Source organism: uncultured Aquimarina sp. (assembly GCF_947500065.1).
Lineage (GTDB): Bacteria > Bacteroidota > Bacteroidia > Flavobacteriales > Flavobacteriaceae > Aquimarina.
On sequence record NZ_CANMQT010000001.1, the window covers coordinates 1 to 230,686 of the forward strand.

Genomic DNA, 230,686 nt, shown 5'->3' on the forward strand with positions numbered 1-230,686 from the left:
AAATCAAAATCATGAGAACTTTAGACAACAATCAAATTACTAAAAAATTAAAAACAACAAACGGAAATATCTGGAACTCCAAAAGACGTTTTAGATAGTCTAACATAAAAAAACATCAATCAACCTGTCCGCCTCTGGTGGATTAAAAATCAAAATCATGAGAACTTTAGACAACAATCAAATTACTAAAAAATTAAAAACAACAAACGGAAATATCTGGAACGCCAAAAGACGTTTTAGGTAGTCCAATAAAAAAAACATCAACCTCTCCGTCATAAGCGGATCAAAAAAACTAATCATCATGAGAACATTACAAAACATACGGAATATATCACGAAACAGTGCTACTCCACAATATAATAGGTTCGTAAATTACATCACTCAATTCTACGATTATGAAGGAAACATTATTACCGGAAATAAAAGATACACCTACCAAGTTGAACGTTAAAACAAAAAGCTGAATTTTAGGGCAAACCAAAAAATTCAGCTTTTATCTTTATATTACTTTGATCATAAAAATTCTTACATATTACTTGACTTCCATTACTTTTTTCTTTGATCCAAACTGTAATTTCCCTGTCTCTATTTGAATCGCTGTTTTTGCCAAAATAGTAAAAACAAAAGCTCCCAATGCCCATATACCAAGTGTTACTCCAATCTCAATTCCTGTAGGAGTATATTCTGCTATTTTACCATAAGGTCCGGGAATAAAACCTGGAACAATCAAACCAAATCCTTTTTCTATCCAGATAGCCACAAATAGTATAAAACAACAAAAATACAATACCCTCAAATTGTTCCGTAACTTACCAAATGTAAGTAAAATTGTTGCGAGCACATTCAACGGAATTGCCGTCCAGATCCAAGGTAATAAAGCTGTTTTGCCGTGTAACCCAAAGAATAAATAATACGCGCTCTCACTATGATGTGTAGGTGCATAAAACTCCTTAAATAATTCAGATACCAGCATGATCAAGTTGATCTGTGCCGCCACAGTCACAATCATTCCTATCTTTTTGATAGTTTTATCTTCTATCTTAAACTCTGTAAAACTTCGGATAATCGCTAACACCAAAATAATTAATGCAGGTCCTGCAGCAAAAGCTGACGCCAAAAAACGAGGGCCTAATAACGCATTATTCCAAAAAGGTCTTGCCTGTAATCCCTGATATAAGAAAGCGGTTACTAAGTGGATCGCAACAGCCCAGAAAACGGATAAAATGGCTCCGGGAACATATATTTTGGGGTTCGGAACTTTTCCTTGATACCGTTGGAATAAAATATAAAACGGAATCGAAATATTTAAAAACAAATATCCATTAAGCACCAGTACATCCCAAGTAAGCATAGAATTTGGAAAATTAAATACCCCAATACCCGGAATCATATGCCATAATACTGAAGGACCACCCATATCGGCTACCACAAAAGCTAGACACATAATTAATGCTGCTACAGCGAGTCCTTCTCCAATAAGTACCGCTTGTTTAAAATCAATATCTTTTAAAACATAGGTTGGCATCACCAACATCACTGCCGCCGCCGCTACGCCTACTAAAAAAGTAAAATTAGATATATATAATCCCCAACTTACTCTGTCCGTCATTCCTGTTACACTCAGGCCATACTCTAGTTGTATCGAATAGCAATACATCCCTGTTATCATCACAAAAGTCAAAAATCCCATCCATAACAAGTATTTCATGGAACCTTTTGTAATCGTATCGAAGCTATCTTTAACTAAACTTCCAAAAACTTTGAGTGTTTTCATGTATATTATTTTTTGGGCGTGTCCCGCCTAAGACGGGTCGGGCTATCCGCTATATCTTTTTTAAAGTCTTATCCTTCGACAAGCTCAGGATGACATTAAAAAAGGATGCCGCTCCTATCCCTCACGTAAAACCATCTTTTTATTATACTATCAATCCATAAAATACCAGAACTTAGGTTCGGTACCCAGATCTTCTTTTAATCTAAAAACTTTTTTATTTTCTAGTACCCATCGGATTGTACTATTAGGATCTAATAAATTCCCAAAAATCCGAGCTCCAGTTGGACATGCTTCTACACAAGCGGGGTCTTTTCCTGATCTGGAACGTTGTACACAAAAAGTACATTTTTCCATCACACCTTTCTTACGCATGCGATTCCCTAGATAATGTTGGTTTTTATTTACCTCTTCTTCTGGAACTTCTGGTTTACTCCAATTAAATCGTCGACCATCATAAGGACATGCTGCCATACAATAGCGACAACCTACGCACCAGTCATAATCAATTACCACTAATCCATCATCTTCACGCCATGTAGCTTCTACAGGACACACTTCTACACAAGGAGGGTTGTCACAATGAAAACATTGGGTTCCCATATAAAAATGACCTTCTGCAGGTACTTCGTGATAATAGTTATCATCAGCTTCGTTAAACTTAAATCCTTCTCCATCCTTCATCTCATGAATCCTGATATACTGCATTTCAGAATTTCTATCTTGATTATTTTCCTTGACACAAGCATTTACACAATCCATATAACCTTGACATTTAGATATATTAAATGCATATCCAAACAACACATCTTTTGCTGCGTCTGTGGATTTCATGGTTATGTTTTGTTTTTTACGTAATTCATAAGATCGTACCAATCTATTTACTGTAGCATTTCGCTCCTCATCTGTCATCAATTTATAGTTTCCTTTAAACTGCTCTTCCCAATCAATCTGTGCTTTTTCTTTACCTTCATCTCCTGTAATTACACTACAAGAAGTACTTACTGCACCTGCTCCAATCATAAGGCTAGCAGTTAATTTCCTGAAAGCTGTACGCCGGTCCATTTTCACTTCAAACACTTGATCAAAACCATCTTTTTTGCGCTCGTCTCCAATAGCAGCATCTACCGCAGCATCAAAGAATTCCTGTTCACTAACCTCAGGGACACTATGAGAACCACAACTTCCCGAAGTATTTCCACAACCACAAGATGTTTTAACAGGAGTTGATTCGTTTACTTGAGAACCACATCCACCTGAAGTACTTCCACAACCACAGGATCCACCTGAAGTTTGTTTGGTTGTACTATTTAGATTCAGCTTAAAATATTTTCCAATTCCACTCATAGCTTATGTTGTATTAAAATCACAATAAAATGTTATTGGATCATTCTCTTTCTTTTACTTTCTGTGTATTAAACCTTGAAGGCCATCTGGATTCAATTTTAGGTTTGTGCGGATTGTGACAATTCACACAGGTCATTGCCGCTCTTGGTGTGGACCATCCTCCTATATTTTTTCCGTGTGCACCTCCTTTCCAATCCTCAAACTGTGGACTATGACATTGCGCGCACAGTTGATAACTTCGGTTAAAATCAATAGCAGTACCTGTTAAACTTTTTAGGTTGTTCATATTATCACCGTTATGACAAGTAGCACAATTCATAACCTTCTCATTAGCGTGTACCAGATTAATATCCCAGTGTGCTTTCTTTAAATCAACACCTTTAAGTTCCTTTAGTGGTTTTGTATGACATTCGATACAAGCATATGATGTAATCTGACTCTTACGTTCGGGAATTAAGAACGTATGTTTTCCTTCCGTAATCTCTATGGTTTTGATATCTCCTATATATGATTCTGAAGAAATAGTCGTCCCATGATAATTCTTACTTTCTGCTTCTATTTTATCTGTTAAACTGTGATATTCTCCTTCGCTATGCTTACACGAAAACAGCCCGGTTACAAGCAAACTTCCCAGTACGTATATATAACTTCTTTTACTGATCATTTGTATGGGTTTTTCTTGAAAAAACTGCAGTGTTTACAATCTCTTGTGCAGGCACATGACATTGGCGACAGTTAATTCGTTCTGGATGGGTAACTCTAATTTCCTTTGGAGCTGCAGCACCTGCATGACAGGACAAACAATTCTCACGCATCTGGATTTGATGTGGTATTACAGGTGGACTACCTGGTAATGCATTATTATTTCCTACTGATGCCGCAAACATTTTGAAAAAAGTAGTTTCTTTAAATAGGGTTTTCTCAGTTTGTGCAACATGACATTGTCGACAATTGATCATCTCTGGATGCGGTGTCACTGGAGCATACGCATTAAATTTCTCCGTAAACCCACCATTCTGATGGCATTGTAAACAGGCTTTTCCTCCCATACCACGCTCTCCTTTTATTAATGGATGCGGAATACTGGGCGGTGCTCCTGGATATGCTCGATTGTTATAATACGTTGCTAATGTTCTTTGATGTTCTTCATCTACGGGCATATTGAGATATTCCAATGCATATTCAGAACGTTCAAAAACTCCTTTTTCTGAAGGAATTATAGATGTTGGCGCAGCATCCGAAATTGGAATATACGCTTCTTCCAAGCCTTTTTCATAGCTATAATTCCATACAAGGATGAAAACGATGAAAAGCAGTGTAAAAAACGATATGATACCTAATCTCTTTTTCATAAGTTAGGCTTTTTCAACTTTTACAGCACATTTTTTATAATCGGGCTCTTTTGAAATCGGACAAAAAGAATCCAACGTAATATCATTGATCAGCATATTCTCATCAAAAAACGGAACAAATACCTGCATCGGAGCGGGTATACCTCGTTGATTTACAGAAGCTGGTAAGGTAATTTCTCCTCGTCTTGTTGTCAGTTTTACATTATCTCCTGTTTTGATTTGCAGTCGTTTAGCATCTCCAGGATTTAATTCTACATATCCATGTGGCATCGCTTGATGTAACACCGGAATCCTACGTGTCATGGATCCTGTATGCCAATGTTCCACTACACGACCTGTTCCTAACCAATACGGATATTCCTGATCAGGTTCTTCGGCAGCAGGCTCATATGGACGCTGCCAGATGACCGCTTTACCATCTGGTTTCCCATAAAAATGAAATTTTTTACCATTAGAACAAGCTGGATCATATTTTGCATTAAAACGCCATTGAGTAGATTTACCGTCTACATATGGCCACATAGCACCAGATTGGGATTTCAACACTTCCAGAGGAGCCATATTATGTTTCTTACCTACATGATGTTTTCGGTATTCATTATATATCTCTTCGATATGGGTTTCTTCTTTATAGTAGAATTGTTTTTCATATCCGAGACGTTTTGCAACTTCTATTAATTGCCAGGTATCACTCATCGCTTCTCCAGGAGGATTCACCATTTGCTCAAAATATTGAGTACGACGTTCTGAGTTCCCATACATTCCTTCACGTTCTATCCACATAGCCGACGGTAAAATCACATCTGCGATATCTGTAGTTGGTGTTGGATATATATCAGAAACAACAATAAAACGTCCTTCTTTCTTTGCTCCATCTCTATAACGCTTCAATTTTGGGATAGTCACCATAGGATTAGTTACCTGAATCCACATAAAACGAATATCTCCGCGATCCAATGCCCTAAACATTTCTACGGTATGATAGGTCGGTTTGGGGTCAATATTTTCTACCGGAACATCCCATATTTTTGCAGCAAACTCGCGATGTTTTTTATTCATCACCACACCATGAGGGAGTTTATGGGTTAAGGTACCCACTTCCCTCACTGTACCACATGCACTAGGTTGGCCCGTTAAAGAAAATGGACTGTTACCTGGTTCTGATATTTTACCAGTTAATAAATGAATATTATAAATAATATTATTCATCCAGGTACCACGCGAATGCTGATTTGGTCCCATACACCAAAAGGACATCACCTTCTTATTTGGATCACCATACTGCGCAGCCATATATTTGATATCTTTTACCGATACACCAGAAATTTTAGAAGCTTTTTCAGGAGTATAATCATCTAAGAACTTTTTATAGGCTTCAAAATTGATTTTCTCAGGCTTGTCTGTAAATTTATAGTTGTCCTCAAGACCATAACCCATTTTGGTGAGTCCTTTGCTAAAATTACAATGCTCCTCAATAAATACCGAATTCATCCAACCATTATGTATAATTTCATAGCAAATGGCATTACCCACAGCTAAGTCTGATTGTGGGTTGAATATAATTGATGTATCCGCCGCCATGCTTGTTCGTGTAGTTCTCGTAGCAAAATCGATAATTTTCGACCCCCTTTTTAGTCGTTGATCTAATAACCTGGAAAATAACACTGGATGCATTTCCGCCATATTATTACCCCATAGCACAAAAGTATCGGCATAATCAATATCCTCATAACATCCCATAGGTTCATCGAGTCCAAAAGAAGTCAAAAAACCAGTTACAGCAGTTGCCATACACAAGCGCGCATTTGCTTCTACGTTATTGGTACCTATACAACCTTTAAACAATTTAGAAGCAACATACCCATCAGGAATCGTCCATTGACCAGATCCGTAAATCGATACTGCATCTTTGCCATGATCTTTGATGGTTTCTTTCATTTTGGAAGCGATCAAATCCAATGCTTCTTTCATGGACGTTTCTACATATTGGCCATTTTTCTTTACCAAAGGTTTTGTTAATCTATCTTTGCCATACAGTGCCATAATAGAATGATAGCCTTTCACACAACATAATCCTTTATTCACAGGTGATTTTGGATCTCCTTTTACAGCAATAGCTTTTCCATCTTCAGTACCAATTAGAACTCCACAACCCACACCACAAAATCGACACGGTGCTTTTTTCCAATCTAAATTAGCTCCGTTTGGGATTCCTTTTTCTTGCTCATCGGCGAACAAAATTCCCGGAAACATGGTCGCAGCTGCAGTCATTGCAGATAGCATAGCCATTTTTCTTATAAAACTTCTTCTATTGGTTAGAGATGTATACATAGTACTAGTTGTTTTGAGGTGTGTTAAATCCAGATACCATTGCTAATAATTTTAAACTTTCTATAGTTTCTAATTTTTCTTTCAGAATTGCTTCATCCGTCTTATTATTTGTTTCTGTGATTAAGATAAGGATGTCTTTATTTTGAGCAGGCATTACTTCGCATTGATTCATTTTAGATAATGTTTCAATAAGTTCGTTTTTTTTACCTGTATGTGGATGGGCTAAATAACTTTTGATTGGCATATTATTCAGTTTAAATCTTAAAAGAATTAAATGATTCGACTACAAAACACAATCATTTCATATTCAATTAATTAAGATAAGGATTATTCTTTGTTTTTCTTAAAATCTGTTGTAAAAAGATTCGGGTTAATAATCAATTGAGCCCAAGCCCAATTATTAGTATTATCATTTGGTCTTCCTCCTTTTATAAGACTCATACTTTCTGAAGCGAACATATGAGAGTATCCAAGGTTCAGTTTTACATTTTTTATGATTTTCTGTGTAAAAACAACATCCACTTCCTTTCCCAGGTACTTATCCGCATCAGTTGTTAGATCAGCATTGGCCATAAAGTAATGTCCTTTTAATAATACGCTTGATTCTGAACCAGTTTTGAAAACGAACTTAGCGTATAGATCATTTAAGCCTACATTATTCGCGTGGTTACCTACATAGAAGTAATCCATAAATCCGTTGAATTTATGATTCGTACCATATAGCGGGAAGAAAGATTTGTTCTTGCTGTCACCATCCTGATCTGTTCCGCTCAATATCTCCACTCCTAATCCATATAAAACATTCCCTGGTTTATAAGTAGCTTCTAAAGATATCTGGTAGGCACTGAGATCTGTATCCGCATCTGCTTTTCCGAATTGATAATAAGCACTACCCGCAAGATTTACTTTGTTTATCGGAAACCTAAAATAAGAGCCCGCAGTTTGTCGATAGAAAACTCCATCTGGTTCATCATTATTAACTCCTGTGAATTTTTGGAATCCTGAATTAAGGAATAAAAAACTAGCTGAGCTTTTCTCCCAAGATTTCTTTAAATATGCATATTGCATCGCTTTATAGGTAAAGAATCCTTGGATATTAAACCCAGTTCCTTCATTAGATTGTCCTTGCTGACTGAAGGCTGCACCTACATCTACTTTGAATGTATTAGTATCATATTTTATCAAAGCAGCATCGTGAAAACGTCCCTGCATCGCCCAATCAAGTTCTCCAAAAATACGTTGATCATCATAAGAGATAACCTGTCTCCCTGCCTTTAGAGACCATTTTTCATTAAAAAATACTTGACCCCAAGCCTGAAACAATGAAAAAGAATCATTACCATCACTTATTAAAATCTGACGTGTATCTCCCCAAGTACTCACATCCTGAACACTAACAAACAACTTCAATCTTTCCTGTTCATAACCTATATTCAATCTGGTACGTTGGGTTACAAATGCTGCCGGATCTGCATCATCAGGAAATAGATTATTGAATCCATGACGGTATTCAAACCTTGTTCTTAAATCTGCTTCGATTGTAAGTTGAGAAAATACATTTGTAGTAAAAAAGATTAAAAATAGAACGCATAAGTGTTTTACTATTTTCATAAAAAGAATATTTATTGGTATATCACAAATGTTAGTTTATTAATCATTTTATAATATGACATTTGTCAGGTTTCATTCGAAATGTTTTTGCGAATTTCAGCACTTTGATACATGAAAAATGAATTTAACAGGTATAGTTTTGACATACCTATTCTTTCACGATTATAATACAGCAATCTCTCTGCTTATTTGATTAAGAGTTTGTTCTTCCTTATTTAAATCTTTTAATAAGAGCTCATTACTTTCTTTAAAACTGATTGTTGCCTTACTAAAGACCTCTCGATAATACATAATTCCATCTTGTAAATTTTTTGCAAAAACAGACATATATTTTTGCTGCTTTTTGTCGGCTATTTCATCCAGTTCCTTTACCATATTTTTAAGGTATGTAATATAAATAGTAAGTTCTTTTATAAACATATTAGGACGATCTTCTCTGGCTACATTAGAAGACCCATAGATATGATCTGTAATCTCTTTTAAATTCATGGTCTTGGAATAATATGCCATATTAGGTCCTGGACAAATAGAAACACCATTACTCTCTACTTTGGTGTCTATATCATTAACCAATAGTGCTGCTGTTCCTAAACCAACACAGGTGCAAGATTTCTCTATAATTTTATTGTATTTTTTTTGATACATTTCTGGAGAAAGGTCTTCTTTTTCTAATTGGATGATTTTTTTATGTTGATATTGTCGTGAGGCTGTACAAATACCTTTTTCTGTAAACTCTTTATTCAAGGCTACATATTTTTTTGGACAAGAACTACCAGGCCTTCCTTTATTAATCAACACCTGTTTTTCTATATCTTTTGTGTTTCCTTTTAAGCTATTAAATGGAACTCCTAAGGGAGAAATATCACTTAAATACAAATCCTCTTCCTTTGCTTTTACTAGTTTACCCAAGGTTTCATTATCTACAGAGGTTGCCTCTGGAACCAGAAGAAATGGTGTACCCCATCCAATAGAATCTACTTCATAATAGTCCTGAATAAATTGATGTTCTCCTGCGTTACCTACACCTCCTTGAGCGGTTATTTTAATATCTAATACAGATTGAGGAACAGCTCTTTCTTTAGCCGATAATGCACTAATTAAAATAGCATGAATAGATTGAATTAATTCTTCTCTATTGTCTCTAAATTGAGCTAGAATTGGTCCTAATAAATACCCATCAGTAGCAAATGCATGGCCGCCACAATTAAGTCCCGATTCAATTCTATATTCTGAGACCCAAATTCCTTTTTTAGCTAAAAACTTACCCTGAATTAAGGCTGATCTATAGTCACTTACTTTTAAAACAATTTTCTTCTTTATGGTGCCATGTACGTCTGGAAAAAAATCTTCAAATTGCTCAATATAGCTATATAGCCTTGGATTCATTCCTGCTGACAGGATTAAGGATGAACATAAATCGCTATTTGCATATCCTCTTAATGCAGCATGTGCATCGTTATATATAGAAGGTAATTTTTCTTTATGAAGATAATTTTCTTTATCAACTTTGGTCATGATATTAACATCAATACTGCCCATTGTTAAGTTCTTTTCTACCCAGTTTTTGATTTCTTGTACATTAAAGTTATTAGACATCAACTCTTGGAATTGTTGCTTTAATACTGAAGTATCTGGTAGTATGTTGATATATTGTTTTAAATCACCATGATATCCGTTTGCAATGTTTTTAAGGTTTTCAAATTTCTTTTCTGCCAGATTATTGATCAAATTAAGATATGAAGTAATTCTTTTAGCTCTAAAATCCTCTATACTTTCGGTTATCTCATTATAGGCAATCTGAAATTTAGTGCAATATGTTTTTCTTAATTTTTCTAAGAGTATATCGTCTACCAATGAGATTGCAGAATCGATTCCTAAATGTGAAACTTTTAATGGTGTATCAATGGTAAATCCAATTCCCATAACGGGAATATGAAATGTATGTGCTTTCATTTATTATCTATTAATTGAGTTTATTGGGAGATGAGAATACTTTTCATCATTAATACAGCTCTTTTTTGACAAATAACAACATTGAAAACTCATCAAAATATGATGAATATCATTGAATTTTGTTTTCTTAATTTTAATCAATTGCCAAAAGTGGGATTTCGGTATGAAGTGTCAATAGTTTAGTAAGCCTTCCTTCTGATGGCTCATTCTTTTTAGCATGATTTCTTGGTAGAATAGCTAATAGATCAATTTCTTTATCATTGATATATTCGAAAATTCCCTTTTCAATATCTGTATTTTCCTGAAAGGTATGATGTGAGTAGAAGTTCTCAAGATAGTACCCTATTGTGTTTTCATTTTTTTCATCAGCAGGGGTATATCCATAACAACCTTCTTCATTACAAATAGTTAATACATGAACTTGCGCGTGGAAACGTCTTGCAATATCTAATAGAGTTTCAAGCACCGTAGCATCATCTATCTCATTTTGACCTAACACCAAAGCTATTTTTTTGATCCTAAACTCTTTTGTACTTTCTGGAATAGCAATTACAGGGCAATCTGCTTCTAATACGAGTTTAGAAGTGTTAGTCATAGCCGAATCATCTTCGGAGCCTTTTGTTCCCATGATAATTAGATCTGCCTGTTGCTCTTTTTGAGTTTCTAAAATATTCTCTATTAACTCTCCTGATTTTACAACTGAATTCAGAATACCTCTGAAATAAGGATTATCTTTTTTAATTTCGGCAATTCTAACCTCTAATTCCTTTTGAATCGCACTATTATCAGACGATTTACTAGTATGAATTAACAAAATTTGGATTGATTGGTCATCGCCCGCAAAACTAATAGCATACTGTAAAGCACTTTCTGTGGTGGTAGACACATCGAAAGGAACAATAATTTTAGTGATATCTTTCATAATGTGAATTTTTAAGTTTCAGGTTTTAATGGTTATACCTATTTGTTGGTTGTACACTACAAAGGTTAGCTTATTACTAATTGTAAAAAATGACATTTATCAGCTTTTACTTCCTATTTCTTTTAGAATTTTGTTAGAAGTATATTATGAACAATTGATATCTAGTAATCATGAAAAAAAATCTAGGAAAAATCGATTCTGCAATCAGAATTATTATTGGTGTAGTATTAGCATACTTGTTTTACAATAATTATATAGCCGATACCTTAGGCATTGTTTTATTATCATTGTCGGGAGTCCTTGTGATCACCGGATTTATAGGCTGGTGTCCTTTATATCGTTTGTTAGGGCTAAAAACATGTCAGATAAAGAATGGTCTTTCTGAAGATCGATAGTACTTGTTACTTACTATAATATATATCTTTAGACCAACTATAATCAGGTTGTAGCTTATATTTTGTTGTACGATTAATTCTTACTAAGGAATCACCTTCAACAAACGTGATCTGTGAAGGTTTAACAATGTACCCACCCCAATAATCAGGTTTGGGAATGGTTTTGCTTTTAAATTTGGTTTCATATTCTTTCAAACGATCCTCTAATATTTTTCGGGAAGCAATCACCTTGCTTTGGTTAGATACCCAGGCACTTAATTTACTTCCTTCAGGACGAGATTCGAAATATCCTTCGGACAAGTTTTCCGGAAGCTTTTCTGCTTTGCCCGAAATCAAGATTTCTCGATTTGACCTTGTCCAATTAAACAAAAGGGATACCTTACTATCCTGGGCTATTGCTTTTCCTTTCTCACTATTATAATTGGTAAAGAATATAAATCCTTCCCAAGTAAAGCGCTTCAGTAGTACTATTCTACTTTTAGGAAAACCATCTAAACCTTTGGTTGACAACAACATTGCATTAATTTCATCTTCTGGATGTGCTGTATCAACTTCATGAAACCATTTCTGAAAATGTTCTATCGGGTTATGATCATCCACTATATTCATGATTCCTGAAGTTTTATTTTTCTTCCATTCCAATTGGTTAATATCGTTACATAAACAACTACAGAAATAGAACTTAATGGCATCAATATAGCTGCAATAATTGGAGATAATTGCCCTGTAACTGCATAATATAAACCTACACTATTGTACAAGAATGACAAAACAAAACTCGATTTGATAATCTTGATTGTCTTTTTGGAAACTTTGAGATACTTAGGGATTTTGTCAAATTGAGAAGCATCTAAAATTGCATCACAGGCTGGAGAAAACACATTTACGTTTTCTGAAATAGCAATCCCTACATTACTTTGAGCCAAAGCACCGGCATCATTCAGTCCGTCACCAATCATGATTACTTTTTCTGTTGACTCCTGCAATGATTTTATATAATTTAATTTGTCATCAGGTCTTTGGTTAAATAACAGAGAAGTACCTTCTGGAAGTAATTGTTCCAAGTGTGTTTTTTCTCCTTCATTATCACCGGATAGAATAGATAATTTATAAGTTCTGGTTAGAGTATCAAAAACGTTCTTTACATTCTTTCTATATTGATTATGAAAAACATATCGCCCTTTATACTCATTGTTTGCACTTATATGAACATTCGTATTTTGTATTGCTGAAAATTCGTTACTTCCTACAAAATTGGAAGAACCTATTTTTATAGTACTTTCTGCCAACTTGGCTTCAATTCCTTTTCCTATATATTCTTGAAATTCATCAAGTGTATGTATGTCTTGCTCATCTAACATATTATACAATGCTCTGCTAAGTGGATGATTGGATGCTCTCAATGTATTTTTGAGTAAGGATTCTTCTTCTGGAGTTAGTTCCATCCCTTCGTATTCAATTTTAGTAGCAGTATTGGTTGTTATGGTACCTGTTTTATCAAAAATTATACTATCCGTCAGAGCTAACTGTTCTATAACATCTGCATTTTTAAGATAGAATTTATTTTTCCCAAAAATTCGAAGCATATTTCCCAAAGCAAAAGGTCTTGCTAAAGCTAGTGCACAAGGGCACGCTATAATCAATACTGCAGTGAAAACATTGATAGCTTTTGAGGAATCTACAAACATCCAAAAAATTGTAGCGATGATTGCTACGCACAAAATAGTTACAGTAAAATATTTGCTAATGATATCGGTTAAATTGGTAAAGGATGCTGATTTATCTGTACTAAATACATTATTGCTCCATAACTGAGTAAGATAACTTTGTGCTACCGTTTTTGTCGCTTCAATTTCTATGGCTCCGTATAACTGCTTGCCTCCTGCAAATAGTTTATCACCAGATATTTTAGTCACCGATTCGCTTTCTCCGGTTACAAAACTATAATCAATTCTTGCGGCTCCCTTAATTAATATAGCATCTACGGGTATCAACTCTCCATTACGTATAAGTAGTCGATTCCCTTCCTTAATATCATACACCTGAATACTTTCTTCGGTGTTAACTTTCTTTTTTTTGTCAAAAACTAATCGAGTTACGGCAATTGGGAAATAAGATTTATAATCTCTTTCAAATGACAAAAAGGAATAGGTTTTCTGTTGAAAAAATTTACCCAGTAATAAGAAGAACACTAATCCCGTAAGACTATCAAAAAAACCGGTTCCCCAATCAAATATGATCTCCGCAGTACTTCTCAGAAAAAGTACTACAATTCCTAAGGCAATGGGCACATCTATATTCAATATTTTGGATCGCAATCCTTTAAAAGCTGAAACGAAATAGTCCTGTGCAGCATATAATACAACGGGCAATGAAAAAATAAACATCAACCAACGAAATACATATTTATATTGCTCCAACCAATATTCAGATACTTCAAAATATTCTGGAAACGACAAGAACATGACATTCCCAAAAGCAAATCCGGCAACTCCCAATTTATAGATCAAACTCCTGTCGATATATTTTTTTCTTTCTGAATAATCATCAAGACTTATGTAAGGTTCATAACCAATAGAATTGAGTAACATAACTACTTCTTTCAGTGATATTTTTTCATTACTAAAAGTAATTCGAACGGTCTTCTTCGGAAAATTAACCTGAGAATTGGTAATTGAAGATTCAAGCTTATGTAAATTTTCTAATATCCAGATACAAGAACTACAATGTATATGAGGAATATATAATGTTATAATCTCTGTAGTACCATCGCTAAATTCGATTAATTTTTCAGCAATAGCAGGAGTATCGAGATAATTGTATTTTTTTTCAACTTCTTTAGGAATGGCACCAGGAGCAGATTGTAAATCATAATAACAGGATAAATCATTCGTCGAAAAAATATCATATACAGTTTTACACCCATTGCAGCAGAATGTTTTTTGATCAAAGGTAATTGCTAATGCATCGCAATCATTCCCACAGTGATAACACGTGGATTCTATCATACAAATCTTATTTGCTACAAAAATGAAAAAGATGTTAAGCACATAATATGATAAAAATCATAGTTTTAAGTCCAATGACAATTTAGTTTTGGCATATCACCATAATACTATCAATGATGAAAAAGATTTTACTACCTACAGATTTTTCAGAAAATTCCTGGAACGCTATTGACTATGCTACGGAACTTTTTAAAAATGAAGCCTGTACTTTTTATCTTTTAAATGTCTATAACAAGATTATTTATGAATCTGTGCACCTTTCTGACATCTCATCCGAACGTAATATAGAAAATACGGTAAAAGCTAATGTTGTCAATAATCTCGAACATCTTAAAACATCCTTATTATATACAAGCCTTAATCAAAAGCATCAATTTGAAACCATTGCAGCGCTAGGCTCTTTAATAGATGTAACAGAAAATATTGTAAAATCTGAAAAAATTGACCTCATTGTTATGGGTACTAAAGGGGCAACAGGAACAAAAGAAGTATTCATGGGCAGTAATACGGTGCGTATCATTAACGCTATCAAAAAATGTCCTGTTTTGGCAATCCCAGATGGTTTTACTTTTATAAATACGCCTAAAGAAATTACATTTGCTACAGATTTCACTCACTTTTACAGTAAAGAAGAATTACAACCATTATTGGATCTGGCTACATCCTTTAACGCAGCTATCAGAATCGTTCATGTGCAACAGGAAGAAGGAACCCTAACCGAAGAGCAAAAATTTAACTTAGGAATGTTACAAAAATATTTTAAAGGCATAACGTATTATCAACATACCTTAACCAAAAGTGATTCCGTTTCAAAATCACTGAAGATTTTCACTGAAAAGCTTGACATTTACTTACTGGCAATGCTAAATTATTCTCACAGTTTTATAGATAAACTTACCAGAGAACCAGTAATAAAAACCATTGCATTCCATACTCAAATACCTCTGTTGATAATACCGGAATTAGGTATGAGCGCTGCTTTTTCTAAAACGGTTAAACAAGATTCAAAATTAGAAGGAATTCGATAAAAAGACTTGCCATAACATACTTATAAAATCAACAACCTCGGAGCAAGCTCACGAGGTATGTTTCCGAAACCATTATTTTGTTTTCAAGGCAAGTCTTGGGGAATTAAACCCTCAACGAGGAATTAATCTTGATCTCTTGCTATTGGTCGATCTTCATAAAAATCTTCAAAAGTTTTATTTGTACTATACTTATCAGTAAGAACTGTGTATACCATTAGTACAACCAGTATCTGGCCAAAACAACTAAGATAAAATACCCAACTAAATTCAATATTCATTATTGCCATAATTGTAATTAGCAACAATAATATTGAAGTAATACCTATCATCATCATTCCTGAAATTCTCATGTTTTGTAGTTTTTATAATTTAGTTCAATTGTTGGTTGATTACTTATTAAATAATTAGAGTCCCTTCTCCTTGAGAGAAGGTCAGGATGAGGGGATTCATATACCAAAAACCCTCACCTTAATCCTCTACCAGAAGGAAAGGAAACCATAAATTTGATAATAAGATATAGACAACAATTCAATTATCAGCAACTACTTTAATATACAGTTTTTCTCTCATTATTACTCTTAACAATTAGCTAAAATAAAGTTGTTGCTGACAAAAATCATAGTTTCTATGCTTGTAGTTATCTAGTTTTGAGTAAACACTTAATAATAGCTGGATAATGAGAAAAATATTGATCCCCACAGATTTTTCAGAAAATGCGATGAATGCGATTCGATATGCCGTAGCGCTATTTAAGTATGAACGGAGTGAGTTTTTAATTTTTCATGCCTATGCGGATGAAGTATATGACCATAATACATCTGTGTCGCGAAAAATGCTGGAAGAACTAAAAAAAACAGCTCATAAAAACTCTGAAGCAGAATTAGCCAAAATACTTTCATTAGTAAATGAACTATCTCATAATCCTAGACATGAATACAAAACTTTATCAGTTTTTGGCACACTCATAGATGAAGCGAATGATCTGGTGGATCAGAAAAATATTGACATACTAATTATGGCCACCAGAGGCAAAACGGATGATCGTAAACTCACCTTCGGAAGCAACACCTTACAAGTACTTAAATACGTAAAATGTCCTGTTCTGGCAATCCCTATGGATTGTAAATATGTTCAGCCAAAAAAAATTCTTTTCCCTACGGATTATATGTTACCCTATAAAAGAAGAGAATTAAAATTACTAAGTACATTGACTAAAAGTTTTAGGTCTTCTATTAACTTTTTACATATTTCTAAATATAAAAAACTGTCCCTACGGCAGGAAGACAACAAAGCCTTTTTAGAAAAATGTTTATGCGATACAGACGTATCTTTTCATACTATAGATGAAACGGATATTACCACTGCTATCAACCGATATATTGAAAAAAATGAAATAAACATGCTAGTTATGATAAATTCCAGACATTCATATCTGGAATGTGTACTATATCAATCTACAATTGACAAGATTGGATTACACATTAAAATACCATTTCTAACTATGCAAAACTTACACCGAAACTAAAACAATGTAATTATGAAACGGATCTTATTACCTACCGATTTTTCTGACAATGCATTTAATGCTATACGATATGCACTACAATTTTTCAAGAATGAAGAATGTACATTTTATCTCCTTCATACTTTTACACCTGTGTCCTATAATGTAGGATATCTTATAGAGAATCCTATGCCTTATGGAATGGAAGATATCGCTATGATGAATTCAAAAAGAGATATCGAACGCACAGAAGCAAAAATAAAAGAGGAGTTCAACAACCCAAAACATAGTTTTGAGAGGATTTCGGCTTTTAATATGTTGATTAATGAAATTAAAGACACCGTAGATCGCTATAACATCGATCTGATAGTTATGGGTACTAAAGGAGCTACCGGAGCCAAAGAAATTTTTATTGGAACCCATACTATGTATACTATAAAAAAAGTGAAGTGCCCTGTCTTAGCGATTCCTTCTGACTTTGAATATGAAAAACCTAAAGAGATATTATTCCCAACGGATTATCATCTTAGTACTACTAATAAGTATCTGCCGTTAATCAAAGATATATGTAACCAACATACTGCAAGGCTTCATATGCTTAATGCTTACTATGGTATTCCTTTAGATCAAAATCAAAAAGAAACAAAAGATTTTATAGACACTTATTTTGAAAAAAACGCTCATGTTTTTCACATTGCAGATGGCATGGATGTGATTGAAGCGGTAGAAGATTTTCAAAAAATGAATATCATAAACTTGCTGGTTATGGTTCATAACAAACATTCATTTTTCGAAAACTTGTTATTCAAACCGGTAATAAACCAAATAGCATATCACACCAACATTCCTTTTTTAGTAATTCCATCAGAAAAGAGAATCGGATCTAGCAAACAAGCTAATCCTACTGATGAAAAAAGAAAGAAAAAAGAGGATGAAGGTTTAGCTGTCTAACAAAAATAAGCATAGTCCTAACGTATATAAATACTAGCTAAAAGATGAAAAAAATACTGGTAACAACAGATTTTTCTGACAGGGCCTGGAATGGACTTGTATATGCAATCGATTTATACCGTGATATCCCCTGCGAATTTCATATACTTAATACATATGATCTTAATTCGGTGCGATTAGTTACCACGTTAAGCTCGCAAAAAGTGGGATATTTTTACGAATCTATTAAGATAGAATCAGAAGAAGGGTTAAAAATGACTTTAGAAGATATCAATAATTCTCAGCCTGCTGAACATCATTCTTTCAAAACCGTTTCAAAATCCGGTATCTTGACAAAGATTTTACAGCAAATGACGGAAAAGAATCAATTTGATCTGATTATAATGAGCTCTAAAGGAACTACAGGATCAAAACAGATTTTTCTGGGAAGTAGCGTAAAGAAAGTATTAGAAAATGATTTTCATTGTCCCATTCTCATTATCCCTGAAGATGCTTATTTCGAAGGTATTAAAAATATCGCTTTCGCAACAGATTTCGAACGAATATACCATAAATTCGAAATTAAACCCATTATTGATTTAGCAAAACGCAACAATGCTACTGTGAGAATGATCCATGTCTATGATGAACAAAAACTAAGCCCAGTACAACATTATAACTCTACAACACTGGAAAACTTTTTTAAAAACGTAAGGTTTGATTTCCATGTAATGCCCGAATTTTCAACTATAGAAAAAGGAATACAAGCCTTCATAGAAGAACTGGAAATAGATCTGTTAACAATGATCAAATATGAGTATAGCTTTATTCAGCGTTTAATAAGAGAACCGATCATAAAAAAAATAACATTTAATACTAAGATTCCTTTCTTAGTTATTCCCGCAGATCATATTTAAAAAAATGAAGGTCATTTAATAAACAAACTTACAATATCATACAATTCTCTTATTGATATGAGGATTGTCATAGTATTCCTGATTTTTTGGAAATAGTTTTATGATATAATTTCTAAAACTTAAAAACCATGAAAAGAATACTTGTTCCCACAGATTTTTCAAATAATGCATACAGTGCTCTTTTTTATGCTACACGATTATTTCAGGATCAAGCATGTAAATTTTACATCTTAAACACTTTTAAGGTAAATACTCCGGTTTTAACAAGTAGGATTGATACTAGCAAAGGAGATTTATTATATCAAAAACTGAGTGCTGAGTCTAAAGATTCATTAACACAAATATTTCATTCAATTACTAGAGATACCGATGACCTTAACCATACTTTTGAAGCTATCTCTGTTTCTAAAGACTTAACAGAAACAATTCATAAAACTATCGAAAGGAATAATATAGATCTGGTGGTTATGGGTACAAAAGGTGCTACCGGGACTGCCAGTCTTTTTATGGGAAGTAATACGGTTAAGGTTATTCAAAAAACTCATAATTGTCCCGTTTTGGTAGTTCCGGATGAGTACGATTTCGAAAAGCCGATGGAGATCGCTTTCCCAACAGATTTTAGACGATTTTATATAGCAGAAGAATTAAAACCATTAATAGATATTGCTTCTTTGTTTGGTTCTAACATAAGAATTTTTCATATCCATGAAGAGGAAAAGCTAGATGAACTACAAGATCATAATTACAATTCTCTAAAAAAATATCTTAAAGATTTTACACATAGTATTCACTGGATATCCAAACTTGATCAAAAGTCTAAACTTATTAATGATTTCATTAACCAATTAAACATCAACTTATTAGTGATGGTCAATTATCGACATAGTCTTATAGAAAGTATAACTCATGAGCCAGTCATCAAAAAGTTGGGATTTCACGCATCAGTTCCTTTTCTGGTAATACCGGATGCTAGCTGACAATTATCATAGTTTTTAACAGAGAATGATCATACATTTAAACTGTTAATCCTTAAAAACCTATTCTAATGAAAAAGAAGATTTTATTGCCAACAGATTTTTCTAAAAACGCATGGAACGCTATGAGCTATGCTATTGAGCTTTATAAAAATGAGGAATGTGATTTCTACGTCCTCAATGTTTTTAACGCTACAGGCTATGCATTAGAAAGTATGATGGTTCCTGAACCGGGAGAAAGAATGTATGAAGAAGCTAAAGAGAAATCAGAAAAAGGGCTTGGTAAAATTTTAGAACGACTTTCTTTTAGAGACCAATATACAAATCACAAGTTCTTTATGGTTTCACAATTTAATAGCTTACTCGAAGGGATTAAGGATCTCGTAGATAAACAAGACATAGAAATGGTTATCATGGGAACTAAAGGAGCTACTAATGCGGGTGATGTCATCTATGGCAGTAATACTGTTTTAGTAATGGAAAAAGTAAGAAACTGTCCTGTAATGGCAATCCCAGAAGATGTAATATATACAGAACCTAAGGAAATTGTATTCCCTACAGATTATGAAACACATTTTAAACGCAGAGAGCTACAATACTTGATCGAAATTGCCAAAATTAGTAATGCAGCGGTTCGTTTTCTTCACGTCTCCAATGAAGATACCTTAAGTGATGAACAAAAAAGTAATCAAAAATTATTGAAAGAATATTTTGAAACTATACCTCATACATTTCACACCTTGCGTAATGTGGATGTAAAAGGAGGACTCAGTGCTTTTGTAGAAAGTAGAAATAGCGACATGATCACTTTTATAAATAGGAAACATAGTTTCTTTGGGAGTATATTTTCTAGACCCATGGTTAAAGACCTCGGATACCATTCTAAAGTGCCAGTATTAGCGTTACATGATATTAAAAATTAAAACCTACTAGTTATGAAAAACACAGGAATATGGATGGATAAGGAAAAAGCCTATATCATCGACATAAAAGAAAATAAAGAAGACATGATCACGATTTTTTCCGAAATAGAAGATTATCGTATTCACGGAGGTTCAGGAACACGTTTTAAAGGTGGACCGCAAGATGTAGTTCAGGATAGTAAATACCTAGAGCGTGAAAAGAATCAGTTTAAAACATATTTTAAAAAAATAATTCCTTACATCGAAAATGCTGATAAGATTGTAATTTATGGACCCGCAGAAGCCGGTGAAAAATTCCATAAAGAATTAGAAGAAAATTATAAGAAAATAGGCAAAAAAGTAAAAGCCGTTCTCAAAGCAGACAGTATGACCGAAAATCAAACAAAAGCTTTGATTCGGGATTATTTCAAGAATTATAAGCCACATATTTTATAAGAATCCTCCAATAGCAATCTGTTTAGTTTTAAATCTATGAAAAAGCAGGATTTCGACATCCTAAAATCTTCTGGAAAAAGAGTGAAGTTCTCATTAAGGAAATTGCAGAATTCACTCAGAAGAAGTGGGGCAGATGATAAAACTATTGAACATATTATTGACACCGTTAGAGATGAATTATACCAAGGCATTTCTACAAAGGAGATTTACAACAGAGCTTTTGCCTTACTTAAAAAGCAAAAATCTGTTTTTGCTTCGAAATACAAACTCAAAAAGGCTATTTATGAATTAGGGCCTACTGGTTTTCCGTTCGAGAGCTTCGTAGCGGCTATTCTTAAGCAATCTGGATATCAAGTCAATATTGGACAAATCATATCCGGCAAATGTGTTTCTCATGAAGTTGATGTAGTTGCTAAGAAAAATACAGATTATATTGTTATTGAATGTAAATTTCATAGTGAAGAAGGGCGTAATTGTAATGTTAAAATCCCTTTATATATACACTCCAGATATCAAGATATCCTTAATAATTTTGAAAATAAAAAAAATAACCTGATTACCCCTAATCAAGGATGGGTAGTGACGAATACTCGGTTCACAAAAGATGCTATCCAATATGGTGAGTGTGCGGGTTTATATTTACTGAGTTGGGATTATCCAAAAGCTAATGGCCTAAAGGACAGAATTGACCGCTTAGGATTATATCCAATCACTGTATCTACACTCCTTACTAATAGAGAGAAACAGTTTTTATTGAGTAGGGATATTGTTTTGTGTAAACAGCTAAGAGGAGATATGTTTTACCTTGATCATTTAGGCATTTCCGAAAAGAGAAAGCAAAAAATACTGGATGAAATAAATAAGTTATGTAACGAATAAAAAGGATCTTCTTATGTCACTGGTCAAAATTCATTTTCTTGGAGCAGCAAAAACCGTAACAGGTTCAAAATTTTATATAGAAACACCACAGAAAAACATTTTAATCGACTGTGGAATGTTTCAAGGTATTAAAGAACTACGAGAGTTAAACTGGAAACCTTTTCCGATGGATACTTCTGTAATTGACACAGTGCTGCTCACTCATGGACATCTGGATCATACTGGTTATTTACCGAGATTAGTTAAGCAAGGATTCCGAGGCGATATTATAGGAACCGCCCCTACTCTGGCAATTACAGAAATTATTCTAAGAGATAGCGCCAAAATTCACGAAGAAGAAGCCGATAAAGCAAATAAAGAAAGGTATTCTAAACATGATCCAGCTTTACCATTTTATACCCTAAAAGATGCAGAAAAAACATTGCAATATTTTAAAACCAAAGAAAAGGACAACTGGATTTCATTGTCAGATGATATTGAATATAGATTTAGATATAACGGACATATTATAGGAGCTTGCTTTATAGAATTGAATCTTTTTGAAAAAACCTTAGTATTCTCTGGCGATATAGGAAGACCTGACGATGTATTGCTTCAAGCTCCTGAAAAACCAACATGGGTAGATTTTCTTTTTATGGAAAGTACGTATGGTAACAAACTGCATCCAGATCAAGATGTAGAAGAGAAATTAATCCAATTGATAAACGAAACCTTATACAAAAGAGGAACACTTATTATCCCATCTTTTGCGGTAGAACGTTTACAGACATTGATGTATCTTTTATGGAAGCTATATCAAAAAAACAAAATCCCGAACATTCCCATCTTCGTGGATAGTCCAATGGGCAATAATGTGCTGTCAGTATTTGAACAATTTCCGGATTGGCATAAACTACCAATGAAAGACTATTACGCCATATGTAATCATATTAATATTGTTACATCGTATAAAGAAACATGGGAAACAATTGATGATCCCAGACCAAAAATTGTAATTGCAGGTAGTGGAATGGTTACTGGAGGCAGAGTTTTAACCTACCTAAAACAACTTATAGATATTACCACCACATCTGTTCTTTTAGTAGGATATCAAGCAGAAGGAACTCGTGGCAGACAATTACAGGATGGAGCCCATGAAATCAAATTGTATGGTAAATATTATCCGGTAAAAGCGCAAATACATCATATAGAAAGTCTGTCTGCTCATGCCGATCAATATGAATTGCTTGATTGGGTCAGTAAAATTAAAAACATCCCGGAAAAAGTCTTTCTTATTCATGGAGAACCATCTGCTTCAGAAGCATTTAACATTAAATTACGAGATACTTTTAATTGGAACATCCATATTCCCAAACTCAATGAAGTTCAAGAGATTATTATCTAAACTCTATTGAAAATGTGACCATTGTCATTCTTTTTCTCTTCAATTTTTAAGTAGTTTACTTCTGTATAGCATAGCTAATCAACCCGTTGCGTATTTTGATTTTTTTTATTCAAAATTCTTCTATTCGAGTGTTTCGACTGAAAGAAGAAGTATACTTCGACAAGCTCAGCAGAGCTATCGAGAATAGGATTTTGGATCAAAAAAGCTATTCTCGATACAATTTTCCTCCATTACATTTTGGAAAATCACTCGAATTGACGCTTTTCTTTAACATTTCTTTCATAATGCACAACAGGCTAATCAAACTACTTGTAATCTTTAAAAAAAATAAAGCCATGACAACCAAAATAAATACAACAAACAAAGATCTTAAAGATATCCATTTCGATACGCTAGAATCAAAATCTAGCTTACAGTTTATTGAAGATGAAGTATTATTTATCAATCAGTTACTACACTCCTATGTTTTCGAACCAACAACTCCCAACCTTTTTGAACGCTTACAGGAATTTAGACTTGAAATTGAAAGAGTTAAAAAGGAAATAGATACACTACACGAAGAGATACGAAAACACGAAAACGAATTGGGTGGAATGCTAGAATGTGATACCATTTCCTGCGATCACTATTATTATGAAGAACACGAATCATTAAAAAAACGCTTTAATGATTTTTACAAGAATTTCCGCAAGCTAAAATCTGAGGTATTTAATTATGCAGGTGGTATTCTAAAAAACAATAAAAAATGAATTCAATAAGAGGTAAACTGATAATTATCATTTTTTTCAACTTGTTAAAAACCTACATTTAAAATACTTAAATAGAATACTAATAATTAAAACCTAAACATTATGTCAATAATTAAATTTAACAAAAACAGGTTCCCATGGTTCAATGATAGAGTTTCTAATTGGATGGATACTGATAATTTCTTTGCTGATGATTTCTTTATCAAAGACAGAAACTTACCTGCAATGAATGTAAAAGAACATAAGAATGATTTTGAAATTGAACTTGCAGTTCCTGGGTTTTCAAAAAAAGATATCGAAGTAACCATGGAAGATGATGTATTACACATCTGTGCAGAAAAAAGTAAGGAAGAAGTAGAAGAAGATAAGGATTACACTCGTAAAGAATTTAACTATAGTTCTTTTGACAGAAAGTTACAATTACCTACTAGTGTAGATCAAAACGAAGAGGTTAAAGCGAAATACAAAAATGGTGTTCTTACACTCAATCTATTGAAAAGAGAAGAGATAAAAGAACAACCTAAAAAAGTAATCGAGATAGATTAACCTCATGCATGGTGGCAGGAAATAATTTTGGGGACTTATTTTCTGCCATTATCAAAATAAATCGAAACTAAAAGTCAACCCATGAAATCAAAAAAACCAAACATCAAATACGTAGAGTGGAAAAGTGCAGAAGAATTGCATGAAGCTTCTCTTATTTGGATTTCAGAGTTAAAGTTCATCAAAGATGAGCAACGTTTTCTGAATGATCTTATAGAAAATTACACCATGCAATTGATCTCAGAAAAGACTTTTGAAAAAAGTAGCAAAATAATTAATGAACTGAATCTAAAAAGAAAAGAGGTCAATCCTTTACTAAAAAAGGTAATAAAACACTGTAACGAGCTTACCATACTCGTTGACGGCATTGATCAACCGGAAGAAGAAAAAAAGTACAAAGAAAATCATCAAGAATTATTAGTCGAAGTAAGTGCTTATTTTGATAACTATAAACAGACCAAAAGAAGGATTTTTGATCTTATCAAAACTATTATCAAGACTGGTAAACAAAAACGTTTATTAAACTAACCGCAATCCTTTTGATTAGAATATTTAAAAAAATATTATTAATTCTTGTAGCGCTCTTTATAGGATTCTGGGCTTGGTATGAGTACACCTATTCTATGGATACTGTTATCCCTTTTGAAATAAATAATTCTAATGCTAAAACAAAAGTTTTGATAGCTTCTCAAGGCAGCAAGTTCAAGGATTCAGTAGTTAAAGGAATTTTAAAAAACTATGAGAAGGATTCGATTTATTTTAAAGTAATTGACATCTACACATTATTTACTGTAAACCTTGATAAATGGGATGCACTGCTATTTATTAATTCTTGGGAATATGGCAGTCCGCCCGGAAACGTAAAAAAGTTCATAAAAAACAATCCTGAACAATTAGATAAACTCATTATTTTATCTACTGTGGGAAGTAGTCATATTACTCTAAAAGATGTAGATGTGATTTCTGGAGAATCTATTATAGAACAAGCACCTAAATACACAGAGATTATGGTACATCAACTTAATCAAATAATAAAAAGAAACAATGAATAAACTAAACACATCTATCATCTTAATAGTTGCAGGGTTGTTAATGAGTTGCTCATCCAGTGAGCTTGTCGAGGTATGGAAAAATCCCGACATTGATAGTTTTGAAGCCAATAAGGTATTAGTGATAGGAATGACCTCTGACACAGATGGGAGAAAAGTATTTGAGAAGAAACTTACCCAAGCACTTAAAAAGAATGGAGTGAAATCAGAAAGAAGTCTTGATTTTTTCGAAAAATCATTTACCAATTCACCAAAAACGGTGGAAGATTTACTAGCCATGGAAGGCAAACTTCAGGAAGCTGGTTTTGACGCCATTTTACTATCCAAAGTATTAGCCATAGAAGACAAAGTTACTGTCGTACAAGCCTATCGAAATCTGGATAAAGATTTTAAAAGCTTTAAAGATGACTATTATCAAAATCAAGACATTTATTACGAAGATGGATATTATTCAGCATATGAAATATATCATGCCGAAACATCTCTGTATTGTATATGTCCAGATAAAGAGAGAGAATTAATATGGAAAGGATCCATAGATATCACTGAACCAGAAAATGTAAAAAAAGCCGTAGGAGATTACGTAAAAGTATTGATTTGGGCATTAAAAGGACAAAAACTCTTAATCGTTGAAGAAGAACTGTACAATGAAGATATTGATATATAGTGCCAAAGATTTTGAAATACCATTTCTGGAAAAAGCAAATAAGGATGTTTATCAGATCAAATATATTCCTGAAAGACTTACCTCTAAAACAGCAATGCTTTCTTTAGGATTTAATGCTGTATCTATTTTTTCTGCAGATGATGTTTCCTCCAAAGTTTTAGAGTTATTATATGATTTCGGTGTTCAATACATTGCAATACGCGCTGCAGGTTATGACAATATACATCTAAAAACTGCTCAAAAACTAGGAATCAAAGTAGCAAATGTGCCAGAATACTCTCCTAACGCCATTGCAGAACACGCTGTGACACTATTATTGGCTTTAAATCGTAAAGTGATTTTATCCAATCAACAAGTAAGTAATTATAATTTTTCACTGAGCAACCTTGTAGGGTTTGATGTAAACAACAAAACCGTTGGAATTATCGGAACTGGTAAAATTGGAAAAGTACTTGCTAAGATTCTGTATGGGTTTGGATGTAAGATCATAGCTAACGATATCTACGAAGATCAAAAATTTGCAAAACAATATGATATCAATTATGCAGAACTCTCCGAGCTATGTCAGAAATCTGATATCATTATGCTAAGTGTACCTCTTAATTCACATACACATTATATGATTAATTCCGATCTCATTCGGTTGATGAAAAGAGAAGTTTTTATTATTAACATTGCTAGAGGAGCTGTCGTAAATACTTCAGAACTGCTAGAAGCCTTAAAATGGAATAGAATTGCTGCCTATGGAGCCGATGTTTATGAATATGAACATAGTCTATTTTTTTATGATCGTTCCAAAACGAAACCAGATGATCAATTATTACAACAATTAATTGACTTACCAAATGTTCTCATTACACCTCATCAAGCTTTTGCAACAAAGGAAGCCCTCACAAACATTGCAGAAACAACTATTTACAACATCAATTGCTGGCAACAAAACAAAGCTTCTAAGAATGAACTGACCAGAGAATTAGTGGGGTAATTTATCTTTTAGTAAACCATATAGAAATGTTCCTAAAATTGAAGCTGCAATTACAATTAGGATCGGAAAATATCCAGCTCCTGCTAAAACAAACATGGGGCCAGGACAAGCTCCAGCTAGCGCCCAACCCAAACCAAAAATAATTCCCCCAAATATATACCGACTAAAACTTTTTTCTTTGGGCGTGATAATAATTTCATCTCCAGAAAAGGATTTAATCTTACGCCTTTTAATCAGTTGAATTCCAATAATACCAAGTCCCACAGCAGAACCGATGATTCCATACATATGAAACGATCCAAATTGAAACATTTCATAAATTCTGAACCAAGAAGCTGCTTCAGATTTAAACAGAACAATTCCGAAAAAAATACCAATTGCTAAATATATAATTGTACGCATTTATTTAAAATATTAAGGGAAATATTATATGTATCATTACCAAACCACCAATAAAAAAACCAACAACAGCAATAAGAGATGGCAATTGTAAATCACTTAAGCCGGAGATCGCATGACCAGAAGTACAACCTCCTGCATAACGCGCACCAAAACCAACTAACAGCCCTCCTATCATCAGGATAACTAATGCTTTCGGATCATCAAAAACATCTTTAGAAAATAACATATCGGGCATGTAAGCGTCACCTGCATTAGTAAATCCTTTGGATTGAAGATCTGTGACTACTGTTGGATTTAAATCAACAACAGTATCATTAGACAAATAATTTTCAGCGATAAAACCACCGATAATAACTCCCAGAACAACGACAAGGTTCCATTGCTGTGCTTTCCAATCAAATCTAAAAAAACTTGTTGTTTTTCCCGCTCCGCAAATGGTACATATCGTTCTAAGGTTAGATGACATACCAAATTTTTTACCCACCATTAGTAGTAAGAACATCACAAAAGTTATCAATGGTCCTGACACATACCATGGCCAAGGTTCGTATATCCAATTCATTAGCTTTTTAATTTTCTACAAACAACGTGTATTTTATAAGAAAAGTCAGTAACTTATGTTACAATTGAATTATTTTTCAATTTTAAAAAGTAAGAAACGAGAAAAATCGTGGTAAAAAACGCCCCGTAGATTCTTTGTATGTTTTATACTCCTCAAAAAAGACAAGTAATTTTTTTTCTTCATACCTGGATTTAAAATGAAAAAACACATAAATAGCAGTAGCAACAATCAATTTAAAAACGGAATCTGTATAAAAGCCATATCCAAATACGACACATAATATTCCTGCATAAATTGGATGCCTTATAAATTTATAAAGACCCGTCTGAATCAATTCTGAATTCACCTTAGGGCTCGGAAAAGGAGATAAATTTTTATTGAGTTGTATTAATGAAATCAAAACAATTAAAATACCCAAAATTAAAACAAGTAAACCCATCTTATTTATCAATGATGGCCAATTGACTTTTAAAATCAACATTTCAAATACATATACCAAAAAGAGACCAAACTGAATAAATACGAATACAAAATCTTTAGTTTTTAATTCCATAAAATTATTATAAAACGGCTGTACTATTGCATTATAAGTAATGATACTAAAACAAACCCCATCTTAAACTATGAAGATGGGATTTGTGTAATAAACTTCTTTTTCATTAATAAGCTTAGTACCTCAGCACTCCAAAAGGGTTTAGACCAGAATCAAAATCGGATATTTTCCTCAACGTTCCATTTCTTCTTAATTGATAAAAAACAACCTTAGTAGCAGTACCTCCAGAATGAGATAAGAATACGATATTTCCTCTTTTATTTACGGCAAGGTTATGTGGAGTATTAAAATCGGTATCAATTTCAGAAATTACATTATTATTATTACGACCTATCACTCCGATCTTGTTATCTGCAATTCCGGTTGTCAAAACAAATCTTCTACTATTAGCGACTCCATGTGCAGAATTAAAGGGAATGACTCCTAATTTATCCAAATTAAAACGGCTAAACACCGTAACACTATTATCATTTTGAGCAGGAACGTACAATTTAGATCCCACTGGCAATAGGTGCGCATCTCCTCCTACCACTTCGTGTTTAATGTATGCTAGCGTTTGCGTATTATACATGATTACATAACTTCTGTCGGGTCCATCTAAGACGGTTACATACGCCGCATAACCACTCGGAGAAATTGTTACATCGTGCTGCACTGCATTCTCAGTAAGTTCTGGTATTTCATCAACAGGAAGTGGAATGTTTCTTATTACCGTATTTGATTTTAAATCAATAACTGAAGTAGATTTTGAAACTATATTATTAATCCATAACTGATTAACACGATCGTTAATCCACATATGGAATGCGCCTTGTTGAATTTCAATTTCTCCTTTAAGTTCAAAAGAATCTGCATCATAATATAAAACTTTGCTATTTGCAAAATCGCCTATATAAACACTATTATTTCTTCTACTGTATGCAAGGTATGTAGGTTGTGCTCCTTCATCCGGAAGCATAATCTCCTGGACAAATTTGGTGGTTTTTGCATCAAAAACAGTAAAAGTAGAAGATCCTCTATTGGCGACAAGAAAAAATTCATCATTGTGATAACCAAATTTAGCATCAGATACTTGAGTTTCTTGATGTAAAGCGTCTTTTTCTATTTGATTTACTTCGGTTTCACATGAACCGAATACCAAAATTGCGATAGCTACGAAAGCTACTCTTAAAAACATTTTTTTCATTTGTGTGTATATTTAAGTTGGAATTATTCATTACTTAAGGTTTTAGGTATAAAAACATTCAATAAACTTACTATGACAATATAATTTTATAGAGTTTAGTAACTAACAACATATAAACTGAAAATCAATAGATTAAGTTTAATGTTTATATCAGTTCGAGCGGAGTCGAGAACAATTGACTGTTAAAAATAGGCTTCGACTCCGCTCAGCCTGACATTATTATTACAGAAATAACTATCTACAGACCTCAATAATTTTGTATGTATCTGATTTACAAGTTCGGAAATCTATTTAACCTTACACGTATTTAGTCCTACGATAGCATACAAAGGACAAAAGCTAACAAAGCTTGTAAGTACAAATATCACAGAAAGTCCTACTAGCACATACCCCAAAGTGCCTTGTATAACTCCAGTGAAGTACAATATACCAATCCCAATAGCTGCTAGTATTCTTATAATGCGATCTAAACCGCCCATATTCTTTTTCATATACTTATATATTTTACGTTAAAAAAATTCAATAATTAACACTACTCCAGCCACAATACTCGAACATATAACACAGATAATTAGTAATTTAAATCCTTTATGCATGCGTATACGTTATTTTGTTTTAGGTTTATTCATCAACACATACTAGATGGCTAACAATTAAGTATCTTGAAATAAATTATTTGAGTATTGTTTTTATTTTCTCAAATTAGTGTGAAACAAATTTATTTAAGAAAATCAGTAAAAGATGTGACAATTGTTACAACTAAGATTGTTTTATGAAGCATACAGAAAAACTAAGAACAGCACTAGGAAATATAGATATCTACTTATTAGATCAAATATTAAAAGATCGCTATTCGCAAAATGATAAGATACTAGATGCTGGTTGTGGAAGTGGTAGAAATATATATTGGTTTTATAAAAATAGATTTAATGTATATGCTGTAGATAAGGAAATTGAACAGATCGAATACTTGAAACTTACGTATCCTGATTGGAGCGATCAGTTTAGTAATGCTTCATTAGAACAATTGCCTTATGATGGTGATTTTTTTGATCATATCATTTGTAGTGCAGTGCTACATTTTGCTACAAGTATCCATCACTTTAAAACTATGTTTTCAGAACTCTTACGTGTATTAAAACCTTCCGGAACCTTATTCATAAGGATGACTTCTGATATTGGAATTGAAAATAAAATAACTCATATAGGAGAAGGCGTTTATAGATTAGGTGATGAGTCTGATCGATTTTTACTTACTAAAGAGTTACTATCTCTACTAATGGAGGAGCATCAATTATCATTCTTAGAACCTTTAAAATCTACTAATGTTCATGACCTTAGGTCTATGTCTACTTTAGTGCTTCAGAAAAATGGTAAATAAGATTAACCTTTATCAATCAGTTCTATCGCACCTTGTTTTAAAACTATAAAACCTTCTTGTTCCAGTTTTTTGAGTAATCGTGATATCACTTCCCTAGAAGAACCTAAATCATAGGCGATATGCTGGTGCGTAGTATTTAGCGTATTACGTCCTTTTAACTTTGCCTCTTTTTTTAGATATTCTAATAACCTTGTATCCTTATTAGAAAATGTTAGTATTTCTATGACATTTAATAATTCTTCGAATTTAATATTGAAAAGATCATAAATAAACTCATTCCACTTAGGATACTTTTTAGCTATGGCAAGTGCTTTATCTGCTGGGATAATGACAACTTCAGAATCCTCTTCGATAACTGCCTTTACCTTGCTTGTTTCATTCTTTACCAAAGTGGTTACAGACATTACACAGCTTTCTCCTGGTTTTATATAATATAACAATACTTCATTTCCGTGAATTTGCTCTTCTTTAAATACTTTTGCCAAACCAGAAATAAGTAATGGAATTACTTTTACATATGCTCCTTGTCTTAAAATTACGGTCCCAGCATCAAAGGTATGAACACTACTAATTGCTACAAGTTCTGCTTTTAATTCTGGCATTGTTGCCAACTTTGGAAAGTACGTATCTAGTGCTTTTGAGATCAATAGGAACTATTTTTCACTAATTTAATCAATAATTTATCTCTATGTGAGGCTATTTTTTCGGATTCTCGATCCAGACTTTATATCCTCCTTTAAAATCATATATTTTCTTGAAACCTAGCGTTACTAGTAACTTAGCAGCTCGATGACTTCTCCAACCAGAATAACAATAGATATAAACAGGTTTTTCTTTATCTAGTTTTTGGAACGCTGCAGTGAATTTTTCTTTATCCGCAATACCGATATTAATAGCATCATCAATATATCCTGCATGATATTCTTTGGGAGTACGTATGTCCACAAACTGAACATCTTTGTGTAGCACCTTTTCCTTTATGGTATTGATATCTACAATAATGATTTTATCATTTTCTTTTATAATATCGGATTTTTGATTTCCAGATATTTGCTGTGAAAAAACTCCTGAAACGCTAAATAATAACAATATCAGATATAGATTAGGTTTTATTAACTTAGAATTTACTGGATATATCATACATTATTTTAGTGTACTTGGACATACATACGCTGTAGTTTCTATACCAGCTTTCTTCATTGCAGAAAAGCCACCAGCCACATCAATAATATTATGAATACCTCTACTTTTTAATATAGATGCTGCAATTACAGATCTATATCCTCCAGCACAATGTATATAGAATGATTTGTCTTCGGGAAAATCATTCATATAATCATTGATAAAGTCTAAAGGCGAATTTTTTGCTTTATCGAGATGTTCAGCAACAAATTCACTTTCTTTTCTCACATCAAAAATTGCTACTTCTTCAGCGTTCAATTTATTTTTAAGTTCTTCTGCTGTTATTGATGATAAGGTATCATAATCTTTTCCTGCTTTTTTCCAGGCTTCCATCCCTCCTTCTAGATATCCTATTGTTTTATCAAACCCTACACGAGATAATCGAGTAATCGTTTCTTCTTCTTTACCTTCTGGAGCAACTAGTAAAATAGGTTGCGCTACATCAGCAATCAAAGCGCCTACCCAAGGTGCAAAACCACCTTCGATTCCGATAAATATAGATCTGGGAATATGTCCTTTTACATATTCGTTTTGATGTCTTACATCCAATACAATCGCACCTGTTTCGTTTGCTAAAACCTCAAATTCTTCTGGCGATAATGGTTTGGTTCCTCTTTCCAAGACTTCGTCTATATCTTCGTATCCTTCTTTGTTCAACTTTACGTTTAAAGGGAAATATTGCGGAGGAGGTAATAAACCATCGGTCACTTCTTTTACAAATTCTTCTTTGGTCATATCTGCGCGTAACGCATAATTCATCTGCTTCTGGTTTCCTAAAGTGTCTACCGTTTCTTTCATCATATTTTTACCACAAGCAGAACCTGCTCCATGAGCGGGATATACGATTACATCATCGGCCAAAGGCATAATTTTATTTCTTAAGCTGTCAAATAATGTTTCTGCCAGTTCTTCCTGAGTCATATGAGCCGCTTTCTGTGCTAAATCAGGACGCCCTACATCACCTAAAAACAAGGTGTCTCCACTAAAAATAGCATGATCTTTACCATTTTTATCTCTTAGCAAATAGGTTGTACTTTCCATAGTATGACCTGGAGTATGTAATGCTATTATTGTAAGATCACCCAATGTAAACTTTTGTCCGTCTGTAGCAATAGTAGCTTCAAAAGACGGATTAGCATTGGGTCCATAAATAATCTCTGCTCCAGTTTCTTTAGCTAGCGTAACATGTCCACTCACGAAATCTGCATGAAAATGAGTTTCAAAAATGTATTTAATTTTTCCGTTATCGTTTTTTGCTCTTTCGATGTATGGCTTTACTTCTCTCAGCGGGTCTATAATTGCCACCTCTCCTTTACTTTCTATATAATAAGCACCTTGTGCCAGACATCCTGTATATATTTGTTCAATATTCATACTTTCTATTATTTCTATTGTTCCCCGAAAATCGAGGTAATATATTCTTTTTTGTTTTCTAAAATACTACTCTAATTATCTTTTTACAGTAACAATTGTTACAAAATACAAAATCAAAGTTCTACTTACCCCAATTCCTTTATAAGTATGTAAATACCCATTACTAAAACGAACCAGCCAAACCCTTTTTCTAGTTTCTTACCTTCTATAAAATTAGATATATACATTCCTATAAAAATTCCGATAATAGAGATTCCTGTAAATGATATTAGAAAAACCCAATCTATTTCTAGATTTTCTACATCTCCTATAAAACCAATCAATGACTTAATCGCAATAATTAATAATGAAGTTGCTACCGCTTTTTTCATAGGTAATCTTGCGAATAAAACCAAGGCTGGGATAATTAAAAAACCTCCACCTGCTCCAACAATCCCTGTTAAAGCTCCGACCAAAAAGCCTTCTCCTACTATCAAAGGATAATTATAGTTAACTATCGTTTCCTTTTCTAGGGATTCTTTTCTATTTTTTATCATAGAAACTGAAGCCATTAACATGATCATTGCAAAAAAAACCATAATCCCAATATTCTTAGTAATCGTAAATTCCACAATTGAAAAAAGCTCATCAGGTATCGCCGGAACAAAAAACCTTCTAGTAAGATACACCGCAATAAAAGCGGGGATCGAAAAAACAATAGCAGTTCTAAAGCTAACCAATCCTTTTCTAAAATTTCTAATCGCTCCTACTAATGCAGAAGACCCAACTACAAATAATGAATATGCAGTAGCAGTTACGGGATTGATATGCATCAAGTATACAAAAATCGGCACTGTCAATATAGAACCTCCACCACCTATTAAACCTAATACAACTCCAATGGTCAATGCTCCAAAATATCCCAGAACTTCTATTATTTCCATCAATTATTTTTTTTGACAAAAATAACGTCAGAATTATGTGATCACAGTAACATTAGTTACATAGGCTTTAGAGACTTATAACTGTAATATTATTTCGATTCAGTTTTATCTTGCCTTCTACCTCTAATTTTTTCAATAATCTTGATATTACTACTCGCGAAGTATGTAAATCATACGCAATTTCCTGATGTGTATTATGAACTATAGTATCGTTATTGACTTTGGTTTTGTCCTTCAGATATTTTAGCAATCGTTCGTCCATATTAAGAAAAGCAATGCTATCAATAGTTTCTATAGCTTCCATCAATCTTTTATGATAACTTTCGAAAACAAAATTCCTCCAGGATTTATACTTTGCTGTCCATTCTTCCATTTTTTCCACCGGAATCATAATAAGCGTAGCATCTGTTTCTGCAATTGCTTTGATTTCGCTTTTATGATGACCGATACAACAAGATAAGGTCATCGCACAGGTATCTCCTTTCTCTAAAAAGTAAAGTAATAACTCATCTCCTTCCTGATCTTCTCTCAATATTCTAATCGCTCCATTTATAATTAAAGGCATGGATTTAATATAACTTCCTGGTCGTATGAGTTCCATTCCTTCTGGAATCTCTTTAAAAGTTGCTACACTATTGATTTCTTCTAATAGTTCATTTTCAAAAAGATGCCCATAATTATTCTTAAGTTCTTGAATCATTATTGTAATTGTTGTTTTTGATTCTCAAAATATAATGCCAGTTGTTGTTTTGCTTCTTCATATCCTAAATCAAACATTTTATCCACATTACCACCACTAAAAACTCCATAATTTGCCAATTTTTTTGGCTGAATTACAAGATCACAGTTTTTAAATTTTATTTCAGAATTTGACATCTCCTTTAAGTAATATGCACGCTGCATCACACTGTAGGAGTTTTTAAAATCTGTGATTTTAGGTTGTTTTATGGGTGTAACATCAATACCTATGATAATATCACAATCTTTCTGTATCGGTGCAATAGGAAAGTTATCTAAGATCCAACCATCAGAATATAATTGATCTCCAATTTTTATTGGAGAAAATACTCCAGGAAAAGCCGCTGAAGCCAATATAGGTTTAATTAATTCTCCCTTATCAAAAACGGTAACTGTACCTTCTACCAGATTGGTAGCGGTTACAAATAGTTTTTTATCCAGGCTTTCGAAAGAATTCTGTGGTAAGTACTTAATAAGATCATCATAGAATTTTTCTGAATCCAAAAATCCTGCTTTTTTCCTAGTAAATCTATTGAACTTAAACAAAGGAGTATTGCTAAAAAAACCTTTCATTTTCTCTATAGAATTTCCCGCAGCGTAAAATGATCCTACAATTGCTCCCGCACTTGTACCTGAAATAACATTGGGAATTAACCCTGATTCTTCTATTGCTTTTATCGCTCCGACATGGGCAACTCCCTTAAATCCTCCACCAGAGAGTACCAGTCCAACATTTTTTGATGTCTCCATTTCTTTGTGTTTCATAGAATCGGGCTAAAAACTTTAGCCATCCCTTCTTTCAGTTTCTCTATCCAAGATCTATTTACAAAAGTAGCATAGTTTAACTGAACACTTTGTTTACAATCACTTAAAAAATCATTCTTTAATTCAATTGCAAAAGTATCATCATATATGATCACATTTACTTCATAATTCTGTTCAAAACTTCTGATATCAAGATTCGTAGTACCTACGGAAGAAACGGTATCATCAACAACAATCGTTTTACTATGTAAAAAACCATCAGAAAATAAATAGATTTTAACACCAGCCTCCATCAATCCTTCAAAATAAGATCGCACACACCAACGAACAATTGTACTATCAGATATATCCGAAAGTAACAACCTTACCTCCACACCACTTAAGGCTGCAACTTTTAAAGCTTCCAGAATAGCTTCTCCAGGAATGATATATGGATTCGCGATATAGATATAATCCTTAGCTTCATTTATCAATGAAAAATATAACTGTTGCGTGGCAGAAAAATCTTCATCCGGACCACTATGCACTGTTTGAGCAGTCATAGTTCCCATTTTTTTATAGGTCGTAAAATATAATGGACTTAAAATATTTTCCTTATTACTTACCAGATACCAATCCATGACAAAAATCGCCTGTAAACTATGTACAACAGGTCCTTCTAATTGCAAATGCATATCATGCCAAATTCCTAAGGTAGGATCACCGGTCACATATTTATCAGAAATATTAATCCCACCAGTAAAAGCAATTTTATTATCTATTACGATGATTTTTCGATGGTTTCTGTAATTAATCGAAGATAAAAACTTACCGAATCGAACAGGTAAAAAACTATAAATCTCTACTCCTGCTTTCCGAAGTTTTTTAATATACTTTTTGCTTAGAGACTTGCTCCCGATTCCATCATAAAGGATACGTATCTGAACTCCCTCTTTTATTTTTTGTGCAAAAAGTTCGAAAAGTCCTTCTGCTAATTCTCCATCTTCAAAAATATAATATTGTAAATGAATAAAGTCTGTCGCTTTCTGTAGGCTTTCGAATATTGCCTGAAACGTAGCGTTTCCATTTTTAAGAAGTTTCAGCTTATTTCCTGCACTAGGCGCAAAACCGCAGTTTCTGATAATGAGTCTGATTAATTTTTGATGCTCTTGGTATTCCTCCTCCGTTACAGCATCATAATGGCTTTCTGCTTTTTTTAAATAGGTACTAATGTCATCAGTTCTTTTAAGTTTAAACAGCTTATTTTTTCTTCGGTTTCGACCTAACAACAGATAAAACAACATTCCACCAACAGGAATTGTAAAAATAGCCAGCATCCAAGCCAAGGTTTTGGTTGGACGCATTCCATATACCAGGAGTTTAATGACAATTATAGTTCCAGTCAAAAAGTATAGGATAAGAAAAGTAGCATATACCATCTCCTAGTAATTTTCTATTACATCAATTATGCATAATAAGTAAGGGAACTCTGGTACCGTAACTTATTTTGGAAGTCTCAGAACCACTAAAGAATCGCTCCAGAAATGTTTCTCTTTGGATAAACATCGCATTCATATCGACATCCATAATTTGCACGAAACTATTGATGGCAAGAGCTGTAGGAACATTGGTAATAGAATGAAAGGTATGATTGATGTCTTTAAAAAAATCTTTTAGATGTTTCTTATCATCAAATTCTGCTATCGTAACTGTTTCGTCTTCTTTTATCTTTAGAATCCTTAAAGAGGCTTTAAATTTGATCAATGTATCTACTAAGGGTTCAATATTTTCTGTAGTGAAGTGGTCATTATAATCAATGGTATACAATATTGTTTTTAGCCCCTCAAAAACATATCCTTGAGGAATCACGAGTACCGGACAATCGATCTTACGAATTACATTAAGTGTATTACTCCCGAAAACGACTTCTCTGGCACCTGTCGCTCCATTAGTACCCATAACGATGAGATCAATATTTTTTGATTTTACAGCCTGTTTGATCGCATCCGTAAAAATATCATAATCTGTAAGTGCATGAAACGTATAATTCTCGTGTAGAATTCCGTTTTTTAGTTCTGTTATCAATGTATTGAGTTGTTCCTTAGATCCTTTTAAGACGGATTGATGAATAGAAGTATTGGCGGGAGCAGTCATGAGATCATCCGTCATATAGTTAGAAGCTTTTTGCACATTCAGCACATAAAACGTACAGAGCTCGTTTTTGAAAAACTCGAGTGCATAATCAATGGCATTTTTTGCATTTTCTGAAAAGTCAGTAGGAAGCAGGATATTTCTCATTGTCTGATGATTTAATATCATAAAAGTACTGCTGCTTCTGCGGAGGAACTATGATATTTGTCAGCTTGGTTTGTGAATGTGGGTGAGAAGCATGGTTGATGATTAGTGAATTATGATTCGAACCGATAAGTCATACCAGAACTACTTACAATATTCAAGTATATTCAACCGATGATAAGAATGTCCTTTTTGTACCGGTTAGATTTGCAAAAAAACTTGTAAATGGCATAAATAAATATCAAAAAAAGTAGATCTATTTTATTATAATGAGGAAATACATAGGTTTTGGAATGATCCTAACTATTGGAAAAGAGTTCAATAATTTCTTTTAGAATAATCATTTAGTAGTACTTCTTACACATGTTTTTAAGGCTAGATATAACAAAAAACGATAAATGATACATACAAGACACTTTATTAATTCTTAATTATATTTGAAAGACTAACTACACGTAAAAAGATAAATTCTCTGAAAAAATTTTTATCTAAAAAGTTAGATAGTTAAAATATAATTAAGAATTAATGATAGACACATCTTTAGATTCAACAAATTTCTATTTTTTAATTGCTATTTTTCAAGGAATAGTACTGTCGTGTATTATAATATTTCGCTCGAGAGATAGCAAGCCAAATCTATTTTTTGGCTTACTTGTATTTTTGTTCTCACTTTCACTTTTACATTTAATTTTAGAAGAATCTATTCATGCTTTCAACTCAAAATTTCCGATTCCCATGGAGTTTAGCCTGGCATATGGCCCTTTGGCTTATTTTCATGTAAAGTATATTAAAAATCCTTTAAGAACATTTAGTTGGAAGGATGTACTTCATTTTTTGCCCTCTTTGCTTTTAGACGTTATTTTTTTTTTGCTGCTTTTTACCTATGTTAGATTCAATCTGGATTGGGCAAATGAAAATATCACTTTGATTCAAACGATTGCTCTAGTGTTGGGATTATTTGGGATCGTACAATTGGCAACCTACACCTACTTAATTTATCGTGAATCAGTAAACATGAAGCCTGTATTACCAGGATTTGAAAAGGTAAAAACATGGCTTAGACATCTAATTTTATCCTGGTGTTTACTTGTTGGCTTTTTATTGCTAGCTATTCCTATTGCATTATTTTTTATAAAAAAATTGGATACTAATTCTTTGTATTTCTACAAGCCACTTGGAGTTATTTTGGGACTCTTCATTTACATTTTAGGATATTTATATTTATTAAAATATCTTAAGGTTATTAAAAACTATAAAGATCGAGTAAGAAGAATTCATTTTTCTAAAAATGAATTTAATGAAAAGAAAGAAGAGTTACTTCATGCATTAACCAAAAATCAGCTTTATAAAGATTCTGAACTTACAATACTTAAACTGGCAAAACACCTTGACTGGCCTGTTAATAATCTCTCAAGAATCATTAATGACACACTTCATACAAATTTTACAGATCTTATAAATAGCTACAGAGTGGAAGCGTTTAAGCAAAAGCTAATTGAGAGTGATAGTGATAAATACTCGATTTTGGGTTTAAGTGAAGAGGCAGGCTTTAATTCTAAGACTTCTTTTTATAGAATTTTTAAAAAAGAAACCGGAATGACCCCTTCAGATTATGTAAAGTCTTTACCTAAATAGTTCCAAATGACGATTTGAAACTAACTTAATTATGTTATCTATTCTTTGATAATGATATTTGAAAAATCCTTAGACGGAATACAGAAGTTATAATTGGGATAAACAAAAATTAAAGTATTAGTCTTATTTTAAAATGCTTAAGTGCTTTAAAATTAAAAATGGTTACAAAGTATTAAGGACTCCTACTATAAGTAAAAAAGAGTGTTGATGATAAAATTAGAAAAAAGCGTTTGGTTATATATTGGTTTAGTATTTCTATTCACATATACTTTCCAGATTATTACTATTGTAAATGGTGGAGATGATTTTACTCTATCACGTCTTTTTATTGGACTGACTATGTTCTTTCCAGGAATTGGAGCCATTATCTATTTAACAAAAACTAAACAAGGATTTAAGTATATCAATTGGAATATTGGAAAATTCAAATTTATTGCCTTAAGCGTATTACTTCCATCTTTAATTACATTTTTTGGAATTATTATATTTGAAAATATAGGGTTAGCCTCAAACAACGTTTTTCTAATTGATGACAGTCAAGTTCATAGTATTGAAATCTTTCTTATATTGGATACAGACGAACAAAGTATTCCATTTTTCTTTCTTAATTTTTTAATCACCGGAATTGGTTCTTCATTAATCACTGGTTTTTTAACCATAGGTGAAGAAATAGGATGGAGAGGATTTCTTCAAAAAAAATTATTAGAGAAAAATAGTGTGTTTAAATCGCTTACATTCTTGGGGATTCTCTGGGGATTTTGGCATTTTCCTATAATTATTAATGGATTTAATTATCCTGAACATCCTATATTAGGAGCTTTTTTGATTTTTCCATTAACAACTGTTTTTATTTCATATTTCTTTGGCTGGTTGAGTATCAATTCAAAAAGTGTCTGGCCGGCTGTAATTGCACATGGCAGTCTAAATTCAGTAATGATTTTCTTGTTTGAAATGGATTTTGGTGATCAAAAACTTAAAGGCAATATTGCAATATTGGGGTTATGGATAATTATAGGTATGATATCCTTTTACCTAATAGCCTCTAAAAAAACATCAAAAAATGAAATATAAAGTTTATATATTCCTAATGACTATTTTACTTGTTTTTTGTGAAGTAAAAAGTCAAAATCGAATACAAATTAATATCCCAACTGCTGATTTTGAAACAGAATATGTCTGGAGAACCATTCAAGATATTAACTTCTTTGAAGACAATAATTATCAAATAAGCCTTCCAAAAGATCCATTAATCGAAGACTTAAAGATTAAAGCTAAAAAGGAAAAGCTAACAAATGAAGATTACAATAAATTAAAAACATTTATACGAGATAGTGTTTACGATGTCACTGACTATCAAAAAGGGTATGAAAAAATTAAAAACCAACTACCCCTAATTAATAATCTAGTGAATGAAATAAGTGAGTTAGATTATAAATGGAATTTTAAAGAATTTAGTGTTTATAATATAAATCTTACGCTTTATGGCCCAGGTGGTAGGTATGATTCTGATGAAGGTTCAATATTAATTTTTACTACATCCAAAGGGCAGTTTAAAAGTTATGACAATCCTGCAAATACAATTATTCATGAAATAATACATATCGGAATTGAATCGGCTATAATTAATAAATTTCAAGTTCCTCATCCTTTAAAAGAAAGAATAGTTGACACATTTGTATTGTTAAATTTCAAAGATGATTTACCAAATTATCGGATACAAAACATGGGAGAGTATAGAACAGATACTTATATTAAAACTAAAGCAGATTTAAAAAGTTTATATAGTATTGTCAAAAAAATAATGAAGTCTAAATGACAAGTAAAATTATATAATACAATGAAAAACTATTGTTCTCTATTCATTTTATCGTTATTATATTCTCAGTTAATGCACAAGATTTAACTAAAAAAGAAATCAATGAGATAACCAATAAAATACCTAAACTTATTTTGGAGAACTATGTATTGAGTGAAAAGAAGGTAGAAATTACCAGATAGCGCGGATTTAAGGTTGTAATCCGTGCGATAATCAGTAAAACAAAGACTGAACTCTTTTTACATATAGAGTTCAGCCTCTTTGTAAGTAGAAACAATCAGTTTACCCCCGCTCTTCGAAGTTTGCAACTTCGATGTGTTAAGGCTTATTAGTAATAGTATTTTATATTTATCTAATAAGATCAATAAAGCTAAAAATTTGATAACAATCTTAATCATATTAATTTTACTAGGAATTGTAATTGTCTGGTTTATTTGGTATCTAAACAAGAACCGATGTCCTAAATGCAAAGCAAGTTTTTTCTACTATAATTTAACAGAAACAAAAATACTAGGTTATGATCCAGACTATAAATTTGTAAGGATTGACCAACAAACTTACAATTGTTTAAAATGTAAACATCGCTGGAAAGAAATAACGAGGTATGATGAGAAGGATGGTTATTAGGATAAAAAAAAGGATGATATCCTTTAAGGGAACAAAACACACTATAGATAATTAAAAGTTCAAATAAAAGATGAATTTCACTGAATTATCAGCACTAATAGATGTGTTCTATGAAAAACCTTGGAAGTTTCGTATGAAACTTTTTAGTATGGACTATCCTACTAATTGGCAATCTGCTATATGGAGTCCAACGGATAATTATGTAGAGAGTCATAGTTGTTTAACTCAGTTTTCTGATTTAGAAAATATAGAAATAAATCCTATCGAGGACAGGTATATTGGAAGATTAGTTCCGAATAGAATTTATGATCATTCTCAAGAGATCTTTGATATACTTAAAGATCATACTGTCGAATATAAAATGCAACAAACCTTAATACTAATAAAAGTTCAATAAAACGATAGAATTAGGTAACTATATTTCGAATATTGAGAATAGATAGTTCTAATAATTATATAACTACGTTAGGAAACATTTGAACCAAGTCAAGTAACATTTCCCTGTTTTAAACGTCATCCTTCTATAACCAACTCTATAAACGTGAAAAAGAAGGCATTTAAATTTCTTAAAATCTTTTCTACAATATCTCTGTTACTAGTAGTAATTATAATAACTGCTATTTTGTGGCCAATGCCAAAATTAAAATCGCCTATAAAGCATGAGATAGTTTTCATAAAATCTATTACTGTTATTGATGTAGAATCTGGGAATCTTTTAGAAAATCGAGATATTCTCATAAAAAACAATAAAATTATTGCCATCGATACTACTGGCATATTAAAAGTAGACTCAAACGCTATAATTATTAATGGCAGTAATAAATATACAATGCCAGGTTTGTGGGATATGCATACACATTCAAATCAACATTCAGAATGGCTGCACCATCCACTTTACATAGCAAACGGTGTTACGGGTATTCGCGATATGTCAGGTCAACTTAATGAAAGAGATAGTTATTGGGCTGGCAGTAAAGAACGTTTACATTGGAATTCAGAATTGAATACTAATCAAAGAATAACTCCAAGATATGTTCTGCAAAGTAGTTACCAAATTGACGGTGCTTCTTCTGTTCCCGATAACTTTCCAGAATTTTTTAAGCTTGAGAAAGACGAACATGTTGATTCTATTTTAAGTTTTTATAAAAATGAAAAAGTAAATTTCATTAAAGTATATCAACAAATACAACCCGATATATATAGAAAGTTAGCTTTAGCTGCACCAAAACATGGATTGCACCTCGCGGGTCACAAACCAATGTTTATAAGCCTTGAAGAGGCGGTTGTATTGGGACAAAGAAGTTTTGAACACGAGCGTATTTTTATGTTTGAGTCTTTTCCTGAAGCAGATAGTTTGCGAAATCCCAAAAACTGGAAAGCATTCTTTTCGAAATCAAAAAAATCAATAGTTGAAGATTTTAATCCAAAAATTGCAATTAAACTAATGACGCTAATGAAAGAAAATAACGCGTATTGGACACCAACGCTTCAAACCCTCAAATTCGAGGCATATGCTCATAAACCCACTTTTACAGACAATCCCAACTTAAAATATGTCACCTCTATACGAAAAGACTTGTGGTGGGGAATTGATGTAAGAAATAATAAGAAAAAGAATTTATCAGAAGAAGGAAATGGATTGAGTACGAATTTTTACAATGCGGTAAAAAAACAGATTAAAATGGCCAATGATATCGGAGTCCCGATTATGACGGGAACAGATGTGACCGATTCCTATACTTTTGCAGGGTTTAGTATGCATGATGAATTAGAAGATTTAACAAAAAGCGGTTTGTCCAACCTTGAGGCTTTACAAAGTGCTACTATTGTTCCATCGAAGTTTATTGGAAAAGAGGAAGATTATGGAACAATCGAAAATGGTAAAATTGCAGATTTAATAATTTTAAATAAAAATCCTTTAGAAAATATTGCCAATTCTAGAACAATCGATGGTATTATTATGAATGGAATTTATTATAATTCAGATAAGTTAAATGAACTAAAAAAATTCACACAATCGATTTCGTCAAGTTTTCATATGAACGTTAAAGTCTTTTATAGTCTCATAAGTAGTCCTCTAGTTAGAGTACAGTTTGCGGATTAAAACGTTTGCAAACAATGGTAACCGTTGCACAACTTATTTCTTAATAAAATTTGATAAATTCAAAAAGAACATGATCACAAACCTAATGATTAACTAAAGTTCAATAAACCGATGTGCTATGAGATTATGGAAATTAACCTGTGTTAGAAGTTCGGGAAAGGCACCTGATAACTCGGGTTTTTAATCCGAGATTGATATCACGAATTCCATTAATTGGATTGCATTACTTTTTTTTTATAATCGAACAATATTACCTTGCTTTAAAATGCATTAGATAGAGGTTGTAAAATTAGAACCTGCTCTTCGAAGTTTGTAACTTCGAATTGTCAAGCGATTGCAATACTATTTTTAATTAAAGTGTGTAAATACTAGATGTAATAAAACTGTTGTTGTTTGTTAGTGGTCTATTCTTATTTACTTTTTATAACGATTTGGCAAGAACTTCTTTCCTATTATCAACTGTGAAATATGAATTAGAATAGCAGAAACAAGAATAAAGATGGATGTTTCTTGTAGGCCATTAGTGAGAAATAACAAAAAATCTGATCCTGTCGTGTAATAATTAATGAACACTCTTACATACAATACAATAAAACCAATAGCTGCAAACGTATAAACATGTTTAGCTGTATTTTTAAATATATAAACCATACCTGTATAGATCCAAAAACATCCAAATACATAAATAAGCCAAATAAAATCAAAATCCGATCCTCTTTTCACAAATGTCATGGGGTCTATTAACTCTACGATAAACTGATTGATATATGCAGCTAGAAGGATTACTACAAAATTAATAGCACAACTGATTAGATGAAATTTTAAGGTGTTACTCATTACAAATAAAAATAGGTGTTATTATCATTCTCTAACTCTCTAGATTCACTAAAACTTAAGGCGCTATCACATCGTATCGTACCATCTCCACTACTACCTCTTTGTCCTCTTCCAGCTCCAATAGAACAAAACCCATCATCGGAGAACACATGTTTAGTAATACTTGTTATGATTTCGACGTGCGATTTTCCAAAAACAACAATATCACCAGGTTCTACTTCTCTATAATTCGCTCTTTTTTTCAATGTAGATTGCTCATTAATTATTTGTCTTGGATCATAATAATGCCTGTTGACTGATGTAAAACTTCGTTTGCTGTAAGCATAGATTGCGTCTCCTACAAATACGTTACATAACCATATTTTATGAGATCCGGTCATACTCCAAAAAACACTATACAATCTACTATCCCAACTAGAATAGGCACTTTTTAAGCGTGCTAGATCATTCTTGTTTTTTTTAACATCACTAGCAGTATAATGGAAACCACCTAAGGTTGATAAGGTGCTTTTTTGAGAACTCGTTAAAGATTGCCAGTCGCTCCAGCTACTAAAATTAGAAGGTTTTTTAGTAGCTCCTGCTAATTTTGGGTTAGGAGAAAAAAACCAGTTCTGTTTTTTAATATGAAAATCTCAATAGGAGTTCATAACCATTCGGTTTTGACCTAATTTTATAGCTTCATTTTCTAAGCCCATATATTGTCTTTGAGTTCAATGGTTAAAAGATACTATCAATTTTACAGAACGTAAAAAATTAAGGGAAATTTTATTTTATTGTTCGGTCAGTTGTAGAACACTCACTAAGTAAATTAATTTTACAGTTAAATACCTAGCTCTTCGAAGTTTGTAACTTCGATGTGTTAAGTTATTAGTACTAATATTTTATATTTATCTAATAAGATCCATAAAGCTAAAAGGAAACAGTCATTAAAGTTCAATAAACCGGTGGGAAAATTTAAGATTAGAGGAATAGTTTTTGGTAGTTTGAAACCCAAAACAATAACTATTCATGTAGGATATGATTATGGAATGGCTGATAGCGGAGGACTCAAAGAGGTACATGTAAATATTGTGCCTGAAGACTGTAGAATTCCCAACTCTTATGTTTGGGTAACTTTAGATGATGGTTTGGTAATCAAGGTTGAAAAAATGAGTGTTCAAGAAACTAAGGAAAACTTAAAAATTCAATAGTCAGATGAAATTACGTGATAATCTAGGCTTTTCTATTTTTATAGGAATCGTTCTGATATTTGTTATTGGCTATCTATCTCAGCAACCGAAAGAGTATAGTCTAAAAAAGAATAGAAAACTGGTTCTTTCAGTCGTTACTAAGGTTTCTGATAAAGGTAAAGAATCAGGAAGCATTAAATATAAATTTATCTATAATGATAAAGTATACAAAAATTCTGATCCGTTAAATCCTGGTTGGCCTAGGCATGTTAGAAAAAGAAAACCAAATGTTGGTGAATATTATTATGCCGAATTTGATAGCTTAAAACCAAGCAATTCGAAAATCATAATTGGAGAATACCCTGTAAAACTAAAGGAATAGTTTTAGGTAGTTTGAAACCCAAAACAATAACTACTCATATTAGGATATGATTATGGAATAAATGATAGTAGAGAATTTAAAAAGGTACATGTACCTACTAAATGAAAAAGACTGAACTCTTTTTACATATAGAATTCAGTCTCTTTTTAAGTAGAAACAATCAGTTTACTAAAGCTTTTATTGTTTTGTTGCTTCTTTAAATGCTTTTACACCTCCAACAATAGGAATTGAAATAGATGTTGCATCCAGATCAATAGTAAGTTCAGTTCCTGGTTTCGGTAATAATGTGAATTTATTATCACTAGAAAAAATCATCACTCCAATTTGTTGTCCTTTTTTAATGATCTGATCGTCTGGCTGTAAATCAAAAGACATCTCATAGAACGCACCTGGTTTTAACGCTTCGCTTTGTGTTAATGATTTCGATAGCGTGGAAATGTTTTCCAAGAGGAATAATAATCTAAAAGTTCAATAAAACGATGAAAAAAGGTATGATAATAAGGTAACATTTCACTCCATTTAGATACTTACTAATAGAACCTTTACAATTTAAATTAAAATAAGCTTAAATATGGGAATGATTGGAAATATCATAAGAGTATCTGAAGACATTCATCTTTAAGCAATAGTTTCTCTAAAATAATGAAAAACAAAAAACTACTTCTAACCTAAAAGTTCAACAAAACGATAATTAAAAACAAAATATCATGAAAAGAAAACTACTATATATATTATTTTTTATAGTTACTACAGCACAGGCGCAGATTACAGAAATAGGAGAAACACTATATGGGACAAGAGGTGGTCAATGGTTTGGATTTTCTTTGAGTACTAGTTCTGATGGAAAACGAATCGTAGTAGGAAATCCTACCGAAAGGACTTCTGGGTTTGTCCAAGTTTTTGAAAAAGTATCGGGTGACTGGGTACAAGTAGGGGATGATATCCAAAGTATATTGGAGGATGAAATTAGTGATCTGGGATCTGGATTGTCCGTTAGCACCAATAGCAATGGTACTATTGTTGCTTTTGGAACTCCCAGCCGTCGGAATGAAGAAAATCTTTTTCGTGCAGGTCAAGTTAGAATCTACAAAGAACAAGCTGGAAATTGGATCAAAGTCGGCAATGATATCAATGGAGAAGCTGAAGAAGATTATTTAGGAAGCTCTATTAGTTTGAGCTCAGATGGTAATACTATTGCCATTGGTGTTCCCGAAAATGATGATAATGGAGTTAACAGTGGAAAAGTAATTATTTATAGAAATATAGAAGGCACATGGACTCAAATGGGTAATGATATTAATGGAAAGATAGCATATCAATTTCTTGGGCGATCGGTTCAACTAAGTGCAGATGGAACTACCTTAGTGGCAGGAGGACCTGGTTCGTTTAACCAAGATATCTTAGGCAAAGCATATGTGTATCAATATATCGAGGATGTTTGGAAGCAAATAGGTACTGATTTAGAAGGTACCTATACTGGAGCCGGATTTGGAACTTCTGTAAGTATTAATAATAATGGGACTATAGCGGCAGTCGGATCACCCTTTGGGAGTAGAGTATTGGTATATAAGTATGGCAATAACACTTGGGAATTAGTAGGAGATGTCATTAAAGTGGGATGGAATAATAGTTTTGGATTTGCTATCAGTCTTAATAATTCGGGTAATATGTTGGCTATTGGAGCACCATATGAGAACGGACCGCCAACTCAAATTGGAATGGTTCAAGTTTATGAAAAAAATGATGATTCCTGGATCCAAATTGGTGACGATATTTATGGAACCAGTGAGTACGACCAATTGGGGTCTGCAGTAAGTTTTAATGCCGATGGAGATGTTTTGGCAGTTGCAACACCTTATAGTAACGAAAATGGGGATAATTCTGGAGATGTACAGATATTTCAGGTAGAAGGTAATATTCTAAATGTCGATGAATACGCATCGATTTCGACATCCTTTCAAATTTTTCCTAATCCAACCAGTAATGAACTTAACATTTCGGTAGTTGACAAAGCGATAAAAAAGATTGAGCTGTATGATATAAAAAATAGTTTGATTCAGGAAATCACAACAAATACCACAACGAATGTATTGGATTTTTCATCACTTTATAGAGGTATTTATCTTCTTCGAATCACTCTTGATGATGGAACTGAGATTATTAAAAAAGTTGTAAAAAAATAGAGTGGAGATAGCAATGTTATTTTTGGATTAAGAATTAAAGCTTAATATCCAAATAAGTTGCCCAAGTATTGAAAATGGTAAAAAGTAAGATTATAATAAATAGAAGCTAAAGTTCAATAAACCGATGAAAAATTATAAAATTTTATTTGCTGTATCATTTGTTGCCATACTTGGTTCTTGCAAATCCGATGATGACAACAATTGCCCAGATATAATTGAAATAGTAACCGAAGAAGACCTAGAATTGGCTGAAAGATGTGGGTTAGATCCTGCTCCACCACTTGGAAAATATTGGGTATCTAAAAATTATAAAAGAACTAAAGTTCAATAAGCCGATTATATATTTTATGATTAACATTCAAAGCCGAAAAGAATATATTAATTTCCTCGAGGGTCTTTGAAAAGAGTATCAAGAGGATACGGAAAACAAGGGAAATCATAGTGTAAAATATTTTTTAGAAGCCATGATACGATACTCAGATGCTGTTCAATAATATTACAAGAACACAAATCAAGAGATTAATGCTGACGAAGCCAATGGAAAGTCTTTGCAGATATTATAAAGGGAGCTTCCATTTATGATGGAAGCTAAAGTTCAAATAAAACGATAGAAATAACTCTTAAAACAGAAACACAATGACAAAGCTGCAGTTATCAATTATACTTTTGTTCATTTCTGGACTTATGATCCCTATAGCACGGATTTAAGATTGCAATTCGTGCGATACTTAGTAAAAAGACTGAACCCTTTATTTACATATAGAATTCAGCCTCTTTCTAAGTAGAAACAATCAGTTTACTAAAGCTTTTATTATTTTGTTGCTTCTTTAAATGCTTTTACACCTCCAACAATAGGAATTGAAATAGATGTTGCATCCAGATCAATAGTAAGTTCAGTTCCTGGTTTCGGTAATAGTGTGAATTTATTATCACTAGAAAAAATCATCACTCCAATTTGTTGTCCTTTTTTAATGATCTGATCGTCTGGTTGTAAATCAAAAGACATCTCATAGAACGCACCTGGTTTTAAAGCTTCACTTTGTGTTAATGACTTATAATTTTGTGGATCAGCCCAACCACGAGTAATGATATTATCAGTAATTTTTTTTGTATTCTTTTTCCAGGGCAAAGAAACCATCCAAACTGAAAGATTAGCAGCAGGCTTACTACTAGCTAGTTTTATCTTTACTTTGGCAATTCCCGATATGTGGATATCTTGTGTTAGTTCTGGAGTTGTATAGAGCAAGCGATGGTTTGATGTCTTTAATATTGCTAATGAATCTCCTGAAAATGTATAATCATCAACTAATTTTTCTGTTCCTTGTTTAGTGGGTTTTGTAGCGCTTAACACACCTGCTGTTGATCCTCCAGTAGTAGGAAAAAGAACTACGTCTGATGCATCTGGATTAGGATACTCTTTATAGGAAGTAGGGTTCTCTCTAGCATCATTTTCGCGAACAATCCAGGCACGCGCATCTTTTTCCACACCATTTTCTACACCATGCAAGTATCTTGTAAACCACCTGTTCATCATCGTGATCGGTGGAGGACCTCCATGACCATTCTGATGATAATAAATCTGAGAAGGAATACCCATTTCCTTAGCTTTCTTATAAATTCTATAACTATGCTCTGGCATTACATTCCAATCATTGAATCCATGAGACATCAATAATGCGGCTTTCATAGGTTTCATATCGTTTAGGTAATCTCGGCCTGCCCAGAAATCATTATAATCTCCAGTAATTCTATCCATCCCATTTTTCATATCAGTATCTCGTACCGTCTTATTATTATAAGGGCGTTTAGACTCATCTCCACTATGAATAAAATCATACAACACATCGATGTCCTCGCCCAAATATCCTCCAGGAGAACGTACTAAACCATTAGATCTGTAATAATGATAATATGATGTATTTGGTGCAATAGGAATGATAGCCTCTAATCCTTTTACTCCAGTAGTTGCAGCAGCTAATGGAATAGTTCCGTTATAAGAAGTTCCTGTCATCCCAACTTTTCCTGTAGACCAGTACGCACTAACCGTCTCTGTTCCCACAGGATCTGTATATCCATCAATACGACCACATAACCAATCAATCACTGCTTTTGGAGCTAAAGATTCATTATCGCCTCCTACAGTGGGAGCTCCTTGTGATAATCCTGTACCTGGAGAAGATGAGTGTACTACAATATATCCTCTTGGAATCCATTTTTTTGTATGTGAATTAGAAATGATAGGTCTTTTACCGCTGCGTGTGACTTCTGCATGTGTTCTCGGCTTAGCTTGCGCTCCTATCTCATGTTTTACATCCCAAAACAATCCTTCTATATTAGGAGCGACTCCTGCAAAATAAGGACTAGAAACATAAATAACAGGTAGCTTCAACCCTTCTGTTTCTGTTTGATACGGACGTGTTACAGAGACATGCATTCGGTCTAGTTTTCCATCTCCATCTGTATCAAATTCTGTAGCTACCCATAGATCATGACGAATCCATTTATCTGGTGTATTGAAAGCTTCTACTATTTGTGCTTCGCCATCCTTAAATACGGGTAATGCCTTTTTCTGAGCGTTTATATGTGTTATTAGAAATAGAAATAATACTAAAAAATGCGTGTTAATTTTATGAGTCATTATTATGGTAGTTTATTAATCAAATTAGCTTAAAATCAGAAGGCTAGGATTACCGATAAAAACGGTAATATATCCACTGTGTCAAACAAATATAGAATAGAAATACGAATTATCTTATATTTCCAAAAGAGAAAGGAGAGATCTTTAGATTATTTTATAAGAACATGTGAATATACTATTACCTATTGATAATAATAGGTTTTAAAATTTTATAAAATAGATCCGCAAATACGAAACAATCAAAACTAACTTTCTGCTATTCAAAGTTTGTAACTTTGAAGTGTTAAATTAAATTATTCGTAATAGCAGAACTCTATATATAAAAAAACAGTTGCAAAATTATTTTGCAACTGTTTTTATTCGTTTTTTCCTTAACAGATACTTCAATTATTCCGCATAAATAGAAAAAATCTCATGCTCATAGTTTTGGGTAGACCAAGATGCAGGAACATTATTTGTCCATACAGTAGCAACATTCGGAGCGTTGCTATAAGTAGGGTTTCTAACCGTTCCTCCTGCGAAGACGATAAAGTTTTTCACATAAACTGAACTAGCATAAGCATTTCCATTGACATCCGTTGTCAAATTGGTTCCCACACCATTTTTCCACAACTTAGCTACTCTACCAGATCCTGTATACTCATAACCAGCCACGTGTACACCAAGCCCTGACACATATACAGATTTTGCTGATGCATTATAGGTTCCATTAGATAAATACGTAGGTACACCGTTTTTCCAAACTACTGCTTTTGTTCCTTCTTTTCCTGCGACATACACATCACCAGAACTAACAAAAATTGAATTAGCTGATGAATTATTGGTAATTCCACCCAAAGAAAATAGTGGACTTCCGTTCTTCCATACCTTATGATTAGGATTTGTTCCAGAAGCACTCATTTCGTAACCACAAGCATATACATCAGTATTATATTTAAAAACAGAGGTGATTCTAACCACATTGTTTGTTTCAACAGGTGTAAAAGTTTGCGTTGCTCCACCGATCTGCCATAATTTTGCATTACTACCATCATAACCTCCAACATATACATTATTACTATCATCCACAAAAACCGAGTTAGCAGATCCGCTATTAATACCATTTGTTAAACTATTGACCACACCATTTACCCACAGTTTAGCAACGTTTTTAGTGCCATTACTTTCGAATCCAGCTACATAAACATTATCAGCAGCATCAACAACAACAGAATTTCCTGCAGCTGCCTGCGTACCATCTGTTAAAGCTGTTGCTACACCGTTTACCCATACAGTAGCCGTTCTTTTTTGTAAAGGATTAGCCGACGACCAAATCCTTTCGAAACCAGCGGCATATGTAGTAGGTGGAAGGTAAGTATCTATTATGATGACTGGTCTTCTCTTTTCCATATCAGATTCCATTTCGGAAACAGTTTGATCTTCTAAACGATCCGCTGTACAAGAGAAAAGCAATCCTAACAATGTAATGGTAAATAATACTGTGATTTTGTTCATTTTTTGTTTTTTATAAATTAAATTATTTTGCTATTTACTATGGTGGTTACTCATTCCATTGTTTTGTTACCCAAGAAAAAAATATATTTTTTGGCATCTATTTTTAATGCTTCATTAAGCGCATATATTTTCTCTGAAACAATTTTGGATCTAGCTTGGTTGTTTTAAGAAACCTCTGATGGTTTGGCTTTAGGTTTCTCATCTTCGAAGTTTGTAATTTTCAAGTATTAATACTGTTTTATTAAAGTTAATGGATTATTTATCCTTGCATTGAAATTTTAATTTGCCTCGAAACACAATGTAATATCACTGAAAACAGTGAATAATATTTGAGATTTAATACTAATATTTGTGGAATACACACAGAGTTATATAGAAACAACTTGCATTTTCAGATAGGATATAATGCAAATATGTGATAGACTAACTCTCTTTTTTTACTTTGAATTATTAACTGTAAATATTAAATATTATGATCAAAAACATTTTAAACTTAAGGGGTGCCCAGAAAATCAACAGAACAGAACAAGAGTCTATTAAAGGAGGTTTTGGCCTTCCATCAACAGACGACTGTGGATGTGTGGTAGTTGGACGTTTCGGGTATCAGGAAATTATTGCAGTTTCTTGCAGTAGTACTTGTCCTGATGGATCAAATCCGATCCCAGGATTAGGTTTCTAGGAGTTTATCAAAGTAAACTACTAAGGGTGTCATATACTTGATCTATCCTTAGTAATTTGTAATAGATAGAGAGTTCATAAAAGTCACTTATATCTTTTAATATTTTTGATAAACGTGGTTTTTATGACTCTTCATTTTTAGTTTTAGACAATTACAAACTGTTATTTTTTTGATAGTAATAACGCGTAAAAACTGTTACGCTATTGATATTTTTTGATTCAGAATACAATTCAAACAAAAAAACATCAAATTCATCCTAGTCTCAAATATTTTTTAAAGTGTCAATTGCAAAATTGATACATCCATTTACTATGGATCTAACGGTTTTCGGTGATAATCATTTACAATTTCTTACAACCACAAAATAACCAAAGCCTTAGCCTCTTTGATCAATAAACTATCTTCGCTATCGTTACATAAGCAGTTTATAATCGATAACACTTGAACTCCTTCCAGAATTCTGATAAAATACAATTTCCCTCAAATGATTCCACCTATTTGTAAACCAGGATTACCCACGCTCTCTGGTCCTGAAATAAGGTCATGAAACTTACTTTTTTTCCAAAACATGTAAAACAAAAAACAAATACTTTTTGATTTTTAGGGTGATTCTAGTATACATAAACTCTATTATGGAAAAATATTATTCCTCAATAGTTAATTTTGTTTAAACATTTTTAGAAAATATTAAACATTTTGTATCTTTATATAAAATTAGAAGATGTGGAACTTATTGAAAAAGCTTTAGGGTTTGAAAGTAAAAAGATGAGTTATATGACTAACAGAGGGAAAGAGAAAATAGAAAAACATCTTAACGGAGTATCAACAGTATAGTTGCTACTATTTCTACATCAAGAATTCGCAATCATGATATTAGACACTACATATTCAAATAAAAAAAATAAAGAACTAATCAATGATCTGGTTGGAAAACCTTTCTCATTAATCCGTTCAATTAAGATGCATGGTATCGGTTCTAAACGTATGATTATAGAAAATGTAAGTCCCAACCTAAAAAATATTTTAAATACCGTTTCAGATGTAAATTATGGTAGTATTGAATTAAGACCTATTGGAATTTTAATCGCTATCACCAAAGGGTTGCAAAATTTCACCTGGGTAATTCCATACTATCAGTTTTACCTTTACCAAACAAATGGTATTAGTATCCATGCACAAGGTAAGTTTGTTCATTTCAGAAATAATCGTACACATCAAGAAAATGCTTCTTTTTTTAAGAAACTGACACGATTAAAAACTGAGTACGACCAAAGGTTTCCACATGTGGATTCTATTTAAAATTTCATCTCAAATCAAATAGCTAATGACTATTTATATTTTCTTGATTTTGACTTCTAAGTGATAATGCAAATTGCATGAGATCAAGATCAGCGTGTGCCGCGTAATTACTACTTAAACAACCTTTGATCCCGTCATCACAGGCAATTAAGAATAGAATAGAAGTGTCACTCGGATCGCTCAATCCTTTATGTCTACAATATTCTACCAGAATACATTCTTCTATAGCATATCTTTTTTTAGTTTTCCGATCATAAATTCTATTGTCTTTGAATAGAAAATCAACAGTGAACCCCTGATTCTTTGCATTCTGGATATCTTCCAGAAATGTTTTATGCGGTGATAATATCATAGTATTTTGTTTTTTGATTCGTATTTCTAAATTCTCAGTAATTCTTCGGTTTTGATTTTAATACCCGCTTTAAATTTGAATAAAATCAAAATTTTCATGACATAAAACGAGCATTAAGGATTGAGGTAACTAAATTGTATCACTATCTAAAGATGATCGAAGCACAGGTTTCGGCATTCATTTTTTGAATAAGTAATTGAACCACTTGTTTTGGCGTTTTTACAACTCCCAATTCTTCCTTATTCAGAATCAGCTTATTAGTATTGTTTTCCCAAACAAAGATTTTTCCACCAGATTTTACAACTCTGTTTTCTTCATTAGATGTTATTCGGAAGGCTTCAAATTTATGATCATATTTAACGCCCGCAGGATAATATAACTCTGTTACAAATTGGGTACTCCCTTTCTCAAAAATATGGCAAACACAATCTCCAATATCTTTTAGTTCAGAAACCCGAACCATATTATTCTGAATGATTTTCCACTGTCCTTTTTGTTTTACAGCAACAATATTCATAAGAATAGTGCCTTTTTCTGCTATTTTATCGTCTATAATAGATTCAAAATCCAGTAATGCAGAAACGGTTCCTGCAGTTTCTTTTTGAGTACTATATAAAATTTTGTTTATTTTCATCTTAAGGCTATAATTACCATCCTGGACGATATCATTAAGTTGAAATCTAATGTTCTCCTTTGTATAATTTTTCTTGACAATAGCTCCAGACAATTTTACATAGGTCGTGTTTCCAGAATATTGTTCGCTATAAAGTGCTAATACTTTGGGTACCGCATTGTCTTTCTCTATAGAATTCATAAGTTTTATATAAGACTCCATGATTTCGATAACAGGATCAATCTTTTCTATTTTATTTGCAGATGCAGTTGCGTATAAAAAAGTAATCATACAGCATAGTAGTACATAAGATTTTTTCATAATTCAGGATATTTTAAATTTTAGAAATATATTTTTTTTTTAGAAAGATATCTTCTTAAAATACCTCCTTTGATATGATTCACATCATACTCGATTACAAAAGCATTAGGGTCTATTTGATCAATAATTTTATTGACTTTGCCTATTTCAATTCGATTTATAATGGTATGAATTACTTCAAAATTTTGGATCTTTCCTTGATTTCCATATCCATGAACTCCATTAAATACAGTCATTCCTGATCCCAATTTCGATGTAATTGCTTCTTTGACCTGATCATATTTTTTTGATACAATCATCACTCCAATAAAATTTTCAAATCCTTCTATAGTGAGGTCTGTTATTTTTGCGGTTACCAAAAACGCTAGGATAGAATACATGGCGGTTTCCTTTGAAACAATGATTGCTGTAATCGCAAAGAGTATAAAATTAAAGAGTAAGGTTACTTTTCCAATACTTACACCAAAATGCCTGTTAAGATATATCCCTAAAATCTCGGATCCATCTAAAACAGCACCATTTTTTATGGTAATACCTATTCCTAAGCCTAGTAAAAGTCCTCCGAAAATTGAAGTCAATAATTTATCACTAGTGAACACACCAAAATTTTCAAAATGAATAAAAATCGCAAAACTAATAATACTGACTAATGACTTGAAAACCATATATCTGGAAATAGTGAAATATGCCAATATCAGAAACGGAATACTAAGAACTATCAATACTATTGATATATTAATAGCAAACAGGCTGTTTAATAAAATCGCAATACCTGTGACACCTCCATCTAAAAAACCATTAGGTAGAAGAAAAGCTTTCAAGCCGATACTCGCTAATAATACTCCCAAAGCAATTTGCACGTACTCATAAGCACCTCTTATTATTTGATTCTTATGTATTGAAGTATTTTTGGTCATATAGATTTTTTGTTTAGAATACAGTGATGTAATCTGCAATAGTTTCTGACTGTTGCGGATCCATATGTACGATTGGAATTGAATATAAAACAGGCATATTAGATCCGAACATTTTCCTAAGACGATCGTTTAGATTATTAAACTGTAAGGATTTAACAATACCAGAAATTAACGTTCTATTTAACTTACTTGTTTTGCTTTTTGCGTCTATTCTAGCCTGCACACAATTTTCGATAATTGTGACTGTCAAAAGATACTTACCCCTTAGTAAAAATTCTATAATTTCATCAGTTTGTGATTTACTTTTGGGAATGATGAATATCTTTACCATAATTCTTTGATTTAAGATTTATAATAAGGTTTCTCAGAATTTTGTGCCCTCAAAATCGAGGATAGTTCTTCTATTGGTATTTCAAGAAAATAGTTTCCTGAATAGGTAGGACATACTGTACAGTCATCAAAGTAGAATTTAATATGATCTGAATCGACAACAAAATTATTCTTGAAAACTTCAAAGGTATTTTTAGTAAATTCCCAGCAATCATTGAAAGAGTCTTGTCCTACAATACGCGCTTGTAATTCTTGATTTAGCTTAAATAATAAGAACTTCTCACTATTATTTTCAAACAAATCATTATACGTAACAAACGTTCCTGTTTTTACATTATAATTTAAGCCCTTGAACATAAAAGAATTATGTCGATCATCATCATAATAATTTGTTTTGTATAATAGAACACTTAAGAAGTGACTATTTTTAGTATACACTTTATAATCCAGATTTCTTCTCTTCCTTTCGGCATCTTTGAATAAAGGATCACAGGATAAATCATCATTATAAAGCACTTGTAGGATTGATGTTTCTGTTTTTAAATAATTTCTCTTTATAAAGGAATTAAAATTACTGAACAAAGGATTGAATTGTTCATCTAGATGAGGATACTTATAATCAAGAATTAATGAGTTTTCTTTTTTATAAAACGTTTTAGTGCTAACAAAATCATTAAGCGGAGCTTCTTGCTTTTTTACTAACCAATAGTCTGATTTCTCTTTAGACAAATTATGAGATATTAAAACTGTTTTAGCATCTTCTTCAATCAATTTATGATTAGAATCATTTGATATAGTGTTACAAGAGAGAAGTATTGTGGCAAGAGAAATACAAATTAGATTTTTCATCTTTTAAGGTGATTTAGTATCGTTATTACTTGATACAAATCTCCATAAATAGTTTCATATATTTTTATTTATATTTATAATCATTTGCATAAAATAATTTTATGTAAATGATTATAATAAAACGATGCAAATAAACAAATACTGAGATTGAGTAATTTCGAGAATATGATCTTCTAAAAAACACTTTGCATAGTTCGTTATGGGTTTGTAAAATAATCCATAACCTAAAGAATAAAGGTTTAATCAAAGTATTGTGCAGAAAATAAATTTATTGAAAGTAGTTATATAAATTTATAGGCTCTCGAATCTTTTTTCGATAATTGTACTCTTTTCCTTTTTTAAATATTCAAGAAAAGCTGTGGCTACCAGAGAGAATTTTTTGTTCTTAAGCCAGATCATATGCCAGTTTGATTTGATAGGAAAGCCTTCTACAGGAATAATCTGTAAGCGCCCCATATTAAGTTCATTACGTATTCCAATAAGTGGCATAATAGAATAACCAAGTCCTGCAACTACGGCTTGTTTTACAGCTTCATTAGAGGTAAGTTCCATTTTTTTACTTACAGGAAGATTATTCTTTTCAATATACCTTTCCATAGTATACCTAGTTCCTGAACCTTGTTCTCGATAGATTAAAGGAAGTGTTGTAAAAATAGATTTATCATAAACCTTCTTTGTGAAGCTTTCATCATTATTTCCAACCAAATAAAGCTGATTCTCCATTAATTCAATTTTTTCAATTTGTAATTTATCAGGAAGTACTGATACTAATGAAAAATCTACTGTGTTTTCTTCTAAGCTATTAACTACCTGTGCCTTATTGGTCACATCAAGAATTAATTCAACGCCCTTATGCTGTTTTATAAAATCAGATAAGAAATAAGGCATGATATATTTACCTGTAGATACAACTGAAATTTTTAACACACCAGATAACTGTCCTTGATAGGCTAAGGTTTTATAATTTATTTCCTTTACTTCTTCCAATATCTTCTCAGCTGCATTGGCTATTTCTTTTCCAAAATCCGTTACATATAACTTTCTTCCAATTACTTCAGTTAAAGGGATCGGAAATTGATCTTGAAAATTTCTTAACTGAATCGAAACGGCTGGTTGCGTTAAATGCAAATCTTCGGAAGCTTTCGTAACGCTCTTTTTCTCAACTATTTTAGAAAAAATCTGTAATTGATGAAGTGTATAATGCATAAAAATAATTTATATAAACGATTGTAAATATAAATAAAAACATATGAAACAATACATACATCTTTGCAAAAAACAAAACTAATGAGAGATTTAAATCCAAAGAAAAACCAACCAGAAAAAGTTAAAGTGATTTCACTTCATCATAACAAAAAGGCAGCATCACCCACAATCCTTAATCTAATAATAATCGCCCTTCTTTTTTCGACTTTTATGGCGCTTTCTATAAAAAGCGACCATCTTTTCTTAACTGAAATTCTACTTTCTGGAAGTATTATAGCATTACTAGGCATATCAAACTCCATCCCTAAAACTAAGAGGTAAACACTTAATATTTTTCAAATAAATTCTATTATAAAATCATAGTAACAACTATATGGATTTACATTTACTTATAGACAACCTGACCAACCCTGCATTACTTTTTTTCTTCTTAGGAGTTATTGCAGTTCAGCTTAAAAGCGATCTTAATATCCCTGAAAACTCTTCAAAGTTTATTTCACTTTATCTTTTACTTTCAATCGGTTTTAAGGGTGGTCAAGAGCTTTCACATAGTACATTTAATGCAGAAATACTATGGTCATTACTTTTTGGAATATTTCTGGCCATCTTCATTCCTGTGTATACGTATTTTATATTGCGCAGAAAATTTAGTCTCGAAAATGCAGGAGCTATCGCAGCATCTTATGGTTCTGTAAGTGCTGTAACATTTGTAACAACCATATCTTTTTTAGAAATAGAAAACATTGCCTTTAGCGGTCATATGGTAGCAGTAATGGCATTAATGGAGGCACCGTCCATAATGGTGGGATTACTTCTGGTCACAATTTTCAAAAAAAATAAGAACGAAGATAAAATTCCTATAAAAACTGTAGTACATCACGCACTAACTAATGGCAGTGTTCTGCTTATAATAGGTAGTTTGATTGTAGGTTTATTTGCAAGTGAGGCACAAGCCGAAGGAATCAAACCTTTTACTACAGATATATTTAAAGGATTCCTAGCTGTATTCCTTTTGGATATGGGAATCACTAGTGGACGTAAGCTTTCTGGTTTCATTAAAAAAGGATGGTTTGCTTTTCTATTTGCCATCATCATACCTGTTATAAACGGTTGTATTGTTGCGGTAGTAAGTGGTCTTTTTAGTTCTGGAGAGGGCAATAGATTGTTATTTGCCATACTCGCTGCTAGTGCATCCTATATCGCAGTGCCTGCAGCGATGAAACTAGCACTTCCAAAAGCGAACCCTAGTCTTTATATTCCGATGGCTCTGGCAATCACTTTTCCCTTTAATATAACATTAGGAATGCCTTTATATCTGTGCATCATACAGGTTACATAATAATAATTTATGATTACAATAAAATATATAAATAAAAATATATAACATATTAATTCAACCTTTGTACTATAAATCAAAACAATTTCAATAAAATTATGGAAGCGATAGAAACAGCAACAATGAAAGTAAAAACAGATCAAAAAATAAATTTGATTGATGGACACTTTACAGCATCAGAAGCAGCAGACATTATTAACGCTGTACTTAATGTAAAAATCAACTTTCATAGATTGCATCGATTATCAATTACTGAAGGAAATACTAGTGATGAGTGCGAATATGATAGTGGAAGAATAGATGAATTACTGCAAGAGCAGGTTACAGCGAAAGAGTTTTTTACTCAGGCAAGATTAGACGGGAAAAAACTTAAAATGAGTAGTGTAATCAATATTTCTGTCGAAGATTAGGTATTAGAATTAGTCAAATCATTGAATATCCAACATTTTTTCAATCCAGTTATAAAATTGATTGATAAAAAGAGAGTCTCTTACTATAAGAGACTCTCTTTTTAGTAACTATGGTAGTTATTAAAATCTTAAAGGCGATACCAAATTCAAGAGAATAAATTTATGGTAACATGACCTCTACTAATATTAACTCCTTATAAATATTATATTTGAAAACACCCTTCCTTCACTAGAAAAATGAGGTCAAAAAATAAATTCTTACGATACTTGGCATATTAAGGCTGTATCGTCATTCTCCTAACTTCCTCCGAGGTTTTCCTTGTCACAATTTTAAATACTAATCGCAGAGTTTTCTACAAAAAGCATCCAATTCCCATTACTTAATCATAAATAATTTTTATGCAAATCATTATAAATATAAATAAAAATATATGAGCTAAATTTTCTAACTTAGAGGTAATGAAAAATGATTTTCAGGAAACTTGAAAAAATAATATAGTATGAAAAAGACATATAACATATGGATACTTTCTGTATTTAGTATAACACTTATTTATGGTGGTATATCGGATAATAAGTTTACAGTAAACTCTAATTCATGCAAAGAAATATTATTTTGTTTAGATGGATCTAATCACTATTTAAACTTTGAGTTTACAAATTATTTTAGTGATAAAAATAATTTTCATTTTGTTAGTACGGAGTTAGAACATTTTGCGCCCGTTTCTTTAGTGACTCTTGAACATAAGGTAAAAAAAGAATTAGAAAAGATCAACCAACGAGAAGATCACATAAACTTATTACTAGCCAGAAAACGCTCACAATATCAATTATATAAAGTAAATATATTCGGTAGATTAACAAATCCTGTAAACGTAGCGATAAACTATCATAAGTCACTACCCCCAAGAATGGAAGGATTGGGCATAAGATTACGGTTTTGAAATCAAAAATTGAGACTAACTAATACCAAAAAATTATAAGATTAAACAATGTATAATAACTAAAAATTAATTTCCATGAAAACTAAATTTTTCCTTTTAATTGGGGTATTGGGATTATGCTCTAATTGTGCAGTCATACGTCCTGGTGAAGCTGGTGTGAAACAGACATTAGGTAAATTTTCGGATAAGGTATCCACTCAAGGCACCATAGTTTACAATCCATTGGTTAGTAAAATCATCAAAGAATCAACACAAACAAATAATATAAAACTTATTCTGAGTTTGCCCAGTAAAGAAGGGCTTAGTGTAAATTCTGAGATCTCTATTTTATATCGTTTAGAGCAAAATAAAATACCCTCGGTATTAGAAAATTTAGGTCAGGGATATGAATCAATAATTACTAGCGTATTCCGGTCAGCTTCTTCTGATGTATGTGCTCAATTTTTCGCTAAGGATATGCATTCTGGTATGCGAGCGAAAATAGAAGATGAAATCAAAATCAAAATGGAAGAAAATCTCAGAAAACAAGCTGATGGAATCGAGCTTATTGCCGTTTTAATGAAACGTATACAATTACCAAATGGGCTAGCAAATTCTATAGAACGAAAATTGCAAGCTGAACAAGATGCGATGAGAATGGAGTTTGTGATACAGCAAGCAAAATTAGAAGCAGAAAGAAAAGTTATAAACGCTGAAGGTGAACGAGATGCTCAGAAAATATTGTCTGAAGGGTTGACGCAAGAAATCATCAAAATACGAAGCATAGAAGCCTTTAATAAACTATCTGAGTCTCCTAATAGTAAAATAATCATTACAGATGGAAAAACACCACTATTGATCGATTCAGATAATTAAACTTAAAAATGATATATAGATATAAAAAATGGTATTATGGAATTAATAAAAAAAGCATTTGAGTTTGAAAAAAGAAGTATGAGTAATATGAGTACCAGTGATCGAATTTCTGCTTCCAGAGAGGCGAAATCATTAGTCTTAACTATTAATGAAATTTACAAAAAAACTAAAGATCCGTCTCTAATGGATATTATGAAGCGAATCACACTAAAAAAACACAAAATAGATAAGAGACTAAAAGGCTTATCTACTATATAGTAGTTTTCAAAATATTGCACCAGAAAACTATAATTCGCCCATTATAGTTTTTGTATGTGATGCTTTTCATCATGTTGTTTCCGAGAAGAGGTTGTCTTAAATGACAGCCTCTTTTGGTTTATGATTTACATTATTCAATAAAGTGGAATGATGCTATATATAATCAGCACTCCCATATTAATAAGATGAAACTATTATGTATATATATCTTAATTTAATACTATAATCGTTTTGTCATTGGTATCGAAATTATTATCATAATAATCGATGCTATAATAAGTGGTACAATAGCTTTTATTGGCTTTAAGGTTGTATTTGTCTTATAATATTCTGGTACGAATTCATTCCAATCTATGGTATCAGCATGTTGACCTTCAAATATTTTCGGATAAAAAAATAACCTCAATTTTTCATGAAATGCATCGGTGGCATTCAGATATTCCATTTGTTGACTCATACTAGTTCCTGCCAATTGATTAAAAGCTAATTGCAGATGCATATTGGGGATTACAGATGCAATGTGGCTACTCTTGTTTTCTCGTAATTTAATCTTCTTATTGAAAGCATCTCGCTCTTTTTTGGAATCGTCATCTCCCATCTGTTGCATAGCGTAATACCATAACCAGTTGAATCCATCAGTAGGATATTCATACTTCTTAAATTGTGGATAATGTTGATAAAACTTCTCAATAGTAGCTCGCTTGTCAGTATCCCATTTAACATGATAGCCATCTCTTTGCGCTATCGCAGTGCTCAAAGCTTCTGGCACAGGATATTTTGAGGTAACATACGCATTGATTCCAGCCGGTAAAAGAATAATTAACACCAACCAAACAGATAAAAGTAGTAACGCATTAAAACCAGAAGATTTTTTAAAACTTATGATAAAAAAGCTCACTGTAAACCAGAAAAGTATGTAAAGCATGGATAACCCGAACATCCAAAAAAAATGAATATCCAGAGATAAGTTCAAGATTAGTTTTGCAATGAAAAAAAGAAAAATCAATATTGCATATAATAGTATCAATCGGACCAAAAGTTTGGAGATAATAAATCCAAGTTTGGATTTCGATTGAATAGCTACCAGTCTCCAGGTGCCTGTTTCTGTTTCTTCAGAAACTGCATTAAAAGTCAATACAATTACCAATAATGGAAAGAGATAAATGATCACAAAAGAAAGGTCGAGATTACCGGACTGTAGGTTCATTGGGTTTACCAAATCGGTATTATACTTTTGAGCTTCAAAGGTTTTAATTGTAATTCTTTTTACCGTAGGATGTACATCTGACTGACCTATTGATAATCCAGCTAGTGGGTTTAAGTTATTGATATAGGCGAAATTCGCATAATATAATAATAATCCTAAATCATCATTATGCAGTGATACTTGCCGGTCAAAATGTTGCTCTTGATACGTTTTTACTTCAGCAATTGCATCTTGTTGTCTTTCCAAATGTTTATTACCAATAACGATTCCTACTACGCCTAGCAGTGTTATTAATACTAAGCTTACCCATACTTCTTTGGATCGAATACATTGTTGTAAAAATAATTTATATAACATCATATTGCTTTTGCTCTTTTTGAAATAAATAGTAATAAACCTATAGTACCTATTGTCCAAAACAAGATAGACAGTAATGCAGGAAAAGCTTCTTTCATAGAATTAGCAAATGCCATGGGTTCGTGTCTAAAATCCTGAAAATCTTCCCAATGTTCATGCCCAACCACGTGAGCTTTCCCTTCAGAACCACTTTCTTTTTTCGGACTGATATATTCCATTTGTAGTTCATTCATGGTTTGCGCTAATTGATATCGATAACCATCTGCTTTATCCTGAAAATCGATATAAGATGAAAAATCGGTACCAGACATCGTCATTGATATTAATTTTATTGCGGTAAAAGGATTGAAAAATGAGGAAAACTGAGTTACATCATTTTGGTTTTTATAAATAGCTAACAACTTGGTTTGATGCTCTCTATACAAAGAAGCCGTTATTTTCTCACCTTCACGCATTACAAAACCCGAATAGTTAAAAGGTAAATCAGTTACATTACTTACATTATGAACTGTTAATACAGAATCTCTTAAGTGGTTATAATGTGGATCATTAGGATTATGACTGTCACCTTTTTGGATCACATCTTTTTCGATAGCAGATTGAAAGGCCAATTTACTAGGAATAGGAAACCAGTAACTTCCCATAGCTTGTGCAGATTTTGGTAATAGGATTACTAACAAAAGCCAAATTCCTAACAATCGTAATAAAGCATTTTTTGGTGCATTACTGCTCGCTGATACAACAACAGTAATAGAAGATATAATAAAAAGGAATACCAAATAACTTATACCAATTATGAATAAACGCAACCATCTAAAGTCATTTACTTCTGGATTTTCAAATAGCAAAAATGTAATAATTACCACCAAAAGAATGGGTATAAAAAACAGTAACGAAATTGCAAAAAGCCCAATAGATTTTCCAAATAATATTTCTTTCCAAGTAGCACCTTGAGATAAAAGTATTTTTAAAGTTCCATTTTGTTTATCTCCAGCAACGCTAGAAAAACCTGTGAAAAATAGAATTAAAGGCAATACCAGTTGAAGTAATAATGCTAAACTCAATTCACCAAATCGTAGCATGCCTGTAGAAAATGTAGCTTCAGAAAAATTAACGCTATTTTGTCGATGTGCTTCTAAAAAAACCGTATTCCCCGTATAACTTTCTAATCCATAGTCAAATACCCCCAAAGTAGGGTGTGTTCGAAATGCAAATGTCCCAAAATGAGCCATTCTATGCGGATGCTTATCGGGGTTTGCTTCCCAACTTTGCCGTGCCTTAACCTGATGTTCTTGTCGAATATTATTTTGAGTACTATGATTTTTTATACCGCTAACAGCCGAATAGGCCGTTAACAGTATAAAAATTAAAAATAATAGATAAAAACTTTTGGGTGTTGTCGCATTACGCCAAAAGTGAACTGCGAATAATCGAATATTTGCCCATTGCATCTTTTTAGAATTTATAAGTTGTAGTTAGCAATACATTTCTGGGAGCTCCCGGAAATACTCTGGTTGCATTTAATGCACCATTCCAATACGTTTCATCAAATAAATTATTAAGTTTTAAAGCAATCTGCATATCGATTCCTGTTGGGCGATAATACAATGCTGCATCAAATACAGTATACGATGGCAATACTATACGATCTCCATACCAGGACAAACGATCTCCACGATATTCCATACCTAAACCTACTCCAATATTTTTTAGAGTTCCGCTCATAAAATCATATCTCCCCCAAAAATTAGCACTATGCTCAGGCGCTCCTCCAATACGTTCACCAATTAATGTCGGATCATCATCTTCTATAATTTCGGCATCGATAAAGGCGTACGAAGCACTTAGTTGAAGGTTAGGTAATACATAACCATTTACATCTATTTCAAAACCTCTACTGCGTTGTTCTCCTCGTTCAGTTAATACGGATTCATCATTCGGATCCTGCTGTAATAGATTTTTTTGAGTTATTTGATACACAGCAGCATTCACAGTTAATTTTCCACCTAAAAACTCTCCTTTACTACCAAATTCTATGTTATTACTTTCTAAAGGGTCAAAACTAGCAGGAGAATCTGCCCAGAAAAAAGTTTCTGTAGCAGGTGAAAGTGTCACAGTGTTAGATTGTGGCTGAAACCCTTCTACATAAGAAGCATAAACACTAATTGCATCTGTAGCTTCATACGTTAACCCAATTCTAGGTATAAAAGCTTCATTCTTATATGATTGTTCATTATTTGATTCGTAATTGAATATATCTTCATACCAATCATAACGAAGATTAAGAAGAGCAGAAAATTTACCTATCTTAAATTGGTTTTGAATATAAATACCATTTGAAGTAGTAAGATTTGCCGGAATTGCAAATTCTGAGGTGATATAACCAGACGTTTCTCTTGCAGTATTATTAGGATTGGCAAGATCGAAATGAGTAATATTAGGCCTTGGAGCAGTTATACCATCAATTTCTATAGTTTCAAATTGATCCGCTTCTGCAGGATCGAACGAAGTTGCTGTACCATTTAATCTTCTGTAACGACGAGCACCATTAGAAGCTCCACCGACAGTTCTTTCCCATCTGCTACCATCATATCCAACCAAAAGTTTATTGGTAAAAGTGTCATTTTCAAGATCAAAATTGATATATGCGGTATAGTTATCCGTTATCCAAAACTGCTGTCTCTCCGTATAACGTAGTTCAGCAAGTGTTGGAATGGCATTCCCATCTATGTCCACAGCAGCAGAACCTGCCACACGGTGCTCCGCAAGATCTTCTTTCCAAGTTTGTTTCATATAGGAAGCATTAAATCCTATGTCATCAGTAATCTGTTTACTAAAATTACTAATCACCATAAACTCTTTTGAAGCATAAAAGTCATTCGCAGCAGCCACATTGGTAGTAATATCCGTACTATTTAGATCAAACTGACCATTGATAGCTCCAAAAAGCGGTTGACCTCGATCAAGATTCCCTACTCCATTACTATATATCATTTCTACATTAAGAGCGGTAGTATTATTAGGTAAGAAAGTGATAGAAGGTGCTATTAAAAATTGATTGTTTTCTACCAAGTCTCGGAAAGATCTAGCTTCTTGGACAGCAGTATTAAAACGGTATAGTAAAGTTCCTGAATCATTTAATGGTCCTGTAAAATCTGCAGTTGCTCTCAACGTTCCAAAACTTCCAACTGTGGCACTTACTTCATTTCTTTTTTCTTTTAAAGGCTTTTTAGTTACTAAATTAACGGATCCACCTGGGTCGACGCTTGAAAAAGTTACTGAAGACGGACCTTTAATAACTTCTGCTCTTTCTATATGAGATGTGATGGGTTGTAGAAAATAATATTGACGAGTTCTCATACCATTAATAAGCTGACCATCTTCTGCCTGAATGATACCACGAATGTTAAAATGATTATAGAATCCCGTGTGTGTAACACTACTAGCGGTTTTTATAGCATCTGCTATCTGAAATGCTTGGCGATCATTAATTAGTTCTTTTGTGATTGTAGAAACTGCTTGAGGCAGCTCTTTATTCTTAATCGCTATTTTGGTAGATGAAAAAGAATAATCACTATTGTAATCCGTTCTAGGACGACCAACGATTTCCACGCTTTGAAGCTGCTCCGTGCCTTCTTCTAACTGAATAGTTTCTAAGTCATAGGTAGCACTATTTCCAGTTTCTACGGTGTTTTTATAAGGTTGAAAACCTAAATAACGTATTTCGATAGTATAAGTTCCAGAAGGAGCATCTATTTCAAATTGTCCTGAGTTATCTGTAAGTTTCCCAAAAGTGTTAGCTTTGTTTTTTAACGAAATTGAAGCTCCCACAATAGGAATATTTTGAGTGTCGACGATGGTTCCTGTTACCTGTACTTGCGCAAAAGTCGCGTAACTAAATAACAGAAATAAAAGTTTGGGTACTAATTTAAAAAGTTTCATTGTGTTAATTGATTTGTTGTACGTTTAGATAGTTTTTAAGTATAACTCTTGTAATTGGGTTGCATTGATAGCATCTGTGCTTGATGTATGAACTAATTGACCTTCCTTCATAATACCAATTTTGGTACCTACATTTACCGCATTAAAGATGTCATGAGTTGCCATGAAAATAGCTTTCCCTTCATTGCTAAGTTCTTTGCATATTTTAGTAAATTCTAATGTTGCTTTGGGATCAAGGCCAGAAATGGGTTCATCCATAAAAATGTAATCCGCATTTTTAGAGAGTGCGATGGCAATACCAACTTTTTGTCGCATCCCTTTGGAATAAGAAGATAGCTTGTTTTGATGAGCAGTTTCTTGAAGACCCGCTTTTGATAAAAAGTTAGATAACTCAGTGTTTGTGTATTTGAACCCAGCTAGCCTACTGAAGAAATTGAGGTTTTCAAGACCAGATAGGTTGCCATATAATTGGACCACTTCTGGAATATAAGCAATCATTTGGGCAGTTTTATTATTATTTGGTTTAACGGTAATACCATTAATTTGAGCTTCACCACTTGTAGACTCAATCAAGCCCAGAAACAGATTAATGGTCGTAGTTTTACCAGCACCATTCTGACCTAGTAAACAAAATATTTCTCCTTTATCAACGGATAAATTCAATTGACTAAGTGCTGAGTGCTTACCGTATGTCTTGGTAAGGTTTATGGCTTTAAGCATATGATGTTTTTTTTAAAAAATTGAGAGTTTACCTTCGTTTATACTCCAATAAGATTCCAATTGACCAAAAAGCATATAATTTATACTGTAAAAAAGTATTTACTAATGCAACAAAGTTGCAAAATTAGTTATAATATTTATTTTTGCAACTTAATTGCATTAATATTGTGTTAATGGATAAAATCAGCGCAAATATTGCGTGACAAATGTGAGAAAGACTCTAGTACGATAGCTATGAAGAATATTTTCCCTAGAATTGACTAAGGTTTTCGTTATCATCAGTTTTCAACTGTAATCGTGAATTTCCAGCAATAAGGCTTGTTTCGATTGCTTTTTCAAGTAATAAAACCTCACTTCCTGGTCCAATAGTTAGAAGTTTTGAACCGGTAATTGGCACCCCATTAAATGGTCGAACGAATACGCTACCATCTGGATTGCGTTCAAAATAGGTATACCTTTTTTCATCCCCGATTTTCGTACAACCTTTTACTCTTAGTAGTTTTTTTGGCAATGCATGACAAATATCATAAATACAATCTAAGTCAAGTAATCTTGGCAGATCAGTAGAACAAGAGGACCAATGTGCTTTTTGGTGATCAAGTTTTTGAGCTGTGTTTTTAGATGGCAAAAGTTCAGGAAGAAGCTTAATATCAATTTCATCCATTGTCAAAATTTTTGCAAAAGGGTTGAGTAATCTTAATTCTCTTATAACGATAGCTTTTCTACTCTTAGCCATTTTTGCAACATGTGTGAGAATAATCAATGAAGACACCTGAACCTGATTTGATTCCAATTCGTTATACTCTTCTCGTTTTTGCCAATTTTTAATGTCTACAACAGATACTTGGATGGGCGGTAAAAACCTATCGTTGAGTCCAACGCCAAGGAACTCCATCAGGGAACATGCATCAGAAGTACCATTAGCCTCAATTAGAGTGATCCCATTAGCGCGTTCAGGAATTCGATTTACGTGATTTCTTAGTTCATTGATACCACTACAGCAAATACAATTACCAGTAAGAGCTCTGATCCACTTTGGGTCAATCTTATCGGTAAGCTGAAGGACATCAAGATTTGCATTTTCATAATCATTCAGAACAATGAAAGGGTTCCAACCAATATTGATATAGCTTGTCATTAAGTGCCTTAAAAGTGTTGTTTTTCCAGCTCCCAAAAAACCAACAATCGTAATGATAGCTTCCATATTTTTTGTAATTACAATAAATGCTCTGTGGTTTAAGAAAAATAAAGCAGAAAATGAACAAATATTATTCAGTTAAACCGAAGCCACATTTAAAAAATTGTACGACTGCTTTTATTATTAAGTTAGTTACAGATTTTCCTAAATACAAATCGATTATCTTCCGTGTAATTCCATATTTGGCAAATCATTAAGGTCCTTTACATAAAAATCAAAAAAGCTTTTGGTTTGGGCAAAAAACTCTTTCCTGAACTCTCTTATTCCGTGATCTGCTCCTTCAAATAAAATATAACGTACAGGATGCTTATATTCATATAACTTGCTTACTAATTCTAGTGATTCTGAAGCTTGAACACGCCAATCAGAACTACCATGCATTATTAAAAGCGGAGTAGTTTTACACATTTTATCCGCCCAAAACACTGCCGATCGAGCTGTAAGCTCTTTTTCTTTATTCTTACGATAATTTGGGATAAATTTCTCGTATACGTGTTTTTCAAATTCCGGTCGGTTTTCAAGTGCTTTAAAAGCATTGGCAGCTCCTGCAAGGACAACCGCAGCTTTGAATTGACACGTCTCTTTGAGCGCAAGATATGTCATCATACCTCCTCTACTTGCTCCTTCTATACCTATTCTTGATGTATCAGCATTATCAATTTCATCTAAAGTAGGCACAAGATTTAAAACATCATTTAAGTCCTTTCCTCCTACTTCCTCTTTTCCTTCGCTACCACTATTTCCTCTATATTGACTAGCCACTACAATGTATCCCCAGCTAGCAAGTTTTCCCAAAAAGAAGCCTACCCCAGTTTCATTCCATTGTCCAAAATCTCCAGTTCCTCCTCGATTTGAAATAATACAAGGAAAACTACCTGCTCGAATCGGCTTGGCTATAAAACCTTTAATCTTAAGGGAATCTGACAGATAGGTGATTCTAAAAAACTCAATTTCTTTAAGAGTCTTAATCATTGTTGAATCCGCCTTATGAATTTTGGCAATTGTGGAATCACTTAAAATTAACCTTTCTTTTTCTATAATTTTTCCATTCTGAGAATAAGAAAGAAAACACTTTAAAAAAGTTAAGAGTAGAAGTATTGTTAGTTTTGATCTCATTATTTTTGTTTACTTACTGACTTACAACAATTAAGCTCCATCAAAAGGTTTATTCACAATCTCTAAGAATTCTTTTCTAGTATCGGACTCAACGAACTTTCCTCTATATTCTATTGTAGTAGTGAAACTGCTTTTATCTTTAATTCCTCTTGAAGAAACACAAAGGTGCTTAGCCTGTATTACTACAATAACATCTTCGGTTCCCAAGGTTTGTTGCAAATCTTTTAGAATCTGTAAACAAAGTCTCTCTTGTACCTGAGGACGATGTGCATAATAATCTACTAGCCTATTGATCTTAGATAGTCCAATTACTTTTCCTTTAGGAATATACCCTACATGTGCAGTACCTACAATTGGTAAGAAATGATGCTCACAAGAAGAATCAATTGTTATATTTTGCTCCACTAACATCTTCTCGTATTGATATTTATTCTCAAAAATGGAAGTTTTTGGACGATTTTTAGGATCTAAACCATAAAAGAGTTCCTTTACATACATTTTAGCCACTCTATAAGGAGTTCCTGAAAGACTATCATCTGTCAGATCAAGTCCTAGCTCCTTCATAATTTCCGAAAAATGATATTGTATATTTTGAATCTTATCATCATCAGATGTATCAAAAGCATCCACTCGTAAAGGCGTTTCTGTCGAATTAGAAATATGTGCATCTCCAATGGATTCTATTTCATTTTCATTTATAGTGCTCATGATAAATTAATTTGTACAGCATTTTTCATTGTCACATCTACAATACTTTTGATTGTAAAAATGTAGACTAGCTAAAAAAATAGCAATAACATATATAAACTCTTCAGCTAATGATACAAGATCAAGTTTTTCATTAATCACAATTGCGAATAGAAGAGACCAACATATCCAAAAAATATACTTTAGTTTTTGATTAGAAGTGGTCTGTGTAGTTCTATATACGGCTATAAAAGATAATCCTAAAAAAATAAAATCTAAAGATTTCCACCAAAAAGGATGTGTTCCTTCAGAAATTATCAATCCCGTATGAGCTAAAAATAAAAAAGGAGTTGCTAAGCAGTGTACTAAGCATAAACTACTGGCTATAATACCTAATGTATCCGAGTTACTACGTATGTGTAAAATGTTCAAAATAAAAGTGTGTATAATTTAATGGGGGCAAAGATAGTATATATTTAGCAAATGCAACTTTGTTGCGTTAATAAATTTATTTATTTTTGACAAAATGATTTTATGATCCGAACGACATCGCTAAGGTTTGCATATCAGAATACAAAAACTCATACTTTTTGTTTTCCTGACCTAGATTTATCATTTGAACAAAATGCGCTAATTATAGGTCCTTCAGGTGTTGGAAAAACCACTTTATTATACCAATTTAGGGATAAGAAAGTTCATGAATTCAGCGAAGGCCAGCGGCAGCGACTTTCGATTGCTCTTGGGGTAATACACAAACCAAAGGTCATATTAGCAGATGAACCTACCTCTAATTTAGATGATGTAGATCACTGTAATTATATACTAAAAAAAGCAACAGTGAAATTGGCACAATAATTTGAATTAAACCCGGATTATGCATTAAAAAATCCCCACCTGCCTATTCGTGATATTGAGGCGGGCAGGTATTACAGCCTGAAACTGCTTCAAATCCTTAGCTTCGCAACATTTCAAGTTTAACCAGAGCGATGCTATGCAAAAACTTATAAAATGTTAGGTTTTATTGCATTTTCAACCTTCACTACGAAGTTTTAATGCATAATCCGAGTTAAAATTATACCTTAGTTGTTAGAAAAAGAATTCATCAAGTTTTAGAATACATGGATAAAATAGCAAATCATAATTACCTTCTAAAAAACATAATTTATAAAAGTTTCTTTTTACTTGTATTTATAATAATACTCTCATCTTGCCAGAAAAAAAAGCACCTTGTACAAGTAGAAGGAGTAAGAATTGGAATCAACGATACTACTCCTGATAATTTAGATATAGAGGCTTTTATTAAACCATACAGAGTACATGTAAATAAGACTTTAGATAGTGTTTTGGCTTATGCACCAGAAACATATTCCAAAAGAGATGGAATCTTGAATACTGCTATAGGTAACTTAATGGCTGACATTGTTTTAGAACAAGCCAATCCTTTTTTTATATCAAAGACTAAAAATACAATTGATATGGTACTATTAAACCACGGCGGAATACGAGCACCAATCCCAAAAGGTAATATTACAGCACGTACGGCCTATCAGGTGATGCCATTTGAGAATAGCATTATAGTCGTAGAAATGAAAGGTACCCATATTAAAAAACTGATTGAGTATTTACAAAAATCTCGAAAAGCACATCCTATTTCGGGATTAAAATTAACCGTTGATGAAGATTTTAATATTGTCAAAGCGTTGATCAATAAAAAGGAAATTGAAGAGGAAGAAGTTTATTTTGTAGCTACTAATGACTATTTATATTACGGAGGTGATGAGATGTATTTTTTTGAGCATGCTGAGAAAGCACATAAGTTAAATTACAAAATTCGAAATGCAATGATCGACTATTTTAAAAAGGTAGATACGATCACACCAATAATAGATGATAGATTTTTACAAGTTAATTAACAAATACAAAAATGAAACGAAGAGAATTTGTAAAACATACGGCTTTAACTGCAGGTTTGATGACTATTGGCGGAGTTAGTTTATCATCTTTTTCTGCTAGCCAAGCAAAAAAAATAACGATTTTACATACAAATGATGTACATAGTCATATAGATCCATTTGGTCCTGAAGAAGGTAGAAATTCAAATAAGGGAGGCGTTGCACGAAGAGCAACCATTATTGAAAGTATCAGAAAAGAGAACCCAAATACCTTACTGTTAGATGCAGGTGACATCTTTCAAGGAACTCCTTATTTTAATTTTTATGGAGGAGAACTAGAATTCAAGTTGATGAGTATGCTTAAATATGATGTCGCAACTATAGGCAATCATGATTTTGATAATGGTATTGAAGGATTACACGCGCAAATGCCTTATGCAGGATTTAAATTTGTTTCTGCCAATTATGATTTTTCTAATACGGTAATGGATACGTTTGTTAAACCTTATGAAATAATAATAAAAGATAATATCAAGATAGGAATATTTGGCTTAGGAATAGCACTGGAAGGGTTAGTAATGAAAGATCTATATAAAGAAACTAAATATCTTAATCCTATAGAAATTGCTCAGGATATGAGTACTGTATTAAAAAATGAGGAAAAATGTGATTTGGTCATATGCTTATCTCATTTAGGATATGATTACAAAAATGAACAAAATAAAGTAAGCGATTTGAGTCTTGCCAAAGCTACAGAAAACATTGATCTTATCATCGGAGGACATACACATACCTTCCTTAAAGAACCAACAGTAGTAAAAAACAGGAAAGACAAAGATGTACTTGTAAATCAGGTTGGTTGTTATGGTTTATATTTAGGAAGAATAGATTTCTATTTTGATAGCGAAAAAACCAAAACTTCGGAAGGCAGCTCTCTTATTATTTAAAATTCTCAAAACATTATTTTTATTATTAAGATCATACATTTAATGTGAGTTCCTTATAAGAAAAGTTACGTCAATCTGAGCGATTTTCGGTAGAAAATTTTATCGAAGACAAGTGATACCGTTTCTGACTTAAAAGTACTCAAATAAAATTTGCTCTTTCTATTGTCCACCGTTGACAGCGTTTAATAAAATGGTTACAGCAATCCCAAAACCTGCTCCCGAAATAAATAAATTCCATTTTAAGTGCTCTCCTTTAATAAACCGAGTATACACCCATAGGGATACCATAAATAACAGTACTATAAATAATTGCCCAATCTCAATACCAATATTAAATACTAACAAAGGCATAATAATACTATCACTAAATAACATAAACTTGAAATTGCTGGCAAAGGCTAGTCCGTGGATTAAACCAAAAACTAATGCGATGACATATTTTACTTTGGTATCCGAAAATTTACCTTGTTTATTATAATTGATAATATTTGTTAATGCAGTTATCATTATGGTAAAAGGGATTAGCATATCAATAAGTTTAGAGTTGGCGGGGATTATATCCAATGCGCTTAGTATCAGAGTTCCGCTATGTCCTATAGTAAATGCCGTAATGATTACTAATATCTGTTTCCATTGGGTTAATCGAAAAGCTGCACATAGTGTCATCACAAATAATAGATGATCATACGCATTTATATCTACTATATGATTCCATCCATTAATAAAAAAAGAATTTAAATTATCCATAGGGGAAACGTATTATAAATTAATGGGGATAGGTTTGTCTAATGCTGTTATTTCGAAGTAATTTTCAGTTATAAAAGGAGGTACTCGTACCGTAATCATATTAGACTGGAGAAAACCAAAATCTTCAAAAAAGAGGGTGTTTTCAATACAAATTTGATCTCCCTTTTTAATAACCGGAATCTCTTTAGAGAATTTAATAGAGAGTACATTTTGTTTTTCAAAAACTTCCGAAGATTTATATGTAAGTGGGTACAATTTATCGTTAATGTATATTTTATAATATCTTTCAAAATAGTCTTCTATCCCTTTTTTATTTTCTTTTGATAAGTTCGATGCAGTAAAATTATTAGTGAATGTATCATTCATGCTAAATGTAAAATCATCAATAAAGACCCTACACTCCATGTGTAGGATATTTGTTTTTGGATTGATCTCAATTAATGATGATGTTAATTTAATTGGATGTGGACTACTAAATGATATTGAAAAAAGCAATAAACATCCAAGAAGTAATATCTTATAGAATTTCATAGTTAAAGTATTTTGATTATTTACTGGGTATTCGCTTAGTCAATTTATCTAGTATTTTCTATGTATTTCTGCCGATGTTTCTTCAGGAGTATATACGACAGCTAGTTTTTTTATATGTAGATCTAAAATAGTTTGCTGGACATCATTTAATTAATTCGAATATTTTTTTTAGGATAAGAGATGATGATAGCGGTTTCTAGTTAGGAGATAATTTACCATATAACAGCACTTTTTTTTCTATTATTCTTGGGGAATAAAAAATTTGATTATTGGGATGATATACAAAGCTTTGTGTGATAATCATATTATGTTTTAGGGCTTTTCCTAGTATAGAACTTTCTAGTATATGCTTTTGTTGTCTTTGCAAATGGCGAGATGCAAAAAGCATTGTTCTTAAAATTGGATGGCTTTGGTTTAGGAAATAATCTGGTAATGTTTTATCCATTTGTAACAATGTTTCATTAACATTAAAAAAAGGTTCAATTTCGGGTTCAAGGACTTCTCTATAGAAAAGATTCGAGTATTTTGTTATAAAAATAACTTGAGTAATTTTTTGATTCTCAATTAAGCTAATAAGACTTTGCTGAGTATCAATATCCCACCTGAAATTAGCTCCAAGGGCCGTATAAAAAAACGCTTTACTACTACAACTTTGTCGTAAAATACTTTCTATATTGTCCGTTGGGCAAATCATAAACAGACAGTTGCTGGATTCTAGTTTATTGAAAATCATATACTTTCTGCTGTTTTAAAATTTGGTAGCCTCAATGAAATAAGTTTTTTAATCATGACAAATATAGTACTATTTTAATAAATGCAACATTGTTGCTTTAACAAAAAACCCTCATAAGGTTTAGGATTAAATAAATTACTTGTGTAGGTAAAGTCTATTGCGATTACCACATCACAATTGCATGTTTTGTTAAACAATAGTTAATTAAAGTTAATATTTGTTAATAATTTAATCTTTAAATTATGGAAATTTCTTACAAATTTGCGTTGAAAGATTTTTCTGATTAAACACCTAGTAATACGTTGTTTTTACTAAAGCAACAAAATTGCAATAACATATTTTACTACAACGTAAATTCCTTCTTAATTTTTGTTTTTCAGCAACTTAGCCTGTGGTTTTGCCATAATGATTTTTTCATTTGAATGTATACATTTGGGCTCTAACACAAATTTTAACTCAATATGAAAAATTTAAGTAAACTAGCTTTAGGCACACTGCTTTCAGCATTAGTAATGACTTCTTGTCAAAACGAAAATCTCTCTAATGGAGCATTAGAAACGATTGTAGAACCTACCAGTACTGAAGGAAAAATAATTCCTGGTGAGTACATTGTAGTATTTAAAGATTCTAAAATTGCACCGGCATCGAAGGTTTTAGAAAAACAATCTTTTACAAGTAGAGAAGAAAAAGCAAAATCAGTTCGAGACATTTCTGAGGTATCAATTAAAAGAATGAATACAATTTTATCAGAAAATAATTTGGATCAGTCTAAAGTACTGGATTATTATACTACCAAAATTTCTGGGGTGGCTATTAAACTCGGAGATAATGAATTTCAAAAATTATCTAAAGATCCTAATATAGCTGCAATCGAGTATAATCGGGTTGTGGAATTGCCAAAGTTTGAAGTAGAAGAGGTTATTACCGGAGAAGTGTCACAAAAAATGGCGCAACAAACTCCTTGCGGTATCACAAGAGCTGGAGGAGCTGCTAATGGTGCAGGTAAAGACGAATGGATTTGGGTAATTGATAGTGGTATCGATTTAGATCATCCAGATCTAACTGTAGTTACCAATACTACTTATGCAAGATCTTTTGTAGGAGGATCTCCTAATGATTGTAACGGACATGGAACCCACGTAGCTGGAACAGCTGCAGCGATTAATAATAGTATCGGTGTCGTAGGTGTTTCTGCAGGTGCAAGTGTAGTACCTGTAAGAGTTTTTGGATGTAATGGTAGTAGTAGTACTGCAACAATATTATCAGGAATAAACCACGTTGGTACTTATGATTTAGCCGGAGATGTAGCTAATTTAAGTTTGGGAGGTTTTTTTGGATCTGGGTGTGCAAATAATTCTTCTTACAGAAGTGCATTATTGGCTTTAGCAAACGCAGGAACAAGAGTTGCAATTGCAGCAGGAAATAGTAGTGCTAACTCGGCGAATTATCAGCCAGCTTGTGTTAATGGAACTAATATTTATACGGTAGCTTCCATGACTTGTAGTCAGGGGTTTTCATCGTTCTCAAATTATAATATGAATCCTGTCGATGTAATCGCTACAGGCAGTAGTGTAAGAAGCACATACTTGAATGGAGGTTATGCTACATTAAGCGGGACTTCCATGGCATCACCTCACGTTGCAGGAATTATGCACGCCAGAGGAAATGGACCTAGAACATCTGGTACTGTCAGTAATAGAGGAGAAAACTATCCTATAGCTGTAAGATAAAAGACATCGTCTTTTTTAAGTTGGGACGTGTAGTTACGAAACCATCAGCTGGAGAGTGGGTGGTTTCACTTTATTTACACTTATTGCAGATACCGATTACCAGGAACTGGGTCTCTTGAATAGTAAAGCCCTCTAAATTTGGGATATGTAGTGTATTGGGTTGACAAGTTACCTCTTCACAAACTTGACATTCAAAATGAATATGATTATGAATTTTATGAGAGGTTCCACAGCCATCACATAGTGCATAATATGCTTTTCCATTTTTGCCTGTTATAAAATGAACTTCTCCTTTCTCTGCAAAACGATCTAAAATCCTGTATATAGTTGTTTTGTTTACTTTTATAGGCATTGCCTCCATAATATCCTCTGCAGCCAAGGTATGTTCTGCTTTAGATAAAATATCTTTTACCAGGTTTTGTTTTTCAGTATTTCTTGATTTTTTGATTTCCATAATATTACATTTGAACTCCTTTTGGCACGGTTAAAATAATGATTTTTTGATCAGATCAACTTATCATTTTCCAAATTATACTTAAAGTACCATTTGTACTTTCAAAATATTTTCATAATACATATTGCAGAAATTTATTTAAATAGTCATTTTATTGTAAAACCTAAATTAAGAGCTCTAAATTCTTATTGTTAATTACCAGTATATTAAATATGTTTTTTTGAGTTTTCCAAATAATTAATGAGATAGATCTAATCGAATTTTCCTAAAAAAGAAGAAGTTCAGTAAAAACGTTCATTACATCTTTAACATAGCAAAACAAATCTTTTAAAAACACTAATAAAATGCACTATGTCAGTACTTTAAATTTATTAATCATTTAAAAAAGAATGACATGTTTATTACAACTTTCTTTCTTCAAAAATTTCAAAAACCTATGATTTATGTAACATTCAATTTCTTTTGTATAACCAAATATCAGCTAATAATAGAGATCTTTGTAACAGACATCATAATTAAGTTTTATACTTAAACGCAATTATTTCAGGCCTGAAAGATTTAGAATTACCAATATGATAATGAATGCGGAGTATTTGAGAGATACTACAAAACATTTCAGGTAATAAAAAGGCAGAAATTAAAAATTCTGCCTTTCTTAAATACAGTTGTATAAAATTTGAAAAACGAACATTTTTTTGCAAGAAAACATTAAAACAATACGCAAATCAATATAATAAGATCGTTTTTAATGAAAAAAATGACACTTTAGTAATCGAACTCTTAAAAGCCATTCGAAAAGATACTTTAACATCGTCATTTTTCTTGCTGATTCTTTGTATCCTCAGAGGTTTTTTACTTGTGAACTAAATTTCTGGGGATTAAAAGAAATGAAAAAATAAACCTCTTCAAAAATTAATAATGAAACCAAATAAAAATAGAATTTTAAAATATGAAGTAGGTGATACGGTATTTACTAAAATTAACCCTAATATTTCTTTGATAGTAAGACGATATATCGATGGGATTTACTACTGTGGATTTCAAAATGATCCCGATAGATGGGAATTAGGTTTGCATAAAAGAGCTCTAGTAGGAAGTTAAGTCATTTCTGAAATCAATTTATACAATCTTACATCACTTACATATAAAATAAGTTATAATAATGTGTTTATTATCAACGGAAAGGGGTATTGAAAAATTACATACAACTGTTAAAAAATAATAAATGAAAACATCAGCAATAGTTTATTGCGAAAATGAATTTGGCAAACTTGACGGTAAAGTGGCAAATGGTCTTGTCAGGCATTCTAATAAGTATAAGATTGTTGGTGTTATTGATAGCACGAAGTCTGGTCTTGATACTGGTGAATATTTGGATGGAGTTAAAAATCATATACCAATATTCCAGAATTTAAATCAAGCGATTGAACTATTAGACAATATTCCTGAATATTTCATCTATGGAATTGCTCCTTTAGAACCATTACTTAGTAAAGATGAGAAAAAAGTTATTCACACTGCCATTAAAACTGGAATGCATATTGTCAACGGGCTTCCGGAGTTTCTTTCGGATGATGAAACTTGTATAAATCTTGCAAAAAAATACAATGTATCCATTTTTGATGTGAGAAAACCACCTTCAAAAGAAAATCTTCACCATTTTACCGGACAAATAAGAGATGTTAAAACTCCTATAGTAAAAGTATCTGGTACAGATTGCGCAGTTGGTAAGCGAACCACAGCAATTAAGTTGGTAGAAGCCTTAAAAAAAGAAGGTCTAAATGCCATCTTTATAACTACAGGTCAGACCGGAATACTCCAAGGGTCAAAATACGGCATTGCGATAGATGTACTAAGTTCTGGTTTTGCTACTGGGGAAGTTGAAAATGCTATTCTGGAAGCACTCAAAGAAAAGCCTGATGTTATTGTAGTAGAGGGGCAGGGAGCGCTTGGTCACCCAGCGTTTATATCTTCAAGTGCAATCATAAGAGGTGCTATGCCTAAAGCTATTATCCTTCAGCATCCACCAAAAAGACGTACCAGATGTGATTTTCCTAAAATTTCAATGCCAACACTTGAAAGTGAAATAAAAATGTTAGAAGTCTTCTCTGGATCCAAAGTAATTGCAATTACAATCAATCATGAAGAAATGAATGACCAAGAAGTTGAAAGTACAATAAAAACTTATGAAGAAAAATATCAATTACCTGTCACTGATGTGTTAAAAAATGACTGTAGTAAACTGATAGAAAAACTTTATGAAGTATTCCCTGATTTAATCCGTGTCAAATCATTACTATGTCAACCCCAAGAATAGATATTAATCTTAGCAAAATCGCTCATAATACAAAGGTCTTAAGTTCACTATTTAGATCAAAAAAAGTAGATGTAATTGCTGTTACTAAAGGAGTTTGTGCCCATCCACAAATAGCAAATATTTTAGTGAAAAATGGAATTAAAATTCTTGCTGACTCTAGAATATCTAATATAAAGAAAATGCGCGATGCTGGGGTGAAAGCTATTTTTTTATTGATTAGGACTCCAATGATAAGCCAATCAGAATCGGTAGTATTAGATACGGATATGAGTTTAAATTCGGAGTTATCTGTTATAAAAAAACTTTCAGAATTTGCTATCCTGCATGATAGGGTACATAAAATCATACTCATGGTAGAATTAGGAGATTTACGCGAAGGAATAATGCCATCTCAACTCGAAAATACTATTGAAAAAGTATTACGTCTTAAAGGGGTTGAACTTACAGGAATAGGTACAAATCTTGCTTGTTTTTCTGGAGTTACACCTACAGAAAAAAAGATGGAATTACTGTCTTCTATTGCTACTAGTATTGAGAAAAAGTTTGATATAAAATTAACTATGATCTCAGGAGGAAACTCAGCTAATTATAATTGGTTTCGTACAACAAAAGATGTTGGTAGGATAAATAATTTAAGATTAGGTGAATCTATATTTTTAGGATATGAACCATTAACAGGAAAACCTATTCCAAAACTTCATCAAGACGCTTTTATGTTAGTGGCTGAAGTTATAGAATTAAAAAATAAATCATCTGTACCAGATGGAGAGATAGGCTTAGATGCTTTTGGTAACAAGCCAAAATTCAAAGATCAAGGCATGATACGACGAGCTATCTTGGCAATGGGCGTACAGGATGTAATGGTGACTGGATTGACTCCAAAATTAGATATTGAAATCCTAGGAGCAGGTGGCGATCATATTGTAATCAATGCCAAAAAAGAAAGCTTAAAAGTTGGGAGCAATGTATCATTTACATTAAAATATGGAGCATTAGTTACTGCCATGAATTCATCCTATATTTTTAAAAATATCATTTCCCCTTTAAGCGCGAAAGAGTATTGTGCCATAGTAGAAGAAAAAGACAGGTTGCACAAAAAGAAAACAGCCATTATACCTGTCCAGGAGGATCACACTCCATTGATAAGTCTTCAGGATTCAGATTTTAATTTAATATTTGAAAAATCCATTCAAAAAAACTACCGCTATTTGGTTAGAAAAGAGGTCTTTGAAAAAATAGGTCGAATCAGTAAACTTCTGGATAATCAGGGCAAAAAACTAATTATTAGATCAGCTTGGAGATCATTCGAGCATCAGCAAAAACTATGGGATCAAAAAACTAGTTTTTTGAAAAAGAAATATCCTAAAAAAACAGTACAAGAAATAGATAAGATTGTATCAAACTTTATAGCCTCTAAAGGACTATCTACCCATTCAACAGGAGGTGCAGTTGATGCTTTGATTTATGATTTACGAAAGAAATGTGTACTGGATTTTGGAACCAACGATGGATTATATATCGATTTAAATGAAAAATGTTACCCCAAACATCCTGACATTAGTGAAGAAGCAAAGAAAAATCGCAAACTTCTGATAAAACTTTTTGAGGATGAAGATTTTGTATGTGACCATAAAGAATATTGGCATTTTGATTTTGGTAATATTAATTGGGCAGTAGAAAATAATATGGAATACGCTAACTATGGCATTTTAGAAGAATCGTTTGTACAGTCAGCAGCTCTTAATTATCCAGATAAAGTGTTCTTTTATCTTTAGACATATTGTATTTTATAAAAATATTCTTATTGTACGATTCAATAATTTTTCCAGATGTACGACTTATGTAGTACTTTAATTAAAAAAGACTAAAATAAATTGGAAGCAAATACGCTTTCTTTTCTCATTATGTCTTGAATTTAAAAACAACATATAAGGATTCCCTGTAATGTCTCCATTAAAATTCGAAGAATCTTTTTACTCTACTTACTGCTACATCATCTTTGATAATAGAACGTACAACTCTTTAGAATTCACCAAGCATCCTTAGAACTCCAAAAGTAACATTTACTGCATCAGCTAAGGTAGCCAATCATTCCTTATCTCTGTTCCGAAATATATTTGTTTATCTTATTTATATATGTTCTATAATAACTGGTTGAATAATACCTCACTTTCATTTTTCTTCTACTACGTAAGCTTTTACCAATACCTTATCAGAAAGCAATTGTATTTTGATTTTATACATAATTTTTTTCTTAATTATCGTTCAATAGGTTTGGAGTTCAATAAAAAACAATTCCATCTCTGCTCGGTTTTCTCAAGTTTAATTTCAAGATTATCAAACATCGTTTCTTTTTGTTCGTCTTTAAAATCAAAATATATATCAGATAGAACAGAAAATCTCCGTTTTAGCATAACCTTTTGTTCTCTCCAACTTCTCGTAATATTCGTTTTAGTCATTTTACTATTTATTTGTTCCCGTTAAGTATTTGTTTTGGTAGTTGAGTAGGTGAATTTATGATTGCTTCCGGATCTAATAGAGCACTTTTTTTCGTATCAATATTAAACGTTGAAATAAGGTTAAAATTAATAAGATTTGAATTATTTTTTATTTGATCTGTGTCTAAAGCTTTTTCCAAAATATTCAATATAGATTCATCTATTCTTTCGTCAAATTTCCCCACAAACAAGTTGTCACCTTCAATTAAAAGATCAATATCTGAGTCTGTCAAAGTTTTTGGTTTAAATTTCGTATCTCCATCAGCTATATAGATAACAACTCTTTTGTTATCATTAATGATTGTTTCTTTGAAGGAAGTATTCATTAGTACAGTTTGAAAAAATGATTCTTCAGCTATTAGCAGCTTGTGGTAGAAATTTTCAATTTTTTTCACTTCGGGGCTGTGATAGATAAATTCACAGCATGTTCTAGTCAAAATTGCCCATTGTCCGCCAACATACCAAGTCACATTTTTCATGAAAGATTTTCTATAAGGTATACCGGAAAAGCCAATATCGATCCCTTGGGAGTAATTTTCAACATGGTTCAGCGTATCTGAACCTACTCTAACTTGATTGCCTATTTTTATAAAATTCTTCCCTTTATTCTTGTTCAAAAAACCTAGGATAAAATCTTGAGATTTCAAAGGAAAATCCTGATCGCTTAGATTAATAAAAAAATCCCATTTTAGACAACGGTTTAATAGATATTTCATTCCATTAAGTTGAGACTGTACCATGCTGTATCCATCCCATATTACATTTTCACTTTTTAAGGCATAAACGTTGGAATAATTCTCTAAAAAAACTTTAATATCCTTTTTAATATTGATATCTGTTTTTTTATCTATGTGGATTAGATAGTGGTTTTCTAGATGGTAAATAGCCTTGAACAATCGCTTGAACTGCTCAGGAAAATGGTGGATCAATATGAAGTAGGCAATTTTCGGCTTCTTTTTTGGAGTATTGAAATCAAAGTTTTGCTTTCTAGTTATACCTAATTCTTGCTTCATTTCATAAAGTATTTAATTCCTAATTTTTGTCGTTTTAACCAATCATTATGAAAGCTCCCTTTCAAAAAATACTTCTTCTTTTTTCTCAGGATTTTTGGCAAACGTATGGTAGTATATTCGACGGTAGTATAACCGTACAATCAATTTAACTTCGGGGTTTACTTTGGTGTAAACAGTATCACCTGATTTGAATTTCTGTCTTACATACTTTATTTAATTAAATACTTATATCTTCATAGCCACTCTTAATGATAGTTGACAACATTTTAAAACGCTTATTAGCTTTTACTGCATTCCTTGCATGAGCCGGAATAATGATTGCCTGACCAGTTTCAATTGTATTTAATTTTTCGTTAATAATAATCTCAGCTTCTCCATCTATAACCTGAATGAGGTTGTCAAAAGGAGATGTTTTGGAAAATAATGCTTCTCCAGCATCAAATGACGACACAGTTATAGTTCCTGTTTTTTTCTTCAGGATTGCTTTTATAACTATAGATCCCGGTATATAATCAACGGTATCAGCTAAGTCATATGTAAAGGATTTTTCTAATTCACTATTTTTCATTGATAATATCTTAGAAGTTTGAGATTAACTCAAGTTATTTTTATATAACATTTAATCATTACTCCTTTTTTCCTTTCTTTTTGCTGCTTTTGCCGCCCTTTTTTCTTTCAAATTTTTTACAGGAGACTTCTTACCAGACTTGGCTTTACCTTCTTTTTCTTTTGACATGATTTTATATTTTTGAGATTATAAATAACAGACCCTTTATAAGGCTGTTTTAATATGTATTACAAAAATCAGTTAATTAAAAGTTTCATGTATTACACTGAGCTCAACCTATATTACATATATCACACTTTTTAATGGTTTCTAAGAAAAATGGATTACAAAAGGTCTATGCGTTTAGAATGTAGTTACTGCAGTATTCAATAATTACAAATCTTCCAGATTTTGCTTACGCTTTTCTTTCAGTTGCTTATAAAATGTAGGAGTCAAACCTGTTACTTTTTTGAATTGATTGGATAAATGTGCAACACTACTATAGTGTAGTTTGTGGGAAATTTCAGTAAGATTTAGTTCATCATAAATAAGCAATTCCTTGACTCTTTCAATTTTATGAATAATAATAAATTGTTGGATAGTAATTCCTTTCACTTCTGAAAATATATTCGCCAAATAGGTATAATCATAACCTATTTTTTTACTTATAAAGTCAGAATAATTCACTTTGGGCAATTCATCTGTGTAATGAATCATTTCGATAATAACATTTCTGATTTTTTCAATCAAAATACTTTTTTTATTATCCATCAATTCCAAACCAGATTTACTCAGATTTCTTTTTAGCTGAACACGTTGTTGATTAGTTATGTTTTCTAAGACTTCAATAATACCTAATTCAACAATTACATAATGCAATCCAAGTTTCTTCAACTCTTCTTTCACCATGAGTTTGCATCGTAAACTGACCATATATTTTATGAATAGTTTTGTACTCATGTTCCACAAGGTATTTTTTATATTTAATATATGATTATAAAAAAGAATAATTCATATTAAAGTTACAAAACATTAAAGCTTTTCTGATAGAGTCTAATAAGAATTCAGGCCTTCTATTATTGATAATTAAAGTTTTATATCACTCTCGAAGATGTTTCCCGAACACAAGCTTCTGTAAGCGCAGAATGGTTGATCTTTCCTTACTTCCCATTCTCTTCAACAATTACATCCTTAGTAAACGAGATTATGAAACTTTGTCCAACATGCGTATTTATATGTAATGGACATTTTTCAAGTACAATAGATAAAATTTAATTGAATTTCTGTCGAACCCTTTTTACAATAATTTAAAACACTGATTTATAGATTCTAAGAAAAAAAAGCAACAAACACTTATCCTGTTTCGCTACTGTGGAGGGATTAACTAATATTGATCCCTAAAACACTCCCCTTCACAATTTTCCAAAAAAGAAGCGAGCTTCATTTCTGAAACTCGCTTCATGATTCACACTTTTTGTGATTCATTCGTGACCGTGAAGGGATTCTTTATATGTTTCATTTTAAGACTTTTACATTACTTTAGGGTAGTTTGATGGTCGTGATAGCCCTTTAAAAGACATACTCACTAATTGATATATCTAAAAAATAACCTTCTACCCTACCCTATATTCCCCCCTACCCCCATTATTATTATAGACAAAGTGTAATATTATAAGGTTTTAAAAAAGTCACAATTTTAGGTCTAAAATCGCGCCATTTTTAAGTTTTTTACATTATTCACTTACGATCATAAAATAGAATTAAACATCTATAGAAGGTGGCGAGAGCTTGAGGTTAAAAATAAACAATATTGCGTAAGTATCCGTAAGAAAACGAAAGAATACTAAATGCGCTTAGCTCTATATTATATATTTATTTTTATTTCTCTCATAGTTTATAGTAAAAAAGTGTATTTCTGTATTATTGTTTATAAATACCTAAAAATCAAATAGTTATAGTAATACAAAAAATAATACAGAAAATACAGAAATACAACTATAGTTAATCCTGTATTTTTCTGTTTAATCCATCGATTAACCGAGGGGTTTGCTTTAATTCTTGTTTTTAAATTCCTTAGCCATTAACATATCCAGATCGATGCTTAAAGTATTCGATAATTCCAAATAATATCTCATTCTAAATTCATCAAACTTCATTAATTCATTCCAATGCTTACTAGCATTTATGGCTAATACTTTATAATTAGGATCAGTATTCAGCGGTTGATCATTAAAAATATCACCTTCCCCAAATTCTAAATATGATCGGTTCACATTAAGTTTATATATGATCAATTCAATATATATCGGTTTAACTGTTCCTTTTTTTCTTAGATTTCTTATTGTAGCTTCAGTAACTCCAAGACTATTTCCGAATTCTTTGTTGGTTAGTCCAAGGTTTTTTAAGATACTATCTATCCTATTGTTTATTGTAGACATTTTGAATTATGAGTTTTCTAATTTTAATTACCTAAACTAAGATAAATTACCTAGACTAGAATTTCCCACACTGAGGTTTTTCCATAATTACACTTTTCTCACAATTAAAATCGTGTTCATTATGATATTTTACCGCCAAAACCACTATAAATCAAGGTTATAAAAAATATTGTGCATTTCGTCGATTTACGGTTTTGCCGTAGCGAAAATTAGATTTGTAGTATTTATCTTGCACCCAACTTAAAGTAAATATTACATTCTACCCCACTAAAATGTTTATTCACATCTGTATGACGTTCATCCACTCAATTGTAGGATGATCTCCTTATGTGTAGGAGGAATTCTCCCTATCTTGTCTTCAATTATAAAGACAAAAAAATGAGATATCTACTTACATTTGGATTATTAGCGATGTTCGCTATTGGTTGTACAGACAATTCAATAGAAGAAAATGAAGAGCTTAAGAAAATTGAAGAATTTGATCTTCAAAAAATCGAAAAAGAAGACTACGAAGTTCCAGAGAACGGGTAATAGAAATAAACGCTTTATTCAAGGAGTAATTATCAGTGCTATACTGATAGCTACTCCTTTTTTATTTTATCTATACAGGTTTGCTCCTAAATCGGATAGTTGGGATTTAGGATTGTTTATTATCTACAGTGGTGGTTTTAAATCAGTAATAGGGTTTGTACACGCATTCTTTACCAAAGTAACTTTTCTTATTATTACTACAATCTGGTTCTTTACTGCACGTCAATGGTGGAGATTCGCAATACTTATTCCTTTCGGTATGTTTTTCTTTCAACTATCTGGAGTTATAAATCAGAATATTAGATATACGGACGATTTTAGTTTTTGGAAGTCCTTAATAATTCTTGGACCTATACTAATTGGAATGATCATGTATTCCATAAAATTGAATCAAAAAACCCAATTACTGGATATAAGAGAACAGGTTAAAAAGGAAATGGAAGCTATTAAAAATGAAAGGAAGGCATCATGAAAAAATCCATTCATTTATTTAATCAGCGGATGTTCCAGATTTTTCATTCCAAACATGATAACTCAGCGGAAGAGGTTTATAAAAAATGGGGTGAATTACTAAAAGATTTAGACAATGAACTACTTAATGATTCAGATCTACAATTCAACGATCAAGAAAAACAGAAACTAAAAGATTTATTGGATAAAAAAGGAATTAATATTACCTAGAATTTTTCTGTTTTTTAGCAACTCTTTCTGCTTCAGCCATCTGTTCTAATACAAATTTTCGCATTTTATGTATAGTTTCATAATCTTCAAAAGTATATCCCTGGCTATTTAACTTCGCTTCGATTTTTTCTTCAATCATTTCATCAATAGATTTTGGGCTTTCAGCTTCACCATAAATCATTTCACCTTTACCAGTTATTAACCAATGCCCGTTAATTTCTGGGTAAGTGTCAAGAATTCTTTCCATCATATCACCACCTATATTACTTTTATCCTTTTTAAGGGTGTTTATGTATGCAGAACTAGCACCAATACTTAAACTAAAGCTTCTTTCACTGAGCTTTTTATACTTTATATAGGTGATAATTCTATCAATAATTCTATTTTCCATACAGAATTCTTTTCGTTATTTTTGTTTATGTCTAGTATTCTTTATATTATTGCGTAAGTAATCGTAAGCGAATGTACTAAAAACGTAAGAATACTATGCATATTGCCTGTAAAAATGCATTTAGTACATAAAATTTTACGCATAAAAATAGTAAGGATGATCACAGAGAAACAACGCACAGAACTAAAGAAAATACTAGGGAACAACTATACTAAAGATGTTTTAAAGCTACTTGAAACTCGAAAGATTTTCAACAGAAACGATAAGCCATATACTACAGGTAGTGTAAAGAATGTAATGGGTGGTCAATATGAACATCAGGAAATTGAGAATGCAATATATGATTGCGCTAGTGATAAGCAAAAAAGAGCTTCAGAACTAGAGGAAAAACGTAAAGAACTTCTAAACCAATAATATGATACTAGATTCTCTTGACAAAATGAAAGTTATGGATTTTACCTGTCTAGTATTTATCCTAGTTATGCTGTTATCATTCATCTTTTTGCATTTTCACAAAAAACCATACGGTATAAACGAGCTAGGAATGCCCTACAGGGTTTCTTATCCTAAATATTTCAAATATGTTTTGATAGCCACCTTTATCGGTTGGTTAATCGCAATGTCCTACTACTTCGCATCCTTCGAAAATCTAAACTACTAAATCCAATCTTATGAAAATCAAAAAATACAATAAATGGTTTGTAATACTTAAAAATGGATTTGTGGATTACACGCAGGAGGAAGAATATGCTTCAATTTTTCAATTGGAACAAGCAGTGTTATTAAATGAAAAGATCAAGGGAGAATTGATCAATTAAAATACGGTTAACTACTAACAAATTTTACAATATGTCAAAGATAGATCAACTTCAAAAAAAAATATCCTTCTATAAATCCAGATTAGAAAGGTTGCAGAAAACAACAACAGAAAACTTAGGAAATCACTTGGTTGGTGAATATATGTCTTTAAAAAATTATTTAACCAATAAGTTAGAGATCCACCAATCAGAACTTAGTGAAATATATACTCAGGAATCAAAAGCTATTACAGTTAACGCAGTTGAGACAGTTTAATGAGCGACTTTAAATTTGATAAATCCAATATACTAGAAAAAACAAACGGTGGTCTCCAGGTGATCCTTCGTCTTTTTCCTAATGCTGAAAAAAATGGGCGGTTTGTTCATTTTAAACTCAGAGAAGAAGACACTGCTAGTGCTATGATCAAAAAAATGCCTGATAACAATTACATCGTCACTGATTTTGGTGGTGATGGTAAGGGCAAAAACTGTTTTGATTTGGTTATGGAAAAAGAAGGATTATCGTTTGCAGATGCTTGTAAATGGATTTCTTCGGAGTTTAGTATTGACGGTTCAACCGTTCAGTTTAATAAGCCAGAAATCGAATTTAAAGCTGCTCTAAAAAATCAGAATGAAAAAGATCACTTCTTTGAGTATCATAGCGAAATAAGCGACGAACACTTATCGGTTTTAGGACCATTGGTTACTAATAAAGTTTGTGATAAATACAATCTAAAAAGCTGTAGTAAGCTGACCAAAGTATACTATGTAACCAATAAAGTTACTAAGAAAAAAGAACTTACACAGATCATCATTAGGAGTACAGAAAAGTATCCCATTTTTGTCATTGATGAAGGTTCATGGCAAAAGATCTATGAGCCACTTAACATAGATAAAAGCAGACGGTTTAGTTATGCCGGAGAAAAACCGAAAGATTATTTGTTTGGTAAAGACAATCTAGAACTAGAATTTCAAGGGTTTTTAATGTCTTATGATGGTGATGATGACGAGCCTAAATTTCCTCATGTATTTATAGGTGCTGGAGATAGAGATTCTCTAAATATTTCTTCCTTAGGATACCCCGTTGTTTGGCAGAATTCAGAAACTGCGATACTCTCCTATGCTGATTACAAGTTCTTAAGAGAAAGGGCTCATAAAGTTCTTTACATTGGTGATATCGATGAGACTGGAATTAGTGAAACTATTAAAATAGCCCTGAGGTACATTGATATACATATCATCTGGTTACCAGATTACATAAAAAATAAAGTCCATAGAAATAAACCAGGAAAAGATTTTACCGACTGGATTAATTTAACTCATAAAAAGGATAGTCCGAAAAAAATAGAATATGCTTTTAGAGGTCTTATAACCGATGCGTTACCGTCGAGGTTTTGGGATGAAGTACGATCTGCAACTGGTGAGTTAAAAAAATACACCTTTAATAACGAAGCTTGTTATAGATTCTTGACTTACAATGGATATTTTCGTTTCGAAGAAAATACTGCAAAAGAGGATTTTAGTTTTATCCATCTTAAAGATGGTATTGTAAAGCGTGTAAAATACCACCACTTAAACAACTTTCCCGCTAACTATATCAAGGAAAAGAAAAAGCCAATACCATTAGTAAATTTCATTCATAGAAGCGCTCAGTTAAGCGAGAAATCACTGGCGAAACTACCTCAAAAAGAAATCAACTTTAAGGATAGTGGTTATGATCATCAATTGATGTTTTTTAAGAACAAAACGTGGAAAATTACCAAAGATGAAATTAAAGAGTATAACTATGGGCAGCTAGATGCATACGTTTGGGAAGATAAGATCATACAACATGATGTTAAAGTTCATAAATCAAAAGCTTTCGAAGTAATTCAATTGGGATTTAAATCTGATGGAAAAACTCCTATATATGATATCAATATCCTTAAAACCGATAATCACTTTCTAAACTACATGATTAACACCAGTCGTGTACACTGGCGTGTATGTGGTGATAAGCCTTTTAAGTTTAGAATCAAATCTATATCGGAAACAGATCCGGTAAAAAGAAAAGAGCTAATAAGAGAGATAAAAGCAGAACAAAAAGCGTATCAGCAAGCCAACCGTTTTAATATCGAAGAAGAAGGACTGAGCCAAGACGAGATAAAAGAACAAAAGGATCACCTTATAAATAAGCTCTTTGCTTTCGGTTATTTGCTTCATAAGCAAAAGGTAGATGATAAGGGTTGGATGGTGTTTGCAATGGATAATCGGATTAGTGAAATTGCTGATAGTAATGGTGGGTCCGGTAAGTCCTTAATGTTCGAAAAAGCAATCAGAAAATTACTGATTAATAATAAGTATATAGCCGGTCGTGATCGTGAAGCCTTAAAAAACCAATTCATGTATGAAGGAATCACTCCGGATACAGATTATGTTTTGGTTGATGATGCAGATTCACATTTCCCTATTACCAAGTTCTTCTCTGAGGTAACCGGTGACTTTAATGTAAATGCTAAACACAAAGGGATGTTTACCATTCCTTTTGAAGAATCTCCAAAATTCGCTATCACCTCAAATTTTGGGTTATTCAAGCCAGATAGTAGTACAGAACGTAGGATTTTATATTGTGTGTTCTCTGATTACTACCATTACAAAAGTGATTTAGATGAAAATGAACATAAAGTTACTGACGATATCGGCAAACTCTTATTCTCTCAGTTTGATAGTGATGAATGGAACGATTTCTTTAATCTGAGTGCGGAAGCTGTACAATTTCATTTAGGTACCAAAGACAGAATTAATCCACCACTTGGCAATGTAGAAAAGCGTAACAGTCTACAGACTATGGGTGACGGGTTTAAGGATTGGGCAGACTTTTATTTTGAACATAAACTAGACAATCAACTAGTTAAAAATATCGCTTACAATGATTTTGAAACCAGAACTAAATTAAAAGGTTGGAGTTCCCAAAGATTTAAAAAATCAGTGAAAGAGTGGTGTAAATTCCACGGTTACGAAGTAAATCCTGAAGAAGTACTTAATAGTCAAGGGATGAATAAACACAACCATAACGGATCTTCTACAGAATTCATTTATATAAAATCCAGTCCAACAGCAAAAATTAATGAAAGAAATACTGGAGATGAAGATAATACTGATGCTAATGGTTTAGTAGAAGGTATAGATTATTAACACAAAAAATTATGAAAAAAGACAGAATTCAAACATCATATGAGCGAGGTTATAAATCCGGTCGGATAATGGGAATTGTGATTGGTATTTTAATTACTTCTGCTCTGTTCGTTTTATTAATTTTTCTAACTAACTGGTTGTTATGAAAGGTAGAGAGCAATCTAAATTTATGAGTTTATGTCTATCCGAAGGAATAGTTATTTATCCTATTGTATATGCTAGAAAACGATATAAAATCGTCATTGAAACAAGAGGTATACCTAAAGAAGGAAAAGAAATCTATCCACAAGATCCTGAGGTTGATAAAAAAACCAAAGAGAGAAAACCAAGTGTCTATGAAAAGATACACGAGTTATATGAGGAAATAGCACAGAATATAAAAAGAAAAATCAATAATAAAAATCAAGCATTAATATGAATACTTGCCACGCTAATAAGAAAGGAGGAATTGCATGTTAACTAATAGAAAAAAGGCACTACCATGGTTTCCAACTAAGAGTGAAGTTCATAGGATATTTGTTAAAATAAACCGAAGGAATCTAGTTGATGAAATACAGGCTGTAATGACCAAACATAGAAATAAGCCAGTAGAAGATGTGAAAAATGAACGAATACTATTTCATCCTGAATTTATAGCAATTGTGAAGCTGTTTGGTATTCCGGAAGGATATTATGCTTCAGAAGGTTTTTTTGATGAAGTTGGATAACTGTAATCATCGTAACACAGTAAAGGTAGTTTTAGAACACATCGTTACTGTAGAAATTACACAACAATATTGTTGTGATTGTAAGAAATATATAGGAGAACCAAAAACAGATTGTTAAGCATGGCAGCATTAAAAAGTAACGACCCATTAAGGGCAGAAATCAATAAACACTTTGTAATAAGGGTACTAGATAACCATACAGGAAATCGCACGCTTAGAGGTGCAGGACAGTACGGTAAGCTTTTAGGAGATGAAAATCTTAAAACAAAGCATTTTAAGAAGGTTTTAGAAGGTGTCGAGGATAAGTACACCTTTAAGTTACGAAGAGGGCTTACGATTAAATTTGTAGCAAAATAACTTTTATATATCTGATAATCAATAGTTTAAATGTGGATTGTACCAAAGAATATTTTAAAGAAGAACAGCGAATATTATCTTTTTGCTATGGATACGGAGGTCTCGAAAGAGGAATTCAACAAGTTATGCCAATTAAAACAATCGCTTACTTGGAGATCGAAGCTTTTCAAATCTTCAACTTGGTATCAGCGATGGAAGCGGGCTTGGTGGATAAGGCACCTGTTTGGACGGATATTAAAACCTTCGACCCAAAACCTTTTCATAACAAAGTTCACGGAATCATTGGAGGATATCCGTGTCAAGGAGAAAGCACAGCCGGAAAAAGAAAACTTTGGAAAGATCCAAGATTCCTTTGGCCTTATATTGAACAATCTGTCAGTACAATTAAACCTTTTTGGTGTTTCTTCGAAAATGTCTCAGGACACTTATCGGGATCTTTCCCCTACGTTTTGGAAAGCTTACGAAACTTGGGCTATAAGGTTGAAGCAGGATTGTTTACAGCGTCAGAAGTTGGCGCGACACATAAAAGAAAAAGATTATTCATCCTCGCATTGGATAACTCCTACATCAATAAGTTGCAAAAGAGTAGAAAAGCCCGATTGGAAATGGATGGGAACGTATTACAAAACCAAAGACGGCAAAAAAATTCAATCAGATTTGGAGAAACAAGTAAAGAATTGGGCGACACCAGTATCAGCGATGGACGGTTTATACGAAGATCACAATCCAGAAAAGAGAAATTCAATGAGTCTTGCAACAATGGTAAAACATTGGCCAACACCAACAACATCAGAAACGGAAAAGGCGGTGAAATCAACAAAACAAATTTCATTAACAGTATTGTCGAAAAATGGCCTTCTAGACCAGGACAAAAACAAAATCATTGGGAAGAACCAAGAACAATTAAACCCGGCTTGGGTAGCACAGTTAATGGGTACGACTTTAGAACAGAGCTTTTACGCCAGTATGGCAATGGAGTAGTGCATCAAACCGCTACAAAAGCGTTTGATGATTTACTAAATAAACATATTAAAAATATTAGTCAATAATGAAATACGAAGTCCAATCAAGAACACTACAAAGTCGAAAACATACATTTGATTACGATGCATGTAAGAAAAAGTACACTGAATATGCGGTTATGGATTTAGACGAATTCAAAGCCTGTTTAAAGAAGAAAAAAAAGTTAGGGGAAATAGGTCACTTATGCAGCTTTATTTTATGGGTGAAGAACAAAGAACAAGATGAGTATAGAGATACTTTAGGTGATTGTGGATTGATCCATTTACTCTTTCACTGTGCCGAAAACGATCACAATGTAGAATTACATGCAGAATACATTCATTTACTTTTTAAGGAAGATATAAAGCTAAGCTAGTATGAGTACAAAAATCAAAGAAATAACAGATTACAATCTATCGTCATAATTCTCTTGAATATCCCTGATTTAATCGTTGGGGATATTCTTTTATTTCCCATAAAATTCCAGAAGTACCCATAAGTCACCACAAGTAACCGGATCTATTTAACCGAGCAATTAACTTCCTTTAATTAGTACCCAACAAAGTTATAAAAGGGTGGATTTTTGGATAATATAGTTGATTATAGTGTTTTGTATAGACCGTTAAAGTCCGGCAGGGATTATGATGGCTTATTACCAAAAACGTTTTGCAAGGCTACGCGTTTAAGCTCTGGGAATACCGAAACTACGGTAAAACATATGAGGTCATGGGTTGAAACATACTACAGACAGACCGTAAAGCTTTCCACCAAACTTAAAGGGCGTACTCTTGCACAAACGATTTCTTCGATATACGGTTTTTTATACCATCATATTCAGTATAAAGCCGATGCAACCGATCAGTTATTACGTTCCCCTGCTTGTGCTTGGGTACAAAGAAAAGAAGGGATTGACTGTAAGAGTTATTCCATTTTTGCCAGTTGCATCCTTACAAACCTTAGCATTCCGCACTACATCAGAAAGGTAAAGCAACCTAATCACTTTCCACAAGAATACACACACGTATACATCATTGTACCTATTAACGGTAAGGATCTTACCGAAGGGTACTATGTCATTGATGCCACTAAGCACGAAAACACAGAAGTAGAATTTATTAAATCAAAAGATGTATTTATGTCAGGATTACCACATATCGGGCTTAACGGAGTAGCGGTTAACGGTTCGGTTAAAAACCCGCTACAACTATCAAAATTAGCCTTTGAAGGTTTGGAAAACTACCTATTCCTATTAAGTGAAGTAAATGTTCCTAGAGGTATCATTAATGGGATTCGTAGTGAAGTAAAAAAGTATATAAACCTTGGGGTCAATCCGGCTTTTAAGATTTATAGAAAAGGTGTAATTATCAATAGGAAGCGGTTTCTATTCGAAAATAATACGGGTTTAAATCGCCCAGGATCCAGTTTGAAATCTGCTAAATCTGTAATTGCTCAGTTGAGTGGTAATGCTTCAGGATTAGGAAATCCAGACACGGCAACTTCAGATCCGAATCAAAATGGAGATCAAGAACTGGAAGAGGTAACCGCACAGATATTAGATTCTAATTGGTTTGGTGACACCTTTGGTGCCATATTCGCCAATGGTTTTAATTTCTCCTGTTGGGGATCTTCGTATAGTCCATCAAAGGCTAAAAAGAATGTCGAAGTAGATATGCCTTTTATAGTTGCTTATAGTGGACTTGAAAAAGCAATTACCGCATTTAACTTAGCAAAGTTCTTAAACCTCGCCCGAGGATATCAGGCTGATGCGATTGGAGGACAAAATTCACGATTTGCCAAGTGTACCAGACAAGGACACAGTATTCGACAACAGGCTATTGAAGCGGTTATAGAAAATGTAATGGACTCGATTAAGTCCTTATATACGTTAAAATCATTTGGTAAAGTTGAAGGAAATGTTCAGATACCAAATGGCTTACCAGGATATGCTGCCGGAAGATCCTATCAATGGGGAACTCAACATGGTACAGAGCGCTACGAATACACTTCTTATAGTTTAAAAAAGAAAGAAAATACTTCTGGAGGTGATGGTGTGATTATCACGGATTCAGGTGGTGGTGGCGGTTCAACCGACAACGGAGGAAGCGGTTCAGGTGGAGGTAATAATCCTGATATTTTGAACCCTGTTAATCCAACAGATCCTTCAAATCCAACAAATCCAAATACTCCTACATCAGGAGGGATGAGTACCACTGCAAAAGTAGGTATTGGTATTGGTGCTACAGCAATTGTCGGATTGCTATTTAAAAAACAAATCATATCGGCATTTACAAAAAAATAGAATATTATGGGATGGTTTAGCTTCAAAAAAGGCTGGTGGAAAACAGCAATTAAACGAGTAGTACAAGTTGTAGCTACCGCTATTAGTCCGCCTATAGGCATAGTGATTAGTATAGCGTTAGAAACTTTATTTTCTGATCAACAGAAATCATTTAGCAATGAAAATCCTATTGTAGAGAAAACTGTGACCAAATGGATTGATATGGTTTTTCAACCCTATATGGCAAAACTTTCTCAGAATTTAAATATAGGAGAAACGGTAGGTGAGTTAACAAATACTAGTAGGGTACAACGGCTGAATAAAGCGTTACAAGAACTGGCAACTTTGAAAGTGTATTTGGATTTAGAAGTGTCGAAAAGTTTTGGAGATGCTCAGCTAATAAATAAACACAAATCAGATACGGTTGACTTTTTTATTCAAAATATATCTGATGGTTATGTAAAGGCTGTTGAAGCAGCGGTTGAGAAAGAACAGGGAAATGATGTAACTATCAATTTCGCAACCAAAAGAGTCGAATTTGAAGCATCTAAAGTAATGACTCTTGGAAGTATTATTCCGCTTAGATGGTATAATCAAACTGTTTTAGCAAAATACACGGCTTTTACTACTGATTTCACCAGTGATCCAGTTGATATAATCATCACCAAACCTATTGATGATCCAATTGATGTACCACCACCGCCACCACCAATAGAAGATGATATTATAATCACGGATGGATCAGGATCTGGAAGTGGCGATAATACGGATACATCAGGATCAGACCTACCTGTTATAGATAATGGAACGGTTAACCCAACGGTTAAAGGTTTTGAAATTCCTTGGAAATCTATTGCAATAGGTGCAGTATCCTATGTTGTTGTAAAAACACTCTCAAAAAAGTAAGGATAATCGATGCTTTCGGTACGCACCGCAGAAGCACATTATTATATGTTAATCTAAAAATTTAAACAAATGTTTGACAAATTAAATTCAAAATCGGCAACCAATACACTTCCTCATCTTTTTGGGGGAACTGCTGGAGTTGCGGCGTCAGGTGCTTTAACAGCAGTTGTACCGGAAAAACAAAAAAAGTTAGTTCAAATAGCTAAGCTAGTTGGAGCGACTGTCGTATTAATGGCTTCTCAGGGAGGATCTAAAACCATTAAACCTACTTCCTTCTTCTTAGGAGGTGTGGCGATTGAATCTACAATTTCACTTGCTAAAGATTTCTTAGGTAGTAAGATCAATACAGGCGATACTGCAACCACTGCTGATAAAGCATTTGCAGGAGCTTTAGGACTTGGTTGTCCTGATGGTAGATGTGGCTCGCAATCCACTTACAGAGCACTAAGGATGCCGTCTTTCGACACTACTTTTCGTTTAGAAGAAAGTGTTGCATCGGCACCTAAATCCTACCGTTAACCCAAGACAAACAAAGGAAGTATTTAAAAACAAATTGAAATAATTTATAAAAAGTAAAAAACAAATGGAAAATTATACAGAAATCGACCAAGCCTATACGTTTCTTAAGTCACAAGAAGGAGTATTAAGTAGCGGATTAAGACGTGATATAGCCGAAGGTGGTATCAGAGTTTTACATCACGTAGCCTATGTAAGAAAAGAAATTACTGCGGGAGCCGGAACAATTGATTTGATTACCAATACTACCGATAAGGTTGATGGTTTATCAACTTTTAATGGTGTTAAATTAAATAGCGGAGAAGCGGTTGTTTTCAACGCAATTGCTGTTGGATACAAACAGAATGCCACTAAAGTTTCTCCTGCTTCTTTAGGATATAGTTCGACTGAAATTCCTGCCTTAAGAAATGCAATTTTAATGGTGTCACAAGGGAATAGAAAACTAGTGGAATTACCATTATTGGATCTTATTAGAGCCGATAGAGATATGGTGAAACCAGAGGATAGATATTACAATCTTAACGACTGGTATGTATTGGCAGACGATCAGCCAATTACATTACAATTGAAATTCCCAGAAGGAGTTGCATTGCCTGTAGGAGCAAACATTTTTGATTACCTGGAAGTATTATTCAAAGGGTATACTACTATTAGAAACGTATAGTCTAGACGTTCTAGCCATTAATTATTTATTCTCATTTATAAAGAGCCTTGTTTATAGGCAAGGCTCTTTTTATCAAAAAATACAATTATGAATCAGGATTTTGATGGATACTCACAGCCAAAATACAAATTCAAGACGGAGACCTTGGATATCACGCTTCCAGCCAACCAGCAACAAGTATCGGAAAAGATCAAGTTAGAAGAAGCTGTTGAGATTAAAGCTGTTGCTGTTGTCAAGGGAAATGTAGATAAGATTCTAAATTTAGGATTTTATGAACACGGTCAAGTGATTAACGATCCTATGGATGTGTCTTTATGGGGACGTTTAGCAATCGGAAATCATCCGATAGATGGATTTTTTCCATTAAACAGTAAAGGTAATAAGGATATTGAAGCGCGGTTAATCGCTCCAGAAGCATTTGCTGCGGAAGTGAAGATTCAAATCGTGTTTTTCATTAAACAATTGGCAGCATGTTAAAAGTATTTCAGGATGCCATTTGGCGCATATTAGGATATGCAACGACAGTGTCCTCGGATACTTTGTATAAAACAGATAACAATTTTTCGTTAGACGGAATGATTGCACCTCGTTTTCATAATGAAGGAGATACTAATGTGATTATCCATAATGTCACAGTGAAACCAGGTGAAATGTTTAACTGTTCTGCTACTACCATCCCAATGGAAGGTAAAATTCCTGTAATTATTCAACCAGGAAACAATCCAAAGCTAGTATGTATATACAACGAGCTTGTTAAAAAACAATGTTAAGAATGGAGCCAGAAATCAAACGCGTCATACAACGCTTAGAAAGAGAAAACCTGATTATAGAGATCAAGGATCTTATCACCGGTACTTCCATTATAAGTAATAAGCAGCGTATTAGTGGAAGTATCATGATCGAGCAAAGCGGTAGTATTGATAACTGGTTGCTAGAAAATGTTAAGGATAAGGGATATGAAAAAATCCAAATCCAATTATTTTCTCCTAGAGGTAATACTGCGGTAAGAGAAGGATTAGCCGTTAATATGGGTTTTGGTGAGAAACCAGCACCAAAAGAAAACCGTACGGTTGAACCGACACAAGTAGCATCGATGACACAGGGATTAAACGCTCCAGGAATGTCATTTCCAGAACAACTGAGTTTGCACGTCGATCGTCATGATTTACAAAGGTTAAAATCAGAATTGCAATTGGAGAAAGAAAAAACAGAACGTCTTTCCAAGGAAAAGGAACTACTGGAAGAAGACAAGCGCCAATTGGAGAAAAGCAATGATAATAAAAAGTTTTGGGGAGACTTGGTAAAAGAAGTTAGTCCTGCATTAAAGGGATTCGCTTCTATGGCACAATCTCAAGGATTAAATGCTCCACAACAACCTACGATACCAGAAGGTGCTAAAGGAGAATTGATACAGATTATTTTAGGTGCTGAAGGGATCTCTCAGGAGCAAGTGAATGCAGTGTATTATGTGCTAGAAGGTTTTAGTGAAAATAATACAGAATTCGCACAGGAATTACAACAACTATTAATAAAACACAAAATTACACCAGATGGCAACAGTAACGGTTAAAGGTGCTACTCCCATATCAGAAAATCAAAGAAGCAAAGCACTACAGTATATGTCAGATAATTTGAATGACGATGAACTTGGTAAACTATTTCTATTGGCAAAGTCACCTGAAGCACGAAAAGCTTTAGTGCAACAATGGTCAATGATCACATCATTTTTAATGTAGATGAATAAAAAGAAAAAAAATAAAGGATTAGGAAATCCGGCTGCTTTGGTAGCTGCTAATGCATTAGCGCCATCAGTAGCGAAAGCAACGGATAGGAGTGTTGATTTTTTTAGCAAAAATGCTAAACCAATCGCGCTTACAGCTGGCACTTTGGCGTTGATTTATTTTGGTCCAAAATGGTATCGAAATTGGCGCGCAAAAAAGTATGCGAATGATAATATCGGTAACCCGAATTTAATTGCTGCCGGAATTATTTACAATTCCTTTAGTCGTTTTGAACCCAAAGGATTCCTATCTCTTATTCTTCCTTCATTTGATATTTCTACAGATGAAGATGCGCTTTTTAAAATTGCATCTGATCCGAAGATTAATATTAAAACGGTAGCCGAAGCATATAAAATCCTATTTCAAAGAAATCTAGGGTTTGATGTACAAAACGGTTTAGATACTCAAGAGCTGAACACATTTTATTCGATACTTCAATCAGGAATTTCCAATGACCTGGAAACCTTGTATCCTATTGGATCTACCTTGTATGTAGCAAAAAAGGAAGGAATCATAGTAAATAAAGCTAGTAACCAAACGGGTACCTGGTTAGGAACGAACGAATTATTTAAACAGGCGCTTTTTAATGAAGAATTAGGAGACGTCATTGCTCACGGAAATTTTGAAGGAGAAAATTACTACATCATAGAAGACTGCAACATTTTTGGTTTCAATTGCGAACAAGGTGTGGTATTACAAAATCAAATCAGAAACGAAAAATTATAGTATGAAAACTAAACAATTTGGATGCGGTCATATAATTGACAAGAATATTAATCGTCCTGCAGCACCATCGCAAATAGAGATACGAGTTGTGGATGGATATGGAGATCCTTTACAAGGCGTCCATATTCAAGGTTCTGTGGGAAATTTTGCAACCATCACTAATCAAAATGGAATCGCCCATTTAGAAGCTAGACCTAATGACGAGTTCATTTTTTCTCACATTGGAAAGGAAACTAGAATACTTACGTTTTCTGAGTTATCTCACAATAAAGATATAGTGTTAGATGATCAAATAGAACCATTGGATGAAGTGGTAATTATATCTAAACCAAAAGTAAAAAAATCATCAGTTGGTTGGTGGTTAGCTGCTTTAGGAGTGGCTACATACTTCGCGTTTAGAAAAAAACCAAAAAAAGTAAGTCTATAAGTTAATGATGAAGACCCGAAATAAAATATTGATAGGCGTTGCCATTGTTGGATTGATTTTCGTATTACGTAAACCAATTGAGCGTGCTGTTTGGGATCTAATTTCACAACAGCGGATCAATACCTTGCATCCAGATATACGGGAACGTGCCAAGGCTTTTATCAATAAAGCAGAACGAGAAGGAATTAAGTTGCGTGTTACTGATGCTACGCGAACCTTTGATGAGCAAGATGCTTTATATGCACAAGGTAGAACAACTCCAGGGGATATTGTAACAGATGCTAGAGCAGGATTTTCATACCATAATTATGGTCTTGCAATTGATGTGGTAGAAATGGTTAATGGACAACCAATATATAACAATCCTAACTGGCAAAGAATAGGGGAAATAGGAGAATCTTTTGGTTTTTCATGGGGTGCTAGTTTTAATGATAAACCTCATTTCCATATGACATTCGGAAACTCTATAGCTGATCTTCAAAGGAAACTAACCAACGAAATGGTACAAGAAGGATTTGTAATTGTATAAATGAAAATTCAATGTTAGAAATAGGAAAGAACTTTTATAGAAATCCGGTAATTCAAGGAAATGGTAATGGAGTAAAGAAATCTCCAAAGGAGATCACTTTGTTTGATATTCAAACAAGCAATGATATTCCAACAACTGCTGAATTAGCAACTGCTATTAATACATCACCAAATTTTACAGTTGCGGAAAACGAATTGCCAGTATTTACTATTGATAATACAAAAACACCACCTCAGTAGATGAAGACTAAGTTTTTAATAAGGATCCCCGACGGGAATTTTGGAATAGGAGGACAACAGTTAACCGCTGCTGATATTATCGTACTGGAAAGTTATACTCCAGTCCCTAATTTGGATATTAGTTCAGAGCTTCAGAATACTAATACCAAGTACTTTAATAAAGATGTGTTATCGATCACCATCGATGTAACCGGAGCTATATTGTTAGCAGGAATTCATCCTGATGGTTATAACTCTGGGTTTGATCATAATTTCAACGTGGATGAATACACCGTTACAAATTTTAGAAAGAAGAATCCTAATGATGGAGACCCTTTTGGCGGTGGATGGCATTCTATAGAAACTGTCTTTGGTGTTAATAATATAAAATTTGATACTAACGGAATCTACTTTGCAATCTCTAATGATGATCAAATCATCGATCCTGCAATAACCTATCAATTCAATTTACACTTTACAATAAATGAAGAAGGCGCAGGCGCTGAATTCTAAATATGCAACAATGAAAAAGTTACTTTATATACTATTATTCGCTTTATCTCTTCCAATTTTTGGACAAAGAACCATTGGAAAAAACACACGATTTATAGGATTAGACACCATACCGTCAACCACTGCAATTACATTAGATGCTGAAGGTAGACCATCGATAGTAGATCTATTATCAGGATCAGATAACTTTCAACAGTATGGCCAATTTGGTGCTTTTCCTAATCCAGGAGATGAAAAAGTTATTTACTACGCCCAAAACAGTAATAAATTCTATGTCTATACGAATAACAACTACAGAGAGGTACCTTTTGTAAATATCACTAATATTTTAAAGACAAGTTCAGATAACGATGAATTGATTACTAATGGTAGTGTTGGTAAACGATTTGTAGTTACGCAAAATGGTTTTTTAAAAGTTGAAAACTTAAAAACCCGAGGATACTCATCACCTGTTGATCTTACTAATTCTGATTATACTTTAAACGATGTAATTACTACTGAAATTCAACAAGGTACAACGAACGTTAATTACTTATTATTACGTAAAAGTGCCTTTGAGTACTTAGATCAACCAGGGAAAAGAATTCATATTTCATTATTCGGATCAGATGTAAGTCCTAACCTTAGCTCAGTACCAAAAGGATTCCTACAGTTTACTACGGATCATCAAAACCTTACTGGTTTGGATCCAGATTTCTACTGCTTCATTAACGAAGGATCTATTTTTGCAAATGAATCCCAAGGCTTAGGAGCTAAAACAGGATTTCAAAATATAATAGATGTTGACCTCTCTACAGCGGGAGGTGGAACGGATAACCAAACCTTATCTATTACAAATGATCAGTTAAGTATTTCGAATGGAAATACCATTACGATTCCAAGTAGCGGAGGATCCAGTAACGGAAATATAATTGTAGCGAATAGTTTGGCAGATATTAATAACGCTCCAGAAGATTCTTATATTGATATACAGTCCGATATTGATATGGTAGCGGATTATGTGGCGGTTGCTAATCAAGTCTGGAGTTTTTCAACAGGAAGCATAGATAAAAAAGGGTTTAATTTATCCGGAACAAATACCACACCAATATTCAATGGAGATCGTCCAGGTATTATTGGTGAAGGAACCATAGACGGTACTTGGAATTCATCACCAATAATTTATGCAACAAATTTTGGATTACAAGGAGATGGGAAAGAATATGAAACCGGATCCATTACCACAGGAACAAATGTGTTAACCGTTACCGGAGCTAACTTTACTAATGATGATATTGGTAATTTTATAGCGATCAAAGGAGCTGCTACTGGTTTTGTTGATACTTCTGTTGGTCAGAAATCTTTACAGACAACAATTGTAGCGGTAAACAGTCCTACGGAAGTAATAATTGCCGATAATGTTACCAGAACGGTCACCGATCAATTGGTATGGACTGGATATGATAATTTCCAACAGGGAAAAAACGCGATTTATGTAAGAAACCAAAAATCAGGGAAATTCATATTTACTCCAGGGACTTATTTTAAATCAGAATATACTTTCAATGGTGCTTTAGGATTAGACGATCCTGTAGTGGGCTGGTATTTTGGAGATGGTACAGATGATATCAGCGTGGAAGCATACGGAGCAACCATTGCATCAATTCCGCACAATTTAAGACGTACTCGAATGATCACCTATGGAAACACACATCGTTTCCGATGGGAAGGAGGTATTTTGAAGCAGGATCGATTAATGCATAATTATAGTGGGGAACCGCTAGCAGATTCCGGAGATGATTTCAACATCGTGATGTACGGTCGTACAGGTGCCTATGCAACTCATATCAAAGATGTATCGATGATTCAAACTGAAGGTACTTTATTTAGTACTGCTGGAGATCTTCAATTCACCAATTATATTAAGGGAGATAATGTGACTAATGTCCAACAAAGAGTTACCCAAATGGTGTATGGTGATGTGGATGAAATTACAGGAATAGTTACACCGGATGCGAATTCAGATTTTGCCTATACAGAATTATATCTGGATGTTAGTACACAGCAATTTGAAAATACTAGAATAAGTAAACCGGAAAGAAACGGCTTGCGAAATTATCAGTTTGCGGGTCAGGCTTCTTCGGGATGGTCTGGACTCACCGATAAATGGTTTAGAGCGTATTATTATGATGTAGATGGAAATTATTTGTATGCTTCTGATGAACAACGATTTTATCAAACCTATGAATTCAATGATGAAGTTAAGTTTGTAAGGATTAAGGTTAACCGACCGCAAGATTTAACCTTAATCGATGTGCAGGTAAGAGCGCCTTTGAATGGACATCATTTGACCTTAACTAATGTACACTTGAGAGAAGCAGCTGCTCACGGACTGAGTAATATGCCCAGTCACTTTAGAATGATAGGTGGTAGCATGAAAAAAATAGGCTTGGTACTTCCTGCATTCGCATCTAATACCGAGGATCAACACAGTACTACTCAGGATCAAATATTTGATGGTGTTGTGTTTGAAAATGCTTTTACCGGATATCTGAATTGGATCAATACCGTTGGAATCAAAGTAATCAATTGCACCTTCTACGGTACGAGCGATTTTGAGTATACAAGAACTAATTATACCAGGGCTTTATCAATGGATGATAGTAGGGATGCTATGGCACACGGTAATCATATCTTCAACGGATCTGTTCAAGTAGATAGAAATGCACAATTTTTTGATAATACGGGTATAAATGGAGAGATTCAAATACGCGCTAATGGAGCGGATGTATACGACAATGAATTACATAATTTCGTAGTTACCAATCTGGATGCACCGATAGCAGATAGAGCATTGTCTTTTTTTAGAGATAATAGAATGACTCATGACAGACCGTGGGCATCTTATTTATTTACAGATGTAAATATGAACGTGGGTTATGAGAATATCCACATCACTCTTAATGACAAAACCAGACTATCGAACACTTTTGAGCAAGACACAGAATATGAAAGAATTGTTATTGGTGAAAACGGCTTGTCTAAAATGTGGAATGCATCTCCAATTCCAACCAAGGATTATGGCGGGTATTTAAAGAATTTTAGTATTCGTGGAGCAAGACAACCAAGAGCATCGAGAGATTATGCAGCATCGAATGTCTATTGGCCAATTACAGACTATCATACGGTGTACAGTGAAGCATCGATGAACTTAAAATATGGATTACCAAAAGATAGAACGATTAATGACCTTTCTATCGATGGATGGTTGCGTATTGATGCGGATCAATTTGGAGACGTTCTAACGGCTAATGCGCCAACACTTACTTTTAATCGTTTACAGGTAACCATTCCGGAGAATGAGTTTGACTGGACAAATACAGGAGCAGCCATATTCAGGGTTAATGACAAAAATGTAAACCTTGTTTTTAATGGTGGATTCTTTGATCTACAAGTGGCATCTACCGAAGTCGGAACCTATAAAAAATGGATCCGTTTTGAACAATTAGGAACAACATTTTTCAAGGACTTTACCTTTAAAAGCGCTTCTCCTAAAACGATAAACTTAAATGATGCTGCTTTTGTCAATGTCGGTGCGATAACTTTAGTGGATTGTACCTGTGAAAACATTACTTGGATAGGTAGAGCAGGGATTGATAATGTGGAATGTAATGTTTCATTAGGTTCTGGAATAACTAACCTTAGTTATGATCCTACAAATAATACAGTCCAAAGTGATACAGGATCCAATGCAATTATTACGGTTGCAACTGCTTTTGGGAATGATGGGCTTTTAAGTGGAACCGATAAAGCAAAAATTAATGGTATTGAATCGAATGCTACTGCTGATCAAACCGCAATTGAAATAATTAGCGGTATCGATGCGGAATTAGGTTCGAATAGTTGGCAAACATCTGGAAGCGGATTGGATACCACACAAAACCTTACGTTAACAGATGGTGATAACACTTCACCGTTTTTTGAACTTCAAAATACTTTTAGTTCCGATAATTATAGACTTCGTGGTAGAGTATTAAACTCAATTGCATATTGGGATTTTCAAAAAGTTTCTGATAATTCTTATGGTCAAATGAGAATGGGTCTGAATCAGTTTAATCCGTATGCAACAGATGTTGCAGATGGAGGTACTAACGTATTGAGATGGCGTAATTGGTATCTGTCAGGTACCTTATTCGCAACGGGTGTCGATACTGGAGGAGATGGTTCTGGAATTCTTGTTAATGATGGAGGTACGATTCCGAATAATTTTGAAACCACACCAGAGCCTTCTGAGTATAATGTAAACAGAATAATCACCAATAATGACACTTGGGTACATAGTAGTACTTCTAACGCAAGTTATACTATTAATGATGAAGCTACGGAAGGTTGGCAAGCCGGAAAGGAATTGGTTTTTATGAACGCCAGTACCACAAGTAATGTTGTCACTTTAATACAAGGAGGAAGCACAGATATCAGGGGAAGTTTAACTATCAATGCCGGAGAAACTGTAACCCTAAGATATATAGGCGGTAATGTTTGGATGTTAAAATAACACTCCCTAATAACACTATTAAAATAACAAACTAAAAAAATAAAAGCTATGGCAAATTATTTAAAAAAATACGGAGTATGGGAATATGTTTTATTCCTTTTTGGACTGTCTATTTTGATAAAAATAGCATATGGATTTATTACCGACACCATTGAAAATACGGCAATAAATGGCATTGCGTTTTTGGCTGCGGTATTATGTATAGCTGCTCCTATTTCGATTGTTGAGATTTCCAAGTCTAAAGGAAGCGCGATTGCTAAGATACCCGGTAAAATAACAAAAATTGTTAAGTCAAAAACCTCTAAAAATGGCACAGATGAATAAACCTATAGAGTTGGCGATCTATACTTTCGGATTTCTTTCGGGTAATTTCTTTGAACATCCTATTCTGAAAACAGTATTTACTGTGATCGCAATGGTAATGGGTACTATTGTATCCTTTTATGTAAAGCAATTTCTAATTCGAAGATCAAAAAAGAAGCGATCATGAAAGACCTAAAACACATAGCTATTGCTTTAGGAGAATATGACACCAAAGAAATCAGAGGTGAGAAAGATAATCCTGAAATCCTAAAATATTTTGATCTAGAAGAATTTAAATCGAGTCATTATAAGGATGAAACCGCATGGTGTTCTGCATTTGCAAATTGGGTTTGTAAAACCGCTGAGCTACCATATTCTAAAAAACTAAACGCACGTAGTTGGTTAACCGTAGGAAATCAAACTACCAATCCGGTACCAGGAGATGTCGTTGTGCTATGGCGTGAAAGTCGTAAAAGTTGGAAAGGTCATGTTGGTTTTTTTATTAAAGCAACTGAAACATTTGTGTATGTCCTTGGAGGAAATCAAAATAATAAAGTCTCTATACAGGCCTACCCTAAATATAGAGTACTAGAATACCGATCATTATGCTAAACCTAAACAGAATTATCTCATATGTTCTTTTACTGCTTTCAATAGCACTGGCACTTTGTAGTTGTGGTACCAGAAAAAGAGTGATGGAAAAAACATCGACAAAAGTAAACACTTTAGAGCAAAAGGATATTGTTGCAATTAAAGTAAATGATATCACTACCGATGTTCAAATTATACGCACAAATGACCGTGTGGTATATAAAGCAGTTGATCAGACAAAACCCTTTTTTGTTGAAGGTAAGAAGTACGAAAATGTGATCATTGAAAAAGAGTTTTCCAAAGAAGTGGATTCTTCACAAATTAAGGACAATACAAGGGAAACCAAAACGGATAAATCTATTCAAAAAACGGAAATAGTTCAAAAGGAAAAAAAGGTCGCTGTAGAGCGCGATAATTCTTTTGGTTTTTGGGATTGGTTCTGGTTGCTTTTGGCTCTTATAGCTGTCTTTTTTCTGGTCTTTCGGTGGAACAACATTTACGCATGGATTATTAACCTTTTTAAAAAAGTAATCGTATGAAAAAGTTATTGTTGGTTGTAGCGGGTATCGGATTTGCTACGTATTATTTTGGTAGTAAAAAAGTAACTGAAATTAAAGGCGTAGTGGATAAGCTCAAATTAAATGTAAATGGGATCCGCGATTTAAAGATTTCGTCCGGAGGATTGAAATTTAATATTGATTTGAATATTCAGAATCCTACCAGTCAAAACTTAGATTTAAACACCGCACAAGTGGTCACTTTAAGTAAGTTGAAGTTCTTTGCCAAAAACGGCGATTTCTTAGGTGAATCATTTCCGAATTTAACCAATATACAGATCCCTGCAAATGGAAGTGTGAACATACCAAATTTAGAAACCTTCGTGAAGGTCAGTAATTTCGGAAACCTTCTGAATAATGTATTGCAATTATTTTCTAATCCATCGAATTTAAAAGTAAGCGCGGAACTCTCGGCTTTAGGTCAAACCTATACCATATAACACATATGACAGCACTACAACAATACAACAACTTAGACGGTAAAGTCATTGATCGGAAAAGGATCAATGAGATACTAAAGCAAGCCAGAAAGGAAAAGGAAAAAAGAGTAGTCCGCAAATTGAGTACACTTTTATCTCGAAACAAGGACAAAACCTTTGAAATTTCAGTAACTAAAAAGCTTATTCCGGTTGCAAAGAAAAAGAAGATTACAAAGAAAAAAGTAGTTGCTCAAATACCAACTAAGAAAAAGGAAAAACTTAAGGTATATGGGCTATCCATTCCTTATGTTGATTTGGTTGCAACTAGTACACTACCATTACAAGTACAGGCTTTACCAGTTGTCGAACAACCCATCAAAATACTTCCTGAAGTATCCACAGGCGTAAGGATGAAGGATCCCATAACGTTGAAACCGAAAATTGCTGCAAATACACCAAGGCTATCGACAAAACGCCTTAAAGGAGTTCGTACCATGGCGGATTTGGACAGGATTGCTCAACCTACAGAAACTTATGTATTAAATTCTGAAATAGGAGCTTTTTTAGGCAAACTAGAAAAAAAGCCAAAAGGAAGCGTTGTGATAACCTTAGATGCTCCTGCAGGATCTGGTAAGACTCGGTTTTTCTTTCAGGTTATGGAGGACTATGCTAGTTCAGGAAAAAGATGTCTTTTTTTGACTTTGGAAGAACATTCTCAAAGTCAACTATTCAAGGACAAAAGAGATGATTATATATCCTCTGAGAATCATCAACATATCTCTATTGTAGACGCGGAAGAGATTAAAACCTATAAGGATTTACGGGAATTAATAGATACACATGATATCATATTAGTGGATAGCTTTGGTAAATTGAAAAAATTGATAAAAGAATTGAAGTTAGAATTAGATGAACATTTACGAATTGCTTATGATGGTAAACTTTTCTTTTTAATCTTTCAACGAACGACCGGAAAAACAATGCGCGGTGGTGCAGATTCAGAGTTTGATGGAGATGTTATCCTTCAAGTTGAAAAACCAACAGAGAACTACCAGGAGAATTTTGTGACTGCAAGAAAGAACCGCTATAACGCAATTCCAAACTTAAAATATAACGTGTATCATCAAAAAATAATTCAGGAGGATGAAGTGGCAATCACCAAGGAACGGTCAATCCCACCTAAACCAAAAAGAAAATTAGTTGTGCATTCTTTGGACGGCTGATGTTGTTGTGTGTTTTATTGTGTGTAAGATAGCCCGCCAATATGGCGGGCTTATTTGTTTAACTAGTCCATCGGTTTATGAATTGATCATTATTGATTAACAATAAACGTAACTTACTTTTTAGAATCTACTGTTCGCTTTTACCTAGAGAGTATCTCGATAGAATAGTAACCGAACTAATAGAACAATTGAACTATTAGTACGAGTAATATCGGTAATTACATAGGTTTAGTAGTTTTAATTGTCTAGATATTTAGATTCTAGTAAAATGATTATATTAGAAGTAACTAATAGAAAATGTAATAGCATGATTGAGACATCTACTAAGAATTATTTGATTATTTTATTTTTTTTACCAATCATTTTAATCGGGCAAACTGATTATCAGAAGATCTATCCTTTGCTTGAATCACGGCAAGAATTTAGTCAAGAACCTCCAAAGCTACCCAAGGAATATTACATAACCACTAAAAACAAAATTACAGTTAAGGAAAAAAATAAATTATCTATTAAAGACAAACTGCTATATAACCCAAACACATTTTTCGAAAGTATAGTAGGATTTGAAAAAATAACACCAATTCATTATAATTATGAAAATAGTAGATTAAAATCGAGAATAATTGATGGATTGGTAGTAGATAAATATTATTATAAGGATACATTAAATTTTATTGAATTTTATAATAACGTTAATGGTTTGGAAATTGTAAAAAGTGAGAGATATCCCCCTGGTAACAACGATCAATACTTTGAAATTCACGATATAATCACTAAACCTCTGCTTCAACCGGAAGGTTCTCGAAATTATGGTTTTTATAAAAGATATAAGACAGCTAATCAATCAATTATTGAGTATTCTGGTTTTTACAAGTCTCGTGCTAGATTAACTAAGGGTAAAAAAAAGGTAGTAAAAACCTCTTATCAGCAGACATTAGGCAAAAGAAGAGTTTCAGAGAAAATTTTTACTATTGAAAATGAAATTCAATGGCATCTTATATATCAATATAAAATAGTAAACAACAATTTAGTTGTAACTATAAGCAATAGGAATGAAATAGGATATTTCTTAATTGAAAAATATGATCAAAGTAATAGATTGATTGAAAAAGGACTTTTCCACCAAAGAAATGGATCCGGTGCTAAGTCCTACTATATTTTAAATATTATTCAATATAATCCTGACAGTATAATTATTAGGGAGTACAAAAATACTTTGTATGGAGAAGTTAGCCGAAACAAAAATCTAAGCAAAATTTATGTGCTTAAAAAAGACTCTTTTAGAAACAAAATAAATTATGATCTAGGTATTATCAATAACGACTATAATATTATTTCAGATATTGATCATTGGTTAGAGGAAAATTATTTGTTATCCGAAATAGGCTATAAAGATCAAAAGGAAATTTATACCTGTTCCTATATTTATCATGTAAAAGATGATATAATCAATCAAATTCAGTGCATTTTGAATTTAAAAGCTACAGACTTTGAAGAAGGATTAATTTATTATAAAGAAAGAATATTCGATTAGTGATAAGAGAATTGGGTTTTACATGTTTTCTAGTATAATTTCACTCTGAACACCACATTCAAAATTTTTAATTGATTATTAAGATTATTGAAAATATACTTTCAATCCACAAGCATAAAAAGCAGCAATGCTGCAAAACTGTAAGTACCACTGGCATAAATGAGATCCTACACGGTTCAAAAACGGTTAACTATCTGGTAATCAGTAGTGCGATTTGAAACGATAACTCCTATTATGTTAAATAGAGCAACATCGTTGCCTTATTAATTTACGAAAAAATAAGAACTATTTGACTAACTTATAAAGGCAGCTGTAAAAATATCAAACTACTGAAGCACAAATAATCTATGCAATAATATCTAATAACAGATAGTTTTATATATTTATTGGGTAATTCACATTTTATGACTGTTAGCGAATTTAATTCACTAGGTGAAGGAGAGCAACACAGAGTTCTTTTTAATACATCCGTTTTTATACACTCGATTAATAAACCTATCAAACATTATGTGCTGTATAGTCTAAAGAATTTTTATGTAGAAGTGATTTACAATGTAGGAATAAATAAAATTACTTCAATGAAAGCCTTTGAAGAAGGAATGTTACTAGACAAATTCGCAATCGCCATTCAAGAGGAATTTTAATATAAAAAAACATGAATATAAACGAACTAAAAAGAATTTCACTTTCTAAGCATAGTATTGAGGGACTAGGCGGCTTTAAGTATGAAACTTTAATAAATTTTAATAATTCTGCAGCAAATATTGTCATAGGTGTCAATGGCTCCGGTAAGTCTACAATTTTAAATTCAATCGCTTCTATTATTAATTCAATGGTTATTCAATTTAATAGAGGTGGATCAGGAAATTATGGAATTGATATGGAAAGCGTGTCTTTGAATTCAATAAATTCAATCATTCGGTCAGATGTATTTATTGAAAAAGAAGGATTACCTTCTCAATCTTACAAGATATATAATGCTTTCCCCTTAGATAAAAATCACTCGGTTGAAGTCCAAAGAAATGACAATTCTAAGGTTCAGAAAATATTTTTGGATATATATCAATCTAAATCGGAGGAAAAACTTCTACCAGTATTTAGATATTTTCAATGTGTAAAAAATGTTATGGGTGGGAAAGTAGCATCGCTCAGATTTAATCAAATGCATAATAGGAATTTAGGGTATGAAAATATGTTTGGAGAAGTCATTAAGCTAGATGAAATAACTAGCTTAATGGTTAATCAAATTAATATTGAAAACCAATATAAGATTGAAAAAGAAGATTTAAAGGCTGAAACTGTAATAGGGAAATATATTCGTAATTGTCTAAATGTATTTACTACAATGTTATATTCAGAAAAGACACTTGTTTCTGTAGGTAAAAGTAATTATTCTACAGTGCAGAGTCTTAGATTGCTAAAAGGTGATGATTACTTTGAATTTTCGCAATTATCTAGTGGGGAGAAATACGTTTTTTCCGTTGTGTTAGATTTAATTTATCGTAATGTATCATTAAATTTCAATTCAGATAAATTGAATGAAACTGCAGGAATCGTTTTAATAGATGAAATAGAGTCACACTTGCATCCTAAGTGGCAGTTGACTATTATAAAAGCATTGGAGAAAACATTTCCTAATATACAGTTTATTGTAAGTACGCATTCTCCCCTAATAGCTTCCTCTGTTCGAAAAGATCAGATAATTGCAATTAATAACTTTGAGATTATATCAAGTAAGGATTTACCGGATGTTTATAGTGGATCTTCAAATGAGATATTGGAAAAAATACTGCATACTGAATCAAAAATAAATCTGTATGATCCTGAAAAAAAGGAAATTGATCGGTTAATTAATAACATGAAATTTAAAGAAGCAGAAGAAAAACTTATCGAATTAAAAAAACGAGTTGATTCCTCTCCACAATGGCTTAAGGATTTGGAGCAATTGATAAATTTCGGTAAACTATGATAAGAATACACAAGTCTAATGAGCCTAATTGTCTAGTTGATTTAAGAGAAAACAGTAATGATTATTCTGATCTTCGAGATGAATGCCGTTCTGAAGTACTTGATTCTCTAAAAACGGAACAGGTAGGGATTTGCGCTTATTGCCAAAAAGAAGTTAATACGGTTATTGAAATAGAACATTATATTCCTCAATCAATTGATGAAGAAAAGGTTTTGATATATGAGAATTTTTTAGGAGTTTGTTCAGGTTTTTTTTATGTAGATAAAAATACAGGAGAAAAAATAGATTATTGTAGCCGGAAAAGAGGTAACCAAGAATTGTTTTTGAATCCAATGGAATCTGAGGATATGGACACCATATATTACGATGAAAATAACAAAATACTATCTAGTAATGTTAAAATTTTATATGATTTAGAACAGACATTGAATTTGAATTTTACAGAACTTTGTGATAAAAGAGGAGAAGCATTTCAAACGTTTTTGTTGAACCTATACAAATTGAAGGAGATCTTAGGATTGAGTAAAGTAGATTTTGTAAACAAAGCTATCCAGCTATTATCCGTGGGGAATACAGAATATTCAGGAATTATTAAATTTCGATTAAAACAGTTAATAAGTGAATCCTCCTAATCTAAATCCACAAAATTTTCAATATAAATTATAATAAATGAAAAAGAAAAAACCATATTGGCTTAGATGGATAATATACATGTTACGATGTCTGGTTAGCCTATTCACGTATCCAAAAATATATTGGTAAGTTATTCTATTTCCGTCCACATCCACTCGCCAGTATTTGTGTTAACGTAATATAGAACATTATCACACTCAAAGCATTGGTATTTCGCAATTAATCCAGTAAAAATGGTAGTTAGAGCTTTGAGGCTGCGTTTACTTTTGAAGTGATCAAGTCCAGCGCAATATGTGTAATTTATTTCAGTATTCTTTTTTTGTAATAAGGCATAAAATTTACCAGTATCCGATACTTTTAAATAGGAGATTCCACTATAAGCACGGTTAATTTTCTGATTAATAAAAGCATCATTAACTTGAGGTGCAGGATAACTATTGAGCATAATTTGGAATATTTCCACAAAATTAGGAATATTTCCATAAAACTATGTTAAAAGAGTTTGTATCTTTGAGAAGCAGATAAAATTTACTTGTATGTGTTATGACGTAAAATCCAGCTTAAGATCACAATTAAAACGTGCTAAGCACTATGGTGATGAATCTAAGATTAGGGAAATTGAAGAAAAATTAATTCCTCATACTGATTTACCTATTTTTCATCGTCAAGGGCATAGTCATCCTAAATTATTGATCTATACAAATGAAGATCCAGAAACTCCAGTTGTATCTCAATGGGGTTTGGTACCATTTTGGGTAAAAGATAACACACAACGAAAAAGCATAAGTAAAAACACCTTAAATGCAAGAGGGGAAACAATCTTTGAAAAAGCTTCTTTTCGGGATTCTGCAAATAAAAAAAGATGTTTGATTTATGTTGATGGCTTTTACGAACATCATCACTACAAAGGAAAGCCATATCCTTTTTTGATCCATAGAAAGGATAATGAGCCTATTATTTTTGCAGGACTCTGGAGCGAATGGGTTGATAAAGAAACAGGTGAAATGTTTAATACTTTTTCTATTGTAACCACAGAAGGTAATGCTCTATTATCTAAAATTCATAACAACCCAAAGTTAAAGGGTCCCAGAATGCCAGTTATCTTACCGGATGAATTAGCGGACAAGTGGTTATTACCAAATAGTGAGGAGCTAGATAAGCAAGTGTTAGAAGATCTTATAAAGCCATATCCAGAAGAAGAATTAACAGCATACACTGTTGATCGGTTAAGAGGTAAAAGTTACATGGGCAATGTAGAAGAGATCTCTAATGAAGTTGTTTACGAAGAACTAGAATTTTAGAATGAATTTAATAGAAGAAGATAAAGTAAAACTACACGATTCATTAATTGAAATGAAGGTTATGTCAATCCAGGATAATTACGTTCATTGTAAATGGATAAATCGACTTGGTGCAGAAATGATAGGTAGTTTTCCTATCAGTGTATTAACTAAAGTAAACTAGAAAGGTTGATTGTTTTCAATTTGATTGATCACTCTTAAGTATTCCAATTCCTTAGAATCCCAATGCTCTAAATTATCAGAAGTAGGATTTTTTCGATGATTCTCTGTTGCTTGTAACAGTTCATCATATTTAACAGCTTCTAACCATTCCAATTGAAAACCGGTTAACTGATCTAATTTCTCCATTATAGACTTATGTTGTTTTCCCTAATGAAAGATAGTAAATTATAATAAATAATAGAAAACTAGTACCTGTGGATGATTGTGTTCTTGTACTTCTGTATTAATTCCACAATAAAAATATATAATCCTCTTAACCTATTTTCTTGCAAATAGACAAGAATCTTTGGTTTAAACACTAATCCTTCTATTTGTTATTGTGGGTAGTTATTTTATTATAGAGTAAATCAAATCGTTATTATCATCACTTATTTGAACTCCTAATTTTTTTTCATCAGATTCGTAATCAAATTGCATAAAAACCAGAAGCATATTTGTGTAACAAATATTAAATAACGATTGAATCTCACTTTCCGTAAATCCTTTACTCCAATCTATTTCACTAGACTTCATAGAGTAAGCAATTATTTTCTCGGATAATAATATTCCAAATATTTCTATAAATGAATCTCTAAATTGATTGAAGTAGTTATCTTCATTATTGTTTTCCTCTCCAAAAGTAAAGAAAATCAGTCCATAACAAAATTTGAAGTCTTTTTCATTGGCAACTGATTGTTTGAAATAAAAATTAAGAATTTCTCCAAAAGTCAAAAACTTCTTATTTTCTATCTTGGCTTTAAATTCAAAGTTTTCTATGAGTAATGCTTTCAGCTCAGATAAGGAATCTTCGATATTGTCCAACCTTTTTTCAGAATGAGTATATCTGTTTTCACATATCTCATACCAAATATCTCTAGCTTCTCGAATAAATTTTCTTTTTGTAGGATTTGCACCATAGGTTTCGTGACAACTTGGACATAAAGGAGCTCCATTTTTAAAAGTGTCTGGTCCATTTTCGGCCTGAGGTATTATATGATGAATTTCTACCCCAATATTATGGCAAATACAACATCTATGTAGCGCTTTTTTTCTTATTTCGTATTTAATTTTTTCTGAGAATGCCATTTTTTTCTAATTACCCACAATGCTAAATATATAAATCAGAGCAAGGCAAGTAAGCCTGAATCAATCGATTTATCTGCGCATTTTTATTTCTTGTTTAATTTATAAAAATCTAGCGCCACTTCAAAAAGGAAATGACCTTTTGATCTAGCACTAAAATGTTCTGATTTCATTTATAATGTTATCCATAGTGCTTACTCTTCCTCTTCTGTTAAAGGTTCTGCAGAATTTGGTAAACCTGCTATTACTTTAGCAACTGCCGCATCAATAAGCTCATTTAGAAGTGTAGCTTTTAAAACTATCCCTAATCCTAAAGTTTGTTCGACACCTAATCCATTTTGCAATGTAGGGATAGTTTGGAGAATCCCATGACGGATCATAGTTTGAGTTACCACTCCTATTAATTTAAACTTACCATTTATGCCAGAGAATACAGGACTGCCACTAGAACCTTGATAGACTTGAGCATCGATTACAAATTGATCTTTTGCATTGAAATTGACTTTTGGTATACTTGATACATAGCCTTTTCTTAAAAGAGGAAGATTATTGCTTACATCAAATCGATTTGCAGGATAACCAACGAACCAGACATCTAATCCAGGGATAAAATTATCCTCAGTAAAGTCAGAAATCATTTTTGGTTGCAGATATGTGAAATAAACATTATTTTCTTCATGTGTAATCACAGAAGCATTAATACAAGCTAAGTCAATTTCAGGATTGGGATGTTCTGTATATATTCCAGTAAAATCCTTTCCTGTAAAAGTATGAAGGTTTCCTAAGTCAGGGTTTAAATCAGGTTTTTTTTTATTGAAATTAAAGCTTATTGTACCATTTGGATTTTGGAAAACATGTTTATTAGAAATTAAAAGAGTAATTGTACTATTTGTTCCATCATTTAAAGGTACACGCATTAAAAAACCTGTTCCAATAGAGGTTCCTTTTCCATTAGTTTGTGGGATAGTGATCCTTGTAGTAGTAAAAAACACCTGTTCTTCAAATCTTTCTTTTACTTTCATCTTTTCTCTAATTCTGACTAATGTCAATTTTTTACTTTTTAAATGTACGACAAAAATAGATTTGCTAACTTATGAAGTTAATAGAGATATTTATATCGGAAATTATAGCAAACAGGAATATATAGTTACAGTCTTAACTTTATATTTCCTATAGTAAAGAACAGAAACTTCTAATTTACTGCAGTTTTCCCGAAATAAAATATACAAATAGTATTAAATCTATCTCTTTTCAAGTAGTACCACGTTTTCTACGTGATGTGTTTGTGGGAACATATACAGTTTTAAAATACAGAATTACAAAACTGTATTTGGAGAAAAATAAAACTGTATTATCCTTTTGTATTATTATATTATTTTGATTTTCAAAGGAATAGATGTCTACACACAGAATAAAATACAGAAATACAAAAAATACGAAAAAAACAACTATAAAATTAATTATCAAAAATTCCGTCCATTAACATAATCTGTTCATTTTCTACACTTTTTACAATATGCACATAAATCATTGTCTCCTTAATTTCTGAATGACCAAGTATTTTTTGTAGCACTTCTACTCTACCGCCTTTCATAAGATATATGGTAGCAAAAGTATGTCTAGATGAATGAAAATATAATCTTTTCTTTATCCCTAACTGTATTGCTATTTTCTTTAATTCCCTGTTGATATGCTCTCGGGTGTATTCACCTTTGAAAATGTTAGGTAAATTATAGAATTTATGAGCGGTATTATTTAGCCTTATTCTTTGAAACTTACTTGTTTTATTAGCAGTAAATGTCAATTGATCACCGTTGAAATTATCTTCTGTTAACCGTTCAATATCACTTATTCTTAAACCAGTGAAGCAGGAAAATAGATATCTTGATAATATGTTTTTATGAGCCTCCTTAATAAATTCACTATCATGATATTTTACTAATAAAACCAATTCCTCTGGGGTGAGAAAAGTACGATCTCCAGTCATTTTGCTGACCTTAATATCACTAAACTTCAATTCTGTCACTATACCTTGCTTATTAGCATGATGAAGATATTTCTTAAACGTTTTCATCGTACTTTCCACGGTAGCTGGTTTATTTTTCTCCTTTTTCTTCATCCAAAACCGCAAGTCCTTTTCAAATTGCTCGTTAATGTCATAGAAGTAGATAGATGATCTAAACTTTTTTAATTTGGCTAGGACTCCCTTTTGCTGCTTATAAGTAGAATATTCTAAGCTTCCTTTTTGTTCTTCAAGTATCTTACCGGCATAAACGAGAAAATCTAGTCTGATATTGGGATTATTTAATTCTTCAGTTAATTTTTCAATAGTCAAAACCTCATTCCTGAATCGGTAATTTATCTCTATTTCGTTTATAGCTGCAAGCTTTCTTTCAATTATCAAATTATAATCCACGTAATAAGGATTCTTTTTGCTTACACGCTGTTTTTTACCATCGAAATGAGCTACTGGTACATAGAGCTGTAACGAGATTCTTTTTCTATTGCCATTAAGGAACATCTGAAGATAAATAGCGCAGGTTCCATTTTTCTTAACCTGGTCTTTCTTAATGATTATTTTATGTGTCAACTTCCCTTTAGAAATCATAGGGGCGTATTGAGGGGCGTGTAATCCAAAATTCTGCGTCACTATCATGTAAATTATTTTTTACGATTAACCTTAAATGACTAAGGGCGAGTAAAATACGTAACTGTTTACGTACTTTACTCGCCTTTAGCATTGTGCTTATTGCACTATTAGTGACCGTGAAGGGATTCAAACCCCCAACCCTCAGAGCCGAAATCTGATGCGCTATTCAGTTGCGCCACACGGCCATATTTTATATTATGATAATTTACTTTTTACTATTGTAGAAATCGTTTTTCCATCAGCCTTACCTGCTAATTGTCCAGACGCCATTCCCATTACTTTACCCATATCTTTCATACCAGCAGCGCCAGTTTTTGCAATGATATCAACAACTACTGCTTCTATCTCTGCTTCACTCATTTGTTCTGGTAAAAATGATTCTATTACCTTGGCCTGATCCAGTTCTGGTTGTGCTAAATCTTCTCTACCTTGTTCAGAGAAAATAGCAGCACTGTCTTTACGTTGCTTTACTTGTTTCTGCAACAATTTTAACTCCTGATCTTCAGTCAACTCTTCCTTTGCTCCACTTTCTGTCTGAGCTAATAAAATAGCAGATTTAATGGCACGCAATGATGTTAAGGCATTGGTATCCTTAGCTTTCATTGCTTCTTTCATAGCAGTCATTACTTTTGCCTGTAAACTCATAGATAATTGGTTTTAATCTTTTGGATTGCGAAGATAAAAAATAAACCGATAATCCATTTTAGATTATCGGTTTATCTGAAAAACTATTTTAGTAATTCCTAGTCTACATTATCATGTAGAAAAGAATTATTCTTTCGTAATTGGATATCATCATTACTATCTGTCCCTAAAGATGTTCTAGATAAATCTGAAGATCCTGGTTTAGAATCTACATCTAGTCCAGCACGCTTATAAGCCGGCTCTTTTTCGATATCATCGATATTAGACGCATTATTTCTAAACTTATAATTAAACTCCTTCATTTTAGCTCTACGTTCTGCAGCTCTGGCTTTTAATGTTTCAGAAATTGGTTGATCTACGGGATCAGCATTCTCTTCAGGCGTTGGTTCTGGAGCAGGAGCGACTGTTTTCTTTTCGAAAACTACCTCTTTATCTTCTTCCATTACCTCTGCTTCGGGTTTAGCTTCTGTTAACCTTTTTTCTTCCTCCATATAGTCCTCAAGGCTATATTTACGAACACCTCCAGGTGAGCTTTCACTAACAGGAACAACTTCTATAGCCTCATTAACTTCTACTTCTAAAATATCATCTGTAAGATCAAAAACTATTGGCTTTTCCTCTTCTTCTTGTTTAACAGCAGCGGCAGGAATAGTATCCTCTGTCTGGATACTTTGTTCTTCATTTCCGCTTACAGGCATATCAAATGCTAAGGTAAACTGATCTTCTTCTTCCTTTTTACTTTCTTCCTGTGCTATTTCATTAGCATCATTAACCTCAATTTGGTTAATAATTTCCTGAGCGTTAATAATAACAAAATCGCTGTCGGTAGAGAAAGGGTTTACTTCTTCATAATCTACTACTTCCAAATTCTTCAAAAACTCGGTAGTTGGTAATAACAAAGATTCTTTAATATCTTCTTCCTCCTCTTCTATTAACTCATGTTTGATGATAACGGGTTCTTCTTTTACCTCTTCTTTCTGAGGTATAGGAGTTATCACAGGAGTGTTTTTTGACGTTGACTTAGGAGTTAAATCTTGAGTTGTTGCTCGTTGCTCCTCTTCTAACGTATGAATTATTCTCTTTGTTTCAGTATTTACAATTTCATCTTGTTGTTCTACATCGAATCCAGTAGCTATAACGGTTACAGAAATTGCATCTTCTAATGCCTCGTCTTCTCCAACTCCCATAATGATATTGGCACCATGGCCAGCTTCTTGCTGAATATGATCATTGATTTCACCAATCTCATCAATTGTAATTTCTTCTTTTCCAGAAACAATTAATAATAGCACATTTTTAGCACCTGTAATTTTATTATCGTTAAGCAACGGTGAGTCTAATGCTTTTACAATAGCATCATGAGCACGTTTGGCACCAGAGGCATTAGCAGACCCCATTATTGCCGTACCACTATTGCTAAGTACAGTTTTTGCATCACGTAAATCAATATTCTGTGTATAGTGATGCGTTATTACTTCGGCTATTCCTCTGGATGCAGTAGCAAGTACTTCATCTGCTTTAGAAAAACCAGCTTTAAAACCTAAATTACCGTATACTTCTCGGAGCTTGTTATTATTAATAACTACTAAAGAATCCACATGAGCTCGAAGTTTTTCTACTCCTAACTGCGCTTGTTCATTACGCATTTTTCCTTCGAACTGAAATGGTATTGTAACAATACCTACCGTAAGAATGTCTAATTCTCTTGCCATTTTAGCAATGATAGGTGCTGCTCCAGTTCCTGTTCCTCCACCCATACCTGCAGTGATAAATATCATCTTGGTATTGGTATCCAACATTCTTTTAATTTCTTCGTAACTTTCTACGGCAGACTGTTCACCCACTTCTGGGTTAGCACCAGCTCCTAATCCTTCTGTAAGACACAATCCCAACTGTATCTTATTTGGTATAGGGCTGTTTTCTAATGCTTGCGCATCAGTATTACAAATAACGAAATCAACTCCCTTGATTCCTTGCTGGAACATATGATTAATGGCATTACTACCACCTCCTCCAACTCCTATAACTTTTATTACATTTGATTGATTTTTGGGCAAATCAAAAGAAATGTTTTCGAACTCCTCGTTGTCACTCATAATTGCTAATTTTCTTGTTCTCTTACTTTTGTTTTTTTTAATATCTTCTTATGTTCAAAACTGAACTATATTTTACCATCTCTCAACGCTGGCGCCTCACTAAAAATGTCTACTAGACATTTTCTTTACTTTGCCAACCCCTCAACGCTGGCGCCTCACTAAAAATGTCTACTAGACATTTTCTTTACGCTCGGTCCTATTCTGCGTTATCTAAAAACTCCTTGAACTTCTCCGTCCATTTCTCCAGAATATTTTTTCTTGGTCTATGATCCACAACTGGTCTTTCTTCTTCTTCGATACCTTCTCCTGCAATAGCAGTTGTTTCTTCTTTTATCTCATCTTCTACCAATGCTTCCTTTATAGCTGCTTTTTTCTGCTTGCTAATATGTACGAGACTATCCATTACTAACCCCACAGCAGTAGCATACATAGGGCTTGTAGTTTCTGGATCACTATTACCTGCCAAATGCTCATTAGGATATCCGATACGCGTATCCATCCCTGTAATATATTCTACTAACTGCTTTAGATGCTTTAATTGAGAACCTCCACCTGTTAATACAATTCCTGCAATCAACTTTTTCTTAGGCGACTCATGCCCATAGTTTTTAATTTCTAAAAAAACTTGTTCTACGATTTCCACAACACGCGCATGAATAATCTTAGATAAATTTTTCAACGTGATTTCTTTTGGCTCTCTTCCTCTTAATCCTGGAATAGAAACAATTTCATTGTCTTTATTTTCTCCTGGCCATGCAGATCCAAATTTGATTTTAAGCAACTCTGCCTGTTTCTCAATAATGGAGCAACCTTCTTTAATATCTTCAGTGATTACATTTCCTCCAAAAGGAATCACTGCTGTATGACGGATAATCCCATCTTTAAAAATTGCTAGATCCGTAGTTCCACCACCTATATCGATTAATGCTACGCCTGCTTCCTTTTCCTCTTGACTCAATACTGCATTAGCAGAAGCTAAAGGTTCCAGAGTTACATCAGACAATTCTAGTCCTGAACTTTTAACGCATCGACCTATATTACGAATAGAAGTTACTTGACCTACTACTACGTGGAAATTAGCTTCAAGTCGTCCTCCATACATTCCAACCGGTTCTTTTATTTCGGCTTGACCGTCTACTTTATATTCTTGCGGCAACACATGTAATATTTCTTCTCCAGGTAACATAACTAATTTATGTACTTGATTACATAAAGAATCAATGTCATCTTCATCAATAACCGCATCCGCATTGGGACGTGTTATATAATCACTATGTTGTAAACTTCTTATATGTTGACCTGCGATTCCTACTGTTACTTCGCTTATTTTCATTCCAGAAACACTCTCTGCTTCTTGAACTGCTTGTTGTATTGATTGTATAGTTTGAGTAATATTATTTACAACACCACGATGCACACCAAGGCTTTTGGATTTACCAACACCCAAAACTTCCATCTTTCCGTACTCATTATATCTCCCTACCATAGCAACAATCTTTGTTGTTCCTATGTCTAATCCTACCGCTATTTCATTCTCTTCTCTTCCCATATTGGTATTATTTTATTGTGCACACAACTTGGTTACTAAACTGCAAACTGACCTTTTTATATTTATCTAGACTGTTATCTTTTAAAGCTTTTTGATAAAAAGCTTTAAAATTTCTGACCTTACTATTTAACTGTTCTACTTTACCAAAAACTATTTTAAAAGCATATACTCGTAATCCTAACTCATAATCACCACTCTGGTTTCTATAAACGCTTACCACATGTTTTTTCAAAAACTCATCTTGCTGAATTTTTCTTAACAATGGAAAAATTTCAGGAACTTCTCGTTCCGAAACATTGCTTACCAGAGGAACATGAGCCGAATAATTATCCGATAATGGCATCGTATTACCCGTAACATCAACATAAAAAGGAACAACTGCATTCACCCTAGCGATTGGGGTACGCTGCTTGATTCGTGCCTTAAGTTGTCCATTTACAGTGAGATACACATCTGAATCTTCAATCATTTTGTGTGCATCCAGCCCCTTCTCTACAATATTCAAAACTAAAATTTCTTTACCTACGTCCGTCACACCTACCTGATTTTGTATTAACAATTTATTAACCGTTAATTCATTCACGTAAGGATTCTGTTCTTGAACAAATTCTATCTCTACTTCTTTGATCTTTCTTCTCTCATTTCGATTGCCCGTAAATGCAAAAAGAAATACGATCAATCCAATTAGACCCACAAACTTTATATACGTCAAAATCTTCTTCATATTGCTAATAATGCATCTTTTATAGTACTAACTTCTTCTCCTATATCTCCAGCCCCAATAGTTGTAATAACCTGGGCATTACTTTTCAAAATTTCTTCTACTAAATTATCTTTAGTAACTATTTTTTTATTTTGCATATCCACCATTTCCAACAACCATTCTGAAGTTACTCCCTCTATTGGCTGTTCTCTTGCTGGATATATATCTAATAATAACAACTGATCAAATTGACTCAGACTTTCCGCAAAGTCAGATGCAAAATCCTGTGTTCTACTAAATAAATGAGGCTGAAAAATTGCCAACACCTCTTTTTCAGGATGCATTTCTCTTATTGCTTGATGCAATGCATTAATCTCAGTAGGATGATGCGCGTAATCGTCTACATAGATTAAATCGTCAGATTTGATCTGATAACTAAAACGTCTCTGAACCCCTTTAAAAGAAAATAAAGCCTTTGCTAAAGCAGCGGTCGGGGAGCCGTAAAGCAATGCCATAGCAAAGGCTGTGATAGCATTTAACAAGTTGTGTTTACCTGGCAGGTTTAAATGCAAATCCTTAATCAGTTGAGTCGGTGTTTTTAAATCAAAAATATATGTGCCGTTATCAATGCGTACATTTTGAGCACAATAATCAGAACCGTCATCTATTCCGTAGCTATTACCCGAAAGAGGTAATCCACTGCAAACCAAAAGATGATCTTTAGCTCTTGATGAAAATTCTATAAACGATTCTTCTAAAGCATTTGCCTTTTTATAAATATCCAGATGATCCGCATCCATAGATGTAACCGCTGCTATGTCCGGATAGAGTTGTAAAAATGATCTATCAAATTCATCAGCCTCTACAACGACCACTTCATTTCCTTCGAGGATAAGATTAGAATTATAATTTTCGCTTATTCCTCCTAAAAAAGCAGTTACTTTTGCTCCACTTTCCTTTAATAAATGTGCCAAAATTGCAGTGGTGGTAGTTTTTCCATGGGTTCCAGCAACAGCCAACGTGTATGTCCCGTGAGTTATGATCCCTAGAACTTCAGCTCTTTTTTTGATGGAAAACCCATTATTCTGTACATAGTTTAATTCCGTATGAGTCACAGGAATTGCAGGAGTATAAACAACGAGCGTTTCTTGAGGGCTTAAAAAGGCTTGTGGAATTGCATTAACATCATCCTTAAAATGAATCTGAATTCCTAAATCCTCTAAATCAGAAGTAATCTGAGTTGGAGTCTTGTCATATCCTGCTACATTTTTACCTAAAAACTTAAAATATCGTGCAAGTGCACTCATACCAATACCTCCGATACCGATAAAATATATATTCTTTATGTTTTTTAAATCTTTATTCATTCTTCAACTTCAACCTTTTCTTTTTTTATCAACAACTCAATTTCGTTCACTATATCTTTTGTTGCATTTGGCAATGCTAGCTTTTTTATCGCATGGGTTAATTTTATCTGCATCGCTTCTGACTCTAATAATTGAGATACTGTTTTTTGAAACTTTTCATCAAGTTCAATTTCTTTTAGCATTTTAGCTCCATACTGACTTACAATCGCATCAGCATTCTTAGTTTGATGATCTTCTGCAACATTAGGAGATGGTATAAACAATGTAGGTTTAGCTACAATACATAATTCGGAAACAGAACTCGCTCCTGCTCTTGAAACAATAACATCGGCTGCAGCATATGCAAAATCCATCGTATCTAAAAACTGATGAACCTGCACATCCTTCTTGCTATCATATTTTTTATACTCATCATAATACAGTTTCCCACATTGCCAAAGTATCTGAATTTCTTTCTTATTAAAAAACTCAAGTTCTTTTTCAATTAATTGATTGATTCTTCTAGCTCCAAGACTTCCACCTATTATCAGAACCGTTTTCTTTTCTGGATCAAGATTATATTTTGAAATCGCATCTTTTCTTTTACTGTCTATTTCTAATAGATCTTGGCGTACAGGATTCCCTGTCTTTATAATTTTTTCATTTGGAAAAAATCGTTCCATATTATCATAAGCCACACAAATTTTATCTGCTCCTTTTGCCAGCCATTTATTAGTAATACCTGGAAATGAGTTTTGCTCTTGAAGTACTGTAGGTACTTTTGCTGAATTCGCCATTTTTAATAATGGACCACTAGCAAAACCTCCTGTACCAATGACTATATCTGGATTAAAACTTTTAATAATCTTTCTTGATTTCCAAAGGCTACTTAGTAACTTTATAGGAAATAATAGGTTACTCAGTGTTAATTTACGCTGAATTCCGCTAATCCATAAACCTTCTATTTTATAACCAGCTTGTGGGACCTTCTGCATTTCCATGCGGTCTTTGGCTCCCACGAACAATATAGCAGCTTCAGGATACCTACGCTTTAACTCATTGGCAATAGAAATCGCAGGATAAATATGTCCTCCTGTTCCTCCTCCTGATAATATGATTCTTAGTTCTTGCTTCATATTGCTTCACTCAAAACCTCTAATGGATTTTCTTCTTTTACATTTAAACCATCCTTGTTTGTACTGTCAGAATTAGGTTCCTCTTCTATAGTTGCATTTCTACTGCTGCTTATACTCAATACCATACCTAATGCCATGCATGTCATCCAAATCGATGTTCCACCGCTACTAACTAACGGAAGTGTCTGACCCGTAACTGGAAATAACTCTACAGCAACTGCCATATTAATCAATGCCTGAAAGACGATAGGCAACCCGACACCGATTACTAATAGTTTACCGAATATATCAGTGCTTTTATGAGCTACAATAACTAACCTAAACAACAACATCAAATACATGAACATTAAAAATACACCACCTACTAACCCCCATTCTTCTATAATAATGGCATAAATAAAATCCGAAGAAGATTGTGGTAAAAAGTTTCTTTGTACACTTTTACCAGGTCCTTGTCCCATTACTCCACCTCTAGCTATAGCTATTTTTGCTCGTTCTATCTGATAATCCTCTGGAGTATCTTTATCATTAAAAAAGTTATCTGCTCTGCTTACCCAGGTATCAACCCTATTCGGAAAAGCATCAGGAAATGCTTTTGCTGTTAAAATAAAAAATGTTAACGCTAACAATCCTGTTCCAAGTACCACTGTAATATGCCGTAGAGGATACCCTCCTAAAAACACCAGCATAATTACCATTGAGAAAATAATTGCTGCTGTAGAAAAGTTTGCCGGTAATATCAACATCAAAATTATAAAGACAGGTAACCAAAGTGGAATCAACGACTCTTTAAAGGTTATTTTCTTATCTCTGACTTTGGATAAATATCTAGCTACATATGCCATTAGTACCACAGCTGCCAACGTAGATGTCTGAAAGGTAACCCCCACAAACGGCAAACGAATCCATCTACTAGCATTTGCCCCGCCAATTGTGTTATTCTGCGCCATAGTAAACAACAACAAGACTACAACAACAGGTAACATAATAATAGAAAGCCCTTTAAAATAATGATATGGGATTTTATGAACCCAGTACATGATACCAAAACCTAAAAGCAAGTGGGCAAAATGTTTTACCAAAAACACAAAAGTATTTCCATCTCCATATAAGTAAGCTAAGTTACTACTAGCACTATATACAGGTAGAAATGAAAATAATGCCAATAGAGCAACAATTGCCCATATCACCTTATCTCCTTTTATATTGCTTAAAACCTTAGTCACTTTTATAGTATTACTTATTTTTATTCTAACTATTTACTTTATGTTTTCTTTACTTACAGTTCTCTTACTGCTTCTTTAAACTGTCTCCCTCTTTCTTCATAGTTTTTAAAAAGGTCAAAACTTGCACAAGCTGGCGACAACAACACATTTTCATTTCTCTCTGCAATTTTATAAGCCATATTCACAGCATCCTTCATAGACTGTGTTTCAACAATATTATCTACACAATTACCAAAAGCATTAATTATTTTGGTATTATCCACTCCTAAACAAATAATTGCTTTTACTTTTTCATTTACCAAAGGATACAACTCCGTATAATCATTTCCTTTATCAACACCACCAACAATCCATACTGTGGCAGATTTCATTGCATCCAGGGCATAAAACGTTGCATTTACGTTGGTTGCTTTAGAATCATTCACATACTGAACATTGTTTATTTTCAGTACATTCTCTAATCGATGCTCAACACCATGAAAATTCTCAAGACATTCTCTTATCGTTGTCTTTCTGATTTTCAACAATTGTGATACTGTGGCAGCAGCCATCGCATTTTTTACGTTGTGATTTCCTTTTAGTGCTAAATTTTTTGTTGGCATGATAAATTCGTTGTTGTCTATTATTATTTTTATGTTTTTTCCTTCCAAATACGCTCCGTTTTCTACCTTTTTCTTTAATGAAAATGGTAATAATTTTGAACGAATAGGATGCTCTTCTATATACTTTGTTATTACCTCATCATCTCCATCATAGATAAAATAATCACTCTCTGTTTGATTCATTGTAATTCTGAATTTTGAAGCGATATAATTTTCAAATTTATATTCATATCGATCCAAATGATCAGGTGTAATATTTGTCAGCACCGCAATATGTGGTGCAAAATTTTTAATCCCATCAAGCTGAAAACTACTCAACTCTAACACATAATATGGAGTATCATTTTCTGCTACTTGTTTTGCAAAACTATCTCCAATATTACCAGCCATACTTATATTCAAATCTCCATTCTTAAGCACGTGATGCGTAAGTATCGTAGTAGTAGTCTTACCATTACTTCCTGTTACTCCAACAATTTTAGCTGATGTAAACTCTGAAGCAAATTCAATTTCCGAGATCACCGGTATTCCTTTTTCGAGTAACTTCTTAACCAGCTCCACTTTATCAGGAATCCCAGGACTTTTCATTACTACATCTGCACTCAGAATTCTATCCTCTGTATGCTTTTGCTCTTCCAATTCGATTTCAAAATTTCCAAGAACTTCTTTATATAAATCCGTAATTATCCCCTTATCAGAAACAAATACATCAAACCCTTCTTTTTTCCCCAGAATAGCAGTCCCCACTCCACTTTCTCCAGCACCAAGAACCACTAGTTTTTTCACCTTACCTCACTTTTAAAGTAATCACCGCAATGATTGCTAGAAAAATTCCAATGATCCAGAATCTTGCTACAATCTTACTTTCATGAATCCCCTTTTTCTGATAATGATGGTGTAGTGGTGACATCAAAAATATTCTTCTTCCATCTCCATATTTTTTCTTGGTATATTTAAACCAACTCACTTGCATCATCACAGATACTATTTCTATAAAAAAGATTCCGCATACGATAGGAATCAAAAACTCTTTTCTAATTGCAATAGCAATCACCGCAATTATACCTCCTATAGTCAAGCTGCCGGTATCTCCCATAAACACCTGAGCCGGATACGTATTATACCAAAGAAAACCAACCAATGCTCCTGCGAATGCCGCTACATAAATGGTTATTTCACCAGAATTAGGGATATACATGACGTTTAGATAATCCGAAAAAACAATATTACCAGACACCCAAGCAAACAATGCTAATGTGAGCACTATAATCGCTGAAGACCCTGCTGCTAACCCATCAATTCCATCAGTAAGGTTAGCTCCATTAGAAACAGCAGTTACAATAAAAATTACTATGGGTATAAAAACTAACCAAGCGTAATTAGCTAGACTTGGATTGATCCATGTAATCAAGCTAGCATAATCGAACTCGTTATTTTTAATAAACGGCAAGGTTGTTTTTGTAGATTTGATTGCAGGGTTAAAATCCGATTCACCTTCTACTGTTACAACTTGCTCTATATCAGAATTAACCTTTTCTTCTTTGATCGTTATGTCCTCATGAAAATACATCGTACATCCAACAATAATACCAAGCCCAACTTGTCCGATCACTTTAAATCTCCCGGCTAATCCTTCTTTATCTTTCTTTTTAATTTTTAAGTAATCATCTGTAAAACCAATAACACCCATCCACAAAGTGGTTATTATCAAGAGGATGATATAAATATTATCAAGCTTAGCAAAAAGCAATGCCGGAACCAGCGTCGCCAAAATTATAATAATTCCACCCATAGTTGGAGTACCTGCTTTCTCCGATTGCCCATCTAGTCCAAGCTCCCTTATGCTTTCACCCATCTGTTTTTTTTGCAGAAAAAGTATGATTCGTTTACCATAAATAGTAGAAATCAATAGCGATAAAATAATTGCCATTGCTGCTCTAAATGTAATAAACTGAAACAGGGATGCTCCAGGAAACTGGTATTCACTTTCTAAATATTGAAACAAATAATATAACATATGTATCTTCACCTTTCATGTTAGCTCTAAACAGCTTGTAATGGAAGGATTTATTTATTTTCCAATTTTTTTTAGTTCTTCTTTTACTATTTCAAAATCATTAAAATCTATTCGCTCTCCATGTATCTCCTGATAGGTTTCATGACCTTTGCCTGCTATCAAAATAATATCGTTCTCTTCTGCGAATTGACAAGCAGTTCTTATAGCCTGTTTTCTATCTGTAATTGACATTATTTTCTTATAATTCTGAGGCTCTACACCTTTCTCTATATCTTCAATAATCTGTTCAGGACTCTCTGTTCTTGGGTTATCACTCGTAAAAACCACTTTATTACTTAGTGCAGAAGCAATATTACCCATCACTGGTCTTTTTGCTTTATCTCGATCTCCTCCGCAACCCACCACAGTAATTAAAGTTTCATTATTGGTACGTATATCATTAATCGTTTCTAATACGTTCTTCAGTGCATCGGGTGTATGCGCATAATCCACAATAGCGGTGATTTTTTTATCAGAAATCAAATACTCAAATCTTCCACTTACACTTTCTAAATCACTTAATAATTGTAATATTTCCAATGTTTCAAGTCCTAATAACTCTGCTGTTCCAAAAATTGCCAAAAGATTATAAGCATTAAAGCTTCCTATCAACTTAGTCCAAACATCATTATCATTTATTTTTAGCAATAAACCACTAAGGCTATTTTCTAGAATCTGTCCTCTAAAATCTCCATAAGATTTTAGCGCATATGTATATTGTTTAGCCTTTGTGTTCTGAAGCATAAAGCTTCCATTTTTATCATCTTTATTAGTTAGTGCAAAAGCCTTACTACCTAATTCATCAAAAAACACCTTTTTTACATCTCTGTATTCTTTAAAAGTATTATGGTAATCAAGATGATCATGCGAAAGGTTTGTAAAAACGCCTCCTTCAAACACCAAACCTGCTGTTCGTTTTTGATCAATTCCATGTGAGCTTACTTCCATAAAACAATACTCTACACCTACAGCATTCATCTCCTTTAAGTAGTAGTTTATTGTTAAAGAATCAGGGGTAGTATGTGTTGCCTTGTATTCTATATCATCTACAAGAACTTTTACAGTAGAAAGCAAACCAACTTTATAACCCGCTTTTTTAAAAAGCTGATATAACAAAGTTGCTATAGTTGTTTTACCATTAGTGCCTGTTACCCCAACTAGCTTCAAATTCTCTGATGGCGACTCATAATAATTAGCAGCAATTATCGCAAGTGCTTTTTGAGCATCTTCTACCTGAATATAAACCAAACCATCAACCAGAAACTCTGGCATTATTTCACATATGATGGCTATCGCTCCTTGATTGATTGCCTTCTCTACATAATCATGACCATCTACCACGGTTCCTCGAATCGCAACAAACACATCATCTTCTTCGATTTTTCTGGAATCAAATTCAATCTTCCTTACGCGAGTTGTTGTATTTCCAACAACAGCGTTCATAGGCACTTTATATAAAATATCTTTTAACTCGATCACGATAATTCTATCCTAATAATTTGATTAGTTTGTACTTTGGTTCCAGGTTCAATTGACTGACTCTTCACTTTACCTGAACCTTTTACTTCGACTTTTAATCCCATATTCTCTAAAAGGGAAATAACATCCATAGCGGGCATCCCTTTTAAATTGGGCATTATTGTTTTGTATTTTCTTGCCTTCTGAAAATACCCCTCATAGCTTTCTGATATTTCTTTGCTTTCTACTATATCTGGAGATACCTCATCTACAACAGGTATGTCATTATATACTTTTAAAGCTATTGTTTTAAAAACTGGAGCAGCAACGATATTACCATAGTACCCTTTTTCTTTATTAGGCTTATGAATAACTACAATACAAGAATACCTAGGATCTTCTGCAGGAAAATACCCAGCAAAAGACGATATATATTCTCTTTCTTTAGCTTTTCCATAATTACCCCAACATGTACCTGTTTTTCCAGCTATCTGAAAATTCTCGGTATGTATATTATCAGCCGTTCCTCTGATCACTACATTTTTCATCATTTCCTGTACAATCTTTGCTGTTTCTTTAGAGCATATCGCAGGATTTAGCACTTCTTTATCAAATTTTTCTTTCGTTCTATCCCAAGCTTTTACTTCTTTTATAAACCTAGGCTTTACCATCTCTCCATTATTAGCTATTGCATTATAGAAAGCTAGTGTTTGAAGCGGAGTTATTGCAACACCGTATCCATGTGCCATCCATGGCAACGTAGTACCATACCAATCTTTATCTCCTGGATAAGGGATTATTGGTTTACCTTCTCCTTTAATAGATAATCCTAATGTTTTATGTAAACCCATATTCATTAATCGGTTTACGAATTTCTTTGGATCATTCTTATAATTCTCATCAATGATCTTAGCAAAAGCGGTATTTGATGACAACTCAAATGCTTTTGCAGCAGATATTTTCCCATATCCTCCCCATTTAGAATCTTTTACAACTCTGTCATAAAATTTTACACGACCGTTTTCTGTATCTACCACATAACTAGAATCAATCACTCTATCTTCTAAAGCAGCGACCATGGCCATTAATTTAAAAGTTGATCCTGGCTCATGAGATTCACCAACAGCATAGTTTAACTTCTCATAATATTTACCCGATTTGGTACGACCAAGATTAGAAATTGCTTTTATTTCTCCGGTTCTGGTTTCCATCACTACAACAGTTCCGTGTTCTGCCTCAAACTTTTCTAATTGTGCCAATAATGCATGGTGCGTGATATCCTGAACATTTACATCTATTGTAGAAATAACATCATATCCATCCAAAGGTTCTACTTCGTTAGCATCACCTATCGGTTTCCATTGATTTTTTGCAATTTTTTGTTTTTTACGCTTCCCTTCTTTTCCTCTTAAAAAAGGTCCATAAGCTCCTTCTAAACCAACTCTGGTATAATACCCTTGATCATCGCGACGCTCATACCCTACAGTTCTTTCTGCGATCTTTCCAATTGGATGTTCCCGAATCGTGCGTTGCTCTACGATTAACCCTCCACGATTTGATCCGTATTTGAATAAAGGAAAGTTTTTAACCCGCATATATTGAGAGTACCCTAAATTTCTACGAACCAAGAAATACCTATTCTTATTATCTCGCGCTCTTCTTAAGACATCATCATAATGTTCTGAAGATTTCCCAAACTCTTCTGACAACGCTTTAGACAACTCATTGATATTCTCTCTAAAATCTTTATCTGTTACTGTTACTGCATCAAATCGAATATCATATTTAGGCACGGATGTAGCTAATAAATTACCTTTACTATCATATAAATTACCCCTATTAGCGGGTATATCGAATGTTTTAAAAACACGCTTTTCTCCTTTGGCACGATACATATCCCCTTCCACAAATTGTGTTTTCACAAGTTTTACCACAACCAAAATTGCGAAGATGAACATACATCCCGCAATGAAGTATAACCTATTTAATATGTTCTTATCTTTTACAGCCAAAACAATTCTATTCTTTTACTACTATTTTTTGTGGTGGTTTTGTCGGTCTTTTAATCCCTTTCTTTGTCATCTTTTCAATCACGGATGACTCCATTTTTAATTGCATTAATTCTGTTCTTCCGTCTACAAATTGTGTTCTTAATTCTCGCACCTCATTATTTAATTTTGCGATTTCATGAACCTTACTTTCTGCATTATGAGAACTGGCAATTATAATTATTGCTAAAAATGACAAAAAGAGCAACATACGCCAGTTTTTCATTGCATCATCCGCAATCAAAAACTTCCCTTTTAATATGTCATATACTGTTTGTTTCAACTCTCTATAATTATCTTCAGATCTTCTTCCCTATTCTTAGTTTTGCACTACGAGCCCTGTTATTTAGCTTAATCTCTTCATCAGCAGGAACAATTAATCCTCCTACTTTTTTAAAGGGAACAGAAATATTACCATACATATCCTTTTCAGGTTCTCCTTCAAACATCCCACTTCTGATATATCTTTTCACCAATCTATCTTCTAAAGAATGATACGATATCAGACTAATCCTACCTCCTTTATCCAACATATCCTCAGTCTGCATTAAAAATTCTTTAAGAACTTCGATCTCCTGATTCACTTCTATTCTGATAGCCTGATATATTTGTGCTAGTATTTTATGTTCTTTATACTTTACCATATATGGACTTAGCACTTCCTTTAATTCCACACTTGTTTTAATAGGCTTATCTTTCCTGGAACTAACAATTGCTCTTGCCAGTTTAGGAGCATTTCTCAATTCTCCGTACTGAAAAAACATAGTTCTCAAATCCGATTCATCATACTCGTTAATCACGTGATAAGCCGAAAGTTCTCCTCCTTGATTCATTCTCATATCTAAATCAGCTTCGAATCGTGTTGAAAAACCTCTTTCCGCCACATCAAATTGATGAGACGAAACTCCAAAATCACCAAGAATTCCATCTACTTTTCTCACGCCATAAAAACGGAGAAAACGTTTTATAAATCTGAAATTCTCATTTATCAAAACAAACCTATCATCATCAATAGCATTAAGCAACGCATCTTTATCTTGATCAAATGCATACAACTTACCGTGCTCTCCTAGTCTCTTTAATATCTCTCTAGAATGCCCTCCTCCTCCAAAAGTCACATCTACATATATTCCATCCGGCTTGATTGCAAGCCCATCAACGGTTTCCTTTAATAAAACCGGGTTATGATATTCCATCTGTTTCATTATCAAATCCCATTACTTCTTCAGCGAGATCAGCAAAATCAACTGCTGCATCATCTATTACTTTTTCGTATTGTGTCTTATCCCATATCTCTATGATATTAACTGCCGATGACAATACCAGTTCTTTTGTAATTCCAGCAAAACTTATTAAATCCTTAGGTATCAACAGACGTCCTGTGGCATCAATTTCTACCATTTTCACTCCCGCAGTAAACCTTCGAATAAAATCATTGTTTTTCTTTTTAAAGCGGTTTAGCTTATTCATTTTCTGCATCAAAAGACTCCATTCCTCCATTGAATACAACTCTAAACAAGGCTGAAACACTGATCTTTTCAAGACAAAACCGTCCTGCAACACAGGCGAAAGTTGCTTTTTAAAGGCAACAGGCATCATCAGACGTCCCTTAGCGTCTGCTTTGCACTCGTATGTACCTATAAGATTTACCACTTTTGCTTTGTTGTTGCTATAATTAGTCAAATATATTGAAAAAATTACCACTTTTTACCACAATCTACCACATTGTTAATAAGTTGTCATCAGAAACTTGCATAAGACATATTTAAAAATTTAATATTTTATTTACTTATAAGGCATCTGTCTACGCATAAAATCTTGGTTTTGATGCATTCATGATTAAAAAAAATGACTGATTGTCAAAATCTAAAAAAATCATATCGCACTATTCATAAAAAATCTTCAAACTAATTATGAAAATGCTATATTTGCTTTTAATTCTTGTAAGAAGTATTAATGAAGCACGAATTAAAAAAAGACGGAAAATTCAGTTATCTTGAATTAGGGGAAGGCACACCAATCGTAATTTTACACGGACTGATGGGTGGCTTAAGTAACTTTGATGGTGTAAGCACTTATTTTCCGGAAAACGGATATAAGGTGTTAATACCGGAACTTCCACTATACGAAATGCCGTTAATAAAAACCAGCGTTGGTACTTTTGCTAAATACCTTAAAGATTTTATTGATCAGCTAGGATATAAAGAAGTAATCTTACTAGGTAATTCTCTTGGAGGGCATATTGGATTATTATGCACCAAAATGTTCCCTGAGAAAGTCAAAGCTTTGGTTATAACAGGTAGCTCAGGACTTTATGAAAGTGCCATGGGTGAAAGTTATCCAAAACGAGGCGATTATGAATACATTAAAGCTAAAGCAGAAAATGTGTTTTATGATCCGGCAATCGCCACTAAAGAAATCGTAGATGAAGTATACGCTACTGTTAATGATCGTAACAAATTAATTAGAACATTGGCTATTGCCAAGAGTGCTATACGACATAACATGGCTAAAGATCTGCCTAACATGAAAAATCCAACTTGCATTATTTGGGGTAGAAACGATAACGTTACTCCTCCTGAAGTTGCAGATGATTTTAATAGATTGTTACCTGATTCAGATTTATATTGGATAGACAAATGTGGTCACGCCGCTATGATGGAACATCCAGAAGAGTTTAACAAACTATTACATTCTTGGTTACAAGAACGTAATTTCTAATCAACAATACTTTATGAAGATTAGTAGCGCTGAGTTTGTAATGAGTAACAGCGATGTAGCAAAATGTCCGAAGAACAATTTGCCAGAATATGCATTTATTGGCAGGTCCAATGTTGGAAAATCCTCTTTAATCAACATGCTAACGGATCGTAAAAGTTTAGCAAAGACATCTGGAAGACCTGGAAAAACTCAATTGATTAATCATTTTTTAATTAATAAAAACTGGTTTTTAGTAGATTTACCTGGCTATGGTTATGCAAGAGTATCTAAGTCTTCTAAAAAAGTATTTCAAAAATTCATTACTGCATATTTCTCAAAACGGACTCAATTGGTTTCTGCATTTGTTCTTATCGATTGCAGACATGAACCTCAAAAAATTGATTTAGAATTCATGCAATGGTTAGGAGAAAATCAAATTCCTTTTTCCATAATTTTCACAAAAGGGGACAAACTTACAAAAACCAAATTACCACTGAACATTGAAGCCTATACTAATGAAATGTTGAAATATTGGGAAGAAATGCCTAACTATTTTATCTCTTCATCTACTTCGGGATTAGGTAAAGATGAAATATTGAGTTACATACAGGAAATAAATCAGAAAATGGCAAATTCTTAAGCCAATTTCTTCTGCAAAATATCCACCAAATCCTCTGTAGAATCTATTAGATTAAGCTCTTCGGCATACATTAAAATATCTAACCTATTCTCTTTTTGCTCCAAAATTATTGGAAACTCCAACTCCTGACACCCTTCGCCTTTCATTTCTTTTAAAAACGAATCTTTATATTTAAAAATAAATTGATGCGGGACAGCTTCCCTAAACTCTTTCCATGCTTTATTTTCTAGAAAACTCCCATGTGTTAAACCACAAAGACCACAAGAATATGTAGAAGGGCTTATAATTTTATGTGCAAAATCTAAGTATTTACTCCAAATACCTGAATCAGCATTATATACAAATACTATTGTTCTTTTCAACTTCTCGGGCTTTTCATTATACACTACAAAAAGAACAATTTCCTGCTATAACAAAAGATTATTTTTCTTTAAGGTCAAGTTTTTCCGCAAAATAATCACAAAAATCCTTCATAGTGGCAGACATCTTTTCGTCTTGCGTTGCTCTATTAAAGGTATCGCTCATTGATACCAACGTCTGATGAAAAAACACTTTCATTTCATCAACTGGCATGTCCTTTGTCCATAGATCAATACGAAGACTTTCTTTACTTTTAGTGTCCCAAACCGATAACAGCATAGCCTTAGTTTCTTCATTTTCGATTCCCCCATCCTTAGCTGTCCATTGTAATTTTTCCGGAACTTTATTTTCATCCAGTTCTATTTCAATTTTGATTTCGGATTTATGTATTGTTGCCATTATCTTGCAGGTTTATATTTTGAAGTGCTAAAAATGGTTTCAGCATCTGTTAGTAATAATTGCCGCAAAGATACATTGTTATTTTTCATGTAAGCACTTACAATCCTCCAACCTATATACTGACCTACTCTATCCGGCGCTTCTTGATCAATCTCTTCTAAATAAAACTTAGAAAAAGGTCCGGGATATAAAAATCTTGGCAGTAAATCAGCCTCTGTACTATACAATAATTGACGATCAATAAAATATCTCCAAATTTCCTCTTCATTAGCTTCTAACCAATCAAACTTCTCCTCTGTAAATGCCATTTTCTGACTATTAGAAAAACCAGGAAGAAATAAATCTTTTAGATACATTTCTTTTCCATAATAAATCATATTCGCCAAAAAAGTTCTATCTCTAGGCAACTCAACCAATTGCCTTGCATACATCGTGGCCACATCCGGTAAAATCTGACTCTTTACAAATCGATCTTTAAGATATGCCTGTATACCGTTATAAAAATGATGATCTGCTCCCAAATAAGTATCTAAAGATATAATCAATAAATTATCAGACAATATCACTTTACGCTGATAATCGACATTAGATGTTACTGTAATTACTCTAGGCACTGTAACCTCAGGGAAATAATATTTTATATGCTGTAAAAGAGATTGAAGCTGCTCTTTTTGTGTTGATAAATTATCAAAAGCTTTCTCCACCTCCAGATTAATCTCTAGTTGTATGGTATCTTTCGTTTTTTGGATCCAAACACTATCAAGGGTTTCTTCAGGAAACAAAAAAGGATATTTAGCTTTTACATCAGCTAAATTTTCTGGTGTTACATCTGCAAAAATTCTATCAAAACGCTCTATACCAATTTCTACTGGTATCGCTGCAATTTCTTTTTCAATCTTATTTTCTTTTCCACAAGACCATAAAACGCAAAAAACTACGATAATTCTTAAAAGTTTAATACTCTTCATTCCAATATTATGATATCTATATAAATAATTACCCTTACTCTCTAACGCCATCTTTTTTTATTAATTTTACAATCACAAAGTTAATATTATCAAATTACGATTTATAAAATAACACTTTATAATATTCTGTTAATTAAGATTTATTATTGTTGGGGATATAAATTTTATAAGAGTACTATTGATATACATAAAAACACTATTAAAAAATTAAACATGCAAACGGAAAAAGTAATTGACTACATTGTAAATTGGCTAAAAGATTATGCAACGAAGGCAAACATAAACGGTTTTGTCATTGGGATCAGCGGCGGAATTGACAGTGCAGTTACCTCTACTTTATGTGCTAAAACTGGTCTCAATGTATTGTGTGTAGAAATGCCGATACATCAAGCACCAAGTCAAGTTAATCGAGCACAAGAACATATTTCTCTACTCAAAACTAGATTTAATAAAGTAACCGATACACGTGTAGACTTGACACCAGTTTTTGAAAAATTTAAAACTTCTGCTCCTAAAAGTGATTCTGTTGCTCGTTTAAATTTATCATTAGCTAACACCAGAGCGCGTTTAAGAATGACTACTTTATACTATTTAGCAGGCTTACATGGGTACCTTGTAGCGGGTACAGGAAATAAAGTTGAAGATTTTGGCGTAGGGTTTTATACTAAATATGGTGATGGCGGCGTTGATATAAGTCCAATTGCAGATTTATTAAAGAGCGAAGTTTATGAATTAGCGAAGGTACTAGAAGTACCGGATTCGATACAGGTAGCTACTCCAACTGATGGGTTATTTGGAGATAGCAGAAGTGATGAGGATCAGATTGGAGCGAGTTATGACGAATTGGAATGGGCTATGAAAATGAAGGATTTAGGCAAGAAAAGTGATGATTTTTCTGGTCGAGAACTAGAAGTTTTTAATATCTATTCCCATTTGAATACGGTAAATCAACATAAAATGATACCGATTCCTGTCTGCGAAATACCCGTTAATCTGATTTAACAAACATTTTATCGATAACTTCATAAAAAAAAGTTTACGACAACTAGTTCTTAGTAATTTTGCATGAAAACAAGTATCAGAATTACCCCTAGAGATGTTAACCCCTTTAAAATTAAAAATTAACATTTATCAATTGTAAACAAGAATGACAAACGTACTAATCGCAGATCATCATCCTATTACTAGAAAAGGGATTGTTTCTTTGCTTAGAAATTCCGAAGATTTTGAAATCATCGGAAAAGTAAGCAATGGAAATGAAATGTATGATATTTTGAAATCTAATACTCCAGATATATTGATCATGGAATTAGACTTGCCTCAAATTAACGGCATTATGGCATTGCGAACCATAAAAAAAGAATTCACAGGAATAAAAGTTATTATTTTTAGCTCACACCCTGAAGAAATGTATGCACTAAGTGCTATTAAAGCTGGTGCTTCAGCCTATTTATCAAAGACTGTTGCAACTAAAACTCTTAAAAAGGCTATTGAGCGTGTTGCTCGTGGTGGTATTTATCTTAATGACAATCTAACACAACAGTTGGCAAATGGGAATACCAACGAGAACAACATGGTTGTTAAGTACAAAAAGCTTTCTTCCAGAGAAATAGAAGTACTAAATTTATTATCATCAGGAAAACGTAATAAAGATATTGCAAGTACTTTATCTATTAACGAAAAAACTGTTAGTACATATAAGACCAGATTGTTAAAAAAACTTAAAGTAGATAATCTAGCTGACTTAATTCATCAATCCAGATTGCTACATATCAACTAAATTACTCGATTTAGTTTTCGATATAATAGTTTTTTTAATGTCTGATAATCTCTTATATCTTCTAAGACATTGAGATTATTTTCAAAATTTTGGGCTTTCACTTCTTGTGAAAGCTCATTTATTTTTTCGTTAATTAAGAACCTTCGCAAATTAAGAATTGTATCCGATACGTATTGCGAGACAGTGTGTTCTTTTTTCTTTACATGAATCTCCATATCTACCCATCTATGTAATGCATGACGTTCTTCATCCATCATAATCTCTGTTATCTCATAAGCAACCTCAGGCGGTATTTGATTTATGAAATGCTCAATTTTAAACTCTTCTTGCTGATTTAATTGATCTATTAAAATTTTATAAACTTCCTTAAACGTATTTTGGGTAAACTCAATCTCATCCTCTTGAAGATCCAGGTAAATTTTTTCAAAAACCTTTGTTGTATATAACTCAGGTTCTAAAAACAATTCTCCCTCTTCATTTTCTTTCATAACGAGATCTTCAAACTCTTCCTCATGAGTTCCATATAGCAATAAGATTTCGATTATCTTTTTTTCCAGGCCGTTTTGCTCATTTATCTTTGGCTGCTGTACTTCTTTTTTTACAACCTCCAACGGTTTTTTAGTCTCTTTTTGCTGTTTTCGTTGACCCTTAATATCAACATTACGCATTTGAGCCAACGTATCGAAAAGCACCTCTTCTGAAATATCCATAATACGAGAACATTCCTGCACATAGATTTCTCGTTTAATAACATCCGGAATCTTAGCAATACTAGCTACCATATCCCGCACCAATTCAGCTTTCTTAATTGGGTCTGTCCTAGACTCTTCTTGTAATAACGACGCCTTAAATCTAATAAAGTCCTGTGCATTTTCTTCTAAATACACTGTCAACTCCTCTAATGTATTTTGCTTTGCAAAACTATCTGGATCCTCCCCATCTGGAAAGCTGCAGACCTTTACATTCATTCCTTGCTCCAGAATTAAATCAATCCCTCTAATAGATGCGCGCATACCTGCCGCATCTCCATCAAATAAGACTGTAATGTTTTTGGTGAGTCTACTTATCAATCTAATTTGATCAGAAGTAAGCGCCGTACCAGACGAAGAAACTACATTTTTAACTCCTGTTTGATGAAACTGAATCACATCCGTATATCCTTCTACCAGAAAACAGTTGTCTTCTTTTGCTATGGATTGCTTGGCATGATATATCCCATAAAGCACTTTACTCTTATGATAAATATCACTTTCTGGAGAATTTAAATATTTTGCCGCTTTCTTTTCATTGGTCAGAATTCTTCCACCAAAACCCAATACACGACCAGACATGGATTGAATAGGAAACATTACCCTTCCTTTAAATCGATCAAATTGTTTCTCTTCTTTTACAATGGTAAGCCCTGTTTTCTCTAGAAACTCCAGTTTATACGCCTTTTTAATTGCTTCTGATGTAAATGCATCCCAGGTATCTGGAGAATATCCTAATCCAAATTTCTTTATTGTCTCTGTAGTAAAACCTCTTTCTTTGAAATAAGACAACCCTATTGCTTTACCTTGTTCTGATTTATGCAACGTATTTTGAAAAAACGTATTTGCAAACTCGCTAACCAGATACATACTTTCTCGTTCATCAGCTTGCTCTTTTTGCTCATCCGTTTGCTCAGTTTCTTCTACTTCAATGTTGTATTTTTTAGCAAGGTATTTAATCGCCTCTGGATAGGTGAAATGTTCATGTTCCATTAAGAAAGCAACAGCATTTCCTCCTTTTCCACTAGAGAAATCTTTCCAGATTTGCTTTACAGGAGAGACCATAAATGATGGTGATTTTTCATCACTAAAAGGGCTTAATCCTTTAAAATTACTTCCAGACTTTTTAAGTTGTACAAAATCACCAATTACCTCCTCTAATCGGATGGCATCAAATACTGAATCTATGGTGGCTTTATGAATCATTGAGTAATAAAAATAACATTATATAACTAGCAAAAATAATATAATTCTTGAGACTCATTTCTTAATATTCATATAAACAAAGAGGCTGCCTTAAAAAAGACAGCCTCCTTGTGGCTAAATTATAACTTCTATTGATTATTATTTGGCGACTACAAACTTTCTTGTAACTATAACCTCTGTTTCATTAGAAGTAAAACGAACAAAATATGTTCCTGAAGCTAAATTACTTATATCGATTTGTTGTTTAGTTCCCTGATTAGAGACTTCTTTTACCAGTTGACCATACATAGAGAAAATCTTTAGATTATCAATAGACTTATTACCAACGGCTACATTAAGAGTCCCTTTTGCTGGAACTGGGAAAATTTTAAAAGCATCTTCATCCTGAGAACGAAGCCCACTAAGTGGGTATGTCTCTAATCTTGCAGATCCTTCTATACAGAAATCTGTTGCTTCGGACGCACCAAAATCTCCTCCGGTTACAATAGTTCCTCCTGCGCTAGATAATGTATAAGAACCATTACCAAATCCACAGCAGATACCATCACCAAATGAGTCAGAAATAGTAAAAGTATATGTATCGTTTGCTAAACCAGCAAAAGTTTCAGATACTGTTGACCCATCAGGATTTGCCGTAGAATAACTATCAGAAGCTACTACAGTACCTCCAGAATTTGTTAATGTCCAAGAAGTTTCCTGAGGATAATTATCAAAAGTAATACTTAACGATACATCTCCAGAAACACAATCTCCTCCTCCTGGTCCACCAGAAGCAGTTAATCTTACATCATCAATAGCTGCATCAGCTCTCCAAGTATTACCTGTTACTCTATTAAATCTTAACTGTAATCCTGAACCTAAATAAGCTGATAAATCAATACTAGCTGTTTGCCAAGAATTACCTTGGTTTCCAGTTCTGCTCCAGATACTAGTCCAAGTTGCACCTTCATCATTACTTGCTTCTACATCTAAAGAACCAAAATTATTAGCTCCAAACATATGATACTGGAATGAGAATGTAGCAGCACTTGCATCATTAAGGTCAAAACAAGGAGAATTTAAAATCGCTTGCTTATTAGGATACCCTGTTCCATTACCTGATGCCTCTACATAAATGTAGTTCGATCCGTCGGCAGCGCTAGAAGGACCTGTACTACTAGATGGTGTCCCATTAGCATCTACAGTCCAATCTAAATCATCTCCAGTACCTTGAGTCCAAGCACCAAGACCAGCTTCATAGCTCTCTGCATATGGAGCTACTATACCATCAAGACATCCAGGACCTGTAGTACTTTCTAAAGTAGTAACACTTACTGTATTACTTGATCCAGATTCATTCCCTGAAGCATCTTTAGCGATTACAAAGAAAGAATATGTTGTTTCTGGTGTTAAACCTGTAACAGTTGTTGTTGTTCCAGCAGCTGTACTTACTACAACTCCATCTTGATAAACATCGTATCCTGTAACTCCTACGTTATCGGTAGATGCATCCCAACTTAATGTTGTTTCTCTAGCAGTAGTGTTTGATGCTGCTAAATTTGCAGGTGTAGAAGGTGCTTCATTATCAATAATAGCAGGCTCAATTTTGAAAGCCACTACATGACTTCTTCTCACATTAGGAGCAGGACCTTTCATATATTCTGCAATATGCCAGAAGGTCATATCATCTAATGGATCAACAGTCATTTGACCATAATCTCCATAACGACCATCACCTCTGTTATTCTGAGCATCTCCATCAGCAGAAACTTCTTCTGCCATTGTCATAGTTCCAAGTGCATCATTAGCTTGTCTACCTGTATATCTTAATGAAGTAAACACTGTGCTACTCACTACAGTATATGCTAAACCAATATTACCTTGAGAATCCTGCGCAATACTACCACAGAATGCACTTAACCCATCTGGTTGCACATAAGTACCTTCTTGAAAAATTGTCCAAGGTTGTCCATCTGCAGTTTGTCTTAATTCATACCAACGAATACCTGCCAGGCTATCCGTTCCATCTAAATCAACAACAAAATTTAACACTACTGAATTATGAGTACCAAAACGTCTATATTGAGTCATATACATCATTGTAGCTTGTAAAGCATCAATATCAGGACCATTACCTGGCTCATCTAAGTTCTGAAATGAACCTCCATCAAACACACTATCAAATGGAGTAGTAGTAATCTCTTGCGGTTGAGAGATTGAGGAGTTTCCTGGATTAGCCCAATCAACCGTAGTTGTCCAAACTTTCAGGTGGTCATTAGAAACACCTGCCCAACTATCATCTTGCAAATAAATTATAGAATGTCCTACACCAACCGGAGGCAATGTAGTACCTGTTGCATTTGATCCTCCTGGACTATAAAACCCATTTGTTTCTGCTCCTGGAAGCGGAAAACCAATCTGTTGAGCAGATGCCTCACCTGCAAGCATTTGATCTCTATTTACCGCAAATACAACATCATTGGAATCAGGAGAGTTCTGATCTTTGTTGGCAGTGATGTAATACCCATCACTCCAAATTGATAATTTTTCATAATCAGGAAATGTTCCTGTATTGAAACGATACGTAAACCATCCTGAATTTACCGGATCTGGTCCTTGACTTACCGCAATCAGAAATCCATTTGGAGAATTACTAAACTGCATAATGATAAATCTATCTGCAAAGTTATCATAAACTACTACTGGATCTCCTAAAGTCTCTCCTGGAAATATGGTTCCAAGAGATGCTTCTGGCAATAGAACGTTTCCAGCTCTATCTAGAATTCCAAATCCAGAATTAAATGCATACACATAATGATTAGGGCCAATTGCACCTGTTGCATCATTAAGAACAGTTCCTATGTGTGCATCAAAAGAAGCCACTGGAGCTCTCATCTGAACACCTGGAGTACTCTTAGCTACACCTGTATAAAAAGGATCTTCTCCTTTTGGAAAACCTTTACCAGGAACTACTGTATTAGTACCTCTTCTTTTTGCAGGAGCGACATGCTCCATACTTTCCGCCGAAATAATATTTTTCATTGAGGATAATGCCGGTATTTTTCTCATGTATTCAGAAACTCCGAACGATGAAGCCTTTTTTGATTCTACTTGCACTTGGGCAAGCATACCAAAACTACAAAGCATAAAAAATGCTACGAAATAGAATTTTGTTTTCATATATCTAAAATTTGGTTAACAGTTACATAGTTATATACCAATTTTAGCATAAGTAGTATCTCCATTAACTTGTGAAAAAGGGGGGCATCACAAATCAGAGTATTAAATAACCCTTAAAAAAAAATGATTTTTCAAGGGTTTTAAATATATACTATTTAACTAAAGAATAAAAAAAATACATGTCATAAAATACTTACAATCAACAACTTACTTTAAAACCGTAATTAGATTAAGGCTTTTGTATACATTAATTTATTTAACAATTAAAAGTTATTTGTATATTATTTAACAAAAGTAAAATAACTCTACTTCTCATAGTATATTAATAGAGTATTCTCCATCCCTTATGAAATCTAGGTAAAATAAAACATCCCTCTTTTAGAAAACAAAAAAGAGTTGTGATTGCACACAACTCCTTCCCTGTAAAAACCGGGTAACACTCAAAAATTAAATTAATGTTAAATTCCCGTTTGTTTTATACTTTAAATTAAAATTCATTGGAGAACCCTACCGATTATAGTTATTCTTAAAGGTCAAAACGCAACCCTAAAGACACATTGTTCTGATCCACCAATGCATTTTTGAAAATTGGAGACAGATCATATTTAAGATATAGTGACATATCTCCAAAACCAATATAGGTACTCAATCCATATATCAAATCACTAGTATTATAATCTCTTTTAATTTTATCTTTAACTCTATCTCCGTTTTCTTTATATTTCAATTTTTGACGAGTACTAATATTTGCTCCCGCATAACCTCCTAATCCAATTCTAAACTTATGATGGGTAGAAAACCTAAGTTTTTCTTCCGTCTCTATTCTTTTCGAAGGTCCAAATTCCAAATGTATAGGTATTACAATATTATCCATTCTAAATTTGGATTTATCTAATTCGACTCTAAACTCCTGAAGTTCTGTTTGATCCCCATTCTCCACAAAATATCTATTATCTGTTGGTTTTAACCCATTAGATTGATATGAAATTCCATATTTAATTCTCATAAAATTCGAATTTTTAAAAACTCTGGTTTTCCAGGCAAAACCAATCTCAAAAAAACGACTTCCTGCAATTTTATAATCAGAATCATCTAATGATTGTCCATCTACAATTGCATTATTCAATCCAAAAGCTACTACCAAATCAGAATAGGTACGTCTATCATATCTTATCTTTGATTTCTTTCCAGTATTAACATTAAACCCAAATAAGATATCTCCATTATCTTTATCTTTCGCACCAAGACCTATTGAAATTTTACCTTTATTAGAATTCAAATAATCACTATCATTCCTTTCTATTAAAGCAATCTGATTATTAATAATCGCTAATCTATTTTCTATATTTAAAGCATGTTTTTCTGCAGCAACTTCTTTTAGTTTTTGCGCCTTTTCAGTAGTTATTTCTCCCTTTACTAATCGCTCATTAATAGCTTCTACTTCTTCTTTAAGTGCCTCTTTTTCTGAAATTACTATTTCTTCTTTTTCCTGTTTTAATTTTTCAATTTTATCTGAATTATCATTGTCTTGCGCATTTAGAAAATGTGCACTAAGCGTCATTGTCGTTAATACGACATACATTATTATTGTTCTCATAAATATTAGATTTTACTTACTCTTCCCCCTCACTTAAGAGAGGGAATCGGTAAGATTTGATTGATGAATGTTTAATTATCCCTTTCTGCTACGGTAGTCTTTAATTTCTCAAAACCTGTCTTTAGCGCTTCAAAAACACGGTCTTTAAATGATTCATCGAGTTCTGATTCTACGTCTAGAAGCAAAGCTGATGCATTTACCGTATTAGATTTTAAAATTTGCTGAGTTGTGATTTCATGTTGAGCTTTACGTAATAATGCATCAACTTCTTCGTCAGTTATAACATCATTATTTTTTTCAAGTTCTTTTACTTTAGCTATTATATCGGATACCTTACTTTGAATTATATCTGTTGTTATCTGCAGAGAGATATCTTCTTCTATAATTTTGTTCTTAATAGTATCTATTTGTATCGCAACAGCTTCTTTACTATTTTCTTTAAAAGCTTTTTTCGCAATGATTGGTTTATATTCCTCAGAAATTACTTTTTCGAAATTTTCATTCTTTTCTAAGCTCTTACTCTCTTTTTTACTACTTTCTACAACAGTGTTTTGTTTAATTTGACTTTCTACTGCCTTACTATTTTCTTTTACTACCTCGGCCTCGCCCTTTGATTTTGTTTCTTTTACCTCTACAATATCGATAGACTCTTTTTTCTGAATAACTTCTTTATTGGCATCTACAAATTCCACATCAAAAGATGTACTTGTATTGCCAGAATTCATATAAACTGTTGTTACAATTAAGAACCCTGCTATACTAGCAGCAATACCTAACCACCAATACTTTTTAGTTTTTTTTTGGCTAAGCTGATCATCCAGTTTTCCCTCTAATTTCTCCCAAGATCCATTAGATGGTCGTATTGTACGCTGCTCCAACTTCTCCTTTATGCTATCTTCAAATTTTAATGGCGCCATTACTTATTTTATTTTGTTCGTTTAACTTTTGCTGTAGCATTTTCCTTGCTTTAAAAAGTTGAGATTTAGAAGTGCCTTCACTAATTTCCAACGTCTTTGCAATTTCACTATGCTTATACCCTTCTACAGCATACAACACAAATACCATTTTATATCCTTCTGGTAAACTATCTATCAACTCTTGAATCTGTTCTACTCCTAATTCAATATTGATATTATTCCATGATTCTTCATTATAAACAGAAATATCTTCTGTAAAAATCACCTGTTTTTGTTTTCTTAAAAACGATATTGACTCATTTACCATGATTCTTCGTATCCACCCTTCAAAACTTCCTTCAAAATTAAACTGTTTCAAATTAGTAAATACTTTCAGAAAACCACTTAACATTACTTCTTCGGCATAATGAACATCTCTAATATATCGTCTGCATACGCTTAACATTTTAGGCGCATGTTTCTCATACAACTGATGCTGTGCATCACGATGCTTTTTCGCAGCTTTCTTAATGAGTTGTGTTTCGTTTTTATAAAACTGAATAACTTTCAAAGTAAAATCAATTATTTAAGGTCCTCTATTTACATAGACGTGATAAAAATCAAAAAGGTTGTCTGACCCTATTATTTTTTTTTAAATTTCTTTTTTAATATCCTTCAGGATCCACTTTAATGCTTCATCTTCACCTTGACCTTTTGCGGTTCTTTTTATTAGAATATCTGGCTTAATACCATAACCATCGGGTTCTATAGTATAGGGTGCATTAATTTTCATTAACCCCACACGCATATTAATTTTAGAATTCGGCAATTCTACTTTTGCATAAATTCCGGCTACGGTTCCATTATATGCTCCACCAGTTTCTTCTCCAACAAATGTTGCTCGCTTAGTTGCTTTAAGGTGTGTAGAAAGTATGCTACTTGCGGAAAAGCTTTCTCCATTAATTAATACGTACACTTTACTTGTAAAGGCATTTGATTTAGGTTTTTTTAATTTACTCTGTTTAAATTTAAAATAAGCCTCTCCATTTTCTTTCTTTACCTTAAACATCTGATATATTCCTAATAAAGGGGATAGCATTGTGGCAACTGTTTTGGTTGGCCAAGATTTGGTATGAAAAAATGGGTGTAAAAAACTTAATCGTCCTGTCATTTTAGATTTTTCTATAAATACATATTCTCTATCACTTAGATAAGAATACAAATCATCAATTTCTACTAATCTACCTCCCAGATTACCTCTTAAATCTATTATCAAATTTTTACAATTTGCAGAATCAATTTTAGCAAAACTTTCTTTATAAAAATCCTTGTAACCACCATTAGTAAAGCTCCTAATATTCATATAACCAATAGGTGTAGTTACTTCAGATTCCAAAAAATTAAAATTTCGGTTATAATCTTTTGTCTTTTTATTATATCCGTATTTATAATTTTTCTTGCGTATTTTCTTTTGGGTTTCTTTAGCTATCTTCCTCTCGAGTTTACTTAGTTTTTTCTTTACCACATCCGCAGTATCTATTTTGGAAGAAGTATTCATTTTATCAAAACTCACATACAAATGCTTAGAATACATACTATCTCTTAGCCTCAAATGCAATAATATGCTATCTTTTTGTGCATGAGTATTTGAATAAAAAAATCCAAAACGACTGCCCACAAATTCTGGAATAAAAGTCTTATTATACCCATCACTAGTATGTAATGTTTTAAAATACCCTAACAGATCGCTTACTTTTTCATCTTCTACCGATACCACTTCTGATCCAGGTATTAATGTTGAGTCGCCTCTAAAAACTTTTTTTACAAACAACTTATTCTTCGTTGTATAAAATGATAAAGAATTAAACGGAGATTCTCGTTTCCCTTTTACTTTTCTTTCTCTTTTCACTTGTCTTTCTAAAGGCGCATGTACAGACAAGTGTCCTTGTTTTATACCAGCAATGACTGGAGCAAATAGTCTATAGAACTCCTTAGTAGTTAATGGTTCTCTTAATTTACCTTTCAGACTCTTAATCTTTTCATCCATTTCATCTTTAGAAATATACCAATATAGATCTGGATGGAGTTTTTTAAGTTTTTTATATGCATAATCAACATCCTGGCATAATTCCTCTGGGCTATGCGCTTTACTTATTTGCTGATTATACCTTTCTACAGATGCGCAACTTGATAATAGAACAATGGCTATATACAAAAATAATTTTCTACTCATAAATACTGTTTTCTTTAAAAGATAATGAACCCCATTCTCTTAGATTTAGACGCTAAAAAAGATAAAAAGGTTGCCTGATTTCGAAAAAACAAATTGTAATTAGTCATAAGCATCAAAACTAATACCAATATATTTTTTTTGAATAAAAAAATAGGTTAAAGCAATTCGGGATACTTAAAAAAAAGATAAATAGAGGTTATTTCTTTCGATCAATAACGTAATTAACCATTAATTCTAATGAAGATTTATATTCTGATTCGGGATATTCTGATAAGATAGTTAGTGCTCTTTCTTTAAATTCATGCATTATTTTTGTTGCATATTCTAACCCGCCACTTACTTTGACAAAATCAATAACTTCTTTTACCCGCTTTTTATTCTTATTATGATTCTTAATAGAATTAATAAGCCACTTCTTTTTTTCTTTTGTGCAATGATTTAATGTATAAATCAGCGGCAATGTCATTTTTTGCTCTTTGATATCAATACCAGTAGGTTTACCAATTGCCTCATCACCATAATCGAATAAGTCATCTTTTATCTGAAACGCCATCCCAATAAGCTCCCCAAATTTCCTCATCTTTTCTACCGAATCAGAATCCGGCTCCACAGAACAAGCTCCTAGACTACAGCAAGCAGCAATCAATGTTGCTGTTTTCTGACGAATGATTTCATAGTAAATTTCTTCTGTAATATCAAGGTTTCTTGCCTTCTCAATTTGTAACAGTTCTCCTTCACTCATTTCACGGACCGCAACAGAGATTATTTTCAACAAATCGAAATCCCCATAGTCAATTGATAACAATAATCCTTTTGATAATAAATAGTCTCCTACTAATACAGCTATTTTATTTTTCCAGAGTGCATTGATTGAAAAGAATCCTCGACGCCTATTAGAGTCATCTACTACATCATCATGTACCAAAGTAGCAGTATGTATTAATTCTATTACCGAAGCTCCGCGATAGGTTCTTTCATTAGTTTCTCCTCCAGAAACCATTTTAGCCACAAGAAAAACAAACATTGGACGCATCTGTTTTCCTTTTCTATTTACAATATAATGCGTGATTCTATTAAGTAAAGCTACTTTAGAAGACATCGATTGAGAAAACTTTTGTTCAAAAAGTTCCATCTCATCAATTATGGGTAATTTTATTTTCTCAACGACTTTCAATCTAAAGCAGATTATTTTGTTTTCTAACTAGTTGCGAAGATAGCATAATCCATATTGAGGGTCAAAACACTTACTAAATAATTCACATTGAAAAGTGTATTTAGGACTTATTAGCTAATTGTCCACAAGCTGCATCTATATCTTTCCCTCTACTTCTTCGAACATTCACCACAAAACCTCTTGATTCTAATGCTACTATATAATTCTCTATTGCTGCATTAGAAGCTTGCTGAAACTCTCCATCATCAATGGGATTATATTCAATTAAGTTTATTTTACAGGGAACATATGAACAAAATTTTAATAAAGCATCTATATCTTCTTTTCTATCATTTATGCCTTCCCAAACCACATATTCATAAGTTATTCTACTGTTGGTTTTTTCATACCAATACTCTAATGCTTCTCTAAGATCTGTAAGTGGAAAATTCTCATTAAATGGCATAATATTGGTTCGCACCTCATCTATTGCAGAGTGCAAGGATACCGCTAATTTAAATCGCACCTTATCATCAGCCATTTTTTTTATCATCTTTGGTACTCCTGATGTAGATACTGTAATTCTCTTTGGAGACATCCCTAAACCTTCAGGCGAGGTTATTTTATCAATGGCTTTGAGGACATTATTATAATTCATTAATGGCTCTCCCATACCCATAAAAACAATATTGGATAATGGACGATTATGGTATAACCTACTTTCATTATCAATAGCAATCACCTGATCATAAATTTCATCAGGATTTAGATTTCGCATTCTTTTCAAACGTGAGGTTGCACAAAATCTACAATCTAAGCTACAACCAACCTGAGAAGAAACACAAGCAGTTGTTCTAGTAGGAGTAGGAATTAAAACAGATTCTACCACTAATCCATCGTGAAGTCGTACAGCATTTTTAATAGTACCATCTATACTGCGCTGCATTTGATCAACCTTAATATGATTAATCACAAAATTCTCTTCAAGAATTTGTCTGGTAGTTTTAGAAATATTCGTCATACTCTCAAAACTATGAGCGCCTTTACTCCATAACCACTCATATACTTGATTTCCACGAAAAGCTTTATCTCCACTCTCCTCAAAAAATTGGCGAAGTTGCTCTTTTGTTAGCGCTCTTATGTCTTTCTTTTTTGACTTCATTTCACTGCAAAAGTATGCAAAAGATACATGTATCTCTAACAGAAAGCATAAACTATTTACAAAATATAACTAGTGTATTTTAATTTTAGAATTTTACAGTACGAAAATCATCACGTTTATCCTTGCGAGATGATTTGACACGTTTCCATTGGTGTACTCCGCCTCCGCCTCTATACTTTACATTAAGCACATTCATATCATCTTGATCAATCCAAATTTGGCAATCGGATATTTTTCCGTTCCTTATATCTGTGAATTTACCATTGATATACTTAAGCTCACTTTTATTCCTCAAGTTTTTAAGAATTACCAATCCTTCTACAGGCTGATTTTTATCATCTCCCTCACATTGATAGCATACTGCATCTCTTTCTGATTGACGCAACATTTGTTGTACGGACCCAAAAACCTCATTCTTTATCATATATAGCTGAACTATGTTAATAGCAACTCCTGTTTTTTTATCATAAGCCTTCCATTGACCTAAAATAGGATTTGCGTCATATGAGCCTAATAAATCCTCTTTTAACTGAGAATCTACCGGATTATCACCCAACCATATTTTAAAAAGTGCTTGCTTAAACTCTAGACTATTTGACACAGAACCTAACCGTTCTTTATTTTTATAAAGTGTTACCTTTTCATCTTCTGTATATATAATTTTAAAAATTTCATACTTATTAATCGTACTTGGAAGAAGTTTAATAAAATCCCGAATTTGATCTTCCATCAAATAACTATTCCCGTCTGTAGCACGCTCTAGTCCATTTCTAATAATTCCTGTTAAATCGTCATTAGAAATATCAGAAATTGTTTTAATGGTAAGAGCCATAGTAGCATTCTTGTCAGCTACCATAAGACCATCTTCCACTCCATCTACTTCAAAATCCAGATATAAACCGATAGTATATAATTTCTCTCTTTCTCCAGCTCCATTAAGCATTAGCTCAGCATTTTCGAAAACGTCAATATCGTTAAAATGAAGATTACCGACTTTGGTTTGCGAAAATGAAAAGAAGGTGATAAAAAATAAAACGATGTGTAATATTCTATTCATAGGTTACTATTTAGTTCACTTAATTTATTAAGGGCATTTACAATAAACGACTAATTTTTCAAAAAAGAAGAACCTATAATTGGTACTATTCACTTTTTTCGACAAAAAGCCAAATTAATCGATATCTAACTTATTTAAAAACATTACGGTTTTACCGTAATTTTCAAAAAGCTCCGCAAAATACTTATTTTTTATGAATTAACCATTATAACTTGCTAATTTTAAGATTTCTACAACAAACACCTTAATTTTTACTTTACAGTTTATAATTAAAATTATATATTCTTACAACTTATAATAACTCAAAAACTCCACTTTATTCTGATAAAGTGGAGTTTTTGAGTTATTATAAGGTATATAGTTTTCTTAGATAATTAACATTGCATCACCATAAGAATAAAACTGATATTTCTCTTTTACTGCTTCCTCATACGCTTCTTTAATAAAATCGTGACCTGCAAAAGCCGAAACCATCATCAAAAGTGTTGATTTTGGTGTATGAAAGTTTGTTATCATACTATTTGCGATACTAAAATCGTATGGAGGGAATATAAACTTGTTTGTCCATCCTCTAAACTCATTTAATGTATTATCTGAAGAAACCGAACTTTCTAATGCTCTCATTACTGTAGTTCCTACAGCACAGATTCTTTGCTTATTGGTAATACCATTATTAATCGTTTCGGTTGCACGTGCTGTTACGTATGCTTCTTCACTATCCATCTTGTGCTTTGATAAATCTTCTACCTCTACTGGATTAAATGTACCCAAGCCAACATGTAATGTGATTTCTGCAAAATCTACTCCTTTGATCTCTAAACGCTTCATTAAATGTTTAGAAAAGTGCAAACCAGCAGTAGGTGCTGCAACAGCTCCTTCATTTTTCGCATAAATGGTTTGGTATCTTTCCTCATCTTCTGGTTCTGCCTCTCTCTTGATATATTTTGGCAAAGGTGTTTCTCCTAAATCCGTAAGTTTTTGTCTAAATTCATCATAAGATCCGTCATATAAAAATCGAAGTGTACGCCCTCTGGAAGTTGTATTATCAATTACTTCTGCTACTAAACTTTCGTCATCGCCAAAGTATAACTTATTACCTATTCTGATTTTACGTGCAGGATCAACAAGTACATCCCAAAGACGTGTTTCTGAGTTTAATTCACGTAATAAAAACACTTCAATTCTAGCTCCTGTTTTTTCTTTATTACCATATAATCTGGCAGGGAAAACTTTAGTGTTATTAAGAACCATGACATCATTAGGCTCAAAATAATCTATTAGATCTTTAAATTGCTTATGTTCTATTGTTTGATCTTTTCTGTTAAGAACCATTAAACGAGCTTCATCCCTATTTTCTGAAGGGTACTCTGCTAATAAATCTTGTGGAAGATCAAAACTGAAATGTGATAACTTCATTAGTGTCTGTTTTTTTGGAAGTGCAAATATACAATCTGGATATAGGGGTTGTCAAGTAAATGACAATATATATTTTTATTTACAGAACTTCAAAATCTAATTTCTTCAAATCACTCCAAAAATCTGGATATGATTTTGACACTACATCAGCATCATTAATAAAGAGTTTAGTTCTCAAAGCTAATGGGGCAAAAGCCATAGCCATACGATGATCATGATATGTATCTATAGAAACCTCTGATCTAATTAATGCAGTAGCAGTTAATCTTAATGAATCATCCGTTATAACTACTTCTCCACCTAGTTTTTCAATTTCTATCTTTAATGCTTCTAACCTATCAGTTTCTTTAATTTTTAACGTATGTAATCCAGTTAGATAACAAGCTTTACCTAGTCCAAAACAAGTTACCGCAATTGTTTGTGCAATATCAGGTGAATTCGATAAGTTCAATTCTAACACTTTCGTATCAGAAGGTATTACAGTTTTTGTTAAAGTAACTTTATTGTTATCAAAAGTAGTTTCAACTCCTAGTTTCTTATAAATATTAGCTAAGGCAGAATCTCCCTGGTAACTATTTTGCTTATAACTACCTAATGTTACACTTCTATTATCAGATAATGCAACAATACTATAGAAATAAGAAGCTGAACTCCAGTCTGATTCTACTACAATTACTTTTGGAGAAACTTTCTCTACGGGCCCAATACTAATTATATTATTCTCAAAAGCTCCTTGAATTCCAGCATCTTTAAGTAGACTTAAAGTCATTTTTATATACGGAACAGAAGTCACTTTCCCTTCTAACACAATCTCTAATCCATTTGGTAATGATGATGCGATCAACATTAATGCAGAAATATACTGACTGCTTACATTAGCTGCCAAAGAAACTCTATTCGTTATCGGGTCTTTTCCAATAATCTTTATTGGAGGATATCCCTCTTCTTTTTCGTATGTGATTTCGGCCCCTAATTGTCTAAGTGCTTCTACTAAAATTTTAATAGGACGCTCTTGCATTCTCTCGCTCCCTGTTAAAATTGTCTTTCTACCCTTCTGTATTGCAAAATATGCTGTAAGAAATCGCATTGCAGTTCCAGCATGGTGAATATCTACAACTTCATCTTCACTTCTTAAGGCGGCTTGCATAAGCTGTGAATCATCACTATTTGATATATTTTCAATTTCTATTTCAGGATACAGTGCTTTTAAAATCAACAATCTATTGGTTTCACTCTTAGATCCTGTAATTTGTAATGTGGTGGTGTTTATATTCGAAATGTGGTTTAATTTCAAATTCATCTTATTGGTTTGGTTTTCTTTTTCGTTTTCTTAATTCAAAATAATATCCTAAAATCATCCCATACACTAATCCTCCAACTATTCTAGACAAGAGATATCTTACCCAACGACTATTGTGTATTTTCTCTTCTAAAAAAGTATCAAAAGCCAAGCCTTTATATTGCATAAAATGTTCTATAACACTAAAGAATACAATAAAAACAAGTCCCAATAAAAGTACTGAAATCCAATATTTTTTTGAGGAAATAATTGATCTAAACATTATTTTAATTTCTCGTTATTATGATGGCGGTCGTGATCTCTTTCTGTTTTAATATCTAATTTTTTATCAAACGCTTCTTGGAGATCAATGCCAGTTTGATTTGCTAAACACAAAACTACGAATAACACATCAGCCAACTCTTCTCCAAGGTCTTTATTTTTATCACTTTCTTTTTCGCTTTGTTCTCCATAACGACGTGCTATTATTCTAGCCACTTCACCAACTTCTTCTGTAAGTTGCGCCATATTGGTCAACTCATTAAAATATCTGACTCCATGATTTTTAATCCAATCATCTACCGCTTTCTGTGCATTTTGGATATTCATACTTATATTTTTTTAAGAACTACTTGTTCATTTTCTTTCTGAATTACCTGATTATAAAATTCTTTAATAGCAGGGTAATAATTAGCAGGAATCATTGAAGCAGTAATAGTTTCATCTACCACAACCTGAATAACTCCATTAGTAACATTAGATCTGAATGAAAATTTTCCCATATTATCAGGTAACTTAAATGCTGACGTCTTCGGGCACTCAACAACTTCATAACCTTCAGGTATCTTTATATTTACCATATATCTATTAGAAAAACCATATCCGAAATCTATAGGATATTTTCTGTCGTCTGATTTAAAAACATTTTCTTTATCTCTCAAAAATAGTAAAGGAGAAAAGAATATCTCATCTTCTATTGCCTCAATTTGATCTTCGACTATAAAACTAAACCTTTCTGTAACACCTTTTCCATATTCTTTAACACCTTTTATACTATACTCATCTAATTCAGAAATACCATATCTACTTTCGAAACGTTTTGCTTTTGCAGCATCATCTTTACCTGCATTTCGAACTCTAAAATTATGAGCCAAGTAATCTCTATAATTAGCATTCAACCTTCCTTTTGCTATTCCTTGATCATCTATTGAACATTGTATGCTATATCGATTTACTGACGGTTTTGCTGGTCTAAAACTAACCATTTGCGAGGTTTTATCTTTTGCAATTACGCGTCCAGTTCCTCTAACAACTCTATTCGGAAGGATATTTGGTATTCCATATTTATCGGTGGCATCCAAATAATAGATACTTCCATCCTCTAGTTTCACTCTGGAAATTACATAATTAAACCCATTTAACGTTGGAAACAGTGATACTAGTCTATCACTAGTACTTACTACAACCGGATTAGCCTCTATATTAGCATAGGTAAGCATCGAGGTAAGCATTAAATTGATTTCGGCTGTATTTCCAGTTTCTTCTTTGTATGCTTTTCTAACACCTTTATTTGTAATCACTGAACGGTTTTTGTTCCAATTCATCTTGTTCTTTACAAAACTGTAAATAAGACTTACCTTTTTTTTCGAATCACTTACACCGGTTATAAGTTGATCAATATCTTCCTTATAATACTTGGTCTTTTTTAATTCAGCTCCAAAATTAGAATTTTGATAAATTGTTTTTACTACATCTTCCCAGGTTGTTGACCTATAATCAATTGGTTCATCCGGGAATTTAACGAATGAGAGTTCATAGCTTAAGGAAGATATATAATTTTCTACATTTCCTGAATAAGGTTCTTCAACAAATGCTGGTACATTAACAGTGCTTATTTTATCCAAATTCACAACAAATTCAACAACACTTTGGGAAAAACTAGAATTTGTTTTAGTAAATCCAGATCCAGACCTTGACTTATTATTAAAAGTTATTTTATCATTATATTTAGATTCTTTTAAATTAATAGGTATATATCCTGTAGAGAACTTTTTGTAATTAAAATATTCGGGAGATGCTACCTTTACTTCCAATTTTTTTATTGGTATTTCCCTTTGCAAATAAATTCTATCTATGGTTGATAAGAAAGGAGATATTATTTTATACTTATACTCAATAACCGAACCTTCTTGTATTGCCGGCATTGTAAATTTTTGTTGATTATAGTTTTCCGAAAACTCACTTTTAAAGATTCCTTCCTTTTTCAACTTTGTTTTTATAATTTTATCATCAGAAATATTATAGGTAGCTCCCTTTAATCCACTTATAGTCTCATTATTACCACCGCTTTTATACAATAACATTTCTTCTGAAGCATAGTCAAATCCATCTTTGTTATACAATTTAACTCTTTTAAAAACCTCAGTAATCAATTGAAAACCAGTTGAAGTATTATACAGAATACTCACCTTTTTATTTTCATAAAGTATAGCAGCATTTGCCGAACTATCTAATTCATATGAAGACTCTAATAATTCTTCCTTAGAAACTTTACCGAATTTATATTCCTGTGCTGTCGAACTTACTGATACCACTAAAAGTATCATTGTAATTAATTTATATAAGCTTTTCATCTATTTTAGGTAGTTTTTTATTGTTTTTTGAGTGCTATTTTTGATTTATCTGCATTTCGAATTTTAGACATAAACTGTCTATATTCTTCATATTTTTCTTTAGAGTATCTACCATCATTAATTCTCAATTCTCTAGTAAACTTTAACTTAGATTCATCTATTTTTTCCAGATTACAAGCATAAGTACCAAAAACCGTTTCTAAAACTTTTCCTTCCGGAAGTTTATTAACTGAATATCCCGGAGGTATATTAATGATGTATTCATCTGTATCTATGTATCCTCTAGAAATTACTAAAGGCGTTTTTCTGTTCTTGTACTTAGGCATTTTGCTCTTAGTTCTATTGAAGAAATTAGGTGTTACCAATAATCTGCTACCTGCTTTTGTGGCATAATTTGTAGCGTTCACTTTAATTTTTTCCTGATACTTAATATTGTCTTTATCATCCTCTAACTCCAATGACAAAATGTTAAGACTATTGATATAATCCCAGTACTCTTTATAATGTAATTTTTGATCCTTAACCGGCTTTAACTTTGTTAAATATCTCCAATCATATTGTAATCCTTTAGAAACAGACACCAAATCCGCTACAATAGATGCATCTGCTTGTAAATAAATTGTTGCCGTCGTATGCAATGTATTTTCTTCTGGGCTGTATTTTTTGGTTCTCTTAATTTCTCCTCCTTCCGGCTTAACAACTAATACATTTCTATCATCTGTAAAATCTCCTATAAAATTAAAAGGTGCTGTTTGACTGGTACATTCCAACCAAATATCCTCTTCTTCATCTGGGATATTCAGTATCACATGATTCCCTTGCATAGAGGCAAAATCAGCATCTATGTCTCTTTTGTCTGAATCTCCATATACTATGGTATAATATGCTGGTATGTTTTGAGTTTCTAATAATGCTTTGGTATAATTCGTTAACCCTTTACAATCTCCATATCCCAATCGATCAACGTCTTCTGCCATCATTGGCATCCATCCACCTATACCTAATTGTACACTGATATATCGGGTTTTATTTTGAACATATTCATATATCCGCTTTGCTTTTTCTTTATTAGATTTGGCATCAGCGACTAATACTGAAACTTTTTTAATAACTGATTCTGGTAATTCATCTCTTCCTGAAACTAAATTTTGATACTGCCATTTCCCCATGGATTTCCAATCATTAGCAGAACCTTCCACATTTACCAGAGAAAAACTACCTAAAGTCACTTTCCCTCTAGGTACTAACTCCGTAAATGAAGGACTTTTATATTCTTTTCTTAATGCAGAAACTTTGGATAATTTATATGATATTTCTTGATCTCCTTTTATAATTTCTACAGGATAATTACCAAAAGTTCTTTCCTTTGTTCTCAAAGGAATTTTCTGAGGGTTTATTATTTGATAAGAAGATTTTTCAACACTAAGATTGTAATTAGTGATAGGAAACCACGGCTGAATAAATGCAGAACTTTTCGTCTCTACTTCACTCTCATACACCATTGTATATGGGTAATCAACAGGTGTATGCTCAAAATATATGTATCGATTATCGCCTATTAGAGAAAAACCATCATACATACTTCTATCGCTAAAATCCTTTTTCCTATATTTTTTAATCTCCTTACCTAAAGAATTATAAACAATTGCTTGCACTTTTTTTATTTTAGTCTCAGGATCATAGGGTTCATAAGAATCGGCATGACGGTCTCCATATTTATTTAATACGGTAACCACACGTTTTGTTTTTACAACAACGGAGTTTACCGAATTAATACTTATTACTACATTTTCTGATCGTACGATAGCATTGGCATTTTCGGTAAGTACTGAATCAATTAATATAGCTTGTAGACTAAGGTCATCTTGAGCTTTAACTTTCGCAGAAACACATACAAAAACCGCAACCAGAACAAGTTGTATTTTTTTTCGCATATAAAAATTTTATTTTGGGGTAGTTATTATTCTTTGTTTTTAGTATCCATAATTATCGTAACTGGTCCGTCATTGAGCAGTGACACTTTCATATCAGCGGCAAATATACCTGTACCTACTTTCTTTCCTAAGTTCACTTCCAACTGTTTTATAAATTCTTCATATAACGGAATAGCAGTTTCTGGCTTTGCAGCATTAATAAAACTTGGTCGATTTCCTTTTTTGGTACTTGCATGTAATGTAAACTGACTTATTACTATCGCTTCACCATCAATATCTAGAACACTTTTATTCATCATACCTTTATCATCTCCAAATATTCTTAATCGACTTATTTTTCCAGACAGCCATTCAATATCTTTTTTAGTATCTTCTTCTTCAACACCAATCAAGATTAAAAGGCCACAACCTATTTGTGAAATCCTTTTTCCTTCTACAGAAACAGATGCTTCAGAAACTCTTTGAATTACAGCTTTCATTATGTATGTGTCTTATCGGAAGGAAATGTTACCCTATAAATGGCAAAAAAAAGGATCAATCTTCATTATCATAGTGATTTTTCCTATAATGCTCTTCTTCTCCTTCTAAAATTTGTAAATAACTTTTATAACGTGACCAAGCAATTTCTTCGTTATCTAATGCTTCTTTTACCGCACATTTTGGTTCGTTTATATGTAGACAGTTATTAAACTTACATTCTTGTTTTAACTCAAAAAACTCCGGAAAATAATCCCCAACCTCTTCTTTATCCATATCTACTATCCCGAAACCTTTGATACCAGGTGTATCGATAATTTTAGCGTCAAAACTAAGGTCATACATTTCTGCAAATGTGGTGGTGTGCTGGCCTTGCTGGTGCTGATCACTGATCTCTGCAGTTTTTAAGGACAAATTAGGTTCAATCAAATTCACTAATGTAGATTTACCAACTCCACTATGCCCTGAAAACATACTAACTTGTCCTTCCATTAAGGATTTAACTTTATCAATGTTTTTTCCCGTCTTTGCAGATATACCAATACATTCATATCCTATTTTCCTATATAAGGCTGCTAAATATTTTATTTCCAAAAGCTCTTCCTCATCATAAATGTCAATTTTATTAAATAACAATACTGCTTTAATATCATAAGCTTCTGCAGTTACCAAAAAACGATCTATAAAGGCTGTAAATGTAGGTGGGTTATTAAGTGTAACCAATAAAAAAACCACATCAATGTTTGCAGCAATGATGTGGGTCTGTTTTGAGAGGTTTACCGATTTTCTTATAATATAATTTCGGCGTTCTCTTATATTTTCAATTACACCAGTTTCTCTATCATTATCAGTTTCTGGTTTAAAATCTACTCTATCTCCAACGGATACAGGATTGGTACTTTTTATACCTTTTATTCTAAATTTACCTTTTATACGACACTCGTATACAGTGCCATCATCAGTTTTAACGGTATACCAACTTCCGGTAGATTTATATACGGTTCCTGTCATAACGCAAAGATGCGAATAAATCTCTATACCCAATAAATATTACGCAAAATTAAGACTTGGCAACTTTTTCCTGATGATTGATAGATTCTTGATGAATTGCCTTGTATATTCTCAACATAAACTCTTCACTCAATCCTTTTTCCTCTCCTTCAAGAATCATTTTTCCTAAGATCTCATTCCAACGTTTAGACTGTAGTATGGCAACATTTTGTTTTGCTTTAGCTTTACCAATCTCATCAGAAATCTTCATTCTTTTAGACAAAATATCTAGCAATTGGTTGTCAGCTACGTCAATTTTCGCACGTAGTTCATTTAGAGTTCTTTGATATGCCTCGTCTACGCCTATTTCTTTACGAATTTTTAAGTCTTTCATATGTTGAATTAAAGTATCCGGTGTAATTTGTTGAGCGGCATCACTCCAAGCATTATCAGGATCATAGTGCGTTTCTACAATTAACCCATCAAAATTTAGATCCAAAGCCGTTTGTGATAGATCGAATATCAAATCTCTTCTTCCTGCGATATGTGATGGATCTAAAATCAATGGTAAATCGGGAAAACGATTTTGCAAATCGATTGGTATCTGCCATTCTGGAATGTTACGATATTTCGTTTTTTCATAAGTTGAAAATCCTCTATGAATTACTCCTAAATTTTTAACATCACAAGTATAAAAACGTTCTACAGCTCCTAGCCAAAGTGATAAGTCAGGGTTTATCGGATTCTTAATCAATACTGGATTATCAATCCCTCTACAAGCTTCTGCAATGTCTTGAACAATAAAAGGAGAAACTGTACTTCTTGCTCCAATCCAAAGAACATCTACACCATGTTCTAGCGCTAACTCTACATGATGAGGGTTTGCCACCTCTGTAGCGATCTTCATTCCCGTTTCTTCTTTTGCTCTTTGTAACCATTTTAATCCCAAAGCACCCACTCCTTCAAAATTACCTGGTCTTGTTCTAGGTTTCCAGATTCCTGCACGAAGCACTGTAGCATCAGAATCTTTAAGCTGATGCGCTATTTTCACAACTTGATCCTCTGTCTCTGCGCTACAAGGACCTCCTATTACCAATGGATGATCTAAATTATATTCGTCTAACCAGGTTCTAAGTTCTTTCTTATTCTCCATCTCTATTTTTTATTCTTTATTAGTATTCGTTTTCTGTGGTTATTTTATGAAATTCCTTTCAAAATTGTTTTTATGTGATTCGTATCTTCCATTTCTTTATAAATTTCAACGAAATTATCTTCTTCCATTAACTCTTTAAATTGTGTAAGATTTGTTATATACTCTTGTAAAGTCTCTATTACATTTTCTTTATTATGCTTAAAAATGGGTGTCCACATTTCTGGTGAACTCTTTGCTAACCTAACGGTAGATGCGAATCCACTGCCAGCCATATCAAAAATATCCCTTTCGTTCTTTTCTTTTTCTATCACAGTTTTCCCTAACATAAAAGAACTAATATGCGACAGATGTGACACATACGCAATATGTTTATCGTGGGAAGCAGGATCCATATATCGAATTCTCATTCCTAATCTGGTAAAAATTTCCATTCCTCTTTCCTGCAATTTAAAAGCCGTCTTTTCTACTTCACAAATGATATTAGTTTTACCTCGATATAAATTAGCAATAGCAGCTTGAGGGCCGGAAAACTCTGTACCAGCAATTGGATGTGCTGCCAAGTAATTTCTTCTTTTAGGATGATCACTTACAGAATTACATAACTTCTTTTTAGTAGAGCCTACATCAAAAACCAAGCACTCATCATTAATCTTATCTAGAATCTCCGGCAACACTTTTACAGTAATATCTACAGGAATTGATGTGATTACAACATCGGCTTTATCTAATTCCTCAAAATTAGACTTTTTATCTATAAACCCTAATGACATGGCTTTATCAAGATGTTCCTCATTTTTATCAATACCATAAATTTCTGCTTCATTAAAAGCTGCTTTGATATCAATAGCAAATGATCCTCCGATTAATCCAACACCTATAACGAATACTTTCATGCTTCTACTTGTAATCTTTTTATTGCCTTGTTTATATTTTCCATTGTCACACACAATGAAAAACGAATATATCCTTTTCCATTACTTCCAAAAATATCGCCTGGAGTAATGAATATGCTATTTTCATATAATATAGTATCGATAAATTCCATTGCATTTATTCCGTTAGGAAGTTTTGCCCAAACAAACATTCCCGTTGCTGTTTTATCATAAGTACAATCTAAAACTGATGCAAGTTCCCAAATCAATTCTCTTCTTTGGCTATAAATAGCATTCATTTCTGAATACCAACTATCTGAAATATGTAGTGCCGCAATGGCTCCTTTTTGAATACCTTGAAACATCCCGCTATCCATATTACTCTTTACCTTAAGAATAGCCTCTATCTTATCACTACTTCCACTAACCATACCTACTCGCCACCCTGCCATATTAAAAGTTTTACTCAATGAGTTTAACTCTAAAGCAACATCCTTAGCTCCATCAATTGACAATATACTTGTTGGAGTATCATTCAAGATAAAACTATAGGGGTTATCATTTATCAATAAAATATCGTGATTTTTTGCAAAATTGATTAATTTCTTTAATACCTCTAGACTACCAGAAGCTCCTGTTGGCATATGTGGATAATTAATCCACATAATTTTCACCTTACTTAGATCTTTTTTGGATAAAGCTTCAAAATCAGGTTCCCATCCATTAGATGCAACCAAATCATAACTTATTGGCTTTGCTCCCACCAAATTGGTTACAGAAGTATATGTTGGATATCCTGGATTCGGAATCAATACCTCATCTCCTTCATTAAGATATGCCAATGATATATGCATAATACCTTCTTTGGCTCCCATTAACGGTAAAATCTCGTTTTCAGGATTTAGAGCAACTTGATATTTATTATTATAAAAATCTGCAATCGCTTGTCTTAATTCTGGCAATCCCTGATAACTTTGATACTTATGAGCTCCATCCAAAACTAAAGCATCTTGTATCGCTTGCACCACTTCTTTAGGCGGATCTAAATCAGGACTACCTATTGCCATATTAAGAATGGGTTTCCCTGAAGCGGCCAATGCTCTTACTTCACGTAATTTTTTAGAGAAATAATATTCCTCAACTGTTTCTAACCGTTTTGCAGTCTGAATGCTCATCCGTTTTGATTTTTATATTCTCCTAAAATTTTAAGTTCCAAAGCCATTATTTTTAATATCGAAATGGCTTTTTGATAATCTCCGTATTTGGCAAAAGTTACATCCACAAAAAAGGAATATTTCCACGGCATATTAATAACAGGTAATGATTGAATCTTAGTAAGGTTTAATCCACAATCACTCATTACATTTAATACAGTAGCTAAACTTCCTCTTTTATGATCCGTTAAAAATTTCAACGAAGCTTTATTGATTTCCTTACTGTCAACACCTGAGTCCTCTTTTGTATTCAGTATAAAGAATCTTGTACTATTAGATTTAATTGTCTGAATCTCTTTTGCTAAAACATTTAGTTTATAAATAATAGCTGCCGTTTCTCCTGCTACCGCCGCTACACCCGTCAATTGCTGTTCTTGAATTCTTTTTGCCACATCAGCAGTATCTGCATCTTCTACTAATTTAATCTGAGGTTGTCCTCTAAAAAATTCTTTACACTGAAGCAATGCCATAGGATGAGAGTATACTTCTTTTATATCCGAAATCTCCTGTCCATCCAAAGCCATCAAACAATGATGAATAGGCTGAAAATACTCTCCGCAGATAGTTAAGTCATGTTCGTCTATATATGCGTAATTAGGAATGATAGACCCTGCTATAGAATTTTCTATTGCCATAACTGCATCCGTACTCTTTTCATTTTCTAAACTATGAACCAGTTCCTGAAACGACATACATTCATCTACATCAACTTCTTCTCCAAAATAAGCTTGTGCAACTCCATGGTGATACGATCCTTTTATTCCTTGTATAGCAACCTTCTTTCTCAAACGTTATAAATTTTTATTTCAAAAAAAAATCCCGACTTTTCATCGGGATTCTAGTTTTATAAATTTTGCTTATTTATTTACATAGCGATCCCGACCTTGCTTTTAAAATAAAAGAAGAAAAAATAAAATCGGTTCCAAGTAAACAAAGTGCTCATTGTTGTTTCTTTATTAGGTTGCTAAAGTAGCTAAAACTAAAACTATACAAAATAAATTTTCGTTTTTTTCATCGAATCCTACCTATTATCATTAAATATCAAATATTTCATAAGAATCTATGAAATATTTTAAATAAACAACCCAGTATAATAAGAATCTTCTAAGTTTTTGAACACTAACAAACGTTAGTAATTATATTACACTCAGCTCTTTACCAACTTTAGTAAATGCTTTTACTGCTTTTTCTAGATGTTCGCGATCGTGTCCTGCTGATAATTGCACTCTAATTCGTGCTTTACCCTGAGGAACTACCGGATAGAAAAACCCAATAACATAAATACCTTCATCTAACAATTTTGCGGCAAATTCCTGTGCTAATGTTGCCTCATATAACATAACTGGAACAATAGGATGATCTCCTGGAACAATATCAAATCCTGCCGCAGTCATCTCTGATCTGAAATATTTTGTGTTTTCTTCCAGTTTATCTCTAAGCACTGTAGAAGAGCTAAGCAAATCCAACACCTTAATAGATGCTCCTACTATAGATGGAGCAACTGTATTAGAAAACAAATAAGGTCTGGAACGTTGTCTTAACATATCCACAATTTCCTTTCTCGCAGCAGTAAAACCACCTGAAGCTCCACCAAGAGCTTTACCATACGTTCCTGTAATAATATCAATTCTCCCCATTACATCACGATATTCATGCGTTCCACGACCAGTTTTACCTAGGAAACCTGTAGAATGACATTCATCTATCATCACCATTGCTTGATATTTATCTGATAAATCACAAATTTTATCCAATTGCGCGATCGTACCATCCATAGAAAAAGAACCATCAGTAACAATTAATATTCTTCTTGATCCTTCTGCAGATTGAAGCTGCTTTTCCAGATCTACCATATTATTATGTTCATATCTGAAACGTTTTGCCTTACACAAACGAATCCCGTCAATAATAGAAGCATGATTTAGAGAATCAGAAATTATCGCATCTTCTGCAGTAAGAATAGGTTCAAAAACCCCTCCGTTTGCATCAAAAGCTGCGGCATACAAAATACAATCTTCCATCCCTAAAAACTCTGCTGTCTTGTGTTCCAATTCCTTATGGATATCTTGTGTCCCACAAATAAAACGCACAGATGACAATCCATATCCATGAGAATCAATTGCTTCTTTACCAGCTTTTATAACATCAGGATGAGATGAAAGCCCTAAATAATTATTGGCACAAAAATTCAATACATTTTTTGTATTTATAGTATCTATTTTTGCTCCTTGCGGAGTTGTTATTATTCTTTCGGATTTATATAAACCTGCAGATTTAATATCATCTAGCTCTTTTTGTAAATCATTTTTAATATTTGAAAACATGATGTATTCTTTATTTTTGTTATCTATCTATTTGAAAAAAAGGTATTCGAACGTCTGAAACTTATATTAGCTAAAACATTAGAATCTCTTTATTTCTTGAACCTTTTTTATATTTTTCTTGTAATTTTTCCACCATTATCTCTGTAATATCTTTCAGATCAAATGCTGGTTGCCATCCCCAATCTTGGGTTGCGGAAGCATCATCAATTGATTTTGGCCATCTTGAAGCTATTTCCTGTCTAAAATCAGGTTTATATTTCACTTTAAAATCAGGATATAATTTACGAATTTCTGTAACAACTTCTTCTGGAGAAAAACTAATTCCTGCAATATTATATGATGTCCTTACAGTAATACTTTCCTTTGGAGCTTCCATCAATTCTATTGTAGCTCTTATAGCATCTTCCATAAAGATCATAGGAAGCATAGTGTCCTCTTTAAGAAAGCAATTAAAATCTTCTTTTAATACCGCTTTATGATAAATATCTACTGCGTAATCTGTCGTTCCTCCTCCAGGTAACGACTGGTATCCTATAACTCCAGGGTATCGAATAGATCTAATATCCAGGCCGTATCTAAGGAAATAATACTGCGCCCAATTTTCTCCTGCTGCTTTGCTAATACCATATACTGTAGCTGGATTAAGATATGCATCATCCGGCGTATTCTCCAAAGGAGCTCCTTCTCCGAAAACAGCTATAGAACTTGGAAAAAACACTTTATCAATAGTATTCTTTCTAGATACTTCCAAAACATTAAACAATGTTTTCATGTTAATATCCCAAGTAGCTAATGGAGTTTCTTCTCCTTTTGCTGATAAAATTGCCGCTAGATGATAGATTTGAGTTATTTTATGTTTTGTAACTACCTCTTGAATTCTATGAATATCGGTAGCATCAATTATCTCAAATATCCCTTTATAATTCTCTCTTGTTCTAAGATCAGAAGCAATTACATGATCATCTCCAAACTTCTTCTGTAACTCTCCTGTAAGTACTGAACCTAATTGCCCATTTGCTCCAATTACTAAAATTTTTGTATCCATATTCCTTCTTAAAATTTTAACACAAACAAGTGTTATTTACTCACTAAAGTAATAATAGCAACTTTTATATCCGAATTAACCCCGTAATTAAGTAATTATTCCTTCATATTTTAATATTTAAAACTACATTTACTTTTTACAATGTTTAATTCACTATTTTTAAGTAATTTTTTAACCATAAGTCATGGAGCAATTAGATCAAACAGATATTACTATTCTCAGAATTTTACAAAAGGATTCTAAGAAAACAGCCAAAGAAATTGCTACAATTCTCAACATAACTCCATCACCTGTTTATGAGAGAGTTAGAAGATTAGAGAAACAAGGTTTCATTAAAAAATATGTAGCGATTTTAGACAAGAAACTGATTGACAGATCTATAACAACTATCTGCCAGGTTTCTATGCGATATCACAACGAAGCATTCATTGAAAAATTCGAAGAGCAGATTCAAAATTTAGAAGAAGTTCAGGAATGTTATCATATGGCAGGGCAAGTTGATTTTATCTTAAAAATTCATACCAAAAGCCTTGAAGAATACCACGACTTTGTAAAAACTAAGCTTTCTAAAATTGAGAATATTGGTGTTTTGAATAGTACATTCGTTTTAAAAGAAATCAAACATTCATCGGAGTTTTATATTTGATAGAAACATAAATATCATTAAAACTCGTTAGCATAGGAAAGTTTATTGTCTATTTTTGATAAAAATTATTTCATGTCAATCTCAGTTTCGAATATTTCTAAGATATATGATAACCAAAATGCTTTAAAAGAAATTTCTTTTGAAGTAAAGCAAGGAGAAATTGTTGGTTTTTTAGGGCCTAATGGCGCGGGAAAATCTACAATGATGAAAATCTTAACCACGTACCTAGATCCTTCTGAAGGGGAAGCCTTGGTAAATGGTTTTGATATAAACACACAACCAATTGATGTGCAAAGGAGTGTTGGTTATCTTCCTGAACACAACCCTTTATATCTGGAAATGTATGTAAGAGAATATTTATCTTTCAACGCTCAGGTTTATAAAATTTCGAAATCAAGAATAGAAGAAGTAATTAGATTAACTGGTCTTACTCCAGAATCGAATAAAAAAATAAATCAACTATCCAAAGGGTATCGTCAACGTGTTGGATTGGCTTGTGCGCTCTTGCACGACCCAAAGGTTTTAATACTTGATGAACCTACTACTGGCCTTGATCCAAATCAACTTGTAGAAATTAGAGAATTAATTAAATCGGTCGGTCAGGAAAAAACGGTCTTTCTTTCTACACATATTATGCAAGAAGTCGAAGCCATGTGTGATCGTGTAATTATTATCAATCAAGGAGAAATAGTAGCTGATATGAATCTAAACGAAATGATCGATCAAAATGATCAAATTGTTGAGGTAGAATTTGATTATCGTATTGAGGAAGCTTTCTTACTAAAACTTGACCATATCAAAAATGTTAAAAACATTCATGGATTTTCCTACCAACTCACATTTAACACTGCAACTGATATGCGCCCAGTTGTTTTTGATTTTGCCCATGATAATGAATTAAAAATTCTTCAATTATCTAGAAAAAACAAAGATTTAGAGAGTCTATTTAGAGAGTTAACAAGCTAGCTTTTTTTTAGAACAACTTTCTAAAAAGCATTTTCAAAATCCTGTAAAACTTCTTTAAGCTTTTGTACCGATATAGGCTTAACTATATAATCACTTACTCCTTCATATGATTTAGCTCTTAAAACATCTTCTGGATCTACAGATGAAGAAACTACATAAATAAGTATTTTCTTATCACAAGGTATTTTAATAAATTCTTCTAAAAATTGCCACCCATCTAATATCGGCATATTTAAATCCAATAAAATAATATCCGGCAATTTTTCTTTTGCAGAAATAATCGCTCTCAAATTATTTAATCCGTCTTGACCATTTTTAAAAACCATGATTCCTTCACAAAAGTTAATCAATTCCATAACTTTTTTGATTCCAAAAACAAAAATGGGATCGTCATCTATAATGCAAGCGATATCAATTCTTTTCATATTTCATGTAAATTTTAAAAATTGTCCCATGGTTTACTTTACTTTCTACTTCAATGCGGCCTCCGATTGCTTCCACCTGATTTTTAGTAATAAACAATCCAATACCTCTAGATTTATCAATATTAGGGTGAAATGTTTTATACATTCCAAATAACTTTGATCGATGTTTTTTTAAATCGATTCCCAATCCATTATCCTCAATTCTCAATGCTACTTCTTCTTCCCTAACAATAGCACTTAAAGTTATATGACTATCTCTTTCTTTTGAACTGTATTTAATTCCATTGGTAATAAAGTTAAGTATGATACTATCCAAATACGCAGGAATGGCCAACACCTTTATATCCTCATCTACCTGATTATTAATGATCACATTAGACTCAATAGCAATTGCATGCACACTTTTAGTAGCTTCGTCAATAGTTTTTTTCAAACCTACAGGTACTAAACTTTCATTTATTGAAGTGTTAATCAAAACGACTTCGTTTAAATGAGAAATTGTCTCAGAAAGGTTTGTGGATGCTATCTTAAAAAGTTGAATAATCTCATTATCCCCCATTTTTGGATTTTCTTGAATAAATAAATCTAAGAGCATTTCAAAATTCCCTGAATGAGATTTAAGGTTATGCGAAACAATATGCGCAAAATTTTTCAATCTCCTATTTTGACCTTCTGCTACATTTAATAAAGATTTTAATTCTTCTTTTTTCTTTATTTTGGTTATGTCCGAAACATGGATTACCAAGCCACCTACTTTATTCTCATTAGAATACCAAGGACACAACTCCCAAGACAACCATTGCGTAGTTCCATCTTTTTTTTCTATACATTCTTCTTCATTTTTAATGATCTCCCCTTCAAGGCATTTTTGATAATTAGATTTCCATTTTTCTCCTACTTCGGGGAGGATTTCAAAATGAGATTCACCAATAACCTCTTTACCCTTGATGTCATAAACTTCGAACCATTTTTTTGAAGCTGCTAAATAATTCATTTCATTATCAAACATAGCCATCGCACTCGGCGTTTGTTCAATAAAAAGTCTATTACGCTCAAAATCTTTTTTCTTTTCAGTTATTTCCTGATGAGATCCAACCATCCACTCCGGATTTCCCTCAGAATCCCAACTTACAACTTTACCTTTATCTAGCACCCAAATCCAATCTCCATTTTTATGCTTCATTCTAAACTCACACTCATAAAAAGGTGTTTTCTTGGTAAAATGATCTTTTAAAAGTTTATTTGATTTATCTTGATCTTCTATGGTTGAATGTTGAAGCCAAGTATTCAAAGAAATTGGTTCTAACTCAGAAAGCGAGTATCCTATCATTTCGGCCCATCGTTCATTAAGAATTGTTTCCCCTGTTTTCACGTTCCACTGCCAAGTACCTAACCCTGTACCTTCAATAATATGCTCAAAATGAACCATTTGCTTCTGAAGGTCCTTTTCACTTATACGTAACTGAGATTCTATCAATTTCATTCTAGTAATATCCGCTGTATACATTAAAATTCCACCGACTGTGTTATCATTTATATACCAAGGACGAAGCTCCCAAGTAAGCCATTGGACTGATCCATCTAATCTTTCGAAGCGATCCTCATCACTTTTTAACACTTTGCCTGCCAAACATTCTTGATGATCGGCTTTCCATCTATCTCCTATTTCGGGAAAAACTTCATAATGTGATTTCCCAATTATATTTTTATCTTCAATATTATAATCCTCAATCCACTTCAGTGAAGTTGCCAAATACCGCATATTAGTATCAAACATGGCAATTGCTGTTGGCGCTTGCTCTATAAAAAGTCGATTTTTTTCGAATGCTTTTTTACTATCTGTAATTTCCTGATGTGATCCTATCATCCATTCCGGATTCCCATGATCATCCCAACTAATTACCTTTCCTTTATCTAACACCCAAATATATTCTCCATTTTTATGTTTCATCCTAGCCTCGCAATCATAAACAGATGTTTTCCCAGCAAAATGTTCTTGCAAAAGCTTATTTGATTTCTCTAGATCATCAGGATGAGAGTGTTCCATCCAGGTATTTATAGTTATTGGTGTTAGTTCTGAAAGAGTGTATCCGATAATTTCTGCCCAACGTTCATTAAAAATAGTTTCGCCTGTCTGTACATTCCATCGCCAAGTACCTAGGTCAGTTCCATCAATAATATGTTCAAAATTACTTATTTGTTTTTTAAGATCTTCTTCTGCTTTTTTTAGTTTTGTTATATCTGTATGCGCTCCGAGCATTTTTCTTGGCACACCTTGATCATCACGTATTATAATCCCTCTACACTGAATCCACACCGTATATCCTAACTTATGACGATATCTTACAATTTGATCAAATGGATATGTAGGGTCTTGAGAGTGTTTAGAAAAATTTGCATATACCTGTTCTAAATCTTCTTTAAATATTATATCCTGCCAAGAAGAGGTTTTATGGGGCATCTTATCCGGATCATATCCTAATGTAATCCAAAATCTGGGGTTCATCCATTCATTTTCAGGTTGATCTAAATCCCAAAACCAAAGTCCATCAATGGCGGCTTCTTGCAAAAATTCAAAAATCAAACTATCCTGTTTAACAAGACTGTATAACTCTCTTTTTAAATAATTCTCTTTATCACCTAAAACAGTATCCAACTCCATATGTTCTTTTTCTTTCATAGTGCTTTTTTTCAGGTTTTAAAATAGGGACATCCTATTGGAAGAGTTATATCAATTTATGAATTATTAATCACTTTAGACAATAACAAAACCACAATAATTTTATGGTATTAGCACCAATATAAGTTTATGAAAAATTAGACTAAAAAGTCATATTTAAACGAAAGACTCAATAAAAACAACGCTTGAAGAGTGTTTTGAAAATATAAAAGCAGTAAAATTTTATTGAAATAAATTTTAAATTAGAAAAACACTTAGGTCCTAAAATGTTTTATTAAGAGAATATTCCCTATGAAATTTAATACAAAACCTCTTTTTATTGAAATATCAATCGACCTGTAAAAAACTCTTCTACTTCGATAACAGAAGGTCTATTTATTGAAATAACATCTCCAGTACTTCTTATTTCTCCAACAATCGATTGTTGTGGGTTAACAATTATTTTATTCGTACCTCTATGAAAAATTCCTATATTTTCTGCAATTAGATTCGCACCTTCGAATCTTCCTGTTCCAGAGGCGAAAGTAACTTTTAAAACATTTGTCTCTCCAGAAATAAAAAATGTTGCAATATTATTACCTGTAACGGTTAAGTTTTCATTATTTATCTCCAAATTGAAAGTTCCTGTGGTAGTGCCTTCAGTATCTTCTACAAAATCTTCTGACAATAAGGTTAAAGAAGGATACTTTAAAACTCCATCTGAAGATATATCAAATTGCGTGGCGCTTCTGATTTCAGTAATATTAGGAGCTGTAACAAAAACTCTAGTTTGATTAAAATCTCTAACAAAATTACAGTCATTTGTATTCCTTAAAACTAAACGATCTCCTTCTACAATAGCAGATACTTCGTCTATCAAATTATCACCTGTTTCTATAACAACTGAAGTAATTTCTCCTTCTTTCAGAATTAGCTCTACATTAGGGTTTACTATAATTCTAGTAAAATCTGAGACACTAATTTCTTCTCTTACTATATCTCCGGTTCTTTGGAAACAATCTATAGAATTTTCCGTATCACAAGCGATTACTCCAATCACTAATATTATAAAGACTAATTTTTTCATAATCTGTATCCAATTGAAAATTCTACAGCTTCTGCCTTAGCCGCGTGCGACCTTACTGTAATTGATCCAAATATCTTTTTACTAAAGTAATATCGCGCTCCAAAACGATTATATACTTGTCCCTCAAAATCATATGGATAATATAAATAGTATCCCAATTGAGTAAGTATTGATATTTTATTAATTCTTAATTCATGTCCTAAAAAGACTCCTACTCTTTTTGAATCTTCCTCACCTGTAGTTCCATCTTTAAAGTCACCAGTAGATCTAAAATCAATAAATCGTTCTAGCGCTTCAGAAAAAAACAATTCCGCACCCAACTGAACGGAACTCTTTTTGTTTAGGCGTTTATCTGCAAACGCACCTATAGTAAGGAAAGGATATTGACCTGACCCAACAACATCACTTTCATTTATTCCTCCTCGAAAAATAAATCCATAACCAATAGGTTCAGAACCTCTAACCGTTCCCTTTTCTTTTTCAATATATTCTGGATATTCTGTATCCAATGCATAATTTAGGCCTACATTAAAAACGAACGTATTGGTACTCTTATTTGGTGCTTTAAAATTAGCATTGGAATAATGAATTACTCCAATCCCGGTCTGTAAACCTAATCCTCCTATTATATTTTCTCTTTTTAGGTTCAACATAGCAAAGGTAGAACTCATAAAATGAGATCCATAAGCTACATTTCTAAAATTATCATCTTCATCATATGGATTTGTGCCGTACGCCAAACCCTGCCCAATTCGAAGCATCAAAATACGTTTAAAGAAATAAAAATTATAATGTGCGTAGAGCCCATAATTTTTACCCAAAAACTCGTTATCCATATCTTGATAGATAAATGATACGCCATAATCCGGAGAATTATATAATTTTTGCCATTCCTTACTTCCAAAAGTTTTTCTATTCACAGAAAGAAGCACACCCGATGGGTGTCCTGTAATGAGATGCGATATATCAGGGTTATGTTTTAGGATTGTTCCATAGAAGTTATTCACATCAAAACTGTAATACTTCTTATCCTCTTGAGATTGCCCTATATAACCGAGAAATACTAGTAATAAGCAAACCTGTTTTATCATTCCGGCAAATGTAGTAATACCTTTTCAAATAAATGAATGTTTATCTTAGAATACCTCTGCAGCTATCTTCTTAATATTATCAGATTTACCCATTGAATAATAATGCAATACTGGCACTCCATATTCCATCAATTCTTTTGATTGTTGTATTGCAAATTCAACACCTACTTCTCGAATTTCTTTGTTTGTTTTGCAACTTTCTACAGCTCTTACTAACTCATCTGGCATATCCAACTTAAATACTTGAGGTAAGAGTTGCAAATGCCTTTTTACAGCTACCGGTTTAATTCCTGGAATAATTGGCACATCAATACCGGCTTCTCTTGCTTTCTCCACAAAGGCAAAATATCTTTTATTATCAAAAAACATTTGTGTTACTACATAATCTGCTCCAGCATCCACTTTATCCTTTAACCTTCTAATATCAGAATCCATGGATGGAGCCTCCATATGTTTTTCAGGATATCCAGCAACTCCAATACAAAAATCAGATTGATTATCACCCTCTATTACTTCATGAAGAAATCGTCCGTTATTCATATTTACGATTTGTTCCACCAATTCATTTGCATAACAATGTCCTCCTTTTGTTGGGTTGAAATACTTTTCTTCTTTCATGGCGTCTCCTCGTAATGCCATTACATTATCTATACCTAAATAATGACAATCTACAAGGAGGTATTCGGTTTCTTCCTTTGTAAATCCACCACAAAGAACATGCGGTATAGTATCCACATTATACTTATGAGTTATTGAGGCACAGATTCCAACCGTTCCTGGACGCATACGAGTTAGCTTTTTATCCAATAAGCCTTCTCTATCAATATAAATGAATTCCTCTCTTGAGGTTGTCACATCTATAAAAGGAGGATTAAATTCCATCAATGGATCAATATTATCATAGAGTTCCTGTATGCTCCTCCCTTTTTGTGGTGGTATTAATTCAAAAGAAAATAATGTTTTTCCTTTTGCTTTTTTTATATGGTCTGTTACCTTCATTTAGTTTATAGTTCTTAGTTGGTTTTTTTTAGTTAGTCAATAAGATTAGGGTTTAACCATTTCTTAGCATATTCAAAATCAATATTTTTCCGTTTTGCAAAATCTTTAACTTGATCTTCTTTTATTTTCCCTAGTCCAAAATATCTTGCTTCAGGATTTGCAAAATAATACCCTGAAACAGAAGCTGCAGGCCACATTGCTAAGCCTTCGGTAAGTTCAACTCCTATTCTCTCATTGACCTGCAATAATTCCCAAATGGTAAGTTTTTCCAGATGATCTGGGCAAGCTGGATATCCTGGTGCTGGTCTGATTCCTTTATATGATTCTTTAATTAACTCGTTATTCGTTAATTCTTCTTCACTTGCATATCCCCAATCTTCTTTACGCACTTTTTTATGCAAATACTCAGCAAAAGCTTCTGCTAAACGATCCGCCAATGCTTTGATCATAATAGAATTATAATCATCAAGATCTGCTTCAAAGGCTTCTGCTAACTCTTTAGTTCCAAACCCTGTGGTTACACAAAAACACCCCATATAATCCTGTATTTCTGATTCTTTAGGTGCGATAAAATCTGCTAATGCAAAATTAGGCTTGCCTGCATGTTTCTTTAACTGTTGTCTAAGTGTTCTAAATTTTAAATTTTCGAAATCTACACTTGGATTCAGCCGATCCTGAGCTTCATCAAAGAGCTCAGTGCGACTATACTCTACTTCAATATCATCATCATTCACGGTATTCGCTTTGAACAAACCGTAAATTGCTTTTGCTCCCAATAATCTTTCATCAAATACTCTTTGCAATAACTCCTTTGCATCTTTAAATAAAGAAGTTGCTTGTTCTCCAACTACCTCATCCGTTAAAATAGCAGGGTATTTTCCGTGTAAATCCCAAGATCTAAAGAATGGTGTCCAATCTATGAAAGGTTCTAATTTTTGTAAATCAAGATCTTCAATAACCTGCACACCTAATTTATTTGGTTTTGTAATCTCCGAAGAAGACCAATCAATCGAATATTTATTTTTACGAGCCTCTTCTATCGTTAAATATTCTTTTTGTTTAGTTCTTTTAAGAAAGCCTTCTCTAAATTTTTCATAATCTTCTTTAAGATCTCCTACATATTTCTGGCTGCTTCTTTTATTTAGCAAATCTCCAACCACGGTAACCGCTCTGGATGCATCATTTACGTGTACCACTGCATTCTGGTATTGCGGATCAATCTTAACAGCAGTATGCGCTTTGGATGTTGTCGCTCCACCAATCAGTAAAGGAACTTTAAAATTTCTACGTTCCATTTCTTTAGCTAAAAAAACCATTTCATCCAATGAAGGAGTAATCAAACCACTTAATCCAATGATATCCACCTGTTCGTCAATAGCCGTCTGAATAATCTTTTCTGGAGGAACCATTACTCCCATATCCACAATATCATAATTATTACATCCTAACACTACGGAAACAATATTTTTACCTATATCATGAACATCTCCTTTTACTGTAGCCATTAAAACTTTTCCTGCGGATCCATTTCCTTGAGCTAATTCAGGGTTTTTCCTCTTCTCTTCTTCAATATATGGTAATAAGTGTGCTACTGCTTTTTTCATTACTCTGGCCGATTTTACCACCTGAGGCAAAAACATTTTACCAGATCCGAACAAATCTCCCACGACATTCATACCTGTCATTAGGTTTCCTTCAATCACTTCTATAGGTTTATCAGCTGCTTGTCTTGCTTCTTCTACATCCTCTACAATATATTGGTCTATACCTTTTACTAATGCTCTGGTAATTCGATCCTGTAGTGGTTCTTCTCTCCAAGAAAGGTCTATTATTCGCTCTTTACTTGTTCCTTTTACAGATTCTGCTAAATCTAATAATCGTTCTGTAGCGTCCTCTCTACGATCCAGAATAACATCTTCTACATGATCTAATAATTCTTTAGGAATATCATCATATATCTCTAGCATAGCAGGATTTACAATTCCCATATTCATACCAGCTTTGATCGCATGATATAAGAACACCGAATGCATAGCCTCTCTAACTCTATCATTTCCTCTAAAGGAGAAAGAAACATTACTAACACCTCCACTCACACTACAGTGCGGAAGATTTTCACGGACCCACCTTGTCGCTTCGATAAAATCGATCGCATTCCTTCGATGTTCATCCATTCCTGTCGCTACAGGGAATATATTCAAATCAAATATGATATCTTCTGGAGGAAAATTAACCTTATTGACCAACACATCATATGATCTTTTAGAAATTTCTAAACGACGTTCATAATTATCAGCCTGTCCTACTTCATCAAAGGCCATTACTATTACAGCAGCTCCATATCGTTTTATTTTTTTAGCATGTGCTATAAATTCTGCTTCGCCTTCTTTAAGACTAATTGAATTCACCACACATTTACCTTGCACAACTTGAAGACCCGCTTCTATAATATCCCATTTAGAACTATCGATCATTATAGGAACTCTGGCAATATCTGGTTCTGCCATGATCAGATTCAGAAAACGTACCATCGCTTCTTTACCATCTATCAGGCCATCATCCATATTAATATCAATTACCTGCGCTCCTCCTTCTACCTGATGTCTAGCTATATCAAGTGCTTCATCAAATTTTTCTTCTTTTACTAAACGCAAAAACTTACGCGATCCGGCCACATTGGTTCGCTCTCCGACATTGATAAAATTTGTTTCAGCAGAAACAATCATCGGTTCTAACCCTGAGAGTTTTAAATACTTTCTTTGTTCTTTAGCACTCATATCTTATACTTCAATACCAACAACTCTTGGCTTATAATTTTTTGCTAATTCTGATATTGCTTTTATATGCTCTGGTGTTGTACCGCAACAACCTCCTATGATATTGACCAAGCTTTTATCCATATATTCTTTTATCTGCTCAGCCATTTGTTCAGGGGTTTCGTCATATTCACCAAAGGCATTAGGCAAACCTGCATTAGGATGTGCTGAGACTCCAAAATTTGCTTTTTTAGCTAATACTTCTAAATGTGGTGTTAGTTGACTCGCTCCAAGTGCACAGTTAAAACCTACGGATAGCATGGGAATATGAGAAATAGAAATCAAAAAAGCTTCTGCGGTTTGTCCAGATAAAGTACGTCCACTGGCATCCGTAATCGTTCCGCTTATCATAATAGGCACTTCTATATTTCGTTCATCTTTCACTTCTTCTATGGCAAAAAGTGCTGCTTTTGCATTCAGTGTATCAAAAATCGTTTCTACCAATAAAATATCTGAACCTCCGTCTAAAAGTGCTTCTGTCTGTTGTTTGTAAGCTATCCTTAATTCATCAAAAGTAACGGCTCTATATCCAGGATCGTTTACATCTGGTGACATACTAGCTGTCCTGTTAGTTGGACCAATTGATCCCGCTACAAAACGAGGTTTATGAGGTTCTTTTGCCGTAAACTCATCAGCAACTTCTTTTGCAATTTTTGCAGATTGATAATTCAATTCATACACTAATTCTTCCATTTCGTAATCCGCCATCGCAATTGTAGTTCCAGAAAATGTATTGGTTTCTACAATATCCGCTCCAGCTTCATAATATAATCGATGTACCTCTTTAATTGCTTCTGGCTGCGTAATACTCAACAGATCATTATTCCCTTGAACAGGAACAGGCCATTCTTTAAATCTTTCTCCCCTGAAATCTTCTTCTGTAAATTTATGTCGTTGCAACATTGTCCCCATTGCTCCATCTAGCACAAGAATTCTTTCTTCAAGTATTTTTTTTATGTCTTTCATTTAAAAAACCAATATTATTGTGAATCCTAGCATACGCCAGAATAACAAAACACGTTATTAACTCCTTATTGTAATAAAGATAAATATTATGAATCAAGAATGATAAATGGAAAATAGCCTGATGGCTAAGAATCATTGTTATCTATTTCACTTAAAGCGAATAGAATGTAGCACCTTCTTTAAGATCCTGATAGGCATCAGGACACGTAAAGGGTTGCTAAGGTTTCATAGGGTCTAATCCCTCCACCTTTCTTGATAACATATTAAATAAATTTATGAACTAAACAGTTTTACTGTTTTTCTTACTACAAATTAAAGGCATAGCCTTCTGTTTTGCAAGTTTATTCTACTTTTTTAAGATTCAGGAGCTAATTCTATTTCCAGACCATCTAGTTCTGGAGTTATAGGAATCTGACACCCTAATCTACTATTGTCTTCTACATAAAAAGCTTCTGCTAGCATCAGATCTTCATCTTGCCCCATTTCAGGAAGCTCATGATCCGATAAAACATAACACTGACAAGATGCACACATTGCCATACCACCGCAAGTTCCTTCTACCGGAAGCTCATATGCCTTGCATACTTCCATCAGGTTCATAGCCATATCTGTAGGAGCTTGTACTTCGTGAATTTCTCCTTCTCGGTCTTTTATCTTTATGGTAACATCTGACATATTTCTTGTCTTAATTGTATAAAAATCCTCGCAAATATACCAAATCATTCAGTATATATTGCGAGGACTATGTTATTCTATGTATTTTAAACTATAGCTTTTACAACTTCTTTTTTAGCTTCTTTTTTAGAACCATCAAATCCTTCAACTCCTCCAACAGTAGTATACTTCATTACATACTTCTTATCTGGGAAGATTCTTTGATACGCACTCTGACACATAACAGCTGCCTCATGAAACCCTGAAAGAATCAGTTTCAGTTTCCCTTTATAGGTGTTAACATCGCCTATTGCATAAATACCAGGTATGTTTGTTTGATAATCATAAGAATTGTCAACTTTGATTGCATTTTTCTCTATCTCCAATCCCCAATTCCCAATGGGTCCTAACTTTGGCGATAATCCAAATAAAGGAATGAAATAATCTGTATCCACTACAATATCACCTTCTGTTTTATGCTTGATTCCCACGCCTGTTACATGATCATCTCCTTTAAGCTCTTTTACTTCAGCTTCAGTAATCAGATTTACCTTTCCTAATTTAGTCAATTCTGCAACTCTTTCTACAGAATCTAAAGCTCCACGAAATTCATTTCTTCTATGTACTAAGGTTACTTCACTGGCAACCTCTGCTAAGAAAATGGTCCAATCTAAAGCAGAATCTCCTCCTCCGGCAATTACCACTCTTTTATCTCTATAAACTTCTGGATCACGAATAATATACGCAACTCCTTTATCTTCAAAATCTATAATATTAGGAATAGGCGGTTTACGAGGTTCAAAAGAACCTAATCCACCAGCTATGGCCACTACAGGAGCATTATGCTTAGTTCCTTTATTGGTTATAACCAAAAAAGTATCATCTTCTAACTTCTCAATAGTTTCAGCTCTTTCTCCTAAGGTAAATCCAGGTTCAAAAGGTTTTATCTGCTCCATTAAGTTATTTACCAAATCTCCTGCTAAAATCTCAGGAAATCCAGGGATATCATATATTGGTTTTTTAGGGTATATCTCAGAGCATTGACCTCCTGGTTGAGGTAATGCATCAATAAGATGTGTTTTTAATTTTAATAATCCTGCTTCAAAAACAGTAAATAAACCTGTTGGTCCTGCTCCGATGATTAGAATATCAGTCTTGATCATGTTCAACTTCTTTTTTTCCTATTAATCCTTTGGTAAATTCATTGAGTGTTTCCACTTTTTCTTCGAAATCACCTTTTATTGTTTTTCTATATTCGTTTAAATTCTTAACTAAATCATCAATGTTTTCCGGAATTACTTCTTCGAAAAATTGACGTAGTCGTTTGGCTGTTGTAGGTGACTTTCCGTTAGTCGAAATAGCCACTTTTACATTGCCCTTTGTTACAATACCACCCATATAAAAATCACAATATGGCGGATTGTCTGCTACATTTACCAATTTACTTCTTTTTCTGCAGTCTTTATACACTTGTACATTAACTTCAGGAACATCTGTAGTAGCGATCACAATATGTTTTTCTTTAAGAAAACGTCTGTGATATTTCTTTTTTATCATCTCTATTCCAAACTTATTAGCTAACGCAACTGTATCATCTCGATACATTGGAGATACCATTGTTACCTTAGCATCTGGACTAGATTTTAATAAGAACGTAAGTTTTTCTTCAGCTACATTTCCTCCACCGACAATTAGAATTTCGAGGTTTTTAACTTTCAGAAAAACTGGATACAAATTATTTCTTTCTTCCATCTTTATAGCTATCCTGAACTATCAAGATACGATTTCTTCTTTTACTTCTTTAAAAATCGAAGCTAATTTCGCTCTTTGCTCTACTACTTCTCCGATCACAATAATGGCTGGTGACGACAATTTTTTTTCCAAAACAACCTGTTCTATAGTCTGTACTGAACCAAACCCAAACTTCTCATTTTCAGTAGTTCCATTCTGTATTATAGCTACCGGAACGTCCTGTTTATTTTCGGCTGCAAAGATACTAACTATTTCGTTTAACTTACTCATCCCCATTAAAATTACCACAGTTGCATTAGATTTTGCTGCCAGGCGAACATCCTGTGATAATTTATGGGATTTCGTTGTTCCTGTAATCACCCAGAAACTCTCTGATAAACCTCTTTTGGTTAACGGAATTCCTTGATAAGCAGGAACTGCTAGTGATGAAGATATTCCTGGAACCATATTCGTTTCTACTCCAAATTCCTGAACATAATCAATCTCTTCTGCTCCGCGACCAAAAATAAATGGATCTCCTCCTTTTAATCGTACTACATGCCCATGACTTTTAGCTCTGCTAACAATCAACTCATTAATCTGTTCTTGTTGATATGCATAACATCCTTTTCTTTTACCTACAAAGATTTTTTCTGCATTTGGTGCATATTCTAATAAGGACTCATTGATAAGTGCATCATACAATACCACATCTGCCGACTCCAACGTTTTGATCGCTTTTAGGGTAATCAAATCAGGGTCTCCTGGTCCAGCTCCCACCACCGTTAGTTTTGCTATTTTATTACTCATTTTTAATAACTTACAACCTTAATAATAAAGATTTTATGACTTTATAAAGATATTATACATTTTCTACTTCAAGCGCTCTAAACGCTTGCACTTTTTGTAAAAATTGGCTTGCTTTTTTGATATAATCCACCGCAAAATCCCTACTTGGTGCGTTTTTCTGAAGCTGGTATATCAAATCTGCAAATGTTCCATCAAGGCTTATCTTTCCGCTAGCAACAAATTCTTCATCAAATTGACTTATGATTCCTGCGTGAGTATTGGTCTTTTTATTTTCTGCTAGTAACAATGCCTTAGCAGAATTCACTAATGAGCTATAAGCATGATACACCGCATCAGAATATATCCCATTCTCAAAAGATTCTTTTGCATTTTCTATCTTTTCTTCACTTTCTAAAAACAACGTAGCAATCAAATCTATCACAACACCCGCACATTCTCCAACTCCGATAGCCTTTACATATTCCTCTTCAGTTCCCCAATCAATAAAATCTTCTTGGGTCAGATTTTCAACATTAGACAAATCGGTAAGGAAATTATAGAAATATTTTTCTCCCTTATCTGCATAATAGTCTACAAAAGTCTTACCATTCGCATTTTCTTCAAAATCATTTAGGATTCTCCGTAATGCTTCCGGTCCTCTTCTACTTGGTATTTTCACTACTTTATCTGCAAAACGACCTTTTCCATCACCCAGATTTCCTCCTCCTAATAAAACTTGTAAAGCCGGAGCAACCAATTTATTTTTTGTTCTTACTGACATCCCTTGAAAACCAATGTTTGCCATATTATGTTGTCCACAAGCATTCATACATCCACTGATCTTGATTACCAGATCTTCTTTTTCTAAATATTGTGGATACTCGGTTTTGATTACTCTTTCTAACTCCTCAGCAATACCAGTACTACTTGATATCCCTAGGTTACATGTATCTGTTCCTGGACAGGCTGTAATATCAATTGCTTTATTATAACCTGCTTCTACAAATCCTAATTTCTCCAACTCTTGATAGAAAAAAGGAAGTAAATCTTCTTTTACAAACGGAATTAAGATATTCTGGCGTAACGACAACCTAATCTCTCCTGCAGCATATTTTTCTACCAAATCTGCCAACAATCTAGCTTTATCCGTATAAAAATCACCTAATAATACTTTGATTCCTATAGCTACATACCCATCTTGTTTTTGCTGAACTACGTTTGTAGACTTCCATAAGTCAAAAGCTTTTTCATCTTTAATTTCTGCTTTTGGTGCTTGAACAGAAACTGGAACTGATACTACATACGCTTCAGGATCTATTGCAACTGTTTTTTGAGCAATTGCTTTTTGTTCTGCTTCTACTAATTCTTTGAAAGCTTCTAAACCAATATCTTTTACCAAGAATTTCATTCTTGCTTTGGCTCTACTCTTACGTTCTCCGTGACGATCAAATATCCTCAACACTCCTTCCATTAAAGGAATAATTTTATCAGAAGGAAGAAAACTATATAGTTCGTCCGCTAATCTAGGCTGAGAACCTAATCCTCCAGCAAGCATCACCTTAAATCCTCTTACTCCATTTTCTATTTTAGCAATAAAACCAAGATCATGCATATACGACAATCCTGTATCCTCTTCGGTTCCAGAAAAAGAAACTTTAAACTTACGCCCCATTTCTTGACATATTGGGTTTCTTAAAAAGAAACGAAACAACGCATCTGCATATGGCGAAACATCAAAAGGTTCTTTAGGATCAATTCCCGCAGTTTCTGAAGCAGTAACATTTCGTACTGTATTCCCACACGCCTCCCTTAATGTTACATCATCTCTTTCTAGCTCTGCCCAAAGCTCTGGAGTTCTGTTAAGGTCTACATAGTGAATCTGAATATCTTGTCTGGTGGTAATATGCAATCGACCTCTCGAATATTCATCAGAAACTTCGCAAATTCTCCTTAGTTGATTACTTAATACTTTACCGTATGGTAATTTAATACGAATCATCTGCACTCCTTCTTGTCGCTGCCCATAAACTCCTCGTGCTAAACGAAGGCTACGAAACTTCTCTTCATCAACTTTCCCTTTATGGAATTGCTCAATTTTACTAGCTAATTCTATAATGTCTTTTTGGACAATCGGATTTTCTATTTCTGTTCTAAAACTTTGCATTTTTTTTCGTATTTCAACCTTTAAAAAAGGATATAGTTATGACTTTTGTGTAAAGGTTTTTAATTCTAAAAATTCTTGTTTTTTTCTTCTCAGTTAAAAGGTTTCTATTTATTCAATAAAGCCTACTCCTGAAGTATTATTGGTTTGAGAATCTATTAATATAAATGACCCTGATGCTTTATTCTTACTATAAGAATCAATAGCCAGCGGTTTACTTAGTTGTATCTGAACCTTACCAATCTCGTTAAGGCTCAATGAACTCTTCACGGTATCCTCTCCTGAAAAATCCGTAGTAATTGTACCATTAACGCTTTTAACTTTGGCCAAAACTCTACTGCTTCCACTCTGAATAAAATAATTAGTTCCGGGATTAAGATCTTTACCATCCATCCAACATATGGTAGCTGTTAATTGCTTTTCCACTCGAGGTTTTTCTGTTGACTTAACAATCATATCTCCTCTACTTACATTTACATCATCTTCTAATGTGATTGTACAAGAACTTCCTCTTCCTGCGGTATCAAACTTCTTGTCAAAAAAGAAAATTTCTTTCACTTTAGATGTTGTTAATGATGGTAAAACTGTTACCTCATCACCTACAGAAAGGTTTCCTCCATATAACTTACCAGCATACCCTCTAAAATCATGGAACTCATCTTTTTTAGGACGAATCACTGTCTGTACCGGAAAACGAGCTTCTGATTTTTCGTAAACATCCTGTGCATCTAGTTCCTCTAGGTGTTCTAATAAGGTCTGACCCTTATACCATGGTGTCTTTTCGGATTTACCAACTACATTATCTCCTTGTAAAGCACTTACTGGAATAAAAGTGATATTTTGTTCTTTATAATCACTTTTCTCAATCAACCTTTCGAAATCAGCTTTAATAGCTTCATATTTCTCTTGAGAAAAATCAACTAAATCCATTTTGTTTACAGCTACTATAACATCTTTGACTCTCAACAAATTATTAATAAAAAAGTGTCTGTAGGTTTGTTCGATTACTCCTTTTCTTGCATCTACCAAAATAATAGAAGCTTGTGATGTAGAAGCACCAGTAACCATATTCCGAGTATATTCTATATGACCAGGCGTATCTGCAATAATGTAACTTTTTGTTTTTGTAGAAAAATAGATATGTGCTACATCAATAGTGATACCTTGTTCTCTTTCTGCTACTAAACCATCAGTGGCTAATGAAAAATCTAAATAATCAAAACCGTTAGCTTTACTTCTAGTCTCAATCGCTTCTAATTTATCTGTGGTTAATGATTTTGTATCATATAAAATACGACCAATCAAAGTACTCTTACCATCATCTACACTTCCTGCTGTTGCTATTTTTAATACGTCCATTCCCTATTTATATTAATCCTTAGAGTGGATTTAGTTTTATTTTTAATTCAAATATCTGCTAGATTTTGGATTCCAGCCTTCGCTGGAATGACAAAAAAACACTAAAAGTATCCTTGCTGTTTACGTTTTTCCATAGCAGCTTCAGATCTTTTATCATCGATACGAGCTCCTCTTTCTGAAATTGTGGATTCTCTAATCTCTGCAACTACTTTATCTATAGTAATCGCAGCAGAAAGCACGGCTGCAGTACAAGACATATCTCCTACAGTTCGGAATCTCACCAATCTTTCTTCAACCAATTCATCATCTTCTCTATGTACTACATCATCTTCTGCTGACCAGATCATCCCATCTCTAATAAATGTTTTACGCTTATGCGCAAAATATATAGAAGGGATTTCGATTTCTTCTTTTTGAATATAGCTCCATACATCTAACTCTGTCCAATTACTAATTGGAAACACTCTTACATTTTGCCCTAAGTCAATTTTACCATTCAGGTGATCAAATAATTCTGGTCGTTGATTTTTTTCATCCCATTGACCAAAATCATCTCTTACCGAAAATATACGCTCTTTGGCTCTTGCTTTTTCTTCATCTCTACGAGCTCCTCCAATGGCTGCATCAAATTTAAATTCTTCGAGTGCATCCAAAAGCGTAGTAGTCTGCAAACTATTACGACTTGCATATTTTCCTTTTTCTTCAATAACTTTCCCTTGATCAATAGAATCCTGAACATTACGAACAATTAACTCAACTCCTAATTCTTTAACCAAACGATCTCTAAACTCAATAGTTTCTGGGAAATTATGACCTGTATCTATATGCAATAATGGAAAAGGGATTTTACCGGGATAGAATGCCTTCTGAGCTAATCTCACTAATGTTATAGAATCTTTACCACCAGAAAAAAGTAATACTGGTTTCTCAAATTGAGCAACAACCTCTCTAAATATATAAATCGCTTCACTTTCTAAAGGATTTACTTTTAGCACTTTTGCATCCACAACCTGTTCTTTTATTTGTTCAATTACTTCCATTCTTTAGTTTCTTTCTTGATTAACTAGTATGCAATCCACATTCTCTATTTCCTAATACTTTTGTTGGATCAAAATACTTGAATTCATTTGGTAAATTATGTTGCTCTAAATACACATCTAATTCTGCGTCAGTATAGTAATAAAAAGGACTTACCTTCAACACTCCATCACTTCCCAAACTTAAAATATCTAATGAATCCCTTAAGGCAGTTTGTCCTTTTCTTAAATTTGTAAACCACACATCTGGTTTAAAATCTGACATTGCTCTTTTAAATGGTTCTAATTTTACTTGCTTTGTAAATTCTTTATGTTTTGGATCCTCTATATCAGGAATCCCCATTACCACATCTCTATGAGCAGAAGTTTGCTTAGGCACATATAGTTGCACGTTAAGTCCTAATAAATCAATAACCTCTTCTGCATGTTTATAGGTATTAGGTGTATTGTATCCAGAGTCGCACCATATTACTGGAATATCAGAAAGTGACTTAGAACAAACACTAAGAATTGCAGCTTCATAGGGCCTAAAGTTTGTTGTCACAACGGGAGTCTGCGCATTCAAAACTGCCCATTGTACAATTTCTAAAGGAGTCTTATCCTTCAATGTATTGTTTAAATCTTCTATTTCCTTTTCTGTAAATTTCATTATAGGTATTCTTTTTCTAAAACCGCAATTATCTTCCCCATTTGATTCGATTCCAAATTCTTTCATGGAAGAAATACAGAATCATTTTTGTTATAAAATCAATTGATGCTATCGAAGTAGCCAAAGCTATCTCACCTGTTAATACGTAAGAAACTATTAATGTATCCAACGTACCAATCACCCTCCAACTTACTGCCTTTACAACACTTCGCAAAGGTTTTTCTGAAGTTCTATCAGTTTCATACGATGTTTTCTTCGTAGCTACCTTATCTAATATCATTTGATCTACAATCATTTTTTATCTTAAAACCTATTACCCTATCGGAATAGTAGATTATTAAACAAATGTATACATAAAAATCTATTCATCAACCTTAAATATTTTAAAAAATCGTTAGAAACGAAAGAATTATGATATTATTAATAAAAAGCCTAGTGATTTAGTAGATTATTAAATAATTAAACGAATTGTAATACCTTTTTCAAAAACCAACCAAAAAAAACATTACAATTTGAGATAACCTATTAAACGCTTCTGTGTTTATAAGAAGAAGATTTTCAAAAAATAATCAACCTATTGTATAGTCATCCAAAAGCAAGAGACAATAGATAAAGCAATAAGTAAAAGTTAAAAAAAATGAACTTTTACTTATTGTTAGCTATTAATTATTTTACAGCTAAGAAAACAATCTCAAATAATGCTACTCTTGATAATCAAACATTTTATATCATTTTATGATACTTCAAGATCATAAGTTTTAACATTTATTACAAACACTTAATTATTAAAACTTCTAATACAAATAGTTTTTGACAATTAAATCTAATTACATAAAAAAGCAGATCGTTTAACCTCTTCTAACCCCGTAGGAATAGGAAAAAAACCTATTTGTAAAAGTGTATTAATAGTCATATCTACTTTAGTTGCATTAAACGAACTAATATCTAGTTCTGGTGTATTATAATCATATACTCCCGAAATTAATTTAAAATCAGATGGTTTTAAAGTTTTCGAATAAATAGTTCTGCCATCGGTAGTTTTAATATTTAACATCAATCTATACGGCTCTTCCATCTTACTTCCAAGATAAATCGAAGCGTTAACTCTTGTTGAGCACTGTCCAGTATTTAACGGATTATAGTCTCTAATCACCGCATCTAATATTTGTGGGTTTTCCTGAGAATAAATAATACTTGAAATGGTCATTGCAATAAATAATAATAACAATTTTTTCATAATTGTAAATTTAATTTTTGTTTAAATTAATTTCCGATACCCATCTAGAAAATCTAAGATTGATCGGTTTACTACTATGTGTCACGGGGAAATAATATGTTACTTCCAAAAACTATTTTTATCAATTATTTAACATCTCATTTTATATTTCCTCTAGTGCCTGCTCTATATCTCTAATAATATCATCCACATGTTCTAATCCTACAGAGCATCTTACCATTCCGTCAGTAATTCCAACCGCTAACTTATCTTCAACCGCTAGTTTGCTATGTGTTGTAGAAGCGGGATGTGTGACAATAGTTCTAGTATCACCGAGATTCGCAGAAAGTGAACACATTTCGATATTATCAAAAAATGTTTTCCCTCCTTCTACTCCATTTCGCACTTCAAAAGCTACAATATTACCTCCTAATTTCATTTGTTTCTTTGCCACATCATATTGTGGATGTGATTTTAAGAATGGATATTTCACCCAATTTACCTTAGGATGAGATTCCAAAAACTTCGCTAATTTTAATGCATTCTCACAATGGCGATCTACTCTCACTGCTAACGTTTCCAAACTTTTTGACAAAACCCACGCATTAAATGGTGATAAAGCAGGCCCTGTATTACGTGAGAACAAATAAATTTCTCTAATCAATTCCCTTTTTCCAACTGTTACTCCTCCTAATACGCGTCCTTGACCATCTATTAATTTAGTAGCTGAATGGATCACAAGATCGGCTCCAAATTTTATTGGATTTTGTAAATATGGAGTTGCAAAACAGTTATCAATAATCAACAGAAGGTTATATTTTTTGGCAATCTTACCTAACAACTCTAAATCTAACACATCTACTCCTGGATTCGTAGGAGACTCTGCATAAATAATTTTAGTATTAGGTTGTATTAAACCTTCTACTTTATCAATCTCATTGACCGGAAAGTAACTAGTTTCAATGTTCCACTTTGGAAAATATTTAGTAAACAAAGAATGTGTAGAACCGAATACAGATCTCGCAGAAACGATATGATCTCCCGAATTCAGCAATGCTGCAAATGTTGAAAACACAGCTGCCATACCTGTTGCAAAAGCATAACCATCCTCTGCTCCTTCTAATTTGCAGATTTTATCTACAAACTCCGTAGTATTAGGATTACTAAAACGACTATATAAGTTTCTATCTTTTTCCTCGGCAAAAGCAGCTCTCATTTCTTCAGAATCTTCAAAAACAAATCCTGATGTCAGATACATTGGTGTAGAATGCTCTAAAAACTGAGTTTTCTCTGTCTGAGTTCTTACCGCTTGTGTTTCAAAATTTTGGCTTTTTAAGCTCATACTTCTTCATTATTAACTACTACTTTATATTTCACAGTAGCTGTTGGTTCTAATGTTTTAGATACAGAGCAATATTTTTCAAATGATAATTGCGCTGCTCTTTTTGCTTTTTCTGGAGCTATTTCTCCTTCCAGATATACAGTAACTAAAATTTCTTTAAAAGGTTTTGCTCCATCAATTTCTTCTCTTGATCCGTCTACTTCAGCACGATAATCTGTAATTTCTTGTCGTTGTTTTTTTAAAATAGAAATCACATCAATCGCACTACAACCGGCTACGCCCATTAATATATATTCCATTGGACTTGGCGCCAAATCATGTCCGCCAACTTCAGGTTTGCTATCGATATATGTAACATGACCTCTTTCATTTTTCAGTTCGAAATGATAATCGTTGTCTATTCTTTTTAGTTGTATTTTCATTGTGTTTATTTTATCTATTTTATTTGGACGTTACCCTTCGACTTCGCTCAGGGTCGGGCTTTCTGCTATGTCTTTTCTGTTTACTTTTCGACTCCGCTCAAAGCACCAGAAAAGGATGCCTCATCAAATGTTTTACATTCACGATTTCTTAAAACAATAAAAAACAATGAGTAATCCCTAACGCAATTAATTTTTATCCTTTTTCGGTCAACCTTAATATATCTCCAAAAACTCCTCTGGCAGTAACTGCTGCTCCCGCACCTGCTCCTTGAATTACTATAGGTTGATCTCCGTATGATTCTGTATAAATTTCAAATATAGAGTCGGAACCTTTTACTTGTCCTAACGCACTACTTTCTGGAACGGATACTAATTTAACATCCAAAATTCCTTTTTCTGCAAATAAATCTCCGTGTAAATCTCCAATATATCTTAGCACATGATTAGACTTCTGATCATCTTTTATTTTTTTATACACCGAATCTAAATCTTTCAATCTTTCTAAAAAACCTTTCGCTTCTCCTTCCCTAAGATTTTCTGGAATTAGATTATGAATATTAATATCTATAAATTCATTCTGAAGATCTAGTTCGCGAGCTAAAATTAACAATTTTCTACCTACATCATTTCCACATAAATCTTCACGTGGATCAGGCTCCGTAAACCCATTATCAATAGCTTCTTGTAAGATTTCGCTAAATTGCCTTTCTTCTTCAGAAAAAGTATTAAACAAATAACTTAAAGATCCTGAAAAAACTCCTTTTATTCTAGTAATATTCTCGCCAGACAAATGCAAAAGCTTAATTGTGTCTATAAGTGGTAACCCAGCACCTACATTAGTTTCATACAAATATTGTTTTTGATATTCCTCTAACTTTATTCTTAGTTCTTTGTAAAAATCGAAACTTAATGTATTTGCCACTTTATTAGAAGAAACCAAATCGAACCCATTCTCTACCAAAGTAATATAATTATTAGTAAATGCTTCACTTGCTGTATTATCAATCGCTATCAAATTTTCCAAATGATTTTCATCAGCAAACTCGATGACATCCTTTATTTCATAAGAAGTCCCTTCTTTTATATCTAATTGCCAAGTCTTTTTGATTCCTTTTTTATTTAAAAGTATTTTTTTAGAGTTTGCTACTGCAAAAATATTCAACTCAATTTTTTTTCTTTTTTCAATTTCCTTTGCAGATTTCAAAATCTGATCTACCAAAGTTCCTCCTACTAATCCATGTCCAAATACAGCGATATTGATCTTTTTTGTTACACCAAAAATTTCTCCATGAATCACATTTAGTGCTTTATGAAGTTGATTTTTATACACAACTAAACTTACATTTTTTCCCGTAACCGTATTATTAAAAAGCAATGGAATCACCCTATTCTTTATCAACGCATTATAAGGTCTATGAAATGTACTTAAATCCTGTCCGATAATAGAAATTACAGAAACATCATTTTCTACAGTAATCATATTCACATCTCTTTTATAAAAATCTGTTTCAAATTCTTGTTCCAGAACTTTTTTAGCCTGTACCGCCTTGTCCGCTTCTACAACCAGTCCAATCCCTCGTTCAGAAGAGCCTTGTGAAATAATGCTAACGCTTATATTTTTATAGGCTAATGCCTTAAAAATCCTTGCATCTACACCTACTTTTCCTAAGAGACCTCTTCCTTCTAAATTAACTAATGAAACATTCTCTAACACTGAAAGAGATTTAATTCCTTTCTCGTTTGCTTCAGAAGTAATTAATGTCCCATCGTTTTCATGATCAAAAGTGTTTAAAATACGTAATGGAATATTTTTTTCTATTAAAGGAATAATAGTCTTAGCATGAAGAATATTTGCTCCAAAATAAGCCAATTCATTCGCTTCAGTGAAGGACAGTTTTTCTATCTTTTTTGCATCACTTACCAAATCTGGATTCGCTGTGTAAATACCACTTACATGAGTGAAATTTTGTAATTCTTCTGCATCCAGATAGTTTGCTAATAATGCAGCGGTATAATTACTTCCATTCCTACCTAATGTGGTAGTATCATTATTAGCATTAGAAGCGATAAATCCAGTCACTATGTTTACCGTTGTTCCATTATATTTTTTAAAGTGATCAACTACATTTTCTTTAGACAACTTATCTAATGGCTGTGCTTCACCAAACTTACCATCAGTTTTGATTAACTCTCTACTGTCTGTAAAATTAGCATTAACTCCTTTTTGTTGTAGGATATGAGTCAGGAGTTTAGCAGAAATCACCTCTCCTTGAGATAACACCTGATCTTTTATCCGTTTACTATAATCTCCTAGTAAAGAAACCCCTTCAAAAAGCTTATCCAGTATTTCAAACTCATCATCAACATTAAAATCTTCATAATTAACTACCTGATACTGTTTAAAAGCTTCCAATTGTTCTTGATAACTTTCATTCTTAACAGCTTTATCTAAAATAGCTTCTAATTCATCTGTTGACTTCCCTCTAGCAGAAAGAACGACTGTAATCGCTTCGCCTCTATTAACCTTATCTTGGATTATATCAATCACTTTATGAATTCCTTTTCCATTTGCTAGTGATTTTCCTCCAAATTTTAAAATCTTCATCTTATATTATTTTAAAACACATCTGCCAACAACTCACTGAGCTGGTCAAATTCTATTAAAAATGCATCATGTCCGTGAACGGATTTTATAATCCGATGTGTCACATTTTGTTTTACTTCTTTCAACTCTTGAAACGTAATTTCATCCTCTGCAGCAGTAAAGAAGCCATCAGAATTCACGCTGATAATATGAATATTGGATTCAATTGTAGCTGCAACTTCTTTAAAATTTCCTTTCCCTTGAGTGATATCTATATTTGCCAGGATATAATTCAATTCTTTATACGCGGAAAGTCTAAATCGTTCATCCAATTTTTCTCCGTGATGAAACAACCAACTTTCTACATTATACATACGCTTTTCATCATTGTAACTTCTATCAAATTTTTGTCTAAATGATTCTGGAGATCTGTAAATAAGCATCGCATGTAATCTGGCATCATGAACAGGATTATCAGAATTCAACAAAATCTGTTCTTGTACTAAACAATTTGCTTTTAACCAATCTGTAGATTTCCAATCTGTGGCTATAGGAATTAAATGAGTAATCAAACTTGGTTTTATAGCAGCAATTTCCCAAGCAATTCCACCACCAACAGATCCTCCAATAACAGCATAAAGGTTTTTAATATGTAGCTGTTCCAATCCTTTTGCAAAAATGGTTGCAATATCTCGGGCATTAAAAAGCTTATAATCAGAAATTAAATTTTCTTTTTCACCATCATAACCATTGCCAGGAATGTTAAATGATAATACAGTATACTTATCTGTATCAATACATTTTCTCGATCCTATCAACCCATTCCACCAACCTGTTGAACCACACACCTCAGAGTTCCCTGTTAATGCATGGTTAACTAAAACTATTGGAGCCTTATGTAAGGGTTTTCCAAACGTTTCATAAAACAAGGGAATTTGATCAATCTTTTTCCCTTTGGAAGTAGTGAAATCAGATATTTGAACTTGTTGGAGCATATTTTACGTTAACTTCAAAAGAGTAAACCATCCCCTTTTAACAACTTGTGATAAAAGGGTCCGAAACTCAATGCTTATGAATTTTATTTATTTTACTTTTTCGGTTACTTTGGCAAAAGCGCTTTTTAGATCTGTTTTTAAATCCTCTATATCTTCTAACCCAACTGAAAGTCTAATCAAATCCTGAGTCACTCCAGTAGATTCTTGTTGCTCAGCATTTAATTGTTGATGTGTAGTACTAGCTGGATGAATAATCAAAGACTTAGAATCTCCAATATTTGCTAGTAATGAAAAGATTTTGGTTTCATTTGCTACTGTTTTTGCAGAATCAAAACCTCCTTTTATTCCGAAAGTAATGATACCACTTTGTCCTTTAGGTAGATATTCTTTTGCAAGTTGATGATACGCATCACTTTCTAGCCCAGGATATTTTACCCAAGTAACATCATTTTGTTCCTGTAACCATTTGGCCAACTCTAATGCATTTTCGCTATGTTTTTTAATTCTAATTTCTAAGGTTTCTAACCCTTGTAAAATCTGGAATGCATTAAAAGGACTTAAGGCTGCACCGTGATCTCGTAATCCTTCTATTCTGGCTTTAGCAATAAATGCTGCAGCACCTAAAGCATCATGATACACTAACCCATGATAACCCGCTGAAGGTTCTGTAAATTCAGGAAACTTACCACTTGACCAGTCAAAAGTTCCTGCATCAATAACAACACCTCCTAGAGAAGTCCCATTTCCACTAATATATTTCGTTAATGAATGAATTACAATATTAGCTCCATGTGCTATTGGATTTAACAAAGCTGGTGTAGCTACTGTATTATCTACAATGAGAGGAACTTTATAAGCTTTTGCTTCTTTAGAAATAGCTTTAAGATCTAATACATCTAATTTTGGGTTCCCCAGTGATTCTACAAAAAAGACTCTTGTATTTTCTTGTACGGCATTTTTAAAATTATCGGAATCCGATGGATCCACAAACGTAGTTGTAATCCCAAATCTTGGTAAAGTAACATTCAATAAATTATATGTTCCACCATATAAGCTACTAGAAGCAACTATGTGATCACCAGATTTCAGCAATGTTAATAATGTGGTATTTATTGCAGCTGTACCTGATGCGGTTACTACTGAGCCAATACCACCTTCTAAAGCAGCTAAACGTTTTTCTAAAATATCATTCGTTGGATTGTTTAATCTAGTATAGATAAATCCAGGTTCTGATAAATTAAACAGATTAGCAGCGTGGTCAGCATCGTTAAAAACATAAGACGTGGTTTGATAGATAGGAACAGCTCTTGTTCCTCCGTTAGTTTTCACATCATGTCCTGCGTGTAAAGCTTCCGTTGCAAATTTTTGTGCACTCATAATTTTCTATTTTTAAATTTTAAATAATTGATAAAATTCAAATACATCAAACACCTTTAAAGTGTATGGTTATAGAAAATTAAAAAGAAAGGAAACGACAATTACTAAATAGTATAATTGTATCGAGTTATCTTCTTCGTCAATGACGAATAGAATTTAGCACCTTCTTTAAGATCCTGATATGTATTCAGGACACGTAAAGGGTTGCTAAGGTTTCATAGGGTCTAATCCCTCCACCTTTCTTAATAACTTACTAATATGTATAAGAAACTTTGGAGCAAAGCTAGTAATTATTTTTAAACTGGATACAATTTGTTTTAAAAATTATATCGTTCGGAAAAAACCTCCTCAAAAACAAATTTTCATTTGATGAAAATTAATGATACGTTAAATACTTTCGAATATTATCATTTTCTTTACCTTTGCCGAATTAATAAAAAGGGATAGATTTGACTGATTGCAACCCTAAAGAGCTGAAAACAGTAGTATTCGTATGAAAATATTGAATAAATTCAGTAAACAAATGCTAAAGCAGTTCGATACAATACTATTCTAATCGAAGGCTTCTTTATCGCAATCTTGTCATAATTTATTATAGTTCACTCTATAAAAACAACAAAGAATGGCATATTTATTTACTTCGGAAAGTGTATCTGAAGGACATCCGGATAAAGTAGCAGACCAAATTAGTGATGCTTTATTAGACAACTTTTTAGCTTTTGACAAAGATTCAAAAGTAGCTTGTGAAACTTTGGTAACTACTGGACAAGTAGTTCTCGCTGGAGAAGTTAAGTCCAAAACGTATCTCGATGTACAGCAAATTGCAAGAGAAGTAATTAACGAAATCGGGTACACAAAAGGAGCTTACCAGTTTAGTGGAGATTCTTGTGGGGTAATTTCTCTTATTCACGAACAATCACAAGATATCAATCAAGGTGTTGATAGAGAAACTAAAGAAGAGCAAGGAGCTGGTGATCAAGGAATGATGTTTGGATATGCTACCAAAGAAACTGAAAACTACATGCCTCTTGCATTAGACATTTCACATAAAATCCTTATCGAATTGGCAAAATTAAGACGAGAAGGAACTGAAATTCCTTATTTACGTCCTGATTCTAAAAGTCAAGTAACTATAGAATATAGTGATGATAATGTACCACAACGTATTGTAGCGATTGTAGTATCTACCCAGCATGATGATTTTGATATTGATGATGATGTTATGCTAGCAAAAATCAAAAATGATATCGTTTCTATTTTAATCCCCAGAGTAGTTTCTCAATTACCTAAATATGTTCAAGATTTATTTAATGATCAGATAACATATCATATTAACCCTACCGGTAAATTTGTAATTGGTGGGCCACACGGAGATACAGGTCTTACTGGACGTAAGATTATTGTTGACACATATGGTGGAAAAGGAGCTCACGGTGGTGGTGCTTTCTCAGGAAAAGATCCAAGTAAAGTGGATCGTTCTGCAGCTTATGCATCAAGACATATCGCTAAAAACCTTGTAGCAGCAGGAGTAGCAAGTGAAGCATTGGTACAAGTATCTTATGCGATCGGAGTTGTAGAACCTACTTCTATTTTTGTGGATACTTATGGAACCAGTACCTTAGGAATTACAGATGGCGAAATAGCAGAAAAAGTAGCAAAGATATTCGATATGCGACCAGCAGCAATTGAAGAACGTCTTAAGTTACGTAATCCTATTTATCTAGAAACTGCAGCATACGGACATATGGGCAAAGAACCAAAACTGGTAACTAAAATTTTTGAAAGCCCTTACTCAGGTAAAGTAGAAAAAGAAGTAGAACTTTTTACTTGGGAGAAACTAGATTATGTAGATCAAGTAAAAAAGACTTTTCAAATTTAATTTTATAATTAATTTGGCGTAAATTTGTAGCCTCCAAAGATTTAAGGTATTCATGTTTTAAACTTTATTAGTTTAATAATAAATCGGATACTACGCGAAGACCTACGAATACTAAATTATTGAAGCGCTCGTTATAAATAACAAATATCTTTAAGGCACAAAATAATTAAATTATCAAAAAAAGTATTGAAATGAGATTAAAAATCGGAATTACTTTCATAATGTTTTGTATCTGTACTCTATCATTTGGACAGGATTATAAAAATAGCACGAAGTCGATAAAAGATGTTGATATTAAAATAGAGGAAGGATCCTATAATGAAGATGATTCTGTTTCTGCAGATAGACTTATAATTAAAACTTCTGAGCAAACAGATTCTGGTCAAGATTATACTTCTTATTCTGATGAAGAATGGGCAGATATTAAAAAGCAAATCGTAAATACTAGAAAAAGAACTATCGCTGGTAAAGAAATTTTTACCTCTAAGGTTATTGACACAGTTTTTGTAACCGTTCCTGCTTTTAGTAGTAATAAATCTCAATTATCTGGTTGGTAAAAGAAAAAAATCTTATCCTATAATTTTTAAAAAGACTGTCTAATAAGACGGTCTTTTTTTGTGCTCAACAATTTAATTTAAAACTCTACTTCGTAATGAAGGGGATAAATCCTAAACAAAAAAGGGGTGTTTCCCCTCTAGTAATGATCCTTCATAAACACTAATTTAGCCACTGAAAATCAACTGATTATAAAAAAAGAAAAGTTATGAAATTAAAGATGGTAATGATTATAATTTTGATCTGGTTCGGTCAAAATACATTTGGACAAACTAATACGAAAGAAAATAGCACACAAGAAAATAACAATTCTAAAAAATCTAATGTAGAATACTCAGCAGAGACTACTAAAAGCACTAGTGTTATAGCTAACAAAAACAGCGAAATTTACTATAGTGATAAGGAATGGGAAAAAATAAAAAATCAAATAAAAAGAAATAAAAAGAGAATTACAAATAGTAAAAATGGAATTCATAGTTACAAGAAACTAGATACCATCTATTTAGAAATAAAAATATCTAAAACCAATTCTCTAATAACCGATTGGTAATAGAAGTTCATGATGGTCATTAGGATATAATATTTTCGAAAAAAATATCTCTTCAGATTCAAAATAGGGGTATTCACCTGTTATAAATATTATGATTTTAGTGTAATTTAGTTTCAGGTTTAAATCTAATTAACCAAAAAATCAACAACCTAAAATCATACCCGTCATGCCAAAATCAAATTATTGTTTAATTGACCCAGATGGAGGTTCCTTAAAAATAAAGGTAACCGCCAATAATGGAATTAGATCTGGTTCCATATTTATTCTTTGGGAACTTCAAAATGGAAAATGGGAAAAGAAAGAAAAGTTTAAGGTGATAACGGGAGATGATGGAGTAGATGAGTTTATTCTTTTGGAAAAACCGGGTGATATCGAGAATGATTCTCTCGCTTGGTCTATCAATGCTTGTTCCACTATCAACAATGTTGAACGAGGAGAATTTAATATTACCGTAATTCAGGACGGAAAAAATCGTTGGACAAAAGAATCCTCTCGTCTTGTACCGAAATGCGCAGATGGAAAACAATTAAAATTTGGGAGTCATGTGATTTTCAAGCATCTTATGAATGATAACCTTTCAACATCTGATTTATGGAAAGACACAGAATAAGTTGCTCAATATTTACATTTTTACTAATACTTGTTGGATATTCTCAAGATACCGAGCAACCAGGAGATAATCAGGATGCATACTCTTTTAAATTGGATTACAACGTTCCAGAAAGTCCTGCTTTTGCTGTATTGGATGCTAATCCAACCACTATTATGCGTGCCAGTACTCCTCAGGAAATTATTACTCAATTAGCTAGTAATTTTTTAAGTGGAAACGAAGTAAGTCCAGGGTTAGCTTTTGACTTTAATCCTTATTTCACATTCGGAGGAAGACTTAAAAGTGTAAAAGAATATAGAAATAGTTATGGAAAAAGATTTCTTGCTAATCTTCAACTATCTTTTGCTACCATAAATTCAATGGATTTTCCGGATGACCTATTGTTTTCTGGAGGAATAAGAGCTACTCTTTTTGATAGTAAAGATTTAATATTTGATAAACAACTAGGAAAAGATATCGACAACGCTTTACTCCCAGATGATACTGATGAACCTGGTCCTATGAATAATAATGATCAAGGGACGGTTGTGGATAATCCTGCTCTAAAACAGGCATATGCCAATGCCAAAACACGTTATATGGAGAAAGCAGGAGGTTCTCTTGCTCTTGGTTATGCTATTGCTGGTCGAGCCAAGGATAATTCTTTTAAAACGGACAGTATAGTTACTTATAGACATCAAGCCTGGCTAGTTGGTCAATATGATTTAGGCAAAAGTGGTATGAGTATCAATGCTATGGTAATGTACCGCTATGATCAAACACCACAAACAACCGATAATGATGGTTTGATCAGTGGTATTGCATTAAGAAAATATGGAAAAAAATTAATTCTATCCGCAGAAATTTATCACGATAGTATGAAAGAAAGTATTGATTTTGGCGGATATGCAGAAGTTTATCTTATCCCAAGTATTACACTTTTTGCATCTCTTAAAAAAGAAACGAACAGTATCACAGGTGATGAAGATGTGATATTAAAACCAGGAATTAAATGGAATTTTAGTCAAGCTAAAAAATAACGAATTTCCCCAGACATATAATAAAATACCCCTCAGATTTTAAACAACTCATAACAGTAAAATAAAAAATCATGGGAAAAACACTGCGTGTCTGCCTAGCAATGGGAGGAGGAGTTTCTTTAGGCTCTTTTTCTGGTTCAGCATTAACGGAAGCATTAAAATTATTAGTCCTTTATGGTAAGGATAGTGATCAGAACGAATATGAAAAAGTAATTGTAGATGGAATGAGCGGAGCAAGTGCAGGTGCAATTGCTTTAACTATTATGCTCAAATGTCTTATTGATTACCACTCAATGATGCCTTTATTTAGTGAGCAACTAAGTGAAAATGATCTTCTGGAAGAAATTATTAAAGATTACTTTGAAGGAGATGCATTAAAAGCAGAAAAGCAGAAAAGCAAATTCGAAACACTCAAAGCACTTCAGCTTGCTCAAAAGATTCAATATAAGTTATGGGTAGAAGAAGTAGATTCTATTAAACTTTATGGCAATAAAACTCATAAAGATTATGTAGCGAAACCAAACGAATCATTCTCCTTATTGGACAGAAAACTTTTAGAAGATCTTACTAAGAAATATTTAATGGCTTCTGATGGAGTTGATATTTCAAGAAGACAACTTTTAGACCCAAAGCGGGTAATTTTTGCCTGTTCACTAACCAATCTTTTACCTATTGAAATAGATTTTTTAAAAAAAGGTAGTGATATCAATGGTGACACTGGTAAAGATATATTACAACAGAATTTTTTAAAATCCGTAGGATCAGAAAATCATTCTGAATTACGTGTCATAGATTTCATTTTTGATGAAGATGCTGTTAACAATGATGAAAAAGAAACAGATTCTAGATGGTTAAAATTTTGTAATACTCCTAACCCAAATGTTCCTACGCATTTTCGTATGGCTGACAAATCAGCTTGGGCTACCATTTCGGCTTCTGCACTAGGTTGTGGAGCATTTCCGATTGCGTTTGAACCTGTACTCCTTAAAAGGTATAAGCAAGAGTTTGGTGACAATAATGAAAACACAGACTGGCCATCATCTTTCATCAAAATACAAAACGAAATTGAAGAGCATAAATCTGCAAGTAACAACGGCTTTAAAAATAATAGCTATTTCGCAGAAGAAGGAAATAATACTTTAAACTATGAATGCTTTAATTTTCCATACATCGATGGAGGAACATTTAATAATGAACCTATACGAGAAGCATTTAAAATAGGGACTTTTCAAGATTTTGGTCGTATTACTCAAAATGAAGAAAGACTTATTCTTTTTGTAGATCCGATTGTAAGAAAAGAACAATATCACTCTTTTAAAGTTTCCGCATTTTCTCCTGTCAAGGCATCCGATAACGAAGTATCTTTTAAAAAAGAACTCGGGAAACTTTTGGGAAATGCCTCTAGTATTCTAGGTGTGCTCACCAATCAAGGAAGCATAAAAGAAGAACATAAAATAATTGATGTAAAAGAAAATTTTGAGCTTCGGAATACTATTTTCAATTATCTGGATGCTAACACTAATATGAGTAGTAATTTGAATATTAAAATTATTGCTACAGCTTTCAATAAAATTGATAAAAATCTAAGAAATGGAATCATTTCATTAGGAACACGAGATCCTATGGAATATTTTTTAGCTGAGATTCGTAAAAGCTGTCTGAAGCAAGAAAAAGATCAGACAGAATGCTTAAATATTAGTAAAGCAATGCTGAATAGCCTAAAGGATAAAATAAATAATCAACAAATAGCCAATATTACGCAAGTATATGATTTACTAAACCTCAACACAAAAGAGGATCGTAATGGTTTTGCTCAAACCGTTTTTAAAGTAATCGCAGATTTTGCACTGAACACAGATGGGAAAAACGAAAATGCTTATCGTGCAGCTATACTTCCTGTGAACAAGAATCTGAACACTATAGAATTACCAGGAAGTGAAATCGAAGCATTTGGAGGATTTGCATCTCTAAAAGCTAGGAAATATGCTTTTGAATTTGCACGTTTAAGTACTTTACTATCCTTGAAAGAAAGTGCTGGTGGATTCCGACCTGATCGCCCTTTTATAGCAAATCAAGGATTTACAACTCTTGAAAATCAATTAACAAATAGAATTAAAAACATAGATTTTTTTAATAATGGAAATCTATACGCCACGGAACTAGAAAATCATCTTTTTAATCCATCAATAATTCGCATAAAAGGAGTTCTGTTGAGTAATAAATATTTAAAGTTTATACTATTAAAAGTTCCTTTTGTAGCTACATCTTTACTAGGCACCATTGCCATGCCATTAGTATCTATTGGATTATTTGCGCGTTCAATTTTCAAAAAATCGCCATGGCGTGGTTCTAATATCTTAAAAAACTTTATTAAGAAAAGTGTAGATCAAATTAATTACTTACCATTAGAACCTGTAACTATTTCGATACTTAGTGATACCGAACTTAATAAGAAACTTCTCATACGTTGTTCTGATAACTCAATAAAAAAAAGAAAAACAATTCAGCATAAAATAAATGTCTCCGGTAATAAAATTAGGTATCAATATTATTTTCAGGTATCGTTATTAGAGTATATTAAACAAGAGAATTCTATTCATCCAGATACGATATCTCAAAATGCAGAATCTCTAAAAATCAATTCTCAATTAATACAACGTTTGGGATTATCCCTTTCCAATAAGGTAAAAATACCTAATGATGTTGACGGCAACCTAAATCCTGATAAAAAGCGTATCGCTATTGAAAATAATTATACCGATATTATTTCTGAAATGCGAATTGACAAATTTAATTTGCCTTTAATGAGTAACGCAATCAATGACGCTTCGACTGCACTACATTATTCTCTAAAAAACATCAATTATCATGTTAATCCTTTGCTAGAAATTGATTTACAAAAATTAACTGACGGATGGTATTTTAAAGAGCAAACAGAATCACTGGATAAGAAACTATTACGATGATTTACATCACAAAATAGGAAGTATAAAAAGTGTATCAAACATTCTTGGTAAATACACTACTTATAAAAGAGCCTGAATTCCATAATCGCATCAGGAATTCAGGTTTTTTATTTGATAACAATTAGAAGTATCTTAAGACAATTAAAGAGGTTACATCATGAAATACACTCCCAGATTATATCGGCGTAATTTTTGATATAAAACATAAAAAAAATCTATTATGAAAACTGATAATTACACTAAATTCATTCTAACCATCATTGCTATTTGCTTAAGTTGTATCGTTTTAAAAGACATTAACATCATCCCAAAAGCATATGCCGAAGGAACAGCTACTTCATCTAATTACGGATTGGTTCCTATCAATAAAGATGGAACTATCACAGTTAAACTTGATACTACCAACGAAATTGACGTAAACATCCGAAGTATTGACACCTATGATAAACTCAAAGTAGATATCAATAAAATAAGCACCAGCGATGAACTAAACATAAACATTGACGAAATTGGCGGAAGCTATGTTTCTAGCGGTGATCCTATTAAAGTGAAAATACAGAATTAGTTTTTAGATTTATAAACTAATTTCTAAGGTATTATACCCTATTGTTCCATCTTTAGATAATAATCCACAGAATGTTTCCCAGAACCGTAAAACATAAAGAACACACATAGCAAAAATACGACACTAGCAATAACCAAGTTAGCTACGTTCATTTCTCCTACAAAATTAATAATAATCGCACCAATCAAAAGTGGTAACTGCGCGGCAACGGACCAACGAGTTAATAATCCAAAAGCAATTAGAATTCCACCCATTAAATGAGCAGGAGCTACATAATGAATAACAATCATCCCACCTGCTAGGTTTTGAAACGGCTTAAGTAAGTCTACTAATATCTGACTATTACTAATAAAGTTTATTCCTTTTAAGAATAAAAATACTCCCAATGCTATTCTAAGAAGATCTAACGGATAATACGTATGAGCGTTCGCCCACTTATTTAATGACTTTATAGTTGGCATAATGAAAAAATGTATTGATTAGACCACTATAAGATACTGATTTTTAATATAATAAAAAACAAAAGATCAAAAGATCATCAATAATAATCTATTACAAACCAGATGCCACCGAGGTAATTTTGTCTAACGCAGAGCTTATCTTACTTAATACTTCTTGCGTACCTTTTATATGATGACGTTGTTGTAAATATTGTGGATCATTATATGAAATTTTCACAGTATTCTGATCATCTTTCCACACCATAATTTTCTGAGGGAGATCCAATCCAGTTGTTTGAGCACTCTTCATCAAAGGAGTTCCTAAGTTAGGGTTACCAAACATAATAATCCTTGTAGGGTTTAACTCTAACCCTACTGATGCTGCATTTGCCTGATGGTCTAATTCTGCTATAATTTTAAGATTTGGATTATTCTTAATCACCTCAACTAATGCGCTATATGTTTCATCAAAGCTCTTAGTACTTTCTTTAGTTATTATTCCTTGTTGTGTTGTAATTTCCATATCTGATTCTAATACATTTTGTTCTGTTTTAGACGTTTCATTCACAACATTATTACAAGAGTAAAAAGTTAAAATAAATAAAAAACTGAAAATTATTTTTCTCATTTTGGACTTCATTTTAGTATAAGACTTTATTATCATTGCTTTTATAATCACAATCATTGACATTAATGTACCAGATCATTTTCACATCGTCTATATACTCATCACTTTTATCAACGTCAGAATGATCTAGGTAGACTTGAGTCATTTTACCAGTTGTTCCTAAAATAGAATACCAATGATGTGTTTTTACCAAGCTTAAGTGAGGTAATTCTCTGGATGGTGCTTGTCCCATAATTTTTGATAGTTGAGCAAACACATGTCCTTTACTAATTGTTAAAAACTGAGCCTCCGCCGTATGCTCGACCTGAACTACTAGCTTTAATCCATCTTTTTTATACTCATTATATATACCCCAACCTACTCGGATTTCACAGCCCTGACGAACCGCTTTTTTAAGATCATTTAAGTCACCTGACAACGCATTCCCTTTATCATCATTTGCATAAACCATTTGCCATCCTTTTGATTCTGATGTTGAGCTTTCTTTTTGTTTTCCAGTATTACAGGAGCTCCCCAAAACTACCATAAGCAGGATTACTATATTCCTTACCATTAAATTACTTTTTACACTAAAGATAATTTAAAACCAAAACAAATTGCAATTTTTTGTAATATTAACTAGTAACCCGTTTATTATTTCTACCAAAAATTAAATCTTGAAAAATTAAATTTCCAAGGTTTTTTTGTTTTCTACTATTTATTGGTTGCTAACCAAATTCCCCCTTATTATTCACAAATATCATCATCATCAAGCTCAATAGTCGTAAAGCCTTCTCTAAGTGCACAAATTTCCCTTGGGACATTAATAATTGGATTGTCCTTGATATTTAAGGTTAATAGATCTCTTAAATTACCTATTTCTAAAGGTATGTCTTCCAATAAATTAGTTTGTAAATCAAGCCACCTAAGTTTATCCAAGCTTCCTATTTCTAAAGGTATTTCCTGTAATAAGTTATTGGACAAAAACAAGATTACTAATTCTTTCAAATTTCCAATTTCCGAAGGAATTTCTTCTAATCTCAAACCTTCAATACTTAAAATTTCAAGTTTAGTTAGATTTCCTATACTAACTGGCAATACTTTCATTCTTAGTTGTAAATCCGCTGGTCCTAAACCGGTTACCCTTCCTTCTTCAACAGTAACACCTTGCCAACTACCAATATCTTGTGATTCAATATCCCATTGCGCCAGCGCATTATTGTGTGGAGATTTTGCATTATAAAAATCAATAAGCGCTTCCCGATCACTTCTTAATGAGTTATCCGTATATATATTTACAGTATATTCAGCGGTAGTTCCGTCTTCTGCGATTACCATATAATCTAAAACTGTATTGAAATTTTGTACTGTTTCGACTTCGGGATTTATGACAGCGCCATCAGAAACTGTAATACTTGGAACAAGATTATTAAGGTTGGTACCTTCAGGAAGATTTAGTTTTATCCTATTTTTTTCCTGATCTATAAACGCTTCATAATTGCCCGATAAATTTCCAGGATTATCTTCTGACAAAAACTCAAACGTTAATATTTCTTTTCCATCTCTTTGTGAAACTGTAGTGTTTATGCTATAGGTCGATCTATTTCCATTTTCTGCAGTAACCTCATACGTAACCTCATTGCTAAAATCTTGTGGATCATTTGGGTTTGGTTCAATACTGGCCGTAGGAGCAATTTCTATAGTAGGAATCAGTCCTATAATATCAGTTCCTGCGTCAAATTCTAATGAAATAACTTTAGAATTTTCATCAATTTCTCCGACAACATCGATATCTAACGTATTATTAGCTGATTCCAAAAAACCAAAACTTCTGATACTATTATCCGAACTTTCTTCTAATGAAACGATCACCGAGTATTTAGTAATCGCATCTATATCTGAACTTAGTTCATAAGTTACTTCATTATTAAAATTTCTAGGAAATCCAGAATCAGGAAATATATCGGTTCCCGATGTAATTGTAATTCTTGGTTTTAAACCTGAAAGCATGGTTCCTTCGGGTAAGGTCGCCATTATTGTTTTAGTTTGTTCATTAATCTCTGCAGCTATATCTTCCTGCAAACTACTATTATCTTCTGCAAAAAATTTAAAAGATAAAATCTTTCCCAAATTTTGTGGCGAATTTTGTATTCCATCATCATTACTACATCCCGAAATAAATACGATCATAGCAATAAAAAAAGTCCAATACTGTAAGCTTTGTTTCTCCATAAGTGTATGTGTGTTAAGTGATGATACCATAATCATCAATTTTTTCGCGAATGTAGATGCTTCTTACCTTTCGCTGGCACATCATTTTATAAATGGAGTAAAACGAACCATAAATCACAGGTTTCTATTTATACCTTACATATGGTCATTATTTCATTTAACATTTTCTAAACAAGATTCTTAGGAAACATCTAACATATCCTACAAGAATCTTGTTAACAAAAGTGGTTTATAGGTTATATTTTACGCTAAATATCCAATATCTGGGCTGCACCACATAACTAGAAGTACTATTAAACAACTCACTAAAGCTATCCCTATTAATACTTTCTGTGTCCAATAGATTGGTTACCGAAAATTTATACTCCCACTTACTATCTGGTTTTTGATAAAACACTTCTGCATCCCAAAAACTATATTCATTTAACGTTGTTTCGGTATCTCTATAATTATAATAGCTATACGATGATTTTAATAAAAATCCCTTAGCAAACGCCCAATCTAATCTTGCAAAAGGCCTACTGGTATAAAAAGTGCTTTCTGCTCCATTATTATCATAATCATTAACGGTAATACTATATCCGAAATCAAAATTTGGTCCTTTTTTAAAGTTTGTAGACAATTCTGTTCTATATGTTTGCGTAAAACTAATACTCTCACTTGGCAAAGTATTTACAATATTATTGAAGCTTGACCAACTTAGATTAGCATTCAGTGTTCCTTTAATTTTACCAAAGGTCCTTGTAAAGTTTCCATTTGCAGAAAGTACTTGATCGGCAAGATTAGAGTTAATAGGTGTATTTACTCTGTTGATTCCTGATATAACACTTGTATTTTTAATTGGGTTACGTCTATTTGTATAACTTAATCTCGCAAAAATATTCGTATAATTAAACATATTAAAACTAAAGTAGTTTAACGAGTAGTTATCATATAATGCTCCTTCTAGATTACGGTTTCCCTGAGATAGAGAATTGTAGTTATTAAACACATATCCTTCTGCCAATCTATTAACATCTGTATAATTAGCTGTTATAGAATAATTAAATCGTAAACTTTCACTTTTCTTAAACTGTACCAGAGCAAAAAAATCTGGCAGCACTCGCCATTCATTTTGATTTACTGTTGTTCCTAACTGTTCATCTTTCAGGTTATAGTTATGAACACTAACTCCAGGATTGAATGTAAAAATCCCAGTTATGAACTTATAATGTATACTTGCATAGACATCATTAAAGTTAAATTTCACCTCATTACTAAACTCGGTAGACTCAAAATCATTCTGACTACCATCATCTAAAATTTGAAAAATATCCGAGTCAAATTTTTGAGTACTCAAGGTTGACCCGAAAGTAAAATTAAGATTGCTTTTTTTATTCAAAACATAATAGTAATCCAGTTTAGCATCTAGCTTACTAGTTTTCACATTTTTTTGTTGATTAACATTATAGTTTTCAGATTCTTGTAAAGGGTCATAAGTATCTAAATCTGGATCTAACGGATCGTTAATTTGGGTAAAAACACCTCTAAATGGAATTTCTGCTCTTATTGCATTATAAAAAGGATCTTCTTCTTGAAATAAATGTTGCGCTTGAAACGAGAAAATATTTTTTGTATTAAGTGTATAATAAGCATTCATATTCTGTTGCACAGAAAAAGGAGTGTTTTCTAATCGTTCATTGATATCTTCAGAAATATCATCTCTGACTGAAAGAAACGTATCATCCTCTTCTTGTTTAGAAAGTTTTGAGAAGACATCATAATCTAATCTAAAATCATTATTAGGTCTATAGCTTGCACTTAATTTTAACAATCCCAGTTTGCTTCTTTGCTCTGTATTATCAAATGTCTCTTCTATAGTGTTATCTGAGGGATCCGGAGTATCATCTATATAGGTTCTTCTGGTAGTTGTAATCAAATCCGTTTTAGTATCACTTATAATTCCATATCCGCTAATATCAAGTGTTTTGCTTGCCGCCATACTAAAATTAGCAGCTCCGAACTTCGTATTAATTTCATTAGCTCTATTATTTTGTAACACTGCAAATGACAGATCATCTGTTGTGATATTAAAGGATGTGCCTCCTCCACCTAGATTTCTAAAACCACCTGTAAAATTAAAATAATCTCTTCTAGAAAAAGGTACTTCTCCTATATCATTAAAATCTGTTAAAATGTTGAGGCTATATTTAGGACTGTAATAAAATAATTTTGGTTTCACTAGATATCGCTCCGTTTCTCCTACTCCAGCTCCAACAGTTACATCCCCAAACCAAAAATTCTTTTTCCCTTCTTTTAATTTGATATTTATTGCTACTTGATCTTGGTTATTTCGTAAACCGCGCATCTGACCAACATCTTCATAATTTCTTAGCACCTCTACTTTATCTAATGCGTCTGCCGGAATATTTTGAGTTGCTAATTTAGAATCCCCATCAAAAAATTCTTTCCCTTCTACCATAACTTTAGAAACAGTTTTACCTTCTACCTCTATCTCTCCATCTTCATTTACCTCTATACCTGGAAGCTTATCTAATACATCTCCTAATTTTTTTTCGCTACCATTGGTAAACGAATCCGTATTGTAGATTAATGTATCTCCTTTAACTACTACAGGCATTTCATATACAATCTCTACTTCATCAAGGCTATTTTCTGAGGTCATTGTAAAGTCGGCAGTAATATCTGCATTAGCTGCAGTAATTGTTTTATCTTCCGCAGAAAGTCCTATAAAACTTACCTTAAGTAAATAGGTTTCATTTACAGGAACTGATATTTTATATTTCCCTTTGTCATTAGTAATGCCATATGCTGTCATAGCGTTATCGGCTTTTTTATATGCGATTACATTTGCCATTTCTAATGGATTTCCTAAAGAATCTTTTACAAATCCGGTAATCTGAACTTTCTGTGCAGACACAGTTATCCCTACCAGGAAAACAAGATATACTATTTTTTTAGTCATTTTTTGATTGATTTTCTTCTAAAGAATTTAATTTCTGCGTCCTCCTCCAAAACCACCTCTTCCACGTCTTTGTGTACTGAATTGTTCGATCATTTCTTCTATTTTCTTTTTTGTGATTTCATCGAACTCAGCTTGAGATAATTCTTTCCCTTTTGTAGGTGCTTTAATCTCTTCTTTTTCTTTACTGTTAAGTATTATTTTATTACACAATAATGTAGTTCTCCCTTCTTGGATTTCTAAAATTAAGCCTGGTAATCCCCAATAAGATCCAGGCCCTTGATTAACAGGGATCTCTGGAGTGTACCAAGCGATTACTTCAATTTCTTTTGGCACTTCTAATTCATCTGGAGTGTTTTCGGCACTTGCTTGATCATCTATATCGTCTTCTCTTTCTTCTCTTTGCTGTCTTGCCTTTCTTCTCATTGCTCTCCAATCCATTACCTCATTCACTTTTTTGGTGGCTGTAGCCTTAAAACAAGTATAATTTCCTATTTTCTTAGTTTCATTGACCAATATCCAATCGTATGTTGATAAGGAATCCTTAATCAAAAAGTTTTTTCCATAAAATTCTCGTTGATCGTAATACGTACCTTCTTTAATATTTTTATAATAATTATTAGAAGTGAAACCAGAAAGCATTGCTCCCCTTCTTCCACCTCCACCACCAGATGCTTCCAATTTGGCTTCTTCTTTATAAGTGGCAGCGCTTTTATCAAAAGTGAGGATAAATGTTTTTTCCATAGCGGATTTCATTCGTTCTGCAATGGCTTTTTTCTGATCCTCCGACATTTGTCGTCTACCAAAATCCATATCCATTCCAGTTTTACTGAAATAATAAGCTTTTCCTTGAAAATTCTGTGCGGTTGTTAAAAAGAAGGTAAGCATACTTACCACTGTAATTAAAGTCTTCATATTAGGCAGTTTTAAAATACTTAGACTCTAATATTACCGCACGGTTTAACCGAAAAAAGTTAATTATATCCCAAAAAGTCAGTGTCGGAATTTTAGATCAATCGTTTTAATAAAATAACCACTTGATTGATCTTGCCTGATGTGTTTTTTACTTTTATCTTAACTTCTTTTTTTTCCTTCTTAAGATACTTCCTCCAGATACTAAGTTCACCACCATCATAGTTGTCTACCGCAATCAACTCATCTCCTTCCCTAATGCCTTTTTGATACGCTTCACTGTTTTTTAGCACATAACTTACCAATATTTTATCATCTACCTTTTCAATACCTAGCCCACTCATTGGAAAATCAAATGAAATATCGAATTTTGAATTAGGTTTTACATAAAGTAACTTACTTTCATAATCTAATACCATATCAAATCGATTGATGATTTGTGCCCCAAGAATTCCTGTATATTTACTAGAGCCAGAGACTCCTTCTTCGCCTTCGGAAATATCAATCGGTAAATCGGTGAATTCAAAACCATTAAACCTAAGTTTTTCAATGGTTCCTTTTGTATATGTAGTTGATTTATTGAGCCCTCTTGCTTTTCCTATAACTGTTTTGCCAGACTTACTTTTAAGATCATTTTTTAATGCATAAGGAGTATTAAACAACAATGTCATATTTGCCCCGCTATCGAATAAAAAATTCCCTGTATGCGTAGTGCCATCTCTTAGGGTGAATGTAAGATCAACTTGGGGAATAGGTATTCCATCAAACTTCAAAGGAATCTGGATGTAATCTTCTAATCCAGTAATTTCTTCATCTTTGTTATATAAAGTAATTGTGTTTTTATTAAAATCAAAGCGAGTACTATATCGTTTTAAGATATCGTACCCTATAATTCCTTCAATTTTTCTTCCGGATCGCTCAGAAAGTTTTTGTAGATCGACAAGTACCAAGTTAGAATTATTAAGTGCTAAAGATCCTATTCTGATTGTTTGATTTAATGCAATATTATAGGTTTCTGATCCATTAGCTCCTTGCGCCGCTTGAGAATAATTAGATTTTATTCCTAATTCCTCGGCAACGGCGCTGTCCAAAACTCCAGTAGAAGCTCCTGTATCAAATACAAAATCTAATACTTCTTCAGTATCATTAACTTGTACTTTGATAAAAACCAACTGATCTTCTTCAAATGGTATGATTTCTACCTGAGCTCTGACAGCAATGGCTAAGAAAATAAATAGTATTGATAATATTCTGTTCATTTTTTGATTGTTTTTTGATGATTTATCCTCTTATTTTTATCGTCATACCATCTCCATCACTGCGATTCGATCTTCTATCTTGCATTTCCTCAGTTTTTTTCTGCATAATTTCTCCAAACTTACTTTCTGTTATAACCTTTCCCTTAGTAGGCTCTGTAATCTCCACTTTTTTCTTTGGATTCAACACTATTTTGTTACATAGTATATTCTGTAGTCCATCATTAACTTCCATAATTAAACCGGGTAATCCCCAAAAAGTAGCAGGGCCATTATTAACTGGGATCTCTGGCGCATACCAAGCAGTAATAACTATTTCTTCTTCCTTAAAGTTTTCTTCATCTTCTTGATCATTGTTAATGGAGATATTTTGTGATTGTCTAATTGTTTGTTTTGAAGTTGCCTTATAGCATGTATAATTTCCTATTTTTTTAGTCTCATTCTCTAGCTTCCAATTATAATTCCTCAGCGTGTCCTTTACTAAAAACATTTTACTAAATAAATCCCGTTGTGCAACGAACCGTTCTTCCTTACTGTTTTTATATAATACTTCTGATTCCCCAAATCCAGCAACCATTACTTGAATTCCATTAGCTGGTTGAGGAGCTCCTAAGCTCTCCTCTTCTTTATACACGGATTCTGTTTTATTAAATCGCAAAGTATATTCTTTCTGAAATTGTTTTTTCATCATCTCATGAATCTGCTTCTGCATGTCAGAATTTATATGTGTACTATCCAATTTTATATCCAACTTTCTATTGGTATTATAGGTAGCAATTCCTTGAAAATCCTGGGCCATCATACTTTGCACCAAGAACAATACTATTAATGTTATTAGTCTTACCATTATTGTTTATTTTAAAAGTTTAGTTAATGTGTTTTTTAATTCTGTTGCTTCTCCCATTTCTAAATCTCCATTTTCTCCCTGGATATATGCAATACCTGATTCTATACTCTTTACCAATCCATCTTTATCAAGAATTACATTTTTAGGATATGATTGCATCTCTAAAGCATCTAAATAATGTTGGGCATTTATCATATGTTCAAAATCAAAATCTTGTTTTTGTAAAAACTTCTCTACTTTTTCTTTAGATTCAAAAGTGATCGCAATAAAATTCACTCGATCTCCAAAATATTGCCTTAGTTTATTTAATTCTGGCATTTCATCAACACAAGGTTTACAGCTAGCGAACCAAAAGTTAATCAATGTAGGTTTTCCTTTAAAATCAGCAACTTGATATTCTTTTCCTTTTATATCAAAAAAAGGGATTTCAGGTAGCGTACTATACATGTATTTTTCTAACCCTTCTTTATCTGTTCTACTTGTATTTGGAGTAAGATCAACATGAATACCGTAATCATTTATAATAGAATCTCCTTTAATATTTTTATCTTTTATTTCTATAGCTATAACGGCTTCTGGATTTGATTTAGAAATCTTATCTACTATCTTTTGTTTCTGCTGATCTACTTCTACTTGAGTTAAAATAACTCCATCGGTTGTTTTATAATAATTCGTTTGTGCAGAAATTAAAAAAGATGTTAAAAATAATGTCGCTGTTAAAATTTTGATTTTCATATTGTTTTTGATTTTATGTGATTAGTACACCACAAATATGAAAACTGAATGCTAACTATACCGTTAACCAGTGTTAACGAGTGTTAACCGATTCCTTTTATATCATTTAAGAATCCTATTTTTGGCATATGCAAAAGAACAGTTATAAAAGCATTTTATATTTTATTACCATTGTAATAGCAGTTACCTTAGGTATACAGGTCTATTGGAATTTTAAAAATTATGAAGCAGGAAAACAGCAACTAATTAATGAAGTTCAAATAAGTTTGGATAATGCAGTAGATCAATATTATGAAAAACTAGCAAAGGATCAGACTATTGGTTTCGCATCAAAATCAGGGGATTTAGGCAATTTTTTGGGGAGCTCTAAATTTGACAGTATTATTAAAAATATTGATACTACCCGTGCTCGATTTAATAATATTGATTTTTTAGAATCCACACATTTTGAGGGAGTATCTATATTCAGAGGTAAAGAGACAGATAGCATTGACGAATATCTGGAAATATCAGAACTATCTGATTCTGCAAAAATAGACATTCGTGTTAGTAGCCCCGATTCAGTTCATTTTCGTTTTCAAGAACACCCTTTACAAGCACTTACCTCTAAAATCGTAATATCCATTAACCAAGAAACGATAGAACTAAAAGAAATAGATAGTCTTTTTCAAAAAGAATTACAAAGAAAAAATGTTTATGTAGATTATGGTATAACCTATATTGATCCAATGAAAGAAGAAAAGAAATTGAACTCCAAAATTTCTTTTGAAACATCATTATCTACCAAATCTAAATCTTCATATTTACCCCTTGATAGCTCTTTAGAATTATTTTTCACTAATACTACACGTTCTATACTAAAGAAAAACTTATTTGGAATTTTATTATCCTTCATTTTAGTTGGTTCAGTAATAGGTTGTCTTTTATACCTTTTAAAAATCATCAATCATCAAAAACAATTAGCAGAGTTAAAAAATGACTTGATCAGTAATATTACTCATGAGTTTAAAACCCCTATAGCTACTATTAGTGCTGCTCTGGAAGGAATTCAGAGTTTCAATAAAGAAAATGACCCTAAGAAGACAAAAAAATATGTTGAGATGTCTTCTAACCAATTAGGGAAATTAAACACCATGGTTGAAAAAATATTAGAAACCGCTACTTTAGATAGCGAAGAACTTCAACTAAACTTAGAAGAAACAAATCTAGTGAGTCTTATTGACACTGTTACCAAAAAACATCAAGCGAATTCTCCAAATAAAAAAATATCATTTGATAGTTCTCATGAAAATATTTGGAAAAAAATAGATGCATTTCATTTTGAAAATGCCATTAATAATATTGTAGACAATGCGATCAAATATGGAGGAGACACTATTGTTGTATCTATAAAAAACACAAATACAAACATATCTATAGAAATACAAGATGATGGAACATCCTTAAACAAAGCTAATAGGGATAAAATATTTGAGAAATTCTATAGAGTACCTAAAGGAAATACTCACGATGTTAAAGGATTCGGAATAGGCTTATTTTACACTAAAACAATCATAGAAAAACATCAAGGTTCTATACAACTATTACTAGATCAACAGAAGACTAACTTTAAAATCACATTACCAAATGGCTGAACTTATAGAAATAGTATTAGCAGAGGATGAACCTTCTTTAGGTCAGATTATTAAAGAAAGTCTGGAAACAAGAAACTTTAAAGTACATCTTGCCCAAAATGGAGAAGAAGCATATACCTTATATCAATCTGTGCACCCAAAAATATTAGTATTGGATGTAATGATGCCGAAGAAAGATGGATTTACACTAGCCAAAGAAATTAGACTAGAGAACGATACTGTTCCTATCATATTCCTTACAGCAAAATCACAAGCTCAGGATGTGGTAGAAGGTTTTACAATTGGTGGAAATGATTACCTGAAGAAACCTTTTAGTATGGAAGAATTAATTGTACGAATCAACAATTTATTACATCGCACTAAAATTCAACAAAGTTCTCAGACACTTGTAATTGGTAAATACACATTTGATTTCCCTAAACAGATTCTCACCTATGAGAACGAATCTCATCAACTAACACATAGAGAGTCACATTTATTATTTCATTTGATAAAAAACAAAAATCAAGTATTAGATCGTTCTATGATCCTTAAAAAACTTTGGGGAGATGATGATTTCTTTAACGGAAGAAGTATGGATGTGTTTATCACAAAGCTCCGTAAAAAACTAAAACAAGACGATGCGATCCAAATCATTAATGTAAGAGGATATGGATATAAACTAGTTTGTTAAAGTACATCCGATGTTACTATATTTGGAGATAAAACATACGTGGTACATTCATTTCTTAAAATTTCAAAAGAACTATTCGTTTTTACCAAAAAACCGGTAGATGAACCTAAGTCTAATAACTCTTTTGCTCAAAACTTTAAGACACTTATACTCCTACTAATTATTAGTTTTGTTTTAGTGTTTTTCGCTACAATTTTATTTTTAGTTATAAACACCTATTTATTTGATTTTTTATCACAAGGAAAATTTGACGAAGTATTTGCAAATATATCCTTAACAAGTATACTTTTTTTAGTAAGTATAATAGCACCAGTTGTCGAAGAAATCATTTTTAGATTAGCGCTGCGGTATAAGCATAATTATATTTTCAGAGGAGTTGATTTCATTTTTAAAACAAAAAAGGTGAGTTTTTTTTGGACTAAAAATTATCGTTTATTTTATTATACATCTATCATAGCCTTTGGTTTAATCCATTTAACAAATTATCATATAAATTCTTATTGGTTTTTAATATTTGCTCCTTTCATTATACTCCCGCAACTAATAATTGGAGTCATTTTAAGCTTTATTCGAATGAAATCGGGCTTTATATGGGCTATATTGTTACATTCATTATATAATGGCATATTAACACTGGGGATGATATTATTTTTTAATAAAAGTATCATAACAGATTACACCAGCGATTCATACAAATTAAAAATCGAGCAATTAACCTATGGTTTAGATAAGGAAACATATTCTAGTTCAAAAGAAAAAAATGATAGCATATATTATTTTGACATAAGAAATAATTCTCTTAGAAACGTTCTCTATCAACTAAAAGAGGATACTCGAAATTATAAAAATCTAAATACTAGACTAAACATTCTTTTGGAAAAAGACACTTCTAAGATCCATAAAAAAGTGATCATTAAAGAACTCCAAAAACACTTCTCTATAGACAAAAAATTTGTGCAATAGATTACTATTATATAATGGCCATATTTTTGTACTTTGCTGATTTATGAAAAAGATCATATTCCTTTTAACCCTATTCGGATATATCTATACAACTTCAGCTCAGAGAAATGCAATAGCACAGGACTCTATCTCATTAGAAGCTGATACGTTCTTAGGTGTAGACTCTTTTGGTGCTGTTTATTATACTAAAGGAAACATTTTTTATAAAAAATGGAACGATCGTGAATGGCAGTTTGGTGATTTTATCTTAGGGCAACTAACACAAGTATCCATTCTCAATCCTCTAAAAATTGTATTGTTCTATGAATCCTCGAATACTATGGTCTTAGTTGACAAGTATTTATCGGAAATTGATCGCGTTAATTTTAATACCATTACAGAATTTAAGAGCGTTTCTAAGGTTTCTCCTGCAAATGATAATAGCATCTGGCTTTTTGATGCTAACACACAACAATTAGAAGTATTTAATACGAATTCTAACAAAACATTAGTTACTACACAACCTATTAATGAACTGCCTATATCACTAAATAGTAATTTTAATTACTGCTGGGTACTTACTTCTGGAACACTATCTCAATTTAATATTTATGGAAGTCTATTAGGAAGGATTAAAAATGAGGGATTTACTGATATGAAAATTATCAATGATGATCTGATTATCTTAAAAGAAGATAGCTTGTACTATCTATCTATGGATACAGAAGAAATAGAAAAGATAAATCTTCCTGAAATTCCTATAAAACAGTTTTCTGTTACTAATGAAATCCTTTATATTTACCACCAAAGTAAGATTTACAGTTTTGACCTAACACCCCAAAAAAAATAATCAACTATGCATGTAGCCATTGCAGGAAATATTGGTGCCGGAAAAACAACATTAACCAAATTATTAGCCAAACATTATCGATGGGAACCTCAATTCGAAGATGTATTGGAAAATCCTTATCTAGAGGATTTTTATAATAAAATGGAACGTTGGTCTTTTAATTTACAAATTTATTTCCTCAATAGTCGATTTAGACAGATTCTGGAAATACGCGAAAGTGGAAAAGATATCATTCAGGACAGAACGATTTATGAAGATGCATATATCTTTGCTCCTAACCTTCATGCGATGGGATTAATGACTAATCGTGATTTCGAAAACTATAAATCTCTATTTGATTTAATGGAAAGTGTGGTTGAAGGTCCTGATTTACTTATTTATCTGCGTAGCAGTATCCCTAATCTTGTAGCACAGATTCACAAACGTGGACGTGAATATGAAAACACTATTAGTATAGATTATCTAAGTCGATTGAACGAAAGATATGAAGCTTGGGCTCATGGATATGATAAAGGGAATCTTCTTATTGTAGATGTAGATCACCTTAACTTTGTCGATAATCCCGAAGATCTTGGTAGTATTATAAACCGTATTGATGCAGAATTAAACGGGTTATTCTAAAAATAATAAAGGCCTCTCTATTAAGAAAGGCCTTCTTTTTTGAACTTACTATACGCAAGTTTCTTTCTACTTTAACTACTTAAGATTGTTGCTCACCTTCAGTTTCAGTCTCCTTATTGTCTTCTTTTAGTGCTTTATCAGAAGAATTATCAAGTTCTTCTCCAGCTTCATTCACAGCCTTTTCTGCTTCTTTTTCAACTTCGGCAGCTTCCTTTACAGCTTCTTCAGCAGTATTTTCAACTTCTTTTTGTACTTCGCTGGTTTCTTCTGTAGCATTTTCCGTTTCCTTATTTGTTTCTCTACAAGAAACGAACACTACATTTAAAGTAAATAAAAACACTAATGCTAAAATTACTTTTTTCATAATATGAAATTTTTAGTTGTTATTATATCGCTATAACGGCTTTCTAATCTCACTATTTCTATTAACTTGGTAATGTTTTCACAAAAAATCTTAATTTTTTTAACAGAATGAATTTCAGTGATTTATTTCAATTTCTTTCAGAATTACAACAAAACAATAACAAAGAATGGATGGATATCAATCGTAAATGGTATCAACATGTCCGTAATTCTTTTATACAATGGCTAGATCATATGGATACGGAATTTGCCAAAATTGATTCTGGGTATTACTCAACTTCTGGGAAAAAAGGAATTAACAGAATCAATAATAATCTCCTTTTCCATCCTAATAAACCAGTTTACAAAGATCATTTTGCAGCTGGATTAGATCAACGATCCAAGCAAGGGGATTTTTATATCCAGATTGGTGTAAATGATTGTGAACTTGCTGGTGGATATTGGAAACCAGACAATAAAATTCTAAATAGTATACGAGAAGCAATTGATTATAATGGCGAAGAACTAGTTAAAATCATAAAAAAAAGAAGTTTCCAAAAGACTTTTGGAGGATTGTTACAAGACAGAGATATGCTTAAAAAAGCTCCCAAAGGATATACAATAGATCACAAACATATAGATTTATTACGTCTCAAAACTATTGCTGTTATTCACCCTTTAACTAAAGAGGAAATTCTACAAGATGATTTTAATGAAAGAGTAATCGAAGTATATAAAGAAATGCTTCCTTTTAGAAGATATCTGAATGAAGCAGTTACGGTTTAAGTTGTATCCAAGTTATCGGCCAAATACTTAACAATTATATCAGTTGCACCGGTGTTACTATTGATAAAATGACCAGCAATCATACCTGTTTGCTGTCTATATTTTTTATTCTCTATTAACTTATTCATAATATTAGAGAATTCGGATGCGTTAGATATCGAAAATAATCCTGCTAATTTCTGAAGTTGTTTTGCCTCTCCGAATTTTTCAAAATGCTGACCTATAATAATTGGGATTCCAAAGGTGGCAGGTTCTAGAATATTATGTAATCCTGATGTTCCCATTGCTCCTCCAACATAAGCTATATCAGCGTAACTGTAAACACGTGATAAATAACCAATCGTATTCATAACAAATACTTGATAATCGTTCAAGTTCTTTCCTTCTTTCTCAGAAAAAAGAACCGTTTTTTTAGTCAACTTCTGTTTTAACGACTGTACACCATTATCTTTTATCTCGTGTGGCGCAATAATAAAACACAAATCATTAGCTACTTGATTTACAAAATCCAAAAACACTTCTTCGTCCTCCGTCCACGAACTACCAATTACAATACAAAGTCTATCGCCTATAAATTCTGAAATAAAATCTACTTGATTATTCATTTCGATCTGATGAGACACTCTATCAAAACGCGTGTCACCACTAACAGTAACATTACTAAAACCTACTTGATTCAATAAACCTTTTGAAGTAGCATCCTGAACAAAAAAATGATCTACCGTTTTTAAAGCATTTCTCATAAAACCACCATACCATCTAAAAAATGCTTGGTCTTCTCTAAATGCTGCGGATATTATAGTAATAGGAATGACATTCTTTTTTAATTCCATTAAATAATTAGGCCAAAACTCATATTTCACAAAAACCGCAAGTTCTGGTTGTACTAATTTTATAAATTTTCTGGCATTTGTCATAGTATCTATTGGCAGATATACGATTACATCAGCAAGTGTGCTATTTTTTTTCACTTCATATCCCGATGGAGAGAAAAAAGTAACTAATATCTTATGATCCGGATACGTGCTCTTCATCATTTCCATCACGGGAACTCCTTGCTCATATTCTCCCAAAGAAGCACAATGAAACCAGATAACTCGATCTTCTATTTTTAAACTCTTTTCCAATACTTCAAAAACAGTTCTCCTTCCTTTAACAAACAAAGTAAGTTTTGGGCTAATTACCCCAATAACCGGAAGTAATGCATTGAATACTGAGATAAGAAGATTATAAAAAAAATTCAAGTGTTCTGATTTTATGTCTCGCTAAAATACGGCTCTTTCTTATAAAAATAAACAAACATTTGATTCAAAAAAGCTGATAACTTAAATTGATTAAAATTCAAAGAAATTAGCATTTTAACAAAAAAATACATGCTTTTTTTCAATTTTAACAAAAAATATTCAATAAAATTACTAAATTGACATCAACTAACACACAAACTCAAACATTATGAAATTAAAAATTACTCTAATTGCATTATTTTCTTGTGTAATATTATTTTCTCAAAATTTTTCAGAAGTCCAACTACCTACACCCGATAAGCTCAACCCTTTTTTCATTGGACCTCTTTTTAAATCCACCATTCACTACGGTGTAACTCCACCAAATTATAACGGAAAAGTAATTCTATTTAACCACGGATATATAGACCTTAATCAGACTCAATTTTTGTTTGATAATTCTTTTTATAAAAAAACCTATAATGAAGGATATCAAGCAGTTTTTGTAGCTACCACAAGAGGAGGCGGAATATGGGTAAACGGAGAGTTACTTGCCGAATCCATTGATATTATTACTGAACGATATAATGTACCAAATGTATATGTTGTAGCGCATAGTAATGGTGGGAAAGCTGCGGAAGCCGCCATGATCGAATATGGCAAAAAGGATAAAGTAGAGCAGGTTTTTGCACTAGGAACTCCTTATTGGGGAACTTATTTAGCTGACATTTCTCAAATGCCTTGGCTAAACTGGGCTTGGCGTTTAACAGGATTAAACGAGGGTGCGGTAACCTCAACTACGTATTACTGCAGAGATGTAGTACGTCCATATCTGGATAATAACCCTAATAATGAACCAGATAAATTTATAGTACTAGGAGCTTCCGGATATTTTAATGGATCCAACCTCCTTGCCAGAGCAGCTTTTACAGTAACTGGCGGAATTTTACTTCCTATTCAAGGAGCTAATGATGGCGTCGCTCCTTATAGAAGTACACTAAGGCCTGGCGCAGAATATGTATTCAGAAAAAATGATTATCGTGCCTTTTTTGATCATATAGATGTCAGTTTTGGGCAGTTTAGTTGGCCCTATGTTAAATCCTATATTCAGAATCGATCACAGAAAAACAATCAACCTTTTGAAACTGAAACTCATGATAACTTTAGCACAGAAAGTAACTATTATATCATACACTCAGAGAATGAGTATGACCAAATAATATTAGATAAAAATTCAACATTTGCAGTTGCAGAAATCCTTCATGAAAGTCCAACAGCCGATTTTAAGGGTTTTAACAAAGATCAAACACAAATAAAAATACTAAAAAACCATAGTGAAAAGGGTCATAAAACCGTGATTCCTTTTTCTGAGAGTAATATTCAATTAAAAAGTGATTCTCGTTTTGCTGCTTTTATCAAACAAAACAATGGAATCACAATGTCTTTAAAACATTTAATAAAAAATACACACCCTACACTAAAAGTTGATCTTTCTTCAACTCAAAAAGATTATGAGTTACTTGTAAATACAGAAGTACGTGGTGTAATCATCAAGACTTCTGAAATAGATGGTACTCATTTACAAAATGATCCCGAAATAATCTCTTTTGACGAAAAGAATGGTAGTTTTTACTTTGACACCAAAGATCTCGAAGAAGGTGTTTACAGTTTATTTCTCAACTCAGAAAGTAAAGGTAATTTTAAAAGAAGTATTATTTCAGGGTTTGTAGTTGGAGACATTAGTAAAGCATTAAGTACTAATGAAAACGTAGATATTATCAATGAAACGAATAGGTCTATGCAGATTACTCCTAATTCAGTTAAAGATCAAGCTCAATTATCTCTTCAAGGATATGATATTTCTGAAAAGTTATCACTAATTGTTTATGACATTACAGGTAAAAAGATTATCAACTTTGTGGTTCCTGTAAATCAAAATTCGCAATATGATATCTCTGAAAAACTGCGACCATTATCTGGTGGTATATATCTTTTACAAGTTAATAATATGAAAACGGTAAAATTCGTAAAAGAATAATGTTATAAATATCTGAAAGAAAAGCTTTTGCCAATACGAGACCATTCTGAGGTGATTCGTTAATAAAAAACGCATCAAAACTAGCGATCACATTGGCAATCGTATCATTATTTTGTACTTTCGTCAAGTTACAAAACACATCCTATGAAGAAGATTCAAATGGTTGACTTAAAGGGTCAATATGAACAAATTAAAGAACGTGTGGATTCGTCTATTCTAGATGTTATCTCCAATGCCGCATTTATAAACGGTCCGGAAGTACATAGTTTCCAAAAAGAATTGGAAGAATATTTAGATGTGAAACATGTAATTCCTTGTGCTAATGGAACGGATGCTTTGCAAATAGCGATGATGGGATTGGGCTTAAAACCAGGAGATGAAGTTATCACTGCAGATTTTACTTTTGCAGCTACCGTAGAAGTGATTGCGCTATTACAACTTACACCTGTTTTAGTAGATGTAGAACCGGATTCTTTTAATATTGATCCAGATGCCATTCGTAAAGCTATCACACCAAATACAAAGGCAATTGTACCTGTTCATTTATTTGGTCAAGCTGCTAATATGGATGAAATTATGGCAATTGCTAAGGAACATAATCTATATGTAATAGAAGATAATGCGCAAGGTATTGGTTCTAGTTACAAATTTGCAGATGGAAAAGTTGTAAAAACCGGAACTATTGGTCACGTATCTTCTACTTCGTTTTTTCCATCTAAAAATTTAGGATGTTACGGTGATGGTGGAGCTATTTTTACCAATGATGATGATCTGGCACATACTATTCGTGGAGTTGTAAATCACGGAATGTATAAAAGATACCATCATGATGTAGTCGGTGTAAACTCTCGATTAGATTCTATCCAAGCTACAGTACTTAGAGCTAAGCTCCCTAATCTGGACACATATAATAATGCCAGAAGAGCAGCTGCAAGAAAATATACTAAGGCTTTTGAAAACATAGAAAATATAATCACCCCAAAAGTAAAAGGAAATAGCTGTGACACTCATGAAGATACAATTTGTGACACTTGTAACTGTCATGTATTTCATCAATACACGCTTCGTGTTGTCAATATAGATCGTGATGCCCTAGCAAAACATCTTAATGATGCAGGAATCCCTTGTGGTGTATATTATCCTATTCCATTGCATAACCAAAAAGCATATCAAGATGAGCGCTATAATGAAGCTGATTTCCCGGTTACCAATCAACTTGTGAAAGAAGTAATTTCATTACCTATGCATACCGAATTAGATAATGAACAAATCAATTTTATAACAAAAACTATTATTGATTTTGTTACTAAATAAATTTCAAAAATTAGAAAAACCAATTACCCCTTATAATTAATTTTATATAACCCATAAATACCTATAATGGATTCACTTTGTCTTTGTTATAATCTAGTAGATCAGAAAAATCTCCCTGGAATTCCTCCTTTACCAGAAGCCTATATCGTACCCGTAAGTAATGGTCGTCTTGGTTATGTTGAGAAGCAAGCAACTCCTGCAACCCTTGAAAGTTTTGGGATACCATATCTAGAAACTGCTCACGAACAGTTGTTAGAAATATGTTCTAGTCTAAAAATTGCGGTGTTAGAACAGCAATTCAGACCAGCTAAAAAGAGAAAAAACTTTGGTCTTGCAGATATTTTGAAAGAACCTAAAATTAAAGATGTAGTTATCAGCTATATTAATAATAAACTCTCTACTTTTTTTGCTCTTGTAATTGAGAATCAATATTCTGTTATACATAACGCACAAAGAAAAGATCCTTTTGAAGTACATAGGTTATCGATTGGTGATAGCATACTTAATCCAATCCTAGAATTTACAAAAACAGACGAAGGTATCGATTATGCTTTTTCTTTGAAGGATGGAGAGAAATCTATAATTCCTCAAAACCATAACATTCAGATATTACTAAATGAACCCTCTTGGATTGTATTAGACAAGTCTATTCACCACATTAATAACCTAAATGCCAATAAATTAAAACCGTTTTTTAGTAAAGAAAAAATCACTATAGCTAAAAAACATATTAAAACCTATCTAGATAAGGTAATCATCCCTGTTATCAAAAATGTGGATGTAATAGCTAATGGTTTCGAAATTATAATTCACAAGGAAATAACATCTTACAGGATAGAGATTATTCAGGATTTTATAAAAGAAAATTATGTCGCCAAAGTAGTTTTTAACTACGGTGAAGCTACTTTTGATTATAACAGTGCCAAAAAAACTTCTTCTGATGTACATTTTGGAGAAAATGAAGAAATTCAAATCACTCAAATCAAGAGAGATCCTAATGCTGAAAAAGAAATTATAGCATTGCTGACATCAAAAGGATTAACAATAAATGCGAATCTTTTACTTGAGATCGAAGTTTCTGATGATCCATTAGCCATTTTTAATTGGGTACAAACGAATCATAAGGAACTAGAAAAAGAAGGCTTTGAGATTATTATGCCTAACCTTGAAGATAGATCTGTAAATCTTGACTCACATCAGATCGAAATTAAGAACAAAAAAAAAATGACTGGTTCGATGTCAAAGGAATAGTCCTTATTGGAACTCAGGAAATTCCGTTTTCTAAATTTATTAAGTACATAAAAGAAAATAATCGTCTTTTCCCAATTGATGATCATTCCGTATTTATTATTCCTCTAGAATGGATGACACGCTT

At 32.9% G+C, this 230,686-nt stretch carries 234 protein-coding genes, 1 tRNA gene and 2 riboswitches (1 of these 237 cut by a window edge); of the genes, 103 read left to right on the forward strand and 132 right to left on the reverse strand.

All coding sequences use genetic code 11. From position 1 onward, the window contains the following. Positions 1 to 301 precede the first annotated feature (301 nt). The gene (locus Q0975_RS00005; protein ID WP_299431239.1) at positions 302 to 451 is read left to right on the forward strand and encodes a hypothetical protein; all 150 of its coding nucleotides are present in this window, start codon (positions 302 to 304) and stop codon (positions 449 to 451) included. An 81-nt stretch (positions 452 to 532) separates the two neighbouring features. Here the strand turns inward: Q0975_RS00005 and dsrP are convergent, their stop codons facing one another. From dsrP to Q0975_RS00050, 9 genes are all read right to left on the reverse strand, one after another. Continuing rightward, positions 533 to 1,774 carry a sulfate reduction electron transfer complex DsrMKJOP subunit DsrP gene (gene dsrP / locus Q0975_RS00010; protein WP_299431242.1) on the reverse strand — a complete coding sequence of 414 codons (1,242 nt, stop codon included), beginning with the start codon at positions 1,772 to 1,774 and terminating at the stop codon, positions 533 to 535. A 150-nt stretch (positions 1,775 to 1,924) separates the two neighbouring features. Beyond that, the gene (locus Q0975_RS00015) at positions 1,925 to 3,118 is read right to left on the reverse strand and encodes a 4Fe-4S dicluster domain-containing protein (protein ID WP_299431245.1); all 1,194 of its coding nucleotides are present in this window, start codon (positions 3,116 to 3,118) and stop codon (positions 1,925 to 1,927) included. A gap of 40 nt (positions 3,119 to 3,158) precedes the next feature. Continuing rightward, positions 3,159 to 3,782, reverse strand: a complete 624-nt coding sequence (locus Q0975_RS00020) for a cytochrome c3 family protein (protein WP_299431248.1) — start codon at positions 3,780 to 3,782, stop codon at positions 3,159 to 3,161. Beyond that, positions 3,772 to 4,470, reverse strand: coding sequence for a multiheme c-type cytochrome (locus Q0975_RS00025; protein ID WP_299431250.1), 699 nt, complete (start codon positions 4,468 to 4,470; stop codon positions 3,772 to 3,774). Before Q0975_RS00025 ends, Q0975_RS00020 begins: the two co-directional genes overlap by 11 nt. 3 nt (positions 4,471 to 4,473) lie before the next feature. Next, positions 4,474 to 6,801 (reverse strand): molybdopterin-dependent oxidoreductase, encoded by a 2,328-nt coding sequence (locus Q0975_RS00030; protein ID WP_299431253.1) that lies wholly within the window; start codon positions 6,799 to 6,801, stop codon positions 4,474 to 4,476. A gap of 4 nt (positions 6,802 to 6,805) precedes the next feature. After that, a complete protein-coding gene (locus Q0975_RS00035; RefSeq protein WP_299431255.1) occupies positions 6,806 to 7,045 on the reverse strand; it encodes a hypothetical protein in 240 nt (79 codons plus the stop codon). Positions 7,046 to 7,128: 83 nt separating this feature from the next. Further along, a complete protein-coding gene (locus Q0975_RS00040; RefSeq protein WP_299431257.1) occupies positions 7,129 to 8,412 on the reverse strand; it encodes an alginate export family protein in 1,284 nt (427 codons plus the stop codon). Between the two features lie 162 nt (positions 8,413 to 8,574). Next, on the reverse strand, positions 8,575 to 10,365 hold the full coding sequence (locus tag Q0975_RS00045) for a hypothetical protein (protein ID WP_299431259.1): 1,791 nt from the start codon (positions 10,363 to 10,365) through the stop codon (positions 8,575 to 8,577). Between the two features lie 133 nt (positions 10,366 to 10,498). Further along, the gene (locus tag Q0975_RS00050; RefSeq protein WP_299431262.1) at positions 10,499 to 11,287 is read right to left on the reverse strand and encodes a universal stress protein; all 789 of its coding nucleotides are present in this window, start codon (positions 11,285 to 11,287) and stop codon (positions 10,499 to 10,501) included. Positions 11,288 to 11,457: 170 nt separating this feature from the next. On the opposite strand from Q0975_RS00050, the gene Q0975_RS00055 reads away from it, so the two are divergent. Beyond that, on the forward strand, positions 11,458 to 11,682 hold the full coding sequence (locus tag Q0975_RS00055) for a DUF2892 domain-containing protein (protein ID WP_299431264.1): 225 nt from the start codon (positions 11,458 to 11,460) through the stop codon (positions 11,680 to 11,682). Between the two features lie 6 nt (positions 11,683 to 11,688). Here the strand turns inward: Q0975_RS00055 and pdxH are convergent, their stop codons facing one another. Beyond that, positions 11,689 to 12,291: a pyridoxamine 5'-phosphate oxidase gene (pdxH, locus tag Q0975_RS00060; RefSeq protein WP_299431267.1), complete on the reverse strand. Its 603-nt coding sequence runs from the start codon at positions 12,289 to 12,291 to the stop codon at positions 11,689 to 11,691. Further along, the gene (locus Q0975_RS00065) at positions 12,288 to 14,690 is read right to left on the reverse strand and encodes a heavy metal translocating P-type ATPase metal-binding domain-containing protein (RefSeq protein ID WP_299431270.1); all 2,403 of its coding nucleotides are present in this window, start codon (positions 14,688 to 14,690) and stop codon (positions 12,288 to 12,290) included. The genes pdxH and Q0975_RS00065 overlap by 4 nt, the downstream gene beginning before the upstream one ends. A 116-nt stretch (positions 14,691 to 14,806) precedes the next feature. Here Q0975_RS00065 and Q0975_RS00070 point away from each other — a divergent pair, with 116 nt between their 5' ends. Next, complete coding sequence (locus tag Q0975_RS00070; protein WP_299431272.1) at positions 14,807 to 15,718, forward strand: universal stress protein; 912 nt, start codon at positions 14,807 to 14,809, stop codon at positions 15,716 to 15,718. Between the two features lie 122 nt (positions 15,719 to 15,840). Here the strand turns inward: Q0975_RS00070 and Q0975_RS00075 are convergent, their stop codons facing one another. Beyond that, positions 15,841 to 16,068, reverse strand: coding sequence for a hypothetical protein (locus Q0975_RS00075; RefSeq protein ID WP_299431274.1), 228 nt, complete (start codon positions 16,066 to 16,068; stop codon positions 15,841 to 15,843). A gap of 326 nt (positions 16,069 to 16,394) precedes the next feature. Here Q0975_RS00075 and Q0975_RS00080 point away from each other — a divergent pair, with 326 nt between their 5' ends. The 14 genes from Q0975_RS00080 to Q0975_RS00145 all read left to right on the forward strand — a co-directional run bounded on the left by Q0975_RS00080 (position 16,395) and on the right by Q0975_RS00145 (position 27,657). Then, complete coding sequence (locus tag Q0975_RS00080) at positions 16,395 to 17,243, forward strand: universal stress protein (protein ID WP_299431276.1); 849 nt, start codon at positions 16,395 to 16,397, stop codon at positions 17,241 to 17,243. Between the two features lie 12 nt (positions 17,244 to 17,255). After that, the gene (locus tag Q0975_RS00085; RefSeq protein ID WP_299431278.1) at positions 17,256 to 18,173 is read left to right on the forward strand and encodes a universal stress protein; all 918 of its coding nucleotides are present in this window, start codon (positions 17,256 to 17,258) and stop codon (positions 18,171 to 18,173) included. Between the two features lie 44 nt (positions 18,174 to 18,217). Further along, positions 18,218 to 19,069 carry a universal stress protein gene (locus Q0975_RS00090; RefSeq protein WP_299431281.1) on the forward strand — a complete coding sequence of 284 codons (852 nt, stop codon included), beginning with the start codon at positions 18,218 to 18,220 and terminating at the stop codon, positions 19,067 to 19,069. A 128-nt stretch (positions 19,070 to 19,197) separates the two neighbouring features. Further along, the gene (locus tag Q0975_RS00095) at positions 19,198 to 20,046 is read left to right on the forward strand and encodes a universal stress protein (RefSeq protein WP_299431284.1); all 849 of its coding nucleotides are present in this window, start codon (positions 19,198 to 19,200) and stop codon (positions 20,044 to 20,046) included. A gap of 68 nt (positions 20,047 to 20,114) precedes the next feature. Continuing rightward, positions 20,115 to 20,966, forward strand: a complete 852-nt coding sequence (locus tag Q0975_RS00100) for a universal stress protein (RefSeq protein WP_299431287.1) — start codon at positions 20,115 to 20,117, stop codon at positions 20,964 to 20,966. A 12-nt stretch (positions 20,967 to 20,978) separates the two neighbouring features. Beyond that, positions 20,979 to 21,401: a hypothetical protein gene (locus Q0975_RS00105; protein ID WP_299431290.1), complete on the forward strand. Its 423-nt coding sequence runs from the start codon at positions 20,979 to 20,981 to the stop codon at positions 21,399 to 21,401. Between the two features lie 36 nt (positions 21,402 to 21,437). Then, positions 21,438 to 22,280 carry a restriction endonuclease gene (locus Q0975_RS00110; protein WP_299431293.1) on the forward strand — a complete coding sequence of 281 codons (843 nt, stop codon included), beginning with the start codon at positions 21,438 to 21,440 and terminating at the stop codon, positions 22,278 to 22,280. 13 nt (positions 22,281 to 22,293) lie between these two features. Further along, a complete protein-coding gene (locus Q0975_RS00115) occupies positions 22,294 to 23,664 on the forward strand; it encodes an MBL fold metallo-hydrolase (protein ID WP_299431296.1) in 1,371 nt (456 codons plus the stop codon). 335 nt (positions 23,665 to 23,999) lie between these two features. Beyond that, the gene (locus Q0975_RS00120) at positions 24,000 to 24,413 is read left to right on the forward strand and encodes a hypothetical protein (protein ID WP_299431299.1); all 414 of its coding nucleotides are present in this window, start codon (positions 24,000 to 24,002) and stop codon (positions 24,411 to 24,413) included. A gap of 102 nt (positions 24,414 to 24,515) precedes the next feature. Continuing rightward, complete coding sequence (locus Q0975_RS00125) at positions 24,516 to 24,959, forward strand: Hsp20/alpha crystallin family protein (RefSeq protein ID WP_299431302.1); 444 nt, start codon at positions 24,516 to 24,518, stop codon at positions 24,957 to 24,959. 81 nt (positions 24,960 to 25,040) lie between these two features. Further along, positions 25,041 to 25,484 carry a hypothetical protein gene (locus Q0975_RS00130; RefSeq protein WP_299431305.1) on the forward strand — a complete coding sequence of 148 codons (444 nt, stop codon included), beginning with the start codon at positions 25,041 to 25,043 and terminating at the stop codon, positions 25,482 to 25,484. 11 nt (positions 25,485 to 25,495) lie between these two features. Continuing rightward, complete coding sequence (locus Q0975_RS00135; RefSeq protein WP_299431309.1) at positions 25,496 to 26,008, forward strand: hypothetical protein; 513 nt, start codon at positions 25,496 to 25,498, stop codon at positions 26,006 to 26,008. Further along, positions 26,001 to 26,672 carry a hypothetical protein gene (locus Q0975_RS00140; RefSeq protein WP_299431312.1) on the forward strand — a complete coding sequence of 224 codons (672 nt, stop codon included), beginning with the start codon at positions 26,001 to 26,003 and terminating at the stop codon, positions 26,670 to 26,672. Before Q0975_RS00135 ends, Q0975_RS00140 begins: the two co-directional genes overlap by 8 nt. After that, a complete protein-coding gene (locus Q0975_RS00145) occupies positions 26,653 to 27,657 on the forward strand; it encodes a 2-hydroxyacid dehydrogenase (protein WP_299431315.1) in 1,005 nt (334 codons plus the stop codon). Before Q0975_RS00140 ends, Q0975_RS00145 begins: the two co-directional genes overlap by 20 nt. Here Q0975_RS00145 and Q0975_RS00150 read toward each other — a convergent pair. From Q0975_RS00150 to Q0975_RS00170, 5 genes are all read right to left on the reverse strand, one after another. Further along, a complete protein-coding gene (locus tag Q0975_RS00150; protein WP_299431318.1) occupies positions 27,646 to 28,059 on the reverse strand; it encodes a DUF6691 family protein in 414 nt (137 codons plus the stop codon). The two genes, Q0975_RS00145 and Q0975_RS00150, sit on opposite strands and share 12 nt — an antisense overlap. 4 nt (positions 28,060 to 28,063) lie before the next feature. Next, positions 28,064 to 28,621: a YeeE/YedE thiosulfate transporter family protein gene (locus Q0975_RS00155; RefSeq protein WP_299431321.1), complete on the reverse strand. Its 558-nt coding sequence runs from the start codon at positions 28,619 to 28,621 to the stop codon at positions 28,064 to 28,066. An 82-nt stretch (positions 28,622 to 28,703) separates the two neighbouring features. After that, positions 28,704 to 29,174: an isoprenylcysteine carboxylmethyltransferase family protein gene (locus tag Q0975_RS00160; RefSeq protein WP_299431324.1), complete on the reverse strand. Its 471-nt coding sequence runs from the start codon at positions 29,172 to 29,174 to the stop codon at positions 28,704 to 28,706. A 115-nt stretch (positions 29,175 to 29,289) separates the two neighbouring features. Next, complete coding sequence (locus tag Q0975_RS00165; RefSeq protein WP_299431327.1) at positions 29,290 to 30,360, reverse strand: hypothetical protein; 1,071 nt, start codon at positions 30,358 to 30,360, stop codon at positions 29,290 to 29,292. Positions 30,361 to 30,647: 287 nt separating this feature from the next. After that, complete coding sequence (locus Q0975_RS00170; protein WP_299431330.1) at positions 30,648 to 30,851, reverse strand: DUF2892 domain-containing protein; 204 nt, start codon at positions 30,849 to 30,851, stop codon at positions 30,648 to 30,650. Between the two features lie 281 nt (positions 30,852 to 31,132). Between Q0975_RS00170 and Q0975_RS00175 the strand changes: the two genes are divergently transcribed. Further along, a complete protein-coding gene (locus Q0975_RS00175; RefSeq protein ID WP_299431333.1) occupies positions 31,133 to 31,741 on the forward strand; it encodes a bifunctional 2-polyprenyl-6-hydroxyphenol methylase/3-demethylubiquinol 3-O-methyltransferase UbiG in 609 nt (202 codons plus the stop codon). 2 nt (positions 31,742 to 31,743) lie between these two features. Here Q0975_RS00175 and Q0975_RS00180 read toward each other — a convergent pair whose 3' ends face one another. From Q0975_RS00180 to Q0975_RS00215, 8 genes are all read right to left on the reverse strand, one after another. Further along, entirely contained in the window at positions 31,744 to 32,388 is a 645-nt protein-coding gene (locus Q0975_RS00180; protein WP_299431336.1) for a Crp/Fnr family transcriptional regulator, read from the reverse strand. Between the two features lie 49 nt (positions 32,389 to 32,437). Beyond that, entirely contained in the window at positions 32,438 to 32,881 is a 444-nt protein-coding gene (locus Q0975_RS00185) for a rhodanese-like domain-containing protein (protein ID WP_299431339.1), read from the reverse strand. Positions 32,882 to 32,884: 3 nt separating this feature from the next. Further along, a complete protein-coding gene (locus Q0975_RS00190) occupies positions 32,885 to 34,297 on the reverse strand; it encodes a rhodanese-like domain-containing protein (protein ID WP_299431342.1) in 1,413 nt (470 codons plus the stop codon). 125 nt (positions 34,298 to 34,422) lie between these two features. Beyond that, complete coding sequence (locus Q0975_RS00195) at positions 34,423 to 35,220, reverse strand: sulfite exporter TauE/SafE family protein (RefSeq protein WP_299431345.1); 798 nt, start codon at positions 35,218 to 35,220, stop codon at positions 34,423 to 34,425. A gap of 67 nt (positions 35,221 to 35,287) precedes the next feature. Further along, complete coding sequence (locus tag Q0975_RS00200) at positions 35,288 to 35,920, reverse strand: Crp/Fnr family transcriptional regulator (protein WP_299431348.1); 633 nt, start codon at positions 35,918 to 35,920, stop codon at positions 35,288 to 35,290. Continuing rightward, positions 35,920 to 36,723, reverse strand: coding sequence for a patatin-like phospholipase family protein (locus Q0975_RS00205; protein WP_299431351.1), 804 nt, complete (start codon positions 36,721 to 36,723; stop codon positions 35,920 to 35,922). The genes Q0975_RS00200 and Q0975_RS00205 overlap by 1 nt, the downstream gene beginning before the upstream one ends. Continuing rightward, a complete protein-coding gene (gene cls / locus Q0975_RS00210) occupies positions 36,720 to 38,141 on the reverse strand; it encodes a cardiolipin synthase (protein WP_299431354.1) in 1,422 nt (473 codons plus the stop codon). The genes Q0975_RS00205 and cls overlap by 4 nt, the downstream gene beginning before the upstream one ends. Before the next feature lie 22 nt (positions 38,142 to 38,163). After that, the gene (locus tag Q0975_RS00215; protein ID WP_299431357.1) at positions 38,164 to 39,000 is read right to left on the reverse strand and encodes a universal stress protein; all 837 of its coding nucleotides are present in this window, start codon (positions 38,998 to 39,000) and stop codon (positions 38,164 to 38,166) included. A 522-nt stretch (positions 39,001 to 39,522) separates the two neighbouring features. Here Q0975_RS00215 and Q0975_RS00220 point away from each other — a divergent pair. From Q0975_RS00220 to Q0975_RS00240, 5 genes are all read left to right on the forward strand, one after another. Beyond that, complete coding sequence (locus Q0975_RS00220) at positions 39,523 to 40,632, forward strand: helix-turn-helix domain-containing protein (RefSeq protein ID WP_299431360.1); 1,110 nt, start codon at positions 39,523 to 39,525, stop codon at positions 40,630 to 40,632. Between the two features lie 207 nt (positions 40,633 to 40,839). Next, complete coding sequence (locus Q0975_RS00225) at positions 40,840 to 41,703, forward strand: type II CAAX endopeptidase family protein (protein ID WP_299431363.1); 864 nt, start codon at positions 40,840 to 40,842, stop codon at positions 41,701 to 41,703. After that, positions 41,693 to 42,448 (forward strand): hypothetical protein, encoded by a 756-nt coding sequence (locus Q0975_RS00230; protein WP_299431365.1) that lies wholly within the window; start codon positions 41,693 to 41,695, stop codon positions 42,446 to 42,448. The genes Q0975_RS00225 and Q0975_RS00230 overlap by 11 nt, the downstream gene beginning before the upstream one ends. Positions 42,449 to 43,145: 697 nt before the next feature. Beyond that, positions 43,146 to 43,472 carry a DUF6678 family protein gene (locus Q0975_RS00235; protein WP_299431368.1) on the forward strand — a complete coding sequence of 109 codons (327 nt, stop codon included), beginning with the start codon at positions 43,146 to 43,148 and terminating at the stop codon, positions 43,470 to 43,472. 234 nt (positions 43,473 to 43,706) lie between these two features. Then, positions 43,707 to 45,179 (forward strand): amidohydrolase family protein, encoded by a 1,473-nt coding sequence (locus Q0975_RS00240; RefSeq protein ID WP_299431371.1) that lies wholly within the window; start codon positions 43,707 to 43,709, stop codon positions 45,177 to 45,179. A gap of 414 nt (positions 45,180 to 45,593) precedes the next feature. On the opposite strand, the gene Q0975_RS00245 is transcribed toward Q0975_RS00240, so the two are convergent. Further along, entirely contained in the window at positions 45,594 to 46,016 is a 423-nt protein-coding gene (locus Q0975_RS00245) for a hypothetical protein (RefSeq protein WP_299431375.1), read from the reverse strand. After that, positions 46,016 to 46,396 carry a hypothetical protein gene (locus Q0975_RS00250; RefSeq protein ID WP_299431378.1) on the reverse strand — a complete coding sequence of 127 codons (381 nt, stop codon included), beginning with the start codon at positions 46,394 to 46,396 and terminating at the stop codon, positions 46,016 to 46,018. The genes Q0975_RS00245 and Q0975_RS00250 overlap by 1 nt, the downstream gene beginning before the upstream one ends. Positions 46,397 to 46,960: 564 nt before the next feature. Here Q0975_RS00250 and Q0975_RS00255 point away from each other — a divergent pair. Beyond that, complete coding sequence (locus Q0975_RS00255) at positions 46,961 to 47,206, forward strand: hypothetical protein (protein ID WP_299431381.1); 246 nt, start codon at positions 46,961 to 46,963, stop codon at positions 47,204 to 47,206. A gap of 4 nt (positions 47,207 to 47,210) precedes the next feature. Further along, on the forward strand, positions 47,211 to 47,567 hold the full coding sequence (locus tag Q0975_RS00260; protein WP_299431384.1) for a hypothetical protein: 357 nt from the start codon (positions 47,211 to 47,213) through the stop codon (positions 47,565 to 47,567). A 177-nt stretch (positions 47,568 to 47,744) separates the two neighbouring features. Here the strand turns inward: Q0975_RS00260 and Q0975_RS00265 are convergent, their stop codons facing one another. Continuing rightward, positions 47,745 to 48,014 carry a CocE/NonD family hydrolase C-terminal non-catalytic domain-containing protein gene (locus Q0975_RS00265; RefSeq protein ID WP_366887956.1) on the reverse strand — a complete coding sequence of 90 codons (270 nt, stop codon included), beginning with the start codon at positions 48,012 to 48,014 and terminating at the stop codon, positions 47,745 to 47,747. Positions 48,015 to 48,274: 260 nt separating this feature from the next. On the opposite strand from Q0975_RS00265, the gene Q0975_RS00270 reads away from it, so the two are divergent. Further along, the gene (locus Q0975_RS00270) at positions 48,275 to 49,750 is read left to right on the forward strand and encodes a T9SS type A sorting domain-containing protein (RefSeq protein ID WP_299431387.1); all 1,476 of its coding nucleotides are present in this window, start codon (positions 48,275 to 48,277) and stop codon (positions 49,748 to 49,750) included. A 124-nt stretch (positions 49,751 to 49,874) separates the two neighbouring features. Further along, a complete protein-coding gene (locus Q0975_RS00275; RefSeq protein ID WP_299431390.1) occupies positions 49,875 to 50,081 on the forward strand; it encodes a hypothetical protein in 207 nt (68 codons plus the stop codon). Between the two features lie 480 nt (positions 50,082 to 50,561). Here the strand turns inward: Q0975_RS00275 and Q0975_RS00280 are convergent, their stop codons facing one another. Further along, complete coding sequence (locus tag Q0975_RS00280) at positions 50,562 to 52,388, reverse strand: Xaa-Pro dipeptidyl-peptidase (RefSeq protein WP_299431392.1); 1,827 nt, start codon at positions 52,386 to 52,388, stop codon at positions 50,562 to 50,564. A gap of 387 nt (positions 52,389 to 52,775) precedes the next feature. Next, on the reverse strand, positions 52,776 to 53,882 hold the full coding sequence (locus tag Q0975_RS00285) for a hypothetical protein (RefSeq protein WP_299431395.1): 1,107 nt from the start codon (positions 53,880 to 53,882) through the stop codon (positions 52,776 to 52,778). A 472-nt stretch (positions 53,883 to 54,354) separates the two neighbouring features. On the opposite strand from Q0975_RS00285, the gene Q0975_RS00290 reads away from it, so the two are divergent. Both Q0975_RS00290 and Q0975_RS00295 read left to right on the forward strand, forming a co-directional pair. After that, positions 54,355 to 54,561, forward strand: a complete 207-nt coding sequence (locus tag Q0975_RS00290; protein WP_299431398.1) for a hypothetical protein — start codon at positions 54,355 to 54,357, stop codon at positions 54,559 to 54,561. An 867-nt stretch (positions 54,562 to 55,428) separates the two neighbouring features. Then, positions 55,429 to 55,860, forward strand: a complete 432-nt coding sequence (locus Q0975_RS00295; RefSeq protein ID WP_299431401.1) for a hypothetical protein — start codon at positions 55,429 to 55,431, stop codon at positions 55,858 to 55,860. A 22-nt stretch (positions 55,861 to 55,882) separates the two neighbouring features. Here the strand turns inward: Q0975_RS00295 and Q0975_RS00300 are convergent, their stop codons facing one another. The 6 genes from Q0975_RS00300 to Q0975_RS00325 form a co-directional block, all read right to left on the reverse strand. Beyond that, on the reverse strand, positions 55,883 to 56,212 hold the full coding sequence (locus Q0975_RS00300; RefSeq protein WP_299431404.1) for a hypothetical protein: 330 nt from the start codon (positions 56,210 to 56,212) through the stop codon (positions 55,883 to 55,885). Between the two features lie 142 nt (positions 56,213 to 56,354). After that, a complete protein-coding gene (locus tag Q0975_RS00305; RefSeq protein ID WP_299431407.1) occupies positions 56,355 to 57,146 on the reverse strand; it encodes a hypothetical protein in 792 nt (263 codons plus the stop codon). A 20-nt stretch (positions 57,147 to 57,166) separates the two neighbouring features. Then, a complete protein-coding gene (locus tag Q0975_RS00310) occupies positions 57,167 to 58,063 on the reverse strand; it encodes a YitT family protein (protein ID WP_299431410.1) in 897 nt (298 codons plus the stop codon). Between the two features lie 13 nt (positions 58,064 to 58,076). Continuing rightward, the gene (locus Q0975_RS00315) at positions 58,077 to 58,394 is read right to left on the reverse strand and encodes a hypothetical protein (protein ID WP_299431413.1); all 318 of its coding nucleotides are present in this window, start codon (positions 58,392 to 58,394) and stop codon (positions 58,077 to 58,079) included. A gap of 11 nt (positions 58,395 to 58,405) precedes the next feature. Then, positions 58,406 to 59,242: an RsiV family protein gene (locus Q0975_RS00320; RefSeq protein WP_299431416.1), complete on the reverse strand. Its 837-nt coding sequence runs from the start codon at positions 59,240 to 59,242 to the stop codon at positions 58,406 to 58,408. A 291-nt stretch (positions 59,243 to 59,533) separates the two neighbouring features. After that, the gene (locus tag Q0975_RS00325) at positions 59,534 to 60,448 is read right to left on the reverse strand and encodes a LysR family transcriptional regulator (RefSeq protein WP_299431419.1); all 915 of its coding nucleotides are present in this window, start codon (positions 60,446 to 60,448) and stop codon (positions 59,534 to 59,536) included. A gap of 81 nt (positions 60,449 to 60,529) precedes the next feature. On the opposite strand from Q0975_RS00325, the gene Q0975_RS00330 reads away from it, so the two are divergent. From Q0975_RS00330 to Q0975_RS00355, 6 genes are all read left to right on the forward strand, one after another. Then, positions 60,530 to 60,769: a hypothetical protein gene (locus Q0975_RS00330; protein WP_299431422.1), complete on the forward strand. Its 240-nt coding sequence runs from the start codon at positions 60,530 to 60,532 to the stop codon at positions 60,767 to 60,769. A 52-nt stretch (positions 60,770 to 60,821) separates the two neighbouring features. Continuing rightward, a complete protein-coding gene (locus Q0975_RS00335; RefSeq protein ID WP_299431425.1) occupies positions 60,822 to 61,787 on the forward strand; it encodes a sodium-dependent bicarbonate transport family permease in 966 nt (321 codons plus the stop codon). A gap of 95 nt (positions 61,788 to 61,882) precedes the next feature. Then, a complete protein-coding gene (locus Q0975_RS00340) occupies positions 61,883 to 62,194 on the forward strand; it encodes a hypothetical protein (RefSeq protein WP_299431428.1) in 312 nt (103 codons plus the stop codon). Positions 62,195 to 62,694: 500 nt separating this feature from the next. After that, a complete protein-coding gene (locus Q0975_RS00345) occupies positions 62,695 to 63,138 on the forward strand; it encodes a hypothetical protein (RefSeq protein ID WP_299431431.1) in 444 nt (147 codons plus the stop codon). A 75-nt stretch (positions 63,139 to 63,213) separates the two neighbouring features. Beyond that, positions 63,214 to 63,993 (forward strand): prohibitin family protein, encoded by a 780-nt coding sequence (locus Q0975_RS00350; RefSeq protein WP_299431434.1) that lies wholly within the window; start codon positions 63,214 to 63,216, stop codon positions 63,991 to 63,993. 36 nt (positions 63,994 to 64,029) lie between these two features. After that, positions 64,030 to 64,251 carry a hypothetical protein gene (locus Q0975_RS00355; RefSeq protein WP_299431437.1) on the forward strand — a complete coding sequence of 74 codons (222 nt, stop codon included), beginning with the start codon at positions 64,030 to 64,032 and terminating at the stop codon, positions 64,249 to 64,251. Between the two features lie 220 nt (positions 64,252 to 64,471). Here the strand turns inward: Q0975_RS00355 and Q0975_RS00360 are convergent, their stop codons facing one another. From Q0975_RS00360 to Q0975_RS00395, 8 genes are all read right to left on the reverse strand, one after another. Next, positions 64,472 to 65,818 carry a DUF3526 domain-containing protein gene (locus Q0975_RS00360; RefSeq protein ID WP_299431440.1) on the reverse strand — a complete coding sequence of 449 codons (1,347 nt, stop codon included), beginning with the start codon at positions 65,816 to 65,818 and terminating at the stop codon, positions 64,472 to 64,474. Continuing rightward, positions 65,815 to 67,266, reverse strand: a complete 1,452-nt coding sequence (locus Q0975_RS00365; protein ID WP_299431444.1) for a DUF3526 domain-containing protein — start codon at positions 67,264 to 67,266, stop codon at positions 65,815 to 65,817. Before Q0975_RS00365 ends, Q0975_RS00360 begins: the two co-directional genes overlap by 4 nt. 4 nt (positions 67,267 to 67,270) lie before the next feature. Then, complete coding sequence (locus Q0975_RS00370) at positions 67,271 to 69,757, reverse strand: TonB-dependent receptor (RefSeq protein ID WP_299431447.1); 2,487 nt, start codon at positions 69,755 to 69,757, stop codon at positions 67,271 to 67,273. A 24-nt stretch (positions 69,758 to 69,781) separates the two neighbouring features. Continuing rightward, on the reverse strand, positions 69,782 to 70,477 hold the full coding sequence (locus Q0975_RS00375; RefSeq protein ID WP_299431450.1) for an ABC transporter ATP-binding protein: 696 nt from the start codon (positions 70,475 to 70,477) through the stop codon (positions 69,782 to 69,784). 250 nt (positions 70,478 to 70,727) lie between these two features. Continuing rightward, complete coding sequence (locus Q0975_RS00380; protein ID WP_299431453.1) at positions 70,728 to 71,681, reverse strand: GTP-binding protein; 954 nt, start codon at positions 71,679 to 71,681, stop codon at positions 70,728 to 70,730. A 153-nt stretch (positions 71,682 to 71,834) separates the two neighbouring features. After that, positions 71,835 to 72,791: a prolyl oligopeptidase family serine peptidase gene (locus Q0975_RS00385; RefSeq protein WP_299431455.1), complete on the reverse strand. Its 957-nt coding sequence runs from the start codon at positions 72,789 to 72,791 to the stop codon at positions 71,835 to 71,837. 30 nt (positions 72,792 to 72,821) lie between these two features. Further along, positions 72,822 to 73,490 (reverse strand): GTP cyclohydrolase I FolE, encoded by a 669-nt coding sequence (folE, locus tag Q0975_RS00390; RefSeq protein ID WP_299434199.1) that lies wholly within the window; start codon positions 73,488 to 73,490, stop codon positions 72,822 to 72,824. A 15-nt stretch (positions 73,491 to 73,505) separates the two neighbouring features. Continuing rightward, positions 73,506 to 73,910: a MerC domain-containing protein gene (locus tag Q0975_RS00395; protein ID WP_299431458.1), complete on the reverse strand. Its 405-nt coding sequence runs from the start codon at positions 73,908 to 73,910 to the stop codon at positions 73,506 to 73,508. A gap of 102 nt (positions 73,911 to 74,012) precedes the next feature. Between Q0975_RS00395 and Q0975_RS00400 the strand changes: the two genes are divergently transcribed. The 3 genes from Q0975_RS00400 (at position 74,013) to Q0975_RS00410 (ending at position 76,317) form a co-directional block, all read left to right on the forward strand. Beyond that, positions 74,013 to 74,333, forward strand: a complete 321-nt coding sequence (locus Q0975_RS00400; RefSeq protein WP_299431461.1) for an ABC transporter ATP-binding protein — start codon at positions 74,013 to 74,015, stop codon at positions 74,331 to 74,333. 263 nt (positions 74,334 to 74,596) lie between these two features. After that, positions 74,597 to 75,391, forward strand: coding sequence for a 5'-nucleotidase (locus Q0975_RS00405; protein WP_299431465.1), 795 nt, complete (start codon positions 74,597 to 74,599; stop codon positions 75,389 to 75,391). Positions 75,392 to 75,402: 11 nt separating this feature from the next. After that, entirely contained in the window at positions 75,403 to 76,317 is a 915-nt protein-coding gene (locus tag Q0975_RS00410) for a bifunctional UDP-sugar hydrolase/5'-nucleotidase (RefSeq protein ID WP_299431468.1), read from the forward strand. Between the two features lie 159 nt (positions 76,318 to 76,476). Here Q0975_RS00410 and Q0975_RS00415 read toward each other — a convergent pair whose 3' ends face one another. The 3 genes from Q0975_RS00415 to Q0975_RS00425 all read right to left on the reverse strand — a co-directional run bounded on the left by Q0975_RS00415 (position 76,477) and on the right by Q0975_RS00425 (position 78,328). Then, positions 76,477 to 77,064, reverse strand: coding sequence for a HupE/UreJ family protein (locus tag Q0975_RS00415; RefSeq protein WP_299431471.1), 588 nt, complete (start codon positions 77,062 to 77,064; stop codon positions 76,477 to 76,479). Positions 77,065 to 77,076: 12 nt separating this feature from the next. Continuing rightward, a complete protein-coding gene (locus tag Q0975_RS00420) occupies positions 77,077 to 77,595 on the reverse strand; it encodes a DUF6702 family protein (RefSeq protein ID WP_299431474.1) in 519 nt (172 codons plus the stop codon). A gap of 196 nt (positions 77,596 to 77,791) precedes the next feature. Then, positions 77,792 to 78,328: a hypothetical protein gene (locus Q0975_RS00425; protein ID WP_299431477.1), complete on the reverse strand. Its 537-nt coding sequence runs from the start codon at positions 78,326 to 78,328 to the stop codon at positions 77,792 to 77,794. 461 nt (positions 78,329 to 78,789) lie between these two features. On the opposite strand from Q0975_RS00425, the gene Q0975_RS00430 reads away from it, so the two are divergent. After that, the gene (locus Q0975_RS00430; protein ID WP_299431480.1) at positions 78,790 to 80,058 is read left to right on the forward strand and encodes a S8 family serine peptidase; all 1,269 of its coding nucleotides are present in this window, start codon (positions 78,790 to 78,792) and stop codon (positions 80,056 to 80,058) included. 70 nt (positions 80,059 to 80,128) lie between these two features. Here the strand turns inward: Q0975_RS00430 and Q0975_RS00435 are convergent, their stop codons facing one another. Next, the gene (locus tag Q0975_RS00435) at positions 80,129 to 80,512 is read right to left on the reverse strand and encodes a transcriptional repressor (RefSeq protein WP_299431483.1); all 384 of its coding nucleotides are present in this window, start codon (positions 80,510 to 80,512) and stop codon (positions 80,129 to 80,131) included. A 918-nt stretch (positions 80,513 to 81,430) separates the two neighbouring features. Between Q0975_RS00435 and Q0975_RS00440 the strand changes: the two genes are divergently transcribed. From Q0975_RS00440 to Q0975_RS00450, 3 genes are all read left to right on the forward strand, one after another. Continuing rightward, positions 81,431 to 81,613 carry a hypothetical protein gene (locus Q0975_RS00440; RefSeq protein WP_299431486.1) on the forward strand — a complete coding sequence of 61 codons (183 nt, stop codon included), beginning with the start codon at positions 81,431 to 81,433 and terminating at the stop codon, positions 81,611 to 81,613. 124 nt (positions 81,614 to 81,737) lie between these two features. Next, the gene (locus Q0975_RS00445; RefSeq protein WP_299431489.1) at positions 81,738 to 82,829 is read left to right on the forward strand and encodes a DUF1611 domain-containing protein; all 1,092 of its coding nucleotides are present in this window, start codon (positions 81,738 to 81,740) and stop codon (positions 82,827 to 82,829) included. After that, positions 82,811 to 84,604 carry an alanine racemase gene (locus Q0975_RS00450; RefSeq protein WP_299431492.1) on the forward strand — a complete coding sequence of 598 codons (1,794 nt, stop codon included), beginning with the start codon at positions 82,811 to 82,813 and terminating at the stop codon, positions 84,602 to 84,604. The genes Q0975_RS00445 and Q0975_RS00450 overlap by 19 nt, the downstream gene beginning before the upstream one ends. A gap of 692 nt (positions 84,605 to 85,296) precedes the next feature. On the opposite strand, the gene Q0975_RS00455 is transcribed toward Q0975_RS00450, so the two are convergent. The 4 genes from Q0975_RS00455 to Q0975_RS00470 all read right to left on the reverse strand — a co-directional run bounded on the left by Q0975_RS00455 (position 85,297) and on the right by Q0975_RS00470 (position 89,325). Further along, positions 85,297 to 86,340: a beta-1,6-N-acetylglucosaminyltransferase gene (locus tag Q0975_RS00455; RefSeq protein ID WP_299431495.1), complete on the reverse strand. Its 1,044-nt coding sequence runs from the start codon at positions 86,338 to 86,340 to the stop codon at positions 85,297 to 85,299. Between the two features lie 217 nt (positions 86,341 to 86,557). Continuing rightward, positions 86,558 to 86,908, reverse strand: coding sequence for a cupin domain-containing protein (locus tag Q0975_RS00460; protein WP_299431498.1), 351 nt, complete (start codon positions 86,906 to 86,908; stop codon positions 86,558 to 86,560). Positions 86,909 to 87,280: 372 nt separating this feature from the next. After that, complete coding sequence (locus Q0975_RS00465; RefSeq protein ID WP_299434201.1) at positions 87,281 to 87,820, reverse strand: AraC family transcriptional regulator; 540 nt, start codon at positions 87,818 to 87,820, stop codon at positions 87,281 to 87,283. A 1,118-nt stretch (positions 87,821 to 88,938) separates the two neighbouring features. After that, positions 88,939 to 89,325: a hypothetical protein gene (locus tag Q0975_RS00470; protein WP_299431501.1), complete on the reverse strand. Its 387-nt coding sequence runs from the start codon at positions 89,323 to 89,325 to the stop codon at positions 88,939 to 88,941. Between the two features lie 378 nt (positions 89,326 to 89,703). Here Q0975_RS00470 and Q0975_RS00475 point away from each other — a divergent pair, with 378 nt between their 5' ends. Genes Q0975_RS00475 through Q0975_RS00485 form a run of 3 tightly spaced genes read left to right on the forward strand, consistent with a single transcriptional unit; the run spans position 89,704 to position 90,537 of the window. Continuing rightward, the gene (locus tag Q0975_RS00475; protein WP_299431504.1) at positions 89,704 to 89,856 is read left to right on the forward strand and encodes a hypothetical protein; all 153 of its coding nucleotides are present in this window, start codon (positions 89,704 to 89,706) and stop codon (positions 89,854 to 89,856) included. Next, on the forward strand, positions 89,804 to 90,328 hold the full coding sequence (locus Q0975_RS00480) for a hypothetical protein (RefSeq protein ID WP_299431506.1): 525 nt from the start codon (positions 89,804 to 89,806) through the stop codon (positions 90,326 to 90,328). Before Q0975_RS00475 ends, Q0975_RS00480 begins: the two co-directional genes overlap by 53 nt. Then, positions 90,325 to 90,537: a hypothetical protein gene (locus Q0975_RS00485; protein WP_299431508.1), complete on the forward strand. Its 213-nt coding sequence runs from the start codon at positions 90,325 to 90,327 to the stop codon at positions 90,535 to 90,537. The genes Q0975_RS00480 and Q0975_RS00485 overlap by 4 nt, the downstream gene beginning before the upstream one ends. Here the strand turns inward: Q0975_RS00485 and Q0975_RS00490 are convergent. Continuing rightward, positions 90,530 to 90,928: a hypothetical protein gene (locus Q0975_RS00490; RefSeq protein WP_299431511.1), complete on the reverse strand. Its 399-nt coding sequence runs from the start codon at positions 90,926 to 90,928 to the stop codon at positions 90,530 to 90,532. The genes Q0975_RS00485 and Q0975_RS00490 overlap by 8 nt on opposite strands. 156 nt (positions 90,929 to 91,084) lie before the next feature. Between Q0975_RS00490 and Q0975_RS00495 the strand changes: the two genes are divergently transcribed. From Q0975_RS00495 to Q0975_RS00655, 33 genes are all read left to right on the forward strand, one after another. Next, the gene (locus Q0975_RS00495) at positions 91,085 to 91,342 is read left to right on the forward strand and encodes a hypothetical protein (protein WP_299431514.1); all 258 of its coding nucleotides are present in this window, start codon (positions 91,085 to 91,087) and stop codon (positions 91,340 to 91,342) included. 257 nt (positions 91,343 to 91,599) lie between these two features. Next, positions 91,600 to 91,746: a hypothetical protein gene (locus Q0975_RS00500; protein ID WP_299431517.1), complete on the forward strand. Its 147-nt coding sequence runs from the start codon at positions 91,600 to 91,602 to the stop codon at positions 91,744 to 91,746. A 31-nt stretch (positions 91,747 to 91,777) separates the two neighbouring features. Beyond that, positions 91,778 to 92,002, forward strand: coding sequence for a hypothetical protein (locus Q0975_RS00505; protein WP_299431520.1), 225 nt, complete (start codon positions 91,778 to 91,780; stop codon positions 92,000 to 92,002). Then, on the forward strand, positions 92,002 to 94,899 hold the full coding sequence (locus Q0975_RS00510) for a primase-helicase family protein (protein WP_299431523.1): 2,898 nt from the start codon (positions 92,002 to 92,004) through the stop codon (positions 94,897 to 94,899). Before Q0975_RS00505 ends, Q0975_RS00510 begins: the two co-directional genes overlap by 1 nt. A 142-nt stretch (positions 94,900 to 95,041) precedes the next feature. Next, complete coding sequence (locus tag Q0975_RS00515) at positions 95,042 to 95,317, forward strand: hypothetical protein (RefSeq protein ID WP_299431526.1); 276 nt, start codon at positions 95,042 to 95,044, stop codon at positions 95,315 to 95,317. Positions 95,318 to 95,351: 34 nt separating this feature from the next. Continuing rightward, a complete protein-coding gene (locus tag Q0975_RS00520) occupies positions 95,352 to 95,606 on the forward strand; it encodes a hypothetical protein (RefSeq protein WP_299431529.1) in 255 nt (84 codons plus the stop codon). A 120-nt stretch (positions 95,607 to 95,726) separates the two neighbouring features. After that, the gene (locus Q0975_RS00525) at positions 95,727 to 95,963 is read left to right on the forward strand and encodes a hypothetical protein (RefSeq protein WP_299431532.1); all 237 of its coding nucleotides are present in this window, start codon (positions 95,727 to 95,729) and stop codon (positions 95,961 to 95,963) included. 32 nt (positions 95,964 to 95,995) lie between these two features. Then, entirely contained in the window at positions 95,996 to 97,012 is a 1,017-nt protein-coding gene (locus tag Q0975_RS00530) for a DNA cytosine methyltransferase (RefSeq protein ID WP_299431534.1), read from the forward strand. After that, entirely contained in the window at positions 97,012 to 97,341 is a 330-nt protein-coding gene (locus tag Q0975_RS00535; RefSeq protein WP_299431537.1) for a hypothetical protein, read from the forward strand. Before Q0975_RS00530 ends, Q0975_RS00535 begins: the two co-directional genes overlap by 1 nt. Positions 97,342 to 97,548: 207 nt before the next feature. Then, positions 97,549 to 99,264, forward strand: a complete 1,716-nt coding sequence (locus Q0975_RS00540; RefSeq protein ID WP_299431540.1) for a transglutaminase-like domain-containing protein — start codon at positions 97,549 to 97,551, stop codon at positions 99,262 to 99,264. A gap of 6 nt (positions 99,265 to 99,270) precedes the next feature. Further along, positions 99,271 to 100,149, forward strand: coding sequence for a hypothetical protein (locus tag Q0975_RS00545; RefSeq protein WP_299431543.1), 879 nt, complete (start codon positions 99,271 to 99,273; stop codon positions 100,147 to 100,149). A gap of 69 nt (positions 100,150 to 100,218) precedes the next feature. Beyond that, entirely contained in the window at positions 100,219 to 100,668 is a 450-nt protein-coding gene (locus Q0975_RS00550) for a hypothetical protein (RefSeq protein ID WP_299431546.1), read from the forward strand. 64 nt (positions 100,669 to 100,732) lie between these two features. After that, a complete protein-coding gene (locus tag Q0975_RS00555) occupies positions 100,733 to 101,329 on the forward strand; it encodes a hypothetical protein (RefSeq protein ID WP_299431549.1) in 597 nt (198 codons plus the stop codon). 87 nt (positions 101,330 to 101,416) lie between these two features. Then, positions 101,417 to 101,806: a hypothetical protein gene (locus tag Q0975_RS00560; protein WP_299431552.1), complete on the forward strand. Its 390-nt coding sequence runs from the start codon at positions 101,417 to 101,419 to the stop codon at positions 101,804 to 101,806. Further along, positions 101,800 to 102,099 carry a hypothetical protein gene (locus Q0975_RS00565; protein WP_299431555.1) on the forward strand — a complete coding sequence of 100 codons (300 nt, stop codon included), beginning with the start codon at positions 101,800 to 101,802 and terminating at the stop codon, positions 102,097 to 102,099. The genes Q0975_RS00560 and Q0975_RS00565 overlap by 7 nt, the downstream gene beginning before the upstream one ends. Before the next feature lie 2 nt (positions 102,100 to 102,101). Continuing rightward, positions 102,102 to 102,899 (forward strand): hypothetical protein, encoded by a 798-nt coding sequence (locus tag Q0975_RS00570; RefSeq protein ID WP_299431558.1) that lies wholly within the window; start codon positions 102,102 to 102,104, stop codon positions 102,897 to 102,899. Next, positions 102,880 to 103,065: a hypothetical protein gene (locus Q0975_RS00575; RefSeq protein ID WP_299431561.1), complete on the forward strand. Its 186-nt coding sequence runs from the start codon at positions 102,880 to 102,882 to the stop codon at positions 103,063 to 103,065. Before Q0975_RS00570 ends, Q0975_RS00575 begins: the two co-directional genes overlap by 20 nt. Beyond that, on the forward strand, positions 103,066 to 103,836 hold the full coding sequence (locus tag Q0975_RS00580) for a hypothetical protein (RefSeq protein ID WP_299431564.1): 771 nt from the start codon (positions 103,066 to 103,068) through the stop codon (positions 103,834 to 103,836). Between the two features lies 1 nt (position 103,837). Beyond that, entirely contained in the window at positions 103,838 to 104,263 is a 426-nt protein-coding gene (locus Q0975_RS00585; RefSeq protein WP_299431567.1) for a hypothetical protein, read from the forward strand. A 4-nt stretch (positions 104,264 to 104,267) separates the two neighbouring features. Then, complete coding sequence (locus Q0975_RS00590) at positions 104,268 to 104,792, forward strand: M15 family metallopeptidase (RefSeq protein ID WP_299431569.1); 525 nt, start codon at positions 104,268 to 104,270, stop codon at positions 104,790 to 104,792. An 11-nt stretch (positions 104,793 to 104,803) separates the two neighbouring features. Continuing rightward, the gene (locus Q0975_RS00595) at positions 104,804 to 105,031 is read left to right on the forward strand and encodes a hypothetical protein (protein ID WP_299431572.1); all 228 of its coding nucleotides are present in this window, start codon (positions 104,804 to 104,806) and stop codon (positions 105,029 to 105,031) included. Further along, a complete protein-coding gene (locus Q0975_RS00600) occupies positions 105,032 to 105,523 on the forward strand; it encodes a hypothetical protein (protein WP_299431575.1) in 492 nt (163 codons plus the stop codon). Between the two features lie 10 nt (positions 105,524 to 105,533). Continuing rightward, positions 105,534 to 110,057 carry a hypothetical protein gene (locus tag Q0975_RS00605; protein WP_299431578.1) on the forward strand — a complete coding sequence of 1,508 codons (4,524 nt, stop codon included), beginning with the start codon at positions 105,534 to 105,536 and terminating at the stop codon, positions 110,055 to 110,057. A gap of 48 nt (positions 110,058 to 110,105) precedes the next feature. Next, positions 110,106 to 110,381: a hypothetical protein gene (locus Q0975_RS00610; RefSeq protein ID WP_299431581.1), complete on the forward strand. Its 276-nt coding sequence runs from the start codon at positions 110,106 to 110,108 to the stop codon at positions 110,379 to 110,381. After that, on the forward strand, positions 110,374 to 110,547 hold the full coding sequence (locus Q0975_RS00615) for a hypothetical protein (protein WP_299431584.1): 174 nt from the start codon (positions 110,374 to 110,376) through the stop codon (positions 110,545 to 110,547). The genes Q0975_RS00610 and Q0975_RS00615 overlap by 8 nt, the downstream gene beginning before the upstream one ends. Next, positions 110,544 to 110,972: a TIGR02594 family protein gene (locus Q0975_RS00620; protein ID WP_299431587.1), complete on the forward strand. Its 429-nt coding sequence runs from the start codon at positions 110,544 to 110,546 to the stop codon at positions 110,970 to 110,972. The genes Q0975_RS00615 and Q0975_RS00620 overlap by 4 nt, the downstream gene beginning before the upstream one ends. Beyond that, positions 110,966 to 111,490 carry a hypothetical protein gene (locus Q0975_RS00625; protein WP_299431590.1) on the forward strand — a complete coding sequence of 175 codons (525 nt, stop codon included), beginning with the start codon at positions 110,966 to 110,968 and terminating at the stop codon, positions 111,488 to 111,490. The genes Q0975_RS00620 and Q0975_RS00625 overlap by 7 nt, the downstream gene beginning before the upstream one ends. After that, the gene (locus Q0975_RS00630) at positions 111,487 to 111,948 is read left to right on the forward strand and encodes a hypothetical protein (protein WP_299431593.1); all 462 of its coding nucleotides are present in this window, start codon (positions 111,487 to 111,489) and stop codon (positions 111,946 to 111,948) included. The genes Q0975_RS00625 and Q0975_RS00630 overlap by 4 nt, the downstream gene beginning before the upstream one ends. A 5-nt stretch (positions 111,949 to 111,953) precedes the next feature. After that, positions 111,954 to 113,150: a hypothetical protein gene (locus Q0975_RS00635; RefSeq protein WP_299431596.1), complete on the forward strand. Its 1,197-nt coding sequence runs from the start codon at positions 111,954 to 111,956 to the stop codon at positions 113,148 to 113,150. A 268-nt stretch (positions 113,151 to 113,418) separates the two neighbouring features. After that, positions 113,419 to 114,684: a hypothetical protein gene (locus tag Q0975_RS00640; RefSeq protein ID WP_299431599.1), complete on the forward strand. Its 1,266-nt coding sequence runs from the start codon at positions 113,419 to 113,421 to the stop codon at positions 114,682 to 114,684. Between the two features lie 404 nt (positions 114,685 to 115,088). Continuing rightward, positions 115,089 to 115,328, forward strand: a complete 240-nt coding sequence (locus Q0975_RS00645; RefSeq protein ID WP_299431602.1) for a hypothetical protein — start codon at positions 115,089 to 115,091, stop codon at positions 115,326 to 115,328. Positions 115,329 to 115,339: 11 nt separating this feature from the next. Then, entirely contained in the window at positions 115,340 to 116,653 is a 1,314-nt protein-coding gene (locus tag Q0975_RS00650) for an AAA family ATPase (protein WP_299431605.1), read from the forward strand. Then, positions 116,650 to 117,285, forward strand: a complete 636-nt coding sequence (locus Q0975_RS00655) for a hypothetical protein (RefSeq protein WP_299431608.1) — start codon at positions 116,650 to 116,652, stop codon at positions 117,283 to 117,285. The genes Q0975_RS00650 and Q0975_RS00655 overlap by 4 nt, the downstream gene beginning before the upstream one ends. Positions 117,286 to 117,416: 131 nt before the next feature. Here the strand turns inward: Q0975_RS00655 and Q0975_RS00660 are convergent, their stop codons facing one another. Continuing rightward, entirely contained in the window at positions 117,417 to 117,731 is a 315-nt protein-coding gene (locus Q0975_RS00660; protein ID WP_299431611.1) for a hypothetical protein, read from the reverse strand. Between the two features lie 91 nt (positions 117,732 to 117,822). On the opposite strand from Q0975_RS00660, the gene Q0975_RS00665 reads away from it, so the two are divergent. Together Q0975_RS00665 and Q0975_RS00670 are read left to right on the forward strand one after the other, a co-directional pair. Beyond that, on the forward strand, positions 117,823 to 118,587 hold the full coding sequence (locus Q0975_RS00665) for an SOS response-associated peptidase (protein WP_299431613.1): 765 nt from the start codon (positions 117,823 to 117,825) through the stop codon (positions 118,585 to 118,587). 1 nt (position 118,588) lies between these two features. After that, positions 118,589 to 118,750: a hypothetical protein gene (locus tag Q0975_RS00670; RefSeq protein ID WP_299431616.1), complete on the forward strand. Its 162-nt coding sequence runs from the start codon at positions 118,589 to 118,591 to the stop codon at positions 118,748 to 118,750. On the opposite strand, the gene Q0975_RS00675 is transcribed toward Q0975_RS00670, so the two are convergent. The 19 genes from Q0975_RS00675 to mraZ all read right to left on the reverse strand — a co-directional run bounded on the left by Q0975_RS00675 (position 118,747) and on the right by mraZ (position 139,039). Next, the gene (locus Q0975_RS00675) at positions 118,747 to 118,935 is read right to left on the reverse strand and encodes a hypothetical protein (protein ID WP_299431619.1); all 189 of its coding nucleotides are present in this window, start codon (positions 118,933 to 118,935) and stop codon (positions 118,747 to 118,749) included. The two genes, Q0975_RS00670 and Q0975_RS00675, sit on opposite strands and share 4 nt — an antisense overlap. Before the next feature lie 201 nt (positions 118,936 to 119,136). Next, positions 119,137 to 119,874: an HNH endonuclease signature motif containing protein gene (locus tag Q0975_RS00680; RefSeq protein ID WP_299431622.1), complete on the reverse strand. Its 738-nt coding sequence runs from the start codon at positions 119,872 to 119,874 to the stop codon at positions 119,137 to 119,139. Between the two features lie 191 nt (positions 119,875 to 120,065). Continuing rightward, positions 120,066 to 120,920 (reverse strand): serine protease, encoded by an 855-nt coding sequence (locus tag Q0975_RS00685; RefSeq protein WP_299431625.1) that lies wholly within the window; start codon positions 120,918 to 120,920, stop codon positions 120,066 to 120,068. A 407-nt stretch (positions 120,921 to 121,327) separates the two neighbouring features. Next, entirely contained in the window at positions 121,328 to 122,527 is a 1,200-nt protein-coding gene (locus tag Q0975_RS00690) for a site-specific integrase (RefSeq protein WP_299431628.1), read from the reverse strand. A 105-nt stretch (positions 122,528 to 122,632) separates the two neighbouring features. Beyond that, a tRNA-Arg gene (locus Q0975_RS00695) sits at positions 122,633 to 122,706 on the reverse strand. Positions 122,707 to 122,716: 10 nt separating this feature from the next. Further along, complete coding sequence (locus tag Q0975_RS00700; protein WP_299431631.1) at positions 122,717 to 123,166, reverse strand: GatB/YqeY domain-containing protein; 450 nt, start codon at positions 123,164 to 123,166, stop codon at positions 122,717 to 122,719. A 98-nt stretch (positions 123,167 to 123,264) separates the two neighbouring features. After that, the gene (gene ftsZ / locus Q0975_RS00705) at positions 123,265 to 125,262 is read right to left on the reverse strand and encodes a cell division protein FtsZ (RefSeq protein WP_299431634.1); all 1,998 of its coding nucleotides are present in this window, start codon (positions 125,260 to 125,262) and stop codon (positions 123,265 to 123,267) included. Between the two features lie 196 nt (positions 125,263 to 125,458). After that, the gene (gene ftsA / locus Q0975_RS00710; protein ID WP_299431637.1) at positions 125,459 to 126,811 is read right to left on the reverse strand and encodes a cell division protein FtsA; all 1,353 of its coding nucleotides are present in this window, start codon (positions 126,809 to 126,811) and stop codon (positions 125,459 to 125,461) included. 7 nt (positions 126,812 to 126,818) lie between these two features. Then, a complete protein-coding gene (locus Q0975_RS00715) occupies positions 126,819 to 127,535 on the reverse strand; it encodes a hypothetical protein (protein ID WP_299431640.1) in 717 nt (238 codons plus the stop codon). Continuing rightward, positions 127,532 to 128,881, reverse strand: coding sequence for a UDP-N-acetylmuramate--L-alanine ligase (gene murC / locus Q0975_RS00720; RefSeq protein WP_299431643.1), 1,350 nt, complete (start codon positions 128,879 to 128,881; stop codon positions 127,532 to 127,534). The genes Q0975_RS00715 and murC overlap by 4 nt, the downstream gene beginning before the upstream one ends. Beyond that, positions 128,878 to 129,996: an undecaprenyldiphospho-muramoylpentapeptide beta-N-acetylglucosaminyltransferase gene (gene murG / locus Q0975_RS00725; RefSeq protein ID WP_299431645.1), complete on the reverse strand. Its 1,119-nt coding sequence runs from the start codon at positions 129,994 to 129,996 to the stop codon at positions 128,878 to 128,880. Before murG ends, murC begins: the two co-directional genes overlap by 4 nt. Continuing rightward, the gene (locus Q0975_RS00730) at positions 129,993 to 131,222 is read right to left on the reverse strand and encodes an FtsW/RodA/SpoVE family cell cycle protein (RefSeq protein ID WP_299431648.1); all 1,230 of its coding nucleotides are present in this window, start codon (positions 131,220 to 131,222) and stop codon (positions 129,993 to 129,995) included. Before Q0975_RS00730 ends, murG begins: the two co-directional genes overlap by 4 nt. Before the next feature lie 53 nt (positions 131,223 to 131,275). Further along, entirely contained in the window at positions 131,276 to 132,610 is a 1,335-nt protein-coding gene (gene murD / locus Q0975_RS00735) for a UDP-N-acetylmuramoyl-L-alanine--D-glutamate ligase (RefSeq protein WP_299431651.1), read from the reverse strand. Position 132,611: 1 nt separating this feature from the next. Continuing rightward, positions 132,612 to 133,841, reverse strand: a complete 1,230-nt coding sequence (gene mraY / locus Q0975_RS00740) for a phospho-N-acetylmuramoyl-pentapeptide-transferase (protein ID WP_299431654.1) — start codon at positions 133,839 to 133,841, stop codon at positions 132,612 to 132,614. 54 nt (positions 133,842 to 133,895) lie between these two features. Beyond that, positions 133,896 to 135,359 carry a UDP-N-acetylmuramoyl-L-alanyl-D-glutamate--2,6-diaminopimelate ligase gene (locus Q0975_RS00745; protein WP_299431657.1) on the reverse strand — a complete coding sequence of 488 codons (1,464 nt, stop codon included), beginning with the start codon at positions 135,357 to 135,359 and terminating at the stop codon, positions 133,896 to 133,898. Continuing rightward, positions 135,356 to 137,296, reverse strand: coding sequence for a penicillin-binding protein (locus Q0975_RS00750; RefSeq protein WP_299434203.1), 1,941 nt, complete (start codon positions 137,294 to 137,296; stop codon positions 135,356 to 135,358). Before Q0975_RS00750 ends, Q0975_RS00745 begins: the two co-directional genes overlap by 4 nt. Positions 137,297 to 137,357: 61 nt before the next feature. Continuing rightward, positions 137,358 to 137,669, reverse strand: coding sequence for an FtsL-like putative cell division protein (locus tag Q0975_RS00755; RefSeq protein ID WP_299431660.1), 312 nt, complete (start codon positions 137,667 to 137,669; stop codon positions 137,358 to 137,360). Positions 137,670 to 137,685: 16 nt separating this feature from the next. Further along, the gene (gene rsmH, locus Q0975_RS00760; protein WP_299431663.1) at positions 137,686 to 138,582 is read right to left on the reverse strand and encodes a 16S rRNA (cytosine(1402)-N(4))-methyltransferase RsmH; all 897 of its coding nucleotides are present in this window, start codon (positions 138,580 to 138,582) and stop codon (positions 137,686 to 137,688) included. Then, positions 138,569 to 139,039: a division/cell wall cluster transcriptional repressor MraZ gene (gene mraZ / locus Q0975_RS00765; protein ID WP_299434205.1), complete on the reverse strand. Its 471-nt coding sequence runs from the start codon at positions 139,037 to 139,039 to the stop codon at positions 138,569 to 138,571. The genes rsmH and mraZ overlap by 14 nt, the downstream gene beginning before the upstream one ends. Before the next feature lie 303 nt (positions 139,040 to 139,342). Here mraZ and Q0975_RS00770 point away from each other — a divergent pair, with 303 nt between their 5' ends. Together Q0975_RS00770 and yihA are read left to right on the forward strand one after the other, a co-directional pair. Continuing rightward, positions 139,343 to 140,107, forward strand: coding sequence for an alpha/beta hydrolase (locus tag Q0975_RS00770; protein ID WP_299431666.1), 765 nt, complete (start codon positions 139,343 to 139,345; stop codon positions 140,105 to 140,107). 13 nt (positions 140,108 to 140,120) lie between these two features. Next, positions 140,121 to 140,726 carry a ribosome biogenesis GTP-binding protein YihA/YsxC gene (yihA, locus tag Q0975_RS00775; protein ID WP_299431669.1) on the forward strand — a complete coding sequence of 202 codons (606 nt, stop codon included), beginning with the start codon at positions 140,121 to 140,123 and terminating at the stop codon, positions 140,724 to 140,726. On the opposite strand, the gene Q0975_RS00780 is transcribed toward yihA, so the two are convergent. From Q0975_RS00780 to gldB, 3 genes are read right to left on the reverse strand one after another with little or no spacing between them, the layout of a single operon-like run. Beyond that, the gene (locus Q0975_RS00780) at positions 140,723 to 141,088 is read right to left on the reverse strand and encodes a GTPase (protein ID WP_299431673.1); all 366 of its coding nucleotides are present in this window, start codon (positions 141,086 to 141,088) and stop codon (positions 140,723 to 140,725) included. The two genes, yihA and Q0975_RS00780, sit on opposite strands and share 4 nt — an antisense overlap. Before the next feature lie 58 nt (positions 141,089 to 141,146). Continuing rightward, positions 141,147 to 141,485 (reverse strand): gliding motility protein GldC, encoded by a 339-nt coding sequence (gldC, locus tag Q0975_RS00785; RefSeq protein WP_299431676.1) that lies wholly within the window; start codon positions 141,483 to 141,485, stop codon positions 141,147 to 141,149. After that, positions 141,485 to 142,504, reverse strand: a complete 1,020-nt coding sequence (gene gldB, locus Q0975_RS00790; RefSeq protein WP_299431679.1) for a gliding motility lipoprotein GldB — start codon at positions 142,502 to 142,504, stop codon at positions 141,485 to 141,487. Before gldB ends, gldC begins: the two co-directional genes overlap by 1 nt. Positions 142,505 to 142,666: 162 nt before the next feature. Here gldB and nadE point away from each other — a divergent pair, with 162 nt between their 5' ends. Together nadE and Q0975_RS00800 are read left to right on the forward strand one after the other, a co-directional pair. Continuing rightward, positions 142,667 to 143,455: an NAD(+) synthase gene (gene nadE / locus Q0975_RS00795; protein WP_299431682.1), complete on the forward strand. Its 789-nt coding sequence runs from the start codon at positions 142,667 to 142,669 to the stop codon at positions 143,453 to 143,455. Positions 143,456 to 143,600: 145 nt separating this feature from the next. After that, entirely contained in the window at positions 143,601 to 144,233 is a 633-nt protein-coding gene (locus Q0975_RS00800) for a response regulator transcription factor (RefSeq protein WP_091407582.1), read from the forward strand. On the opposite strand, the gene dnaG is transcribed toward Q0975_RS00800, so the two are convergent. The 23 genes from dnaG to Q0975_RS00915 form a co-directional block, all read right to left on the reverse strand. Further along, positions 144,230 to 146,188, reverse strand: a complete 1,959-nt coding sequence (gene dnaG / locus Q0975_RS00805) for a DNA primase (RefSeq protein WP_299431685.1) — start codon at positions 146,186 to 146,188, stop codon at positions 144,230 to 144,232. The genes Q0975_RS00800 and dnaG overlap by 4 nt on opposite strands. Before the next feature lie 138 nt (positions 146,189 to 146,326). Beyond that, the gene (locus Q0975_RS00810; RefSeq protein ID WP_299431688.1) at positions 146,327 to 149,347 is read right to left on the reverse strand and encodes a T9SS type A sorting domain-containing protein; all 3,021 of its coding nucleotides are present in this window, start codon (positions 149,345 to 149,347) and stop codon (positions 146,327 to 146,329) included. Between the two features lie 526 nt (positions 149,348 to 149,873). Continuing rightward, positions 149,874 to 150,944 carry a hypothetical protein gene (locus tag Q0975_RS00815; RefSeq protein ID WP_299431691.1) on the reverse strand — a complete coding sequence of 357 codons (1,071 nt, stop codon included), beginning with the start codon at positions 150,942 to 150,944 and terminating at the stop codon, positions 149,874 to 149,876. 71 nt (positions 150,945 to 151,015) lie between these two features. Next, positions 151,016 to 151,861, reverse strand: coding sequence for a hypothetical protein (locus Q0975_RS00820; protein ID WP_299431694.1), 846 nt, complete (start codon positions 151,859 to 151,861; stop codon positions 151,016 to 151,018). Further along, a complete protein-coding gene (locus tag Q0975_RS00825) occupies positions 151,842 to 152,411 on the reverse strand; it encodes an RNA polymerase sigma factor (protein ID WP_299431697.1) in 570 nt (189 codons plus the stop codon). Before Q0975_RS00825 ends, Q0975_RS00820 begins: the two co-directional genes overlap by 20 nt. Before the next feature lie 81 nt (positions 152,412 to 152,492). Further along, a complete protein-coding gene (locus Q0975_RS00830; protein ID WP_299431700.1) occupies positions 152,493 to 154,073 on the reverse strand; it encodes a S41 family peptidase in 1,581 nt (526 codons plus the stop codon). Positions 154,074 to 154,269: 196 nt separating this feature from the next. Then, on the reverse strand, positions 154,270 to 155,247 hold the full coding sequence (locus Q0975_RS00835; protein WP_299431704.1) for a polyprenyl synthetase family protein: 978 nt from the start codon (positions 155,245 to 155,247) through the stop codon (positions 154,270 to 154,272). Between the two features lie 100 nt (positions 155,248 to 155,347). After that, positions 155,348 to 156,388 carry a 23S rRNA (adenine(2503)-C(2))-methyltransferase RlmN gene (rlmN, locus tag Q0975_RS00840; protein WP_299431708.1) on the reverse strand — a complete coding sequence of 347 codons (1,041 nt, stop codon included), beginning with the start codon at positions 156,386 to 156,388 and terminating at the stop codon, positions 155,348 to 155,350. Positions 156,389 to 156,473: 85 nt separating this feature from the next. After that, positions 156,474 to 157,445: a chalcone isomerase family protein gene (locus tag Q0975_RS00845; RefSeq protein ID WP_299431711.1), complete on the reverse strand. Its 972-nt coding sequence runs from the start codon at positions 157,443 to 157,445 to the stop codon at positions 156,474 to 156,476. A 366-nt stretch (positions 157,446 to 157,811) separates the two neighbouring features. Continuing rightward, a complete protein-coding gene (gene queA, locus Q0975_RS00850; RefSeq protein WP_299431714.1) occupies positions 157,812 to 158,861 on the reverse strand; it encodes a tRNA preQ1(34) S-adenosylmethionine ribosyltransferase-isomerase QueA in 1,050 nt (349 codons plus the stop codon). A gap of 79 nt (positions 158,862 to 158,940) precedes the next feature. Then, complete coding sequence (locus Q0975_RS00855; protein ID WP_299431717.1) at positions 158,941 to 160,161, reverse strand: 3-phosphoshikimate 1-carboxyvinyltransferase; 1,221 nt, start codon at positions 160,159 to 160,161, stop codon at positions 158,941 to 158,943. Between the two features lies 1 nt (position 160,162). After that, positions 160,163 to 160,423 (reverse strand): hypothetical protein, encoded by a 261-nt coding sequence (locus Q0975_RS00860; RefSeq protein ID WP_299431720.1) that lies wholly within the window; start codon positions 160,421 to 160,423, stop codon positions 160,163 to 160,165. Beyond that, a complete protein-coding gene (locus Q0975_RS00865) occupies positions 160,423 to 160,749 on the reverse strand; it encodes a nucleotide pyrophosphohydrolase (RefSeq protein WP_299431723.1) in 327 nt (108 codons plus the stop codon). Before Q0975_RS00865 ends, Q0975_RS00860 begins: the two co-directional genes overlap by 1 nt. 2 nt (positions 160,750 to 160,751) lie before the next feature. After that, on the reverse strand, positions 160,752 to 162,746 hold the full coding sequence (locus tag Q0975_RS00870) for a DUF3857 domain-containing protein (protein ID WP_299431726.1): 1,995 nt from the start codon (positions 162,744 to 162,746) through the stop codon (positions 160,752 to 160,754). Between the two features lie 44 nt (positions 162,747 to 162,790). Beyond that, positions 162,791 to 164,707: a DUF3857 domain-containing protein gene (locus Q0975_RS00875; RefSeq protein WP_299431729.1), complete on the reverse strand. Its 1,917-nt coding sequence runs from the start codon at positions 164,705 to 164,707 to the stop codon at positions 162,791 to 162,793. Between the two features lie 26 nt (positions 164,708 to 164,733). After that, positions 164,734 to 165,186, reverse strand: coding sequence for a D-aminoacyl-tRNA deacylase (gene dtd / locus Q0975_RS00880; RefSeq protein WP_299431732.1), 453 nt, complete (start codon positions 165,184 to 165,186; stop codon positions 164,734 to 164,736). Positions 165,187 to 165,241: 55 nt separating this feature from the next. After that, positions 165,242 to 166,195, reverse strand: a complete 954-nt coding sequence (gene rsgA, locus Q0975_RS00885) for a ribosome small subunit-dependent GTPase A (RefSeq protein ID WP_299431735.1) — start codon at positions 166,193 to 166,195, stop codon at positions 165,242 to 165,244. 49 nt (positions 166,196 to 166,244) lie between these two features. Continuing rightward, positions 166,245 to 167,327 carry a bifunctional 3-deoxy-7-phosphoheptulonate synthase/chorismate mutase type II gene (locus Q0975_RS00890; RefSeq protein WP_299431738.1) on the reverse strand — a complete coding sequence of 361 codons (1,083 nt, stop codon included), beginning with the start codon at positions 167,325 to 167,327 and terminating at the stop codon, positions 166,245 to 166,247. Positions 167,328 to 167,371: 44 nt separating this feature from the next. Next, entirely contained in the window at positions 167,372 to 168,220 is an 849-nt protein-coding gene (locus Q0975_RS00895) for a prephenate dehydrogenase (protein ID WP_299431741.1), read from the reverse strand. Next, positions 168,217 to 169,374 (reverse strand): aminotransferase class I/II-fold pyridoxal phosphate-dependent enzyme, encoded by a 1,158-nt coding sequence (locus tag Q0975_RS00900; RefSeq protein ID WP_299431744.1) that lies wholly within the window; start codon positions 169,372 to 169,374, stop codon positions 168,217 to 168,219. The genes Q0975_RS00895 and Q0975_RS00900 overlap by 4 nt, the downstream gene beginning before the upstream one ends. Next, complete coding sequence (locus tag Q0975_RS00905) at positions 169,371 to 170,201, reverse strand: prephenate dehydratase (RefSeq protein WP_299431747.1); 831 nt, start codon at positions 170,199 to 170,201, stop codon at positions 169,371 to 169,373. Before Q0975_RS00905 ends, Q0975_RS00900 begins: the two co-directional genes overlap by 4 nt. Positions 170,202 to 170,549: 348 nt before the next feature. Beyond that, positions 170,550 to 171,737, reverse strand: coding sequence for a glycine C-acetyltransferase (kbl, locus tag Q0975_RS00910; protein ID WP_299431750.1), 1,188 nt, complete (start codon positions 171,735 to 171,737; stop codon positions 170,550 to 170,552). Positions 171,738 to 171,807: 70 nt separating this feature from the next. After that, entirely contained in the window at positions 171,808 to 172,782 is a 975-nt protein-coding gene (locus tag Q0975_RS00915) for an NAD-dependent epimerase/dehydratase family protein (RefSeq protein WP_299431753.1), read from the reverse strand. 184 nt (positions 172,783 to 172,966) lie between these two features. Here Q0975_RS00915 and Q0975_RS00920 point away from each other — a divergent pair, with 184 nt between their 5' ends. Together Q0975_RS00920 and gldA are read left to right on the forward strand one after the other, a co-directional pair. Beyond that, positions 172,967 to 173,428, forward strand: a complete 462-nt coding sequence (locus Q0975_RS00920) for an Lrp/AsnC family transcriptional regulator (RefSeq protein ID WP_299431756.1) — start codon at positions 172,967 to 172,969, stop codon at positions 173,426 to 173,428. 72 nt (positions 173,429 to 173,500) lie between these two features. Further along, a complete protein-coding gene (gene gldA, locus Q0975_RS00925; RefSeq protein WP_299431759.1) occupies positions 173,501 to 174,394 on the forward strand; it encodes a gliding motility-associated ABC transporter ATP-binding subunit GldA in 894 nt (297 codons plus the stop codon). Positions 174,395 to 174,414: 20 nt separating this feature from the next. Here the strand turns inward: gldA and Q0975_RS00930 are convergent, their stop codons facing one another. The 22 genes from Q0975_RS00930 to Q0975_RS01035 all read right to left on the reverse strand — a co-directional run bounded on the left by Q0975_RS00930 (position 174,415) and on the right by Q0975_RS01035 (position 200,753). Then, on the reverse strand, positions 174,415 to 174,819 hold the full coding sequence (locus Q0975_RS00930; RefSeq protein WP_299431762.1) for a response regulator: 405 nt from the start codon (positions 174,817 to 174,819) through the stop codon (positions 174,415 to 174,417). Further along, positions 174,806 to 177,499: a PAS domain-containing protein gene (locus Q0975_RS00935; protein WP_299431765.1), complete on the reverse strand. Its 2,694-nt coding sequence runs from the start codon at positions 177,497 to 177,499 to the stop codon at positions 174,806 to 174,808. Before Q0975_RS00935 ends, Q0975_RS00930 begins: the two co-directional genes overlap by 14 nt. A 316-nt stretch (positions 177,500 to 177,815) precedes the next feature. Then, entirely contained in the window at positions 177,816 to 178,565 is a 750-nt protein-coding gene (locus Q0975_RS00940) for a head GIN domain-containing protein (RefSeq protein WP_299431768.1), read from the reverse strand. Next, positions 178,562 to 179,656, reverse strand: a complete 1,095-nt coding sequence (locus Q0975_RS00945; protein WP_299431771.1) for an acyloxyacyl hydrolase — start codon at positions 179,654 to 179,656, stop codon at positions 178,562 to 178,564. The genes Q0975_RS00940 and Q0975_RS00945 overlap by 4 nt, the downstream gene beginning before the upstream one ends. A 45-nt stretch (positions 179,657 to 179,701) precedes the next feature. Further along, entirely contained in the window at positions 179,702 to 180,655 is a 954-nt protein-coding gene (gene metF / locus Q0975_RS00950) for a methylenetetrahydrofolate reductase [NAD(P)H] (protein WP_299431774.1), read from the reverse strand. A gap of 32 nt (positions 180,656 to 180,687) precedes the next feature. After that, positions 180,688 to 183,432 carry a methionine synthase gene (metH, locus tag Q0975_RS00955; RefSeq protein ID WP_299431777.1) on the reverse strand — a complete coding sequence of 915 codons (2,745 nt, stop codon included), beginning with the start codon at positions 183,430 to 183,432 and terminating at the stop codon, positions 180,688 to 180,690. 3 nt (positions 183,433 to 183,435) lie between these two features. Beyond that, positions 183,436 to 184,437, reverse strand: coding sequence for a homocysteine S-methyltransferase family protein (locus Q0975_RS00960; RefSeq protein WP_299431780.1), 1,002 nt, complete (start codon positions 184,435 to 184,437; stop codon positions 183,436 to 183,438). A gap of 135 nt (positions 184,438 to 184,572) precedes the next feature. After that, positions 184,573 to 184,699, reverse strand: a riboswitch (SAM riboswitch). Positions 184,700 to 184,791: 92 nt separating this feature from the next. Next, positions 184,792 to 185,112, reverse strand: a complete 321-nt coding sequence (locus tag Q0975_RS00965; protein ID WP_299434207.1) for a 2Fe-2S iron-sulfur cluster-binding protein — start codon at positions 185,110 to 185,112, stop codon at positions 184,792 to 184,794. An 86-nt stretch (positions 185,113 to 185,198) separates the two neighbouring features. Then, positions 185,199 to 186,254: an NAD(P)/FAD-dependent oxidoreductase gene (locus tag Q0975_RS00970; RefSeq protein WP_299431783.1), complete on the reverse strand. Its 1,056-nt coding sequence runs from the start codon at positions 186,252 to 186,254 to the stop codon at positions 185,199 to 185,201. Next, the gene (locus Q0975_RS00975; protein WP_299431786.1) at positions 186,241 to 186,843 is read right to left on the reverse strand and encodes a bifunctional precorrin-2 dehydrogenase/sirohydrochlorin ferrochelatase; all 603 of its coding nucleotides are present in this window, start codon (positions 186,841 to 186,843) and stop codon (positions 186,241 to 186,243) included. The genes Q0975_RS00970 and Q0975_RS00975 overlap by 14 nt, the downstream gene beginning before the upstream one ends. Positions 186,844 to 186,864: 21 nt before the next feature. Further along, complete coding sequence (cobA, locus tag Q0975_RS00980) at positions 186,865 to 187,632, reverse strand: uroporphyrinogen-III C-methyltransferase (protein WP_299431789.1); 768 nt, start codon at positions 187,630 to 187,632, stop codon at positions 186,865 to 186,867. Between the two features lie 52 nt (positions 187,633 to 187,684). Beyond that, positions 187,685 to 189,775: a HEPN domain-containing protein gene (locus Q0975_RS00985; protein WP_299431792.1), complete on the reverse strand. Its 2,091-nt coding sequence runs from the start codon at positions 189,773 to 189,775 to the stop codon at positions 187,685 to 187,687. Between the two features lie 108 nt (positions 189,776 to 189,883). Beyond that, positions 189,884 to 191,131 carry a GTP-binding protein gene (locus Q0975_RS00990; RefSeq protein ID WP_299431795.1) on the reverse strand — a complete coding sequence of 416 codons (1,248 nt, stop codon included), beginning with the start codon at positions 191,129 to 191,131 and terminating at the stop codon, positions 189,884 to 189,886. A 101-nt stretch (positions 191,132 to 191,232) separates the two neighbouring features. Then, positions 191,233 to 192,171, reverse strand: coding sequence for a sulfate adenylyltransferase subunit CysD (cysD, locus tag Q0975_RS00995; RefSeq protein WP_299431798.1), 939 nt, complete (start codon positions 192,169 to 192,171; stop codon positions 191,233 to 191,235). A 19-nt stretch (positions 192,172 to 192,190) separates the two neighbouring features. Then, positions 192,191 to 192,817, reverse strand: a complete 627-nt coding sequence (locus tag Q0975_RS01000) for a phosphoadenosine phosphosulfate reductase family protein (RefSeq protein WP_299431800.1) — start codon at positions 192,815 to 192,817, stop codon at positions 192,191 to 192,193. Positions 192,818 to 192,845: 28 nt separating this feature from the next. After that, positions 192,846 to 193,112: a DUF2061 domain-containing protein gene (locus tag Q0975_RS01005; RefSeq protein WP_299431802.1), complete on the reverse strand. Its 267-nt coding sequence runs from the start codon at positions 193,110 to 193,112 to the stop codon at positions 192,846 to 192,848. A gap of 528 nt (positions 193,113 to 193,640) precedes the next feature. Further along, on the reverse strand, positions 193,641 to 194,054 hold the full coding sequence (locus tag Q0975_RS01010) for a hypothetical protein (RefSeq protein ID WP_299431804.1): 414 nt from the start codon (positions 194,052 to 194,054) through the stop codon (positions 193,641 to 193,643). A 142-nt stretch (positions 194,055 to 194,196) separates the two neighbouring features. Beyond that, positions 194,197 to 195,375 carry an aminotransferase class I/II-fold pyridoxal phosphate-dependent enzyme gene (locus Q0975_RS01015; RefSeq protein WP_299431806.1) on the reverse strand — a complete coding sequence of 393 codons (1,179 nt, stop codon included), beginning with the start codon at positions 195,373 to 195,375 and terminating at the stop codon, positions 194,197 to 194,199. Next, entirely contained in the window at positions 195,372 to 195,797 is a 426-nt protein-coding gene (locus Q0975_RS01020) for an OsmC family protein (RefSeq protein WP_299431808.1), read from the reverse strand. The genes Q0975_RS01015 and Q0975_RS01020 overlap by 4 nt, the downstream gene beginning before the upstream one ends. A 193-nt stretch (positions 195,798 to 195,990) precedes the next feature. Next, positions 195,991 to 198,402: a bifunctional aspartate kinase/homoserine dehydrogenase I gene (thrA, locus tag Q0975_RS01025; RefSeq protein WP_299431810.1), complete on the reverse strand. Its 2,412-nt coding sequence runs from the start codon at positions 198,400 to 198,402 to the stop codon at positions 195,991 to 195,993. Between the two features lie 11 nt (positions 198,403 to 198,413). After that, positions 198,414 to 199,376, reverse strand: coding sequence for an alpha/beta fold hydrolase (locus tag Q0975_RS01030; RefSeq protein WP_299431812.1), 963 nt, complete (start codon positions 199,374 to 199,376; stop codon positions 198,414 to 198,416). An 87-nt stretch (positions 199,377 to 199,463) separates the two neighbouring features. After that, positions 199,464 to 200,753 (reverse strand): O-acetylhomoserine aminocarboxypropyltransferase/cysteine synthase family protein, encoded by a 1,290-nt coding sequence (locus Q0975_RS01035; protein WP_299431814.1) that lies wholly within the window; start codon positions 200,751 to 200,753, stop codon positions 199,464 to 199,466. Between the two features lie 124 nt (positions 200,754 to 200,877). After that, a riboswitch (SAM riboswitch) is annotated at positions 200,878 to 201,005 on the reverse strand. A 370-nt stretch (positions 201,006 to 201,375) separates the two neighbouring features. On the opposite strand from Q0975_RS01035, the gene metK reads away from it, so the two are divergent. From metK to Q0975_RS01070, 7 genes are all read left to right on the forward strand, one after another. Then, positions 201,376 to 202,632 (forward strand): methionine adenosyltransferase, encoded by a 1,257-nt coding sequence (gene metK / locus Q0975_RS01040; RefSeq protein ID WP_299431816.1) that lies wholly within the window; start codon positions 201,376 to 201,378, stop codon positions 202,630 to 202,632. Between the two features lie 191 nt (positions 202,633 to 202,823). After that, positions 202,824 to 203,189, forward strand: a complete 366-nt coding sequence (locus tag Q0975_RS01045; protein WP_299431818.1) for a hypothetical protein — start codon at positions 202,824 to 202,826, stop codon at positions 203,187 to 203,189. 206 nt (positions 203,190 to 203,395) lie between these two features. Next, positions 203,396 to 203,737 (forward strand): hypothetical protein, encoded by a 342-nt coding sequence (locus Q0975_RS01050; RefSeq protein ID WP_299431820.1) that lies wholly within the window; start codon positions 203,396 to 203,398, stop codon positions 203,735 to 203,737. Between the two features lie 166 nt (positions 203,738 to 203,903). Beyond that, positions 203,904 to 204,347: a hypothetical protein gene (locus Q0975_RS01055; protein ID WP_299431822.1), complete on the forward strand. Its 444-nt coding sequence runs from the start codon at positions 203,904 to 203,906 to the stop codon at positions 204,345 to 204,347. After that, on the forward strand, positions 204,329 to 205,366 hold the full coding sequence (locus Q0975_RS01060; RefSeq protein WP_299431824.1) for a hypothetical protein: 1,038 nt from the start codon (positions 204,329 to 204,331) through the stop codon (positions 205,364 to 205,366). The genes Q0975_RS01055 and Q0975_RS01060 overlap by 19 nt, the downstream gene beginning before the upstream one ends. Positions 205,367 to 205,437: 71 nt before the next feature. Beyond that, complete coding sequence (locus Q0975_RS01065; RefSeq protein ID WP_299431826.1) at positions 205,438 to 208,332, forward strand: patatin-like phospholipase family protein; 2,895 nt, start codon at positions 205,438 to 205,440, stop codon at positions 208,330 to 208,332. Between the two features lie 220 nt (positions 208,333 to 208,552). Further along, positions 208,553 to 208,897 carry a hypothetical protein gene (locus tag Q0975_RS01070; protein ID WP_299431828.1) on the forward strand — a complete coding sequence of 115 codons (345 nt, stop codon included), beginning with the start codon at positions 208,553 to 208,555 and terminating at the stop codon, positions 208,895 to 208,897. A gap of 38 nt (positions 208,898 to 208,935) precedes the next feature. Here Q0975_RS01070 and Q0975_RS01075 read toward each other — a convergent pair whose 3' ends face one another. From Q0975_RS01075 to Q0975_RS01115, 9 genes are all read right to left on the reverse strand, one after another. Continuing rightward, entirely contained in the window at positions 208,936 to 209,358 is a 423-nt protein-coding gene (locus Q0975_RS01075; protein ID WP_299431830.1) for a DoxX family protein, read from the reverse strand. Between the two features lie 91 nt (positions 209,359 to 209,449). Continuing rightward, entirely contained in the window at positions 209,450 to 209,965 is a 516-nt protein-coding gene (locus Q0975_RS01080; RefSeq protein ID WP_299431832.1) for a DUF302 domain-containing protein, read from the reverse strand. Positions 209,966 to 209,978: 13 nt separating this feature from the next. After that, positions 209,979 to 210,518 carry a hypothetical protein gene (locus tag Q0975_RS01085; protein WP_299431834.1) on the reverse strand — a complete coding sequence of 180 codons (540 nt, stop codon included), beginning with the start codon at positions 210,516 to 210,518 and terminating at the stop codon, positions 209,979 to 209,981. Between the two features lie 173 nt (positions 210,519 to 210,691). Continuing rightward, positions 210,692 to 212,206 carry a hypothetical protein gene (locus tag Q0975_RS01090; RefSeq protein WP_299431836.1) on the reverse strand — a complete coding sequence of 505 codons (1,515 nt, stop codon included), beginning with the start codon at positions 212,204 to 212,206 and terminating at the stop codon, positions 210,692 to 210,694. A 199-nt stretch (positions 212,207 to 212,405) separates the two neighbouring features. Next, a complete protein-coding gene (locus tag Q0975_RS01095; protein ID WP_299431838.1) occupies positions 212,406 to 215,141 on the reverse strand; it encodes a TonB-dependent receptor in 2,736 nt (911 codons plus the stop codon). 27 nt (positions 215,142 to 215,168) lie between these two features. Next, positions 215,169 to 216,053 carry a GLPGLI family protein gene (locus Q0975_RS01100; protein ID WP_299431841.1) on the reverse strand — a complete coding sequence of 295 codons (885 nt, stop codon included), beginning with the start codon at positions 216,051 to 216,053 and terminating at the stop codon, positions 215,169 to 215,171. A gap of 92 nt (positions 216,054 to 216,145) precedes the next feature. Then, entirely contained in the window at positions 216,146 to 217,309 is a 1,164-nt protein-coding gene (locus Q0975_RS01105; protein ID WP_299431844.1) for an aspartyl protease family protein, read from the reverse strand. 22 nt (positions 217,310 to 217,331) lie between these two features. Further along, positions 217,332 to 218,153, reverse strand: coding sequence for a GLPGLI family protein (locus tag Q0975_RS01110; protein ID WP_299431847.1), 822 nt, complete (start codon positions 218,151 to 218,153; stop codon positions 217,332 to 217,334). Between the two features lie 6 nt (positions 218,154 to 218,159). Then, positions 218,160 to 218,888, reverse strand: a complete 729-nt coding sequence (locus Q0975_RS01115) for a TlpA disulfide reductase family protein (protein ID WP_299431850.1) — start codon at positions 218,886 to 218,888, stop codon at positions 218,160 to 218,162. A gap of 128 nt (positions 218,889 to 219,016) precedes the next feature. Between Q0975_RS01115 and Q0975_RS01120 the strand changes: the two genes are divergently transcribed. Genes Q0975_RS01120 through Q0975_RS01140 form a run of 5 tightly spaced genes read left to right on the forward strand, consistent with a single transcriptional unit; the run spans position 219,017 to position 223,608 of the window. Then, entirely contained in the window at positions 219,017 to 220,522 is a 1,506-nt protein-coding gene (locus Q0975_RS01120; RefSeq protein WP_299431853.1) for a HAMP domain-containing sensor histidine kinase, read from the forward strand. Continuing rightward, positions 220,515 to 221,195 carry a response regulator transcription factor gene (locus tag Q0975_RS01125; RefSeq protein ID WP_299431856.1) on the forward strand — a complete coding sequence of 227 codons (681 nt, stop codon included), beginning with the start codon at positions 220,515 to 220,517 and terminating at the stop codon, positions 221,193 to 221,195. The genes Q0975_RS01120 and Q0975_RS01125 overlap by 8 nt, the downstream gene beginning before the upstream one ends. Positions 221,196 to 221,234: 39 nt before the next feature. Continuing rightward, on the forward strand, positions 221,235 to 222,158 hold the full coding sequence (locus tag Q0975_RS01130) for a CPBP family intramembrane glutamic endopeptidase (RefSeq protein ID WP_299431859.1): 924 nt from the start codon (positions 221,235 to 221,237) through the stop codon (positions 222,156 to 222,158). A gap of 43 nt (positions 222,159 to 222,201) precedes the next feature. After that, positions 222,202 to 222,987, forward strand: coding sequence for a hypothetical protein (locus Q0975_RS01135; protein ID WP_299431862.1), 786 nt, complete (start codon positions 222,202 to 222,204; stop codon positions 222,985 to 222,987). 6 nt (positions 222,988 to 222,993) lie between these two features. Beyond that, complete coding sequence (locus tag Q0975_RS01140) at positions 222,994 to 223,608, forward strand: deoxynucleoside kinase (protein WP_027393042.1); 615 nt, start codon at positions 222,994 to 222,996, stop codon at positions 223,606 to 223,608. A gap of 79 nt (positions 223,609 to 223,687) precedes the next feature. Here Q0975_RS01140 and Q0975_RS01145 read toward each other — a convergent pair whose 3' ends face one another. Continuing rightward, positions 223,688 to 223,972: a hypothetical protein gene (locus Q0975_RS01145; RefSeq protein ID WP_299431865.1), complete on the reverse strand. Its 285-nt coding sequence runs from the start codon at positions 223,970 to 223,972 to the stop codon at positions 223,688 to 223,690. 107 nt (positions 223,973 to 224,079) lie between these two features. Between Q0975_RS01145 and Q0975_RS01150 the strand changes: the two genes are divergently transcribed. Next, complete coding sequence (locus Q0975_RS01150) at positions 224,080 to 224,736, forward strand: DUF2461 domain-containing protein (RefSeq protein WP_299431868.1); 657 nt, start codon at positions 224,080 to 224,082, stop codon at positions 224,734 to 224,736. Here Q0975_RS01150 and Q0975_RS01155 read toward each other — a convergent pair. Beyond that, positions 224,733 to 225,980 carry a glycosyltransferase N-terminal domain-containing protein gene (locus Q0975_RS01155; RefSeq protein ID WP_299431871.1) on the reverse strand — a complete coding sequence of 416 codons (1,248 nt, stop codon included), beginning with the start codon at positions 225,978 to 225,980 and terminating at the stop codon, positions 224,733 to 224,735. The two genes, Q0975_RS01150 and Q0975_RS01155, sit on opposite strands and share 4 nt — an antisense overlap. A gap of 208 nt (positions 225,981 to 226,188) precedes the next feature. Between Q0975_RS01155 and Q0975_RS01160 the strand changes: the two genes are divergently transcribed. The 4 genes from Q0975_RS01160 to Q0975_RS01175 all read left to right on the forward strand — a co-directional run. Continuing rightward, complete coding sequence (locus Q0975_RS01160; protein WP_299431874.1) at positions 226,189 to 227,997, forward strand: alpha/beta hydrolase; 1,809 nt, start codon at positions 226,189 to 226,191, stop codon at positions 227,995 to 227,997. A gap of 144 nt (positions 227,998 to 228,141) precedes the next feature. Then, positions 228,142 to 229,311, forward strand: a complete 1,170-nt coding sequence (locus Q0975_RS01165; RefSeq protein WP_299431877.1) for a DegT/DnrJ/EryC1/StrS family aminotransferase — start codon at positions 228,142 to 228,144, stop codon at positions 229,309 to 229,311. A 66-nt stretch (positions 229,312 to 229,377) separates the two neighbouring features. Continuing rightward, on the forward strand, positions 229,378 to 230,562 hold the full coding sequence (locus Q0975_RS01170) for an SNF2 helicase associated domain-containing protein (protein ID WP_299431880.1): 1,185 nt from the start codon (positions 229,378 to 229,380) through the stop codon (positions 230,560 to 230,562). 113 nt (positions 230,563 to 230,675) lie between these two features. Beyond that, positions 230,676 to 230,686: the 5' end (the start) of a DEAD/DEAH box helicase gene (locus Q0975_RS01175; protein ID WP_299431883.1), read on the forward strand. Its footprint extends 1,594 nt past the window's final position; 11 of the gene's 1,605 nt are visible here — the first part of the coding sequence; it begins with the start codon at positions 230,676 to 230,678; its stop codon lies off the right edge, out of view.

What these genes read in the sequence shown, in the direction of transcription:
- Q0975_RS00270 (WP_299431387.1), top strand. Translation starts at nt 48,275, where the DNA reads ATGAAAAGAAAACTACTATATATATTATTTTTTATAGTTACTACAGCA.
- Q0975_RS00610 (WP_299431581.1), top strand. Translation starts at nt 110,106, where the DNA reads ATGGCAAATTATTTAAAAAAATACGGAGTATGGGAATATGTTTTATTC.
- Q0975_RS00430 (WP_299431480.1), top strand. Translation starts at nt 78,790, where the DNA reads ATGAAAAATTTAAGTAAACTAGCTTTAGGCACACTGCTTTCAGCATTA.
- Q0975_RS00360 (WP_299431440.1), bottom strand. Translation starts at nt 65,818, where the DNA reads ATGATGTTATATAAATTATTTTTACAACAATGTATTCGATCCAAAGAA.
- Q0975_RS00120 (WP_299431299.1), top strand. Translation starts at nt 24,000, where the DNA reads ATGACAACCAAAATAAATACAACAAACAAAGATCTTAAAGATATCCAT.
- Q0975_RS00410 (WP_299431468.1), top strand. Translation starts at nt 75,403, where the DNA reads ATGAAACGAAGAGAATTTGTAAAACATACGGCTTTAACTGCAGGTTTG.
- Q0975_RS00680 (WP_299431622.1), bottom strand. Translation starts at nt 119,874, where the DNA reads ATGGCATTCTCAGAAAAAATTAAATACGAAATAAGAAAAAAAGCGCTA.
- thrA (WP_299431810.1), bottom strand. Translation starts at nt 198,402, where the DNA reads ATGAAGATTTTAAAATTTGGAGGAAAATCACTAGCAAATGGAAAAGGA.
- Q0975_RS00930 (WP_299431762.1), bottom strand. Translation starts at nt 174,819, where the DNA reads ATGAAAAGAATTGATATCGCTTGCATTATAGATGACGATCCCATTTTT.
- rlmN (WP_299431708.1), bottom strand. Translation starts at nt 156,388, where the DNA reads ATGAAGTCAAAAAAGAAAGACATAAGAGCGCTAACAAAAGAGCAACTT.
- Q0975_RS00205 (WP_299431351.1), bottom strand. Translation starts at nt 36,723, where the DNA reads ATGAAACACAAAGAAATGGAGACATCAAAAAATGTTGGACTGGTACTC.
- Q0975_RS00090 (WP_299431281.1), top strand. Translation starts at nt 18,218, where the DNA reads ATGAAAAAAATACTGGTAACAACAGATTTTTCTGACAGGGCCTGGAAT.
- Q0975_RS00855 (WP_299431717.1), bottom strand. Translation starts at nt 160,161, where the DNA reads ATGAATTTGAAATTAAACCACATTTCGAATATAAACACCACCACATTA.
- Q0975_RS00600 (WP_299431575.1), top strand. Translation starts at nt 105,032, where the DNA reads ATGAAGACTAAGTTTTTAATAAGGATCCCCGACGGGAATTTTGGAATA.
- Q0975_RS00650 (WP_299431605.1), top strand. Translation starts at nt 115,340, where the DNA reads ATGAATATAAACGAACTAAAAAGAATTTCACTTTCTAAGCATAGTATT.
- Q0975_RS00335 (WP_299431425.1), top strand. Translation starts at nt 60,822, where the DNA reads ATGGATTTACATTTACTTATAGACAACCTGACCAACCCTGCATTACTT.
- Q0975_RS00115 (WP_299431296.1), top strand. Translation starts at nt 22,294, where the DNA reads ATGTCACTGGTCAAAATTCATTTTCTTGGAGCAGCAAAAACCGTAACA.
- Q0975_RS00965 (WP_299434207.1), bottom strand. Translation starts at nt 185,112, where the DNA reads ATGTCAGATGTTACCATAAAGATAAAAGACCGAGAAGGAGAAATTCAC.
- Q0975_RS00675 (WP_299431619.1), bottom strand. Translation starts at nt 118,935, where the DNA reads ATGGAGAAATTAGATCAGTTAACCGGTTTTCAATTGGAATGGTTAGAA.
- Q0975_RS00075 (WP_299431274.1), bottom strand. Translation starts at nt 16,068, where the DNA reads ATGAGAATTTCAGGAATGATGATGATAGGTATTACTTCAATATTATTG.
- Q0975_RS00490 (WP_299431511.1), bottom strand. Translation starts at nt 90,928, where the DNA reads ATGGAAAATAGAATTATTGATAGAATTATCACCTATATAAAGTATAAA.
- Q0975_RS00525 (WP_299431532.1), top strand. Translation starts at nt 95,727, where the DNA reads ATGGCAGCATTAAAAAGTAACGACCCATTAAGGGCAGAAATCAATAAA.
- Q0975_RS00155 (WP_299431321.1), bottom strand. Translation starts at nt 28,621, where the DNA reads ATGAATTGGATATACGAACCTTGGCCATGGTATGTGTCAGGACCATTG.
- Q0975_RS00425 (WP_299431477.1), bottom strand. Translation starts at nt 78,328, where the DNA reads ATGATTTTCAATAAACTAGAATCCAGCAACTGTCTGTTTATGATTTGC.
- Q0975_RS00185 (WP_299431339.1), bottom strand. Translation starts at nt 32,881, where the DNA reads ATGATATATCCAGTAAATTCTAAGTTAATAAAACCTAATCTATATCTG.
- Q0975_RS00590 (WP_299431569.1), top strand. Translation starts at nt 104,268, where the DNA reads ATGATGAAGACCCGAAATAAAATATTGATAGGCGTTGCCATTGTTGGA.
- Q0975_RS00865 (WP_299431723.1), bottom strand. Translation starts at nt 160,749, where the DNA reads ATGAATATCCAAAATGCACAGAAAGCGGTAGATGATTGGATTAAAAAT.
- Q0975_RS00005 (WP_299431239.1), top strand. Translation starts at nt 302, where the DNA reads ATGAGAACATTACAAAACATACGGAATATATCACGAAACAGTGCTACT.
- Q0975_RS00345 (WP_299431431.1), top strand. Translation starts at nt 62,695, where the DNA reads ATGAAAAAGACATATAACATATGGATACTTTCTGTATTTAGTATAACA.
- Q0975_RS00875 (WP_299431729.1), bottom strand. Translation starts at nt 164,707, where the DNA reads ATGCGAAAAAAAATACAACTTGTTCTGGTTGCGGTTTTTGTATGTGTT.
- Q0975_RS01115 (WP_299431850.1), bottom strand. Translation starts at nt 218,888, where the DNA reads ATGAAAATCAAAATTTTAACAGCGACATTATTTTTAACATCTTTTTTA.
- Q0975_RS00350 (WP_299431434.1), top strand. Translation starts at nt 63,214, where the DNA reads ATGAAAACTAAATTTTTCCTTTTAATTGGGGTATTGGGATTATGCTCT.
- Q0975_RS00035 (WP_299431255.1), bottom strand. Translation starts at nt 7,045, where the DNA reads ATGCCAATCAAAAGTTATTTAGCCCATCCACATACAGGTAAAAAAAAC.
- Q0975_RS01010 (WP_299431804.1), bottom strand. Translation starts at nt 194,054, where the DNA reads ATGAAAAAATTGTTATTATTATTTATTGCAATGACCATTTCAAGTATT.
- Q0975_RS00830 (WP_299431700.1), bottom strand. Translation starts at nt 154,073, where the DNA reads ATGAGTAGAAAATTATTTTTGTATATAGCCATTGTTCTATTATCAAGT.
- murG (WP_299431645.1), bottom strand. Translation starts at nt 129,996, where the DNA reads ATGAAGCAAGAACTAAGAATCATATTATCAGGAGGAGGAACAGGAGGA.
- Q0975_RS00575 (WP_299431561.1), top strand. Translation starts at nt 102,880, where the DNA reads ATGGCAACAGTAACGGTTAAAGGTGCTACTCCCATATCAGAAAATCAA.
- Q0975_RS01005 (WP_299431802.1), bottom strand. Translation starts at nt 193,112, where the DNA reads ATGATTGTAGATCAAATGATATTAGATAAGGTAGCTACGAAGAAAACA.
- Q0975_RS01095 (WP_299431838.1), bottom strand. Translation starts at nt 215,141, where the DNA reads ATGACTAAAAAAATAGTATATCTTGTTTTCCTGGTAGGGATAACTGTG.
- Q0975_RS00295 (WP_299431401.1), top strand. Translation starts at nt 55,429, where the DNA reads ATGATATTAGACACTACATATTCAAATAAAAAAAATAAAGAACTAATC.
- Q0975_RS01170 (WP_299431880.1), top strand. Translation starts at nt 229,378, where the DNA reads ATGGATTCACTTTGTCTTTGTTATAATCTAGTAGATCAGAAAAATCTC.
- Q0975_RS00555 (WP_299431549.1), top strand. Translation starts at nt 100,733, where the DNA reads ATGGAAAATTATACAGAAATCGACCAAGCCTATACGTTTCTTAAGTCA.
- Q0975_RS00660 (WP_299431611.1), bottom strand. Translation starts at nt 117,731, where the DNA reads ATGCTCAATAGTTATCCTGCACCTCAAGTTAATGATGCTTTTATTAAT.
- Q0975_RS00515 (WP_299431526.1), top strand. Translation starts at nt 95,042, where the DNA reads ATGAAAGGTAGAGAGCAATCTAAATTTATGAGTTTATGTCTATCCGAA.
- Q0975_RS00165 (WP_299431327.1), bottom strand. Translation starts at nt 30,360, where the DNA reads ATGAAAAAAATGTTTTTAAGAGTAGCTTTCGTAGCTATCGCAATTTTG.
- Q0975_RS00330 (WP_299431422.1), top strand. Translation starts at nt 60,530, where the DNA reads ATGAGAGATTTAAATCCAAAGAAAAACCAACCAGAAAAAGTTAAAGTG.
- Q0975_RS00870 (WP_299431726.1), bottom strand. Translation starts at nt 162,746, where the DNA reads ATGATACTTTTAGTGGTATCAGTAAGTTCGACAGCACAGGAATATAAA.
- Q0975_RS00970 (WP_299431783.1), bottom strand. Translation starts at nt 186,254, where the DNA reads ATGATCAAGACTGATATTCTAATCATCGGAGCAGGACCAACAGGTTTA.
- Q0975_RS00245 (WP_299431375.1), bottom strand. Translation starts at nt 46,016, where the DNA reads ATGAGTAACACCTTAAAATTTCATCTAATCAGTTGTGCTATTAATTTT.
- Q0975_RS00065 (WP_299431270.1), bottom strand. Translation starts at nt 14,690, where the DNA reads ATGATAGAATCCACGTGTTATCACTGTGGGAATGATTGCGATGCATTA.
- rsmH (WP_299431663.1), bottom strand. Translation starts at nt 138,582, where the DNA reads ATGGAATATCATAACCCGGTTTTATTAAAGGAAACCGTTGATGGGCTT.
- Q0975_RS00150 (WP_299431318.1), bottom strand. Translation starts at nt 28,059, where the DNA reads ATGCGTACAATTATATATTTAGCAATTGGTATTTTTTTCGGAATTGTT.
- ftsA (WP_299431637.1), bottom strand. Translation starts at nt 126,811, where the DNA reads ATGGGAAGAGAAGAGAATGAAATAGCGGTAGGATTAGACATAGGAACA.
- Q0975_RS01070 (WP_299431828.1), top strand. Translation starts at nt 208,553, where the DNA reads ATGAAAACTGATAATTACACTAAATTCATTCTAACCATCATTGCTATT.
- Q0975_RS00250 (WP_299431378.1), bottom strand. Translation starts at nt 46,396, where the DNA reads ATGACCGGATCTCATAAAATATGGTTATGTAACGTATTTGTAGGAGAC.
- Q0975_RS00405 (WP_299431465.1), top strand. Translation starts at nt 74,597, where the DNA reads ATGGATAAAATAGCAAATCATAATTACCTTCTAAAAAACATAATTTAT.
- Q0975_RS00505 (WP_299431520.1), top strand. Translation starts at nt 91,778, where the DNA reads ATGTCAAAGATAGATCAACTTCAAAAAAAAATATCCTTCTATAAATCC.
- Q0975_RS00625 (WP_299431590.1), top strand. Translation starts at nt 110,966, where the DNA reads ATGCTAAACCTAAACAGAATTATCTCATATGTTCTTTTACTGCTTTCA.
- Q0975_RS00535 (WP_299431537.1), top strand. Translation starts at nt 97,012, where the DNA reads ATGAAATACGAAGTCCAATCAAGAACACTACAAAGTCGAAAACATACA.
- Q0975_RS00750 (WP_299434203.1), bottom strand. Translation starts at nt 137,296, where the DNA reads ATGTTCATCTTCGCAATTTTGGTTGTGGTAAAACTTGTGAAAACACAA.
- Q0975_RS00620 (WP_299431587.1), top strand. Translation starts at nt 110,544, where the DNA reads ATGAAAGACCTAAAACACATAGCTATTGCTTTAGGAGAATATGACACC.
- Q0975_RS00125 (WP_299431302.1), top strand. Translation starts at nt 24,516, where the DNA reads ATGTCAATAATTAAATTTAACAAAAACAGGTTCCCATGGTTCAATGAT.
- Q0975_RS00215 (WP_299431357.1), bottom strand. Translation starts at nt 39,000, where the DNA reads ATGAGAAATATCCTGCTTCCTACTGACTTTTCAGAAAATGCAAAAAAT.
- Q0975_RS00630 (WP_299431593.1), top strand. Translation starts at nt 111,487, where the DNA reads ATGAAAAAGTTATTGTTGGTTGTAGCGGGTATCGGATTTGCTACGTAT.
- Q0975_RS00285 (WP_299431395.1), bottom strand. Translation starts at nt 53,882, where the DNA reads ATGAACAAAATCACAGTATTATTTACCATTACATTGTTAGGATTGCTT.
- Q0975_RS00380 (WP_299431453.1), bottom strand. Translation starts at nt 71,681, where the DNA reads ATGGAAGCTATCATTACGATTGTTGGTTTTTTGGGAGCTGGAAAAACA.
- Q0975_RS01150 (WP_299431868.1), top strand. Translation starts at nt 224,080, where the DNA reads ATGAATTTCAGTGATTTATTTCAATTTCTTTCAGAATTACAACAAAAC.
- Q0975_RS01050 (WP_299431820.1), top strand. Translation starts at nt 203,396, where the DNA reads ATGAAATTAAAGATGGTAATGATTATAATTTTGATCTGGTTCGGTCAA.
- Q0975_RS01075 (WP_299431830.1), bottom strand. Translation starts at nt 209,358, where the DNA reads ATGCCAACTATAAAGTCATTAAATAAGTGGGCGAACGCTCATACGTAT.
- Q0975_RS00670 (WP_299431616.1), top strand. Translation starts at nt 118,589, where the DNA reads ATGAATTTAATAGAAGAAGATAAAGTAAAACTACACGATTCATTAATT.
- cysD (WP_299431798.1), bottom strand. Translation starts at nt 192,171, where the DNA reads ATGGAAGTAATTGAACAAATAAAAGAACAGGTTGTGGATGCAAAAGTG.
- Q0975_RS01060 (WP_299431824.1), top strand. Translation starts at nt 204,329, where the DNA reads ATGGAAAGACACAGAATAAGTTGCTCAATATTTACATTTTTACTAATA.
- Q0975_RS01125 (WP_299431856.1), top strand. Translation starts at nt 220,515, where the DNA reads ATGGCTGAACTTATAGAAATAGTATTAGCAGAGGATGAACCTTCTTTA.
- Q0975_RS01000 (WP_299431800.1), bottom strand. Translation starts at nt 192,817, where the DNA reads ATGAAATTTACAGAAAAGGAAATAGAAGATTTAAACAATACATTGAAG.
- kbl (WP_299431750.1), bottom strand. Translation starts at nt 171,737, where the DNA reads ATGTTTTCAAATATTAAAAATGATTTACAAAAAGAGCTAGATGATATT.
- Q0975_RS00520 (WP_299431529.1), top strand. Translation starts at nt 95,352, where the DNA reads ATGTTAACTAATAGAAAAAAGGCACTACCATGGTTTCCAACTAAGAGT.
- Q0975_RS00310 (WP_299431410.1), bottom strand. Translation starts at nt 58,063, where the DNA reads ATGACCAAAAATACTTCAATACATAAGAATCAAATAATAAGAGGTGCT.
- Q0975_RS00645 (WP_299431602.1), top strand. Translation starts at nt 115,089, where the DNA reads ATGACTGTTAGCGAATTTAATTCACTAGGTGAAGGAGAGCAACACAGA.
- metH (WP_299431777.1), bottom strand. Translation starts at nt 183,432, where the DNA reads ATGAGTGCTAAAGAACAAAGAAAGTATTTAAAACTCTCAGGGTTAGAA.
- Q0975_RS00375 (WP_299431450.1), bottom strand. Translation starts at nt 70,477, where the DNA reads ATGCTTAAAGCCATAAACCTTACCAAGACATACGGTAAGCACTCAGCA.
- Q0975_RS01015 (WP_299431806.1), bottom strand. Translation starts at nt 195,375, where the DNA reads ATGAGCTTAAAAAGCCAAAATTTTGAAACACAAGCGGTAAGAACTCAG.
- Q0975_RS01110 (WP_299431847.1), bottom strand. Translation starts at nt 218,153, where the DNA reads ATGGTAAGACTAATAACATTAATAGTATTGTTCTTGGTGCAAAGTATG.
- Q0975_RS00935 (WP_299431765.1), bottom strand. Translation starts at nt 177,499, where the DNA reads ATGAAAGAAAAAGAACATATGGAGTTGGATACTGTTTTAGGTGATAAA.
- Q0975_RS00300 (WP_299431404.1), bottom strand. Translation starts at nt 56,212, where the DNA reads ATGATATTATCACCGCATAAAACATTTCTGGAAGATATCCAGAATGCA.
- Q0975_RS01065 (WP_299431826.1), top strand. Translation starts at nt 205,438, where the DNA reads ATGGGAAAAACACTGCGTGTCTGCCTAGCAATGGGAGGAGGAGTTTCT.
- Q0975_RS00015 (WP_299431245.1), bottom strand. Translation starts at nt 3,118, where the DNA reads ATGAGTGGAATTGGAAAATATTTTAAGCTGAATCTAAATAGTACAACC.
- Q0975_RS00400 (WP_299431461.1), top strand. Translation starts at nt 74,013, where the DNA reads ATGATCCGAACGACATCGCTAAGGTTTGCATATCAGAATACAAAAACT.
- Q0975_RS00440 (WP_299431486.1), top strand. Translation starts at nt 81,431, where the DNA reads ATGAAACCAAATAAAAATAGAATTTTAAAATATGAAGTAGGTGATACG.
- Q0975_RS00690 (WP_299431628.1), bottom strand. Translation starts at nt 122,527, where the DNA reads ATGATAGTGACGCAGAATTTTGGATTACACGCCCCTCAATACGCCCCT.
- gldC (WP_299431676.1), bottom strand. Translation starts at nt 141,485, where the DNA reads ATGGCAACAATACATAAATCCGAAATCAAAATTGAAATAGAACTGGAT.
- Q0975_RS00465 (WP_299434201.1), bottom strand. Translation starts at nt 87,820, where the DNA reads ATGGTCAGTTTACGATGCAAACTCATGGTGAAAGAAGAGTTGAAGAAA.
- Q0975_RS01085 (WP_299431834.1), bottom strand. Translation starts at nt 210,518, where the DNA reads ATGGTAAGGAATATAGTAATCCTGCTTATGGTAGTTTTGGGGAGCTCC.
- Q0975_RS00550 (WP_299431546.1), top strand. Translation starts at nt 100,219, where the DNA reads ATGTTTGACAAATTAAATTCAAAATCGGCAACCAATACACTTCCTCAT.
- ftsZ (WP_299431634.1), bottom strand. Translation starts at nt 125,262, where the DNA reads ATGAGTGACAACGAGGAGTTCGAAAACATTTCTTTTGATTTGCCCAAA.
- Q0975_RS00495 (WP_299431514.1), top strand. Translation starts at nt 91,085, where the DNA reads ATGATCACAGAGAAACAACGCACAGAACTAAAGAAAATACTAGGGAAC.
- Q0975_RS00860 (WP_299431720.1), bottom strand. Translation starts at nt 160,423, where the DNA reads ATGTTTAGATCAATTATTTCCTCAAAAAAATATTGGATTTCAGTACTT.
- Q0975_RS00130 (WP_299431305.1), top strand. Translation starts at nt 25,041, where the DNA reads ATGAAATCAAAAAAACCAAACATCAAATACGTAGAGTGGAAAAGTGCA.
- Q0975_RS00030 (WP_299431253.1), bottom strand. Translation starts at nt 6,801, where the DNA reads ATGTATACATCTCTAACCAATAGAAGAAGTTTTATAAGAAAAATGGCT.
- Q0975_RS00510 (WP_299431523.1), top strand. Translation starts at nt 92,002, where the DNA reads ATGAGCGACTTTAAATTTGATAAATCCAATATACTAGAAAAAACAAAC.
- Q0975_RS00045 (WP_299431259.1), bottom strand. Translation starts at nt 10,365, where the DNA reads ATGAAAGCACATACATTTCATATTCCCGTTATGGGAATTGGATTTACC.
- Q0975_RS00140 (WP_299431312.1), top strand. Translation starts at nt 26,001, where the DNA reads ATGAATAAACTAAACACATCTATCATCTTAATAGTTGCAGGGTTGTTA.
- Q0975_RS00960 (WP_299431780.1), bottom strand. Translation starts at nt 184,437, where the DNA reads ATGAAAGACATAAAAAAAATACTTGAAGAAAGAATTCTTGTGCTAGAT.
- Q0975_RS01090 (WP_299431836.1), bottom strand. Translation starts at nt 212,206, where the DNA reads ATGGTATCATCACTTAACACACATACACTTATGGAGAAACAAAGCTTA.
- Q0975_RS01055 (WP_299431822.1), top strand. Translation starts at nt 203,904, where the DNA reads ATGCCAAAATCAAATTATTGTTTAATTGACCCAGATGGAGGTTCCTTA.
- Q0975_RS00580 (WP_299431564.1), top strand. Translation starts at nt 103,066, where the DNA reads ATGAATAAAAAGAAAAAAAATAAAGGATTAGGAAATCCGGCTGCTTTG.
- Q0975_RS00665 (WP_299431613.1), top strand. Translation starts at nt 117,823, where the DNA reads ATGTGTTATGACGTAAAATCCAGCTTAAGATCACAATTAAAACGTGCT.
- Q0975_RS00990 (WP_299431795.1), bottom strand. Translation starts at nt 191,131, where the DNA reads ATGGACGTATTAAAAATAGCAACAGCAGGAAGTGTAGATGATGGTAAG.
- Q0975_RS00145 (WP_299431315.1), top strand. Translation starts at nt 26,653, where the DNA reads ATGAAGATATTGATATATAGTGCCAAAGATTTTGAAATACCATTTCTG.
- Q0975_RS00305 (WP_299431407.1), bottom strand. Translation starts at nt 57,146, where the DNA reads ATGAAAAAATCTTATGTACTACTATGCTGTATGATTACTTTTTTATAC.
- Q0975_RS00200 (WP_299431348.1), bottom strand. Translation starts at nt 35,920, where the DNA reads ATGATTCAAGAACTTAAGAATAATTATGGGCATCTTTTTGAAAATGAA.
- dtd (WP_299431732.1), bottom strand. Translation starts at nt 165,186, where the DNA reads ATGAAAGCTGTAATTCAAAGAGTTTCTGAAGCATCTGTTTCTGTAGAA.
- Q0975_RS00900 (WP_299431744.1), bottom strand. Translation starts at nt 169,374, where the DNA reads ATGAGCATTCAGACTGCAAAACGGTTAGAAACAGTTGAGGAATATTAT.
- Q0975_RS00815 (WP_299431691.1), bottom strand. Translation starts at nt 150,944, where the DNA reads ATGAGAACAATAATAATGTATGTCGTATTAACGACAATGACGCTTAGT.
- Q0975_RS00110 (WP_299431293.1), top strand. Translation starts at nt 21,438, where the DNA reads ATGAAAAAGCAGGATTTCGACATCCTAAAATCTTCTGGAAAAAGAGTG.
- Q0975_RS00450 (WP_299431492.1), top strand. Translation starts at nt 82,811, where the DNA reads ATGTCAACCCCAAGAATAGATATTAATCTTAGCAAAATCGCTCATAAT.
- Q0975_RS00320 (WP_299431416.1), bottom strand. Translation starts at nt 59,242, where the DNA reads ATGAAAAATCTAATTTGTATTTCTCTTGCCACAATACTTCTCTCTTGT.
- Q0975_RS00485 (WP_299431508.1), top strand. Translation starts at nt 90,325, where the DNA reads ATGAAAAAATCCATTCATTTATTTAATCAGCGGATGTTCCAGATTTTT.
- Q0975_RS00105 (WP_299431290.1), top strand. Translation starts at nt 20,979, where the DNA reads ATGAAAAACACAGGAATATGGATGGATAAGGAAAAAGCCTATATCATC.
- Q0975_RS00170 (WP_299431330.1), bottom strand. Translation starts at nt 30,851, where the DNA reads ATGAAAAAGAATATGGGCGGTTTAGATCGCATTATAAGAATACTAGCA.
- Q0975_RS00315 (WP_299431413.1), bottom strand. Translation starts at nt 58,394, where the DNA reads ATGGTAAAGATATTCATCATTCCCAAAAGTAAATCACAAACTGATGAA.
- Q0975_RS00470 (WP_299431501.1), bottom strand. Translation starts at nt 89,325, where the DNA reads ATGTCTACAATAAACAATAGGATAGATAGTATCTTAAAAAACCTTGGA.
- dnaG (WP_299431685.1), bottom strand. Translation starts at nt 146,188, where the DNA reads ATGATTCATAAAGCCACCATAGATTCAGTATTTGATGCCATCCGATTA.
- Q0975_RS00260 (WP_299431384.1), top strand. Translation starts at nt 47,211, where the DNA reads ATGAAATTACGTGATAATCTAGGCTTTTCTATTTTTATAGGAATCGTT.
- Q0975_RS00195 (WP_299431345.1), bottom strand. Translation starts at nt 35,220, where the DNA reads ATGGAAATAATAGAAGTTCTGGGATATTTTGGAGCATTGACCATTGGA.
- queA (WP_299431714.1), bottom strand. Translation starts at nt 158,861, where the DNA reads ATGAAGTTATCACATTTCAGTTTTGATCTTCCACAAGATTTATTAGCA.
- yihA (WP_299431669.1), top strand. Translation starts at nt 140,121, where the DNA reads ATGAAGATTAGTAGCGCTGAGTTTGTAATGAGTAACAGCGATGTAGCA.
- Q0975_RS00820 (WP_299431694.1), bottom strand. Translation starts at nt 151,861, where the DNA reads ATGGCGCCATTAAAATTTGAAGATAGCATAAAGGAGAAGTTGGAGCAG.
- Q0975_RS00370 (WP_299431447.1), bottom strand. Translation starts at nt 69,757, where the DNA reads ATGAAACTTTTTAAATTAGTACCCAAACTTTTATTTCTGTTATTTAGT.
- Q0975_RS00280 (WP_299431392.1), bottom strand. Translation starts at nt 52,388, where the DNA reads ATGACTCATAAAATTAACACGCATTTTTTAGTATTATTTCTATTTCTA.
- Q0975_RS01165 (WP_299431877.1), top strand. Translation starts at nt 228,142, where the DNA reads ATGAAGAAGATTCAAATGGTTGACTTAAAGGGTCAATATGAACAAATT.
- Q0975_RS00175 (WP_299431333.1), top strand. Translation starts at nt 31,133, where the DNA reads ATGAAGCATACAGAAAAACTAAGAACAGCACTAGGAAATATAGATATC.
- Q0975_RS00220 (WP_299431360.1), top strand. Translation starts at nt 39,523, where the DNA reads ATGATAGACACATCTTTAGATTCAACAAATTTCTATTTTTTAATTGCT.
- Q0975_RS00595 (WP_299431572.1), top strand. Translation starts at nt 104,804, where the DNA reads ATGTTAGAAATAGGAAAGAACTTTTATAGAAATCCGGTAATTCAAGGA.
- Q0975_RS01020 (WP_299431808.1), bottom strand. Translation starts at nt 195,797, where the DNA reads ATGAAAATACAACTAAAAAGAATAGACAACGATTATCATTTCGAACTG.
- Q0975_RS00615 (WP_299431584.1), top strand. Translation starts at nt 110,374, where the DNA reads ATGAATAAACCTATAGAGTTGGCGATCTATACTTTCGGATTTCTTTCG.
- Q0975_RS00160 (WP_299431324.1), bottom strand. Translation starts at nt 29,174, where the DNA reads ATGGAATTAAAAACTAAAGATTTTGTATTCGTATTTATTCAGTTTGGT.
- Q0975_RS00365 (WP_299431444.1), bottom strand. Translation starts at nt 67,266, where the DNA reads ATGCAATGGGCAAATATTCGATTATTCGCAGTTCACTTTTGGCGTAAT.
- Q0975_RS00325 (WP_299431419.1), bottom strand. Translation starts at nt 60,448, where the DNA reads ATGCATTATACACTTCATCAATTACAGATTTTTTCTAAAATAGTTGAG.
- Q0975_RS00800 (WP_091407582.1), top strand. Translation starts at nt 143,601, where the DNA reads ATGACAAACGTACTAATCGCAGATCATCATCCTATTACTAGAAAAGGG.
- Q0975_RS01105 (WP_299431844.1), bottom strand. Translation starts at nt 217,309, where the DNA reads ATGAACAGAATATTATCAATACTATTTATTTTCTTAGCCATTGCTGTC.
- Q0975_RS00460 (WP_299431498.1), bottom strand. Translation starts at nt 86,908, where the DNA reads ATGAAAAATAGTGAATTAGAAAAATCCTTTACATATGACTTAGCTGAT.
- Q0975_RS00570 (WP_299431558.1), top strand. Translation starts at nt 102,102, where the DNA reads ATGGAGCCAGAAATCAAACGCGTCATACAACGCTTAGAAAGAGAAAAC.
- Q0975_RS00455 (WP_299431495.1), bottom strand. Translation starts at nt 86,340, where the DNA reads ATGAAGCAAGAATTAGGTATAACTAGAAAGCAAAACTTTGATTTCAAT.
- Q0975_RS00230 (WP_299431365.1), top strand. Translation starts at nt 41,693, where the DNA reads ATGAAATATAAAGTTTATATATTCCTAATGACTATTTTACTTGTTTTT.
- Q0975_RS00975 (WP_299431786.1), bottom strand. Translation starts at nt 186,843, where the DNA reads ATGGAAGAAAGAAATAATTTGTATCCAGTTTTTCTGAAAGTTAAAAAC.
- Q0975_RS01120 (WP_299431853.1), top strand. Translation starts at nt 219,017, where the DNA reads ATGCAAAAGAACAGTTATAAAAGCATTTTATATTTTATTACCATTGTA.
- Q0975_RS00985 (WP_299431792.1), bottom strand. Translation starts at nt 189,775, where the DNA reads ATGCAAAGTTTTAGAACAGAAATAGAAAATCCGATTGTCCAAAAAGAC.
- Q0975_RS01035 (WP_299431814.1), bottom strand. Translation starts at nt 200,753, where the DNA reads ATGAGTGCACAAAAATTTGCAACGGAAGCTTTACACGCAGGACATGAT.
- Q0975_RS00810 (WP_299431688.1), bottom strand. Translation starts at nt 149,347, where the DNA reads ATGAAAACAAAATTCTATTTCGTAGCATTTTTTATGCTTTGTAGTTTT.
- Q0975_RS00700 (WP_299431631.1), bottom strand. Translation starts at nt 123,166, where the DNA reads ATGAGTTTACAGGCAAAAGTAATGACTGCTATGAAAGAAGCAATGAAA.
- Q0975_RS00415 (WP_299431471.1), bottom strand. Translation starts at nt 77,064, where the DNA reads ATGGATAATTTAAATTCTTTTTTTATTAATGGATGGAATCATATAGTA.
- cobA (WP_299431789.1), bottom strand. Translation starts at nt 187,632, where the DNA reads ATGAGTAATAAAATAGCAAAACTAACGGTGGTGGGAGCTGGACCAGGA.
- Q0975_RS00085 (WP_299431278.1), top strand. Translation starts at nt 17,256, where the DNA reads ATGAAACGGATCTTATTACCTACCGATTTTTCTGACAATGCATTTAAT.
- Q0975_RS00475 (WP_299431504.1), top strand. Translation starts at nt 89,704, where the DNA reads ATGAGATATCTACTTACATTTGGATTATTAGCGATGTTCGCTATTGGT.
- Q0975_RS01135 (WP_299431862.1), top strand. Translation starts at nt 222,202, where the DNA reads ATGAAAAAGATCATATTCCTTTTAACCCTATTCGGATATATCTATACA.
- Q0975_RS00435 (WP_299431483.1), bottom strand. Translation starts at nt 80,512, where the DNA reads ATGGAAATCAAAAAATCAAGAAATACTGAAAAACAAAACCTGGTAAAA.
- Q0975_RS00940 (WP_299431768.1), bottom strand. Translation starts at nt 178,565, where the DNA reads ATGAAAAAATTAGTCTTTATAATATTAGTGATTGGAGTAATCGCTTGT.
- rsgA (WP_299431735.1), bottom strand. Translation starts at nt 166,195, where the DNA reads ATGACAGGAACCGTATATAAATCTACCGGAAGTTGGTATACCGTTAAA.
- Q0975_RS01030 (WP_299431812.1), bottom strand. Translation starts at nt 199,376, where the DNA reads ATGCTCCAACAAGTTCAAATATCTGATTTCACTACTTCCAAAGGGAAA.
- metF (WP_299431774.1), bottom strand. Translation starts at nt 180,655, where the DNA reads ATGAAGGTAACAGACCATATAAAAAAAGCAAAAGGAAAAACATTATTT.
- Q0975_RS00500 (WP_299431517.1), top strand. Translation starts at nt 91,600, where the DNA reads ATGAAAATCAAAAAATACAATAAATGGTTTGTAATACTTAAAAATGGA.
- murC (WP_299431643.1), bottom strand. Translation starts at nt 128,881, where the DNA reads ATGAATAAAGATTTAAAAAACATAAAGAATATATATTTTATCGGTATC.
- nadE (WP_299431682.1), top strand. Translation starts at nt 142,667, where the DNA reads ATGCAAACGGAAAAAGTAATTGACTACATTGTAAATTGGCTAAAAGAT.
- Q0975_RS00235 (WP_299431368.1), top strand. Translation starts at nt 43,146, where the DNA reads ATGAATTTCACTGAATTATCAGCACTAATAGATGTGTTCTATGAAAAA.
- Q0975_RS00565 (WP_299431555.1), top strand. Translation starts at nt 101,800, where the DNA reads ATGTTAAAAGTATTTCAGGATGCCATTTGGCGCATATTAGGATATGCA.
- Q0975_RS00640 (WP_299431599.1), top strand. Translation starts at nt 113,419, where the DNA reads ATGATTATATTAGAAGTAACTAATAGAAAATGTAATAGCATGATTGAG.
- Q0975_RS00025 (WP_299431250.1), bottom strand. Translation starts at nt 4,470, where the DNA reads ATGAAAAAGAGATTAGGTATCATATCGTTTTTTACACTGCTTTTCATC.
- Q0975_RS00275 (WP_299431390.1), top strand. Translation starts at nt 49,875, where the DNA reads ATGAAAAATTATAAAATTTTATTTGCTGTATCATTTGTTGCCATACTT.
- Q0975_RS00655 (WP_299431608.1), top strand. Translation starts at nt 116,650, where the DNA reads ATGATAAGAATACACAAGTCTAATGAGCCTAATTGTCTAGTTGATTTA.
- Q0975_RS01160 (WP_299431874.1), top strand. Translation starts at nt 226,189, where the DNA reads ATGAAATTAAAAATTACTCTAATTGCATTATTTTCTTGTGTAATATTA.
- Q0975_RS00020 (WP_299431248.1), bottom strand. Translation starts at nt 3,782, where the DNA reads ATGATCAGTAAAAGAAGTTATATATACGTACTGGGAAGTTTGCTTGTA.
- Q0975_RS00920 (WP_299431756.1), top strand. Translation starts at nt 172,967, where the DNA reads ATGGAGCAATTAGATCAAACAGATATTACTATTCTCAGAATTTTACAA.
- Q0975_RS00095 (WP_299431284.1), top strand. Translation starts at nt 19,198, where the DNA reads ATGAAAAGAATACTTGTTCCCACAGATTTTTCAAATAATGCATACAGT.
- mraY (WP_299431654.1), bottom strand. Translation starts at nt 133,841, where the DNA reads ATGTTATATTATTTGTTTCAATATTTAGAAAGTGAATACCAGTTTCCT.
- Q0975_RS01140 (WP_027393042.1), top strand. Translation starts at nt 222,994, where the DNA reads ATGCATGTAGCCATTGCAGGAAATATTGGTGCCGGAAAAACAACATTA.
- Q0975_RS00945 (WP_299431771.1), bottom strand. Translation starts at nt 179,656, where the DNA reads ATGATAAAACAGGTTTGCTTATTACTAGTATTTCTCGGTTATATAGGG.
- Q0975_RS00605 (WP_299431578.1), top strand. Translation starts at nt 105,534, where the DNA reads ATGAAAAAGTTACTTTATATACTATTATTCGCTTTATCTCTTCCAATT.
- Q0975_RS01100 (WP_299431841.1), bottom strand. Translation starts at nt 216,053, where the DNA reads ATGAAGACTTTAATTACAGTGGTAAGTATGCTTACCTTCTTTTTAACA.
- Q0975_RS00050 (WP_299431262.1), bottom strand. Translation starts at nt 11,287, where the DNA reads ATGAAAGATATCACTAAAATTATTGTTCCTTTCGATGTGTCTACCACC.
- Q0975_RS00355 (WP_299431437.1), top strand. Translation starts at nt 64,030, where the DNA reads ATGGAATTAATAAAAAAAGCATTTGAGTTTGAAAAAAGAAGTATGAGT.
- Q0975_RS00080 (WP_299431276.1), top strand. Translation starts at nt 16,395, where the DNA reads ATGAGAAAAATATTGATCCCCACAGATTTTTCAGAAAATGCGATGAAT.
- Q0975_RS00070 (WP_299431272.1), top strand. Translation starts at nt 14,807, where the DNA reads ATGAAAAAGATTTTACTACCTACAGATTTTTCAGAAAATTCCTGGAAC.
- Q0975_RS00420 (WP_299431474.1), bottom strand. Translation starts at nt 77,595, where the DNA reads ATGAAATTCTATAAGATATTACTTCTTGGATGTTTATTGCTTTTTTCA.
- Q0975_RS00190 (WP_299431342.1), bottom strand. Translation starts at nt 34,297, where the DNA reads ATGAATATTGAACAAATATATACAGGATGTCTGGCACAAGGTGCTTAT.
- Q0975_RS00890 (WP_299431738.1), bottom strand. Translation starts at nt 167,327, where the DNA reads ATGGAGAATAAGAAAGAACTTAGAACCTGGTTAGACGAATATAATTTA.
- Q0975_RS00290 (WP_299431398.1), top strand. Translation starts at nt 54,355, where the DNA reads ATGATCAAAAACATTTTAAACTTAAGGGGTGCCCAGAAAATCAACAGA.
- Q0975_RS00770 (WP_299431666.1), top strand. Translation starts at nt 139,343, where the DNA reads ATGAAGCACGAATTAAAAAAAGACGGAAAATTCAGTTATCTTGAATTA.
- Q0975_RS00545 (WP_299431543.1), top strand. Translation starts at nt 99,271, where the DNA reads ATGGGATGGTTTAGCTTCAAAAAAGGCTGGTGGAAAACAGCAATTAAA.
- Q0975_RS00340 (WP_299431428.1), top strand. Translation starts at nt 61,883, where the DNA reads ATGGAAGCGATAGAAACAGCAACAATGAAAGTAAAAACAGATCAAAAA.
- Q0975_RS00445 (WP_299431489.1), top strand. Translation starts at nt 81,738, where the DNA reads ATGAAAACATCAGCAATAGTTTATTGCGAAAATGAATTTGGCAAACTT.
- Q0975_RS00225 (WP_299431363.1), top strand. Translation starts at nt 40,840, where the DNA reads ATGATAAAATTAGAAAAAAGCGTTTGGTTATATATTGGTTTAGTATTT.
- Q0975_RS01045 (WP_299431818.1), top strand. Translation starts at nt 202,824, where the DNA reads ATGAGATTAAAAATCGGAATTACTTTCATAATGTTTTGTATCTGTACT.
- Q0975_RS00585 (WP_299431567.1), top strand. Translation starts at nt 103,838, where the DNA reads ATGAAAACTAAACAATTTGGATGCGGTCATATAATTGACAAGAATATT.
- Q0975_RS00635 (WP_299431596.1), top strand. Translation starts at nt 111,954, where the DNA reads ATGACAGCACTACAACAATACAACAACTTAGACGGTAAAGTCATTGAT.
- dsrP (WP_299431242.1), bottom strand. Translation starts at nt 1,774, where the DNA reads ATGAAAACACTCAAAGTTTTTGGAAGTTTAGTTAAAGATAGCTTCGAT.
- cls (WP_299431354.1), bottom strand. Translation starts at nt 38,141, where the DNA reads ATGGTATATGCTACTTTTCTTATCCTATACTTTTTGACTGGAACTATA.
- Q0975_RS00040 (WP_299431257.1), bottom strand. Translation starts at nt 8,412, where the DNA reads ATGAAAATAGTAAAACACTTATGCGTTCTATTTTTAATCTTTTTTACT.
- gldA (WP_299431759.1), top strand. Translation starts at nt 173,501, where the DNA reads ATGTCAATCTCAGTTTCGAATATTTCTAAGATATATGATAACCAAAAT.
- Q0975_RS00715 (WP_299431640.1), bottom strand. Translation starts at nt 127,535, where the DNA reads ATGAAGAAGATTTTGACGTATATAAAGTTTGTGGGTCTAATTGGATTG.
- pdxH (WP_299431267.1), bottom strand. Translation starts at nt 12,291, where the DNA reads ATGAATATAGTGGATGATCATAACCCGATAGAACATTTTCAGAAATGG.
- Q0975_RS00845 (WP_299431711.1), bottom strand. Translation starts at nt 157,445, where the DNA reads ATGAATAGAATATTACACATCGTTTTATTTTTTATCACCTTCTTTTCA.
- metK (WP_299431816.1), top strand. Translation starts at nt 201,376, where the DNA reads ATGGCATATTTATTTACTTCGGAAAGTGTATCTGAAGGACATCCGGAT.
- Q0975_RS00100 (WP_299431287.1), top strand. Translation starts at nt 20,115, where the DNA reads ATGAAAAAGAAGATTTTATTGCCAACAGATTTTTCTAAAAACGCATGG.
- Q0975_RS01080 (WP_299431832.1), bottom strand. Translation starts at nt 209,965, where the DNA reads ATGAGAAAAATAATTTTCAGTTTTTTATTTATTTTAACTTTTTACTCT.
- Q0975_RS01145 (WP_299431865.1), bottom strand. Translation starts at nt 223,972, where the DNA reads ATGAAAAAAGTAATTTTAGCATTAGTGTTTTTATTTACTTTAAATGTA.
- Q0975_RS00240 (WP_299431371.1), top strand. Translation starts at nt 43,707, where the DNA reads ATGCCAAAATTAAAATCGCCTATAAAGCATGAGATAGTTTTCATAAAA.
- Q0975_RS00385 (WP_299431455.1), bottom strand. Translation starts at nt 72,791, where the DNA reads ATGAGATCAAAACTAACAATACTTCTACTCTTAACTTTTTTAAAGTGT.
- Q0975_RS00560 (WP_299431552.1), top strand. Translation starts at nt 101,417, where the DNA reads ATGAATCAGGATTTTGATGGATACTCACAGCCAAAATACAAATTCAAG.
- Q0975_RS00915 (WP_299431753.1), bottom strand. Translation starts at nt 172,782, where the DNA reads ATGGATACAAAAATTTTAGTAATTGGAGCAAATGGGCAATTAGGTTCA.
- gldB (WP_299431679.1), bottom strand. Translation starts at nt 142,504, where the DNA reads ATGGCGTTAGAGAGTAAGGGTAATTATTTATATAGATATCATAATATT.
- Q0975_RS00055 (WP_299431264.1), top strand. Translation starts at nt 11,458, where the DNA reads ATGAAAAAAAATCTAGGAAAAATCGATTCTGCAATCAGAATTATTATT.
- Q0975_RS00895 (WP_299431741.1), bottom strand. Translation starts at nt 168,220, where the DNA reads ATGAAAGTATTCGTTATAGGTGTTGGATTAATCGGAGGATCATTTGCT.